Below are 230,686 nucleotides of genomic sequence, written 5' to 3'. Positions count from 1 at the left end.
TTAAATAAAACGGCTTTTTTTATTACTCTTACTCACAGTATTTACTGAAAATTAAAAAATATATAAACAGAATATTTTATGTGCATTTCAAATTATATACCAATCATCGGAATAAACTAATTGAGATTAATTAGCCATTAGTTTAATGAAGTCATCAAATAAATAAGTGGCATCGTTTGGGCCGGGACCAGCTTCTGGATGATATTGAACACAAAAACATTTTTTATTCTTAACCCGAAAGCCAGCAATAGAGTCATCATTAAGATGCTTATGCGTAATTTGAATAAGTTCACTTTTTTCGGCTGCTTCTTTTGCTACGACAAAGCCGTGATTTTGAGAAGTAATTTCACCTTTACCAGTTTCTAAATTAAGAACTGGGTGATTTATACCGCGATGACCATGATGCATCTTTTCAGTGGGAATATCTAAAGCCAATGAAATAATTTGTTGTCCTAAGCAAATACCAAACATAGGAAAATTAGTCTCGATAGCTTTTTTAGCCACATTTATAGCATTTTTTAAGGGTGTTGGATCACCCGGGCCATTTGAAATAAACAAAGCATCAGGATTATAGTTTTGTAAATCTTCGAAAGTAGAATCCCAAGGAAAAACTTTTAATGAACATTTTCTGTTTTTTAAATGTCTTAAAATATTATGTTTTACTCCTAAATCTAAAACTGCAACTTTATAAAGGTCAGACTCATCACTTAACTCATATACTTTTTTAGTAGAAACTTGATTGGCTAAGGCAAGTCCATTCATAGAAGGCTGCTTAGCTAATTCAGATTTTAATTCATCAATCTTGTGCACATCAGTAGAGATAACAGCATTCATAGCACCATGCTCACGTATATGTTCAACTAGTGCTCGTGTGTCTACATCGCAAATAATAAGCAAGTTAGTTTCACTTAAAAAGTCGTGAAGGCTTTTATCCATATTAACCCGAGATGGATTAAAGGAAAAGTTTTTACAAACAAGACCAGCAATTTTTGGTGATGATGATTCTGACTCTTCACTATTTGTACCATAATTACCAATATGTGCATTGGTTGTAATCATAATCTGTCCAAAATAAGATGGATCTGTAAATATTTCTTGGTATCCAGTCATGCCAGTGTTAAAACAAGCTTCACCAAAACTAGTAGTAGTACTAATAGAACTTGCATTAGGAGATTTGCCATAAAAAACACTTCCATCTTCTAACAGAACTAAGGCATCTTTTTTTTGTTGATATTTCATAAGTATAAGATATAAAAAAAGGGATAAGCCTAAAGCCTATCCCTTATCAATTAGATTATATTAAAAATATTAGTCTTCTTTTTTCTCATTATCTTGAGATTCTTTATTGTCTTGAGCAACTGGCTCAGTAGATTTAGCTTTTTTACCAGCTCTACGAGTAGACTTTTTCTTTGTAGAACCAGCTTTTGGGTCGTAAATTTCGTTAAAATCTACCAATTCTACCATTGCCATTTCAGCATTATCACCTAAACGATTACCTAACTTGATAATTCTTAAGTATCCACCTGGTCTATCGCCTACTTTAGCAGCAACATCTCTAAATAAAGTAATAATAGCTTCTTTACTTCTTAATTTAGCAAATGCTAAACGACGATTGTGTGTAGTATCTTCTTTAGATTTGGTAATTAAAGGTTCAACAAACACACGTAAAGCTTTTGCTTTAGCTAAAGTGGTATTAATTCTCTTATGTTCAATTAAAGAGCAAGCCATGTTTGCAAGCATGGATTTGCGGTGAGCAGTCTTGCGTCCTAAATGATTAATTTTTTTTCTGTGTCTCATTTTTCTGTGTTTTTAGACTCCAAATTAGTCTTTATCCAATTTATATTTTGATAAATCCATACCAAAATCTAGCCCCTTATTAGCAACAAGCTCTTCTAATTCTGTAAGCGATTTCTTTCCAAAGTTTCTAAACTTCATCAAATCATTTTTATTATAAGAAACTAGGTCACCAAGAGTGTCTACTTCTGCAGCTTTCAAACAGTTAAGTGCTCTAACAGACAAATCTAAATCAACCAATTTAGTTTTAAGTAACTGTCTCATGTGCAACGACTCTTCATCGTAAGTTTCGACTTGCGATAATTCGTCTGTTTCCAATGTAATACGTTCATCAGAAAACAACATGAAGTGATGTATTAATGTCTTAGCTGCTTCAGTTAAAGCGTCTTTAGGATGAATAGAACCGTCCGATTGTATTTCGAAAACTAATTTTTCGTAATCGGTTTTTTGTTCAACTCTAAAGTTCTCTATGCTATATTTTACATTTTTTATAGGTGTAAAAACGGCATCGGTAAATATTGTTCCAATAGGTGCTTTTTCAACTTTATTTTCTTCAGCAGGGACATAACCTCTACCTTTTTCGATAGATAATTCCATGTTTAAAGAAACATCTTTGTTCATATTACAAAGCACTAGCTCTGGGTTTAAAACTTCAAAACCATTAATAAATTTTTGAAGATCTCCAGCTTTCAACTGATTAGCTCCAGATACTGAAACTGAGACAGCTTCATTATCAAGATCTTCAAGTTGCTTTTTAAAACGTATCTGTTTTAGGTTTAGAATTATTTCGGTAACATCTTCAACAACACCAGGAATGGTGGAAAATTCATGTTCTACGCCTTCAAAACGTACAGATGTAATTGCAAAGCCTTCTAAAGCTGATAACAACACTCTTCGTAAGGCGTTACCAACTGTTAAACCATAACCCGGCTCTAAAGGTCTAAATTCGAAGATTCCTTCGAACTCAGTTGACTCAATCATAATTACCTTATCCGGTTTCTGAAAATTAAATAATGCCATAATTTGAATTCTGCTTGTTAATTATTTCGAATACAATTCTACGATGTACTGCTCATTGATGTTTTCTGGAATTTGTGAACGCTCAGGCGTATTCACTAAAGTACCTTCTTTTTTCTCAGAATTCCAAGACATCCACTCATAAACCGATTTATTGTTTTGAAGTGATTCTTCTATTACTAGTAAAGACTTAGACTTTTCTCTAACTCCTACTACATCTCCAGGCTTAACTTGATAAGATGGGATATTAACTAATTCACCATTAACTGTAATGTGTTTATGTGAAACTAGTTGTCTAGCTGAGCTTCTTGTAGGAGCAACGCCAAGTCTATAAACTATGTTATCAAGCCTAGACTCACATAATTGAAGTAATACTTCACCAGTAATGCCAGAAGCTCTAGTAGCTTTTTTAAACATATTTCTGAATTGACGCTCTAAAATACCGTAAGTATATTTAGCTTTTTGCTTTTCCATTAATTGGACAGCATATTCAGATTTTTTTCCTCTTCTACGATTGTTTCCGTGTTGTCCAGGAGGGTAATTCCTTTTTTCGAAAGACTTATCATCTCCGAAGATAGCTTCGCCAAATTTACGAGCTATTTTAGTTTTGGGACCAGTATATCTTGCCATTCTATTTGATTTGTGATTATGAATTAAGGTCTATTCCTTCGATAATCGTATTAATTAAACTCTTCTACGTTTAGGTGGTCTACACCCATTGTGTGGTAAAGGAGTTACATCGATAATTTCTGTAACATCTATGCCTGCATTATGAATTGCTCTAATAGCAGACTCTCTTCCATTTCCAGGACCTTTAACGTACACTTTTACTTTTTTTAAACCTAATTCTGAAGCTACTTTACATGCATCTTCTGCTGCTAATTGAGCTGCGTAAGGTGTATTTTTTTTACTACCTCTAAACCCCATTTTTCCAGCTGAAGACCAAGAAATAACATCTCCATTCTTATTAGATAAAGAAACGATGATGTTATTAAAGGAAGCTGAAACATGAGCTTCTCCAAAAGCATCAACAATTACTTTACGTTTTTTGTTAGTTGACTTAGCCATACTTAAAATTATTTAGTTACCTTTTTCTTGTTGGCAACAGTTTTACGTCTTCCCTTACGGGTTCTTGAATTATTTTTTGTGCGCTGACCTCGAAGTGGTAAACTAGACCTGTGTCTAATTCCACGGTAGCATCCAATATCCATAAGACGCTTAATATTCATTGAAACTTCAGATCTCAATTCACCTTCAATTGTATACTCTCCAACAGCATCACGGATTTTTCCGATTTGATCGTCATTCCAATCAGATACTTTGGTACTTTCATCTACTTTGGCTGTTGCTAAAATCTTTTTAGCGGTACTTCTGCCAATTCCGAAGATATAGGTTAAAGCTATAACTCCTCGCTTTTGTTTTGGTATGTCTACACCTGCAATTCTTGCCATAATTAGCCTTGTCTTTGTTTGAATTTGGGATTCTTTTTATTGATTACATAAAGGCGACCTTTTCGTCGTACAATTTTGCAATCAGCACTTCTCTTTTTTATTGATGCTCTAACTTTCATATTATTAATATCTATAGGTTATACGAGCCTTAGTTAAGTCGTAAGGACTCATTTCTAATTTAACTTTATCTCCTGGAAGTAATTTAATATAATGCATACGCATTTTTCCAGAGATGTGCGCGGTCACAATATGACCATTTTCTAATTCTACACGAAACATAGCATTAGATAATGCTTCAATAATTGTCCCGTCTTGCTCTATCGATGGTTGTTTTGCCATAATTATGCTACTGCTTTTCTATTTTTACCAGATTTCATTAAACCGTCGTAGTGTCTATTTAATAAATATGAATTTACTTGCTGAATAGTATCAATCGCAACACCAACCATAATTAGTAAAGATGTACCCCCAAAAAACAAACCCCATCCTTGTTGAACTCCTAATAAGGAAACTATTATTGCTGGAAAAATAGCAATAACGGCAAGGAAAATGGAACCAGGCAAAGTAATTTGAGACATAATTTTATCTAAATATTCAGAAGTTTCTGTACCTGGACGAATACCAGGGATAAATCCACCACTACGTTTTAAGTCGTCAGCCATTTTATTGGTTGGAACTGTAATTGCCGTGTAAAAATAAGTAAAAACTATGATAAGCAAAGCAAAAACAAGATTATACCAAAAACCAAACATGTCGTTAAACGCGGCTGTAATTCCTTGAGCAGCTTCAGATTCGGATAAACCAGCTACTGCAGCGGGTACGAACATAATTGCCTGCGCAAAGATAATTGGCATTACACCCGAAGCATTTAAACGAAGTGGAATAAACTGCCTTGCACCTGCAAAAGAGCTTTTTTCATATTTACCTGACGCATTTTTACGTGCATACTGTACTGGTATTTTTCGAACAGCCATAACTAACATAACAGATGCTAATATGATAAGGAACCAAATAACTAATTCAATTAGAATCATAATAAGACCTCCATTAGATTGAAAAACTCTAGATGCAAATTCTTGTACAAAAGATTGAGGCAAAGTTGCGATAATTCCAACCATAATAAGTAATGATATACCATTACCAATACCTCGATCAGTTATCTTTTCACCAAGCCACATTGCGAATATACATCCGGTTGTTAAAATAATAACCGATGAAGCTACAAAAGCAACTGAGTCTTGCATTACAAAAGCAGCTGAAGGTAGGATATTATATAAATTATAGATATATCCTGGGCCTTGAACTAAAGTTATACCAATAGTCAACCATCTAGTTATCTGCGTGATTTTTTTTCTACCGCTCTCGCCTTCTTTCTGAAGCTTTTGTAAATACGGAATTGCAATTGTCATTAATTGAACTACAATTGAAGCAGATATGTAAGGCATAATACCCAAAGCAAATACAGATGCATTAGAAAAAGCACCTCCCGTAAAAGCATTTAAAAGCCCTAGTAATCCACCATCTGTTTGTTCAGACAATTTGGCTAATTGAGCTGTATCAATACCTGGTAGAACAACTTGTGCACCAAAACGATAAACTAACAATAAACCTAAAGTTAATAGGATTCTATTTCTTAGATCATCGATTTTCCAGATATTTTGTATTGTTTCAAAAAACTTCATGCAGAATGGATTTATAGAGTTATTGCTTCACCACCAGCAGCTTCAATAGCAGCTTTTGCAGATTTTGTAAATTTATGGGCGCTAACTTTGAGTTTTGCTGTTAATTTACCACGACCCAATATTTTCACAAGATCCTTCTTTTTAACAACACCTAAATCGAAGAGTTGGTTGAAATCTAAAGTATCTTTAACTCCTTTTTCGTCAACCAAGGACTGAAGTATATCAAGGTTTACACCTTTATACTCAACCCTATTTGGGTTTGTAAAGCCGAATTTAGGAACTCTACGTTGTAATGGCATCTGCCCACCTTCAAATCCAATTTTCTTTGAATAACCAGAACGCGATTTCGCACCTTTATGTCCTCTACCAGCTGTACCTCCAGAACCCGAAGCTTCACCACGACCTAATCGTTTGCTTTGAGACTTAACGGAACCTTCTGCAGGTTTTAAATTATGTAATTCCATTTTAAGTGTATTTTATATTTCTTCTACAGAAACTAAATGTTTAACTTTTGCTACCATTCCTAAGATGTTAGGAGTATCAGAATGTTCAACAGACTGACCTATTTTTTTCAAACCTAGAGCTTCAAGAGTTTTCTTTTGACGTCCTGGTTTTTTGATAGCACTCTTTACTTTTGTAACTTTTATTTTTGCCATGCTAATTTGCTGTTTATCCGTTAAATAATTTATCAAGGCTAATACCACGTTGTTGAGCAACAGTCTGTGCACTCCTTAATTGAAGTAATGCATCAAAAGTTGCTTTTACCACGTTGTGTGGGTTAGAAGATCCTTGATTTTTAGAAAGTACGTCGTGTACTCCAACAGATTCAAGAACAACACGAGCAGGTCCACCAGCAATAACACCTGTACCAGGAGATGCAGGAAGTAACAATACTCTAGCACCACCATATTTACCTAATTGCTCGTGCGGCAAAGTTCCTTTATGCAAAGGAATTCGTACTAAGTTTTTCTTAGCATCTTCAACAGCTTTTGAAATAGCATCAGCAACTTCTTTAGATTTACCTAAACCCTGACCTACAACACCATTCTCGTCTCCTACAACAACAATAGCAGAAAATCCAAAAGCTCTACCACCTTTTGTTACTTTAGTAACACGCTGAACACCTACCAAACGATCTTTAAGATCTAATCCACCAGGTTTTACAATTTCTACGTTTTTATAATCTTGATACATACTTTAAAATTTTAAACCGCCCTCGCGAGCACCTTCTGCTAATGATTTAACTCTACCGTGATATAAATAACCACCTCTATCGAAAGAGACCTTATCTACTCCTAATTTCAATGCTTTTTCAGCTAAAGTTTTGCCAACCAGTTTAGATTGTTCTACCTTATTGAGTTCTTCTGCTTCTTTGCCTAAGTGAAATGATGAAACAGAAGCAATTGTTTTACCGCTAACATCATCAATTAACTGAGCATAAATAGATTTATTGCTTCTGTAAACCGATAATCTCGGTCTTGAAGCATCACCAGAAATTGTTCTTCTGATGCGCTTTCTTATTTTTAATCTTCTTTTTTGTTTAGAAAATGCCATAATTATTCTTTATTAAGCTGATTTACCTGCTTTTCTTCTGATATACTCACCTACATACTTAATACCTTTTCCTTTATAAGGTTCTGGCTTTCTATATGATCGGATTTTAGCTGCTACTTGAGAAACCAATTGTTTATCAAATGAAGAAAGCTTTATAATTGGATTTTTTCCTTTTTCTGAAACTGTTTCGATTTTAACTTCGGGAGCCAATTCCATTACAATATTATGCGAAAAACCAATTGCAATATCTAATTTCTGACCTTGATTAGTTGCTCTATAACCAACACCAACCAATTCTAGTTCTTTTGTAAATCCTTTTGAAACACCTTCTACCATGTTATTGATAAGTGCACGATACAAACCATGTTTAGATTTGATGTTTTTCTTATCGGTATTGCGTTCAAGAATAACTTCATTTTCTTCTAAGCGAATATCAATATCGCTAAATTCTTGTTGAAGCTCCCCTAATTTACCCTTCACAGTAACCGTGTTGTCTTTCACCGTAACTGTTACTCCTTCGGGAATGCTTACTGGACTATTTCCAATTCTTGACATTTTATTTAGTCTTTAATTATTTAATAAATATAACAAAGCACCTCTCCACCTACATTCTCTTTACGCGCTTGCTTGTCTGTCATTACGCCTTTAGATGTAGATACGATAGCTATTCCAAGACCATTTAAGATTCTTGGTAACTCATCAGTTGGTGAGTACTTACGTAAACCAGATTTACTGATACGTTGAAGTGCTTTAATGACTGGGTCGTTAGTGTGCTTATCGTATTTAAGTGCTATTTTTATTGTTCCTTGTTTATTGTCATCAATAAACTTATAACTTAAGATGTAACCTTGATCAAACAAGATTTTTGTCATCTCCTTTTTTAAATTCGATGCAGGAATTTCAACAACTCTATGAGATGCAGCTACTGCATTTCTTATACGTGTTAAATAATCTGCTACAGGATCTATATTCATTTGTATTCCTTTTACGTTAATGTAATTACCAACTGGCTTTTTTTACTCCAGGTATTAAACCTTTATTAGCCATTTCTCTGAACATTACACGAGATAGTCCAAACTGACGCATGTAACCTTTAGGTCTTCCAGTTAATTTACAACGGTTGTGCATTCTAACTGGTGAAGCGTTTTTAGGCAATTTTTGCAAAGCTTCATAATCGCCAGCTTCTTTAAGAACTTTTCTTTTCTCTTCGTATTTTTCAACTGTTTTTGCACGTTTAACTTCACGTGCTTTCATTGATTCTTTAGCCATATTATTTCTTTTTAAAAGGTAAACCCAATTCTGTTAATAATGATTTAGCCTCTTTATCAGTTTCAGCTGAAGTTACAAATGTAACATCCATTCCTGTAATTCTATTTACCTTATCTATATTGATTTCAGGAAAAATAATCTGTTCAGTAATACCTAAATTATAGTTCCCTCTTCCGTCAAAACCAGTAGCTTTAATACCACTGAAATCTCTAACTCTCGGCAAGGCCGAAGTTACTAATCTATCTAAAAATTCATACATACGCTCACCACGTAGAGTAACCATTACACCGATAGGCATTCCTTTTCTTAATTTAAAGGAAGCTACATCCTTTTTAGATTTTGTAGCAACAGCCTTTTGTCCTGTAATCATGGTTAACTCTTCTACTGCATAATCGATTAATTTTTTATCAGCGATGGCTTCACCAACACCTTTACTAATTACGATTTTTTGCAACTTAGGAGCTTGCATATTATTCTTATAACCAAATTCTTCAACTAAAGCTGGAAGTACTTTTTGGCTATATTCTTCTTTAAGTCTTGGTACGTAACTCATATTAAATTACTTCATTAGATTTTTTAGAAACTCTTACTTTTTTACCATCTTCAAGCTTATAGCCTACTCTAGTAGTGTTACCATCTTTAGTAAGTAATGATAAATTTGAGATATGAATTGGAGCTTCCATTTCTTTGATACCACCTTGAGGGTTAGATGCGCTAGGCTTTTGATGCTTCTTTACAAGATTTACACCTTCAACAATAGCTTTGTCTTTATCTCTAAATATTTTTTGAACAGATCCTTGCTGACCTTTATGCTCACCAGCTAAAACCTGAACTTTATCACCTACTTTAATTTTAATTTTTTTCATCTTAAAAGTCGATTTAAAGCACTTCTGGTGCTAGTGAAACAATTTTCATAAATTGATTATCACGTAATTCTTTAGCTACTGGGCCAAAAACACGTGTTCCTCTCATTTCGCCTGTTGGATTCAACAACACACAGGCATTATCGTCAAAGCGTATGTAAGAGCCATCAGGTCTTCTTACTTCCTTATTTGTACGAACAATTACGGCAGTTGAAACTGCTCCTTTCTTAATGTTTCCATTAGGAGTTGCTTCTTTAACACTTACCACAACTTTATCACCAACTGAAGCATAACGCTTTTTTGTACCTCCCAATACACGAATAACCAAAACTTGTTTGGCACCTGTATTATCGGCTACTCTTAATCTTGATTCTTGCTGTACCATAATTATTTAGCTCTTTCTATTACGTCTACTAATCTCCAGCATTTATTTTTGCTTAGAGGTCTAGTTTCCATAATTCTTACAGTGTCACCTTCGTTACAAGTATTCTCTTCATCATGCGCTACATACTTTTTAGTTTTAAGTACGAACTTCCCATATTTAGGATGCTTGATTTTTTTAGTTTCAGAGACTACTATAGATTTTTGCATCTTGTTACTAGTAACAACACCGATACGTTCTTTTCTTAAGTTTCTTTTTTCCATTGTAAGTAGAATTATTGTAATTCTCTTTTTGTAATTTCTGTGTTGATACGTGCAATAGTTCTACGAACACTTCTTAATTGAGAAGGATTCTCTAAAGGACTAATAGCATGTGTCATTTTCAAAGAACTTAATTCTTTTGAAAAACTAGTAAGCTTTTCGTTAAGCTCTTGAACAGATAATTCTTTAATTTCAGATTGTTTCATAATTTATAAAATTATTCTTGATAATCTCTAGCAACAACAAATTTTGTTTTAACTGGTAATTTTTGGGCTGCTAAGCGTAAAGCTTCTTTAGCTAAAGCTAGGGGCACACCACCTATTTCAAAAATTATTCTACCAGGCTTAACAACAGCTGCGTAATACTCTACTGCACCTTTACCTTTACCCATTCGAACTTCGAGTGGTTTTTTAGTAATTGGTTTATCTGGAAAGATTTTGATCCAAAGAGATCCTTCTCTTTTCATATAACGAGTAGCAGCAATACGAGCGGCTTCAATTTGTCTTGCCGTTACAAAAGAAGAATCGAGTGACTTAATCCCGAAAGTACCGTTTGATAAACGATGACCTCTCTGAGATAATCCTTTCATTCTCCCCTTTTGTTGTTTACGATGCTTCGTTCTTTTAGGTTGTAACATTGTTTATAATTTAAAATTACTTTTTTCGACGTGGTTTTGTACGTCTACCTTTACCTTTATTGTCGGAGTTTGAAAGTCCAACGAGAGGAGAGAGCTCTCTTTTTCCGTAAACTTCACCTTTCATAATCCATACCTTAATACCCAATCTACCATAAGTAGTATGAGCTTCTACTAAAGCATAGTCAACGTCTGCTCTAAATGTAGATAACGGAATTCTACCATCTTTGTAAGATTCTACTCTAGCCATTTCTGCACCATTCAATCGTCCTGCAATTTGAATCTTAATTCCTTCTGCATTCATTCGCATGGTTGCGGCAATAGCCATTTTAATAGCTCTACGATAAGAAATCCTGTTTTCTACTTGGCGTGCCACACTGGAAGCAACCAAATGAGCATCAAGTTCTGGTCTTTTAATCTCGTAGATATTGACCTGAACTTCCTTATTCGTGATTTGTTTAAGCTCTTCTTTTAACTTGTCTACTTCCTGACCACCTTTCCCAATAATAATACCAGGTCGTGCGGTAGTAATAGTAACGGTTACAAGTTTAAGCGTACGCTCAATAATCACTCTTGAAACACTAGCTTTTGATAAACGAGCATGGATATACTTTCTTATCTTATCGTCTTCAGCTAGATTATTTCCATAATCTCTACCACCGTACCAGTTGGATTCCCAACCTTTAATGATACCTAATCTGTTTCCGATTGGATTTGTTTTTTGTCCCATAGTTTATCTTAGCTTTCAGTGTTATTTCTTTCCCCAAGAACTATAGTAACGTGATTAGATCTTTTTCTAATACGATGTGCTCTACCTTGAGGAGCTGGACGTAATCTTTTTAACATACTACCTCCATCTACTTTAATTTCTTTAATGTATAAATTAGCCTGTTCTACATCTTCACCTTCATTTTTGCTTTGCCAGTTTGCTATTGCAGATAGCAATAATTTCTCGACTCTTTTAGAAGCTTCTTTAGTACTGAACCGTAAAATCTGCATTGCAATTGCAACGTCTTTACCACGAACTAAATCTGCAACTAAACGCATTTTTCTAGGCGAAGTTGGACAGTTATTTAATTTAGCAAAAGCAACATCTTGCTTAGCTTCTTTCAATTTTTCTGCACTATTTCTCTTACGTACACCCATTGTTCTTATTTTTTACCTTTATTTTTAGCACCTTGATGCCCTCTAAAAGAACGAGTTGGTGAAAATTCTCCTAGTTTATGCCCTACCATATTTTCTGTTACAAAAACAGGAACAAATTGCTTCCCGTTATGCACACCGATGGTCTGACCAACAAAATCTGGAGTTATCATCGAAGCTCTGGACCAAGTCTTAATTACAGACTTTTTACCAGACTCTACATTCTGAGCTACTTTTCGCTCTAATTTATAATGAACAAAAGGTCCTTTTTTTAATGAACGTGCCATAGCTTATTTCTTTTTACGTTCTACAATATGTTTATTACTCGACTTTTTCTTGGATCTAGTTTTGAATCCTTTAGCAGGAATACCGTTTCTAGATCTTGGATGACCACCAGAAGCGCGACCTTCTCCACCACCCATTGGGTGATCGACTGGGTTCATTACTACTGGTCTAGTTCTTGGTCTTCTACCCAACCACCTGCTTCTACCAGCTTTACCTGATACTAACAGTTGATGGTCGCTATTAGACACTGCACCAATTGTAGCTATACAAGATGCCAGTATCATACGCGTTTCACCGGATGGCAACTTAATAGTGGCATATTTTCCATCACGCGCCATAAGTTGTGCAAATGTACCTGCAGAACGAGCCATAACAGCTCCTTGACCAGGTCGAAGTTCAACACATGAGATTATAGTACCAAAAGGAATATTAGATAATGGCATAGCATTACCGATTTCAGTACTTGCATTTTCTAAAGATGAAACAAGCTTGTCACCAACTTTTAAACCAGTTGGCGCAACTATGTAACGTTTTTCTCCATCATCGTAACGCAATAAAGCAATAAAAGCAGTCCTGTTAGGATCGTACTCTATGCTCAAAACTTCCGCCTGAACATCGTGCTTATCACGTTTAAAGTCAATAATTCTATACTTTCTTTTATGACCACCGCCTTTGTAGCGCATCGTCATTCTACCTTGGTTGTTTCTACCACCAGACTTCTTGATCGGAGCAAGCAAAGACTTCTCCGGCTTATCAGCTGTAATGGCGTCGAAACCATTTACAACTCTAAAACGCTGCCCAGGTGTTGTAGGTTTTAATTTTCTAACCGACATTTTTTAATTGTTAAAGATTACTATATAAATCTATTACATCTCCATCCGTCACTTTAATAATGGCTTTCTTGGTAAACTTTTTTCTACCAGAAATAACTCCAGTTTTCGTGAAACGGCTCTTCACCTTCGGATATACATTCATTGTTCTAACAGAATCTACTGTTACTCCATAAGCAGCTTCAACAGCTTCTTTGATTTGAATTTTATTTGACTTAACATCAACTTCAAACCAATATGTGTTTTTCAACTCACTATCAGCGGTTGCTTTCTCTGTAATTATAGGTTTTTGTAATACACTCATAACTATTGTTTCGTGAAATTAGATTCTAAACCCTTTAAAGCTGACTCAGAAAAAACGACTACATTAGAATTCATAATTCTATAAGTATTTAATTCTGAATTAGTTACGACATTGGACTTCTCCAAATTACGGGACGACAAATATACATTTTTATTTAATTCAGCCAAGACAAAGGTTGATTTTTTATTGATAAGCTCTAGATTATAAAGAACTTGTTTAAATTCCTTTGTTTTAGGGGTATCAAAATTAAAATCTTCCACAACAACAACAGCTTTCTGCTGAACCTTTTTTGAAAGTGCAGAAAAACGAGCTAATCGTTTTAACTTCTTGTTTAATTTAAAGTGATAATCTCTTGGTCTAGGACCAAAAACACGACCACCACCTTTAAATATTGGAGATTTAATACTACCTGCACGGGCTGTACCCGTTCCTTTTTGCTTCTTTATCTTACGTGTACTTCCTACAATATCTGCTCTTTCTTTTGCTGCATGCGTTCCTTGTCTTTTGTTGGCAAGGTGTTGCTTAACATCTAAGTAAATAGCGTGATTGTTAGGTTCTACACCAAAAACAGCACTCGGAAGTTCTACTTCTCTGCCTGTCTCTTTTCCGTTGATATCTAATACTGCTAACTTCATTACTTCTCGATGGTTACGTAAGCGTTCTTATGTCCAGGAACACAACCTTTTACAACTAAAAGATTCTTTTCTGGTACAACTTTAAACACTCTAAGGTTTTGTACTTTTACTCTTTCATTTCCCATTTGGCCTGCCATACGCATACCTTTGAAAACTCTTGAAGGATCTGATGCTGCACCGATAGAACCAGGAGCTCTTAAACGGTTATGCTGACCATGAGTAGCTTGACCTACACCACCGAAACCGTGTCTTTTTACAACACCTTGAAATCCTTTTCCTTTGGATGTTCCAACAACGTCAACAAATTCACCTTCTTTAAACAAATCTACGGTGATTGCATCACCTAAGTTGTACTCCGCATCAAAACCATCAAACTCAACGACTTTTCGTTTTACAGGAGTGCCCGCTTTTTTAAAGTGGCCTTGAGCCGCTAACGTAGCATTCTTGTCTGATTTGTCATCGAAACCAAGCTGAATGGCTTTGTAACCATCAACTTCATCGGTTCTGACTTGGGTAACAATACATGGACCAACTTCTAAAACGGTACAAGGTATATTCTTACCGTTCTCGTCGAAAATGCTGGTCATGCCTATTTTCTTTCCTATTAACCCAGACATAATTTATTTATTATTATTATTAAAAATTGAAAAAACAGGGCTTACTAAAAGCCCTGCTAAAATATACTGTATACTTAATTATACTTTTATCTCTACTTCTACACCACTTGGTAATTCAAGTTTCATCAACGCATCAATAGTTTTTGAAGATGAACTATAAATATCTAAAAGACGTTTAAAAGAGTTCAACTCAAACTGTTCGCGTGATTTTTTATTTACGTGAGGAGAACGCAATACGGTAAAGATTTTCTTCTTAGTAGGTAGTGGAATTGGTCCAGTAACTACAGCACCCGTAGTTTTCACGGTCTTCACGATTTTTTCAGCAGATTTGTCTACCAAATTGTGGTCGTAAGATTTTAATTTTATTCTTATTTTTTGACTCATGATAAGTTCTATTACTCGTTAGTAGTTCCTTTAGCCGCAGCGATTACTTGTTCTGATATATTTGATGGAGTCTCTTCGTAGTGAGAAAATTCCATGGTTGATGTAGCTCTACCTGAAGACAAAGTTCTTAAGGTGGTAACGTATCCAAACATTTCCGATAAAGGTACAATAGCCTTTATTACTTTAGCACCTGATCGGTCTGACATGTCGTTAACTTGACCACGTCTTCTGTTTAAATCTCCAACGATATCACCCATGTTTTCTTCTGGGGTTACTACTTCAACTTTCATCATCGGTTCTAATACTACAGCCCCTGCTTTCTTAGCAGCCGATTTATAACCTAGTTTAGCTGCAAGCTCGAAAGACAATTGGTCTGAATCTACCGCGTGAAAAGAACCATCTTTTAAGGTTACTTTAAGCGTGTCCATATTAAAACCAGCCAGTGGCCCGTTTTTCATAGCTTGAGTAAATCCAGCTTGTACAGCAGGAATAAATTCTTTAGGAATTCTTCCTCCTTTAATTTTATCTTCGAATTGCAATCCTGAACCTTCAAAATCATCATCAACAGGACCTAAATCAAATACAATATCGGCGAACTTACCACGACCACCAGATTGTTTTTTATAAACTTCTCTGTGTTCAGCTAGTTTTTTAACTGCTTCTTTATATTCTACTTGTGGTTCACCAACATTAACTTCAACCTTAAATTCGCGTTTCATACGATCAATTAAGATATCTAAATGAAGCTCACCCATACCTGAAATTACAGTTTGTCCTGATGCTTCATCTGTTTTAACAACGAAAGTTGGATCTTCTTCAGCTAATTTAGCTAAGGCATTACCCATCTTTTCAACATCTGCTTTAGTTTTAGGCTCAACCGCAATACCAATAACTGGTGCAGGGAAAGTCATAGATTCTAAAACGATAGGATTATTCATATCAGTTAAAGTATCACCAGTTTTAATGTCTTTAAAACCAACAGCTGCTCCAATATCTCCAGCTTCAATAAAGTCAATAGGCTCTTGTTTATTAGAATGCATTTGATACATTCTAGAGATACGTTCTTTTTTACCAGAACGATTATTCAACACATAAGAACCTGCTTCTAATCTACCAGAATAAGCTCTAAAAAAAGCTAAACGCCCAACAAAAGGATCGGTAGCAATTTTAAAAGCTAAAGCTGAAAATGGTGAATCAACGTGTGGTTTTCTAGTTTCCACCTCGCCAGTTTCAGGATTCTCACCTTCAATAGCTTCAACATCTACTGGAGAAGGCAAGTAGCGCATCACAGCATCTAACATAGCTTGAACTCCTTTGTTTTTAAATGCTGAACCACACATCATAGGAATAATAGACATATCGATTGTTGCTGCACGTAAAGCTGCAATAATTTCGTCTTCGGTAATAGAATCTTCATCTTCGAAGAACTTTTCCATTAACTCTTCGTCGTATTCTGCAACAGCTTCAACTAACTCAGTTCTATATTTAGTAACTTCTTCTTTCAATTCTTCAGGAATATCGATTTCTTCATAGGTCATCCCCATGTCATCTTCATTCCATATAATTGCTTTTTTAGAAATTAAGTCAACCACACCTTTAAAGTCAATTTCATCTCCAATTGGAACTTGCAAAGGAACCGGGTTTCCGCCTAACATTTCTCTAACTTGTTTGCAAACATTGAAAAAGTTAGCACCTTGACGATCCATCTTATTAACAAAACCTAGACGTGGTACCCTATACTTATCAGCTTGTCTCCAAACCGTTTCAGATTGAGGCTCAACACCATCCACAGCACTAAACAATGCAACTACACCATCTAACACACGCAACGAACGTTCAACTTCTACTGTAAAGTCAACGTGACCAGGTGTATCAATAATGTTTACAATATATTCATCATCGCGATAAGGCCATGTACAGTGCGTAGCAGCAGATGTTATGGTAATACCACGTTCTTGCTCCTGCTCCATCCAGTCCATAGTAGCTGCGCCATCGTGAACTTCACCAATCTTATGACTAATTCCAGTATAATAAAGTATACGTTCGGTAGTCGTAGTTTTACCAGCATCAATGTGAGCTGCAATACCTATATTTCTAGTAAATTTTAAATCTCTTTGTGCCATTATTTAGAATCTAAAGTGTGAAAATGCTTTATTAGCTTCCGCCATTCTATGCGTATCTACACGTTTCTTAACGGCTGCACCTTCTTCTTTGGCAGCTGCAAGAATTTCAGCAGCCAATTTAGCCGCCATAGATTTTTCATTTCTTTTTCTAGAAAAACTAATTAACCACTTCATAGCGGTTGAAATTTTTCGATCAGGACGAATAGGAGATGGTATTTGAAATGTAGCTCCACCAACTCTACGGCTTCTTACTTCAACGTGAGGCATTACATTTGATAATGCTTCTTTCCAAACTTCTAAAGCTGATTTCTCTTCGTCTTGTTTTTTTTCGTCTACGATGTCTATAGCATCATAAAAAATCTTAAAAGCGATAGACTTTTTCCCATCCCACATTAACATATTAACAAATCGGGTTACCAATTGGTCGTTAAATTTAGGATCCGGAAGAATAGGTCTTACTTTTGCCTGTCTTTTTCTCATTTCTTGTCTTTAAACAGTTTTCAACTTATTTTTTTGGACGTTTTGCCCCGTATTTTGATCTACGTTGCAATCTTCCTTCTACACCAGCAGTATCTAAAGCACCGCGAACGATGTGATACCTTACCCCTGGTAAGTCTTTTACTCTCCCGCCTCTAACTAATACTATCGAGTGCTCTTGAAGATTGTGTCCTTCTCCTGGAATGTATGCATTTACCTCCTTACCATTTGTTAACCTAACACGAGCAACTTTACGCATTGCTGAATTTGGTTTTTTAGGCGTAGTGGTGTAAACACGAGTACAAACTCCACGTCGTTGAGGACAAGAATCTAAGGCAGCCGATTTACTCTTCTTAGTTATAGTACGTCTTCCTTTTCTTACTAATTGTGAAATTGTTGGCATATTATACTACAATATTAAATAAATGTTTTTATCCCAATTTTTTGGGTTTGCAAATGTAGAAATATAATTTTATGAAACAAAGGATAATTAATTAATTTTCAAACTACTCTGATAAAACAAAATATTATGCTTGTTTTGTAGTTCTAGAAACTCATATTTATTGAATGATTTATTGCCGACAGCTTCTTATTCATTATTGCATTATTGCTGCCCTAGGTACATTTTTAGCAAATGCGCAAGAAGATGCAAATATTCGCCTTGAAATAAATACCTTAGACAAAATTAATAATAAATATATTGAAGAGTTTTCTTTTAAAACAGAATTCAAAAACACCAAAGCGCTTAGCGACTACACGTACAACTTAGTTGCAACACTGAAAGAGCAGGGATTTATATTTGCGGAAGTTCATTCTTTGGAAGAAATAAAAAATAACGTCTACCAAGCAAATTTAAAGCTGAATAAAAGATACAAAGGAATTAAAATCAGAAAAAATACAGATTCGTTTATATTTAAGAAAACGGAATTCCCCGAAAAAGAAGGACACCTATACATGTCCTTTACAGAATTTAAAGAATTCGCCAAACAAGCTTTAGAAATTTTAAACAAACAAGGTAGACCGTTTGATCAATTTAAACTTACAAATCTAAAGGAAGCTGAAAATGGATATATTACAGCAGAAATCGAGTTCAAGCAAAACAAAAAAAGAACAATCGATAAAATCATTATTAAAGGTTACGAAAAATTCCCAATTGCTTTTGCAAAATATAAATTAGGCTACAGAGAAGGGAGCGTATTTGATTTAGAAAAAATTAGAGATAAAAACAAAAACTTCGAAAATCTTGCATTTGCATCGAGCGTAAAAGATCCAGAAGTACAATTCACAACAGACTCAACTAAAATTTTTCTCTACACACAAAGAAACAATGCAAACACTTTTGATGGCTTTATTGGGTTTAATAGCACCGAAGAAACTTCATTAGAACTGAATGGGTATATAAACTTAACACTGATCAACAACCTTCACCTTGGGGAATCCTTAGCAATCGAGTACAAAAACGACGGAAGAGAACAGCAACGTTTTAATGCAAACTTAAATTTAGCTTACATATTTAATAGCCCCGTGAGCTTGGAAGCTGGATTACAAATCTTCAGAAAAGACTCAACATTTTCAAACAGCATGCAATTTGTGGGTCTCAATTATCAAATTAATCCACTATTAAGTATTGGAACAGAAGCAGATTTTACGCAATCTAGCATCTTACTAAACAACTCGTTAAATTCAACAGCTAATGGTAGCGACTTTACTTCAGTTTTTTATGGTGCAAAAATAAATTATTCAAAACAAGATAACATCACTGGAAATTTTTTCAATGAAAAAAAAATCACTTTAACTGCATCAAGTGGCAAACGTTCTTCAGAAACAAATGACAACCAATTAAGAATAAAGCTGAACTCAACCTACGATTTACTATTAACCAAAAAATTAGTTTTACACACAAAAACACAAATAGCCTGGCTTAGATCATCTACTTATTACGACAATGAATTATTTCGATTCGGAGGCATAAACAATATCAGGGGTTTTGAAGAGAATAGCATAGTAGCTTCGACATTTGGCAGTTTAAGCACAGAGTTGCGATACTTTTTGAGTTCAAGCTTATATGCAAACTCTGTTTTCGATTATGGCTATTTCGAAAATGAACGAGAAAGAATAGGTGAAAATCTGTTTAGTTTTGGTTTTGGATTGGGAATTGAAACTCAAGCTGGAGTTTTAAGGCTTATTTTCGCTAACGGAACATCAAAAACACAAGATTTTTCATTCGAAAATACGCAAGTTCATCTTAGTTTAAGCAGTTTTTTTTGATATAATATTGCCAAAATGTTAAGATTTAACAAGTTTATGTAAAATAAAAAGAAAAAAAAGTTGTGTAATTAACTTTTAATTTTGACTTTTGGCGTTGGCTAATTCAAATAAATAACAAAATGAGAACAAAGTTTAGTTTTATTCTAACACTATTACTAGTGTTTTTGGTGCAAATAACTTTTGCGCAACAAAAAACGGTTAGTGGTACAGTTTCAGACAATGCTAACATTCCTCTACCTGGAGTGAGTGTTAAAGTGAAAGGAACAGACCGCGGAACCGAAACAGATTTTAATGGAGAGTATGCTATTCAAGCATCTCCGAGTGATGTTTTAGAATTTAGTTACATCGGCTTCAAAACAGTTGAAGCAACAGTAGCTAACAAATCTAACATCAGCGTATCCTTAGAACCATCTGCCGAAGAACTTGGCGAAGTGCTGGTTGTAGGTTATGGTACAGCGACTAAAGAATCTTTTACAGGAACAGCAAAAACTGTATCTGGAGAAACTTTATCTAACAAAAACTTCTCTAACGTATCGCAAGCACTTGCTGGTGAAGCTGCAGGGGTAAATGTTATTAATACTTCTGGGCAACCAGGTACGACATCGCAAGTACGTATTCGTGGTTTTGGGTCAGTAAATGGTAACCGTGCTCCATTATACGTAGTAGATGGTGTTCCATTCTCAGGAAGCATTAACTCAATTAACCCAAGTGATATTAAAAGTACTACTATTTTAAAAGATGCAACTGCTACAGCTATTTATGGTTCTCGTGGTGCAAATGGTGTTATTTTAATTGAAACTAAAGGTGGTGTATCTGGTGAAGACTACATTGAAGTAGACTTAAGAAGTGGTATCAACTCTCAGGTAATACCTAGATATGATGTTATGAAATCACCAGAAGAGTATGTTGGTGCAGTATGGGAAGGATTGTACAATAGAGCAGTTGCTGAAGGATTTAATGAAGGTTTAGCAATTAACCGTGCTAATCAAAATTTATTTTCAGCTAATGTAATCCCTGCTGGATACAACATGTGGGATACCAATGATGTAAGTCAACTAATTGACCCTGCTACTAGCATGGTTAGAGATGGTGTTCAAAGAAGATTTACACCAGAACGTTACGCAGATGTTGGTTTTAGTACTTCTGTAAGAAACGAAGCTAACCTAAGAATGGGTGGTGGAAATGAAAGAACAAGATACTTTGTATCGGCAGGTTTATTAGATGACGAGGGTTATGCTATAAACACAGGCTATAAACGTTATACAACAAGAGCAAACGTTCAATCTAAAGTAAAAGATTGGTTAGACCTAAGTGCAAATATCGGTTATGCATACTCAGAAACTGTAGCCAACGGACAAACAGATGGTGCAGAAAACTTATTTGAATTTGCAGACAAGATGGCGCCTATTTTCCCAGTATATTTAAGAGATGATGATGGTGTTTTAGTTCCTGATCCAATATACGGTGGAAACCAATTTGATTATGGATCTCCTTCTGGATTTAGAGCAAGACCAAACGCTAACTTATTGAACCCTATCGGAGCTGCTTTATTAGATTTCAATGGAAACGATAGACATGAGATGAATGGTTCTTTTAGATTAGATGTGAAAATTACTGATTATTTGAAGTTTGAAACCAGTTTTGGAGCACAGTACAGTAATACTACACAAAGAAATGCTAGAAACCCATTCTACGGAACAGCTGCAGAGCAAGGTGGAGACATTACTCTTTCTAATCAAGAGCGTTTAACAACTAATGCATTGCAATTATTAAGATTCAACAAAAAATTTGGAGACCACTCTGTTGAAGCATTAGTAGCTCACGAGTCTAATACATTCGATTTTAATATCCATTCATCAAGAAAGGCCTTAGCGGTAATTCCTGGTTTATACGAATTAAATAACTATTTAGAGAACTTAAGACAACCATTCGGTTATAATTCAAGAAGAACATTAGAGTCTTATTTTGGACAAGTTAATTATAATTACGACGGAAAGTATTTCTTCTCAGGAAGTGTTCGTAGAGACGGCTCGTCGAGATTTGCTAACGACAAATGGGATACATTTGGTTCAGTTGGTGCGTCTTGGGTTATGACCAAAGAAGACTTTTTATTCGATAATAACATAGTTAATTTCTTGAAATTAAAAACATCTTGGGGTATTACTGGAGATGAAAATGGTGTAGGATTCTACACTGGTATAGATACTTTCAATCCGTTAAATTTAGGTGGTAATTTCGCATTCTCTATTAGAGAAGCTCAAGATCCAAACCTTACATGGGAAACAGCTTATATGTATCAATTTGGAGCGGAATCTACATTATTTGACTTTTTGGATGTAAACTTAGATTATTACATAAAAGATACCCAAAACTTAATCTTCGCTCGTAGATTACCTCCTTCAACAGGGATTCCTGGAGCGCAAGTTACTACTAACGATGGTGTATTAAGAAACCAAGGTTTTGAATTTGACATCAATGCAAGAATCGTTGAAACCCAAGATTGGGGATTAAGCGTAAGTGTAAATGGTGAAACTTTCAATAACGAATTAACAACTATGCCAATCGACCCTTCAACTGGTGAGGAAGCAATTCTTACAAGAAATGGTAGATTTGGTTACGCAGAAGGTTCTTCAATATTTGAATATTACATGAGAGAATATGCAGGGGTTGATCCAGCAGATGGTGCACCAATGTGGTATCAATATGTAAACACAAATAATGGAGATGTTATACAAACTATGACTCCATATTTAAATGAAAATCCTGATGCAGTTGTAGAACGTAGAATTACAAAAACATATTCAGAAGCAACTGATAAATTTGTTGGAAAATCAGCAATCCCAGATCTAAGAGGAGCATTTAGAATTAATGCACGTTATAAAAACTTCATGCTTTCTACTCAGTTTACATACCAAATTGGTGGTTACGGATATGATAGCCAATATTCAGAGTTAATGACTGACCGTTTTGGAGCAGCAGGAAATAACTTCCATACTGATATTAGAAACAGATGGAGACAACCTGGTGATATTACTAGTGTACCAAGATTAGCCGATGCATTAGATGCAAACGCTTCATCTTTATCTACAAGGTTTTTAACAAAAACAGATTTCTTTGCTTTTAATAACTTCATGATTGGTTATGATTTTCCTAAAGATTTGATTAACAGCGTTGGAGTAAGCAATTTAAATGTATATTTGACAGGAGATAATTTATTTATGTCGAGTGTAAGAGAAGGGTTTTTACCTAATACTAGCCAAAGTGGTTTATCTGGTAGAGGGTTTTATGCTCCTTTAACTACATTCACATTAGGTGTTAATTGCAAATTTTAAAAAAAATGAAAATGAAAAAACAAATTAAAATTGGAATCCTAACAATGCTATTTATAGGATTGTATGGGTGTGAGAGTGACTTTTTAGATGAGCAACCATCACAGTTTTTAAACATTCAGCAACTTGAGGAAGCTGCCGAAGTAAACCCTGCTATTGCAGTTGGATTTGTTGATGGTATTTACGCTTATATGGTCGAAACATTTGCTGGAAGAGGAAATGGAAGACATGATGACTTCGGACACAAATCTCATGACTTATACTCAGATTTATTGAGTAGTGATATGGCACTTTCTGTAAGTACTTTTGGTTGGTATAGAGCTGGAATAACCGAATATCAATCTACACAAGATTTTACATTCGGTGAAAATCTTCAAGTATGGTCTTTTTACTATACGATTATTCGTTCAGCTAACACAGTGATAGCAATTCAAGGTGGTGCAGACAATGTTCCTGAACTTGAAATCAATCAACATATTTTAGGTCAAGCACTTGCACTTAGAGCATTTGCATACTACAATTTACACCTATACTATGCTAATGATTACAATCCAAATGATGAAGTATTACCACTTTATGATGCTGCGATTGGAATAGGTCTACCGAGATCAACTACAAGTGAAGTTTATGCTTTAATGGAAGAAGATTTAAACAAAGCAATCGATTTACTTGAAACTTTCCAAAGAAGCGGAAAAGCACAAATCAATAAAACTGTTGCTAAAGGAATCCTAGCTTATGTAATTGCATCAACAAGAGAAACGTCAAGAATGCAAGAGGTTGCAAACTTAACTTCAGAAGTGATGTCAGAAAGTGGAGCTTCTCTTATGAATCAAGGTGAAGTACTAGGTGGTTTCAACGATGTAAATACACCTGGCTGGTTATGGGGTATCGATATTAATGAAGATTTAAACATCGGATTAGTTTCTTGGTGGGGACAGGTTGATCATTTTTCTTATAGTTATGCATGGGCTGGAGATTTTAAAACGATTGATAGTAATTTGTTTGATCAAATCCCAAATGATGATATTAGAAAATTACAATTTAAATTTTCTGGACACCCACAAGAAAATCAGGGTACTAATGCTTCAATTTTCCCATTACAACCTTTCTATAAGTTTTACGACTCTGGGAGAGTAATCGGTGGAGCATCGCAAGTCGTTTCAGCTGATTATGTGTACATGCGGTATGCAGAAATGTTATTGTTAAATGCTGAAGCAAATGCTAAAGCAGGAAACACCGGAGCTGCTCAACAATCTTTATTCAGTTTAATGAGCCAAAGAGTACCTGATGCATCTTACGTAAATACACTTTCAGGACAAGACCTATTAGATGAAATATTCTTACAAACAAGAATTGAGTTGTGGGGAGAAGGAAAGACTTATCAGGCAATTAAAAGAAATCAACGAAATGCTGAAAGATTGGGTACTAATCACCTATCATTTCAAGGTGAAATTATACCTCACAACGATAATCGTATGACTTTCCAAATTCCAGAAAGAGAAATACAAGATAATCCAGAAATTAACACTCAAAATCCATAATGATAATGAAACGTATAAAACAAATTTTGGTCATATTGGGCGTAGTTGCTTTTGTAAGCAGTTGTTCTCAAGATGAGATTACAGCGAAAGGCTATGTAACTTTTGATGTTAATAACACAAATATCCAAGTAAGTGCTGACGGTACTGGCAGCGCGACAGTAAATATTTATTCGTCTAATAATGTTTCTGGTGATTTGATGTTAGATGTTAATGTAGTTGCTGAAGGAACAAATATTGATGAATCAAATTATCAATTAGCTCCTACAGCTATGATACCAGCTGGAACAAATAAAGGTGAGTTCGAGATCAGTTTTAATGGACTTGATTTAAGCTCTAATCCACAGATTACGCTAAGTTTTGGCGAATCAGTGAATGGGTTAACCTTTAGTGAGCCGACAACTTTTACGGTTGTTGAAGAGTGTCCAGGTACAGAAGGATTTATTCTAATAACTTTTGATGATTACTCAGAAGAAACTTCATGGGAAATTTACCAACAAGGATCAAATACTCCATTGTTTAGCAATTCTTATGGTGCAGGATTAGACGGAACAAATGAAAGTATATGTTTTACAGAACCAGGTGAATATTTGTTCATAATTTATGATGCATTTGGTGATGGTATTTGCTGCGATTTTGGCGAAGGATCATTCCAATTAATTTTGGGTGATGGAACATTAGCTGCTGATGGTGGCAATTTTGGAGATTCAGAATCCTTTGAATTTACAGTTCAATAACTGTAAAAATATATTTAACATAAAACCTGACATTTATAATGTCAGGTTTTTTTATTTTTGATAAAAAAATTCATGAAAAAAATGAAAGACTATTTAGTTGCTATAATTTTTCTAGCCGTAAGCATTTCTAGTTTTGGACAAACTGACAAAGAAGAAATTAAAAGAGAAATCGATAAAATCGTACAAGAAAGGGAACAAAGAGTAAAAACATTTCTAAGTTTAAATGATGTTCCTGAAACAATTGTAAGTGAAAATACTATACATCAAATTTATGATGTACTAAAGGGAAAGCCAATATATATATCTACAGATAATACAACAGCAGCAGCAAATACAAAAACAGTTGCTCTACAACCCGGAGGGAGTTTAAATCTAAACCTTGAAGGTGAAAATATGGATGTTGGAATATGGGAAGTAGGTGGTACAACAAGAACTACTCATGTTGAATTCATGGATGGTGCCAATAGCAGAATATCTTTACCAGATAACAATTCAAATTCCACCTTTCATTCTACACATGTTACAGGCACAATAGGTGCTAGCGGTGTAAATGCAGATGCACGTGGTATGGCTTCTAAATCTAATTTATTAGTATATGATGTAAATAATGTGGAAACAGAAGCGCAAACTGCTGCTAACGATGATAATTTTTTAATCTCTAACCATTCATATGGAATAGCTGTAGAGCAAGAAAATGGAGAGACAATAGATGCCTGGTTTATGGGAGCTTATAATAATGGAGCAAGGAGCTGGGATTTAATAGCTAACGCTGCACCTTATCATTTGGCAGTTTTCGCGGCTGGAAATAGCGGAAACCAAGAATATGAAGGAGGATTAGCACCTAATTACGACAAATTAACATCAGATAAAAATGCAAAAAACAATTTAGTAGTAGCCAATGTAGCAAGCGTAACTTACTTTGGAGATCTAGTAATTTCAAATATTAATAATTCAAGTAGTCGCGGACCCTCAGATGATGGAAGAATAAAGCCAGACATTGGAGGTATGGGTACAAATATATTTTCTACAGCAGCAAGTTCCAACGATTCTTATGGTACTGCTACTGGGACATCTATGGCATCACCAGGTGTAGCAGGAAGTTTGCTATTATTACAAGAATTATACAATAATGAATTCGGTATCTATTTGAAATCTCACACATTAAAAGCATTGGCGCTAAATACTGCTTCTGATGCAGGTAATGTAGGCCCAGATGCGACCTATGGGTGGGGTATTCTTAACACAGAAAAGGCAGCAACTACTATATTAAATAAAGATATAGAAAGCTCAATAATTAGCGAACAAGAATTGACGCAAAGCGAAAGTTTAAGTTTTGAAGTTACCGCATCTGGAAACGAAGATTTAAAAATCATGATCGGCTGGAACGACCCAGCTGGAACTTCTGTAAATAATTTACTAAACTCTCCTACCCCAAAATTGGTTAATGATCTCGACTTGAGAATTACATTAAATGGTGAAACTTTTCTACCATGGAAATTACAACTTACTGATGTAACAGCACCAGCAATAAAAGGAGACAATATTGTTGATAATTACGAACAAGTTATTGTAAGCAGCCCAGTTGCTGGCGCAATATATACAGTTGAAATTACACATAAAGGAAACTTAGCTAATAATAGTCAAGAATATGCAATTATTGGTACAGGTATTACAGCTACTACATTGAGTAGTGATAAATTTGAAAAACAAGTAGGCTTAAGTTTATGGCCAAACCCTGCTTCTAATCAAGTAAACCTAAGCTTTGAAGAAAATATAAGTGGTAAAGCTAAAGCTGAAGTATTTGATGTAACGGGTAGAATGGTTTACAAAGAAGAAATCCTTCAATTAAGTAAAAACTACTCCTTTGATATAAGTAATTTAAATCAAGGAACCTATGTTTTAAAGTTAGAAACAAACGAAGGTTTAATCACTAAAAGATTTATAAAAAAATAAATCTTTTAGTAATATTTAATCAAATACCCTGCATACATTTGCAGGGTATTTTTTTTACACAAAACCATGGAAAAAGAAGAAATAATATACGGAGCTCATAGCGTAATTGAAGCACTTAAAAATGAAAAAGCGATTGAGAAAATTTTACTCAATAAAGGACAACGCAATGAATTTTATGAAGAAATTAACCAGCTAGCCAAAAAACAACAAGTAAAAATCAGTTTTGTTCCACAAGTAAAATTCAAAAAATACGAACATTTAAATCATCAAGAAATAATTGCTTTTGTATCTCCTATAGAATTTTTAGATTTTGAAAAAACAATAGAAGATATTTTAACCAAAAAAGATAATCCGCTATTTTTAGTGTTAGATGGGGTTACTGATGTGCGAAATTTAGGCTCCATAATCCGTACGGCTGAATGTACAGGCGTAGATGCCATTATCCTTCCTAAAAATAACTCGGCAGGTGTAAATAAAGACACCGTAAAAACTTCAGCTGGTGCCATATATAACATTCCCATCTGTAAAGTTGACCATGTTCACGATGCCTTATTCTATTTTCAATCTAGCGGTATACAGCTAATTGCTGCAACTGAAAAAACCGAAAACTATATTTATAGCCAAGAAATCAGCTCAAAACTTGCTTTAATCATGGGTGATGAAAATAAGGGAATTAGCTCATCAACTCTTAAACAAGTTGATTTGAAGGTTAAACTACCCTTATTAGGCAACATAGAATCGTTAAACGTAAGTGTTGCTTGTGGAGCTCTCTTATATGAAATTGTAAGAAGGAGAATCTAGGATGTAGGATTTATAACTTCTAAATGATGATTTGAGATTTCTGGATTTGAGAATGGTGATTTGAGAATTTGCTACAACATCAAACTAAACTAATAAAAGTACTTGGTTTAATTTAGATGAAGTTTTCGACTTGGATACATTAGCTTGTACTATCACTGAAGCTTAAAGCAAAAATCTATTTCTTATGCTTTATTGTATATTCAACTTGAACATCTTCTGTACAACTTAGCGTATGATTAGGTAAATCGTCACTTTTATCTTCCAAATCGCTTGCAGGAATAAAGTTTCCATGGGCATCAAATTGTGCAAGAAAAGCATCTTTTGTTTCTTCATAATTTGGTTTTTCCCATTCATAGGTTGTAACGGAAGTAGCTGGTGGTTTATAAATCAACGCAAGTAAAAGTCCAACTAACATACCCGATAAATGTCCTTCCCAAGAAATATGCTCTTTTTGGGGAAAAATACCCCAAACCATACTCCCATATAAAAAAACTACAATTAAAGATAAGGCAATCAATCTAAAATTTCTAGACCAAATCCCCTTAAAAAAAAGAAAAGATGTTAATAAATAAACTATTCCACTTGCTCCAATATGGTAAGACTCTCTTCCAATAATCCAAGTTAAAATTCCCGTTCCTACAAAACCCCAAAATAAAATTTTAAAACGAATATTTTTATAAAAGTAAAAAAGAGCAGAGAGCAGCACAAAAAGGGGAATGCTATTGTTGTATAAATGCTCTACACCAGAATGAATAAATGGACTAAATAAAACACCTCGTAAGCCGATAAAGCTTCTTGGCCTAACACCATAGTCATTAAAATTTAGTGCAAAACGGAGTTCTACCCAATACACAAACCACAAACTAAAAACCAGCAAGAAGGGTAATAAGATAACATCAAAAAAATCAAAATGAGCCTTTACTTTCATAGTTTATTATATTCAAAAAAAGAGCCAAGCTAAAAGTACAGAAAAATTGTCATCAATATCGTAGTTTTGCAAAATGGCAGCACCATTAGCAGAACGACTCAGACCAAAATCATTAACAGAATACATAGGTCAAACACATTTAATTGGTAAAAAAGGTACAATTCGGCAGATTTTAAACTCTGGTTCAATACCATCTATGCTGTTTTGGGGTCCACCAGGTATTGGTAAAACCAGCCTAGCAAACTTACTCGCTAAAGAAGCTAATAGACCATTTTACACCTTAAGTGCTATCAATTCTGGAGTAAAAGATGTACGCCATGTAATTGATAAAGCTAGACGAAGCGATGGCTTATTTCAAAACAAACAACCACTACTTTTTATCGATGAAATCCATAGATTTAGTAAATCTCAACAAGATTCTTTACTAGGTGCTGTAGAAAAAGGTTGGGTAATTTTAATAGGTGCAACCACTGAAAATCCAAGTTTTGAAGTTATACCTGCACTCCTATCGCGTTGCCAAGTTTACATTTTAAACGAATTTACAAAAGCTGAGTTGCTTCAATTAGTAGATAAAGCAATCCAGGAAGACCAAATCCTGCAACAAAAGAAAATTAACTTAGTTGAGACTGATGCCTTACTTATGTTGAGCGGTGGAGATGCTAGAAAATTACTAAACAATTTAGAATTGGTTGTATTTTCTGAAAAAACAAACGAAATTGAAATTACCAATCGAAAAGTAGAAGCTGCAATTCAACAGAAATCTGCTCGATATGACAAAACTGGAGAACAACACTACGATATTATTTCTGCATTTATAAAATCGATTCGTGGAAGCGACCCTAACGCTGGAGTTTACTGGCTAGCCAGAATGATAGAAGGCGGTGAAGACGTAAAATTTATAGCCAGAAGACTAATTATTTTAGCAAGCGAAGACATTGGTTTAGCCAACCCAACAGCTTTAGTCATGGCAAACAATACCTTTCAAGCAGTAAATACGGTTGGCTTTCCTGAAGCGAGAATTATTTTAAGCCAATGTGTCATTTACCTAGCTACTTCACCCAAAAGCAATTCGGCTTATATGGCCATTAATAAAGCACAAGCTTTAGTAAAGCAAACTGGAGATTTACAAGTACCTTTGGCTATAAGAAATGCACCTACTAAATTAATGAAGGATTTAAATTACGGTACCAATTATAAATATGCGCACGACTACCCCAATAATTTTGCAGAAATGGAATTTCTTCCCAAGGAAATAGAAGGCACAATTTTATTTGAACCTGCACAAAACACTAAAGAGCAACAATTAGCAAAGCGAATTAAGGACCAATGGAAAAGTAAATATTAAATTATGGGAATCTACATTCATGTTCCGTTTTGTAAGCAAGCTTGCCATTACTGCGATTTTCATTTTTCTACTTCCTTAAAGCATAAATCGGCATTAGTAAATGCCATTTGTAAAGAATTAGAAATTAGAAAAAACGAACTCAACTTACCTATTCAAACCATTTATTTTGGAGGCGGCACTCCTAGCCTTCTTACTGAAAAAGATTTAAAACAAATATTTAATACAATAAACCATAATTTTAATGTAATTGAAAATGCAGAAATTACACTAGAAGCAAATCCTGATGACTTATCTGAAAGTTATTTAAAAATGCTTCAAAGCACACCTATAAATCGCTTGAGTATTGGTGTACAATCTTTTTTTGAAAGTGACTTAAAATTGATGAATAGAGCCCATAACTCCATTGAAGCCGAAAAATCAATTCATTTAGCTAAAAAGTATTTCAACAACATTTCCATCGATTTAATTTATGGAATTCCCGATCAAACAAAAGATCAGTGGATTCAAAACTTAGAAAAAGTAATAGAATTAGACATTCCGCATGTTTCTAGTTATGCATTAACTGTAGAACCCAACACAGCTTTGCATTATTTCATAGAAAAAGAAGTGATACCACCAGTGGATGATGATTTAGCAAAAGAACATTTCCAAATTTTAATCGAAGTCTTAAAAGCAAACGGATTTGATCACTACGAATTTTCAAACTTTAGCAAACCCGATTTTAGCTCCAAAAACAATACTGCATACTGGACAGGAAAAAATTATTTAGGAATTGGACCTTCCGCGCATAGCTTAATAAAAAATAAACGGAGTTGGAATGTAGCAAACAATATAAAATATATAAAAGCAATACAAAAAAATATCCTTCCTGCAGATGAAGAAATCTTAGATAAAACGGACCGATATAACGAATACATAATGACGCGTTTGCGCACCAAATGGGGAATTGATTTGAATGTTATTGAAAAAGAATTTGGTAGTCTTTTTAAAAATTATGCTATAAAATTAATTACAGAAAAATTGAAAACAAATTTATTAATACAAAGTAAAACTAATCCAAATATTTTTAAAATTCACCCAGAAGCACTGTTTTTAACCGATGGAGTATCAGCAGAACTTTTTATGCTAAAATTAAATACTCAATAAATTTCAAAAAAAATTATTTAAAATACTAACGTATTAAAAGTTTTTCAACAAAGCTATTTTGTCCATCTATAACTTTAAACAGATACATTCCATTTTGAAGATTTTCTAACTGAACAGATTGCCTTAACACACCAGGTCTTAATTGAATATTTTGAATTAATTTTCCTTGCAAATCAAATAATTGTCCTGTTAAGTTTGAACTAGATAAACTTTTAAAGTTAATTTGAAATCTACCCGTATTTGGATTTGGAATGATAGAGAAACGATTTGCTTCTAGGTTTATAGTTGATAAACTTGAAGCACAAACTTCAATAGACCAAGAGTTTAGCTGTCCTGTATCTTCATTCCAAAAATCTTGTAATTGCAATGTCCAATCTCCTTGTGCATTAGTTCCTACCCATTGGTTTAAATTTCCAGTAGCTGGTTGAAAAGTTCCAGCTAAGGGATCTGGACATGTATCAGGAATCGGAGATCCAAAATCACTAAATTCAACAGCAATTCCACCTTGGTTTAAGCAGTTGCGGTTAAATAAGGTTACATTTTCGGTATTGGGCCCTATTAATAAAATTCCTAAATCTTGTATGTAAGTATGGGTAATATCTAAAGAAACACTAATAGATTCAATAATTAAACTTTCGTCAATGCTAATTACAGAAGTGGCTGCTGGTCCTGGATCATTCTGCCCCAATCCTTCAGGAATTGAAACTGGGGTTGTATTAGCTACTTCTTCACATTCTAACTGGCCATCTGAATTAATACTAAAATTAGCAGTATTAACATTGAAAAAAATATGATCGCTAGCTCGAACCATCACACGACAAGCTGGACCAAAAACATCTGGCACAGTAACATCTACAGAGCCTGTATTAGGAACATTACTCGCTAAAACAAGGTCAAAGTCTTGACCAGAATTGGTAGAAAGTAAAATATCAACCAAATTCGAATTGACTGGCGCTTGATTCGTATTAGCAACATTCCAAGTTATGGTTTCTGTTTCTCCAACTTCCCAAATTATATCCGATTCACTTTGCGAAGTAACTTCAAAAGCACTACTATTTATAAACGTAAGGTTGGTGGTATCAAATACATTTTGTCCAGCTTCTAAGTTATTATCTCTTACTAAAACAGCAAATTCCATTTGTCTTCCTATAGCTGGCAATACTTCCCAAGTTTGATTAAAATTGTTAACAACAGAATTCAAATTTGGAAAATAACGAATCGAATTGGTTGTTGGACTTAAGGATCTAAAGTTAGGTCCACCAATATTTAATGGAAGTGGCGGTTGCGGTGAGTCTGTTTCGTTATCCAATTGTTCCCAAGTATACGTAAGCTCATCTCCATCAGCATCAGATGCTGTAACATCTAAATAAAAGGGAGTGTTTACAGGTAAAGTATAATTTTGCAATGGAACATCTATACTTGGTGGTGTATTAGTAATATCTATACTTTCAGCACAAAATAAACCACCACCAGTTGAAATAAAATTCTGCATTTGAAAAACCGATGCAATGTGAAAGTAAGCATCGCTGTTATTTTGTACATTCTGCGGACAAATTCCTGCGTATGCCATAATGGTACTTCCGCTTCCAGGCTCAACGGCTGTAAAAGAAGATCTTGCACCTCCACATTCATTATTAAAAGTGTGGCTTCCACCAAATTGATGACCTATTTCGTGAGCCACATAATCAACATCAAAAGGATCGCCTACAGGATTAGGCAAACCTGTATAAGCAGCTGCTTTAAATTGTGGATTACAAACCGATTGAAAAGATGCAGCTCCGCCGCCACCTGTATTAAAAACATGTCCAATATCGTAACTTGAATTACCAATTGCAGCATCAATTTGAGCTTGATTTATATTAATATCATTTCCCGTATCCGAGTAAGGGTCAGTTTGAGCATCTAATTGTATTAAGTCTTCATTATTAGCAACAAGCTGAAGCGTTACCGCAACATCACGTTCATATATAAAATTCACTCGATTAATAGTTACTACCATAGCTGCTAAAACCGCACTTAACTTTACTTGATTAGATGCAGTTTCAGGAACAGAAGCTTGAGCTAAATGAAAATTAGAATATGAACTTGAACACGCAAGGGCTAAACGATATCTTTTTAGTGTTGAATTATCTACTAAACTAGGGACATTATCATAAGAAGTACCCAAATTAGTTTGTTCCATAATATCATCAGCTTCACAAAGCATTTTATCTGTAAATTCTTGTTTTGCTTGCTTCTTATTAAAAACCATATAAATTTCATTTTCAGCAGAAAAAGGATTTACAAAAAGAGTTTGTTGGTTTTGCACAAGCATTCCAAATACTCCTTGTGGTGTTAAACTAAAGTTTAATTTAGTTTCCCTATTTTTAGTACTTACACCGATGTACGTTTTTATAGATGGAAATTTTTCAGCTAAAGCTGAAGACAAAACTTCAGTTTCGTATATTCGGAAGCTTTCTAATTCTCCATTAAAAGAAGGAAACACAATCTCTACCGTACTTTTTTGATTAGAAAAACGATGGGGTGAATTTTTTAAAGCTGTCTTAAATGCTTCTGTATCCAATTGGTAAGTATAGTAATTTTTAAAAGTAGTTGCTTGTGAACTCTTTTGTATATAAGGAGAAACTACTTGTTCCCAATAATTAGTTTGCTGGGCAAAACTAGATAAGCAAAAAATAAAAAAAACACTTAAAGTAAGTATTTTTTTGAAGTGTAAAATAGAGTGCATCAAACCTAATATTTTAATTTTCATAAAAGTATAAAAAATCAAGTTAATTTCTGTTATTATTGTAAATAAAAACAATTTTCATGAAACACATTTTTAATTTAGTAATCGCATTATTGAGTTTTTGCACATTTGCACAGGTAACTACACCACAAGCATCGCCAAGTGCAAAAACTGAACAAGTTGTAGGGTTAACTACTATCGAACTTAATTATTCTAGACCAGCTGTAAACGGAAGAACTATTTTTGGCGACTTGGTACCCTTCAACAAAAAATGGAGAACAGGGGCAAATGCCAACACGAGTATTGGTTTTTCTGATGACGTAAAAATTGAAGGAGTTGCTGTAAAAGCAGGAAATTACGCCTTATACTCTACACCAACGAATGAAAGCTGGGTTATTTATTTGTACACAAAAACAGACAACTGGGGTCTTCCTGAAGAATGGAACGAAGATTTAGTGGCTGCAAAATTTGAAGTTAAATCTACAAAAACCAGAGCATTTACTGAAAACTTTTCGCTTCAAATAGTAGATATTTCAGCTAACCAAGCTAAGTTAGAAATTGCTTGGGAAAACACAAAAGTTCAGTTTAATATAGAAGTTCCTACCGAACAGAAAGTAATGCAAAGCATCAAAAAGACTATGCAAAAAGAGCCTTCTGCAAGGGATTATTACAACGCTGCTGTTTATTTTTTAAACGAAGGTATAGATATTAAACAAGCCGTTAGTTGGATTGACACAGCAATGAAAATGGAAGATAAAAAACCATATTGGATGCTGAGACAACAAGCACTAATTTATTACCAAGCTGGAATGCAAAAAAAAGCAATTAAAATTGCAGAAGCATCTTTAGAAGCTGCTAAGAAAGCGGGGAATAATGATTACGTAAAAATGAATAAGGATTCCATAGAAAAATGGAAACAATAAACTTAAATTAGATCTGTGTCCCTTTATTTTTTGCATTAACAAGATGCATGTAAAGCCTATCTCAGTTCTGAAATTTAAATAAGCGCAGACTGCTAGTTTATACAATAAAAAAAGCTTCATTTAACTTTGTATAGTTAAAATGAAGCTTTTTATTTGCAACTAACTCGATTGGATTTATGTTAACAAGCATTATACTTATAGCAGGAATAATATTACTGATAGCAGGATTAATTGGCAGTTTTTTGCCTGTAATTCCAGGACCACCATTATCCTGGCTAGGCTTATTGAGTCTATATTTTATTAAAGATGTTCCAGAAAATGTACTCTTGCTAGTTATTACTTTTGCTGTTGCTATTGGTATTAGTGTTTTAGATTATTTTTTACCCGCAATGGGAACCAAAAAATACGGAGGTAGTAAATATGGAGCTTGGGGAGCCACTGCAGGCTTAATTTTAGGATTAATCTTTTTTCCACCTTTTGGTTTTATTATTGGCCCCTTTATGGGCGCATTTGTAGCCGAAATTATTTTCAACAAAAGCAACACAAAAAATGCATTAAATTCTGCTTGGGGTTCCTTTATTGGTTTTCTTGTTTCCAGTTTTATGAAATTTTTAGTTGGGTTAAGCTTCACCATTATTTACATTTATAAATTAATTGAATTCAAAGAAATTATTTTTTAAATCCTAATTTATGTCCAACACCAATATTGAACAAATTGCTGATATTTTATATCATGCCAAAACGAATAATATTCCATGTTTGCCTATTCGTAACTTGTTAGAAACAGCATCCATCGAAAAAGCATATCAAGTACAAGCTATAAACATTGAAAAAGAAATAAGCCAAGGAAATCACATTACAGGAAAAAAAATAGGCCTAACTTCTAAAGCTGTACAAAAGCAATTGGGCGTTAATGAGCCAGATTTTGGCACTCTTGTAAATTCGATGGAAGTAAGCCCTGATGAAAACAAACTTGCATTTAGCCATTTAATGCAACCTAAAGCTGAAGCTGAATGGGCGTTTGTGCTAAAGAAAAGTATTACAAAAGAAATTAAGTCGATAGAAGAGCTTCAAAATTACATCGATTATGCTGTAATAGCTATTGAAATCGTTGGCAGCAGAATTCAAAATTGGGATATTCAAATTGTCGATACCGTAGCCGATAATGCTTCAGCTAGTCATTATGTATTGAGTAAAGAAGAAATTCCGCTTAGCCATATCAATTTTACAGATTGCCAAATGCAATTGTTTCAAAATAACAAATTAACTTCCGAAGGTACAGGAAAAGCCTGTATGGGAAATCCGCTCCTGGCTGTACAATGGCTTGCTAACAAAATGGTAGAAATGAAGACACCACTTCAAAAAGGAGAATTGGTCTTATCTGGTGCTTTAGGCCCAATGGTTAATTTAAAGCAAGGAGACCAATTTAAAGTTGTTATAGATCAATTTAAACCCGTTGAGCTAGCAATAAATTGATGAAGTAAGCTCATTAATTTTTGCGTGCTTCGTGTTCTTGATGCAAAAAAGCCCACTGCAAACCCACCAACCGATATAGATATACTAAGAATATTTGCTAAGGATGTTTTTATGTCTAAAAAACACTACTTAACATATTGATTAATTGAATCTTGCTGTTATTTTTAAAAACACCTAAATCAATACTTTTTCCACTCGCTGAGCTGCAATCCAAGAAGCAATTATCCCTAAAACTGAAATCGTAGCTGTAACAATTAAAATATTCGAAATTTCAATTTTTACAGGATAAGCCAAACTTGGTGTAATTAAAAACCAACCGTATTGCATTTGCGAAACCACTAACAACAAACCTAAAATTAAACCCATACCACCACCAATTAAGGTCATGTAAATGCCTTGTTTAAAAAAGATATTTTTCAATTGGCTTCTTGTAGCTCCTAAATTGGCTAAAGTTTTAATATCCTTTCGCTTATCTAAAATGGCCATAATTAAAGAACCAATTACATTAAAAAGCGCAATAATAATCACCAAAGTAAAAATAAAATATACAGCTAAATACTCTGTGTTCAACATTTTATAAAGCTGATCGTTAAGCTGCACACGATCTTTCACAAAAACATCTTCATCAAAGACCGCTTTAATACCTTGTTTAACTTTAGTTAAATCGGCCAAAGGACTTAATTTAATTTCAATAGCCGAATATTCATTATCCTTAAAACCCAAATAATCTTTAGTAAAAGCCAAATCGGCAAACATGTATTTTCCATCTAACTCTTCACTAATTCTATAAAACCCTGTAGCCATAGCATTTGTAGTTCTAAATGCAGCGTTTAAAGAAGTAATTTGGCCTTTACCTGCTTTCGGAACCATAAAAGTAATTACACCCGTAGGATCATTAATCCCTGTTCCTAAAGTCCGAGCAATTTGGTTACCTAAAACCACTTGGTATTCACTCGTAAACCACTCGCCAAAATCTACAGCTAGATCCATTTGGGTAACTTCTAAAAAGTTAGCGTCGACGCCTTTAATAAACGCAGCCGAAGTATTTTTTTTAAACTTTACTAAACTACGCTCTTCAACCACTTTACTAATTAATTGAACATCTTGTAAAGCCAATAATTTAGCTTCAGTCTGCGAAGTAAATTCTAAAGTCTTACCAAATTTTGGAAGCACTTTTACATCCGGGTCATATTGATTAGAAAATTGTAGACTAAACTCTTTTAAACCAGCAAAAGTAGACATCACCACAAACAAAGAGAATGCACCAGCAATAATGCCGAGTGCAGCAATACCAGTAATCCAATTAATGGCATTGCGCTCACTTTTAGAAAATAAGTAACGTTTAGCTATGTAACTGGAAAACTTCACTTTTTCTTTCTAGGCTTCAATAAATCCTTGTTTTCAAGCGGATTGTTCTCTCCTTTAGCAGCTTTTTCAAGCTGTTCAATGTATTCTAAAGTGTCATCATTATAAAAAGTCAACTCCGGCATTCTTCTCAACTGATTCTTAGTTTTTAAAGCCACCTGATGCTTGAGTTTAGATTTCATATTATTAATCTCGCCAATTAAATCCTTGGCATGTTCAGCGGGAAAAACACTTAAATAAGCCTTAGCAATTAACAAATCGGGAGTTACCCGAACTTTAGTAACCGAAACAATTACGTTACCACGTCCAGCATCGCGTAAAATGCGTGAAATTATATCACTTAAATCCTGCTGCAAAATTCCAGCAATCTTTTTTTGTCTTGTCGTTTCCATACTGCAAAAGTAAGGTATTCCTTTTAAAGTTTACCACACAACAAACAAAGTGTTAAAGACAAATACGTGGCATTTAGCATTAAAACATTTAGGCGTTTAAACAGGCTTTCCGCTACAAGTACGCAGCCAAAAACCAACAAAATTAGCCTATTTAAAAAGCTTCTAAGGTCGCTTTTTAAATAGGCATTTTGTAAAGTTTTAAGCTTTGCGGGCTTTTCACTTCAATCCTTAACGCAAATACTGCATCAATTCAACTTCAGCTAAATTCTATTAGTATTCCGAAAATAACTAACTTTGAAATTTAAATAGATTTATGAAAAAAATTGAACATATAGGCATTGCCGTTAAAGATTTAGCCAAGGCTTCAAAAACATACCAAACTCTATTAAATACGGAAGCTTACAAAGAAGAACAAGTTGAAAGCGAAGGCGTAAGCACCTTGTTTTTTAGAACAGGAGAAAGCAAAATCGAATTGCTTTCGGCAACTCATTCCAATAGCCCAATTGCTAAGTTTATCGAAAAGCGCGGCGAAGGTATACATCACATCGCTTTTGCAGTAGATAATATTGAAACTGAAATTAAACGATTACAAGCAGAAGGTTTTCAGCTACTTAACCAAAAACCAAAAACGGGAGCAGACAATAAATTAATTGCCTTTTTACATCCAAAATCTAGTAATGGCGTATTAGTAGAATTATGTCAAGAAAAACCAAAATAAAATTTTGGTAGATATGCCTTTAATCTCTATTTTTGCCGTCCATTAGAATTTAGGTTGTAATTTAATGAACCTAAATTTACATACAAAATTGGTCCTATAGCTCAGCTGGTTAGAGCACCTGACTCATAATCAGGGGGTCCATGGTTCGAGCCCATGTGGGACCACAACTAAACCCTAACTAATTGATTTTTAAATTAGTTAGGGTTTCTTAATACTTAAGGGTACAATTTTTTAATACATTTTGATATGAAATTGGGCGAATAATTTTAGAATGTATATTTAAAAATTCACCACTTCAACTGAACTAAAAAATTAAAAATCATAAAACGGCGACTAACCTAAAGCAAGACTTACCACTTCCTCGGCAATCTGCTTCCCTTTATCTTTGTTGAACCACATTTGTAGCTCTTCTTTAACTTCTGGTGTAATTTCACCATCACGAGCTCGAGCTACTTCAAATAAACTTGTTGCTCCTTTTGGGCGTGGACCCCAAGTAAATAAAACTTCTTTCTTTTCTGGCTCATAACCAATCATTTTCGCGATTGATTTTTTTCCATTGGTTAAAAAAGCATTCATTAAATCTTCGTTTTCATCGCGCAAGACAATTCTTAAATTTATATTCAGATTCAAATCAGATAATTTAGCAATAATGGGTAATGCATGCGCTGCATCGCCACACCAAGCTTCCGTAATAACAATCCAAGTTTGTGGTGTTGTTATTTGCTGTATCGCTGCAATGTGTTCTGCACTCAACTTTGCGGTTTTATCCCAACGTTTCATTCGGCGTATGCCTAATTTAGTATAACCTAAAAAGGCTTGCGTTTGAGTTTCTCCCGTTGTTTTACCTTCTTCAAATAATTGATTAATTAAAGTTTTATAGGTAGAATATGCGTAGCTTCTTGTTAAGGCTTCTTCTATAATTTGTGCTTGGTTCATGTTTTTTTATATAAGGTAGAAAATTCAAAATTAAACTTACAAAGCAACTCCTTCAAAAATTTACCATTTTTATAATACAGAATATTTAATTCAGCTTTAGTATAAGCATAAAAGGCTTATTAAAATAATGATATGCGATTAGATAAACTATGGTTGAGTGCAATAAACACATTACAATTTCGTCAATAAAGAACAGCTTTAAGTACTTTTTGGAAGAGATCTTTAACTTAAAGTGACCACTCAAAACTTAAGTATATGAAATTTAATTTTTCGTTATTTAATAGACAGAATGCTTGAAATACAACTGTAAATCTAATTCAGTTTGATGTGAAGAAATTTTCTTCCCTTTACTCATAGCTTTCGAAAATTTAGGAATTATTAATTTTCTTGCTTTAGCTGCTTTTTGGTAAAATTTTTCTTTGGGTAAAACATCAGAATACACCCCATGATAAATTGAGTTTTTAGTGAAATTTAAAAGTATTGTATAAATTAACTGAATGCAATCCTTGCGGTGAATTAAGTTTACTGGGGCTTTGGAGTTTGCCAATTGGCTTCTTCCAGAAAGGTAAAATACTGGATGTCTATCCTCTCCTACCAAACCGCCAAAACGGACAATTGCAGTTTTAAAACTATGCTCGTTTAAAAAAAGTTGTTCTGCTTCAATTAATTGTAAAGCTTTTTTCGATCTTGCATTAGGAGTATCTCGTTCTGTATAGGTTAAAAATTCTGTGTTATCTTCAAAAACACTTGTACTGCTTACATAAATAACTTTTTGAATTTTAAAAGCCTTTAACTTACGCAGTAAAAACTTCATTTTTAAAACAAAGGTAGATTCATCGTCTTGCTTAATTTTAGGAGGAATATTAATGATTAAAATTTCCGTATTTTTTAAAAAAGCGGCTATATCACCTTGAATAGCATTCCATTCAAGTTGTATAAAATGTGTTTCAATTTCTTTATTAAGGGTGCTTTTTTTGGATAAACTTGTACAACTTCCATTTACCTTAAAACCTTTTTTTTGAAGATATAAAGCTAAGGGTTTCCCTAACCAGCCTAAGCCTAAGACGCTAATATTATTCATTAATCTGTATTGTATAGGTTACAATAGTTGCATCGTTAATAACAAATGGCATAGGCATCTCGTCTACTGGACGTTTTTCTACTTGAAGTTGTTTATGTTCATGTAAATTAAAACTACTTTCAATTATTTCGAAAGCAAAATCAGTTTGGTTATCTACTGTAAATTCAACATCTAAAGTTTCTTTATTAGAAACATGATAAGTAAAAAACTTAAGGTATTTTTTTGTTGAAGATGAATGTTTTTTCATTTCAACAGCTTCATTGTTCACTTTAATATTTGAAACATTTTGAACTTTATTAAAAAAGACTTCAATTCGATTAACATCTGTAGTTGGCTTAAGTTGAAACAAGTAGTGTTTAGAAGATTCTGTTTTTTCTAACAACTTAATTTGATAGGCAGATGTTGGGATTGAGATTGGATCTGCTTTAGAAAAATGTTTAAATCTACTACTATATTTACTTTCTAAATCTAAGCTATTTAAATTATTTGTTGGTTGTTTAAAATATGGTGCATTCCAATTAGACAAAAAAGCATCGTAAGAAACCCAATAGGATTGGTTTTGATCGGCATTGTATAAATAATTTAAGCTAGAAGGTCTTGGCTGATTTTTAGTAAAATCTGCATACAAATGTGCTTTTAGAAGAAAAAAAACACCAGCACTAATAAGTAAAAAATTAAGTCCCTGTAATAGCCTAAAATTATACAACAAAGGCGATAGTAAAAGTAAAATTAAAATTAACAACACACAGCTAATAAATATACTAGCAATACCTAAGCCTACTGGAAAAAAATAAACAAAAGGCAAAACAATAAAGATTAATGGTATGCTAAGTATAAAATGAAATACCTGATTATTAAATTTAAAAAGAACTAAAGCTGCTAATATTAAAGCACCAAACAACGCAGGAATAATTAAATAACTAGCACCTGGAAGGTAAATTAAAGCAAAGATTGATATTAATACCCAAAGGTATATTCCAACCGATAATAAACTAATGGCATTAACTTTAAGGCTAAAAAACTTAAAGAAGTATAAAAATAATCCTGAAGTTAACAAAGAAAAAGCTAGTATAATACTCTTGGCATTATACGGAAAACCTTGCAATATTAATTGATGTTCAGGGTAAAAATAAGCTATGGTTTTCCAACCTAAAAAACCTAAACCAAAAGCTAAAACTATACAAAACAAGGCATAAGTAAATGATTTAAACAAGCTTCTTAAAGTAATTTTATGCTGCTGAATTGCAATGTAGTTGAAGACTAAAGTTGAAGACAGGCATAAGAAGATTAGCAAGAGTATTAATTTACTTGAAAAATGAATTATACCAAGAAATGGGAAATTAAAATACACATGATCTTCTTCTGTATGCAAATTTTTTAATGAAGTACTTGAAAAATAATTTAACATGCTTAAAGCATACTCTCCTTGCTGGTTTAAGGAAGCTAAGTCTAAGTTTTCAACAGTATCTAGTTGAGTGTGGTAATAAAAATGCTTATCTATAAATGCAAAAAACATACTTGGAACATTTGCATTTTCTCTAAAGATCGTTGAATCTGTATCATTAGGTAATAGCTTATAAACTGAATACATAAGAGAATTTGCAAACGGATTATTTGCCTGTGCATTTGCAAAATGCTGAATTAAATTTTTATTACCTCCATTCACTTCTAAAATCATGGAACTAGGTCCAGATGTTCCACGTGCTTCAAAATTTACTACTAAGCCTACATTCTTTGCCCAAGGATGCTTACCCACAAATAAATTAGCACCATTTAATCCTATTTCTTCGGTGTCGGTAAATAAAATAATAACATCTTGCTTAGGGGTGGTCCCTGTTTGTTTAAAAGCACGAACTGCTTCTAAAATTGCTGCAACTCCACTAGCTGCATCTGCAGCACCTATTGCAGAATGCACTGCAGAATCATAATGAGACATAAGAACTAAAGCAGGCTCGTCTGGATCTTCTCCTTCTATTTTAGCAATTATATTCTCTGGAATAGCAATACTCAAACCATTGTTATGTGTTGTACTAAAATCCTGTTGTATATGTGCTTTAAGACCAAGATTTTCTAATTCTGAAATTAAATAATTTCGAACATTAGCATGGGCTTTTGTTCCTGTAAAATGGGGTTGCTTTGCAATTTTATTTACATGGTTTAAAGCATTTTTAATTGAAAAATGTTCTACCGAAGTGTTCTGTACAATTGAAGGTTGAAGACTATTAAAGCTAATGTAGATTGTTAATCCAAAAACAAATAGTTGAAAAAAATTTTTTATGAATTTCATTCTAATTTTTCTTTACAATTGCAAGTAAATCATCTTTTAAAGGCAAGTACCCATAATCGTAAACAAAAAAATAAGTTTGTCCTTTTTTAGTAGTATACAAGCTAGTAATTAAATTAAAATCGAAACCTTTAGAGAGTAAATTATTTCTGGAAGTCTTGGTAGTTGGATCTGGATTTAATTTTTCAAGAATACGGTAGTTTTTTCTTAATTGATTGTTAGTGTTACGAATAAGGTTCTTTGAATCTGAATTAATACGGTTATTATAGGCATTCCTGCAATAATCTGAGCAGTATTTTTGATCTGCTCTACCTGTTAATTTCACACCACATTCTTTACACAGCCTATCCATAATTAAATTTTAACTAAATATAAAAAATAAATTGTAAAGCACAGCTAAAAATAAAACCAACAAAAAAAAGCTTCAGTAAAAACTGAAGCTTTTTTGTTGATAAGAATATTTATGAATATTACTCTTTTGAAGATTCAACTGTGGTTTCAACACCTTCTTTTTCTTCAATAATAGTAAACTCACTTCTTCTATTTTCTCTATGTTGCTCTTCTGTACAACCTGAGCTACAATCGTTAATTGGTTTAGATTCACCTAAGCCAGCCGCTTCGAGTCTATCTTCAGCAATACCATTTTCAACCATATAAGCAACTGTACTTTGCGCACGTTTTTCTGATAATTGTTGATTGTATTCTGCTGGACCTCTACGGTCAGTATGACTCTCTACTCTTAATCGAATATCTTCGTGTTTTTTAAGTGTTTCGATTAACTGATCTAAACCTAAAGCAGATTTTGCTTGAATTTCGTATTTATCGAATTCGAAATAAATTTCATCTAGAATCACTTTACGCTCAACTATTAATGGCTCTATAGGCTCTAATAAAAGTTTAACTGGCTGTTCTGTACCTTTAGCAGAAATAGTTTCCGAACCACTATTGTAACCTTTTCTATTGGCTTGCACGTCGTAGTCTTCATAGCTTACTACTAATAATTTTGCAATTCCATCATTTTTAGTTTTAGCTCTTTTTACTTCATTTTCTTCATCATCGTAAACAATTACTTCAGCGCCTTCTATCGGTTGATTCGTTTCAGCATCTATAATACTTACTACAAGCATGGTTTCATCCATAGGTTGTACTAAATCTAAAGTATAAATATTATCAACCGTTCCTAATCCTTTGCGATTTGAAGCTACGTATCCAGCTTTTTTTGCTGGGTAATAGCTAAAAGAAAAATCGTCTGCTTTTGTATTTACTGGTGCACCTAAGTTTGTTGGGTACGCAAAACCAGATTTCATTTCTCTGGTATAAAAAATATCTAACCCACCAAGCCCAAGATGTCCATCGGTTGAAAAGTATAGAACTTCATCAGAATCCATAAAAGGGAAACTCTCTCTTCCAGGTGTATTGATTTTGTCTCCTAAATTTTCAGGCTCTCCAAAGCTACCATCTTCGTTAATGGCCACACGATATAAATCAGATTGACCAAATCCTCCTGGCATATCGCTAGAAAAATATAAATAGTCATTATCTGGACTTAATGCTGGGTGACTGTAGGAGTACTCGGAACCCGTAAAGGATAAGGCTTCAACATCTTTCCATTCTCCAGTTACTAAAGTAGCCTTATAAAGTCTAAGTTGACCAACACCTTCTGAATTAGTTTGGTATTTTCTCCCTGTATAATCATTACGAGTAAAATACATGGTTTTACCATCATTGGTAATCGTAAGTGAACCTTCATTATAATTAGAATTTACTTCGCCAGGTAATTCAATTTCATTTTTGAAGGTTCCACCAACATTTTGTGCAACAAAAACATCGGTACCAGGTTGATCATTCCAACCATATGTGCTTCTTGATTCGTTTCTTGTAGAAACGAAATAAAATAAGCCGTTGAACTCGTATGCTCCAAAATCTGAATATTCTTTAGCACTTAACTCGAGCATATCTTCTGTAAAATTAGGCTGCTTGTTTTGAAGATCTTCTAAGTAATTAGGATTGGCTTTAAAAAACTTAGCTCTTTGGTCGTTAGGTGCTTTTTCGGCAAATTGTTGCATCACTTTATTCGACTCGTCAAACTTTGCGTTAGTTTTTAAAGCTTGAGCATATCTAAAATAATCTTCCGCTACTAAATCATCTTCAGTTCGCATTGCCAATTTATAGAAACGTTCAGCTTGTTTCATCTCAACTAAGTTATAATAAGACTCAGCTAATCTTCTATAAACATAAGGAGTTCCGTTACCTTTGTCTACAATTTTCTGATAATTATCAGCTGCATCATAAAAAGCGAGATTATCAAAATATTTATCTGCTTTTGCTGTGGTTCGATCTTGTGCTTGTAAAGCGGTGATTGCCATCAAGAAAACGAACGATATATTTATAATTTTTTTCATAATTCTATATTATTGAATTTAATGATTAGAAGTATCTTGGTGATAAGTATGCTTTTTTCTTGAAGAAGATATCGAAAATAATAAATGCTTCATACGATGGTTCATTTAAGTCGGTTTGTGTTGCATCGTAAGCAAACCCAACATGCATCCAGTCGAAAGGTTTAACACCGACCAAAGCACTAAATGCGTCGTCTACACGGTAAGATGCACCAATTTCAAAACGTTCGTAAAATAAGAAATTAGCATTAAAATCGTAAGATAAGTAACTTGAATCGAAATTCGAAATTTGTGTTTTCACAAATGTCGAAGGCTTAAACTTAATAAAATCATTTAAGTCGAAAACATATCCCATTGTTCCAAAAAAGTGTCGCTCTTGATTTCCAAAAGCAGTTTCTCCATCGGTTACAAAATGTGTTGATTCTAGAAAGTTTGGTACAGATAAACCTACATAAAAGCGATCTGAGTATAAAAACATACCAGCTCCAAAAATACCATAAGTTTCATTGTAATTAGCTCCAAAAGCTGGATCTAATGCGATTTGGGTATTAACACTAGCTAAGCCAATATCGTGAAATGTTGCCCCAGCTTTTACACCAAATGCTAAATTCCATTCTCCACCTAATCGTAAGGTATAAGAAATATCAGCCATTAAATCGGTTTGTTCTACCGGCCCAATCTGGTCGTTTATACCTGAAAGTCCTATTCCAATATTATTTCCAATTGGGGAATGTGCGGTAAATGTAAAAGTACGTGGTGCACCAGAAATACCAGACCATTGGTCTCTAAAAAGAGCACCTACAGAAAGGCTTTCTTTAGAACCTGCGTAAGCAGGATTCACCACATTCATATTATACATATATTGTGTGTATTGTGGATTTTGTTGTGCATTTGCTTCTGGAAAAAGCGCTAAGCCAATCACACAGATTAAAACATAAATTTTTCTCATTGCGAAATCTTTAAATTATTGTTGTTGTTATTGTTCTTCTCTATTAATATAAACCCATCCACGTTCAACTTGCTCGAAACCTTGTCCAGCTTCATTTAGTTTAAGAACGTAAAAATAAGTACCTGTTACTAAATTATTTCCGCCATCGTCTTGACCACAAAATTGATTAGTATACGACGAGTCAGCTTCAAAAACTTTACGTCCATATCGGTTAAATATCTGTAAATTATTTATTCCAGGCTCTATTGCTAAAAAGCTTAAGTCAAAACAATCGTTAACACCGTCAGCATTTGGTGATATTCCTTCTGGTAAAGAACAGCTTATCATAATATTTCCACTATTCATAGCTGAGTCAACTTCACTTTGTCTTCTAAAATCAACTTCAAATGTGGTAGAAACTTCACAGCCACCGATGATAACCGTTAATGAATATTCTCCAACAATTTCATTTTCAGCATTACTTACACCAGAAGTTAAACTCCAATCTAAATTAAGATTAGCTTGGTCTTGGGTTATGATTCCATTAGGGTCTTCCCATATAATTTCGTCGGCAGTATTAAATGTGTAATTGCTTTTGATTTCCAAACTAGCTTCATCAAAACATACCACAAAGTTAGGAACAAAAACATCTTGAGCTTCTGTAAATATCACTTCAACTTCATCAGTTTCAATACATCCGTTTAAGCTTGTAGTTAAAGAATAGGTTCCAGATTCAGTTACTGTAATACTTGAAGAAGTCTCTCCTGTACTCCATTGGTATTCAACTAAATCTAAGTCTGAATCATCAACTCCAACTAAATCTGGAATAATAGTAAATTCTGGAGATTGCCCTTCTTGGATACAAGGTAATGGAGCATCACCTAAATCAACAAAATAATTTAGAATAGAAATTTCTACTTCTTCAGAAGCATCACAGCCTAAAAAGTCAACTTCAACAGAGTAAAAATCTGCTTCATTAACAACAAGGCTAGATTCGTTTTCTCCACTTATTTCTGTACCATTTTGAAACCAAGTGTATGTAATTCCATCAGGATCTATGGCGTTTAGTTCGTTTATATTATTTATTTCGGCATCAAGTGTAACAGAACTATCATCACAAATTGCGACATCTTCCAAAGTAATATCTGGAGTAGGTATAAAATTAATAGTTACTTCTGCAGTTATCTCACAACTTTCATAAGTGGTAGTTAAGGTATAAACACCTGATGAATTAACGGTTATAGTGGGTGAAGTTTCTCCTGTGCTCCATAAATAATCCACGTTAAGTAATTCAGCTTCTGTTAAGTTTGAAAATTCAGGAGTAATTTCAAAACTAGGAGCATCTGAAACAGCAACACAACTAGACACATCTTCTCCAAGTGTCATATCATAATCGACTAAAGTAACAGAAGAAGTTAAATTTACAGAACATGCATTGAAATCAATTTCAACTTCATATTCTCCTGGTTCAGTTGCTGTAAGAATTGGTCCATTTTCTCCTTCTATTTCGTTTGCATTTAGAAACCATGTATAAGTAGGTCCATTTTCATCTTGTGCTAACAAATCATCTAGGTTTGTTGGTGTTGCATTTAAGTCAACTTCACCGCTAGGACAAATCAAAGTATCTTCTAAATTACCTTCTGGTGTATCAAAAAATTCTAAACTAGTAAAACCAGTATTAAAACAACCAAGGGGCGCTCCATCCGGTCCAGGAATAAAAGCAAATACAGCATAAGTTCCAGTTTCAGTTACATTCAAAGAAGGGCCTTCTTCGCCTACAATTAACTCTGTTGGATTAGCACCTACTTCTTCATTAAAATACCATTCAAATACAATTTCTGTATTTGCTGGAAGACCTGTATCTAAAATTATTACAGTACCTGTACATTCTGCATCTGGATCTTGTAAGGTAATAGGGTCTCCTAAATCAATATCTCCTAAGTTAAAACTTTCACCTTCGATGAAAACTGCAGAATTAAAAGCTGTATCTCTACTATCTCCAATAGATAATTTAATTTTATATAACTGTCCAGCTATAACATTTGTCGATGCAACTAACGGTATAGTTTGACCATTAAAAGCAGTAGAACCATTTCCAGAATTAGCAGCATCATAGAACTGTGCCGCTGCAAACTCTCCAGGATCTCCAGGATTACAATTTGTAAAGTTATGAATATTAGTAACAGTTGCAGGAATGTTTGTTCCTGGTAGTGTTGCAATATTTAACCCGCCCATGTCTACTTCAACATCAGGAGTATTTGGGTTTGCATCTGTATTGTATGAGTTTATATTTTGAAAAACACCAGGTGTACCTTCTGGAAAATCATCTATAATTAGATTCCCATCTGCATCGTATGGACCACTAATAATAAAAGCAAAAGTATCTTCATAAGTACAAGGAAAATTAAAAAAGTCATCATATTCTTGTGATGCCATTAAATAATTAAACGAAATTTCATTCACAAAAGGAACAAAATCAAATTCAATAGTTGTTGCGTTATTTGAATTTTCTCCACTCAATGCTGCGAGATCTGGATCACCAGTCCAACCACCAAAACCACCACCAATAGGACCGTTAGGAATAGTTGTAACATCTGCACTAGCTAAAACAATACCATCTTCAAAAGGAAAATCAGCTCCATTGGACTCAAAATAGGCATAACTTTCAAAAGCTTGTCCATCAAAACTTGCATTCATTGGAGAAATTACATTATCTACCTGAGCACAATCTCCTTCGATTAAAACTTCATTAATTAAAAACTCTGGTGTATATCCACTAGTGGGAGCTGGCACAGGGTTTATTGTAATTTGCTGAGCAAAACTCCAGATAGGAATCATACCCAACAAAAATAAATAGTTAATTTGTTTCATGTTAATTAGTTTTATTATTCTTCTCTATTTATATATATCCAACCACGGTGCTCTTTACCATAAACTGGATCCTCTTTTACAAATTTAATGACATAAAAATAGGTTCCTGTTACTAAACCAGAGCCATTTTCATTTTGACCAATAAATTCGTCTGTATAATTATTTTGTTTAAAAACGGACTTACCAAAACGATTAAATATTTCTAGGCTTTTTATGCCTGAACGATCTGCTAAGAAACGTAAATCTAAAGTATGGTTAATTCCGTCTGGAGACATCCCTTCTGGAATAATACAATTGTCTAGTTCGTAACGACCTAAATCTACCGCTACCATATTGGCGACACAATCTCCACCAACATTAACGCTTAAAGAAATTACATCTTGATTTGGATTAGTCGAATCACTACCAATTTCGTAAACTAATTCTGTTTGATTTTGATTAGATTGTTCTACTCCATTTACAAACCAAGTATAAGTTACATCGTCTCCTTCTACACCTGTAACTTCAGAAGCGATTAGCACCTCTTCACCTACGCAGAATAAATCATCGAATGAATCGGTAGTAAGATTTGCGCTTACAAAACGAGGAGATACTTCAATTTCTTGAACAAAAGCACAATCTTCCGAATCGCTATATGCAGTTAGTTCGTAAGTTCCAAAACCATAATCGGCTGCAGAAATTAACTCCATAAATTCATCTTGTAAGAGCACACCATCTAGTCTCCATTCGAATGTAGTTATCGCTGCTTCAACATTACTAGGGGTTGCATCAAATACGGCGGTAGACAAATCACAAGTTTCAATATCCGTTGGTAAATTGATGATTGGAGATTCATTGAATATATATTCAACTTCTGCGGTTTCTATACATCCATCTACAGACACTTCTACGCTGTAAGTACCAGATTCAGTAACTTGAATTGAAGAAGTTTCTTCACTTGTACTCCATAAATATGTAATTACTGCATTATCTTGTATTTCTCCTGTTAAGTTAGCATTAATAGTTTGTGCATTTTCTTCATCACAGAAAGTAGCATCTCCTCCTAAATCAATTTGATAATTTGCACCTTGAATATTAATTTCAAATAAGTTTACACATTCAAAGGTTTCTGTACCAACAGCAAATGCTGTAGTAACTTCAACACTGTAAATCCCAGTTTCATTAAACGTGTAAGTTGCATTGGTCTCTCCTACTATTGGCCCATTTGTGTCTTGCCATTGATATGAAACCGATGCAAAATCTGAATCATTTACTAGTGTAGCATCTAAAGTTAATTCTTCTCCTTCACATAAATTTTGTTCTAAATCAAATTGTACTTCTGGCGCTTCACTAAATCCATAAACTACTTCAGCAGTTTCTACACAACCGTCAACCGAAACTTCTACACTGTAAATTCCCGATTCTGTAACTTCAATAGATTCTGTTTCTTCACCTGTACTCCAATTATAAGTAATTACAGCATCACTAGCTACATCTCCACTTAAGTTAGCAGTTATGGTTTGAGCCCCGACATCTTCACAAAATGTTTGGTCTCCACCTAAGTCTAAAGCAAATACAGGACCATTAACTGTAATATCAAATAAGTTAATACATTCAAAGTTGGTACTTCCTAACAATTCTTCTGTAGTAATTTCAAGTGTATAAGCACCTGTATCATTAATGGTTAAATCGGGATTTGTAGCACCCGTAATTTCTCCATTTTCGTCAAACCATTGGTAAGTTACAACAGTATAATCGGCACTATTTATAGGAGTTGCATCTAATGTTAGTGTTTCCCCTTCACATAAGTTTTGGTTTAAGTCGAAAGATAATTCAGGAGCTTCAGATAAACGAACATTAAAAAACTCTTCGTTAAACGAATTATCTTGAGCTTGTGACAACACAAAGTAAGTTCCTGATTGCGTAGCTAAGTAATCTTGGTTTTCACCATCTTCTACAGGAACATAGTTAGATGTATCGGTTGGATCGGCTTCTGGATCTTCTAAGATAAACCATTGATAGGCATTTCCATCAGCGATTTCAGACGATATAATTACGCCCTCTGAAGCACAACCATTAATTACACCAAATACATCATCACAATTAGTAGAACCACTACCTGGCTGACCGAGGTTGGTTTGGTTAAGTGATATATACCCAGGTGATTGGTTAAAGTTTGTTATTAATACGATATAAATTTCACCTATTTCGGCATCGGGTATAGTCATTACTTCTTCAGAAACAAAACTATAACTACAGTCTACTTGAGTAGAAGAATTTAAGTTGTTACAGTTGGTGTCTACTTCATCAAAAGGGCCCCAAGTAATGAAATCCACATCTAGTAATTCTCCTACAGATTGTCCGTTCTCATCAAAAGCAGTTGACTGTGTTATTAAGAACTCTAAATCTCCCTCTTGTTCAACAGTAATGTAAAACCAAGCTGGGTTTGGCTGTGTAAATAGACAGTCGTAATCTGGACCATCTTCAGACAATTGTTCATTTAAATAAAAATAACCATTAGGAAAAACAAGCGGTGTTGGGTTTCCGTCTTCGTCTACTGGAGCACAAAAAGGCTCTAAATCAGAACACAATTGATTATCTTCAAAGAATTGTGGAGTAGTAACACATAAATCGAAGGCAGCATCAGCTTGATTGAATTCGTTATTACCAAAATTATAAATTCTAAGATAATAAGTCTCTCCTGGGGTTAAACCTTCAGCTGTAATAGAGTTACTATTTCCAAAATTATCAAATTCTGTACTACAATACAATTCGGTTAAACTATCACAATCGTTTGCATAAATAGCTGAACCATATTGCGGAGCACCAAATCCGGTTTGCGAAGGTATAACAGTGGTGGTATGCACATCAGCGGTTGCTGTAAACTCATACCAAATATCTTGAATAATGTTAGGATGACAAGACGAAGGCACGCTTGTTGCTCCTGCTTGAAATAAAGTCCCAGCATTTAATTCTACACATAAATTTTCTGGATTAATCACAGCTTCTTCTGCATTCTCACATGAATTATTATCTGGCGGGCAGGCAAGCTGTGTTAAATTCCCACTTTCAATAATACAATTGGCATCATCTACATTCGCTACTGTAATTTCCACATTGGTAGTATTGGGATAAGGCCCAAATTGTTGAACACCAGTTTGAGTTAGGCCTAAAATTTCGTTTCCTTGATTATCCGTAACATCTAAACCAGCAGCTGAGCCTAAATCGGAAATATTGACATCGATAAAAAATTGATCTTCGCCACTAGCACAATCATCGATTACTTCAAAAGTAACATCTTGATTTACACAGGTAGCACAAACTATAGTATATTCTAACAAGTCCTGACTTCCCGACTCACAAGAAACTGAACCGTCTGATGTAATTTGAAACGAAATTGAATCGCCAGAAGACTGAAAAGAAAGACCAGACAATTCGCCATCGCCATCAAAAAGAATAGTGCCATCGCTATCAAATACTATAAAATCATCAAAACCAGCTTCAATGGTACCTGCATTAATATTAAAGTTTAAGGGTGTTCCATCTTCACTTATATATTCAATAGTAACATCTTCATTTTCTCCATAACAAAAAGTTTCGTCTAAAGGAGTATCACAAATTACTTCAGTTAATGTACAAAATTCTTGCGTAAATACAGATGAAGTAGTAGAGCAGTTTGCGTCGTCTAAACTTTGCACATCTACCGTAACATTAGCACCATTTGGATAAGGACCAACTTGAACAACTCCAATTGTAGTAACTGTTTCGGTTGAAACTCCTTCAGAATCGGTGATTTCTAGGGAAGTAGCAGAACCTAAATCGGTAACATCTACATCAATAAAAAATTGTGGTGCATTTAAACAGTCGCTCACCAATTCAAAATCAACGCTTGGATTTACACAGGTAGCACAAACTACACTATATGCTAATTCTGGTTGTTGCCCGGTATCACAAGAATTAAAACCACTTGATGTAATTTGAAAAGAAATGGTATCGCCCGTAGATTGAAAACTCAATCCTGTCATATCGCCATCACCATCGAATAAAATTGAACCATCGGTATCAAAAACAATAATTCCATCAAAACCATCAATATTACCAGCTGTAAAATTTAAGTTTAAAGGCGAACCATCTTCACTGACAAATTCAAGCGTAGTATCATCATTATTAGGATAACAATAAGTACCTGCAAAAGGCTGACTACATTCTATTTCTGTTAAAGTACAGAATTCTTGCTCAAATACATTTGAAGTAACCGAACAATTGGCATCATCTAAGCTTTGCACATTTACGGTAACCTGAGAACCATTAGGATAAGGACCCATTTGAACAACACCTGTTGAAGTCACCGTTTCTGTGGAAACCCCATCAGAATCGGTAATTTCTAAAGATGATGCAGAACCTAAATCCGTTATATTAACATCTACAAAAAATTGTGGTGCATTTAAACAGTCATTTACTTGGGTAAACTCAACCGTTGGATTGGTACAAGTTGCACAATTAACTGTATATTCAATTTCTGGTCTTGCACCAGATTCACAAGAAACAGAACCATCAGAATCAATCTGAAAAGAAATGCTATCTCCTGATGACTGAAAAGTTAAACCAGCAATAACACCATCGCCTGTAAATAAAATAGAACCATCTGTATCAAAAACCGTAATCACATCCCAACCGGCTTCAACATCACCAGCATCAAAGGTTAAGTTTAGCGGAGACCCATCTTCGCTAATAAACTCAAAAGTGGTATCGTCATTATCGCCATAGCAATAAGTAGAAGAAAATGGCTGTGCACATTCAATTTCTGTTAGCGTACAAAATTCTTGCGTAAATACAGATGAAGTAGTAGAGCAGTTTGCGTCGTCTAAACTTTGCACATCTACCGTAACATTAGCACCATTTGGATAAGGACCAACTTGAACAACTCCAATTGTAGTAACTGTTTCGGTTGAAACTCCTTCAGAATCGGTGATTTCTAAAGATGATGCAGAACCTAAATCCGTTATATTAACATCTACAAAAAATTGTGGTGCATTTAAACAGTCGTTTACTTGGGTAAACTCAACCGTTGGATTGGCACAAGTTGCACAAACTACTGTATAATCTATTAAATCTTCAGCTCCAGATTCGCAAGAAACAGATCCATCTGAAGTAATTTGAAATGAGATACTATCGCCAGAAGACTGAAAACTTAAACCAGTAAAGTTTTCAACACCATTATCACTATTAAAAAGCTCCGTTCCATCTGTATCAAAAACAATCATAGTATCAAATGGAGCACCTTCTATAGTACCAGCACTAAAAGTTAAATTTAAAGAAGAACCATCATCACTTACAAATTCTAAGGTTGCATTTTCATTATCCCCATAACAAAAAGTATCACTTAATGGAGTTTGACAATCTATAGTAGTTGCTTGCGCAGCAACATTTAAAGTTAATAAGAATATAAAACAGCGGAGTATTTTTACAAGCATCTATTTTTGGTTTTATTTTGGGGTTCAATATAGCAATTTGTTAGCGTAAAGTTAACAAAACCAAAAAAAAATCTGACAAAATTATTTTTTCGGTTTGATTATCAATAACAAAGAAATTATATACGACTAGGTTTACAAGAAGTTCAGTACTTTTGTAAAACAATATATATACATGATTGAAAAGCAAGAATCGACATACGAAAAAGTAATTTTAATAGGAATTATAAATCAAAAGCAAGACGAAGAAAAATCTAAAGAGTATTTAGACGAGTTAGAATTTCTATCTTTTACAGCTGGAGGTGAAGTAACCCAACGTTTTCAACAAAAACTAGACAAGCCCAACCCTAAAACATTTATTGGAACCGGTAAACTAGACGATGTAAGGGTTTACGTTGAAGAAAACGAAATTGGCACAGCTGTTTTCGACGACGAATTATCGCCAGCTCAACAAAAGAATATTGAAAAAATTCTAAAGTGTAAGGTGGTAGACCGTACTTATTTAATTCTCGATATTTTTGCCCAACGCGCTCAAACAAGTTATGCAAGAACACAAGTAGAATTAGCGCAATACGAATATTTATTACCTCGCTTAGCTGGATTGTGGACTCACCTTGAACGCCAACGCGGTGGAATTGGAATGCGCGGTCCTGGTGAAACTGAAATTGAAACCGACCGTAGAATTGTTCGCGATAAAATTGCACTCTTAAAGAAAAAGCTAGAAACCATCGATAAGCAAATGGAAGTACAACGCGGTAATCGAGGAAGCTTAGTGCGAGTTGCCTTAGTTGGATATACCAATGTAGGAAAATCTACTCTAATGAATTTAATTAGCAAAAGCGAAGTATTTGCCGAGAATAAATTATTTGCTACCTTAGATACAACGGTTAGAAAAGTTGTAATTCGAAATCTTCCATTTTTATTAACTGACACCGTTGGTTTTATTCGAAAATTACCTACACAACTTGTAGAATCGTTTAAGTCTACACTAGATGAAGTACGAGAAGCTGACTTATTATTACATGTTGTTGATATTTCACACAAAAGTTTTGAAGACCATATTGCTTCAGTTGAAGGTATTTTAGAAGAAATTAAATGCCAAGACAAACCTAGTATTATGGTTTTTAATAAAATTGATGCTTATGAAGCTGAAGATTTTGATGAAGATGATTTAACAACCGAAAGAAGTAGTCAGCATTATACTTTGCAAGAGTGGAAAAAAACTTGGATGAATAAACTTGAAGATAATGTTCTTTTTATATCGGCAATTGAAAAAGAAAACATTGAAAGTTTTCGAAAAAAAGTGTACGATAAAGTTCGTGAAATCCATATTACCCGATTTCCTTACAATAATTTTTTGTACCCAGAATACGATGCTTATTTACCTGAAGATGAAAGTTAAAAACGCTTTCAATTTCAATAATGAAGAATGAATTCACTATCATATTTGGATGAAACTTGCTACGAATCTGCTTACAGAAGGCAAGTGCATTAATTGAAAAGATATATTTGTAGTAATCTGATTTTTTAAATAATCAAAGTCGGAAGTTTTGCCAACTTATTTTAAACATCAAAAATTTTCTGGTGTAGGTAAAATCCACGTATTTGTAGTGAAGTAATTAAATTTAGCACGAGCTAAATCTACATTAGGATCGATAAGCCGATAATAAGGCCTAGCATTTACTTTAATTTTAGTATTGGCATATACTTCTACATCTCTTCCTGTTTCAAGAAAATCTTTATGTATTCGCTGTGCCAGTTGCCAAATGCAATCAGGCTTAGACATTACTTTATGTTGACGATTGCTAATGTATTTTGCTGGCTGAATTTTAGTTTCTTCTCCAGTTTGCTTATCTACTACTCTATAAGTGGTAATCCCTTGTTTAGCACGCAGCATCATCCGCCAACTTAGCCTATGTCCTTCTTCGCTCCACAACACATCACTTTTAATAAAATGATGTCGCAAAGGCAAAGCTATTTGAATAAAAAACCAAATTGCCATAAAAACTGGAATGATGTTTTGTTTTTCTTGCCCCGGAAGTTTTACTTCCTGATTTGTATAAAGTGGCTTTCGATTTATAAAATTTCGGTTAATGCTTTCAGCTGAAAAGAAAAACAAAGTAAATGCTAAGGACAAATAAGGAAAAATACCAATATGAAATACCAAGCTATTGAACAAGTGGAAAAAGATGCTAAATACAAAAATAAATTTTCGTGTAGGTTTCCATAACAGTAAGGGAATAACCAATAAATCGAATAAAACACCTACATAAATAATAGATTGGTGTGCAAAATCGGTCTGTAACCAATCGCCCACCCAAATTAAATTGCGTTTTCCATTCATTAATAATTCTGGGAAGGTGCCATCTAACCAATCTGGATAAAATTTAGCTACCGATGCAAAAGTGTAAACTACCCAGAGTTGGCCTATAATAAAAACCCTAATCCAATTAGGCATGCTTATGCGAGCTAATTCGGGATTTCGCTTCACATCTAGAGAAAAATAGCGATGTGCAGGTGCCAAACACATAAAAAACAAAATTAAAATCAATAAGTAGTAGTGGTTATTGTAAGCTGATTTTTGCATAAAATAAGCAGCCATCCAAAAAATAGTATAGCCGTAAATTCCGATTTTATATCGAAAACCCAACATTACCATTAAACCAAAACAACCCATTATTACGAAATGGATATACATGTATGGCCCTTGTAAATATTGCAGAAAATCTAATCCTAAAAAATTAAAGGTAAAATCAGGACTAACTAAAACTTCATTAACCCATCCTGTTGCAATTGCTCCCCAAGCTTCTAAGGTAATTAGTAGTCCAAAAATAATTCTAAAAATAATTAAAGATGAATTATCGATGCGTTTAAAGAGCCAGTTTTTCATAAATATTAGCTATTGAAATATCTTCGAGTAACTAATTCATCTTGAAGCATTGCTTTTTTTAGTGCTTCAACTCCATCAAATTTTTCTTCATTTCTTAAATAATGAAGCACTTCTACTTCAATGTTTTTTCCGTATAAATCTTCATTAAAATCTAAAACATGAACTTCTATACTTTTACTCGTACCGCCAACCGTAGGGTTTGTTCCAATATTCATCATGCCTTTTTGATGCTTACCTTCAATCATGGCTTTTACCACATAAACCCCATTTTTAGGTATGAGTTTATATGTTTCTTTTAAGTGAATATTTGCTGTAGCGTAACCCAAGCCTTTACCAAGGCCTTTGCCATGCACCACTTCTCCACTTAAAGAAAAATTACTGGCTAAGTACTGATTTGCCTTTTCAATTTCACCATTTTGGAGTGCAGTTCTAATTTTAGTTGAACTAATGGCTACTTCTTCAATATCTTGTTTTGAAATTTCTTCAACTTCAAAATTAAATTCATCTGCAAATTTTTTCAAATCTGAAATATCGGCTGTACGATTTCTGCCAAAACGGTGGTCGTAACCAATAATTATTTTTTTGGCATTAAGCTTTCCAATTAAAAACTCTTCTACGTATTGTTGAGCGGTTAATCTAGAAAAGGATTTTGTAAATGGATGAATAATTAAATGCTCTAATCCGGTTGAAGCTAAAATGCTTTTACGCTCTTCTATGGTATTGATTAAGTGTAGATCTTCACTTTGTTGCAAAACCATTCGTGGATGTGGAAAAAAAGTTAACAAAGCAGATTGGCAATTACTTTGTTGAGCAGAATTTACAAGTCGTTCAATTATTTTTCGATGTCCGATATGAACACCATCGAATGTACCGATGGTAATTACCGTTGGAATTTCTGGATTAAAATCTGATGCTTTATTATATACTTTCACTAGTTATTTTCCATTAAATTGATTCATAGTCTCATTAATTCCTGCTAAGCCAAATTGCTGTATTAATTCAGATGATTTTTCTAAGCGTTCGTTGAGTTTATAGCGTTCGCTTACGTCCCACTCACCCAAGACATAATCTACTTGGTTTCCTTTTGCAAACTCATCACTAATTCCAAATCTAAATCTTGGATAGGTAGTCGTTCCAAGTTTAGCTTGAATATCTTTTAACCCATTGTGGCCACCGTCGCTTCCTTTAGCTTTTAAACGAAGAGTTCCGAAGGGAAGATTCAAATCGTCTGTAATTACCAACACATTATTTATTTGTATATTTTCCTTATCTAGCCAATAGCGGACTGCATTCCCACTTAAATTCATAAATGTTGAAGGTTTAAGCAAGGTAAAGTTTTTTCCTTTGTAGTTAAACTTAGCTACTTCGCCGTAGCGTTTTGCTTCAAAAGTAAGTTGCTTTTTTTCCGCTAGAAAATCTAAAATTTTAAATCCGATGTTATGTCGTGTTTCTGCATATTTAGGACCAGGATTACCAAGACCAACCACGAGTATTTTTTTCATAGAATCTATCTTGTTTTTTGATTTTTTAGCAAATAATGTTGCCCAAAGACGCATTTATTTTTTTGCTAAAAATAAAAAAGCATCCTTAAAAAAAGGATGCTTTTTATTAAATATTTGCAGCAGTTTAATCTTCTGCATTTTCTTTTGGAGTTTCTTCTGCTCCTTCTTCTGTAGTTCCATCTTCATCTTCATCGTCGGTTGCACCAATAGCAGCCACATTTCTAGATGTTTTAACTTGGCAAATTACAGTATTGTCCGGATGGAGTATGCTATAATCTTCATTAGCTACAGCAGTAACATACAATTTATTACCAATTTTAAGTGGAGTTACATCTGCAACAATATAATCTGGCAATTTATTTGCTAAACCGCGAACTGTCATTCTACGTAGGTTGAAACGTAATACACCTCCATTTTTTACACCTTTTGGCACACCTTCGGCGTGAACTGGAATTTCCATTGTAATAGCCTGATCATCTTCAAACTGGTAAAAATCCATGTGAAGAATTTCGTCGGTTACTGGGTGAAATTGAATATCTTGGAGTACCGCATTCATTTTGGTTCCATCGTTTAATTCAAGATTTACCGTATGCACATCGGGTGTGTAAATTAAATCTTTGAAAGCAACTTCTGGCGCGTTGAAATGAACAACGTTTTTCCCTCCGTAAACTACGCAAGGAACCTCTCCAGCATTACGTAAGGCTTTTGTTGACTTTTTGCCTACGCTTTCTCTTTTAGATCCATTGATCGTAAGTGATTTCATGTTAAATGTTTATTTATTAATTCTCTTTTAAAATTTTGCAAATTTAGTTATATAATATAACAATACTAATATTTAATTAAAATAAATTAATATTAAAAAGCTACATTAAAAACTTAGAGCTAATTGACTTATTGTAGTGTACTGCTTTCATTACGTCTGCAAATAATTCAGCACAACTAACCACACGTATTTTTTCACTCTCTTCTTTTTGTGGAATACTATCGGTTACAATGAGCTCTTCCAACTTCGAATCTTTAATTTTTTGGTATGCGTTACCAGAAAGAACTGGATGTGTACAAATAGCTCTTACGCTTTTGGCTCCACGCTCCATCATTAAATTAGCAGCATGAGTTAAGGTTCCAGCTGTATCGACTAAATCGTCTACCAAAACTACATTTTTACCCGTAACATCGCCGATTAATTCCATATGTGAAATTACATTAGCTTTTGCACGCTGTTTATAACAAATAACCACGTCGCTTTCTAAGGCTTTAGAATACGCATAAGCTCTTTTAGACCCACCCATATCTGGCGAAGCAATAGTAAGATTATCTAGATTTAAACTTTTTAAGTAAGGTAAAAACACCGTTGAAGCATATAAATGATCGACTGGTTTTTCGAAGAAACCTTGAATTTGATCGGCATGTAAATCCATACTTATAATTCGGGTTGCACCAGCCGTTTCAAGCATTTTAGCAACTAATTTAGCCGCAATGGGAACTCTTGGTTTGTCTTTTCTATCTTGTCGTGCCCAGCCAAAATAAGGCAAAACAGCTGTAATATGTCTAGCTGAAGAACGCTTAGCTGCGTCTAACATAAGTAGCATTTCCATTAAGTTGTCTGAACTCGGAAATGTAGAACCAATTATAAAAACTCGAGACCCACGCACAGACTCTTCAAATGAAGGTTGAAACTCGCCATCGCTATAATGCGAAGTAATTACTTTACCTAAAGGCAAACCATATTGTTTAGCAATAGCTTCGGCTAATACAGTACTTTGAGAGCAAGCAAAAATTTTAGCGACTTTCTCTACATCATTCATATCTAAAAGGTTGTGTTGTTGTGTTTAATTGGTCGCAAAAATAGAAATTAAATCGGAAGTAAATTTGATTATTTTAAATGAATTTAGACCGAGATTAAAAAAAATATTTACTTTTGCACACTTAAAATGCTCAAGTGGCGGAACTGGTAGACGCGCTGGATTCAAAATCCAGTTCTTTCGGGAGTGCGGGTTCGATTCCCGCCTTGAGTACAAAATAAAACCGTAAACACTTATAATTGAATTGTTTACGGTTTTTTTTTGTTGCGTTTAATTCTGATTTTATTCCGAAAAAATTAGTTTTTGTACCTAAAAACTACATGAAAATAATTTCATATTATTAAATCGTTGATCACTGCAACAACATCTTGCAACAATTTTTTACATTCTGTTGTTGTCCAATCGTAATTACGTTGGTAAACAGGAATGACAAATTGTACATAAGGTGCTTGTAAAAATTTATTGATGGGAAGTTGTGTTGCTATCATTACTAATAAAAGTGTAAATTATTTTTTTATAGATTTTAGTTGTTCAGGATATTTATTGCCTATAAAATTCATTAGACTCTTACAGCCATCACTCACATATTCTTTTGAAACACTCTCAGTCTTTTTAAAAGTACCGTGAGACTCATTATGAATATATGTTTTAATAAAAGCACATTCTGAAAGCTCTTTATTTTGATTAATCAAATTTTCTACTTTACTTAATGGATTCTCAAACTTAGAAATATATTCTAAGATATACCTTAAGGAATTTGCAGTTGTATGACAAGCTTTTTCACTATTTTCAGAAACCATCATTATATCTCTCAAATGTTCAAAATAAGGTAAAAAAGTTTTATTTAATTTTATTAATTTATTTGGTGTCATTTCAAATCCGTCCTTAATAATCCTGTTTGAAGATAGTATCTCCATAAATTCTAAATTATGAGTGAAAATCATAAAATTCAAATCAGAAATAGTATTTAAATGACTTTTCAAATTATTTATAATTGTGCATATTGAATATGAATATTGAAAATCAACGCTTGTAACTGGATCATCTATAACTAAAAACAGATTTTTATAATCTGTTTTATTCTTAACGTATGTGTGAACTGAACTTAAGTAATGTAAAAATGATATTATTTTAAGTTCTCCTTCGCTCAGGAATGAATCAGCATCATCAATTTCAAAATTATCAGATGACTTTAGTATTGATGCTTCTTTTGCAAAATAAAATTTATCATGAAATACTGCTTTAATCAATTCACTAAAAGTCTCTGTTACTACTTTTTCTTTGTTGATTTTTTCTTTTACACCTTCAAGTTTAATTTGAAGATCATAAATATCTTTTTCAATTGTATTATATGCATTTATATCATCTGATACTTCTTCTTTTAATTCTTTGCACTTGCATAGAATAAGGTTTTTTCTAAGCTTAGTTATCTCTTTTTTATAGTTTAATCTAATATTATTGTACTTGGTAATAACTAAGTTTACTGATATTCTGAAATCTTTTAACTCTTTAATACTTATATTAATATTAGTATGGCAAGAATCAATCTTTATAAAATCACTATTACTTGCTTCGTAAATAACATTATTTAATTTCTTTTCAAGAATTTGTATTATAGATTTAAAATCATCAACCGCATTATTTTTTGGACATTTTAAATTTCTATCAAGTTGTGGAAAACTTACTGATAGAGTATTTAAAGTGTTACTTTTATCAAGTAAATCATTTCTAAATGATTTAAGTTCTTCACTAATAGATTTAAGTTCTGATATTGTAGATTTTATATTAGATTTTAATATAGATTCCTGATTTTTTAAATAGGAGATATAATCATCCAATGGACTTTTGTTAGCATCTATTTCACTCTCACAAAATGGACATTCTTTAAAATCATTACTTCTAGAAAGTTCTACACCCTTAATTATAAAATCTTTATTTGAATCTATTCTATCTTTTAATTCTTTAGAAGTATTTGAGATTGTAATAATTTCATTTAACTGATTGTCTATGCTTGGCATGACATCAATTAGACTAATAGATGGTTCTTTAACTTCAAGAATTTCAGTTTCTAGAGTTGATTCGTCTATTTTACTAAACTTTAAATAAGCTTTTTTATGACTTTCAAAATTTTCAATCAAGGTATTATCAAAATCATTTCTATACTTTAGATTTTCAAACGATAACAAAGCAAATTCTTTTGTATTAGTTCTTATACCAATATCTTTTAATATAGCTTTATTTTTATCAATTTTATTCTGAATTTCACTGAAAATCTTTGATCTATCGCCTTCTAGTTTTTTAACCTTATTTTCTATTTCAGTTTCATTTTTTTTCTTTTCACCAACAATAAAACCTTTTATGTCATCTTCAAATTTTGATATATTTTTTTTTGTATATTCTTTATTAAACACATAGTAAATGAAACTTCCTTCCTTCTTTACTGATGAATTTTTCGAATTATAATGGCTGACTTTAAGTGTATTTTTTTCAACTGAATTATTATTGTTTTTTATTTCAAATAAGAAGTCTCCTTGAGTAGTACCGTTTTTTATTAGTTTTTTTGATTCAAATGTATCTTGATCATATGTGTACTGTATTTGTTTAGCTATTGTTGATTTACCAGTTCCATTTTTAGCAAACACTCCAATTTTAATTGGATTATACCCAATTGATTTTACTGAACTATCCCAATTATCATAAGGACCAATATTTTTTAATTTTATCTTTATACATTTTTTTATATCTTCCATATATTTATAAAAAACAATTATTAACTATTTTCAACAATCTCAATTTAGCTCGCTTCATTTATATTTTACTTTGCGGAGCTCGTGAATAAAAATTATTACAGCTTATAAACTAATTCATGATTCTTCAACTATTTTAATCTCTTCATCCGTCAACCCATACAACTCGTAAACCATTTGGTCGATTTCTTTATCGGTTTGGTCTATTTGGTTTTTAAGGCTTGTTGCTTTTTGTTGCTCAGCTAAAAAATAATCTTCCCACTCCGCTTCTTGGCTTAGGCTCAGTTTAATTTTTTTCTTTTTTAATTCTTTGATGAAATCAGCAAAACTCAACTCGTACCAATCTTGTAGCTTTTTAGGTAGTTTTTCTAATTCTTCTGGGAATTGGCGTTGGAGATTGCGTTGAAATTTTGATGATACAACTTCTAAATCTTTATTTAAAGATAGTATTTGAACTGTTATTTCTCTAAAAGATAGTTGTATTTCCTTATCACTTTTTTTGATTGGCAATTCTGCAACATAAATAATTTTTACTTGTGCAAAAATCTTTCCAGTTTCATTGATTGAGTTTTCATATAGAAATTTAAAAAACTTACTATTTAATAAAGCTACCACATATTCAATTAGAAAATTTTGATCTATTAATATGCCATTGTGGACGGTATCTAAACTATAAAGTTGATTGTAGTCAATTGTACAAATTGGAAACGAACTAGTTTGACGAAGTAGAATTTTTTCACTTACTTCAAAAATGTCTCTAGTTCTAGGTCTATGTAACTTTTCAGGTAAATACTTTATGTATTCTAATGAATTAGTTATAAAATAACGATTAAAATTACTACCCGTAATTACTTTCTCAGTTGTTTCATCTTCTAAATCAGTCAAGAATTTTTTATTTCCACCTGTAATTATGCCTTGTTTAAAATTAACTATCTCTTTCATTGGTTTACAACCTTCACTAAGTCGCTTTATCAAAGCATCATGAATAGAAATATTAAATGAAAAATCTTTTTTATTAAGTATGGATTTTTGTTTTACATTTATATAACTATAATCTCCAATTATAAATTTTGACGTGTCGCCGACATATTTAAACTCCGAGTTATCATTTAAGGATTTTTCAAGAGTTAAAATGATTGAATCAACAGCAGCATCGGCAAATACAATTTCACCTTTAAAATCAATAAGATTCAAAATAGAACTGTTTTGTAAAATAAATTTTCTTGACTCAACAAAATACTTATTTTTTAAAATTGTGTAGGGAGTTATGTATGAAAGAATACCATTATACTTTAGTATTTTAATACCTTTCTCGTAAAATAATGGATATAAATTAATTCTTCCAAAAGCAGATACATATTTTTTATCTAAATAGTTTTTGTCTTTTTGAGAAATTAATTCAGCAGGTACATAAGGCGGATTGCCAATTACCACATCAAATCCACTACTTCGACCTTGCTCAGCACTAGCTTTGGCAAATACTTGTGGAAATTCCTTTTCCCAATTAAAAGCTTTATCGCCTGCAACTTCAGGATCGTCTATTAAGGAGTTACCACATTTTATATTTCCACTTAAATCGTTTAGCTTTCGGTTGGGTTGGGCGGTACGAAGCCATAAAGAAAGCTTAGCAATTTCTACCGATTCGTTGTTAATGTCAACTCCGTATAGGTTATTTTCTAAAATGCTGTTTTCTACATTTGGGAAAATCAATCCGCCGCCCATGAGTTTGGTTTCTAATTCATCTACATATTGGTGCTCGGCAATTAAGAAGTTTAAAGCTTCATTTAAGAATGCGCCAGAACCACAAGCAGGATCTACTATTGTGAGTTGTAATAACCAATCTCGGTAATCTTTCAGTTTTTGTAAAAGTTGCTCTTTGGTTTTCTTTTTCCTGTTGAGTTGGTAATCATCTTCAACTAAGTTGAGCGTTTCTTTTTGTTCTTCGCAAAGTTTGCCTACCGTATTTTCTACAATGTATTTGGTAATGTATTTGGGCGTGTAAAAAACACCATCTTTTTTTCGTTTGCTTACTGTTTCAATGGGTTTAAACCCATTGGGAGAAGAATAATTTTCTTCAAGTTGAGTTTGTATTTCTTCAATTTCGTTGAGCGAGTTTTCAAAAATGTGTCCGAGTATGTTTACATCTACTTCGCTATCAAAATCGTATTCCGAAAGCTTCAAGGTATGTTTGTAAAGTAAATCATCATCAATACTAATTTTATCTAAAACTTCATCGGGTTTAAATAAGCCACCATTGTAAGGATAAACATCGTATTGCTTGCCTTTGTGTCCTGAGTTCAAATAGCCAAAGTATTTTTTGAAACGTTTATACAATGGCGTGTACGCATCTAATTCTTGCAATTGTTTCCATTGCTTTAAAATCATTCTAACTGAATTGGGTGGCAACAAATGCCGATCTTCAGCAAAAAATAAAAACAAGAATCGGTCTAATAATTTCTGTGATTTTTTGAAGAGCAACAAGGCATCTACATCGGGATTAAGTTGTGTAAGGTTGTTGAATAATTCTCTTTTAAACAAGCTGTAATCTTTATACAGTTGCTTGGTAACCGCATCTTCTTGGCTTAAGGAATCGGTTTTTATTTTTTTAGGGGTATCCTTACTTATGTTTTTATAGGCTAAACATAAATACATTAAATTGAATTGCGCTTGGGTAAGCTCAAACAAATTAAAGGCTTGATGCTCGATAGCATTATCGATATAAAAGCGAAGTTTTTCGAAATTAGATGTAATTACATAGGTACAATTGGTTTGGTTGTTTTTGTAGCCAAAAGCCTGTGTTTCTACTTTACTTAAATCGGTGGTGTTGGTTCCTTTTAATTCGATTACACCAACTACCTTATCTTTCACCAAAATACCACCATCTGCTTTTTTGGCATCTTTTACATTTTTAAGCTCGGTAGTTAAATTGAAATTGGTATCTGGATTAAGCGTGTAACCTAATATGTTGACGAACAAATCCCGAAGAAAACCTTCCTGGTATTGTTCTTCTTTGGCATTGCGAATGTTCTGTTGAATACTGGGGTTATGAAAGTGCGCTTGAAAGGCTTCCCATTTATGTTGCAGTTCGTTTTGGTCTTGTGCTTTTAAATACTTCTGAACAACAGTAGATTGAAATAATGCCATGTATATTTCGGATTAAATTTTGGTTGTGTTTTTGTTGAATTCTTAAAAATAGGATTTTTTTTGAAAACTAATTACCCACTTTGACTTTATTCATCTTAAATTGTTGGTTAGTTGTTGTGTACCGTTTTTTTATTGTATTCCATTATAAATTTGAGATGCACAAGTTGTAAACATAACGAATCCTATGTAACCAATTGACAGAAAATATATCCATTTATGATAATCGGTAAGTCTACTTTTCTTGTAAACACTTACAGCAGAACTTGCTGCAATTATTAGCCCTATAGTCATAGCTGCAAACGCTCCAATCGATGCAATACCTAACCATTTCCAAATAAGAGCTGTCATAATAAGAATAAGAACAACACCTTAAACAATTTTTAATTGTCTTGGGGTATTTTATATTTACGGATAATGCATATTTTGTTTACGCTACTTCTAGTTAAAAGAAAAACTGAATAATTAGGAAGTCTATTTCGTTTAGCATTCTAAACCAAGCCCATTTTCTCCAACAAAAATGAAGCATTCATATTTTGACAAATGCCTTTTTTTAAAGTATAATCAAAATGAAGCTCATCGTTTTCTATTTCTGCATCAAAATAATAATTTTCAATATTTGTCGATTCGTCTGCCAAACTACATAAGCTTAAATCGTGTGTAGCAATAATTCCAACTGCATTTTCTTTCCATAAACGCTTAACAAATTTTTGGGCTCCAATGGCCTTATCTTTAGAATTGGTTCCTTTTAAAATTTCATCTAAAATTACAAAATAAGGCTCTTTTTGCAAAGTATCTACAATTTGTTTTAAACGCGTTAACTCAGCATAAAAGTAAGATGATTCATCGGCTAAGGAATCGGATGTGCGCATACTTGTAATTAATTTGATAGGACGATAAATACATTTTGAAGCCCGAACAGGAAGTCCAGTGTTGGCCATGATTATTTGGAGTGCTAGCGTACGCAAAAATGTACTTTTTCCGGCCATGTTAGCTCCAGTTAAAATAACAAAGTTTTTAGCTTCTAAACCTATATCGTTTGCAACAGTAATCTTTGTATTTAGTAAAGGATGTATTGCTTTATCTACCTGTAGTTGAGTAGTTGCTTTGGTGTTAATTTCTGGAAAAACGTAATCTATGTGATTAAAACAAAAATTTCCTAAGCTGCACCAAGCATCTAGGTCTGCTATTACATTAAATACATTTTCTACTTTTAAACGATGTGCTAAAATCCATTGTTCAATTTTATACGACTGCATTAAATCCCAAAGAAAAAAACCATTAAATACAAGCCCGAGTAGCATGTTATTTCGCTGTTCAAAATTGTCAATTTGCTTAGAGAATTGCTGTAGCAATACCGAAAAGTTTTGTTGGTCTTCTTTAATTTGTGTTTGATATGCTCTCCCTTTTTTTGAAGTAAATTCAGCATCTTCAATTAATTGAAGCAGTTTGGCATATTGTTGAAAACTAGCTTGAACTCTTCCTAGAGCTTGAGACAAAGCATTAGATTTTTTTATATAAAAGCCCGTTATAACTAAACCAATAAAAATCCAAAGTAAAAATTGTGTTAATTGAATTATTTCTGTAAAAAACAAAAAGATAACAACTAAAGAAGCTAAACTAAACACATATGGAAACCATTTCATCCATTTTGGAACATGAGTTTTGTATGTATTGATCCAAGTAATAATGGTCTGTATTTTTTCTTCGGTTTGTAAGAGTTGAGCATGAGCAGCAAATTCTTGCCTAAAATCAATTTTTTGAGCCATTTCTTTTACAAATTCCTGCTTATCTAAAATAGCTTTAATGTGATTAGATTTTAGTTGATTAGCTAAATTTCTCTCCCCTTCAACTAGCTGAGTTCGGTTTATGTACTGAAAAAAAGATCTTTCGCCAAACAAATCTGTATCTTCAGAAAACTCATGCAGGCCATCTTGATACTGCTCACCATTCGCATAAAACCCAAAGTTGGACAAGTTGGTTTTTTGTTCTGTTTTATTTATTTGTATAAGGGCTTCTAGTTTTTGTTTTTCATACTTGGCCTTTGCAAAAAAACGAATAAGCATTATAAAAACTAAGGCACTTATTACAACTATTAATCCTATTGATCTGGCTTCTCCCCAAAATTGAAATATTAAAAAAACACAAATAGCAAAAACGCTAAGGCGTAGCAAGCTAAAAATTAGCAATTGTTGTTGTATTTTGTTTTTTGCTTTATTAAAAGCTGTAATTCGTTCTTGGTATATTTGCTTCACATTTTCCATGTGGTAAAAGTACTTTTTTATAAGGACAACACATACAAAAAAAAGCGACCTTTACGGCCGCTTTAATCAATGTATAAACTAAACTAAACTATTCAAACTTGGGAGCTCCTGCCATAATCTCATCGTTGGCATAGGCTTCAAACTTTTCAAAATTATCTTTAAAAGATTTTGCTAAATGCTTGGCTTTAGCATCGTATGCATCTTTATCTTTCCAGGTTTTTTTTGGATTTAATACTTCTAAAGGTACATTTGGACATTCTTTTGGCATGTGCAAACCAAAAATTTCATGCTGCTCAAAATCAACATTCTTCAAATTTCCAAGCAAGGCTTCATTAATCATTGCTCTTGTATATTTCAACTTCATTCGGTTACCTGTACCATAAGGACCTCCCGTCCAACCGGTATTAATTAACCAAACATTTACACCAGCTTCTCTCATTTTATCGCTTAACATTTCTGCATATCGCGTTGGATGTAAAGGCATAAATGGAGCACCAAAACATGCTGAAAAACTCGGTACAGGTTCATTTATTCCTGCCTCTGTTCCTGCAACTTTAGCGGTGTAACCACTAATAAAATGGTAAGCTGCTTGACCAGGAGTTAATTTTGAAATTGGAGGCAACACACCAAAGGCATCTGCTGTTAAAAAGAAAATATTCTTCGGATTTTCGCCTACCAAATTCGGCTGAACGTTGTCTATATGATGTATGGGATAACTAACACGTGTATTTTGTGTAATGCTATCGTCTTCAAAATCTACGTTACCCTTATCGTCTATGATAACATTTTCTAGAATGGCTCCTTTTTTAATAGCTCGATAAATATCGGGCTCTTTTTCTTCTGTAAGGTCGATAACTTTTGCATAACAGCCTCCTTCAAAATTAAAAACTGTATTTTCTTTTGTCCAACCATGCTCATCATCTCCAATTAGTTTTCGGCTTGGATCGGCAGACAAGGTTGTTTTGCCAGTACCAGACAAGCCAAAGAAAATAGCTGTGTCTCCATCTTCTCCAACATTTGCAGAGCAATGCATAGGCAATGTATTTTTTTGAGTTGGCAAGATAAAGTTTAAGGCAGAGAAAATTCCTTTTTTCATCTCTCCAGTATAACCAGTACCACCAATTAAAGCTATTTTTTTTGTAAAATTTAAAATAGCAAAGTTTTTAGAACGCGTGCCATCAATTTCTGGATCGGCTTGAAAATCGGGTGCATTCACAATTTTCCAGTCGGGAGTAAAATTAGCTAACTCTGAGTTATCTGGACGTAAAAACATATTGTAACAAAACAAATTACTCCAGGGATGCTCATTAACTACTCTAATATTGGTTCGGTAATTCTTATCTGCACACACATAAGAGTCTCGCACAAACAATTCTTTGCCACTTAGGTAGTCTATTACCTTATTATATAAGTTATCAAATTTATCGGGATCAAAAGGCATGTTTACCTTTCCCCACCATACATCATCTTTGGTTATTTCATCTTTAACAATAAATCGATCTTTTGGGGCTCTTCCAGTAAATTTACCTGTATTAATAGCCAAAGCGCCAGAATTTGCTTCTACACCTTGTCCTTTATTAATGGAAATTTCATGAAGTTCTTCGGGAGAAAGTTGATAATGCATTTTTGCATTTTTAATTCCGAATTCTTTTTCTAGCGAAAACGTTTTCGTAAATTGAGAATTTAATTCCATAAGAAATAGTTATCTATTATATGGCAAACAAATTTAAAGACTTTTATGAAATAGCACTATAAATATTGTGTTTATTTTTTTTCTTTTTTCAGAAAGCTGATCAACATCATAATCCAAGCAAAAATTAACAAACTTCCTCCTATGGGTGTAATAAAAGCAATGCGTTTAAAATCGAAAGAAGTGAATTGATTGGTGGCTAATCCATAAATAGAAAATGAAAACAAAACGAGCCCAATCATTAAAAGATAATAAATAAGTTGTTTAAACTTAGGTTTAATTTTATTTTCTAAACCTAAAAACAACAAAACTAAAGCATGATACATTTGGTATTTCACTCCTGTTTCAAAACTAGTAAGTTGTTCTGCATTAAGTATTTCCTTGAGCGCATGGGCTCCAAAAGCCCCTAAAATTACGGCCGTTAAACCGAAAAAACAACCCAAAACTAAAAATTTTCTTTGCACATCCATTATTAAGGAATTTTTAAATTTCCTACTTTCGTAGTATACAAATTTAATAAATTCTAAAAATAGTATTCATTTTATGAAAAATATATTAATAATTGGTGCAGGAAAATCAACATCATCTTTAATTCGTTTTTTAGCTAAAAAAGCTTCAACTGAAAACCTACATATTAAAATAGGCGATGTACAATTGGAATCGGCGCAAAAAATGGCTGAAGGCTTCGATGCTTGTGAAGCATTTCAACTAGATATTTTCGACCAAAAACAACGACAAGACGCCATTCAAAATGCAGATATTGTTATTTCAATGCTTCCTGCTCGTTTTCATATTGAAGCGGCCCAAGATTGTTTAAAATTTGGTAAAAACATGGTGACTGCTTCGTATGTATCTAAAGAGATGCTTGCTTTAGATGAAAAGGTTAAACAGAGTAAACTTACTTTTATGAATGAAATTGGAGTTGACCCAGGTATTGACCACATGAGTGCCATGCAAGTTATAGACCGAATAAGAGAGAAAGGTGGAAAATTAATTTTATTTGAATCCTTTACGGGTGGTTTAGTAGCTCCAGAAAGCGACGACAATTTATGGCATTACAAATTTACTTGGAATCCCCGAAATGTAGTTGTGGCTGGTCAAGGTGGCGCTGCCGAATTTATACAAGAAGGCAAGTACAAATACATACCTTACCAACGCTTATTTAGAAGAACAGAATTTTTAGAAGTACCTGGTTATGGTAGATTTGAAGGCTTAGCCAACCGTAATTCTTTAGCATACCGAGAAGTTTATGGATTAGAAAACATTCCTACTCTTTATCGAGGCACGCTACGTCGTGTTGGCTTTAGCAAGGCTTGGAATGTGTTTGTGCAATTAGGCATGACAGATGATACCTACGAAATGCAAAATACGGAAGAAATGAGTTATCGAGAATTTGTCAACTCATTTTTACCTTACTCGCCTTACGATTCTGTTGAACTAAAATTAAGACATAGTCTTAAAATTGACCAAGACGACTTAATTTGGGATAAACTTTTAGAACTTGATATTTTTAACGCTAAGAAAAAAATTGGTCTTAAAAAGGCTACTCCTGCGCAAGCGCTTCAGAAAATTCTAGAAGAAAAGTGGACCTTGGGAGCAGATGATAAAGATATGATTGTAATGTACCACAAATTTGGTTACGAATTAAACGGAGAGAAAAAACAAATCGACTCAACCATGGTAAGCATAGGCGAAGACCAAAAATATACAGCTATGGCTAAAACCGTTGGTATTCCCGTTGGTATAGCTTGTTTAAAAATCTTAAATAAAGAAATTACAAAAACAGGTGTTTTACGTCCTATTTACCCAGAAGTTTACGAACCCATTTTAAAAGAATTAGAAGATTTTGATATTCAATTTAATGAAACTGAAAAAGCTTATATGGGATACAATCCAGACCAATTAAATTAGTTATTATTCTATTTAACATAAAAAAGCAGCACTTTAAATAAGTGCTGCTTTTTCTTTTTTGATTTAATTTCATCTCCCCATTTCACTTACTTTTTAATAATTTTTTGAGTGAAACTGTTTTCTAAATCTTCAACTTTTATTAAATAAACTTCCACTTATACCTGAAATATACAAATTACTAATTTCTTAAGTATTTCTCCAAAATCGGTAAATCAGCATAAATACCGACTCAAAAAGAAATTAGCAACTCCTAAAGAAGTAAATATCAAATGTTTTATTGGTAACTTAATATCTAAAACTTAAAGTTATTGTTAAATTAGGTAGGTTTATTTAAAATAAAGAAACTTTCAATTTCTTTTTTACTTTTTCTTTAAAATCATGCGGATAAATTCTATCGCCCATAAATATATCGGTCATTAACTCGGCTGCTCGTTGACCAAACTTTTTAAGTAATAAATTACGTAAGTTTTTATTCTCATAAAACAAGGCTGCTAATTTTACGCCCAATTCTAATTCGGGTATGAGTTTTTGATTTAGTTTTTCTAGGTAAGATTTTTCGGCTTCAACTACATTTAAATTACTTTCTGCTATGGCTTCTGCAGCAAGTTTTCCACTATAAATGGCATTGGAAATTCCTTCGGCCGTCAGCGGATCTGCAAAACCAGCAGCATCACCAATCAAAAATACATTTTGCTTTACAAATCCATCTTTTCGTGGAGAGATTGGAATTATAAATCCGTGAGCTTCTTCTTCGAGTATAGTTTCAATTCCCAGTATTTTTAGGTAATCACGGTAATTTTCTTTTAAATTGATTTTTTTAGTAGACTTTGTAAAGTTGCCCACACCAACCGATAAATGATTTTTCTTCGGAAAACTCCAACCATATCCATAGGGCACAACATCAATATCAAATCGAGCCGATTTCGACAAGCGTTCAAAATCTTCTTCGGGTACTTTAATTTCGTATTCTAAGGCGGGGCACATTAAACGTGATTCTTCCCAACCTGCCATTTTTGCTGTAGGGCTTAAAGCGCCATCGGCAGCAATAATAAATTTAGCCTTGACTTGTTTATTAGTTGTGGTTAATATGGTATATTCACTTTTAAAATCTAATGAAATTAATTTTTCACCCTGTAAGACTTCTACGCCCAATTCTTCTGCTCTTTGTACGATTAGGTAATCAAACTCATCACGCATAATCATGCTGATAATCGGATTTTTACGAACGGTGTTTAGTGCTAGCTTTTTGGCATCAAAACGAATATCGACATCAAAAAATTCGCGTTCTACAGAGCTAGACACATCAAATGGCATGTTTCTTCTACCGCGAAAAACAAATCCGCCACCACAGGTTTTGTAGCGTGGTAAATGTTCTTTTTCAATTATTACCACTTGTAATCCTTTTTTTGCGGCTTGAAATGCTGCGCTTGCTCCCGATGGCCCACTGCCAATAATGGCGATATCGTAGATGTTCATATTTAGAAAAATTAGTTTCTGTAAAAATAGATGATTCAAGAAAATACAGAAACTTTAATCTCTAAAAATTAATGATTTAGCAATTTTATCAAAATTTGTAAATCTTACTAAATAATATAAAATGTAACTAAACATTATAATTTTACTGTAATAAAAATCTAACCGTTGTGGCGCTAAGAACGTAGAGAAAATGAAAAATTATATTCACCCATAGTTCGTTATCTAGAAATATTGAAAAAATCTGTCTATCAAGTGATTTTCTGATGCGTTAGTAAAAAAATTGCACTTCGACTAAGCTCAGCAGAACTATCGAGAATAAGATTTAGAACAAAAACGCAGTTTTCAATACAAATTTCTCACTGAAATTTACTAACGATGAAATCTTTTATAAAAAATGATTATAAGCACCTTGTTTCAAGTTCGAGCGGAGTCGAGAAACGTCTTACATCTCGACTCCGCTCGATGTTCAAACAAAGCTAAAAATTGTCACAAAGTATTTAAATAAAATTTGCGAAATTTTCGGGGGCTCGAACTGATACGTTTTTTTTAATTAATGCGCTACTACAAGTTTATATGTATTATTTTTCTTGCAAATGCATATTATATTCAGCGATGGTTTTTAGTAGTTGTTCTTCAGTTATGGGTTTATCGCTTCTGTAAGTGTGCATAGAATAATCTGCAATTGTAATTACCTTATAATACTTACTGCCTTCCGATATTTTTTCATCTATCTTAATGTATAAGTCTTCTAATTTTTTAAGCTTTTTCAATCCATCTAGTTTACCTTTGGGCTTTAATAAAAACAAGCTTAATTCTTTTAAGTTTTGGTAATGATGAATGTTTTGATTGAAATTTTCTAAGGAAGAAACTTTACCCAAACTCAATATTTGGATAGTTGATTTAGATTTAAATTGATCAAAATTAAAATTGATGGGATTATTTGGTAAAGCATTGTGGATTATTAATTCTTCAAGATGATTTAATTGATATATAAATGCTGGCACTTCTTCTGTATAAAAAGCACAACCAATACTCAAGCCTTTTAATTTTTGTGAAATTTGAAAATCAGCTGGAATATCAATATTACAGCTATACATTGCACTAGTTCTTTTATTATCTGTTTTTTTGATATTCCCGATGCTTAAGTACTCTAAATTACTAAGTTTTTGAAGCACATCTAGGTTTTTTTGTTTTTCATATCCTGTAAATAAATCATGGTTAAATCCTAAATACAAGGTTTTTAAATTGTGTAATTCTCCTACTTCTTCGGGAAGTTGGGTTAGCTTATTTCCTTCTAGATTTAGAAAAGTTAAGTTGGTGCATTTTTTTATTTGTTTAGGAACAAAAGCCAAATTTTGATAAGCTAAATTTAATTTGGTAATGGTGTCTGGCCTATTAAAAAGACGCATCATTTCAACAGAAAATGTTTCGGTAGGATCTTTGTAAAAGTTCCGATTAGGGCTGGGTAATTCAGCTTTTGTCTTAAATACAAAAGGTATTAATGTTGCTCCGGTTTCTTCATGAATATAACCCCATTTCCCATCTTTTTGGGCGGCTAACATATTCTGACTTCCTCCCCAACCTTCATCTTCAACGATGGCTAATTTGTCGAAAGTGCAAGCTATACTTTCAATTGCTTTACCATCATTTCTCCATGGACTTAAAATTACACCGTATTTGTTGTTTTTCTTCACAATTGTGAAATGCGGATGCTTATCAAAAAAGCCTAAACTATCGTATGCAAAAGGAGTAAAACGATCCAATTTTCGGTCGCTAACCCCTTGAAACATGGCCCATTTTTGTGAGCTCTTTTGGCGGGCAATAAAAACTCCATCGCCATTGTATGCATCCAGAACTAAACTATCTGCTCTTAACCTAAGTTGCAAACGTTTAAAATCATCGTTGTTTTGTGCTAATAATTGATTTGCAAAAAACAGAAAAATAAGACTAAAGGTGAGATGCTTTAATTTCATAATTATTTATTTAAATCGTTTAAAAGTGCTTGATTTTGGTCAATTGCTTTGTAAAAAAAATCCTCTGGATATCCTGCTTCTTCAATAAAATTCAAATCTTTCAAGTTGTCTTGAGCAATCTTTTTAGCTTGTTCAGTTTCTCCCATTAATGCATACAAATCTGCAATACGGAATGTAAAATTGTTATAATTTACTTGATATTCAACTTCTTCATAGCTTAAATTTACAATTCCTTTTAACTTAATGGTTTTTTCTTTGAGTTGTTCTTGATAGTTGAGAAGTTGGTTTAATAAAGACTGAGCTTCTTCTTTGTTGTTGAGCTTCACTTCTATTTTTGCTAGTTCTGCACGTAGCATTTCTGCACCAAACTTATTTTCGGCTTCTTGCTGTAATTGAATTAACTGTTGAACATGTTTTTTAGCTTCTCTCCAGTTTTCTTGGTCAGAATTAATCCCAAAAGCAACAGAATGTAAAGCAAATAAAGTTTGAAAAGAAAACTGATTAACCTCTACACTAAGCAATGCTTCAATTGCAGCTAGAGCAAATACAAAATCCAATCTATCTAAAGATTTTTCAATATAAATAGCAAAAACTTGTTCCCAATCTTCAATGGTATTCGATTTATTTTGAGCTGGTAAAGCTTTATTAAAGTCTACTTCTTCAAATTGACTTAAGAGCAAATTGAAGCCTTGTTCAGATAAATCTACATAGCTTAATTCTTCTAAATTAACCGGTAAAATATCTTGAAGCGATGTATAATTAATATCAGGGTTTTTTACTTCATTTTTTTTATATAGGCTGTAAACAATTTTTTGGTAGACTGTATCTTGTTGATTTATAATTCGAAAAGCGGTAGGCCCTATTTTATTTTTATCTAGTACGTTGTATTCACTTTCCATGTGGTATTCTACCACCGTATCATTTGTGATTTGATCTACACTAAAAATTTTAAAAGATGAATTTTGAATGTCTCCTTTATGGTAGGTGTTTTTGGAAATTTCGAAATAATTTCGGTCGTTATAAGATTCATTTTGTTTGGTAGATTGAATCATGTAATCATCTTTATTATACGCATTTTCTAATCTAACCACTTCACCTGAAGTCTCATTTGTATAAAAATTGTATTGACTAAAGACTTTAGCCGATTTTAGGTAAATTTTTTGATGATTTTGAAGTACTTGCTCTACATCATAACTACTTACTTCGCCTTGTTCTACAAATTGGGTAACGACTTTTTGAAGCGTATCATTTTTGTAGAAGTAAAATCGCTTTTGTTGAAAATTTGGATTTACATAAATCGACTTTTCAATAAATCCATTAGGATAATAATAAAGTTCAGTTTTTGGTGCATTTGTAGTATCTAAACTTTGTTCTGTATTATAATATGTAACTTTTTTAAGGGGTTTATTGTTGTATTGTTTCCAATGATTCTGGCTAAATACTACAGTAGAAAATAATACACAAAATGCAAAGTAAATATTTTTCATGGTCAAGAAATAAGCTACTTTTGAATAACAAAACTCTCAAAAGCAAACAATTAGACATCAATAAAATTAGTTATAATATTTTTAATTATTGAAGTATTTTAAAAAATTATCATCAAATGCATTTAAAACAGAACGAAATATAGTTGTGTTTTTTGCTATATGAAGCATTATTCAACAGGCTAAACTTTACTTTTTCGTTCCAGCGTATACACATCTTCCCTTCTATCTTTTAAATTGCGAACGCTTCCAAAATTATGCAACTCTGTTAAGTCGTCTAAATCTACATCGGCAATTAAAATCATTTCGGTGTTGGGTGTAGTTTCTGCTTTTACACCGTTACTAGGAAAAGAAAAATCGGAAGGTGTAAAAACAGCCGACTGTGCATATTGAATATCCATGTTGTGTACTTTTGGTAAATTACCGACACTTCCAGCTATGGCAACGTAACATTCATTTTCTACCGCTCTAGCTTGTGCGCATAACTTTACGCGCGAAAATCCGTTTTGCGTATCGGTTAAGAAAGGAACAAATAAAATATTCATGCCTTCCAAAGCGAGTAGCCTAGATAATTCTGGGAACTCTACATCGTAGCAAATTAAGATGCCAATTTTCCCACAATCAGTATCAAAAGTTTTTAATTGACTACCGCGTTGCATTCCCCAAACTTTAGCTTCATCTGGAGTTACATGTATTTTTTCAAAGCGCTCTACACTACCATCGCGTTTGCATAAATAGCCAACATTGTACAACTTATCATCGATTACTTCGGGCATACTTCCAGATATAATATTGATATTATAAGCAATAGATAATTCCGTCATTTTTTCTTTAATGCGTTGTGTAAACTTGGCTAATTCACGAATGGCTTCAGGCTCGCTTAAATGATTGTATTTAGCCATAAGCGGTGCATTAAAAAATTCAGGAAACAAAGCAAAATCAGAACGATAACCCGAAAGTGATTCCACAAAATATTCTACTTGATGCAGTAACTCATCTAAATCTGAATACGAACGCATTTGCCATTGTACCAATCCTAAACGCACTTCGGTTTTTTGTGAAGAAGGTTGCGCTGTTTCTTCTTGGTAGTACATATTATCCCACTGCATCCAAACGGCATATTCTTTTGAAGCTATATCGCCTTCGAGATAGTTAGATAATATTCGCACAGGACGAAAATCGTTAGACAACTGAAAGTTTAAAACGGGGTCTTCAATTTCCTTAAAGCGAACCTTTTCTATGTATTGTCTTGGAGTAAGTTCACTTGAAAATTTATAGTAATTCGGGATTCTGCCCCCAAAAACAATTCCTTTTAAGTTGAGTTTTTCGCATAATTCTTTTCTGTAATCGTATAATCTTCTTCCGAGTTTTAAGCCTCGGTATTCTTTTTTAATAATAATATCGATACCATACAACATATTTCCGTTGGAAGTATGCATTTTAAATTTTGTGTCGCCTGCAATATCATCATAGGTATGTTTTCTACTTACTTTAGCTTCATCTACAATAATAGAGAATGCACAACCTGCTAATTCGCCATTTACTTTTAAAACTACTTGCCCATCAGGAAATTTAGCAATGAGTTGTTTGAGCTCGCTTTTTTTCCAATAAGCATCTGTTGCATCACCATAAATTTCAATAAAGACTTCTTTTAAAGCTTCAAAATCGCTTAACGAAAGGTATTTTAGCTCTACTTGTTCGATTCTGTTTTCCATACTACAAAAATAGGTTAATTATTAATTACTGGAGCTTTGCATTAGATTCACAAATAAATTTTAGTCAAATAGCATACTTTATTTGTTAATTACTAGCTTTGTTACTATTTATGCATGAATTTTAAATGATTAAGATGAAAAAGTTTTTAGTAAGTATAGGCCTTTTAGTATTATTATCGTCTTGCAGTGGAGACGATAGCTCATCTTCTGGAAATCTTAACACAGTTAGCATAGAGGTTACTGGAGATTTTGAAGCAGAAAAACTGGGTATTGCAGATTTTGGTTTAATCGATATAGGATCGACTAATTCATGGGAATTAAATATGAGTGATATTAACCCACAAACATTTAATTTGCGCTTTGTTTTAAACTCTGTTAATCAGGCTATTCAGCGCCCAACACCCGGCACTTATGAAATTGGCTTTGAAACCAATAGCAACTCAGTTTTTACTGCATTTTATATAGATGTTCCTAATGGAAACCTTAGCGAAAGTAAAGAATACACTACGCTCAATGAAAACTATGGTGGTACGCTAACTATCGATTCTTCCGACAATGATGTTGTTACTGGCAGTTTTGAATTTACAGCAGCACATGTAGATGAAGATTTTAATGTAATTGGCGAAATAAACGTCGTTGGCGAATTTGAAGCTTTACGTAACAATTTCTAATAAAAGGTTTAGAAATATCCTTATTCTTTGAAACTAATTAGACCACTCCTATTTTAGAAATAAAAATGAAGCACCAAAACTAAGTGCTTGATTATAAACATTGACGTGAATTAAAAAACTAATATTTATAAAGTATTTCAATAATTTAAAAAAGTAAAGGATTAAGCCTTTTTTTAATTCGCTATTGGCATCGGGCTTTATTGAGTTATGTTTTTAGTTTTGCATAAATATCAAGACTAATAAATTTTCCATTTTTTATTTCGCAGTCTCTCATTGTTCCTTCAAAATGGAAATCAAGTTTAGCAATTGCTTTTTTACAATTCTGATTATTAGATTCTACTAATCCTTCAATTCGGTGTAATCCGAGTTGATTAAAACCATAATTGCAAATCAAAGGCATTGATTCAGCCATAATACCTTTACCCCAAAATTCAGGAAGTAACCAAAGCCCTATTTCTGCTTTTTTATGCTCTTCTGATTTATTGTTTAATCCGCCTGCACCGTAAAAAATTCGGTTGTCGTGTGAGCAAATTGCCCACCAAATTCCGGTCTTGGTTTTTTCGAGTTCAGTAAACCAAGTCATTTGTTCTTTAGTCGATTCTAAATTGCTAAAACTTATCCCGTAATATTTAATCACATCAGGATTGGAAAGTCCGATGTAGATATTTTCAAGGTCGGATTGGGTAATTTTTCTTAATTGAATACGGTCAGTTTTTAATGTCATCGTTTCTTTTTTCAATTGATTTTATCCAAATATAAGTATATCCTAACTTCAAAAAATATTTGGGTTAAAACCAACTTTATAAATGTTTGTGTAAAGAAAATAAAAGAATTTTAGAAATTGTTTTATTGACCTAGGCACTTGCTTAATAGTAGAACTAATTCACTTTCTCTGCGAACTTAGCGTCTTTGTAATTATTAATTCTCACCGCAGAAACGCAATGATCGCAAAGCTTTACAACTTTATTGTGTAACATATGTATGAATTGATAATTATCAATAAATTAAAAGCAGTTATAAAACAACTAAGTAATTATTTTATAAAAACTTCGTTTAGATACAGCATTATAAAAGTCGATTAAAATGAGTCTTCTGTTTTTCTTCAAATACAACTACATTTCCAACAAGTAAGCAAAAACTAAAGGAGCAACAATGGTTGCATCGCTTTCAATTATAAATTTTGGTGTGCTAATATCTAGTTTTCCCCAAGTAATTTTTTCGTTGGGAACGGCTCCAGAGTACGAACCATAACTGGTAGTTGAATCGGAAATTTGACAGAAGTAACTCCAAAATGGTGTATCTGTACGTTCCATATCTTGATACAACATCGGCACTACGCAAATAGGAAAATCGCCTGCAATGCCTCCACCAATTTGAAAAAAACCAATTCCTCCCATGACTTTGGGATGGGTGTTTTCCGTATACCAATCGGCTAAAAAAGTCATATATTCAATCCCCGATTTCATAGTTGATGCTTTCAACTCGCCTTTTAGAACATAACTAGCAAAAATATTTCCTAAAGTAGAATCTTCCCAACCAGGCACAACAATAGGTAAGTTTTTTTCTGCAGCTGCGTACATCCAAGAATCCTTCAAATCAATTTCGTAATGTTCTTCTAAAACACCAGACAATAACAATTTATACAAGTATTCGTGTGGAAAATAACGCTCGCCTTTAGCTTCGGCATCCTTCCAGATTTTTACAATATGCTGTTGAATTCGTCTAAAGGCTTCTTCTTCTGGGATACATGTATCGGTAACTCTATTGAGCCCTTTTTCTAACAGATTCCATTCGTCTTGTGGGGTTAAATCGCGATATTCAGGAACACGCTTATAATGCGAATGCGCCACAAGATTCATTACATCTTCTTCTAAATTAGCACCTGTACAAGAAACAATGTGCACTTTATCTTGGCGTATCATTTCTGCAAAAATCTTACCAAGTTCAGCCGTACTCATTGCCCCAGCTAAAGAAACCAGCATTTTATTGCCTTGATTGAGTTGTGCTTCGTAGCCTTTAGCCGCATCGACTAGACTAGCAGCATTAAAGTGTAAAAAATATTTTTCTATGAAGTTGGTAATGGGTTTACTCATGGTTGTTTATTATATGAAATTTAAAAAATCACGCAAAAACGCAAATTATAGACATAATAATTAAGCTTTTAATCTTCTTCATCTATTAAGATCCGGTGGGTATAAAATTTATAACTAAGCATCTTATAATATAATTTCGCAGCTAAAAAGTCGGAAGATTTCTCATTCTCATTGGGGCAGAGCTCAACAATATCAAATCCTACAACATTTTTCTTCTTAAAGATGAGTTTTAAGAAATCTAAGGTTTCATACCAAAACAATCCACCTGGTTCAGGGGTTCCTGTAGATGGCAAAATGGAAGGATCAAACGCATCTAAATCAATAGTTATAAACACATTGGGCGTCATTTGTCCAATGGCGTCGTCCATCCAATCCTCGTACAAATCGTGGGCAAAATATGTTCTACCTTCGTCCATGTGTTCTACTTCACTACTGTCCATCGAACGAATTCCTACTTGAATTAAATTGGTGTTTTTACTGGCTTCATGCAAAGCACAGGCATGATTACAAGTAGAGCCATCGTAACTTGGTCTCAAATCGGCATGTGCATCGATTTGTACAACAGTTAAGTCTTCAAAATGTTCATTAAACGCACGAATGCTTCCAATTGATATGGAATGTTCGCCACCAAATAAGGTAACAAACTTATCTTGTTGCAAGTACGATTTAATGGTTTTGTGAACTGCTTCAACCATTTTCTCTGGAGAAGAATTTTCAGAAACAGCAGGAGCTAAATATACTCCTTTCTTGTAAACTTCAGATTTAGTTTCAATATCGTACAACTCCATATTTTCTGATGCGTGCAAAAAAGCATCTGGACCTTTGTCTGCTCCTTTTTGCCAAGAACTTGTTCCATCGTACGGAACAGGAATAAGCACAACTTTTGCTTCATCTAGACGGCCATATTTATCGGGTATGCCGGCGTAATTGGTTTTAACTTTCATGATAACCTAAAATGTTTAAAAATGCTTTACTAGTTTGTTGTTCTTTAAATAATTCGGTCGAAATATTTCCATATTCATCTTTCTGTATTAAAATATGCTTGGGTGCTGGTATTAAGCAATGTTGTAAACCGCCATAACCTCCAATAGTTTCTTGATACGCACCTGTATTAAAAAAACCAATATATAAAGGCTTTTCTTTTTCATACTTGGGTAAATAAATAGCATTCATGTGTTGTTCAGAATTGTAATAATCGTCGCTATCGCAGGTTAATCCACCTAACAAAACGCGTTCGTAACGATCTGACCAGCGATTAATAGCCAACATAATAAAACGTTTGCTAATGGCCCAAGAGTCTGGCAAAGTGGTAATAAAAGATGAGTTAATCATGTTCCATTTTTCGCGGTCATTTTGTTGTTTTTGGTATAAAACTTCATAAATAGCACCACCGCTTTCGCCTACGGTAAAACTTCCAAATTCTGTAAAAATATGTGGTACTGGAACATCTTCTTCTTCGCAGGTTTGCTTTATTTGGTTGATCACTTCGTCAATCATATATGCATAATCATACTCAAAAGCAAGTGAATTTTTAATGGGAAAGCCACCGCCTATGTTAAGGCTATCTAAACTTGGACAAACTTTTTTTAAGCGTGTATAAACGCGTAAGCATTTTTGCAATTCGTTCCAGTAATATGCATTATCTCTAATTCCTGTGTTAATAAAAAAATGAAGCATTTTCAATTCTACTTGCTCATTATTTTTAATTTGGTCTTCAAAAAAAGGAATAATATTTTTATATCCAATACCAAGTCGAGATGTATAAAACTCAAATTTAGGTTCTTCTTCTGAAGCTATTCGAATTCCAATTTGAAAATCTTTGTTTGTAACATTCGTAAGCAAGTTTAATTCTTCGTAATTATCGATAATAGGAACGCATTTTTTATGCCCACTATTAATTAATTCAGCTATGTTTTGCACGTATTGATCCCGCTTAAAACCATTGCAAATAATATAGTTTTGGTCGGAAATTTTACCCGATTGTTTTAAGTGGTTAACGATATCTATATCGAAAGCAGAAGATGTTTCAATATGAATATTGTTTTTTAAAGCTTCATTTAAAACATGCTTAAAATGCGAAGATTTGGTACAATAACAGTAATGATAATCTCCTTTGTAATTGTGTTTTTCTATAGCTTCAGAAAACCACTTTTTAGCGCGTTGAATGTTATCTGAAATTTTTGGCAAATAGGTAAACTTCAATGGAGCTCCATATTGCTTCACCAACTTCATTAAATCTATACCATGAAAGCTGAGTTGGTTGTTTTGTAATTGAAATTCCTCCTGCGGAAAATCGTAAGTTTGACTGATTAAGTCAATGTATTTTGTGTTCATATTAAATTGTATCCATACACAAAGTTAATTAATCACTTAGAAACAATGCAAACGAAAATATTAAAGTATTGATAAGCACAAATGTAAATTATTTATTGCTTTGGTTTATCATTTTTCCATTGCCCTTCGTATTTTTTATTTCCGTCGGGGTCGAATAAGATTCCTTCGCCATTCATTCGGTTATTGGCAAATTCACCTTCATATTTTTCTCCACTCGGCCAGTAGTAAGTTCCTGTACCAGAACGTGTATCGTTTTTAAATTCACCATTATAAACTTGCCCATCAGCCCATTTAAATTCACCTTTTCCGTGTCTTTGGTTATTTTTCCATTCGCCTTTATAAATTGAGCCTGTGTTCCAAATGCCGATGCCCCCGCCATTGGCTTTTCCATTTTCTACTTCACCTAGATAATGAATTAGGTTTCCGTTTTCGTTGGTAAAACTAATTACTTGTTTCGCTTCCTTTCGATTAAGTTCTTTAGTCAGTTTTGTATTTTTTTGTTTTAAACTATCTATTTTTTTATTTACAATTGTTTTTTCTGCAATACTATTTCTACTTAAACTATCAGTGTAACTTGAGAGCGAATCGATTTCATCTTGTAAATTAGCCAATTGAGTTCGCAGATTAATTCTTGAAATTTCATCGTCTGTATTCGATTCGATAACTTGTGTTGTATAATCAATTCTAGATAAAATTAAGCTGCGTAAGTTGCCTTCGGTTGTTTCTATAACAGACTGGTATTTTTGAAGCGCTTCCTTAGGATTAGACCTAGTTATAAGCAAGTTATCAGCTTCTAAAACAGCTATTAAAGTTTGATTTTTAGATGTAGCATTATCAAGTTCTTTTTGCAATGCGTTGTACTGGCTGGAAGGGTTTGTGTTTTTATCCTGAGAAGAGATATATACTAGGCTTAGACCTATAAAAGCAATCAACACAATGAAAAACAATATTTTAAATATATTTTTTTTTGAATTTGTACTCATAATAATTAATCGTAAAAACTTGTTTCTGGTATTTTATCGTCAAATTTTCTGAAATCGAGATTAAAATATACATTAAATCTCAGAATCCACCGTTCCCTATAAATAAAACCTGCATCGGATGTCTGGCCTGTAGTGTACATTAAACCAGCCGAATACGTTGTTCTAGGATTGGCAATGTAAGCAAAAGTTGGAAAAATACGTAAATCTTCAACTGGATTATCTGTAATGGTACTTCCGGTTTGCATAATCAACTCAACATCTGGGCTAAAATAAAAAGCACCTGGCTCTAATTTAGGTTTATTCAGTGGTATTTTCATTAAAAATTTATATCGCCAACGGTTACCAAATTGGTACTCACTTCCTTTGGTAAATTTTCTTTTCCATCGGTGCTCAAATCTTAATCTGTGGTAAATTCTAAAGCGCTCAAAAGGCATGGTCCAAATGTATTCGTGCCAAATTCGCGGTTCTACAATAAAGCCTTTATCAGCTTCATTTGCATTAGGATTAAAATCTAAACGCAAAACTCCACCAGCAGTTGCACTAAAATTTTTAGTTGGAATATATTTAATTCCGTGTCGGTTATATATCTGAGCCATTTCACCAAGAAAAAGGTATTTGTTGGTTTCGTTTCTTCTGTAATGCAATTCGCCATGCCAATACCATTTTTCGCTTAAGCGAAAGGTTCCGTAAGCACCCAACCAAGCTAAAGTTTGTGCTTCTCTCACTACCGAAGCTTCTGCATCGGACTTTTGCATTCCAGATTCGAGCTGCCCAATTCCTTGTGCGGAAGCTAACTCTACATAAGCAAAAATGCATAGCACTAAAAAAGCGTAAACACGGAAGTTAAATTTTGTTAGCATTAATAAACCCATTTACTTGAAAAGAATTTTTTTAATTGCATTGGCATCTTTTTCTCTTCGCAATTCTTTTTCTATTGCTGAAGTATCTTCATCACTTAGTTCGACCATTCGGTTGTATGTTTTTTCTAATTCATTTAAAGATTCAGAAAATGAACTACAATTAATGTTTTGTTGAACTTCTCGCATAATAGCTGGAAATAAATAATTTTCGAATGCCTTATAAATCCGTTCTTTAATACGCTCTGACATGTCGACCATAACGTAAGGATTAAAAGAAGTTCGTGTATATACATCGTCTAATCGATCTAATTTTCTTGGAATATCGGATAATTCTGTATATGCACTGATTAACTTTTCGAAGCAAATTAAAGTAGGTTGAATTTCATCTTTTTTCTTACTTACAGGTAATTTTACATAATTTTCGAAGCTTTGGTTGGCAAATTCAATTACATTTTGGGCAATTGCTTCGTGGTATTCGTTGAAGTTTTCATCTTTTTTTGCATTCGAAAATAGTTTGTTGATTTTCTCTTTTTTAGCTACTAATCGTTCTTCATCTTCATTTAATTCTTCCTGTTTAGATAAATCTTTTAGAATGCGTTGTACATCGGCATCAATTTCAGAAACATCCTGATGCATTTGGTTGATTAATACATAAAAGTTAGCTATACTTAAATGTTCGGAATCAGGTAAGCTCGGAAAATCATGTTCTGTTAAAATCTGTTCTTTTTGAAATGTGTACTCTATTGTTGAATTAAAACTGAATTTCAATTTATATTCAGAAAACAAAAGTTTTCTGTCTACATATTCGAAAGCAGGTTTTTGAATAATGTGAATTAGATTTTTTAATTGTGGAAGAATTTCTTGGTACTGATAAAGCACATTCTCGTATGCGTTTAAAGACTGATACGTTAATTTTCCTATTTCTATTTTTGAATTGGAAAAAAAGTTATTTAAGATTTGTTCTACTTCAGCTGCTTTTTTTACTATGCCTTTTAGTTGCTTTTTTTCGGTATTAGTGTATGGGTATTTGCGAACCTTAAACTGCCCAAACTCAATTGCTTCTTTATTTTGAAGACTGTTCCAAACTTTATAATCTTTAAAATAGCTAAATGAAAGTAGGGTGTTTTTTAAAAACCGATTGGTTTTGTTAGTAACCGATTTAACTTCTTTAAATGGGGTGGTGTTATTTTCAAATCCGATGTTGGTTAATTCCAAAATTTGAAAATAATCATTATTCATATCTATATATTCCCATGTTTCTTCTTCATCTACAACGTGGTCTAAACCTTTATGTTGAATTGTATATTTTTGCTGATCTTTTAAAAAATAATGCGCTTTAAAAACCCCATTGGCATAATTTCTTACCTCTACAAAATCTTCATTATTAATTCGGTGATTAATCTTCCAATCGCCATCGAGTACGCCTTCTTCTGTAAAATAGCCTTGAATTGTAGTCGCATTTAATTTTGCCTGCAAAGCACCTATCATTTTTGCATTTTGAAAATTAGCATTGATAGTAAAAATTGTATCGGTAGGTTTTGAAGCTTCAAATGTTTGACGAATTACTTGCCAGTTTCCATCAGCTAGTCCATCTTTAAAATTCGCTTTAATTTTAAACTCTTCTCCCGAAGTTGAAAAAATTACTTTATAGTCTTTTTCTTTAAAGGAAGACAAAGGAGCTAATTTTTTATGGCTAAACACCCAATTGCCTGATAGTTGATTATCGGAGTAGTTTCCTTCGTAATTATAAGATACTATTTGCTTAGTATCTTGAATTTTTTTTGTGGAATTAAACTCAAATTTTCCGTTGTAAATGGTATCTTGGTTTGCTAAATAATATTGGTAATGCACTTCTCCATTTATACTATCGTTTATTGTTTTAGCTTTGGTAACTTCTTGCGCATTTGTTGTGTAAAACAAGATAACGCTAAAGCTAGCTAAAACAAGTTTAGAAAATAAATTTCTATTTTTAATACGATTCATATTCATGTTTGAAGTTTTAATTAAAACATTCCCAAGTTAATTACTTCCTGCTTGGTTAAATGGCGATAATGGCCACGCGGTAAGTTCATTTTATCTAAATTAGCAAAAACCACGCGGTCTAATTTAATAATTTCGTAGTCGAATTTCTTAAAAATTCGCTGCACAATATGCGAGCGTTGACTGCGTAACTCTATACCAACAACATGAGGTGGTTTGTTATCTACATAGCTAATTTCTTCAATAATTACTTTTTTACCTTCAATAAATGGACCTTCAGCCATTTTTTCTAAATCTTCTTTTCGGAATGGACGGTTTAATTCAATTTGGTAAATTTGTTTAACTCCCTTTTTAGCATTACTCAGTTTTTTAGACAAAGTACCGTCGTTGGTAAAAAGAAGAAGCCCCATGGCAGAAGTTTCTAGTTTTCCAACCGGAGCAATTCGAGATTTAGAAGCGTTAGCTACTAAATCCATTACTGTTTTGTTGGATTTTTCGTAGCTACCCGTTACATAAAATCCTTTAGGTTTATTCAACAATACATAAGCTTTTGGCTCTGGATTAATGCGGCGGCCATCAAATTTAACTTCATCTTTTAGTTGTACTTTGTAGCCCATTTCGGTAACCACTTTATCGTTAACCGTAACATTACCAGCTTTTATGTAAATATCGGCGTCTCGGCGTGAGCAAATTCCAGAATTAGAAATGTATTTATTTAGACGCATTCCTGCTTCAGGGTTTTTGAGCTGCTGATCTACTTTAGACTGTGCAACTTCTTTTCTTGTAAAACCACTTTTATTGGTTTTTTTATGTTTGTTTTCGTTCTTTTTCATGGTTTTTTAATTAAAATGAATACCCTACATACAGTTGTAGTTGAGTATGGTAACTTTCTGTAAAGTTATTTTGATTTTCTGAAACATCAATAAAACCCCTTGTGTAACGAAGTCCTACAAAAAAATTCCATTCAGTTACATATGAAGCTCCAAAAGCAAAACCCATATCGAAAGATGAAATATCGTTTTTTATACTATTGCTCTGAAAATTTTCACCTTCTATGTCTTCTTGCTTAGCAGCAACTAAACTAGAAAAGTAAGGTCCAGCTTCTAAATGCAAATCTTGTATAAACTTATACTTAGCAAGAATAGGCATTTCGATATAATTTAAGAGAATTCTATTTTCAATTTTTGTAGTATTAGTTGAAGCTGTTGTTCTAACAGACTCTCCTTTTCTAAGATAAAGTAATTCTGGCTGAATAGACCAAATTGAATTAATTTTATAATTGGCATGTATTCCTATTAAAAATGTAGCTCGCGGTTGCACAGTATTTGAAGAAGTTACCAAATCTGAAAGCGACAAACCAAAACGCACACCAAAATCGATTTTATCTACTTCAGATGGTTGGTTTTGAGAAAGGCCTGCAACACTTGTAAGGATTACAATACAAAAAATGCATATCCGCATCAAAATAATTTTAAAATGCAAAAGTACAGAATAAAGTAGAATAAGTCTTTAAGAAAACTTAAAACTAAATTGTTGTTTTATAAAGTTATAGAAATCGCTTAATTACCAAATCTACATCGATTAATAAAATGCAAAATACACCTAGTACAATATTAAATTTCAATAAATTATGTAGCCAAAGATACTGTTGTTTAGAAGAGGATTTCCAAAGTAAAATAAGGTACAACAATAAAATAGCGGAGCTTAATATAAAGTAATAATTCATGTAGCCCATATCAAATTTAAAAAGTAAAACAACTACAGGAATTCCCGAAAACAAAACCAATAATGTGGCCATTTGTTTCGCCAATTTACTACCAAATTTAACAGGAATGGTTTGGTAATTTTGGGCAAAATCTCCTTTTACATTTTCTAAATCTTTGGTTAATTCGCGCAAACTAATTAATAAGAATAAAAAAGTTGCATGAACAAAAATTACTAAATCGAAATTTTTATAATAAATAAAAACCGCAAAAAAAGGAGTTACAGCTAATATTGAAGCTGTTAGATTACCCACAAATACATTGCGCTTTAATCGATGAGAATACAACCATATTGCAAAAATGTAAGCCGTAAAAAACAGCACACTTTGAAAAGAAATTGAACTCGCTATAAAAATACTGACAAAGTTAAGTATAAAATAAAGTGATAATTTGGTTTGCTGACTCACCATATTATCTAAATAGGTTTTCCTAGGGCGGTTTATTAAATCTTTGGCCGAATCGTAAAAATTATTAATGATATAGCCCGAAGCAATAACCAAAGTACTAGTTAAAACAATTAAAAACAAATTGATATCGAAAACTATTTTTTTTACAGGCAAGTAACTCGGTGCAATAATAAAAACCGATGCTAAATATTGAGCAATAGCAATTACCAAGATATTATATCCACGAACTACCGAAAACAAACTCAATAATTTGAGAAATAGATTAGGCTTTTTCGTAGGCATGTATAGGAATTGATTTAGAAGGTGTAAACTACTTCTAATTTATGGCCTTGTAAGGCTTTTTTAGCTTCTTCTAAATTTTCAGTAAAACCAAGAATATAACCACCTCCACCGGAGCCACATAATTTTAAGTAGTAGGCATTGCTTTCTATTCCTTGTTTCCATAATTGGTGAAATTGTTGAGGAATCATAGGCTTAAAGTTTTCTAAGACTACATTAGAAAGTTCTTTTACATTACCAAATAAAGATTTAAAATCGCCAGATAAGAAATTATCTACACAGGCATTGGTTTTGGTAATAAATTTGTCTTTCATCACTTTTTTGAAGCTTTCCTGCTTCATGTTTTCCATAAAAATATTTACCATTGGCGCTGTTTCTCCTACAATACCACTATCTAATAAAAACACAGCACCTTTTCCATTCTGTGATTGCGATGGAATGCCAGCTGGTTCAATATTTTCTTTAGAATTAATAAGTATAGGCAAACTTAAATATGAATTTAATGGGTCTAGTCCAGACGATTTTCCATGGAAAAAGGATTCCATCGCAGCAAAAATTTCTTTTAAAGTAGTTAATTTTTGCTTTTCTAAATTTTCTAGAACAGTAATTTTATTAAGTGCATACTTGTCGTAAATAGCAGCTACTAAAGCGCCACTACTTCCTACGCCATAACCCTGTGGAATGCTACTATCAAAATACATTCCTTTTGAAATATCTTGATTTAAAGCGGTTAAATCGAATTGAGCTAAGTCGTTTTGTTTTTGTAATTGCTCTAAATGAGCTGCAAATTTAAAAAGTTCTAGATTGGATTTTTTTGCGCTACCTGTAAGGTTAGACTCTATTTTTAAAGCTCCGTTGTAAAAATTATAAGGAATGGATAAGCCTTTAGAATCTTTTATAATTCCATATTCGCCAAACAAAAGAATTTTAGAATAAAATAAAGGACCTTTCATGGTTTTGTTTTTAGTTAGGTGGTGCAAATATCTGTAAAAGTATGCTTTAAAAAAATATTTGCGTTACTTAATTCAAATATAACTTAAATGCAAAGGATTAAATTAGGTTTTGTTTTTGTTTAACAGTACAATCAATATCTTAAACAACAGATTCGAATTGATAGTCTCCAAAAAGTTGTTCAACCTCATCGAAAGCAGCAAACACATCAGCCGGATTGTCGCAAGTTACCATTTTAGTTCTATAGGGTTTAAAATCTGGGATTCCTTTAAAATAATTGGTATAGTGGCGTCGTGTTTCAAAAACTCCCAATTTTTCACCTTTCCAATCTATCGCCATTTGTAGGTGTCTTCTAGCAATATCAATTCGTTCTTGCATGCTAGGTGGAGCTAAATGCTCTCCTGTTTCAAAAAAGTGTTTTACTTCTCTAAAAAACCAAGGATTGCCAATACTCGCTCTTCCAATCATAGCACCGTCTAATCCATATTTATCTCGCATCTCTACAGCACGCTCTGGTGTGTTTACATCGCCATTTCCAAATACAGGAATATGCATTCTGGGGTTGTTTTTTACTTTGGCAATCGGATTCCAGTCGGCATCACCTTTATACATTTGCGCACGTGTTCTGCCATGTATAGAAATGGCTTTACATCCTACATCTTGCAAACGTTCGGCTACTTCAACAATTTTTATAGAATCGTGATCCCATCCTAAGCGTGTTTTAACTGTAATGGGTACATCAGTATGTTTTACCATAGCTTCTGTTAAAGAAACCATAAGGTCGATATCTTTTAATATTCCTGCACCTGCTCCTTTTGAAACTACTTTTTTAACCGGACAACCAAAATTGATATCGATAATATCTGGCTTGGTTTTTTCAACAATTTCTACAGAACGTAACATCGAATCTAAATTTGCTCCAAAAATTTGAATGCCTACAGGTCGTTCTTTTTCGTAAATATCTAATTTAATTAGGCTTTTGGCTGCATCGCGAATTAAACCTTCCGACGAAATAAACTCGGTATACACCACATCTGCTCCTTGTTCTTTACACAGTGCTCGAAATGGCGGATCGCTTACATCTTCCATCGGCGCGAGCAGCAAAGGGAAGTTTCCTACATCTATATTACCAATCTTAGCCACAGCTATTTTTTTTTTTGCAAAGCTACATAAAAAAATATTTGCTCATTTATATTGCTTGTTGTTAGTTAGTAGTGAGTATTGAGTATTGAGTAGTTAGTAGTGATTAGTGAGTAGTGAGTAGTTTTGAAATTATTTTTCGAAAGCACAAAATTTAGGATAAACTCGGTGTGCTTTTTAATCCACATTGCTTAGCTGGTCTAAACTATACATTAAACGGTTTTGGGCGTTGGCTTGAGATCCAAAAATGGAATTTTGTACTTCGGCAGCTTCATTTAATAAAATCCAATGCGGAGTCCCTTCACATTTAAATTGATGATATAATTCTGCTTTTTCATCTATATATATCGGCAATGGACTTTTTCCTTCAATAAAAACGCTTAAAATCTCTGCTGTACTAGGTTTTGAATTTCCTAAATTTGAATGAATAAGCAGGACTTGTAACTCAGGATAATCTTGTTGAAATTGATAGGCTAACGGAATTGCTCTGCCGGTACACCCCAAGCATTGCGTATGGTAAAACAACAATAAGTAGGCTTTGTGGGCTAAGCTTTTCTTAGAAAAAACAAAATTATTTGCTTCTAAAGTTTTAAGTTGTGAGTTGAAATGAATATCCATTTAAATTGCTACATAATTATATTTCAAACATAAGTTAAAAATTATTATTTTAATGCCTACAAAAACACCCTAAATATGGTCTAAAAAATTACCTACTAAGCTGTAACAAATTTTAAGATGATGCTACTGATACAACATACAATTTGCAAAACCAACTCAAAATGACTAAAACCTTTTTATCTTTAGAGTGGAAAAAGTTTTCCCGATCTGCCGCATTTTCCAAAGGCCTGGTCATTAAAATTTTAATGATTTTTGGAGCCTTATATTTTGGTGGTATTGCCATTTTTATGGGCGGTATTGGTTTTAAAATTCTCCAAAAAGCAGTACCCGATGTCGATCCGTTAATTACTTTAAACCAGTTTTTACTTTATTGGGTTTTAGGCGAATTAGCTTTGCGTTTTTTTATGCACCAAATGCCTGTCATGAATATTAAACCATTAATGACGCTTCCTATAAAGCGCAGCAAAGTAATTCAGTTTTTATTAAATAAAACCATTTTTTCCTTTTTCAATTTAATTGGTATTCTGTTTTTTATTCCATTTTCTGCTGCCTTGATTTATTTTGGTTATGCACCACTTCAAGTAGCCGCGTGGTTACTTAGTTTAATGGGTATTGTATTGTGTTTAAATTTCATAAATTTTTTAATTAACAAAAACAACACCTATTTTTATGTTATTGCCAGCTTTGCCGTTTTGTCTGTATTGCTAAACAACTACAATATTATATCCTTTACCAAGATTTCGGAAAGCATTTTTTATGCTTTGTATCAATTTCCATATTTAGTTGTCTTTCCCTTGCTACTCGCTTTTATTTTATACAAGTCCAATTACAACCTACTGGCTAAACATTTTTATTTAGATGGAATTATACGTAAAAAAATAGAAAAAGTAGAAACCAAAGACCTGAGTTTCATGGATCAATTTGGCGATATCGCTCCTTTCTTAAAGAACGATATTCGGATGATTTGGCGAAACAAAAGACCCAAGCAAGTTTTATTTACTGCTGTATTTTTTGTGTTTTATGGTTTATTTTTCTTCACCTTCGAAATTTATAAAGACAATCTTTTCTTTACTTCTTTTGCCTCCATTTTTATAACTGGTGGGTTTTTACTTACCTTCGGACAGTATGTACCTTCGTGGGATAGCGAATACTATAAACTCATGATGAGTCAAAATATACCCTATTACCAATACCTAAAATCCAAATGGTCGTTAATGGTGGTAGGCGTATTAATTGCCTACGTGTTAAGCATTCCCTACATATATTTTGGAATTAAAATTTTCGCTATGATTAGTGCAGCTGCGGTATTTAATGTTGGTTTAAATTCATTTATAACCTTATACGGCGGAGCTTTAAACCGTGTGCCTGTAGAATTAAATGTAAAAGCTAGTGCTTTTGGTAATACGCAAGGCTTTAATGCCACCCAACTACTCATCTCATTACCTAAAATGATTGGACCTTACGTAATTTTTATCGTACCTTATTATTTTATTGGTTTTAAAGCAGGAATTATTGCGTTAAGCCTAAGTGGAATATTGGGACTTGTTTTTACAAAATTCTTTTTAAAATTTATTGAAAAAACATACCAAAAAGGAAAATATAAAACCATTGCAGCATTTGCAGAAAAATAAATTTAATGTAATTTGAAGCTTCCTCGATCTTATAGTAGGGAGTAGTTTTACCTAACTAAAAGCCTTGGGTAAGAACTCAAACAAAGTCTCCGTCGGTAAGTGAACTAAAAACAAAACAAGCATGATAGAAATTAACCAAATTAGTAAAGTATATAACGGCAAAAGCGTATTAAACATCGATCAACTAAGCATTCCTAAAGGGCAAAGTTTTGGCTTAGTAGGCAATAATGGCGCTGGTAAAACAACCCTATTTAGTTTGTTACTAGATTTAATTCAGCCAAGTACGGGCAGCATTAGCAATAACGGAATTGAAGTGCATCAAAGCGAAGCATGGAAACCTTTTACATCTTCGTTTATAGACGAAAGTTTTTTAATAGGTTACCTAACTCCAGAAGAGTATTTTTATTTTGTTGGCGATTTACGCAACCAAAGTAAAGCTGATGTAGACCAACTACTTGCTCAATTTGAAGATTTTTTTCATGGAGAAATTCTCAATCAAAAAAAATACCTTCGCGACCTTTCTAAAGGAAACCAAAAAAAAGCAGGTATTGTAGCTGCATTAATCGGCAACCCAGAAGTTATTATTTTAGATGAGCCTTTTGCCAATTTAGATCCAACAACTCAAATTCGTTTAAAAAAAATAATTAAAGACCTCAGCCAACAAAAAGGAGTTAGCATCTTAGTTTCAAGCCACGATTTAATGCATGTTACCGATGTTTGTGAACGTATTGTTGTAATAGATAAAGGCGAATTGGTAAAGGACTTAAAAACAAACGATGCTACATTAAAAGAATTAGAAGCTTATTTTGAAGGCTAAGATTTTTCGATTTAGGATTTTTCGATTTGGAATTGATGATTTAAGATTGGGGATTTAGGATTTTTGATTAAAGTAAATATCAATCCATTCATAGCTATGCACATCTATCTATTTGGTTTCAAAATCTTCGCTTATCGCCGAATTAAACATTTGCTTAAATACTTTATTCAATTTGGTTTAAATGAGGTAAATACGCTACAAGTTTTCCGACTTTTGTTGCTTACTTGGTTAGTTACCAAGCTCATTAGCTTTAAACTGTGGTTTCAATTGTACCGGGTCTTTCCAAGAATAACTGCCGTTGATTTTATCGATTTTGAAGCTTTAGCATTTGTTGATGTTAGTTTGGCTTTTATCAGTTTTTTGTGTATTGCCTTCAGTTTATACAAAATCAATTCAAAAATTATTTTGAGTTTTATCTTTATAGAAATTGTATTGTGTTTTTTTGATGTAATTCGCATACAACCTCTTCAATTTCAAATGATTTTATTAAGCTTCATTTATGTGCTTCAGCCCAAAAAATTTAATTTAAATTTATTATTGCTCTTAAGTGCTACCTATTTATTTGCAGGTTTATGTAAATTCAATTTAGGTTTTATTAATGTAAATTGGTCTTATTTATTTTTAGAACAAACATTAGGTATTCAACGTAGTTTCACTCAAATTCCTATAATAAAAGCATTGGGTTTTATTATTCCTTTCTTAGAAACACTTGCCGGTATAGTTTTGCTAACCAAATACAGAAAAATAGCTTGTATAGGCTTAATTGTATTTCACTTGGCCACGCTAGTCTATATTAGTCCGTTTCATCTAGCCCTCAATCATGCTGTTTGGCCATGGAATTTAAGTATGATTCTTCTGCTTTTTTACTTTGCAAAACAAAGACATTTATCGTTTAATCAGATTCATTTTAAAGCTTTTTATCAAAAAATATACCTCAGCTTCTTGTTTGTTTTTCCAATTCTAGGTTTCACAAATTACTATCACCCTTACGCTGCTTTTCAACTATATCAAGGAAAAGATACTTATTTAATTATGCAAAGTGCTTCAAATAAACTGGCTGCATTTCATCAAGAAAAATACCAAAAATTAATGCCCGAAAACCAAGGGCTTTATACTTCACTATGCAGACAAATTACTTTTTCTGAATTTAATGTTCCTGTTGCTTCTATACCTTGGCTTCACAAAAAAATAAAACAAACCGTACGGTCCAAAATGAGCTTTGGAGAAACTCGATTCTACAGTTTGCCTTATCCGTACCGAAAAGTAGTGCAGATAGTTGACTAATTTGCGGTATGGGTTCATGTACAAAACAAGAGAAAAGGACTGAGAAAGACTTAAGAGATGAAAAGACTTGAAAGACAAAAAGACTGAAATGAGAAAAAGACAGGTTGGGGATTTTTATGTTGACTTGAAGAAACAGATTTGAGAGCTGTGATATTGTTTCTTGTTTGCTAGTTTGGTAGAAAAATTATGTGTATTAACTAAATGATAAACTAGCTTAAACTATTTCCCAAATTAGTACATTTGCATCCTTAAAAATAAAAAAATGAAAATAGCTGTTGTTGGTGCTACTGGAATGGTAGGACAAGTTATGCTTCAAGTGCTTGCAGAACGTAATTTTCCATTAACGGAATTAATTCCTGTAGCTTCTAAAAAATCAGTTGGAAAAGAAATTGAATTTCAGTCCAAAAAATACAAAGTAGTCGATTTAGCAACCGCTGTAGAAATGAAACCGGATATTGCATTGTTTTCGGCTGGCGGCGAAACATCCTTAGCCTGGGCGCCAAAGTTTGCAGCCGTAGGAACTCGAGTAGTAGATAATTCGTCTGCTTGGCGGATGCACGCAGACAAAAAGTTAATAATTCCAGAAATTAATGCGTACGAATTAACTCAAGACGATTATATTATTGCCAATCCTAATTGTTCTACCATTCAATTATTAATGGCATTGCATCCTATTCATAAAACTTATGGAATAAAGCGTGCTATTGTTTCAACTTATCAGTCTATTACAGGAACTGGAGTAAAAGCTGTACAACAACTAGAAAATGAATTTAGAAAGCTTGAAGGCGAAATGGCTTATCCTTATCCAATTCACAAAAATGCAATTCCGCATTGCGATGTGTTTTTAGACAACGACTACACCAAAGAAGAAATGAAGCTTACCAACGAAACCAAGAAAATACTTGGAGACGAATCTGTACAAGTTGTGGCAACAGCAGTTAGAATACCTGTTGTTGGTGGCCATAGCGAAGCTGTTAACTTAGAGCTTAATTCGAGTTTTGAGCTTAAAGACCTAAAAAAATTACTAAGTGAAACTCCTGGCATTGTAGTGCAAGACCAACCAGAAGTAAATCAATACCCCATGCCGATTTATGCCGAAGGAAGGGATGAAGTTTTTGTAGGTAGAATCCGAGAAGATTTTACCAGAGAAAATGCTTTGAATTTATGGATAGTTGCCGATAATTTAAGAAAAGGAGCCGCAACCAATACCGTACAAATAGCAGAATATTTAGTACATAGGTTTAAGATTGCTTAGCGAAAAGTTGCTTGCTGGTTTCTGGTGAATGGTTGTTGGTTGTAAGTGAATTGCAAAACAGTAACTTGTAAATTATGAATGCTTGACTATTTTAAATTAAATTTTTAGAAATTTACCTACAATTGCGTCAGCTTTAAAGAAAAAAATGCAGAAACTGTCGTCTTTTTTATAGCTGAAGCTACTCATAAAGCTTTAGGTTTTTAGAAGCAATAGTGTACTTTTATAAATTTTAAGCAAGCAATTATATTCAAAATCAATTTATTAGCTAAACTTTAAGTTATTTTATTTAATTAATAAATCCTGGTTTTTACCTTTTGTATGTAGTTATAGTAGTATATTTGACTGTAATTTAGTTAAACAAAATTCTACAATTAATTTACTTAACGTAAATGAATCAGTTATATATTTGCAGATTGTTGTGTATAAAGATATTTTACTAAATTGCAAAATACCAATCGATTAAGAATTTTAGGATATGAGTAAGCAAATAAAGTCAATAATAATAACTAGTCTAGTTTTCTTTTGTACGCTTTCGCCACTTATAGTGGTAAGCCAAGGACTTGGTGGCCCACCAACTCCTGATCCAGGTTTTGATGATGATGTTGATGACGAAATTGTTCCGATTAATTCGTTATTATTACTTAGTTTAGTGGCTGGTGGTGTTTATGGAATACGAAAACTAAACCAAAAAGAAAAATAATTTTTTTACCTATATAAACACAAAAGCCCTTATGGATAAACCAATAAGGGCTTTTTTATTTTAAATCTTTAAACTGATTTAAGCTTTTTATAGAAAGGGGTTATAATTGCTAATATGCATTTAAAAACAATGCGTTTAATTGTTTGAATCTCTTGCAAGTGAGTATGTAAATCTAATGTGTTTAACTGAAGAAGCCCTGCTACTTAAAAGTAACAGGGCTTGTTTATTTTGAAAAACTGGTTTAGGATAGATGATTTAGTTAAGCTAAAAACTAAGTGTATGATGAATTTTGATTTCTTAAAATTTACTATTTATGAAATTTAATGGGCTTTGCGGGTATGCCTACGGCGGTGCAATTGGGAGGAAGTGATTTTGAAACTACAGCTCCTGCTCCCACAATTGTGTTTTTCCCTATTTTTATACATTGGATAATAGATGTGCCTATTCCTACGTGTGAACTTTCGCCTATTTTCACTCCACCTGCTAAAGAAACATTAGGTGAAATATGAGCAAAATCTTCAATAATACAATCGTGTTCAATCACAGCGGAGGTGTTAATTATGCAATTCTCACCAATATACGCATCTGAGTTGATTACAGCATTAGGCATTATAACTGTACCCTTTCCAATTTTGGAATAGGGTGAAATAATAGCACTTGGATGAGCTATACCGGGCGAAAGTTGAACAGCATTTAATTTTTTAACTATTTTTTTTCTAACTGCATTATCACCAATACTTATAATTAGTGGATTGGAATTTAACTGTACATCATTGTAATTAGAAATCACTTCTCGACCCAAAAAAAGCTTAATATCAGGATTATCATCAAAGATGTAACCGACTTCAAAGCCGTTACTTTCAATGATGTCTATTATTACTTTAGCGTGACCGCTAGCACCAAATAAGTTGATTTTTTTCATTAATTCCCTTCAAATTTAGTAGCTGTAGCTTGACCAGCTTGATTAATTCCTTCTGAGACAAAAACCTTTTTAAAAGTTAATATTAGGATTTTTAAATCAAATAAAAAACTTTGTTGATTAACATATTCAACATCTAATTTAAATTTATCATCCCAAGAAATAGCATTTCTGCCATTGACTTGCGCCCAGCCAGTGATTCCAGGTTTTACATTGTGACGTTTTTTTTGTTCTAGATTATACAATGGTAAATATTCAGGCAGTAGAGGCCTTGGACCAATTAAACTCATGTCACCCTTTAACACGTTGAGCAATTGCGGTATTTCATCTAAAGAGGTCTTACGGACAAATTTACCTACTGCGGTTAAACGTTCTGCATCCGATAACAAATCACCATGAGCATCCTTTTTATCGTTCATGGTCTTGAACTTGATAATACTAAAAATATGTTCGTTTTTCCCAGGTCGTTTTTGAAAGAAAAAAGGTTTCCCATTGTTGGCAATAGCCAATGCAATTGTGGTTACTATAAAAATTGGACTTAGCACTAACAAGCCGAAAAATGCAGCGAGAAAATCGAATGTGGGTTTTAGGGATGATTTGTACATTTTATTGCGGGTTGCGGGTTGGATTATTGCGGGTTCACTTCGATACAATTTCAACTCTACTCTCGTTCGTTGAAATCACTCAGTGTAAACACTTCTAGGTACTATTTCAAATCCACTCGCGTTCGTTGAAATCACTCAGTCTAAACACTTCTAGGTACTATTTCAAATCCACTCGCGTTCGTTGAAATCACTCAGTCTAAACACTTCTAGGTACTATTTCAAATCCACTCGCGTTCGTTGAAATTAAGCCATTTTGCCCCGGCCCTAAAGGGTGAATGGCTTCAACTTCATCATGTTTGAAATCATTCAGTGGTCGCACTTCGGTACATCCCGATTAGTACCGGGACACTCAGTGACCTCTAAGTAGATTAATAAACAAAAACTAGCAATGGAGCGGAGCGACTAACTTGGAATTAATACAGTTTTTTTTCATTATTTAGTTTAAGTCTTTATTATTCTCAAATTTAGAAAACTCCATTTCAAGTTTATTATAAAGCTTTTTGTGCTTTGCTGGGTTTTTCTTGCTTAGCTTATTGATATTTTGCAATTTCCACTGGACAGCTGGGAATTGGCTAAAATCATACGTATTCCAATCAGGTTCTCCAACCTCTATGCTTACTAAAAACGCCTTGTCTTCTTTTGTTAAAGCTGAGTTTACAGTACGAACTAAGGTTTCTCTTGTTTTTTCATATTCTAAATAATCAAACTTAGCCTGCGACATTCCTTCAAATTGATTACTAAATGCTAGATTTTGATCTTTAAATATAGGAAACAATACTTCAACGATAGGTCTATTGGAGCTAATTAAATAGAACAGAAAGCCTTTCTTTATTTCAGGTGAAAAACCATCTTTTTCTAGCATGTATTTGATATCGAACAAATCACGAGGATGCTGACGGTCTAAGGCTGCACATATTTTACCACCAAATAAATGCCCTTGTTCAACAACTGCTATCTCTGTGTAAACCTCAAAATCATCTTGTGCTTTTTCGCATAATGCTAAATGCTGAGGTGGAGAATAGCAACCTCTTTTAATTAAATTGACTTCCATTTTGATCGTTGCATCCTCACTGCTTACCAAAAGTTTAGCTTCGTTCTCCAGATGTTGAACCTTGAATAAAGTGAAAGCTTGTTCAATATTTTTCTTAATCTGCAACAAGGCTTTGCTTATTCCTTGTAACGCATTATTTCTATTTTCCAATGGTAGGTAGGTAAGGTCTATATCTACCGACAACCGAGGCATATTTCTAATAAATAAGTTGATTGCTGTACCACCATGTAAGGCAAAACAATTTTCCTTAGCAACTTCAGGAAGAACTCTTAACAATAAATCTACTTGCGCTTTATAATTCTGGGGACTCATCTTTTTGCATTTCTTGCGGAACGGTGATTTTATATTTTGGTATATAAACTCCTTTTTTCGACAAACTTCTGTTCCCTTTTCCTAAATCAATTTGTTTTAAATTTAAGTGTTTAAACCAGGTATGACTACACGATTCTGCTAAGTAAAGAAATAAACGTTTCACTTTCACGGAGGTACATTGTTCCAACAAAGGCTGTACTTGTTTTGGATGAAGATTATTAAGCCCTTGCATAATTTGAAGACACTCCATCAAATCTTGTGATTGTGGAGCTAAAAATAGACATTCCATTAACCCACGAGCAGGTGATGATATGCTCAGTTCAAAGTTATCGATACGAATAGATGTCATTCCTTCATCTGCAGGAAGAAAAGAAGTGGTATAATAATTTATATCTACTTTCCAATCATACTTTTGAAACCAAAGGGGTAAATTTTCTTTCGAATGTCCAAATAAGTAAACTTGTTGCTGGTCAAAATCTAAAAAATGAGCTTTTCCATGAAGCGATAAGGCTGTTTTAGCTCCAGGATGTATGCTCAAACCTAATTGCCGTTGGAGACCGAAAATGGCACCAAGGTAATTAACTTGGTCCTTTTCTCTTATCATTGCTCCAGTACCTATGGATGTTAACCAATTACTATTGCGGTACTTCCTGAGTAATTCTGGACTGTAGCCTTGCCCCACCAGCCAACTACTAATTAACACAACTCCGGGAGGCTGTAATTTTAATAACTTGTTTATTTTAGATGGTTTAACGGTACTCATAGTTCATTTTTATGCACTAAATTAAACAAATTCTTTTATATAGTTTATTTTAATTTATTTTAATGCACCTTGAGTTCATTTATAAGCTTTCAAACAAACACTTCGGTACTATTTCAACTCCACTCGCGTTCGTTGAAATCACTCAGTGTAAACACTTCTAGGTACTATTTCAACTCCACTCGCGTTCGTTGAAATCACTCAGTGTAAACACTTCTAGGTACTATTTCAACTCCACTCGCGTTCGTTGAAATTAAGCCATTTTGCCCCGGCCCTAAAGGGTGAATGGCTTCAACTTCATCATGTTTGAAATCATTCAGTGGTCGCACTTCGGTACATCCCGATTAGTACCGGGACAATTAGTGACCTCTAAGTAGATTAATAAACAAAAACTAGAAATGGAGCGGAGCGACTAACTCGGAATTATTGCGGGTTCACTTCGGTACAATTTCAACTCTACTATCGTTCGTTGAAATCACTCAGTGTAAACACTTCTAGGTACTATTTCAAATCTACTCTCGTTCGTTGAAATTACGCCATTTTGCCCCGGCCCTAAAGGGTGTATGTCTTCAACTTCATCATGTTTGAAATCATTCACTGGCCGTACTTCGGTACATCCCGATTAGCACCGGGACACTTAGTGACCTCTAAGTAGATTAATAAACAAAAACTAGCAATGGAGCGCAGCGACTAACTCGGAATTATTGCGGGTTCACTTCGATACAATTTCAACTCTACTCTCGTTCGTTGAAATCACTCAGTGTAAACACTTCTAGGTACTATTTCAAATCCACTCGCGTTCGTTGAAATCACTCAGTGTAAACACTTCTAGGTACTATTTCAACTCCACTCGCGTTCGTTGAAATCACTCAGTGTAAACACTTCTAGGTACTATTTCAAATCCACTCGCGTTCGTTAAAATCACTCAGTGTAAACACTTCTAGGTACTATTTCAACTCTACTCGCGTTCGTTGAAATCACTCAGTGTAAACACTTCTAGGTACAATTTCAACTCTACTCTCGTTCGTTGAAATTAAGCCATTTTGCCCCGGCCCTAAAGGGTGTATGGCTTCAACTTCATCATGTTTGAAATCATTCAGTGGCCGTACTTCGGTACATCCCGATTAGTACCTGGACACTTAGTGACCTCTAAGTAGATTAATAAACAAAAACTCGCAATGAAGCGGAGCGACTAACTCGGAATCTCTTTCAACAAACTTTTATACTCTTCCAACAAGGCTTCCCAAACTACTTTTTGCTTGTATCTGGAAGTAATCATCTCGCGAGCATTGCTTTTGAGCTGCTGATACAAGTCTTGATCTTCTAGAAGACTTAACATCGCTGTTTGTAAAGTTTCGGTATTTTTAACTGGAATAATCAATCCGTTTTTGCCTTCAATAATAATTTCATTACAACCATTAATATCCGACACTATACTAGGCAAGCCCATTGCTCCTGCTTGCATGACCACATTAGGAAATCCTTCTCGATAACTTGGAAAAGTTAACGCATCTGAAATAGCAAAATAAGGCCGTACATCTTCTTGAAATCCTACGGCAATGATATTCGGATTGTTTTGTATTTCTTGTAAAGTTTCGGGGAGTAAGGGGTCAAGTTCAGATTCTTGGGGACCGACGAGTAAAAGCCTCACCCTAAATCCCTCTCCAAAGGAAAGGGACTTAAAAGCTTGAACCAACTCATTTATCCCTTTATCTCCAACTAAACGACCTACGAATATGAAGACAAAATCTTCTTCTTGGATGCCTAATTGCTTTCGTAATGTTTGGTTTTGTTGTTGTGTGTAGTTTTCTGGATTGAAATAGGAAGTGTCTATGCCATTAGAGCTTCCGTTGGCAATGACTTTTATTTTTTCTTTTTTAGCATAGTTATTTTCTAAGATAAAGTGCTCTAATCCTTTGCTGTTGGGATATATTTTAGTGGCGCAAGCGTAGGTTAGTTTTTCTACAGCATCTAGCAATTTTCTTTTACCACCCTCTGCTTCCATGAGTGGCATTCCTGCAACGGTGTGTAAACGTATAGGCACATTAGCTAGATTTGCTGCCAGCATCCCTAAAATTCCCGCTTTTGGAGTGTGAGTGTGAACAACAGCGGGTTTATCTTTTCTGAACAAGCGTATAAGCTTAACCAAAGACACTAAATCTTTCACCGGCGTGATCTGGCGCGTCATGTGGACTTCTCTCACCCCTACCTGTTCATAAACCGACACTTTTTCCAGCTCTTCTTTAGGTCCTGAAGACACACACAGCACCTCAAAAAACTTACTCATAAATCTAGGTTGCCCTTTGATTAAAAACTGAAGGGATAGCGGCACTGTGGTTAAGCGGATGAGTTTAGGCATACCCATTTATTAGGTGCTTGATATTATTCTTAACAATTCTAAACTTACCACTATTTTCTACTTTTATTTTTTCAACTGGACTAACCTCTATAACCATCTTATTACCAACTCTATCTATCCAATTATCAATGAATACCTTTTTACTTTTTTCAGTAAAATTGTCATCAATTTCTATTAGTATTTGAATCTCATCTAAAGAGTCCTGAATTACCTGAAATTTTTTTATTCCAAGGGTTCCTTTTAATGTATTTGAAATATTTCCTAAATTAATTTTACCATTTTCAGGTGAATATATGAAATCATCTATACGACCTAAAATTTCCTTTACCATAGGGTTATTATTACCACAATCACACACTTTATTCTCATCTTCTAAGGTAATACGGTCGCCAATATCATAACGAATTAATGGAGTACCATGAGTTGTGAATGATGTAACTATAAGTCGACCAGAATACACAGGAAGATCATTATCATCTAAAACTTCAAACACCCCACTTTGCAATTCTAAATGTAAATTTCTTTTTTCACATTCAAAAATAAAAGGTGCACCTTCTGATGATGCATACTGATCAAACATTTTTGTATTGAAGTAAGTCTCAATAATATTTCTAGTTTCAGTTGTAATAGTTTCAGCGGTTGGAAAAATAGCTTTTACTATGTTAGAAGGAAATTTAATATTATATTTAATTCCATATTTAGCAATTTCTAAAATTGTAGATGGAAAACCTACAAAAAACTCAGGTTGATATTTTATTAAATCTTCTAAGTAATAACTAAGGTATTTTTCACTTATATGAAAAGTAGAGTAATATCTAACCTTGTACAAATAATCAGTCTTCCAAAATCTATTTTTACTAATATCTCTTTTTGAAATAATAGATTTACCAGAAAACCAAGCTGTTTTTTTACCGAGCTTGTACCCTTGTTTCATTCTAAAGGCATCAAGCATGGCAAAGCGCTCTTGCATATCTTCTTTTGTGAACACAACTTCTAAAGATTTACCTGTAGTTCCTCCTGTTTTAGAAACTATACCATTTTTTTTTTGTAGTGTAATAATTTCATTTAAATTTTTTCTTAATGTTTCTTTATTAAGAATTTTAAAATCATGTAAATTGATTTCACTAAGATTTATTTTTTGGGTATACTTTTTATAATAAACTGAATTATCTAAAGCATCAATTAAAAACTTATTTAACCTTATATGCTGAATTTTTAAAAGACCGCTTCTAGACTTATATGCATTAGACTTAAAATCTACTAAAAACTTATTATAAACACCTGAATACCTTTTTCTATACGAAAGAAAATTATAAAATGAAATTAAAAAATTAAATACAAAATTTGGCAAATAGTTTGTAATATTATTCATTAATCGTTATATTATATTTATTAGTTATAAATTATAATATTCAAATTTGTTTTTGAATGATTTCAAACTTAAAAACTTATTTGATTGAAGTGTTATTTTAATAAATTATTAATATTGCACTATTGGCTTAAAATCAATACCCTCATACAGTATTAAAAATAAATTGCCATACCACAAAGAAGGACTAATAAGTACATAACTCAAATATATAATTGTAAAAAAAAATTTAAAAGAAAAGACTGGAATAAGAAGCAAAATCATCATCTTTGATTCTCTATGTTGAATATATAGCAGCAACATTAATAAAACAAAAAACAATTGAGACACTGTGAAAAATCTGTTACCTGAAGGTATTATACTCGCAAAAAAAGATAAGGATGCAAAAAACAAACTGAAGTTGAAAAGATTAAATATTCTAGTATTAATATGTAATTTTGGATTCTTCAATTTCTTAAAAAAATAAATCGATAAAAAGAAAAAGAATAACTTATTTATTATCGAAAAGTATCTTGATACTATTTGGTAAAGAGAATCAGATCTTTCTTCAATTTTATCTGTTAATTTATCACTATTGTATAAATTGATTTTTTTTTTCACACTAGAAGAAACTAAATCAGACTCACCAATGAATTTAATGTCTATTGAATTAGTTTCTAAGAACCAAGAAGCAGAAAACGCTATTAAAAAAATATAAAAATGCAAGTTTAAAAGTGTTCTACGTTTTATACTTAAAATTTTGTAACCAGAGATGTAAAACAGAACAGCTAAAGATATAAATAAGTAAGAAAAATGAAAAAGAGGTACTGCAAACAATAAAATTAAACCACTTTTCTTATTTTTTAATATTAGAAAAACTGATATAAAAAAAAGCCACGAGGCTGTCCAAAATCTTACCCCATTCATATTTGATATTGGATTTATCGCAAAAAAGCAAATCAATAAAATATAAATATAAATATCATGCTTAACAAGCCTACATTCACTCATAAATATTTTTAATGACTTGTAACAAAAAAACCCAAATACTAAACCAAAAAAACCAAATAAAACTTTAGGATTATCAGTAAATTGTTTTACTAAACCGTAAGCAAAAAATCTGTATAAATCAGTGCTTTCACCAAGTAAAAATAAATTATAAATATCGCTAAAACTAGAAAAATTAAAATTACTGAATACATATGCAACTCGATAAGAATCAGCAGATCTATCTGTAAAATCAAATGCATAACCATACAGACATGAAAATAAAACAAAAACAAATGCACTTTGAATCGATAGTATATTTTTAGAAGCCATTAGAAAACTCCCTAAAGGCCAAATAGGAAATAATGGAATTGATAATTTGCTAAATGCCTTCATTTTTATTTTTGTAAATTGATAAAAACTTTTTAGCTACTATTTTTATATTATACTGTTTCAAGTTTTTTATTTTCTTTTGATTTTCAAAATTATTTACCAAAAAATTTTCAAAGTTATGTTTTTCATTTTCTTCAAAATTGCTTGTCAATTCTAATATCGGTCTATTTGCAAGAGAATAGTCAATTAGTTTACTAGGAAGCTGATTACTGATATTTAAATTAGTAAAATTTATCAAAAAATCTGCCTTACTCATTTGAGCAATTAATTCATCTCTAGGGATACTATTTTCAATTACTAGCTTATCTCCAAGTTTGTCAATAAATGGCAACAACAATCTTTTATTAGGTGTGTAAATTATAAATTTGAATTCTAATTGTAAATTAGATAAATAAGTGAGAAAATTAAATGGATCTCTATTGTTTTTATAAAACAACCCCGCATAAATAAAGGTTGGAATTTTATTTTGAGTGTATTTAAAGAGTTTTAATTTATCAAAGTTAAATCCTTGAGGAATTACTTTAATCTTATCTCTAAATTCTTTGTAAAAGGAGTTTTTTGCTTGTGTAATTGGGACGGTAATAAAATCAGTTTTTCTACACCAAAATTTCTCGACATACTTAAAATAAAAGAACGGCTTTTTTATTGAATTACCCATATAAGGGTCTCCACAATCAGAAACCCAAGTTTTAAAATTTCTTTTTTTAATAACAGCGGCACCCCAATGTATGGGAAAAGGCAATGCCACTGTAATTAGTAAGTCTATGTCACCTTCATTAACTATTTTCTTTCTAACTTTATTCAGTAATAAAATATCTGGAAATTCTAAAAATCGATTTAATGTATAAATAATTGCTTTTTTCCAAAGTGGTAAATTTATTTTACCGTCACTATTTTTAGTTAGAAAAGCGGGTGTGCCTATGTCTTTAACTTTGACATTGTACTTTGCCTCAAATTCTTTATAATTATATTTTCCTGTGCATGCCATTAAAGTTACATCATGACCCTTAACAGCAAATTCTTTGGCAAGTTCAGTGGCTCTAAAGGAACGTGGAGATATTCTTGGATATATCGCTACTGCTACTATAACTATCTTCATTTAATTTGATTTTAATTTATGCAAATTTAAATACAGACTTATTAACCTATCAGAAGTTTTTGAAATAGAGTGATTATTATGTACGAAATTTCTACTTTCTAAACCCCATCTATGCAAATCTTTTTTATTATCTAGAAGATACTTTAAGTTTTTTTTTAAGTTAGATTTTTCAATATTAAAAACAGGACTCTTAATATTTTTTGGTAAATACTTTAAATATATTTTATCGATAAAAGCGCATGCTACTTTACCATATGCCATAGCCTCTAAAGCTGCTGTACCATACCACCCAACAGAAATCTGATCTATATAAATATCACACCATTTATAATATTTTTGAAGCTCTGCATGCGTAACATTTTCTATTATTTTAAAATCAATTTGGTAACCATCCTTTTGCAAATCTTCTATAGCATTTTCAATATAATTTGTACCTTTAAAAACACGGTGAGTTGGCGCATGTAGTATCCTTATTTTTCTATTTTCTAAGTTTAAAATAGGTGTAAATTCAAAGTCATTAAAATCTAAACTTATTGGTAATAATTCATTAACTTCAAAGCCAAACTGTTTAGAAAACTCCATATGAGTTGGCAGACAACAAAGGCTATAGTCTATATACTTAAACTCATTTTTTAGCCTACTTTTTATTCTAGAGTCATGAGATTTATTCTTTACAAATATATGACCATTTTCTAATTTATACCTTTTTATTATCCATTCATAATGTCTAATGTCATTCCCCAAATATTCCATAATAACAACTTTTTTGAAATATCTATAAAAGGGTAGGTCTATTTGGTATGGCAAAAGTGTTTTTCCAAAATAAAAATGGAAAGTATTATACTTAAAGAAAGCATAAATTAATTTTAAGAAGTTTATTAGTTTAAAAAACAATCTATCAAAGAAATTAACACCTAACTTAAGCTGATTGTCATTAACCCTTTTTGAATTATCTTCGATAACGTAGGATTTTGCATATATATTTTTTCTTCTTAGCTCTCTTGCAAAAAGTCCTGCTTGGGTGCCATAATTAAACAAGCCATGAAAAACTTTTAATTTATCGGTAGTCATTTATCGTCTTAATTATGGTATTGACTTCATCTTTAGTAATGACCTGACTTATTGGTATACTGATAACCTCGTCTTGCATTTGTTCAGCTACAGGTAAATTTAAATGTTTAAATTCTTTTAAAGCCGATTGGTGGTGTGGCGGTATGGGATAATGAATGACTGTCTGTATGTTATGTTTTGCAAGATATTCTTGAAAATGATCTCTTCGGCTTTCTTTAATTCTTAATACAAATAAGTGAAAGGCATGTTTTTCTATATCATGCACTAAAGGCAATTGTATATATTTATTATCAATTTGTTCTAAATACTGTTTTGCTACATTTTGGCGTTTTTTATTATCACGGTCTAAATTTTCAAGTTTTTTATTTAGAAATGCCGCTTGTAATTCATCTAATCGGCTGTTGACGCCTTTGTATTTGTTGTGGTATTTTTGGTGAGAACCATAGTTTCGATAAGCTTTTATAATTTGAGCAATTTCAGAATCATTCGTTGTAATTGCGCCACCATCACCCAAGGCACCAAGATTTTTTCCAGGATAAAACGAAAAAGCCGTGGCATGGGTTGATCCGCCAACTCTTTGACCTTCTAAATCCTTTGCTCCATGTGCTTGAGCCGCATCATCAAACAATAATAAGCCGTTCTCACTAGCTAGTTTTGTAAAAGCTGGTATATTTGATGCTTGACCATACAAATGAACCGTAAAGATAGCTTTTGTGTTTTGTGAAATTGCTTTTTGGGTATGCTTAACTGACAGATTAAAATCTTCATCTGGCTCGACAAAAACTGGCTTTAAACCTGCATTAATCACTCCTAATATAGTGGCAATATAAGTGTTTGAAGGCACAATAACATCATCACCTTCTTTCAATTTTCCAGCAATTTTATAAGCTTCAAGAATAATCGTAATCGCTTCTAAACCATTGGCTACACCTACACAATGTTTTGCCTTACAATACTTGGCAAAATTAGTTTCAAAACTCTCTAAGTGCTTACCCATTAACACCCAACCAGAATCTAGCAAATCGACTAATTGCGTATGAAAAGCTTCTCGGTACTCTTCGTTTATTTGTTGTAAGTCTAAAAACTTAATCATTGAGTTTTTGTATTGTAAATTTCATATAAAGGTTTAAAAAAATCTTTTGCAATAGTTAAATCATTCTTATCTAATATTATAGGCTTTTTCACACTTGGCTTGAAACCGTCAATAGATGATATACTATTCAAATCTACTTTTAAATATTCTTTAAAATCAAAGTCCTTTAAATTAAAGTGTTTTAATAGCCCATTTAAAGCTTTATTAGGGTCTATTTCAAAAATGTTATAATCAATAATCTTAGATTTGGAAATATATTTAAATAAAACATAGTTTCTAACAGCAATTAAAAATGCGGTTTTCACTACATAATTACTCTTTATAGCTAAGGTGAATTTATTATAAAAAAGCTCCTTTAAAAAGTCATTTTTATTTAAAGTTTCATCAAGTTCATCGAATGCATCTTTATACCATTTTCCATAAAACTTATTTTTAACACAACTATTTAGTATTTCAATTGGATCTCGCCAAATCGCCCATTGTTCTATTTTTGGATAATTTTTGTTTACCCAAGGTATTGAAAAATGGTTGATATTAGTTATTATTATATGGAAGTTATTAGGATGAAAATCACCCTCTACCGTTGAGTATTTGAAATGCCACTCAGATTTAATATATGATTCAATAAAGATACCTTTCTCTAAATTTGAAAAAAAATTATTGTCTTCAGAATTAGTATTTGAATCATCTAATATTTTGTACATTTTTTTTCTTATAGACCCACTATTAAAAGGTCTGAATACAAGCTCAACATCTGGGTGTTTTGATAAGGTTCGAGATATTGCAGATGTACCTGAACGATCATAACCATTAAGTATCAAGTTATTTATCATCTAATAATTATATCTTTTTAAAAATGATTTTAGTATTGAAGCAAAATAGTCAACATGACTTTTTTCTATAAATTGATTTAAAGGTAGATAAAAAGCTTGCTTTCCATAAAAAACACTACACTGAATACCTCTTGTCCAATAATATTTTTTTAATAAATCTAAGTCAATTTCTTTAGGAGCCGTAAACAAAAATACGCCTGGCACACTATTTTCCGAAAACATAAAGAAAGGCTTAAAACCTAATTGACTAAAAACTGTGCTATAATAATTAAATATTTTCCTTCTAACTGATGTCCAATATTCTATTTTATTAAAATAATAACCAACAACACTGGATATATATTGAAATAGATCATTTTCCAACTTGTAGTCTACAGGCGTATCAGACAAAAGAAAACCTCCCAATTGAATTGGAAAAAATTTAGAAAAGCTGAAAATTGAATAATTACTCTTTGTTCCGCACAACTCATTATTAGATAACCTAGAGTTAAATGAATAGGCACAATCTTCAATCACAATTTTATCACTTTTATAGTCCATCACAGAATTGTCTGCATATCCAAATTCGTGGTTGAATAGCTGATAGTTAGATTTCGTATCTTCATGTCTAGTCCAATTTTGGTACATTTCTATGGTTTTTGTAACACAACCACTTATATAAAAATTGTTCGAAGTAGTTTTAATTATAGTATTTCCTTTACCATTATACTGTTTTGTATTTTCATATACTAACCTCAAAGCATCTTTTCCACTCTTTGTTAACGTTACATACTTATCTGGATATCTTTTCTGCAATAAAGTCAATAGGTCAAAATCATTATTTCTAGCAATAGACGCATTTTTGAAAATATCTTTTTTTCTAGAAGGTATTATTAAGAAACTAGGATGATTATTAGTGATTTCTTCTACAATGTAATTATTTAAAATCATTTTTAAATTTGATCTAATAAATTATAATTTTTGGTCTTAATCTCATAAAAATCATGCGAATAGGCTCTACCTCCCATGCGTTCTTTCCAGGCTAATAAGCCTTGATTTAAGGCTTTCCCATTATTTTCGTTGGCAATACCAAAATCAAAATATTTTTTATTATTAAAAACCTCATCTATTAAATGTATATATAGCTGATTTAAAGCTCCATTTTTCCTCGCTTCATCTGTTGCTGATATATACTGCGCGTGAGCAACAGTTTTAGTTTCAAAAAAGACCGTCCCTGCAATCGTTGTATTGTCGTTTTGGGCAATATACAATTTTATGTTATTAGGAAATCTAGACTTTAGTAATAAAATCTCTTCAATATTATGTACAGGTTTTACTTTAAACCTTGAATATAGATTGGGTTCTAGCACATCACGCCAAAATGATTCAAAATCTTCAGATTCTATAACTTTAGTACCTGCTTTAGCTGCTTGTTTGGCTTCTCTTCTATAATTAGGACTATATTTAAATCTATTACTATAATCTATTGCTAATGCTGTATCTCTTCTATACAATTTCGCATTAATTAAAAACATAGCATATTCCACTTCATCGGTTTGGAGCTCATTATAAAACCGTGGAAAAGCTTTGTAAATCAATTTTTCTACTCCCTGTTGATTCAAATATTGGACTATTGCTTTTATAATCTCTAACTGTACTGGTAATTTCAAGTCTTTTTTATAACAAATTCCACCGTAGGTTAGCCCTTGATGGGAATACACAATATTTTCATCCGTAATGTTGGCAGGTAAGCAAGCTACGAGCTTATTTTTATCGTCATAGACCATCAAGGAATAATCTGTAAACCGATCGGCATGATAATCCATGAATTCACGCTCAAATAAAAAAGTTGCATTTTTAGCATGCTTTATAAAGCTATTCCAATCTTTTTTTTTTGTTTTTGAATAAAACTCTACAATCATTAAATCTTATTTTTAATTGTTGATAATAAAAAATAAAGTGTTTTATCCCTTATCAACCCTAATATACTTAATATCAATATACTAAATAATAAAAACCTGATTAGTAAACTTGTTAATTCTGTAAAATTAAAGTCTATGAATTTGGAAATTAAAACTCCAATAATATAAACGCTTCCATTAATCATAAAAAAAGTTAATACACTTTTTAGTTGTTCTTGCGTACCGAAATCAATCAATTTTTTATTAGGCCAACTTATTAAAATGAAAGATAAAAACTGGTGTAAGATTAGACCATATAAAAAAGGCTCCATCCCATAAAAAATTAAGCTTGCAATCAAGGGTATTGCTAAAAACTTACGGTAAATCCCTATTTTAAGAATTTTACCACTTTGATTTTTAACTTTTAAAATATTAGTATTAAGCGCATCTAATGGATAAAACAAACCAGAGAAACAGAGAATGGTTAAATATTCTCCAGCTAATTCCCACTGCTGCCCCATTAAAACTACTGTTAAGTCTTTCGCAATAAAGGACAATAAAAACATGCCTGTAATAGACACCAACATTATAGTTCTTAAAATTTGTTTGTATGAGTTTTTTAATCTTAGGTTGTCATCTTGTATTTCGCTTAAAACCGGGTAAGTAACTTTTTGAACGATTTGAGATATAGAGTTTGAAGGGAGACGCTTAAAAGTTTCAGCTCGAGTGTATTGCCCTAGTTGTGCTGTTGAGAAAAATTTACCAATAACAATGAAATAGATGTTTTGATAAACTGTGTCGATTAACCCCAAAAGCATCAACTTATTTCCAAACCCATACATATCTTTAAAATCTTTGAGAGAAAACTCTAGCTTAGGCTTCCAATTCGAATATTTAAAAAATAAAAACATAAGACATAAAGCTAATATTATTTCTTTCCAAACTAAACTCCAAACACCATAATTATTGTAAGCCATAATCACAGAAATACTACCTGAAATACAAACTGAAAAGAAAGTAATAATTGAAAGCTTTTTAAATTCTAATTTTTTTATAAAGATTGTTCTTTGAACAATAATAGTAGAATTAATTACAAGACTTAATGATAAAATTCTGACCAAATCCTTTAATATTGGTTTATTGTAAAATGAAGCAATGTAAGGCGATATGAAAAAAATTATGATAAATACTGATATACCAACTAATACATTAAACAAAAAAGCGGTGTTATAGTAACTATCATCAGGATTCCTCTTTCTTATTAAAGCATCACCAATTCCTGAATTGACCAAAACATTGGATATTGCTATTATAAATACAATCATCCCAATCAAACCAAAATCTTCGGGAGCAAGAACTCTAGCCAATAATATACTAACAAAAAAAGTTACAGCTTGTCTAGAAAATATTTCTACGGCACTCCAAGCTACACCGCCTAATGCTTTTTGTTTAAGCATTTTTAAAGTTTAAGAAGTCGTTATAATTTCTTAAATAATCTTGTTCATCATATTCATGGGATGCTAAAACCAAACAAATGGCTCCAGATGTGAAATTAATTTCAGAAGCCCAAATTCCCGGTGGAACATGTAATGCCTGATTAGGTCTGTTCAAAGAAATTATTTTTTCCTGCTTTCCATCTTTCATTTTTACCTGAAAGCCTCCACTGACTGCCACTATAACCTGATGACATTCTTTATGTGCATGAGCTCCTCGAGATTCCCCACCCGGAATATCGTATAAATAAAAAACCCGTTTTATTTCAAAAGGGATTTCTCTATTATTTTCTACTACCGAAATATGCCCTCGCCGGTCTCCAATCTGGTCAATTTTAATCAACTTACAATCGTCAATACTTGTTGGTTTCATTATAAGTCGTTTATATTTCTAATGTAATCTTGAGCATCAAACTTATGACTGGATAAATGCAAAGATACGGCGTTAGTCGAATGATTTTCTATGTGTCTCCAGGTTTTAGGCGGAATGTAAATAGCGTTGTAAGAACGGTTAAGTTGAAGTGTTTCTTTATCTCCATTTTTATGGGTGATGACCACATCAAAACTCCCAGAAAGGGCGATGATGATCTCTTCCTGTTGGTGATAAGCATGTCCACCACGCTGTTGTCCACCTGGCACATCATAGTTCCAGAATACGCGCTCTACCTTAAAGGGGATGTGCGTCTGCTCTTGAAGAAAAGTCAAATTGCCTCTATCGTCTTCAATTTTGGGAAGCTTTAATAGTTTTACGTCCTTGCTATTAGTCATGTTTTAGCAAATGTTTTCAATATTTCATTAAATAGTATTGATGAGTAGTTTAGTTTTTATAATTCATTAGCTATTAATAAATGCTCATATATTCTTTAACAAAAAATCTTCGTACTCATTATTCATAATATCTTTTTGAGAGATAATTTTTTTTCTCTGAGCAATTCCCCAATCTATATTTAACTGTGTATCTAAAGGATTAACCCCTGTTTCAGAAATCTTATTGTAGTAATTATCACATTTGTAAAAAAAGATAGCTTCTTCGCTTAGTACTGAAAATCCATGTAAAAAACCTCGAGGCACAAATAACTGTTTTTTATTTTCTTCTGACAATTCTATTTCAAATTTCTGCTTAAAACTTGGTGAGTCAGGTCTAACATCAACAAGCACATCTTTGACTCTCCCTTTAATTACTCTTACTAATTTTGCTTGAGCATAATTTCCTTTTTGCATGTGAAGCCCTCTTATAGTTCCATATTGGGATTCAGATTCGTTATCTTGTACAAAATTTATATTTTACCCTATTGCTCTGTTAAAATCGCTTTGATTAAAGCTTTCGTAGAAGTAACCACGCTCATCGCTGAAAATTTTTGGTTTTATGATGTAACAACCTTTTAGTTCTGTTTTTACAATTTCCATTTTACTTATTATAATCATATTTAATCCGCACAATATCGTCTTTACCAAAATAGGTTGCAAGTTGTTGTTTTACAAACAGGCAATTTTTATTTTTACGTTTTATTTATTGTGGGTTTTTTGTTACGTGAGTCGGGACTTCGGTAAAATTCATCATGAAGCTAGATTATTCAACTTCGATAAACCTCAGTTAAAGTGAATTACTCAGCCCGAGAGCCGCGTATCATTTTTGGTTATAGTTGTGATTTATTATTTCGTTGGTCTTTAGTCATTGGTCAATAGTTAAGGGTCGGTTATTCTCGACTCCGCTCGAACTTAAAACAGATTTTTATAGCGGATTTGTTGTAGGCTGTAGGCTTTAGGCTGTAGGCACTAGGCTTTTTTTTGCTTTTGTCTTTTTACAGAATTTAGCATCAACACTTAGCTCTCAGCCTTCATCCTTGAAAAATTATTTTTCAATTTTATTCTGTTCTATTTTTAAATTTTCTACCAAGTGCTGTTAGTTTATATTTCTGGTTTCTGCTTTTTGGTTTTTCAGGTATGGTCATTTGTATTAAACCAATTTCTAATGCGGGCTGAATGTAATTATATAAAAATGTGGGTCTATGTTTAATTTCGCATTTAGTCATAAGCTCACTTAGTGTCATATCATCATTAAGAACTGAAACTAACTTTTCAATTTGTTCGGTGACTTGTTCGGTGACTTGTTCCATTGGAAGAGTCGTTCTTATGTGATTTTCGGTAAAATAGAAACATGATTTATCATAAGATTTTAAAATACGGGGTAGGCCAGAACCAAGTTGTTCAACAAGATCTAGATCTCTGTATATTCTCATAATTTCTTTATTTCTAGGAATGGAATAGCCTTCAAAAAACTCTTTTTCTCCTAATTTTTCTGGGATTCTACTATAAAAATCAACTTATAATTCAAGTTGCTCCAGAACTATCCAATACCCTTCTTTTCTTCCTCCTCTTCTATCAATAATTTTGTTGTCTTTTAATTTCTTTATGTTGTACTCTACTCCACGAACACTTAATTTCAACTTTTCTGCTATTTTTTTATGAGTAATTTGCGGATCAACAATAAGTAATTGTAATATATCTAATTGAGTCTTTCCCACAGTTTTTCCCACAGTTTTTCCCACAGTTTTTCCCACAGTCTTTTCCACAGTCTTTCCCATTTGTTTCTCCATTTGAAAACTCATACGAATAAAATTTTCTGAAAAGTAGAAACATTCCTCTCCATAGGTTTGTAGAATTCTTGGTACGCCAGAACCAAGTTGTTCTACTAATTCCATATCTCTGTAAATACGCATTATTTCTTTACTTCTAGGGATAGATACTCCTAAGAAAAACTCTTCTTTAGAAAGGCCTTGTGGTAAACCTCCATAAGATGTAATTTCAAAACGATCAGAGAAAAACTCAAATTTTGGAGCTAATTCATACGTATAGTCATTGTGTACCATAGCATTAATGATAGCTTCACGCAGTGCAACTTTATCCCATTGCTTCTTTTCTAAACGTTCTTTTGAAGTAATCTTCGTAAAAGTTTTATTTTCAACATCTATTTTGTCAAGTACTAGTTTGGTGGCCTTTATCAATGAGCAGAAACCAAACTCTTCATTTTGAACCAAATCAACTCGTGATGTATCAGCGTATTTCGCTACTTTTACAGAGACGTTATTGTTATCAGCCACCAAATAGGCTACATAATTGTATTTTTTATCTGGATTTAAAAGCTCTAAGGATTTGGCAAATTGTTTTTTTAGAGGCTTTCCTATTGTGTCGTAATAAATCCGAAGTTGTTCAAATTTCAACTCCTGATTTGGTGATTCAATTTTACCGATAGAAGTTTTGATTCTTTTTGAAAATAGGTCTTCTATCATTCTCCCAGTCATCGGCTCTGAAGCGCTGCCGTTTCTCATGAATGCTCCTTTAGAAGACATTCCGTATTTCTTAAGGTAATAGGGGCGCTCTTGTCCGCTGGCAACGATTATTTTAATAATTGGTTTTTCCTCTCTTACTTCTTCTACTACATCAAACAGTCCCATACAAGATGGAGCTATATTATTTTTAATTCTGTCCTTGATTTGCAATTGTAGTTGATCTGAGTTTTCAACCCCCTGTGCTTCACCTTGATCATTGATTCCTATATAAATAACACCTCCGCCTAAATAATTCAAAAAAGCCACCACTTCCCGTTCTAAATGTGGAGTTAGTTGTGCTTTGAATTCAACTCGGTTATTTTCAGTCATTAGGTATTGGCTGTGTTTTTATTTACTTTTAATTCAATCTTTTAGATAACAGATTCAATATCTAGAATATATTTTAGTAATTTAGGCTGCATACAAGTTTACTTTATATTTATTTATTTCTTCTAAGAGCACTGGGTTTTTAAGTGATTTAACCGAGACTAAATCAACTTTTCTTTCAAGTATTTTCTCAAGTGCATCAAGAAGTGAAAAATAATTATTCGCATAATCTAAGACTTCTAATTCAGAAGAAAACTCAACCAATAAATCAAAATCACTTTTCGTATTCACTGTTCCTTTAGCCGCAGAGCCAAATAAAGCTATTGACTTCACTTGATGTTTTTTGCAAACGTCTATGATTGCTTGTATATTATGTTGTATAATATTGTTTATTTTCTGTTTACTGTATTAAGCAAATTTAGTTGTTTATTGCTTATCAAGGTAATTAGTTTATCTGTTGTCGGCCCTTCGATACATCCCGATTACCATCGGGACACTCAGGGACCTGTGATTCCCTTCGGTAGTTCTGCTGAGCTTAGTCGAAGTACATCCCGATTACCATCGGGACACTCAGGGACCTGTGATTCCCTTCGATAGTTCTGCTGAGCTTAGTCGAAGTACATCCCGATTACCATCGGGACACTCAGGGAACTTTTATTTAGTTTTCAATAGAATATATATTTCTATAGTACGATTTTAAAAAGGTGGCTGAGTGTTTTAATTTCGCCCTTCGGTAGTTCTGCTGAGCTTAGTCGAAGTACATTCTGATTATCATCGGAACACCTGCCTGACTAGCGCACGCAGGCTCAGGGAGCGAAATAAAAATGTATCGAAGCCCCATTTAGAATCAGGAACAAAGGTCCCTGAGTGATCCCGCAATTGCGGGATTGTACCGAAGGGCCGGTTTGTTAGTTAACAAACACCTTCTTAGCTAAATCTGATAGTAAATCTTTATCGCCTCGCATCAAAGCTTCTTTTTTCTTTCTACTCCACTTTTGAAGTTGTTTTTCTCTGTAAAAAGCATCATCTATTCTGGTGTATTCTTCGTAGTAAATCAATTCTACTGGCAAATACTTTTTAGTATGGTTGGCTCCTTCACCTGATTGATGTTCTTCAACTCTTCGTGTTAAGTCTTTCGTGCTACCTACATAGTAACTGCCATTTGAGCATTTTAAGATGTAGGTATAGGCGTTCATTTTTTGTTATCCGGCCCTTCGATACAATTTTGCTATCGCAAAATCACTCAGGGACCTGTGTTTTGGTTTTCAGTAGAATAATTTTCTTTTTAAAAAGGTGGCTGAGTGTTTTAATTTCGCCCTTCGGTAGTTCTGCTGAGCTTAGTCGAAGTACATTCCGATTATCATCGGAACACTCAGGGAACTTTTTAAAATCACTCAGGGACCTGTGATTTTGGTTTCAGTAGTTAAATTTTCTTTGGTACAAATAAAAATGTATCGAAGCCCCGTTTAGAATCAGGAACAAAGGTCCCTGAGTGATTCCGCAATTGCGGGATTGTACCGAAGGGCCGGGTTTTAATACAGTAGTCCAAAATACCAAAGTGGTATGGTGTTTAAAAAGCCTGTTTCGATATCGTCTTTAACAACAAAGCCATTTTTTGCATTTTTAATTTGTTTCAAGCTTTTGTTTTTTCCACCAACTTCAAAATCGACCTTATCAATTCTAAAATCGGCTATTGCTGAAGCAGAAACATTGTATTTTGCTTTTAATTGGTTAAAGAAAAACGTCTCTCTTAGATTTCCCTTTCTTTGGTTTTCATCAGCTAGGTTATAAAGTAAATTGGTGTTTTCTAAATATACTTTTTCTACTTTTCCTAAGGCACGAATACCTTTAGTTTGACTTCTTAGCTGTGCAATCATTCCTGCATCTTCTATATAAAGCAAATAATCTGCAATGTTGTTTCTGCTGATATTTAATAGTTCAGCTATTTTGCTCATATTGGGTTTAAAAGGGACGCTTTTTGCTACAATAGCTAACAATTGCTTTAACTTTCTTCCCGTAGAAACATTCATGGATGCGTAAGTAGGGATATCTATTTCTAGGGTTTGGTTAATGACTTGTTGTAATTTTATTTCAAACTCATCTTCTATGGCAAACGGATAATAACCTGTTTGTAAATACTTCTTAAATAAAGGCAAAGGATGCTTGATTTCTGGAACCTTTACTTCATGATTAAGGATTTGACCTAGGTTATATACGGGAAGCTTTATTTGATGAAAAAGTTCTACATATTCACGAAAAGATAGGCCTTGCATGGTATAAATTACAGCTCGTCTACTTAAATCTGAACTTCCTTTTTTTATATCTAAAATTGAAGAGCCTGTAAAGACTATTTTCAAGTTTTGATGGTAATCGTAAATTAATTTTAATTCCTTAGACCAGTCTGGATATTTGTGTATTTCATCTATAAATAAATATTTACCACCTGCTTTTTCAAAGTCGCTTGCTAAATCAGTAAATCTTTTTTCAGCAAAATAGAAGTCTTCCGCGCTCACATAAAGCGTTTCTTGTAGATTTAAATTATTTTTTATGTACTGAAGTAAGAGTGTTGTTTTACCGATGCCCCTTGGACCAATGAGTCCAAGTAATCTGTTATTCCAATTAATTTCGTTATACAAATAGCGTTTAAATGATGTATCAACTTGTGTAATTAACTGATTAGAATATTGAAATAAATGATCCATGTTGTATTGAATTACACAAAGATACAAAAATATGCACTATAATAGTGCATATTTATTGTTTTTTTGCACTACTGTAGTGCAATATTTGCTAAATAAGAATTTAACTTGTCTAATTAAAAAGCTCTAAGAGTTGTTGAAAGTCTTCTACTTTAAAGTGAATTAAACGTTCGTCATCAAAATTCAGTTAATAGTCTTGTTTTTTATTTTTTGTGGTTGTTGGCTTTTTTTGTTGTAGGCTTTAGGCTTTAGGCTGTAGGCTGTAGGCTGTAGGCTCTAGGCTTTAGGCTTTTTTTGCTTATGGCTTATAGCTTATTGCTACTTGGTTTAGGCTTTGGGCTTTTTTTTGCTTATAACTTATAGCATTTTCATGCTTATAGCCTGTCATAATCATCTTCAATGCGCACAATATCGTCTTCCCCAAAATAAGTACCGAGTTGTACTTCAATAAACACACAGTTTTCGCTACTGGAAGGGTTTTCGATACGATGTTTCATGCCTTGTGGGATGTGGATGACTTGGCCTGCATGGTAATCTTGCACATCACCATTTAAAGTGATGCGGCCCACACCGCTGACTATGGTCCAAACTTCGGAGCGTTTATGGTGGTACTGGTAAGATAAGCGTCCGCCAGGCTTAACTTCTATGCGCTTTACTTTGTGGGTAACGGCGTCTTCGAGCACAAAATATTCGCCCCAAGGGCGTTTGTCGTGTTCCATTGTTTTTTTTGGTGTTGTAAGCCGGCCCTTCGGTACAATTTTAAAAAGGCCCTTCGGTACATTCCGATTATCATCGGAACACTCAGGGAACTTTTTAAAATTACTCAGGGACCTGTGATTTTATATTTAATTGATGTTTTTAGTTACGAAACACAGGTTTCTGAGTAATTCCGCTTACACAGTATTACATAGAAAGACCAGGTTTTTAATATGTATTTTACTGACTATAAAGAATGACAGAGTATAGAAACTATGCGTTCTGCGGCTTTGCCGTCCCATTTTTCGGGGATGTGACCTTGTTTCCACTTACCAGCAAGTAATTTTTCTAAGGCTGGTTTGATTTTTTTAGGATCTGTGCCGATAAGTTCGTTGGTTCCAATATCAATCGTTTCTGGGCGTTCGGTGTTATCACGTAAGGTAATGCAAGGTACATTCATTACCGTAGTTTCTTCGGTAATTCCACCAGAGTCGGTTAATACTCCCTTGGCGTGTTTTACCAAATAGTTGAATTCCAAATAACCCAAGGGCTCCACTAAATGAATATTTTTCATTTGGATACCTGCTTTTTCTAGAATTGCTTTGGTACGTGGGTGAATTGGAAATACAACCGGCATTGCGTTGGTATTGTCGTCTATGCTGCTAATAAATTCTTTTAACTTGGCTTCTTCATCTACATTGGCTGGTCTGTGCATGGTCATAACCAAATATGCTTTTGGACTTAAGCCAAGTTCTTTCCAAACTTCAGGTTGCTGAAAACGACTTTCGTTGGCTCGAAGTGTATCGATCATTACATTTCCTACAAAGTGAATTTGTTCTTTTTTGTGGCCTTCATTTAAAAGGTTTTCCCCTGCTAAAGTAGAAGTGGTAAAAAAGCAATCGGTTATACTATCGGTAAGCATGCGGTTAATTTCTTCGGGCATACTACAATCCCAAGAACGAATTCCTGCTTCAACATGAGCTACTTTAATGCTCAGCTTTTTAGCAACAATGCTGCATGCCATGGTTGAAGTTACATCGCCAACCACCACAACCAAATCGCTTGGATTGGCTAAAATTTCTTTTTCAAAAGCTAGCATAATGGCAGCTGTTTGTTCAGCTTGACTGCCTCCACCACAGGCTAAATTTACATCTGGATGCGGAATATTGAGCTGCTTAAAAAAGGTTTCACTCATTTTTTCATCGTAATGCTGTCCGGTGTGCACTAAACGGTAATCAATTTGTTCCCCACTTTTTTTTGCTTTTTGAATAGCATGTATGATAGGTGCAATTTTCATGAAATTCGGCCTCGCCCCAGCGATAAGTGTAATTCGTATTGATGTTGATGCATTCATGAAATAAAATATATAAGGAGTTAAGCTTGATTTTTTCTACGGCTTCGCCATGGCTAGTCCCATTTTAAGACTAACAAATTAATAATCAATGCAAATGTAAACGCTTTCTTAAATGAACTCAAGTTCATAGCGCTATTTAACGTAATTCAAATGGCTGATGGGTTGGATGATAGCCGAAATTTGATTTCATACTAGGTTAAAGCATTGATTAGTATATACAAAAATGCTAAATATTATCTGCCTATACAAATATTTGAACTAAAAATTCTACATAAAAACTCTATTTGTGGTATAGAAAGTGATAGGCTAATTTGGTTAAAAATTTAAAAATGAATAAGATAATAATATTAAAATCTTTGTCTTTAAACTAAACTACCTTATATTTGCAAGATAATTAATAAAATAACTATCATGAAAAATAATACACTTTTAGCTGTATTTTTACTTTTAACGGCTACATCCGTTTTCGCACAAGAAGATTTTAATAGATGGTCTATAGACTTTGGTGCTGGTGTAAACAAAGCTACAGAAACTTATGGAACTGGTTTTGACCAAAACCAAATTACTGATTTAGCGGTTGAAATTGGTGCTCGTTACATGTTTAACGACCGTTTTGGTTTACGTGCTGATCTTGGATATTCGGAGATTAGACCAAGCTCTGGCTCTTTAGATTTTGAGTCGAATTTTATGCGTCTTGGCGTACAAGGTGTTGCTAATTTTGGTAATATTATGAATTTTAGAGAGTGGACACAACGCTTCAATATACTCGGTCACGCTGGAGTTAGTTACGGCAGAAATGATACTGAATTTGTTTCTGAAACTGACCAATTTATTGGTGTTACAGGCGGAATTACTCCTCAGTTTAAAATTACAGAACGTTTTGCACTTAATTTAAATATCAATGCAATGTACTTTGATTCTGCAGACCTAACTTGGGATGGCTCGAGTAGTGGTGTTATTAATGGATTTGACCATACCATGTTTACAACCACTTTAGGTTTATCTGTTTATTTAGGCAGTAACGATAAGCATGCTGATTTTGTAGACAACTCTAAAACTAAGCAATTGCAAAAAGAAGTTGAAGAAATTGAAGGACGCTTAGCAAAACTAGAAGGCGATATGCAAGATGATGACCGTGATGGAATTCCTAATTATATCGATGTTGAGCCAAATACTCCTACTGGAATTAGCGTAGATACAAAAGGAAGAGCTGTTGATACAAATAGTAATGGCATTCCTGATGATATGGAAGAATCTTTAGATGCTCGATTCGTATCTCAACAACAAGCTGAAGAAGAAGGCATGTTAGGTGATGCAAATCAAATGGCTAAAACATTGTTGAATGAAGGCTATGTAAACGTATACTTTAAGTTTGATAGTACTCAACCAGAAATTTATTCGTTCGATGCAGTTAATTATATGGTAACTTATATGCGTAATAATCCAGAAGCAACAGCTACTTTAACTGGATACGCTGACCAAATTGGAAATGCAGAATACAACAATAGCTTATCAGAACGAAGAGCTAAAAAAGTTTTTGATATCTTAGTTAGCGCTGGCATAAGCGAAGACCGCTTAACACACCAAGGTGGTGGAATTGATGAGTCTGTTGAATCAAATGCTTCAGAAGCTAGAAATATTGTTAGAAGAGTAACATTTACACTCAACTAATCCTAATTTTAAAATTTAAAAAGCGTCTTATTGGTTTTCAATAAGACGCTTTTTTTTAAGACTTACCAACTTATATAAGCAGAAGAAGTTACAAACTATCGAATTTTATAATTAAGATAAAACAGAAAACAAAACAAGCTAAGACATGAGGATAAAGCTGTTTAACAGCTCAATAGCCATTATAATGTACTATATTGCAAGATGATTAAAAAGCCAAAACACCAATTAGTTATTTTAATAAGTACTAGGCAAAATTAAATAAAAAAGCATTCCAATTAGGTAGCTTTATAAAATTAACCCTATATTTAACCCAAACAAAAATTTTATTATTTATGAAACGATATTTTACATCTTTTGTACTTTTTGCAGCTATTGTATTGGGTAGTCTTTCTGGCTTTGCTCAAGAAGTTGATTATCAAGAATTGTACAATACATCTAAGAAAACTGCATTAGTTATTTCAGAAAAATTAGATTTAAGCGAGGAAGAGACTCAATACTTAACTCGTTTTATTACTTCTAGAGAACAAAGTATGGCAAAATTAGGACCTAATAACTCAGAAGATGCAAGTCATGCTAAGCATATAGAAAAATTAAATAGATCTTTTAAAAAGAATGCTATAAGCATATTTGGAGAAGAGAAAACAAAAGAAATCTTAATTTTATATCCCTTACAAGATTAAAACTCCTACTTTTAATTGGGTTATTACTACTAAATTTTCTTAATTCTAAATTTCAACCTATTTTAAGACTATAAAAAAATTATGGGTTTTATTTAGTAAAGAATGGACTCAAATTCATAAAGATACAAAAGCTGTTTATTTACTTAAACAGCTTTTTTTTATAAAGCTCCGAAGATAGCTATTCCGTATATTGCAAAACGCAACAAGCGAAGTAAACCAAAGAGCAAAAAGCTTCCGAACGGAAATTTTATAATTCCAGCTGCCATGCTTGAAATTGAAAAAGGTAAAGGCAATAAAGCTCCAGCAATAATTAAAAGTCCACCCCACTTTCGCATATTTTTAATGTGTTTTGCCATTTTAACTTCTAAATACACAAAAACACTAGGAATAGCTGCAAAACCTCGACCAACAAAATAAGAAATAATACCTCCTAAATAAGAAAGTATTCCGAGCAAAGCCAATAAGTACCATTGGTAATTTACAAATTTCCCAGCCCAAGCAATAAATATTTCTGGTGGAATTAAACCCAAAATAGATTCTGATGCAAAAAAAACAGTTAAAACACCAATCGGATGAAAGTTTTCGGTAACGTAAATTAATATATCATTAATATCCATTACAAAAAAGTGAATCCCTAGGACTACCGCAATAAAAGCGGCAATAGGTATCGCAGCCTTCATCATACTTCTACCCAAAAAATTATAAAAACCTGTGTAGGTGTAGTATTGATGAAGCAATTTCCAACGTGGTTTTTTGTTGGTATTTGTAGAATTAGAATTGGACATTAATTGTAAAATTGTTCTGCAAAAATACTCGAATAAAGCTAAGAATATATCAAATTAATGTGAAAAAAAACACTTAAGTAGTAAAGACTTCATCGTAAAAAACTTTTGTAAAATGGCGTAATCATTTACATTTGTTGAAATTGTAATTATGGCAGGAAATAGTTTTGGAAATATTTTTAAACTCACCACTTATGGGGAGTCTCATGGTGTTTCTATCGGTGGTATCATCGATGGTTGCCCATCTAATATTCCATTGGACTTAAATTTAATACAACAAGAATTGGACAGGCGTAAACCTGGACAATCCAATATTGTAACTCAACGTAAAGAGAGTGATATTGTTCAATTTAAATCGGGGTTATTTGAGGGAAAAACAACAGGCACGCCCATTGCTTTTGAAATTGTAAATGCCGACTCTAAGTCTAAAGATTACAGCCATATTAAAGATGTTTACCGCCCAAGTCATGCAGATTTTACCTACCAAAAAAAATATGCAAATCGCGATTACCGCGGTGGCGGAAGATCGAGCGCCAGAGAAACTGCATCTCGTGTTGTAGCGGGAGCAATTGCCAAACAATTATTGAAAGAGTTAAAATTTACAGCTTACACATCTGCTGTTGGAAATATGCAACTCAATAAAGATTATCCTCAATTAGATTTTACAAACATTGAGCAGAATCCTGTGCGTTGTGCAGACCTAGATTTAGCTAAAAAAATGGAAGATTACATTAAGCAAATCCGAAAAGAAGGCGATACCATTGGTGGAGTGATAACCTGTGTAATTCAAAATATACCCGTAGGTTTGGGCGAACCCGTATTTGACAAACTACATGCCGACTTAGGAAAAGCTATGCTGTCCATTAACGCAGTTAAAGGTTTCGAAATTGGCAGCGGATTTGAAGGCACAACAATGAAAGGCAGCGAGCATAATGACCTGATTCAAACTAATGAGCAAACATCAACTAATTTTAGTGGTGGCGTTCAAGGTGGAATTTCTAACGGAATGGACATCGTATTTAAAGTAGCTTTTAAACCCGTTGCCACTTTAATGCAAAAGCAAAAAACCATAAATACCACACAAACTGAAGTTGAAATGCAAGGAAAAGGGAGACACGACCCTTGTGTGGTACCTCGAGCAGTACCCATAGTAGAAGCCATGGCTGCAATGGTTATTTTAGACCATTTACTTTTGCACCAAGCACGAAAAAATTTTAGGTTTTAATGCAATTTTAATTTAACATCAAATTTAATTCGATAATTCAAATACATGAAATTAGCACTACACTGGCAAATTATATTGGGAATGGTTTTAGGCGTTATTTTTGCGTTAGTACTAAATCCATTCGATTGGGGAGCCGACTTTATCTCAGACTGGATCAAACCCTTTGGAAACATCTTTATCAAATCACTCAAACTTATTGCTGTACCCTTAATACTTGCTTCTTTAGTAAAAGGAATTTCCGATTTAAAAGATATTTCTAGCCTGTCGAAAATGGGATTTAGAACCATTGCTACTTATTTAATTACTACCCTAATTGCAGTTAGTATTGGTTTAATAATGGTTAATGTTTTTCAACCAGGAAAAACCATTTCCGAAGAAACACGAAACGAATTAGTCGAAAGCTATGGAGCCGATGCCGAATCGAGCAGACAAGTTGCTCAAAAACAAAAAGAATCAGGTCCTTTACAAGCCTTAGAAGATTTAGTACCCGACAATATTTTTGGAGCAGCATCAGATAATGGGAATATGCTTCAGGTAATTTTCTTCGCCATTTTTTTTGGTATTGGTTTAATCCTTATTCCTGAAAAGCAAGCTAAACCCGTAAAAGATTTTTTTGATAGTTTAAATGAAGTCATTTTAAAAATGATCGATTTAATTATGCTAGCTGCTCCGGTAGGTGTTTTCGCTTTATTAGCTGCTCTAGTTGTTGAAGCACCTAGTAGTGATTTAATTATTGCCTTACTATATTATTCGCTTTGTGTGGTAGCTGGTTTAGTTATCATGATTCTATTTTATACATTGGGCGTTTGGTTAATTACAGGAAAGAATCCAAGCACTTTTTTAGGTGGAATTTTCCCAGCTCAACTCTTAGCTTTTTCTACCAGTTCGAGTGCAGCTACACTACCGGTTACCATGGAACGTGTAGAAGATGAACTTAAAGTAGATTCGAAAGTAGCAAGTTTTGTACTACCCATCGGTGCCACAATTAACATGGATGGTACTAGCTTGTACCAAGCAGTTGCTGCCGTTTTTATTGCTCAAGCTTTTGGTATGAATTTAGATTTGGCCGCTCAACTTGGAATTATTGGAACAGCCACGCTTGCATCTATTGGATCAGCCGCAGTCCCAGGAGCTGGAATTGTAATGCTAGTTATTGTTTTAAGTCAAGCAGGAATTCCAGAAGCCGGTCTTGCTTTAATTTTTGCAGTAGATCGACCCTTAGACATGCTGCGTACCACCGTTAATGTTACTGGAGACGCTGCGGTTTCTATGACGGTTGACCATGCACAGAAAAAGAAAATGTAAGTTTTTTTTAATTTGATGATTGGAAGATGTGTTGATTTGATAATTTGGGAAATGAGAGAAGACTGAAAAGACAAAAAGACTGAATGACCAAAAAGACCAAAAAGACTGATGCGTTACTAGGAATTTGAAGATTTAAAAATGAGTTCATGGTTTCCATTTGAAGAATAGCAGGACAGGGAGAAATCTTAGTTTTAATTCTTACTTTCTTACTTCTTTAGCACCTTGTATTACTTTTTCTTTCAATGAAGCTTTATAATCCAATACTTGCTGTTGAATTTCAGCATTGCTTGCGCCTAAAATCTGAGCAGCTAAAATGCCAGCATTTTTTGCACCATCTAGAGCCACAGTTGCCACAGGAACACCAGCGGGCATTTGTAAAATTGATAAAATAGAATCCCAGCCATCTATAGAATTTCTTGATTTCACGGGAACTCCAATAACAGGAAGTGGAGAAAGGGATGCAATCATACCCGGTAAATGCGCAGCTCCACCTGCTCCAGCAATAATTACCTGTAAACCACGTGCATGAGCATTTTTCCCATATTCCATTAATTTATCTGGTGTTCGGTGTGCTGAAACAATATCTACTTCAACTTCAATTAATAAACCTTCTAAAAAATCGATTGCTTCTTGCATAATAGGTAAGTCGCTTGTACTCCCCATAATTATTCCCACTTTTGCCATCTTATTTTGATTTAGAAATTACTTTTATTTTTGTTTTTACGTGTTCAGCTACTTTACGTGCTTCATTTAAGTCTTCGTGAATAATGCTTACATGCCCCATTTTTCGAAATGGACGCGTTTCGCGTTTACCATATATATGTGGGGTTACTCCAGGCATTTTCATAATTTCTTCAATATGTTGGTAATATACATTTCCAGTATAATCTGCATCACCCACCAAATTAACCATTACTGCACCTAATTTTTGTTTGGTTTCACCTAAAGGCAAATTCAAAATAGCACGTAAATGCTGTTCAAATTGGTTAGTGTAACTAGCTTCTATACTAAAGTGACCAGAATTATGTGGTCTCGGAGCAACTTCGTTGATTAAAATTTCATCATCTTCGGTTTGAAAAAGTTCAACAGCTAATAAACCTACATGCCGAAAAGCTTCTGAAACTCGCATGGCTACCATTCTTGCTTTTTGGGCTACTTCTGCAGAAATTCGAGCGGGACTCAATACATATTCTACTTGATTGGCTGTTGGATGAAACTCCATTTCAACCACAGGATAGGTTTTTATTTCACCTGAAACATTTCTTGCAACAATAACTGCTAACTCGTTTTTAAAAGGAACTAAATCTTCGCGTATACAAGCGATTTCGGGCAACGAAATTAAATCTTCCTGTTTTTTAATTACACTCACCCCTTTTCCATCGTAGCCACCTTTACAGGCTTTCCAAACAAATGGAAAGCTAATTTCTTTGCGAAGTATAGCTTCTGTTAACTCAGCTTTTGAGGTAAAAACGTCAAAATTAGCCGTAGGTAAATGTTCGGCTTTATAAAATTGTTTCTGAACTGCTTTATCTTGAATTTGCAGTAAGGTTTGAGAAGATGGATATACTTTTTTTCCTTCTTTTTCTAGTTGTTGAAGTGCTTCTACATTCACACTTTCAATCTCGAAAGTTAGCAAGTCTACAGCGCGTCCAAATTTCAAAACGGTTTCATAATCTTGTATATCACCAACTTCAAAATAATTGGCAGCTAATTTAGCTGGAGCTTCAGGGTTGGGATCGATTACCGAAGTAGCAATATCGTACTTTCGGGTTTCGTACAACATCATTTTACCAAGTTGACCGCCGCCTAAAATTCCTAGTTTAAAATCTGATGAAAAGTAATTGTTCATAAGCACAAAAATAACTAAAAGCTAGAGAGCAATGTTTTAAAAAGAAAATTAAATTTCAATTCTTATAGCATCAATAGCATAACATAAGCAGGAATTTCCCCTTCTGGTTAGTTGGCAGTTAATAAAAACAGTCCTTTTTATTCAACTTCCCATTTTTTTGAAGCTTTATACACAACCCCTTTAAACAAAGCTACTAATTCTGTATTACGTTTAATTTCTACCACATGAAAACCCAATTTATTTTTATCGATGCTTACACTAGATTCAGCCGTTAGTTCATCGCCTTCATTTACCGCTTCAATATGATTGATAGAAGTTTCGATAGAAACAGCATAATTGCCATGCGTATTGGCTGCAAAGCCAAAAGCGGTGTCTGCCAATGCATACGTAATTCCGCCGTGGGATTTTTGCATAGAGTTGAGCATTTCCTTTCTCACCTTCAATTTTACTTGGCAATAACCGAGTTTAACTTTCACAATTTCAATTCCCAACCATTGCGAAAATGCATCTTCTGAAAGCATTTTATATGGAATTTTCAATTTATCAGCTTCGCTCAAATTTTTCAATAGTGTATGGTTTTAAATCTTGAATTTTTAAAAACTAAATTCCTTTTTCTCTTTCATCATTTTTCTAAGCAAAGGGCTGCATCTATATCTATCTTCTCGATAAGTATCGTATAAATCATCCATTTGATGCACACACCAATCCATTCCTTTTTGGTTTGCCCAAGCCAACAATCCTTTGGGGTAATTAACTCCACCTTTCATGGCTAAATCGATATCTTTTGCAGATGCAATTTGCATAAAAAGCGCATCGGCAGCTTCGTTAATAAGCATAATCAATATGCGTTCAAAAATTTGTTTTCCTAAAGTTTCGTCAGTATTCGGATTCGGATTTTGCACATTTTCAGCATAATCATAATAGCCTTTACCCGATTTTCTTCCTAGGTAACCCGCTTCGGCAAAGCGTTTTTGGGTAAATGAAGGTTTATACCTTTGGTCGTAATAAAAAGCTTTAAAAACAGTTTCTGTTACAGTATAATTTACATCATTACCAATAAAATCCATCAACTCGAATGGTCCCATTCTAAATTTTCCAAAATGCTTCATTGCCCAGTCAATCGTTACAAAATTGGCGATACCTTCTTCATAAATGCGAAGTGCTTCACCATAAAAGGGGCGAGCCACACGATTCACAATAAAGCCGGGTGTATCTTTAGCTAAGGCTGGAGATTTTTTCCAATCGGTTAATATTTGAAGGGATTTTTGAACAACATGATCGCTAGTTTGTACCGCAGGAATAACTTCTACCAACTTCATTAAAGGCGCTGGATTAAAGAAGTGCATTCCTATACAACGTTCGGGTTTTGCCAAAGCTGAAGCAATAGATGCAATAGAAAGTGAAGATGTGTTGCTAGCTAAAATAGTCCCTGCTCCCACTATTTTTTCTAAATCTTGAAATACTTGCTGTTTAATTTCTAAATTTTCAACAATAGCTTCAATAACTAGATCGCATTTGTTTAAATCGGATAGCGATGCTGTGTAGTTTATATTTAGTTGAATGTGCTGTTTTTCTTCAACAGAAATTCTTTTTTTTTCAATTAATCGGTTTAGTATTTTATCGAGTTGCGTTTTCGAATGTTCGAGCGCTGTGTTTTGTTTATCGAATAGTTGAACTTGGCAACTTGCTGTTGCTGCAATTTGTGCAATTCCGCTGCCCATAGTTCCTGCGCCAATTACGCCTACTTTCATAAATAGTCATTTTTTAATTTGCTCAAAATTACGGAATTTATTTTGCTTAGCTCGTTTTAAGCTAAATTGAAGTTGTGTTCCAATGTGTGGTGCATCGGTTAACTAATATTATACTGAAATGAAGCTATAATTTGCTGAAAATTCATAATAAATACTAATGCCACGAATACACTAATAGACACTAATGAATCTATATTTTACCATGAATTCATTAATAAAGACTAATTAAACTGTCTTTGTGCTAGGAAAAAATTGGCAAAGCAACACACTTTAAAAAGATTTGTACAATAGTTGCTATCAATACCTATTCATCAATTTTTACTAATTCATAACTTGTACTTCTGCCACCAGCGTTTTCTTTTTTAAGTATGTTTTTTTTAACTAAATCGTTTATATCTCTTACAGCTGTATCTTTTGAACATTTGGTGATTTTTGCCCATTTGGAAGATGTCAATTTCCCTTCGAAGCCGTCCAAAATCTTGTTAAGTATATTTTTTTGCCTTTGGTTCATAATGGTTTTAGCATGCATGTTCCAAAAATCAGCTTTCAGAAAAATGCGATTTAAAACAAGCTCAGTTGATTCAATCGTCTCGATTAAAGTTGTTAGGAACCATACTATCCAATTTGTAACATCTAAATTTCCTTTTTGTGTATCTTCAAGAATTTGATAATACTGATTTCTTTTGATATGAATTTGTGATGACATACTGTAAAATCGTTGTGGACTTTTATCAGATCTAGCCAGCAGCAAGTCGGTAATTGCAAGAGCTATACGCCCATTTCCATCTTCAAAAGGATGAATTGTTAAAAACCATAAATGAGCTATTGCTGCTTTAATGATTAAATCAATGTTTGGGCTTGCATTAATCCAATCTAAAAAATGAATCATTTCTCGATTTACTAATTTTGCATCAGGTGCTTGGAAATGTATTTTTTCTTTTCCTATACTGCCAGAGACTACTTGTATTGGACCATTAACAACGGTTCTCCAATCAGCAACTTGAATTTTAAAAATTCCGCTTCTTCCTGTCGGAAAAAGTCCTGCATGCCAATTGCATAATCGAGTTTTTGTTATTTCATTAGAATAATTTTGTGTGGCTTCTAACATTAACTCCACTACCCCATCAACGTACCGATCTGAATTCACTGATCCTGCTATTTCAAGACCTAATTTTCTTGCAATTGACGAACGAACCTGATCTTGATTTAAGTATTCTCCCTCAATTTCATTAGACTTTATAATGTCTAGTGTTAAAGTGGCTAGATTAGCTTCATTTTTTAATTCAAATCCAAGCGACTGCATTCTTCCTAAAATCTTACCTTGTAAATGCCTAGCTTATCCCAACAAATGTAGGATTTGATCAGATTCCCATTTAAAATTTGGCCACTCGTATAACTGATAAATAAATTTCATTCGTTGTATAATTTGCATTGATTAGCAAGCTTATTCCTTGCAAAAGCAAATAAATAATTTATAATTCTAACATCAACCACGAAAAATAAATAGAAAAATAGTAGTTAAAGCTCATTTCGTAGCATAAGTTACATCTCACTACACTTCAAAAAACCGTATTTTTGACCTATGGATTTCCGAAATTACCTTCGAAAAATTATTCATGTAGATATGGATGCTTTTTATGCTTCTGTTGAGCAATTAGATAATCCTGAGTTGCGAGGTAAAGCCATTGCCGTTGGCGGAAGTTCAAAACGTGGTGTGGTTGCTGCAGCAAGTTACGAAGCAAGAAAGTTTGGTGTAAAAAGTGCAATGAGTGGCAGGCTAGCGCAAAAACTTTGTCCAGATTTAATTTTTGTGAAAGCACGATTTGACCGATATACTGAAATTTCTGAAAAAATCAGAAAAGTTTTTTTTGAATATACCGATTTAGTTGAACCCTTGTCTTTAGATGAAGCTTACTTAGATGTTACCCAAAATAAAAAAGGGAATCCGAGTGCTACTCACTTGGCTACAGAAATTCGTAAACGCATTAAAGAGAAAACAGGATTAAATGCTTCCGCAGGAATTTCGATCAATAAATTTATTGCTAAAGTAGCCAGTGATATTAATAAACCCAACGGACAAAAAACCATTCCACCAGAAGAAGTGATTTCGTTTTTAGAAGATTTAGATGTTCGAAAATTCCATGGAGTTGGAAAAGTAACTCAAGTAAAAATGTATAAAATCGGTATTTTTACGGGTGCAGATCTCAAAAAATATAGCTTAACAGAATTAGAAGATAAATTTGGAAAAAGTGGAAAACACTATTATCAAGTCGTACGTGGAATTCATTTAAGTGAAGTAAAGCCCAATCGCACCCGCAAATCGCTTGGAGCCGAGCGGACATTTAGCGATAATATTTCTTCAGAAATATTTATGTTGCAGCGTTTAGAGCAAATTGCTGAAGAAGTTGAACGCCGATTAACATCGAAAAAAGTAGCGGGTAAAACCATTACTTTAAAAATAAAACACAGCGATTTTAGTGTACAGACGCGAAGTAAGACCTTGGCTTTTTATATTTCGTCTAAAAGTTTACTCTTTGAAGAAGCTAAAAATTTACTGTATCAAGATCCTATTCGAGAATCAGTGCGCTTACTAGGAATAAGTGTTTCTAATCTCAATACCGAAAAGAAAAGCACAATTCCAAGCGATGTAAATGTTCAATTAAAGTTTCCTTTTTAGTTTAAGTAGACCTGAATATGCTTGTTGCCACTAACCTGCCAACTGCAGGCAAGTGCGCGAATAAAAATCATCTTCGCTTATGTTTTATGCCACTCATGCACTAATTATAATTAATGTGCTTCTAACCAATTTTGCCCTGTTCCTATGTCAACTTTTAAAGGAACACTTAACTTATAGGCGTTTTCCATTTCTTCTTTAATAAGTTTTTTCAATTGCTCCAACTCGTCTTTATGCGTATCGAAAATTAATTCATCATGTACTTGCAGCAGCATTTTACTTTTGTAGTTCTGTTGGTTCATTTTATCGAAAATACGAATCATGGCTACTTTAATAATATCGGCTGCACTTCCCTGAATGGGCGCATTAACTGCATTTCGTTCGGCTGCATTTTTCACTACATGATTTCTGGCATTGATATCTTTTAAATAACGCCTTCTACCCAAAACAGTTTTTACATATCCATGTTCGCGCGCAAACTCAACTTGATCATCGATATAATCACGAAGTTTTGGATAAGTTTGGTAGTAAGTTTCAATTAGTTCTTTGGATTCGTTTCTACTTAAATCAGTTTGATTGCTCAATCCAAAAGCTGAAACACCATAAATAATCCCGAAGTTAACAGTTTTAGCATTACTTCGTTGCTCGCGTGTTACTTCTTCAATAGGAACTTTAAATACCTTAGCCGCTGTAGAAGCGTGGATATCTTCACCATTATTAAAGGCTTCAATCATGGTTTCTTCTTCGCTCAAGGCAGCGATAATACGCAATTCAATTTGTGAATAATCGGCTGCTAATAGCACATGGTTTTCATCTTTAGGCACAAAAGCTTTTCGCACTTCTCGACCACGTTCGGTACGAATAGGAATGTTTTGTAAGTTTGGGTTATTGGAACTTAGTCGTCCAGTTGCCGCAACGCTTTGCATAAACTCCGTGTGAATGCGTCCTGTTTTTTTGTGAATTTGCTTAGGAAGCGCATCTACATAGGTACTTTTCAGCTTGCTCAGTCCACGCCAATCTAAAACTTTTTGCACAATTGGATAATCCTTAGCATAAAAAGAAAGTACATCTTCGGCAGTTGAATATTGTCCTGATTTAGTTTTTTTAGGTTTCTTAGCAATTTCGAGTTTTCCGAATAAAATTTCTCCCAATTGTTTAGGCGAACCAATATTGAATTCTTCGCCTGCTGCTTCATATACTTCTTTTTCAAGCTGTTCAATATCTTTGGTAAGTCCTTCAGATAAATCGATAAGTTTATCTTTATCTACTTGTATTCCTTCAACTTCCATAGCAGCTAAGACTCGAAGCAAAGGAATTTCTAATTCGCCAAACAAATGTTCGTTGGATGCATCCTTTAGTTCTTCTTCAAAATATTTTTTAAGCTGAAAAGTAATATCGGCATCTTCTACTGCATATTCAGTAATTTCTTCTAAACTAACATCGCGCATGGATTTTTGGTTTTTGCCTTTTCCAATTAAATCTGCAATGGGTTTGGGTGAATAATTTAAGTAGGTTTCTGCCAACACATCCATATTGTGACGCATATCAGGATTGATGATGTAATGCGCTAACATGGTGTCGAAAAGCGGCCCTTTTACTTCGATTTTGTAATTGGCCAACACCTTAATATCGTATTTTAAATTTTGACCGATTTTCTCGATGTTTTCATCTTCAAAAAAGGGTCTTAATTGTTCGATTAAGGCTTGGGCTTCGTCTCTTTTTTCGGGAAAAGGAATAAAGTAACCTTTGCCTTTTTCCCATGAAAATGCAATACCAACTAGTTCGGCATCTAAGGTTTTTAAAGATGTAGTTTCCGTATCGAAACAAACCGATTTTTGTTGATGCAATTTATCTAGGAAAATTTTGATTCCCATATTGGTGTTTACATACTGATAGCTATGGTCGGTATTTTCTAAAGTTTTATAACCTTGAAAGTTTTCGGCATCAACATCATTGGCTGATGCATCGTTTCCAAAGAGTGAAAACTGCCCTGATCCTGCTTCTTTTGTGTTTTCTTTTTTTGAAGTGGTTTCGCCTTCTTTTGCAACTTCTTTAGGAGAATTGAACATTTTGATGAATTGTTCTGTAAGTCTTCTAAATTCTAAATCTTTAAAAATCTCTACAACTTTTTCAACATCAGGTTGGCTTAATTTGAAATTCTCAGCATGAAACTGCACATCGCAATCAATAAAAATAGTGGCTAATTTTTTAGAAAGACGACCCAATTCGGCATTCTCTTCTATTTTTTCTTTCATTTTACCTTTTAGCTGGTCGGTATTTTCAAGGAGTGCTTCCATGCTCCCAAATTGTTTCAGGAATTTTTTTGCTGTTTTTTCACCAACGCCTGGTAAACCCGGTATGTTATCTGAAGAATCGCCCATCATACCTAGATAATCTATGACTTGCTCTGGTCGTTCTACTCCGAATTTTTTCTGCACTTCTGGAATTCCCCATTTTTCAATTCCGTTGCCCATTCGGGAAGGTTTGTACATAAAAATGTTTTCAGAGACCAGTTGTGCAAAATCTTTGTCTGGTGTAACCATATAGACTTCAAAACCTTCTTTTTCGGCTTGTTTGGCTAAGGTGCCAATAATATCGTCTGCTTCCATACCTTGCACTTCCATTACAGGAATTTCCATGGCTCGTAAAATATCTTGAATAACCGGTACCGATTCGCGAATTACTTGCGGTGTTTCATCTCGATTGGCTTTGTAATCTTTAAACATTTCGGTTCTGGCTTGGCTTCCCCCTTTATCGAAACAGACGGCCAATAAATTTGGTTTTTCTCGTTTTATTACATCAAACAAAGAGTTCATAAACCCCATAATAGCTGAAGTATCTTGGCCTTTAGAGTTTACTCTAGGATTTTTAATGAGTGCGTAGTAGGCACGAAAAATTAATGCGTATGCGTCGAGTAGAAAAAGTCGGTTTTCTTTTACCATGAAATGATGTCTTTATTGAAACGATAAAAATAGCAGAATTGAAATGAATTTGTAGCCTGTGGCTGGATAATTATTTAGTGTTTTCCTAGAAAAGAAAAAAGAGTGCTTGCTTTGACCCTTCGACATGCTCAGGGCAAGTAGATTCAGCACAAGTCGCTGTTAGAAACAAGGATTAAGACTTGTATTATCCGTAGTGCATTATTAAAAAAACCTGTCAGTTCGAGCCCCTGAAAATTTTATTTAATGAAAGTGATGTTTATAATATGTTTCAGCATCGAGCGGAGTCGAGATGCAAACCGTTCTCGACTCCGCTCGAATGATAGTATACTCCGGATTTACATTATACTTTTAAACTGTTAGGTTTTAGGGGAAGTTTACAAACTTTGCGTACTCTGCACTAAAATAATCTAACCGCAAACCTATCTACTGACAGTCAGGGGCGCAGAAAATTTATATGCAAAATAATCTCGCTAGGGCGCAAAGACACGGAGAAAATGTGTGAAAATATTCTCGCAAAGGCACTAAGGCGTAGTGTTTTGGTTTCTTAGAAAGAATATTCTAAAGCCTTACTGGACAAGTGAAATAGAGAGCATAATTCATTTACAACTTATTAGCTTAGATTGAAATAAACATTTTTTTTAAACATCTACAAATCAATTATTTACATCTAGGGCATCGCGTAAGGCACTCCCCATCAGCATGAATGCCATGACTAAACTCATAATTGCCAAGCCAGGAATTATGGCTAAATAGGCTTTTCCCATAACAATGTATGCATAATGATCTTTAATCATCGATCCCCAGCTTGGTGTAGGTGGTTGTGCACCGATACCTAAAAAACTCAATCCGCTTTCAATTAAAATAGCTGCGGCAAAATTGGCTGCAGATATTACAATTACGGGTGCTAACACATTGGGTAAAATGTGTTTGTAAATAATGCGCAAATTCCCAAAACCCAAAGCACGAGCTGCGGTAATGTATTGCATTTCTTTTAAACTTTTTACTTGCCCGCGTACTACTCGCGCAACTTCGACCCACATGGTTAAACCTACGGCTATAAAAACTTGCCAAAAACCTTTTCCTAGGGCTAAACTTATGGCAATAACCAATAACAAAGTCGGAATAGACCAAGTTACATTAATGAGCCACATAATAGCAGCATCAACTTTTCCACCAAAATAGCCAGCAACTGCACCTAAAGTAATGCCGATAAATAAGGAAATAAAAACGGCTACAAATCCTATAGAAAGTGAAATACGAATGCCAACTAACATTCGGCTTAGCATATCTCTGCCATATTTATCGGTGCCCAGCCAAAAGGTTTTTTGTTGAATAAATTCTTCTGTAATTTCTTGTTTTGTTAATCCTTTGAAATCGTTTTGTAGTGAAAAACCTTCCAAAAAATTATTGCTAATTGAAGCTTTTCCGAAGGTTTTATAGTATAAGCTATCATTGGTAAATGAATATTCATCAATGGGATAAAAAGGGGAAGATTGTTTTTTACCGAAAAAAACTTTGGATACAAAAGATTGATTTGTTTGGTTTTCTTGATTTGGCAGTTGAATAGTTTTTACGCTAAATCCTGGTGATTGGGAATGAATAGGCAAAGCCATCTGATTGGCATCTTGACTGTTATCTGGCGACAAAACATAAGCAAAAATCGCTAAAAAAGCCATCATTACAATGAAGCTGAAGCTAAAAACGCCCCATCGATTTTTCTTAAACCGCTGGAGCGCTAGTTGGCTTAACGAAGCTGATTTATTTGCCATTAGTTCCTATTTAGCATTGGCTAATTTATAGGCTTTGGTTTGTTTACGCAAATCTTCTAATACATAAATTGCTTCTTCTACGTACACATCTTTTTTTAAGTTTTTATGCCAGCGTTCTCTTTTATCGCCTAAAGCAGAATCTTGTTCAATTAATTTTTCTTCATAAGGAAGTGAGATGTAATCTAGGCTTGTTGTGTATTCGTTCAACTTTTTGTATTTCTTGGCTTTCTCATCGATTTCTTCATTTTCAGCTTTAAAAGTCTCGAAGTTTAGTGAGTATTCTTCAACATCACGTTGGTTTTTAATCCATTTTGCATTTTCGTCGATTAAAGCCAAATGCTGATTTTTCTTCATGCGTTTTGTACTGCTTTCTACTACCTTTTCTAGGTTGTGGTAACCTTCCCATTTTTTGTATTTAGCTGGATCAATTTGATCCCAAGGCAATGGATTTTTGTAATCGCGTTCGCCAATATCGATATACGAATACCGATCGGCCACCACTACGTCGCTCTCTACCCCTTTTAATTGCGTAGAACCGCCGTTGATGCGGTAGAATTTTTGTGTAGTTACTTTTAGTGCACCCATATCGCCAAAGTTGCTTTGACGCATCCATCGGTTTAAGTCTGATACATTTTGAACCGTTCCTTTGCCGTAAGTTTGTTTGCTTCCAATAACAATAGCGCGTTCGTAGTCTTGCATGGCTGCTGCTAAAATTTCTGAAGCCGATGCAGACAATTCATTCACTAATATTACCAATGGTCCTTCCCATAAAATTAAAGGATCTTTATCTTTTAAAACATCGCGGTTATTTTCTTTATCTTTTACTTGAACCACAGGTCCTTTTTCAATAAACAAGCCAGCGATATCGACTACCGTAGAAAGCGAACCGCCACCATTGTTTCTTAGGTCTAAAACCAAACCTTCTGCTTCGCGTTCTTTTAAACGAATAATTTCTTTTTTAATATCGGTTGCTGCATTACGCTGATTGTAATCTTGCATATCGAAATAAAACTTCGGTAAATTAATTACGCCATAACTAATTCCGTCTTTTTCTACCAAGGCTGTTTTGGCATAGGTTTCTTCAATTTCAACAATATCACGAGTAATTTCGATTTCTTCAATAGAACCATCTACTTTTTTTACGGTTAAAAAGACTTTTGTTCCCTTTGGCCCTTTTATTAAATCTACCGCATCGTCTAGGCGCATTCCGCCAATATTTACCGCATCTACTTCGTCTTCTTGTCGAACTTTTTGAATAACATCTCCAACCTCTATTTCGTCTCCGCGCCAAGCTGGACCACCTGATATCACTTCCATAATTTTTACGTGATCGCGTTCCTTTTGAAGTCTTGCGCCTATTCCTTCTAATTTTCCAGACATAGACACATCAAAACGTTCTTTATCGCGGGGCGCAAAATAATTGGTGTGGGGATCAAATTGACTTACAAAGGTGTTGATGTACATACTAAACCAATCTTTACGCTCCAAATCTTTTGAAGTTTCAAAATAGGTTTCCATAGATTCTTTAGTGGTTGTTCTTGCTTCTTCTTCTAGCTCAGCTAAAGACTTTAATTCGACTTCTTCTTTTTCAGTTGAGGCTTCTTCGGTTTCTTGAAGTTGGGTTTCGTAATTATCGTAGAAAATTCCCAGGGTATTGAATTTTAAAATTTTTCTCCAACGTTCTTTTAATTCGGCATTGTTTTTTGCGTACGAAAGGCTTTCATAATCGGTATTGATGCTTTCGTTTTCTTCAAAATTAAAAGGTTTTTCTAAAATCTCTTTGTAAAAAGCTTCAGACTCTTCTACTCGAATTAAGTGTCGGTTGTACACCATTTCGAAAAAAGACAAATCTTTATTTTTAATTTGATTGTCTAATTCGTGTTTATATGCTGCAAACTCTTCGTAATCAGCTTGTAGAAAATGTCTTTTTAATGGATCTAGGTTTTGTATAAATTCATTAAAAACATCTTCGGAGAAATCATCGTCCATTTGTCTTAAATCGAAGTGACCTTGTTCTAAAACGTAGGTTATTAATTCGATTAAGACCTTATCTTTATCGCTATCAGGATCAAATTTTTTGGTGGTAAAACTACAAGAAGTTACAGCCAACAATACGGTAAGTAATGCAATTACAAAATTCTTCTTCATCATAAAATATCTGTTACTTAAATAAAAAGTTGAAATTAGTATAATTATGAATAAATAAAGTGAATATACTTATAAAATTATTGAAAGTTTGTTTGAAGGTATTTTGTTGAATTTTAAGGCTTGAATATTTTACTACTCCTACATTTAAAAAACTCTGCAAGCCTTTGAAACGCTTGCAGGGTTGAAGTTGGTTAATTTGGTGATAGCCCCGATTGTAGTGAAAAACCCGGAAGCAGGAAAGCCTAATTTTGTTAACCAACCAAAGCGACCAAAAGGAAGCTCTTGTGTTGGTTTTAGAAAATTGGCTTGCATGCTGAGGATTTGTAGCAGAAAGCGGGTTCTCGGCTTCAGATATTGAGTGTTGTAAAAGTTTTATCTTAAGAAATAAAAAAAGGCTCAGGTTTTTCTGTTTTAATTTGTGCATTTTTGCAGTTCATTTGAAAAAACATGGCAAAAAAGAAACCTTTAATATTAGTAACTAACGACGATGGCATTACTGCACCGGGTATTCGACATCTTATTTCGGTAGTAAAAAAAATTGGTGATGTTATTGTGGTTGCTCCCGATAGCCCACAAAGTGGAATGGGACACGCCATTACGGTAAACGATAATTTGTATTGCGATGAAGTGCATTTGGATGACGAAGTAAAAGAATACAGTTGCTCGGGTACGCCTGCCGATTGTGTGAAAATTGCTACACAAGAAATTTTAAAACAAAAGCCTGATATTTGTGTGAGTGGCATTAATCATGGGTCTAATTCTTCGATAAATGTAATTTATTCTGGAACCATGAGCGCCGCTGTTGAAGCTGGAACTGGCGATATTCCTGCGATTGGATTTTCGTTGTTAGATTATGCTATGGATGCCGACTTTAGCCATACATCTTCTTATATTGAATATATGGTAAAGAAAGTTTTGGATGAAGGTTTACCTAAGGCAACGGTTTTAAATGTAAACTTTCCGAAAAAATCTGATCACGAAATTAAAGGTTTGCGTCTATGCCGACAAGCAAAAGCCAATTGGGTAGAGAATTTTGATAAACGCCAAACTCCGCATGGCAGAGATTACTACTGGTTAACAGGCGAATTTGTAAACCACGATGGCGGAAAAGATACCGATGAATGGGCTTTAGCCAACAATTATATTTCGGTGGTGCCTGTGCAATTCGATTTAACGGCTTACCACGCATTAAAAGAATTTAAAAATTGGAATTTTGAAGACTAAAAACATCAATATTAAAAAGGAAATTGGCATTGGGACTTTGGTGGGCTTGATAGCGAATACCATTGGCGTATTTGTTTTTTCAGGTTTATTTATAAATGAGTTTGATTTTGAGCGCATTTTTGTGGTGGCTTACCAGAATCAAGTATTAAATAAAATTATTGCCTTAGGTGCTATTTTTAATTTTCTTCCTTTCTATTTATTTTTAAAGAAAAATTTAATTTACCGAGCTCGTGGCGTTTTAGTCGCAACTATTAGTATTGCTGTTTTTACAGCCCTACTCTATTTTAGCAGATAACTTATGACATACCAAAAAAAATTTGAAATCCGTTGGTCTGATTTAGATGCGAATCGGCATTTGGCTAATTCAGCTTATCAAAACTTTATGAGCCATACCCGCATGGGTTTTTTAATAGAAAACGGATTTTCTTCGAAAGAATTAATAAAGTTGAATTTAGGACCAGTGGTGTTTTATGAACACATTTACTATTTTAAAGAAGTTTTACCCGAAGATCGGATTTTGGTGACTTTATCTTTAAAAGGTTTATCGGAAGATGGAATGTTTTTTGAATTTGAACACCACCTTTACAACCAAAACGGAAAACATTGTGCTTCTTGTGAAATGTTGGGTGCTTGGATAGATTTAAAATCGAGAAAGTTAACAGCATTGCCAAAACATTTGGTTAGTCAAGTTTCTAAACTTAACAAAACTGAAGATTTTGAAATTTTAACCAAAGAAGCTACGCGTAAATTTCAAAAGTTTCCGAAAGATATCGATTTACAGTTTTAATTAATTACCCGCTAAATTTCGTTTTCTTGCTGGATTTTTACTTACCATAAAAACACCCAGAAAAACGAGTACAGCAGCTATAATTTTGAGAAAATTAAGCTGGTCTACTCCTGCAAAAATAGCATACGAAATGGCGATTACAGGTTGTAAATACACAAAAACTCCCAAGGTAGAAGCGGATACTTCTTTTAAAGCGTAAATATTTAAAAGATAGGTTAAAAAAGTAGTGCCTAGAACCACAAAAGCAATTCTCCAAATGGAATCGAATGGCAATGCTGACCAACTAATTGCTGAAAATTCTGCGTAACAAATTGGCAGGTTAATTAATGTGGCTACTAAAAACAAGTACTTCATTAAGGTAATGGCTGAATACTTTTTAGTAAGCGGTCTTACCATTATTAAATAAATTCCATAAGAAGTGGCATTGATAAAAATGAATGCATTGCCTAAAGGAATATTGGGCGAGTTGTACGAAAGTTGTTTTCCGAACAGCACTAAAATTAAAGCTCCAGCTAAACCAATTACTGCTCCAGATGCTTTGAGCCACGTAATTTTTTCTCGGATTAAAAATGCCGAAAGCACAAAGACTATAATTGGTGAAATGGTAACAATTACCGAAGAATTGATGGGTGTTGATAAGCTTAAGCCTTTAAAAAACATCAGCATATTTATGACCATACCAAATACAGCCGATCCAAATATTCGTGGAAAATCTTTAAAATCTATTTTTTGATTTTTAGTAAATAAGCTGATACACCAAAACAAAATGGCTGCGCCTGCCACACGAATTAAGATTAAGCCGAAAGGTCCAACATAATCTGGCATTAAGGCTTTAGCAACGGTATGGTTTACTCCATAAATGCAAGTTGCTAAGGTAGCTGCCAATATAGCCCACAGCCTATTGGACACTTATATAATCTTTTAAATCTTGAATGGTAGACTTTGCATTACCCACAAATATTTGCTTTTGATCTACAAAAACAGGACGCTTTAAAAAACTGTAGTGTTCGAGAAGCAAGTTTTTATAATCGTTTTCAGAAAGTTTTTTAGTATTCAATTCTCGCTTGCGGTATAATTGCGCTCTTTTGTTGAATAAAGCTTCGTACGAATTGGTATGCGCATATAATTCTTCTAATTGGTTTACTGTAATCGGATTTTTTTTAATGTCGATTAAAGTTGTGCTTTCAGGAAGTTGAATTTCACCTAAAATACGTTTGCAAGTTGAACAGGTAGAAAGATAATATGCTTTCATAAAATTTATTTTGAACGGTAAGTTCGGTAAATATAATAGCCTAAGCCACCCACTAATAAATATGGAAAAGCCATGAGGTAAACAATTCCGTTATTGATGCCTTCTGCCATACTTTTATCGCCTTCGCTTTCTAACACAGCTCTACACATGGAACATTGTGCCGAAACATCTTGGCTAATGAACAAGAGCAACAGAACTATAATTGATAAAGAAAATTTTAATTTCATAACATTGCAAAATTACAAATTAATAATAAGGCATCATAAATAAGTAAACCAAAACTCCTGTAACTGCAACATACATCCAAATAGGAAATGTCCATCGTGCAATTTTTTTATGTTTCTGATATTCTCCAGTTAATCCTCGGTACATGGTGAATAAAACTAAGGGAATAATAATTCCAGAAAGCACAATATGAGATATTAATATAAAGAAATAAAGGTATTTAAAAAAACCTTCTCCACCGTAAGGAACCGGGTCGTGACTGATTTTTGAAATAACATAGCTTACTAAAAAAACGGCTGATAAGGCAAATGCTGTTATCATAACACGTTTGTGCATGGCATAGTTTTTCTTCTTAATTAAAGAATAACCCATGGCTAATAACACTGCAGTTGAAGCATTGATGATGGCATGAAAAAATGGAAAAGTACCCAGTTTTAATCCCAGTAAATTTACACGTGTTTCTAAATTCATTAAAATAATTACCACAATTGGAACTACTACAGATAAACCAATAATTACAGGTACCATTACTTTATCTTTAGGGGCTGTTGGAGTTGTTTGCATTATAAAAGTTTTTTTATGTCTTCAATCAAAATATCAATTTGTTGCTCGTTACCATCATTTTGGTCTGGTTCATTAAATGGAATACTGCCTTGGTAATACAATATTGGGTTTCCATTTTTATCTCTTCTAGAACGCAAATAACCATCTTGATCTACTAATGCAAAGTAGCCTGCATGTTCAAACCCGCCAGGTGCATCTTTGTTTTCGGCAGCATATGCGTTAAAACCTTCTCTAGCAATCTTATAGATTTGGTCGCGATTACCTGTTAGCATATTCCAATTGGCATGCTTAGCTCCTTTTTTTTGCATGTATTCTTTTAAGACTTCGGGAGTGTCGTGTTCCGGATTTATGGTAAACGAAGCAATGCCAAAGTCCATATTTCCATAAAATTCATTTTGAATTTCTACCAAATTTTCATTCATAATAGGACAAATTGTTGGACATGTAGCAAAAAAGAACTCCACCACATAAACTTTACCTTTGTAAAATTCGTGGGTAATGGTATCGGCATCTTGATTGATTAATTCGAATTCTGGCGCTTTTCTTTTGATGGGTACGCCATTTTCATTTTCTACTTCTAAATAAGCTAATTCTTCTACTGAATACCTACTTGAGTATTCTTTGACAGCCCATATTCCGAAAATTAAAACGATAAATGAAATTCCTATGTACGATTTATTTTTCATAAATTATTTTCGATCTGCTTTGTATTTTTTTAATTCTAAACGATATTCGGCTAGAATAACCTTAACATCGTCTACCATTTTATTGTTTAAATCTGCAATAGATTTAATGTTATATCCTAACATCTCTCCATAATCTTTATCGTCTACTCTTCCTCTTAAATTTCCTTTTTTATCTACAATGAAAGCATAATTTGAAGCGTAATTAGAATCAAGTGTAAGTTTAGAATTCGTGAGTTGTTTTATTAGTTGCTCAGCTTCAATTGAAGGCAACTCTATAAATTTCCATTTTGCAGCGTTAGAAGTTAAATTGATTTCATAGATAAAGTCTTTTACGTTTTGTTTTTGGTTTTCACCAACAATACTTACAAATTGAAAATCTTGAAAATCTTTATTTTTATCGTATATTTTTTCTTTCAAGTTATACGCAAAAACTTTTTGATTTTTCACATCCTGACCCAGAAATGTAATTACATTGATTTTATCGTTTAAACTAAAAGCTTCATTATTAACTAGATTTATATAGTCTTTTTGCTGCAGCGCATTTTCATGTACGGTTGGTAAATTAGCAAAGCTGTGTACAGCACTAGCAAAAAAAAGATAGGTAACTAGTGGCAATATAAACAAGGTAATTAAAACGGAATATTTTTTGATTTTTTTAGTCTGCATGTAGTGCGAATAATTAATTGACAAAAATAATAAAAGGCAATATTAATAATACCGCCTTTGTTAATGTTTTAACCTTAGTTAATGTTTGGCTTAGAAATCCCAAGTAATGTAACCATTGGTGTATACGTCGTTAATATAACCGCCTTCAATTAACAAAATTGCAATTAGGTAAGATATAAGAAAAACCCCTGTCCAAACAACGGTTCTTCGTAAACCGGCAGACTCATGCTCCATGTGCATAAATGCCCATGTAATATAGTATGCTTTAACGATGGTAAGAATAATAAATATCCAATTGAGTAAAGAAAGTGCTACAAAATCGGTATAAACCAAGAATTCAGGCTTAATAATACCCAAAACAACTTCTACAATAGTAAGTAAAGATAAGATACCGAAAACCTGCCAAATGCGCTTTGTTGCTCCTCCGTGATGTGTTGTATCGTGTGCCATAATGTTATAAGCTTATTGTAAATATGTAATTAAACCAAATAAAAGAAAGTAAAGACAAAAACCCAAACTAAGTCTACAAAGTGCCAATAAAGCCCAACTTTTTCGACCATTTCGTAAGATCCGCGTTTTTCGTATGTACCAATTAAGACATTAAAAAATATAATAATTAACAGCAACACACCAGATAAAACGTGAAATCCGTGAAAGCCTGTGATAAAGAAAAAGAAGTCTGCAAACAAAGGCGCTCCATATTCGTTTTGAGTTAGGTTAGCGCCTAAAACAACTTCTTTAGCTGTTTGGTCGAGAATTTTAATAGACTCTTCTCTGCTTAGAACGGTTTTTTCTCCACGTTCGTTTAAATCCATGGTTCGAACAAGCAGATTGCTATCTGCTTTAAAGGCAGATTTAACATCTTCTACGTCGTAAGCCATTAATTCTTTTTCGGAAGTATACCAAAGGCCATTTTTAGCTTCATGAGTTGTTCTAGTTCTTTCAGCAACTGGAGTAAATTCCTTTAAATCTACGCGTTTGCCTTCCGTATTTACAAATTGTAAAATTTTACCAGAAGTAGTTTCAACTGCACCATATTCACCTTTAATAAAATTTTTCCATTCCCAGGCTTGTGAACCTAGAAATATAGCTCCACCAAGAATGGTTAAGGCCATATAAGTTACTACTTTATTTTTTTGCATTTTATGTCCAGCATCTACAGCTAACACCATAGTTACGGAAGAAAAAATAAGAATAAAGGTCATTAAAGCAACGTAATACATAGGTGCGTCTACACCGTGCATAAATGGAAAGTGATTAAACACTTCATCGGCAATTGGCCATTCGTTTATAAATTTAAATCTAGAAAATCCATAAGCGGCAAGAAATCCTGAAAAAGTTAAGGCATCGGATGTAATAAAAAACCACATCATTAATTTACCATAACTTGCTTTGAGTGGTTGGTTACCTCCACCCCAATTTTTCCCTTCTGTACCTGTTTGTGCAACAGCAGTCGTATCCATATACCTAAATATTAGTTAGCGCAAAAATAGTTATTTTATTTATCCTAAAAAATATATAAAAAAGAAAAATAGAAACAACCAAAGCACATCTACGAAATGCCAAAAAGTTGCACCTAGCTCGAAACCAAGCATTTGATCTTTTTTGTATTTATTTTTAAAATGATTATAAATAAGAACAGCTAAAACAATCATTCCAGAAGCGATATGCACTACATGCAAAAAGGCAATTAAATAAATGTAAGATGCAGTAACATTACTGGCGCTTCCTGTAAAATAATAACCTTGTTCTGTAATGGCTTTAAAGCCTGAAAATTGAAGATGAATAAAGAATAATCCAAGCAAAAAGGTTAGGATTATGCCTAAGTTAGCTGTTTTTCTTTTGTTCTGAAGAATAGCTCGTTTAGCAAAAATTAAACTCAAACTACTTATTACAATTAGAACAGTACTCCATACAAATGCATTGGGTATTTGAAAATCGTCCACCCAATCAGGCCGGCTGCTACTTACAATAAAAGCAGAAGTAAGACCAGCAAAAGTCATAGACAAACTGATAATTCCAAACCACAACATCATTTTCTTTGCTCTGTAATTTTTTTCAGCTAAAGATTTATTCTCTATTCCCATTCTCTTACAATTTTATCTAGTACAAATACCAATTGAATCATAGTTATATATGTTACACTTGCAAGCATAAGTTGTTTTGCTTGTTTTTCAGTTCTTAATCTGTATAGGTTTATTGCATTGTAAAGCATAAACAAGCCTAATGCTAAGATTATACTTGCGCCTAAATACGAAAGTTTAAGTTTACCTGTAACTCCTAAAACCGGAATAAGAGAAACTAAAATTGTCCATATTGTATACAATACAATTTGTAAAGCTGTAGATGTATCTCTTTTACCTGTTGGGAGCATAAAAAAGCCTCCTTTTTTATAATCTTCATAAAGCCACCAACCCAAGGCCCAAAAGTGAGGAAATTGCCAAAAAAATTGAATCATAAATAAAGTTCCGGCTTCTATACTAAAGCTTCCTGTTGCAGCAACCCAACCCAACATAAAAGGTATTGCTCCTGGAAAGGCTCCAACAAAAACAGAAATAGGAGTTTTGGTTTTTAATGGTGTGTAAACACTTACATACAAAAAAATAGATATTGCCCCAAAAAGAGATGTAATAGGATTGATAATGTACAACAAATAAAGGCCTAAGGCAGCTAAAACAGACGCAATAGCGAAAGCTGCATTTACGCTTAATCTTCCTGATGGAATAGGCCTATTTTTAGTTCTATTCATTAGCGCATCTAAATCTCTTTCAATAATTTGATTATATGCATTTGAAGCACCAACCATTGCGTAGCCTCCAATTGTAAGCAATATCACTTCTGCAATATAGAAGTTTTCTGCACCTAGAAAATAGCCTGCAACAGAAGAAAACACGACGCTTAAAGCCAAGCGCATTTTAGTTAAGCTCTTAAAATCTTGTAACGATGTAGTTATGAAATTGTATGTCAAGTTTTCAGACAAAAATTTATTTTTTTTGCAAAGATACCTCTAAAAAGTCTTTTACAAAGGGCAAGACTTCGTTAATATTTATTGAAGTACGAAGGCAAAAACATCTTCAAAGCATCATTTATTAGAAACTAAAATCAGAAATCGGCATTAGTAGTCGTAGTACCAGTTAAAGATATCTGTTCTAAAGCCTAAGTTTAACCAACTGGTTTTACGGTCGAAATTTCTGGCATTGTTTTCAGCTATGTCAAAATTTCTATGAATTAAATTCATGTATAGTTTCAAGTTAGTGGTTGGATTTACCAAGTATCCGAATTCAAATTCAGCGTAGTAGGATGTTGCTTTATTGCCTTGTCCTATTTTTATATTATTATCGCCAATTCGGTTTCGTTCATCGCCAAATAAATCCGAACCGTAGTATGGATTGCTGTCTGCGGATGGCTCAAAGCCGCGTTCACCTAAAATAAACTTAGCATGCCCATAATAACGATCTTTTTTATAGCGAGTTATGAGCATTAATTCTCTAAAATTTGCTCCCCAAAAGTGAGCCAAAGACTGATTATTATGCGTGTAATGTAGCGAAAGTGTGTTATGCGAATACGTATAAGGTCTTACTTGGTTATATTCTAGCTGAAGATATAAATTTTTCACTTTAAAAGCATCGAAGTATTTTACTCCCAATTGAAGACCAAATTTATTTTTCCAACTATCGTTCATAGCAGTAACATCATTTACAGATAACTCATCTATCAGCAATTGTCCATAAGAGTTTATTTTGTTGCTCCATTTGTATTTATAACTTAATCCAATCATCGATTTACCTGCCCGAGTTCCTGTTGCATACTCCACCATATTATAGAAGATTACAGGATTAAGAAAATTCCAATCGAAACCCCGGTTAGGTTCGCTCTCAAATAAGGCAGATTCAAATAATCCGATATTTAAACGTTCAGTAACATTATAGCTTAAGTAATGCGTGGCCACATATTTAGTGGTGTAAGCGCCACCTTCTGTTCTAGTATTTAAATTTCTGGGAGAAGACCAAATACTGGTATATTTAAATTTCCAAAATGTGGTATTCATTTTAAAATAAGCATTAGGACTTGCGTTGTCACTTAAAAATAAAGAGCGGTATCCATCGCCTATAAAGTTTTTTCCAGTTCCAAATTGCAAATCTAAAAAGTTAGTAGCTTCATAATTTAAGTAACCTTCTACAACTGGATAATCGAAGCCTGTATCTTTATAAACTTCTCCAATTCCTCTACCTGGTATAACTACGGTACTGCTACCTACTCTGCCTAGACTTCTTGCTAAATCATTATAATATCCTGCAAAACGACCTTGACTTTCGTAAATTACACTATAAAAATTTAGTTTTTCTCCCAATCCGCCTTGTATTATTCCTGCACGCGTATTGTTGTAGGTGTTTATGCTTTCTCCCTCATCTCTACCTATTTGTAAATCGGCTGCAATATCGAAAGTAAACCAGTAATCTTCACCTTGAATTCGTGCTGTATTTTCGTTGAAAAATTTTCGCCCAAACCAAGTTTTTTTGTCATAAAATAATTTTTCATTTTCTTCAGCTAAATTATAATAAGGCTTAACTTCTTTAAATTTATAGGGTTTAGAAGCAGTATGGGCATTGGTACCGATTAAATTCATTTCTGGATCGAAGCGGCTGTAGAGCTCGTGAGATAACGGAATATTTAAACTACTTTCATTTTGTTTATTTTGGTATGGTAAATTAACAATTTTATTATATTCATCCTGAATAGACTTTCTTTTTGGTTCTATAATTACTTCGGCATTATTTTCCTCTTGAAAATTAGGTTGAAGTGGTATTGGTAGTGGAGTTCTAAATTGAAAATAAGTTGGGTTACCATCGTAGGTAGCTGGGGTAAGTTTCGGCATTTTAGAAAACGCATCTTCTAAGGCAGTTTCAATCTCCTTGTGTTCGGCTTTTACATATATTATTTTGAATTCTCCTTTTTCGTTTACTTCAAAAATTAATTGAGCAGAACCTTTGTAATTAGAATTAGAGACTACATCTGGCTCCTGATATAAAGAAAATAAAGTTTTTTGAAATTGGTTTTTAAAACACATTTCGTCATCCGAAGTTGCACTATCTTGGCAAGCAGGAAATTTCGGATATTTTTTAATTAATGTTGCATTTTGTGCAGCAACATGAAGAGTTAAAAGTATACAGGAAAGTAAAAAAAGTTTATTCATAGGTCAACTTGCTTAACAATTAGCAAATTAACACAATTTAACTCAAAAAGGTCTAACATATTAGACTGCTTATCAGTTTTTATTTAAAAATATTTTTTTTGATGGTTTAAAAGCAGAGTACTACACTAGGCCGTGGATTAAATAATCAAAGAATTTATACTAAACGCAGCTCTTAAATTTCAATTTAGATTAAGAGTTTTCGTTATCTCCTTCTGGATAAACAAATTCTAATTCTATTGAAAGTGCTTTTTTAGCGTAAGGACTCGAGCGTTTTAGTGTATAAATTACCTGAAAGGGATATTCAACTGCAAGGTCATTTTCTTTTGTTGAAGGTGTTAAACGAGAGAATTTATCGATAGCTCTTTGAATTGCAACGAATATAGGTGACTCTACTGTATTGTATTTTTTCTGGATTATTTTACCTCGACGGTCTACTATATAATTTCCTGTAACTTCCCTGCTGTACTCATAATCTTTGGCTATTTCTGTTTCTTTATAAAACTCTTTAAACAAAGTTTTAAATGTATTTTCTAAACAAGGCTTTCCAGTTTGGTCGTCTTGCTCACAGCTTTCGAACTGTGGAATACTAGGTGTAGTTTTATCTGGCTTTGTAGTTTCTTGTGCTAGAGCTGAAATAAAGAAACAAGTAGACAAAATAATGGTGTAGTGTATTTTCATTGGGGTATAATTAAAAAAACCCGAAATAAATCCGGGTTTTGATTTTTAGTTTTGAACTTGGAACGTAATAGGCAAAGTATAAATAACACCAACAGCTCTACCGCGTTGTTTACCGGGTTGCATATCGGGTAATCTACCAACTACCCGTTCTCCTTCGCGGGTAAGTCTTGGGTGAGATGATCTTGCTTGCACATCTACAACTTTACCGGTTTTATCTATTTTGAAACGAACATATACACGATTAATTCCAGAAAGACCTAATTCGCTTCCTAAGCTAGTATCAAACTTTTTGTTTACAAAATCTTGTATTTTCTTGCTCATGCATGCTCTTCGAGCATCGTTAGTTTTTTCTTTTTCGCATCCTGGAAAAATCGGTACATCTTGAATACTAGAAAAAGGAACGTCTTCAATTTCTTCTTCTTCACCTATATCGGCAACTTCTTCAACTTCTACAATTTCGTCCATATTAGTTTCTGTAGACTCGATAATTGTTTCTTCTACTTCTGCTTCATCTTCAACCACTTCAATTACTTCTGGAGCTGGTGGCGGTGGTGGCGGTGGCGGCGGTGTTTTAAGTTGCTCTGTAATCGGCACATCTTCGTCATCTAACATGTCGAGCTCAACCACACCAGTGTCTAAAGCTTCTTTATCGTAAGTTTTAAACTCAATTAAAAATAAAGAAGTTGCCAACATAAACACGAGTCCTAGTTGGAAAAATAGAAAGCTTTTTTTGCTTAAATCTGCTTTCTCACTTTTTTTTGGTTCCATAATACTTAAATATTAGGCGTTAAAATTAAAAAAAAAAATCTGACTAAACATTTAATTGGTGTTTCAATTTCCGAAGCTTATTTTTATTAAGCATAAAGAATGCGTTTACTAATAAAACCCCAGTAGTATTCGATATAATATCCCACACATCAAAAGTTCGGTAATCAGTTAAGGTCGTTTGTAAAACTTCAATAACAATGCCAAACAAAATTAATGCTGAAGAAATTATAAATAAGCTTATTTTATCTTGCTTACTTTTAAAGAGAACAAAGTAAGTAAACCAAGATCCAGCAAGAAAAATATAGGCAATTAAATGATAGAACTTATCAGCTTGTTCAATTTGAATGCTAGGTAAATTTTGGGTAGGCATAAGCGACAGATACAGTATTAAAACTGTAAAAACTATAGCCAACACAAGGAATAAATTAGCCGTCAATATGTGCTTTATAAGCTTCTGCATCCATTAAATTGTTAAGTTCATCTTGATTAGTGAACTTCATTTTAATCATCCAACCTTCGCCGTAAGGATCTTCATTAACTTTTTCAGGCTCATCTTCAAGGTTTTCGTTAAACGCTATTATTTTTCCTGTAATGGGTAAAAATAAATCTGAAACTGTTTTAACTGCTTCAACGCTTCCAAAAACTTCATCTTGGTCTAAGGTTTCGTCTACAGTTTCAACTTCAACATAAACAATGTCGCCTAATTCACTTTGTGCGAAATCGGTAATACCTACAATGGCTGTATCGCCTTCAATTTTTACCCATTCATGGTCTTTTGTGTACTTTAAGTCTGCTGGAATATTCATTTGTATATAATTATTATTTAGTTGTTTTTAATTTCCAAAATTGTAGGTAAGCGTTAAGCCAGTCCTAATCGTAGTCTGTGGGAAAATTGTAGATATGGCATTTTGCGAAAAAATATGATCGTAAAAGAAAATAACTGTAAGTTGTTTAGTAATCATATAATCTGCTAAAAAGTTAATGCTCCAAATATCTTGACCTGCTGTTGTTCTATTATTTACTACGTCTAGCGACCGTATTATGGTTTCATTTTGACGTAATGCTACATCTAATTTCAAATTTAAATCGCTACTTATTACTCTTCTATTTCCTTCAAATTGGGTTACAATGCGCAAATCTTTTATTCGGTAACCCAATCCTACGATATATTCCTGACCAATCATTTCGGTTAGTAAGTTGTTATCGAAACTTAATGACAAAGTACGGTCTTTTTTTATTTCTGTTAAAATACTTACAGAATTTTTCATTTCAAAATCGATTTGAACTAAAGGACTAAACACTTCCATTAAATTCATGTTTGCAATGTAAAATTCATTTTTAAAATTGCCATTTTGGTCTCTATTAAACTGGCCAAATGGGTCTCTCCTATCGTAATCTAAATTAGATTGAAACATATTAATGGTATAGGATGACTGATAACCGTGTTGAATAGAAAAACGATTAAAGTTTTCTTTAAACCAAGGCAGCTTCATCAAACCTGTATATTTTAAATTCCAATTTGGCAGAGGCGTACTTCTAAACGGACTTAAACTGGTGCTTTCTGGATTTTCGCCTGTGTAAGCTGATAAGAAAGCAGGGATTAAAACCGATTGATTGGTTCTACCAAAACCACTTGGGTATCCATTTTCGTCTTGATTTTCTGGATCGTCTGGATTAATTCCAGCTTGTTGGGCTAAACGCCTTGCAATTTGCAATCTGTTTTCTCTAAATTTTTCGAAAGTTGGGGAACCTTCTCGGGTACTTGCTTCAAAAGCAGTACCAATCATCATCGTCGATATACTAAAGTTCCCAAAAGTATTTGGCGTTAAGGATTGGTATTGTAAAGTTTCTCGATCTACTCTAAAATTTTCAGTATAAGTGTCAGAGTACATCCGGTTAGCAATAATATCTAAAGTCATACCAGGAATAAGCTTTACCGACGCGTTAAAATCGAGCTGTTCGGTTTTCGTGGCCATGTACTGCTCGTTAAATTCTTGGTATTCGGTTAGCCATCGATTTCTAGCTGAAATTTGCCTAACATCACCCTGCCCACCAAAAGTAAACAAAGGCGATGGTGTTAATGTACCAACAAAACCAACATCGTGTGTAAATCCTGGAATAAACGTACCTCTATTTTCTGTATAATTTAGCTGAATACGATCGACCATGGTAAGTAAGCTGATTCCAAAATTATAAAAATGATCTCCAATACTTAGCTTATCTTTTGCGTCTTCGTCTCCTTTGTTTTCTGATTTAGACGACAAACTAGCTCGAGCAGTAGTCGTTTGTCTTCTGTCTTGACCCCGTTGAAGCTTTTGTGCTGTAGCATCGCCTTTTGCTTTACGCTTTTTTAAATTCAAATAATTATACAACCTAGACATATTCAGGGTATTGTTTATTTGATGTGCAGATGAATTTTGAACCGTGTTACCAATATTCGGGATATCTTCTAAATTTCGAAGAATTTCTGAACCTTTTTGCCATTGAAAATCTCCAGTAAATGAATAATTAGATTGTATAAATTTAAGTGCAGGTATTTTATCGAAAGGTAATTTATAATTTAATTGAAGCGTTTGCATGTGTGTATTAGGAACTCCAACATCGAAAAATCCATCCCAAACTCCAATACTATTGTCTTGGCTTAGATCGTCTTCGTTTAAAAAGTTACGTACAATTCGATTTTGCGAAGCATTGAAGTTTACATTTAAATTTTTAGTAAAATCCCAATCTAAAGCGTATTGCCAATTGTAAAAATAATTTCGTTGATAAAGTTTTGGAAGACCTATGCTACCTGGCGGAAGGTTTAGTTCTCTAAACCGTACTTCACTATATTGTCGAATAACGCTATTTGAAGCGGTAATGCTAGTTGGTAGTAGATTTAAATTGAAATCTTTTAGTAAATCGAAGTATTTACTCTTGTTTAAAAATTCGATATTTTGAAAAGGTTCAACTTCTGCTTTTGCAAAATTAAAGGCATAATTAGCATTAAAGTCTAGGTTTTGATCTACCGATTGAGCTATTTCAAAATCTCTGTGTTCTACTTGATTATAGGTACCCGAAAGAGTGAAATTTTCTATATCCCATGGCAAAGGTACTTTTTCTTGATTAGTTCTATCTTTGCGTAAACCAATTACACTAATAGTTTGTCTTTTGGTATAGGATTCTGCTCGTTCTCTAAACTCTTCTCTTAACTGGGCATCTTCTGTATTATCTAATAAATTTTCTAACTCAATATCTAATAAAACAGGATCAAAACGCGGAGTGACCAATTCTTCTCCTCGTCCATAATTTAAAGGGATTTTTACTCCCCAATCTGCAGGCAGTAACTGTCCTACATTTACACCCGTTACAAAATCGTATTGTTGAGTATCTTCAATACTACGTTGGTTAGGGCCTTGATCTATAGAACCAAAACCAATGGTGTTTCGGCTTGCGCTACCCGAAAAAGTTGCAAAATCTGCAATATTAGTATCTACATCTAAAACAGCAGCCCAACCACCTTGGCTTTTCAATTCTGAAATTCGCAATTCATTAAACCAAACTTCGCCAGAAATATTTTGATCGCTCGCGTTACGTAGCCCAAGCATTAATACGCGAATATTTCCAAAGCTGGGGTTTCCTTTAATACCAACACGTAGACCGTCAGTGGTGAAATCTGATGCTGGATTTAAGTTTTCATCAAAAAAGTTTAAATCTAAAGAACTAAAACTATCACTTCCTAAAACTGTTGCTTTTATTTGTTGTAAAAGTTCAAGGTCTAATTCTAAATCATTTTCTAAGGGCCACACACCTCTCGGAGATGTTTCAGAAATATCACTTACTTTAAGTGGAATTTCTATTTCATAAAAGTTATTGGTAAAATCGACTCCCATTCTAATAAAAGCAACCATTTCGTTGTCTTGCAACTGAACTTCTGGAGGAGCAAGCGCTTCTGCATGTAAAAACATTTCTAAAAAGCGATATTGCCGCATATCTACTTGAAAGTTTTTAAAGACAGCCCGCGAATCTTTGGGTCTTAAATTTTTAACCTTCAATGCCAAAGATTGTTCATCTTCTCTAATGGTGACATTATTATTTACAATTTGTTCTCTAATTACACCCGGAGGAGTAACGTATCGCGATGTTATTTCTTCGCTTACTGGAGTTACATTTAATGTAGTTACAGAATTTAATACTGGATCTGTACCATCAGGAATTACTGGCTGATCGTAAGTTAAATAATCTCCACGGACTAAATCTAAGGAGCCCATTCTCAATATGGTTTCTTGCGAAAAGTCGGTCATAAACATTCGCATAAAACGCACTGCTCTTAAATCGGATATACCACCTATAGAATATTCGGGTGAAGTACGTAAAGGCACTCTAAATTGTACCCATCTAACTGGAACTTCTTCACCATTTGGAGCTGTTGTTGTTAATTCTTTTATATCGGTTATATAATCTTCAGAAACACCAGTAATAGAACTAGTATTGTTATCAACACTCATCCCAGGATACATAGGAACTTCATACTCAAAGTAACTATCTATCGTATTCATGGTATTATCTCGATTAATATCTTCTACATCGGGTAGGGGTGAATTTCCACGATTATTTTGTCCTACTTCAACAGGATTGTTTCCTTCAACTCCATTGTATTTTTCGTAGCGGGTTAAAATATCGCCATCGTTTTCTAAATAAAATTCATAATCGTCTCCAGCAGGATCATCAAAATCTGCAAAAGCTGGAAATTGTGCTACTTCATCTGCATTATTATAACCATCTAAACCGATATCTTGATTTGCACGTTGATCTCCTTCTGTATCGAAGGCATAAACTAAAGATTGGTTTGCTGGCACCTTTGCAAAGCTAGTTTGAATGGTATTTTGGTTACCGCCATCTTCTGGCAGTCCATTTTCGTACTGTTTGCGTCCATCTTTTAAGATATCTTCAGAAATACTACCAAAGTTTAATACAAGTTTTCCTCCTGTGTTTCCTGTATTTTCTGGATAAATAAACGGGTCCATTACCCAGAATTCAACGAACTCTACATTAGAGCGCTCAAAATCTGTGGTTTCTAGTCCTCGCATAATCCCACCAAAATTTTGTCTAGGATTAGGTAAATTTCCGCTCGATGCACTTGCGGGATTATAATTATACATTCCTCTTTGTGTAGGTCTAAACACTAAATCGAAAGTTGGTATGGTCTGAAATTGACCCGGAACGATGTCTCGATTAGGGAAAATTTCATTAATAAGTATTCTTCTAGAATACCAGAATGAAAAATCATCGTCGGTCATAGCAGCTGGGCGTTGCGTACTATAAAAAATAGGATCGATGGTATACCAATTTAGCTTAGCCCTATAGTGGTTAATACTGATGTCGTCGTTAGAATTAAAGTTTCCACCTGCATCGTTTGGACCGCGATAGCCAACTGGCACACTAGAAAGTGACCAAGGCGACGGATTTAATAATGAAATAGAAGTTTGCGATGCTTCAAAATCATCAATATAAGACGCATCTCTACCACCAAAATTGTCTGCATCTGGTGTTCCTGGTTGAAGATAAGCAAATTCTCCACGAATAGAGAAATTCGATTCTACTTCAGTTTCAATATTTGGAAGCCTATTTACAATGCGCGTAAAAAATGGTACTGTTGTATTGTAATTAAAGTTAATTCCATACATCGTATTGTTAATTGGTTCGCTACCATAATTTGATTTTTGAGTTAAAGGGCGCTCGTTCATGTTTAAAAAAGTCCCTCCTAAAATAAAGTTTTCTGAAAATTCATGTTGTACATCAATTCCGGTAAAACGTTTGGTTTGTCTTCCAAAAACAGCATTATTTTCTGTTGAAACTTGAATGGGTGTATCGGATGCTTTAAGTCCTTCATCTAAAATTTGTACTAAACCCAATTCGTAATTTACCACATAATCTACACCTTCTTGTAGGGTTCTTCCACCAGCGGCAACTTCAACAGAACCACGGGGAACATTGAAGGCGCCGATAGGAATTCCCTCCTGTCCTGATGCACGATATTGTCCACGCAACTGAAATTTATTCCGCTCAGCTTCTTGCTGCATGGCTTGTGTTTTAGTGGTGTTGTACAATGCCTGAAAAACGTATTGCAACTGGTTATCATTCCAAGTAGTTTGATTCTCATAAACTGCACCTGGTGTATTATTTAACTGCTCAAATAAATATTCTCCAAAGGGTTCTACTTTTGTGAATTTAATAAAACCATTTTGGGTATCGATGGTTATGTTAGGTACGAAATCGAAAAATCCATCACTACCAGGCAAATCACCATTAGAATTTAAGCGATCAAAATTAAAAATCTGTAGTAAATTCTGATCTACAATATTCTCTGGTAGCGGAGTAGTTGAACCCGGCGGATCGAGTAAAAAGTTTACAGGCTGTGGATCTGTATATAATATATTAAAGCGAAAACCTTCTTCTTCAATATCAAAACCACCAATACTGTAAATATTTTTCATCATTAAATCCCAGATGGGTTCAGTAACGTTAGTGATTGGACTTTTTATCATTTTAACCACTAAACTTTGATTAGATGTTATGGTTTGATCTTCTTGCCCAGGTTGCGGATTGGGGTTTTGAATAGGTTGAGAAGAATCTACCCCATCATTGGCAAATTCACCTACTTTATATACCCGACCATTGGATGTGTATTCGTAGGCTACTGCTAAAATTTCGTCGTTAGAAATTCGCTGATTTAAAGAAACATAACCCAATTGTGGGTGCAAGGTAAATTCGTTGGGTGATAATTGTCTTGCATTTTCTAGAACGCCATAGTCTCTCCCTTCTGAAACAATTTGAGCTGCCGGTCCAAATCCTTGTGCAACTGTAGAAATATCTCGAATTGATGAAGTTAAAATCGTAGATCCGCCCCCGTTGATACCTACAGGATTAAAATCGTTATTTCGGTTATCGGGCAAAGCATTAAGCTGATTAATAAAATTAGGAATTGGTGGTGGTACTGGATTTCCAGAATTATCTAAAAACAAGCCTAATTTTTCTGGATTAGATTCACCTAAATCTTGTATAGCGACAATATTCCTAGCATTTTGAAGACTTTGCGGGCTATTGTTTCGATTGGTTACCCATATTTGAACACGGGTAATTTGAAATCTACTATTAATAAATGGATAGTTAGTTAAGGCCTTATCATATTCATCTCGAAAAAATTGCGATAAGAAAAAGTGTCTATTTTCATCGTATTCTAAACCAAATTTCTCAAACTCATCTACTGTTCCACCACCTTGTACGTTTACACTTTGGCGTTCAGAATTCATTTCAGAAAAAACACCGGTAATGGTTGTTTTACCAAACTGCAGTTGAGCTTTTACCCCAAACAAACTTTCAGCTCCTTGAATAAGAGAACTGTTTAAAGGCATATTTACATTACCTACTTCTATAGACTGTACTATATCGTCTTCATCTGGTGTATAATCTATTTTAATTTGGTTTTGAAAGTCGAAGGTAGATTGCGTATTATATTGTGCCGCAATATTTACGCGGGTTCCAACCGTTCCATCTAAACTCATATTGATACGCTGATCGAAATCTAAAGTTGTGTTCGCTTGATTTCTAGGTGAAAGCGATGGGTTATCTTGTTTAGAATATAAAACTCCTAAATCCATAGAAACTTGTCCTTGTGGTATAACTTCAACTTTATTGCCTCCAAAAACACTTTCAAAAAAACTATTGTTAACGTAAAAAGCAGGTATTAAATTTTTAGATTCTTCGCTATCGGTATTATTTGCTGCATCTCTTTTTTGCTTAAAATAATCTTTCATTTGTTGCCGAAGTACCAAATCTTGGTATTCTTCTGGTGTTAAAACCAATGGATAACTAATATTTACATCGCCAATTTTTTGCGAAAAAATATAGCGATTAATAATGGGGTCGTAAGTATATAAATTTTGAATATTGGTTGGGTTCTTAATATTAAGTTGGCCCATGGAATACCCCTCTTGAATGCTATCTTGCTCGGTTTCCGTTTGCGCAAAAGCAAGAGCAGTTATAAAAAATACAACTACTGTATATATTATTTGTTTGTATGGCAGAAAAAAAATAGGTTTATTAATCAATGCGTTACAAGTTTTTTAATGCTTGTTTTAAAATATATTCTACACTTGCTTCGGGTTCAATTTTAACAATTCTAGCCACAACTTTTTCAACTTGCTTTTTAGAATATCCCAGTGTTTCTAATGCTGATAACGCTTCAGTTCGGTTAGTATTGTTTGAAAATGTTAAATTTTCCGAAGAAGACGCAACCTCGTTTACTTTGTCTTTCAGATCTACAATTACACGTTGTGCAGTTTTGGCTCCAATTCCTTTTACACTTTTAATGGTATCTACATCTGCGGTAGAAATGGCTTCAATTATTTGGGCTGGTGATAAGGAAGAAAACATCAATCTTGCAGTATTTGCTCCTATTCCTGAAACAGATATTAATTTTTTAAATACTTCGCGTTCTACCTTTTCAGCAAAACCGTACAAGGTTTGCGCATCTTCTCGCACCTGTAAATGAGTAAACAATCTGATGTGTTCATCTTTAGGTAATTGCTCAAAAGTGTGTAATGATATATTTACTTCGTAACCAACACCTGCACATTCAATAACCACATGTGTTGGATTTTTTTCAATCAGTTTTCCTGATAGCTGTGTAATCATAAAATCTTCTGATTTGTGGGCTCAAATGTAGTAAAATAATCTAAAGCAAAGCTTTTGAAGTTTGATTTTTAAATCCTAGTATTCATACCAACAAATTGATTATTAAACCTCCTTTATGTTTTAATAAATAAAGATTCTATTTAAAAAATTTAATGTTTTTTCCGCTTTGCTTTTTGTTGAGCATCCACAACGGCTACAGCACTCATATTTACCATTTCATCTACACTTGCACCCAATTGAAAAACATGAGCTGGCTCGTTTAATCCCATTAAAATAGGCCCAATAGAATCTGCACTATTTAATTCTTTAAGAAGTTTATAGGTGCCATTTGCAGCATCTAAGTTAGGGTAGATTAAGGTGTTTACTTTTCGATTTTGTAGTTTACTAAATGGAAATTTATCCATTCGCATTTTACGATTTAAAGCAAAATCTACTTGCAATTCTCCATCTACAGCAATATCTGGATAATGTTCATGCAAGTAAGCAACTGCTTCGGTAATTTTTTTAGCCATTGGATTTTTAGAAGAACCAAAATTAGAATAACTTACCATGGCAACGACGGGTTCTACCCCAAACATTTTAACAGTAAAAGCTGTCATTTGTGCAATTCGGGCTAATTCTTGTGCACTTGGATCGATATTAATAGAAGTGTCGCTAATAAAAATAGGGCCTTTAGCAGTCATCATTAAATTTGTTGATGCCACTTTTGAAACACTTGATTCTTTACCAATAATTTCTAAAATGGGCTTTAAAACCGATGGATAAGCTCTCGAGTAACCAGAAAGCATGGTATCAGCATCACCTTCAACCACCATCATAGCAGCAAAATAATTACGTTCTCGCATTAACTTTTCAGCTTCATATTGGGTAATTCCTTTCCTTTTTCTTTTTTCCCAAAGCGATTTTCCGTAGCGTTTTAATTGCTCTTTCTGTTTATCGGATTTAGGATCTATAATAATGACGTCATCTGCTTCAAATTCAATTTCCTGCATTAGTTCTTTGATGACATCTCTTCTTCCTAATAAAATTGGAACTCCAATACCTTCATCGTAAACAATTTGTGCAGCTTTAAGCACATCTAAATGATCTGCTTCTGCATAAACAATGCGTTTAGGATTATTTCTTGCTCGGCTAAGCAACAAACGTGTAATTTTATCTTCACTGCCCATTCGTTCAAGCAATTCCATTTCATATTCATCCCAATCTTCAATAGTCGATTGAGCAACACCACTCTCAATAGCTGCTTTTGCTACTGCGGGAGGAATCTGACCAATTAATCTTGGATCGAATGGTTTTGGAATGATGTATTCTCTACCAAAAGCCAATCGTGTTTCTGAATAGGCAATATTTACCTGTTCTGGCACTGGTTTTTTGGCCAATTCTGCAATAGCCTTTACCGCTGCGATTTTCATTTCCTCATTAATTTTAGTGGCACGAACATCTAGAGCTCCACGAAATATAAAAGGAAAACCAAGTACATTATTTACTTGGTTTGGAAAATCGGTTCTTCCTGTAGCCATAATTACATCCGATCTTGTTTCTACCGCAGTTGGATAGTCTATTTCTGGGTCTGGATTAGCCATAGCAAAGACTATTGGATTTTCTGCCATGGATTTTAGCATCTTTGGGCTCACAATTCCTGCAACCGATAGTCCTAAAAATACGTCTGCACCAACCATTGCATCTTCTAGTGTTTTGTCTTCTTCTGCATAAGCATATGCTTTTTTACGAGCAGAAAGATTTTGTCTTTGTTTATGAAGAAGACCCGAACTATCGTACATGTAAATATTTTCTTTTTTTACACCTAATAAAACATATAAGTCTGTACAAGCCATAGCTGCAGAACCTGCACCAGAAACTACAAGTTTTACATCTTCAATTTTTTTCTCTGCAATTTCTAATGCATTAAGTAAAGCCGCTGCAGATATGATGGCGGTACCATGCTGATCGTCGTGCATAACAGGAATGTTTAATTCTTCCTTTAAACGGTCTTCAATTTCAAAAGCCTCAGGAGCTTTAATATCTTCGAGGTTAATACCACCAAAAGTTGGAGCAATTGCTTTTACGGTTTCAATAAATTTTTCAGGATCGTTGGCGTCTACTTCAATATCGAACACATCAATATCTGCAAAAATTTTAAACAGTAAAGCTTTTCCTTCCATAACTGGTTTAGAAGCTTCAGGACCGATGTCTCCAAGACCTAAAACAGCAGTTCCATTTGATATTACAGCAACTAAATTTCCTTTGTTAGTGTATTTATATACATCTTCTACGTTTTTTGCAATTTCGTTACAGGGTGCTGCAACTCCAGGTGAGTAGGCTAAGCCTAAATCGCGTTGAGAATTATGTTTTTTAGTGGGTACTACTTCTATTTTTCCTGGCTTTGGCTTGGAATGATATACCAAAGCATGTCTTCTTAATCTTCTCTTGTTAATATCCATAGTTTGTATTGAATAAGTTTGCAAAGGTAATTTTAATTCATTGCCTTTGCTAAAAGAAGTTCTAAAAGTAACCTAATTATATTTAAAAAGTCAAGCATTATTGCCTTAAGAAACCTTCATGCATTAATAAGAGAAACTACCTGTACCTTCTTTATTCCTGTATTCTACAACAAAACTACAGGTCTTTAAATTTGCTTTTAAGCGAGCAAAATTGGTTGTATGTTCCCAAAAAATATCTATTTCGGAAATTGGTGAAGGGTTTATTTTCATCGTACCTAAAAAAGCTTCAGAAGTATTTCTAAATTCAATGAGCTTCAACTGGTTTTTAACGATATCTTGATTTAGTAAATTATCTATTTTTTCTAAGGATAGGTTAGTCCTGTTTATTTCCTTATGCCCACCACTCCCAGCTTTTTCTACTGCAAGATAATCATTTTTGCCTGCAAATAAATCAAGGTACCAAACTTGGGGTATGCCGGGTGCAAACAGTTGTATGGTTCTGGCTAGTAAAAGTTTCTTTTCGTCTTCACCTAATGCACTAAAAAAAGTGGCATTTACTTGGTAGTAGGAGAGTTTTTTGCCATCAGCATCAAATAAATTTTTAAGCTTTCCGCCTCGTTTGATGATAACATCCATAATGGCGTCTATTTCTTCATCTTTGAGCAAACCTTCAACATAACTTCCTTCTACTTCCTTACCTTTTAAATCTAACACAGGAATTCCATCGTGGCAACCCAGCATATTCACCGTCGTGTATCCTTTTGAAACAATTTCATTCATCCACTTAATAATAGTCGAATTAGAAGAAGTTTCTAAGGTGTGAATCAATAAGCCTGGCAAAAAGAAATCATAGATACAAAAGCCTCTTTGTGCTACTTGATCATGTATTCCCAAACCATATTCTGCATGAATTTCGGGCAATAGCAATAAATTGTTTTTTTTAGCAATTTCACTTATACGATTCAAGTAATTCCAAGTGCCGGGCTGATTAAAAAAATTGGGTTCACCTACTTCTTTATGTAAATATGCAAAAGCATCTAATCTCAAGATTTTGCAACCAAAGCCTTTTAATTTAGCTAAGGTTTCTTCATAAAACTCCCACACTAATGGAGATGCGGCGTTAACATCCATTTGGCCTAAATAGGTTGATTTTCTCTCTACTATGCTACGTATTTCTTTGGCAATTGAAGAGGGGACTTCTAACTCGACTTTGTGAATATCAATACGGTCTTGAATGGCTTTATTTAGCCTTTCAACAACTTCATTTTTTTTATTAAGACTTATATGTTCAATATCATTTAAATCTTCTACGCTTATTTCATTCCTTATAATTTCTTGATAGAAGGTGTTCCAATACGGCTTTTTAGATCCATCTGGAAAAGGAACTTGTAGGATTGGTAAACCTGACTTACGCATGAAAAGTTTCTGAATAAAAGCTTGATTTGGAATGATAATTCCATCGTTATTCATTATACCATTTCCTTCCCAAAAAGAATTCCAATTGATAAAAAAGTCTTTATATTTTGAAGCTTCTCCATATTTAATCAAATCTTTAAACTGAGGTGAAGCAACCGATAAATGATTTAAAACAATATCAGATTTAAGTTGAATCTTAAGTTCTTCTAATGCTTTTAAATCTTCCATAGAAACTAATTCTTTATTAAGATCATAATCTATTATGGAAAAGCCACGATCCAAGTCACTATTAAAAAAGGTAGGTAAAATATAGAAGAAAGAAAAGGTGTTTTTGAATGCTGGACGTTGCAACAATTGAATCATATCGCTTAACTTTTGACCAACACTATCTGGATATGCATTAAGCATTACACCCTTAACTTTATGGCTTTCAGATCTTAGAGTCATTGTCTTTAGGTATTATTTAAAGCAGTTGAGATAAAATATTGATTTGATCTGGAAGTCGCCCTACATTTTGCAATTTTAGCGCAGCTAGTTTTAAAGCTACTTCAAGACATTCCTTCATTGGTTTTTGTTGTATGTATGCAAACAGAAAACCCGACCAAAAAGCATCTCCAGCCCCTGTGGTATCGAGTATTTTTTCAATTTTTATGGCAGGAAGCTCTATGGTTTCTTGGTTCTTTTGAGACAAGACAACTCCTTTAGCTCCGAGTGTAAGACAAACTATATCTACTCCTGCATCATGAAAAAACTGAAAGATTTGTTGGTATGGTAATGTTTTGCCAAAAAGCCTGAACATATCGTCATCACTAATTTTCACAAGAGGATTTAACTTACAGTAGGATAAAATAACACAGATTGCATCTTCTCTGCTTGGCCAAATATTTTCTGAAAAATTGACATCAATACTTAATTTACAACCAAGCTTAAAAGCTTCTGTAGCCTTTTGTAAGATGGTTGACTGCGCTGGATTTTTACTTAATGCAAAACATGTGGTATGAAAAATACGAGTATTTGCTAATGTATTTGTAGAAATTTGTTTGTCTAGGATTTGAACATCAGCTTCTCTGTAAGGAATAAAATCTGGTGTAGCTTTAGATCTAGACACAAAAATAATACTTGTTGGTTTTTCTTTAATTTTCCTTAAGCCAACTATATTTACATTCGCTTCTTCAAAGCGCTTAAAAATATAATCTCCAAAACCATCTTCTCCGCAAGTAGCAACCATTGCTGCATGAAGTCCTAATCTACTAACATTTAGGGCAACATTTGTGGGCGAACCACCTAAATACCTGTGGTAATCTCTTGTGTTATCTATTAAAACATCAGATTGATGCCCAATGAAGTCAATTAGGACTTCGCCAACACATAAAATATCTATTTCTCTTGTCATAACTTAACTTTTTTCAGTGAGAAATTTAGTTTTACTAATTTTTTTCGGCTTCATAAGCAAAGTAAAAAATGCACTTATAACCAAAAGCACTCCTGCAAACGTAATGGCATGACGTGGATCATTGTTTAGAAAATGTTTTAAGACAAACCCAAACGATATGGTTTGTAAAATCATAGGAACTACAATCATCATATTTATAATTCCCATGTAAACGCCGTAACGTTCCTTTGGAATATCAGAAACTACCATTAAATACGGAATACCCATCATACTTGCCCAACCAATACCAAAACCTGTAATTGCAAAAAATAACAAGTTTTTATCTTGTATATGAGGAAAAGCTAAAAAACCAAAGGCTGCTAGCATTAAACAAAAGGCATGAACCTTTTTGGGACTGAATTTTTTAGCAAATTTCACGAGAGAGAATGCTACTAAAAATGTAACTACATTGTACCATCCATTTACTAAACCTGTCCAACTTACTGCTTCGCTGTAGGCTAATTTATCTTCTGGACTTGCATTCCAAACCGAAAGCGCCACACTCTTTGAAGAGTTTTGCCAATAACAAAACAAGGCATACCACTGAAACAAATACACTAAAGCAAGTTCCCACATTACTTTTGGCATGTCTTTAATGGCAGAAAATATTTCTAATAATGGTTCAAATACATCTCGCTTTTCCTTTAGTTTTTGGAGCTCATCATCGGTTGGATGTATTTCTTTTGTTTTGCTAATACTCCACAATACCGATGCAATAGAGCATAAGGCTCCGAAGAAAAAAGATGCATACACCCAAGTTGGTAATGACCCCGTAGTGCCTATAAAAATAAACGGAAAAATAAATAAAGATAAGTTGGCTAAGACTTGGCCAAAACCTGTAAAAAAGCTTTGCATTTGAAAGCCCAAAGGTTGTTGGTTATTGTTTAGCCTATCTGCTATAAGAGCTCTATAAGGTTCCATTGCCGTATTGTTACCTGCATCCAATATCCATAAAAGTCCCGCAGCCATCCATAAAGAAGCACTAAAAGGAAAGACTATTAGAGCGAAGCTACATAAAAGAGCCCCGATTAAAAAGTAAGGCTTTCTTCTACCTAATTTTGGATGCCATGTTTTGTCACTTAATGCACCTACAATAGGCTGAACAAGAAGTCCTGTTACAGGCCCTGCCAAATGTAAAATTGGTATTTGATCGGGGGTTGCACCTAAAAAATCATATATAGGTGTAACTGCACTTTGCTGCAGACCAAAACTGTATTGAATGCCGAAAAAACCAACATTCATATTTAATATTTGCCAAAAGCTTAAATTAGGTTTCTTGAGTACCATGAAGGAAAATTTATTTCCCTTCACCTTATTTAGATAAAGGGAAAAAGTTGTTAATTAAAATTTATAATTTATTCCTAAAGATACAGATCTCCCTGGTAAGGGTCTTGCTCTTACAAAATTTCTTTGTCCTTCTACAATACTTCCTTCCTCTGCCTCAGTTAACCCAATTGTGTCTAAAATATTATTGGCTGATACATTAAGAATTAATTTTTCAGTAACAGCAAAATTCACAAACCCGTTAATAATAACAAAGCCTGGCATAATTAATTCATTATTATCTTGAGTATAGGACTCAGTTTGTCCAATAAAGCTTAATCCCAAGTTGTTCTGCTTCTTTTTCCCAAAAGCATACGAGGGAATAACATTATAGATTAAATCTGGCTGTCTTCTTGGTGCATTCCCCTTAAAATCTCCAGAGTCGATTTCTGCGTTTGTGTATGTTAAAGTACCTGAAACTTCAAAATCTCTAACTGCATAATAACCTTCTAATTCTAAGCCAAAAGACTGGTAATCGTTTTCAATAATCATATTAGAAGTTGCTTCAAAGCCACCTTCTTCTATTGTTTGAGCATAAAATGCTGTAGCATTTAACCCTCCATTTTTAAAGGTAGTTTTATAACCTAACTCTGCTTGGTTTATAAAGTCGAGGGCGTTAATTGCGTCACTGTTTAAAAAATCTAAGCCTGTAAATAAAATTCTATCTGCTTTTGCAGCTGCCCCACGACTATATCTTGCAAATACAGCTTCTTTTTTAGAAAACATGTAATTTGCTCCAAAAGAATAAGAAACATAATTATAATTGTAATTAACAGGTGTTGAATTTGCATTATCTATAGAGAATACATTTTGTTCTGGAACGGATAGTGTACCATCTCTGTTAATATCAAAAGTAGATTGTGTGCCCCCTGTAAAACTACCACTTACTTTTCCAATATCGTAACGCAAAGAAGCGTTTAAATTAACTTTTTCATTGGCTTGAACAGAAACATCTACATAGGGTGCAGATACATTATATTGTGTATCGTAATTTCTGTGAAGATTCCCCCATAAAGGTGTGCCATAAGCATATAATCCGTTTTCTGAAAGAGAGCCTCCCGCACCATCAAAAATATTTATTAATCTAGGAGATGAATCAGAAACTTCCTGTAAATAAGAATTCCACAACCATGACATCGAAATATTTTGATTAGATTTAAAGAAACCTGCTGTAAAATCAACATTATCAAAAGATTTTGTAAGCTTAAAGTCATTCATAAAGTTATTAAAATTGTTTAGTTCTACATCAAACATGTGAATTCTAGATATAACTTGATTTGGATCTACATTAGAACCATCGTTTGCATATTGTAAAGAATTCCAACCATTACTTTGAGAAAAACCATCGCTAAGCATGGTAGAAGCTAAAGCAACATCAGCAGGAAAAGGAGAGATAAAAGCACCGCCATTTATTGAAAATCTACCATTATTTTTCACCTTCCATCCATCATATAAATCGAAAGCTGCTTGAAACCCAAAAGAAGTTGATACTGGGTTCATTCCGTCTGCAACAGATGATCTTCTTAATTGACCATCGCCTCCTAAGCCAACATTTTGGGTTAGATATGGGGAATGCATCGTTCCTTGTGTAGCACTAAACCCAGGAACACTTCTCCATCTAGGATTTGCATTTGTTCCCGAAACTTGTAAAGGCATAGGTAAATAAGCAATAGCTCGATCTTTTAAATGTTTTGCATAAACAGTAATATGCCCGTTATCGAATTCTTTAGTCAAGTTAAACTTCAACTGTCCTCCATTATTTCCTGTAAAATCTACATCTCTTACACCCTCTCCAACTCTATAAAAACCACCAACATGAAAATATAATCCGTCTCCAATAGGTGCACCGTAATTAAAATCTGTTCTAAATGATTCATAATCCATACCAAACGTAGTTCCAATTGAACCACCTTCGGTTCTTCCTGTATTGGATATAAAGTTAATAATAGCTCCTGGTGAATTGGAAGACATAGTAGATGCTGAACCACCACGAACAACTTCTATTTTTCGAATAGAATTATCAAATCGTGTAAAAATATCTGCTGTTCCAAAAGAAATATCACCAAACAAAAGTACAGGGAGTCCATCTTCTTGAATTTGAACGTATTTTGAACCTCCAGAAGATACAGGAACACCTCGAACTGCAATATTCGAATTCCCTTCACCACCAGATGATTCTGAACGAATACCTGGAATTGTACGGAAAATTTCCGCGGTTGACCTAGGTGAACTTTGCTTTATTTTATCAGGACCCATACTCGTAAATGATACGCTAGAAGCTACTCTAGCCCTAGGATTTGCTACACCTGTAACAATTACTTGGTCTAAGGATTGAGCATCCATAACTAGCTTAATAGTAAGTTCTACGTTCTGTTCTCCAGAAATTTCAATTGTTTTAGTAAAGTCTTTATAGCCCAGATAAGAAGCTAATAATTCAAATGTACCGTCTTCTAAATTAGAAATAGAGAAGAACCCGTCGAAATCAGTAACAGCTCCTTTTCCTATACTTTTGATAGCTACATTAACTCCAGGAATAGGTATACCTTCTTCATCAATTACATTACCTGTAATTGTCTGAGCATTAATTTGACTAAAAAAAATAGCTCCTATAAACGCAATTAAAGTAATTATTTTTCTCATTAGTTAAATTTTTAAGATTATTCAACGAACATAGTCTGAATATCTCAAGTTAAATCTATTTATTTTATCGAAAACGTTTTCGAAACAACCGAAAACGTTTTCGGTTGTTTTTTTCATACATATTCAGATTTTATAATAACTTGCAACATGAAACAAATCACACTTAAAGAAATTGCAGCATCACTAAACGTATCTGTTACTACTGTATCTAAAGCCTTAAAGGGATATAAAGATGTAAACGAAGAAACAAAAAAACTGATAATTCAAAAGGCCAAGGAATTAAATTATAAACCCAACATCTTTGCTGTTAACCTTAGAACCAAAGAATCTAAAACTATTGGCATTATAATCCCAGAGGTTGTTCATCACTTTTTTTCAAGTGTTATAAAAGGAGTTATTGCTCAAGCTGAAAAAAAAGGTTATTTGGTTATTATTCTTCAGTCTAATGAATCAAAAGAATTGGAAAAAAAACAAGTAGAACTTCTTATCAATAAAAGAGTTGATGGTATTTTAGTTTCGCTTGCAAATGAAACTAATTCGTATGAACACTTCTACGAAATTCTTCAGAATGAGATCCCACTAGTTATGTTTGACAAAATAGCAAAACTTGTTAAGTGTAATAAGGTAATTATAAATGATCAAAAAGCGGCGTATAATGCAACAAAACACTTAATTGATGTTGGTTGTAAAAAAATTGCACACTTTAGAGGACCGCATTTACCTCAAAATTCTATTGATCGTTTCCTAGGTTACAAAAAAGCAATAGATGACCATTACTTAACTTATAATTCAAAGCTTGTATACTTATTAGAAAAAATGACTTTTAAAGAAGGAGAATACTTTGCTAGAAAGCTTATTAATGAACATCCAGACGTAGACGGGATTTTTGTTAACACAGACTTAGTAGCTGTTGGTGCTATTAAGGCGATTAATGATTTAGACTTTAATGTCCCAAATGATATTGCTGTTATTGGTTTTAGTAATTGGTTTATGTCTGCTGTAATATCTCCAAGCCTTTCTACGATTAATCAACCTGGTTTTGAAATGGGAAAACAAGCTTTTAAATTACTTTTTAAAGAAATTAAACTCAAAAAAAAAGGTGAAGAAATTAAACCAAAAACAATTGAGCTAGGTACCGATTTAATAATTCGAGAATCTACTCAAAAATCAGTAAGCTAAAAACTTTACATTTCTTTTGAAGCCATTGTATTTAGTTCGTTTAACTGCAGATTTCCTAAAAATATCTTGAAAAATTTCTTCTGTAATTTCCTCCCATTCTTTTTTAGAATAATTTAAAAGACGTTGATCTGGATTAAACAAAGGTTCTTTATGGGCTTTACTAAATTTATTCCAAGGACAAACATCCTGACAAATATCGCAACCAAATGCCCAATCGTTAAATTTACCTGCCATTTCATTAGGCAAATCGTCTTTTAATTCGATTGTAAAATAGGAAATGCATTTACTGCCATCTACCACATAAGGCTCTACAATCGCGTCAGTCGGACAAGCATCAATACAAGCCGTGCAGCTTCCGCAGTGATCGGTTACAGGCGTGTCGTATTCCAAGTTCAAATCGACTATCAATTCGGCAATAAAGTAAAACGAACCTACCTGTTTGGTTAACAAATTAGAGTGTTTACCTATCCAGCCTAAACCACTTCGTTTTGCCCAAGCTTTATCTAAAACCGGAGCAGAATCTACAAAAACTCTACCGCCAACTTCACCGATTTCATCTTGAATAAACTGCATTAAATTTTTCAATTTATCTTTAATTACAAAATGGTAATCGCGACCATAAGCATATTTACTAATTTTAAAGCTGTTTTCTTGTTGAAGTTCTTCTGGATAATAATTATATAATAAGGAAATTACCGATTTGCTACCTTCAACTAATTTAGTTGGGTCAAGGCGTTTGTCAAAATGATTTTCCATATATTTCATTTCACCATGCATACCTTGTTGAAGCCATTTTTCTAATCTTGGTGCTTCATCTTCTAAAAATTCAGCTTTACTCATACCACAGCTCAAAAAACCTAATTCTTTGGCTTTTTGTTTAATTATTCGGGTATGTTTTTCAGCCTTCAAATTCATTTTCTATAGTTAAAATGCAAAATAGCATTTTTTGGTTTTAAACTTATTAAGGGTAAAATTTCAATAGGTTGATTAGTAAATTCAATTTGGTATTTTGCAAAAAGTTCCTGCATAACAAGAATAATTTCGTACATGGCAAAATTATTCCCTATGCATTTTCGGGGTCCTGCACCAAAAGGAAAATAATAAGCGGCATGATTTTTTCCATTTAAAAAACGCTCAGGAATAAAGTTTAGTGGTTCTTCCCAAAATTCTTGTTTTCGATGCATTTCATAAAGCGAAAATAAAAGGCTTGTATTTTTAGGAATGGTGTAATCTTTAAATTTTAAAGTTTTAGTATTTACCCGATCTATAAAATAAACAGGTGGATAAAGCCGCATGGATTCTTCAATTACTGCAGTAGTAAAAGGTGAATTTTTTAATACGTCTAGTGGTGTTCTCAATTTGTTTTGGTCAACTTCTTGAATTAATTTTTGTTGAACATCTGGATTTCGTGCAATAAGCTGTGTAGTAAAACTTAAAGCATTAGATGTTGTTTCGTGACCTGCAATAAATAAGATTAAAATTTCATCTAGCAGTTTTTCATGTGTCATAGAGCTTCCATCCTCGTAAGTAGTGTGAAGTAACATATCGAGTAAATCTTCTTTTTGTGAAGATTGCTTTCTTCGTTTTGTTATAATACCTTCGATAATTTGAAGCGCTTCTTTGGTGAGTAAAAGCTTCTTTTTGAGTTCTCCGCTCCATATAAACCACCATTTTTTATAAGGTTGACGAAGTTCTTTAACCAACATATTTTGCGCTTCTTCTGTAATATACTGCAAGCGAGATATTTGTTCGTTAGAAATAGCATCGCTAAATAGGCTTTTGGCTACTACTTTAAAAGCCAAGTCGTTGAAGATGGGAAAAACATCGATGGGTTGATCTGTTTTAATATTTTGTAATTGTTTTACAATTGCATCTTGCATTAAATCTAGTAACTGGTAAATGTTTTTTTTGTAAAAGGTAGGTTGAAGTAATTTGCGTTGTGTTTTCCACTCCTCGCCTTCAACAGTTAACAATCCCTTTCCTACATATTTTACTAAATCTTTTGTTTGTATCGGCGATTTTATGAAGTCTTTTTGTTGCTTTTGAAGCGCTAAAATAGCAAGATCCTGATCTCTTGAAAATACCACATGCTTGCCTAAACCTAAATTTAATTGAAATGTATCTCCAAGCTTTTCAAAATTACGATGATGAAAAGGCAAAGGATTTTTAAGAATTTGAAGAGAGTTCTTCAGAAACAAATACGCTGGAACTTGTGGGAGTTTTTTCAAATGGGATTTTAATATTGTAACTTATAATATAAGTTAATTATTTTATATTTATGCTGAAAATTTAGACTCAATTTAATTCGTCAGGATTAATTCAATAGCTAATAAACTATATTTATTTTTATGTTTTTTTAAAGATGTTTCCGTGTTTTTTTTTATTTTACTCCAATGGCCTTGATTAAACTGCCAACTATTTTTGTTTGTATCAGAAGGAACGGTTCCAATAGCTGGCTCGTAAGACACCCATTTTGAAGCTCCTCGATCAGATTTTCTTTCAATATCTAATGTATACATGTTACTTTCAATAAGTAACCATTCAATAACGATAAAAAAACCATCTTTAGGAAATTGAATATTTAATTCAGATAAATCAACTCCAGTTATTTTATTTCCTTTTTTAGCAGTTCCAATGATATTTTTGTTATAAAGATTTTCTCCAGGCTTATTATTCTGATCTTTAGAATATAGTCTTAAATTAAACTTTGCTTCATCTAAATTGCTATTAGTAGAAATTCTAATTTTATTCAAAAAAGTTGTTTTTTCATATTCCTTTTTATAAGGAAAGTAGCGTTCTATAATCCATGGGGTTTGACCACAATTAAAATATAAGTTTATTTTAGACTTTTTGAATTTACCAATTTTCAGTTTTTTGGTTTCTTTTTTTGCTGTAATTATAACTTCACTTAACTCTGTAATACTTGGATTTAATATTGTAAATTGACTTATTGAGTCAGAAAATATTTTTTTTATTTCGTAACCAATAGCGGAAAAGACTACAACTTTTGAATTCTCAATTTGTAAATCGAATTTACCATTTATATCAGATGTTGTCCCTATAAGTTCATGTTCTACGAATATATTTACATATGGAATAGGTTGTTCTGTATTAGCATCAAGTAAAATTGAACTAATCTGAGAACTAGCAATATTTGAAATGAATACAACTAAAAATGTGTAAATAAAATGTATTAAATGGTAGATGTACATAAGTTATTAAATTAATCAAGATACATTAAAACAACCCACCTTGTTTAGGTTCCTTAATTTTTCCTAAATGTTTGTACGCAGCTTCGGTAGCTTCTCTTCCGCGTGGGGTGCGCATAATGAAACCTTTTTGTATTAAAAAAGGTTCGTATACTTCTTCTATAGTTTCGGCATTTTCGCTTACAGCTGTTGATAAAGTAGTTAGTCCAACAGGTCCACCTTTAAATTTATCAATTAAAGTAGATAAAATTTTGTTATCCATTTCATCTAAACCATGTGCATCAACATTTAAGGCATTTAAAGCATATTTAGCAATTTTTAAATCGATATTTCCCGTGCCTTTTATTTGAGCAAAATCTCTCACTCTTCTTAAAAGAGCATTGGCAATACGGGGAGTTCCTCTGCTTCTACCTGCTATTTCGATAGCTGCTTGTTCTTTAATGGGGACTTTTAAAATGGAAGCACTTCGTTGGATTATATGGGTAAGTAACTCGGTAGAATAGTACTCCAAGCGACTGGATATTCCAAATCTCGCTCTCATTGGTGACGTTAATAGACCCGAACGAGTAGTCGCTCCAACTAGCGTAAATGGATTTAAATTAATTTGGACTGTTCTTGCATTAGGTCCACTTTCGATCATTATATCGATTTTATAGTCTTCCATAGCTGAATATAAATATTCTTCTACAACAGAACTAAGACGATGAATTTCATCGATAAACAATACATCGCGTGGCTCTAAATTGGTTAATAATCCAGCTAAATCTCCAGGCTTATCGATTACTGGACCAGAAGTAACTTTAATATTTGCATCTAACTCATTTGCTAAAATATGTGCAAGGGTGGTTTTACCTAGACCAGGAGGTCCGTGAAGCAAGGTATGATCTAAAGCATCTTCTCTTAAATTAGCAGCTTTAACAAAAATTTGTAAATTTTCTAAGGTTTTTTGCTGACCAGCAAAATCATCAAAATTAAGTGGTCTTAATGCTCTTTCAATTTCAAACTCTTCATTGGAGAAATGTTCGCCTGATGCGTCTAAGTTTTTATTCATATTACAAATATACTTATAAGCTTATACAAATTTTACTTCTTTTAGCTCATAAAATAGATTTCACAAAAAATGCCAATCATTTACGATTGGCATTTTTTAAATATTATGTCTTGTAGATTAATGTCCTAATTCTTCTTCGTTGGCTTGCAATGGGACATCTTGTGGTATATAATCCTGACCTGCTATTACATAATCAGATTCATCTTCATTCAGTTTACTATAGTCGTATGGCCATCGGTAAACAGTTGGCAACTCTCCGTACCAGTTTCCGTGAATATGTTCAACTGGTGCAGTCCATTCTAAAGTATTAGATTTCCAAGGGTTTTTCTCAGCTCTTTTACCATAAAAGATAGAATGTATAAAATTGTAAATGAAGAATAACTGACCAGCTGCAGTTAAAAATGCAAACATGGTTATTAATACATTAGTATCTGCTAAATCGTCGAAATAAGGAAAAGAAGTGTTCGTGTAGTATCTTCTAGGCAAACCTGCCATACCTATAAAGTGCATAGGAAAGAAGACACCGTAGGCACCAACAGCTGTAATCCAGAAGTGTACATAACCCAAGTTTTTATTCATCATTTTACCAAACATTTTAGGGAACCAATGATACACACCCGCAAACAGTCCATATAAAGCAGATATACCCATAACCAAGTGGAAGTGAGCAACTACAAAATAAGTATCATGAACATTAATGTCTAATGTAGAATCACCCAAGATAATGCCTGTTAGACCACCAGTGATAAAAGTAGAAACCAATCCAATAGAAAATAACATTCCTGGATTCATTTGTAAGTTACCTTTCCATAAAGTTGTTATGTAATTGAAAGCTTTTACAGCTGATGGTATGGCGATTAATAAGGTTGTAAATGTAAATACAGATCCTAAAAATGGATTCATACCAGATACGAACATATGGTGACCCCAAACAACAGTAGATAAAAACGCAATTGCTAAGATAGAAGCTACCATTGCTCTGTAACCAAAAATTGGTTTTCTTGCATTTGTTGCAATAACTTCTGAAGTAATACCTAGTGCTGGAAGCAAGACAATATAAACTTCAGGGTGACCTAAAAACCAGAATAAATGTTCATATAAAACAGGTGATCCACCTGAATTACTTAAAACTTCGCCTTGTATATATATATCGCTTAGAAAAAAAGAAGTTCCAAAACTTCTATCCATAATTAAAAGTAATGCAGCTGATAGTAGTACTGGGAATGACACAACACCAATAATAGCAGTAACGAAAAACGCCCAAACCGTTAATGGAAGTCTAGTCATAGACATTCCTTTAGTTCTTAAATTTAATACTGTAACAATATAATTAAGTGAACCTAGCAAAGAAGAAGCAATAAAAATTGCCATAGAAACTAACCAAAGTGTCATTCCCATACCAGATCCAGGTATCGCTTGTTCTAATGCACTTAAAGGAGGATAAACGGTCCATCCAGCAGATGCAGGTCCAGATTCTACAAATAAAGATGAAACCATAATAATTGAAGAGACAAAAAACAACCAATAAGAGATCATATTCATAAAACCTGATGCCATGTCTCTAGCTCCAATTTGCAAGGGTATAAGTAAATTACTAAAAGTACCACTTAAACCTGCAGTTAATACAAAGAAGACCATGATAGTACCATGTATAGTTACTAGTGCTAAGTAAGTACCAGGTTCCATTACACCATCTGGTGCAAATCTTCCTAAAAGAGTTTCGAAAATTCCGAAAGATTGTTCTGGCCATGCTAATTGCATTCTAAACAATAAAGACATCGCTATACCGATAAAACCCATAATTAAACCAGTAATTAAATACTGCTTTGCAATCATTTTGTGATCGGTACTAAATATATATTTTTCAATAAATGTTGGCTCATGATGATGGTGTGCATCATCGTGTGCATGACTATCAATGTTTGCTTGTGCTGCTACAGACATAATACCTTAACTTCTTTAATTATTAATTAATTCTCCAAATGTTTGTTGATTGTCTATCCAATCTTGAAATTCTTCATCCGTTTCTACGACAATTTTCATTTGCATGTTATAGTGAGAAACTCCACAAATTTTATTACATAGTAAGTAGTAATCAAATTCATATAAACGTTCGTCTTCACTAAGATCTTCTCTTGTTTTGCGAATTTCGTTAATGTTCTTAACTTTATCAACCATGTAATCAGTATTTCTGATTTCTTTAGAAGTTGTTGTAGGTGTAAAACCAAACTCAGTTACCATTCCAGGCACAACGTTCATTTGGGCTCTAAAATGCGGAAAATATGCGGAGTGTAACACATCCTGAGAGCGAAACTTAAACAAAACAGGTCTATTTACAGGTAAATGTAATTCATTTACAATGATGTCATCCATTGCATAATCATCAGATTCGTCTACCCCAAGCTGGTTAACACCTTCAATAAAACGAACATTAGCCTTACCCAATGTTTTGTCATCTCCAGAATATCTAGCTCTCCAATCGAATTGGTAAGCGTAAATTTCAACCACAAGAGTATCTTCAGTCTCTTCAGGATTCATAATTTCTGACCAACTAAACAAGCCATACAAAATTAAGCCAGCCAAGACTACAACAGGTATTATGGTCCAAATGAATTCTAATTTATCATTATCTGCATAAAATAATGCTCTCTGACCTTTTCTTCCACGGTATTTGTAACCAAACCAATGTAATAAAGCCTGAGTAATTACCTGGACAAACATGATAATTCCTATTGATATAAACATGAGTCTATCGTAATCAGCACCATGTTCTGCAGATGCTTCGGGCAAATAAAATTTACTCAAACTCCAAAACGACCAAATCATCAATGCGTAAAGGAATACCATAAAGGCAAGAAGTATTTTACCTTGGGTATTGTTGTCTTTATCATCTGCAATTTGTGTATCTGATACGTTTGCTGGTTTAGACAATTCAAAAACTTTTGAAATTTGCCAAAAGGTAACACCAAGCAGTGCAATTACAATAACTATTAAAAATGCTGTCATTTTATATAACTTTTTATAGAACTAAAATTTAATAATGAAAGTGTTTACTTTCTTTAATCAATGGGAAATTTTTGGCAATCAATGGTGCTTTTGCTAGTCCATTAAAAATTACATATAAGAATAACCCTGCAATTAATAAAATAGAACTAATTTCTGGAATACCAATAAACCAAGACTCTCCAACAGTACCTGGCATAATCATTACGTAAAAATTCAAATAGTGTCCTATCAATATAACTATCCCAGTCATTACAACAATCCAATTAACCCGTTTAAAGTCTGTATTAACTAATACTAAAAGTGGGAAAATAAAATTGATTGCTACCATACCGAAAAATAAAAGATTATAATCTTCAATTCGCTGAACGTAGTAAACTGCTTCTTCTGGAATATTTGCATACCATATTAATAAGAATTGTGAAAACCATAAATAGGTCCAAAAGATACTAATTCCAAACATAAATTTTGCTAAATCATGGATATGACTATTATTTACTTCTGGCAAATAACCTCTAGATTTAAGGTAAATGGTAACTAAAGCAATCATAGTAATTCCTGATACAAACATACTAGCAAAAACATACCAGCCAAAAAGAGTACTAAACCAGTGTGTATCGATACTCATAATAAAGTCCCAAGACATCATAGATTCTGAAACAATAAAGAATACTAAAAAGATAGCAGAGACCTTAAAATTCTTTTTGAAAAGGGATTCATTAAAATTCTCATCCATTTTTCTAGAATTTTTTCGCATTAACCAGGATAAGAAAGCCCAACCTCCAATATAAATAGCAGCGCGCAAAAGGAAAAATGGTGTATTTAAGTATCCTACCTTATTGGCTATTATAGCATCGTGAGCTACAACATCGGGATCTGTCCATATAAATAAATGATTGTAGCCTAACATAGAAAGCACCAATAAAACAAATACAACAATACCACCAGGTAAAATATAAGTTGAAATACCTTCCATTACTCTAAACAATATTGGAGACCAACCTGCTTGGGCAGCATTTTGAACAGCATAAAATGCAAAAGCACCAACTGCTAACAAAAAGAAAAATAGTGCAGCAGTGTAAATAGAAGCCCAAGGTCTATTTTTAAGCTGGTCGTACACATGTTCAGCATGATGCTCATCATGGTGTGCATCTACTTCAGCATGCGTATTTGAAACTGCGTGAGTATCTCCGTGAGCTGCATGGCTATCTGCTAACATGGTAGTAACTTCATCTACCGATGCAGGAGTACTCATAAAACCATAAATCAATCCTATAGTACCTATAATGATTAATATGGCTGAAGTTATTTTAATTTTACTTGACATCGTATACATAGTGCAAAAACTTGTCGTTAATTTCTATAAAAATTTATTCTGTTGCTTGACTTTTATCTTCCCTAGTTTTATCGAATTCTCTAGACTCTCCACCTTCTAAGGAAGTTTTAAGGTCCATTACATAATGCGTAACTAACCAGAGTTCTTCGTTGCTCATTTGCGATGCATAAGAACCCATTGTATTAATCCCATGATAAATAACATGGTAAACACTTCCTTCGGTAATAGCTCTACCAGCATCATCGTAACTAGGTACACCTAATATTTTTTCTCGCTCAACTAAGTAGCCTTTACCATTACCTTTTTTGCCGTGGCAAGTTGCACAGTAAATGTCGTATAACTCACTACCTTTATTATAATTTTCTTCGGTATAAGCTACAGGGTTCTTTAATTCTTCTTTCGCTAAATTATAGCCATCGAGATTATCTTCATAATCATAAGGAAGCCAACCGCGAGATATCGACTCTTTAACAGGTTCCATAGCCTGTTGCCCTTCTTGAAAAATTTCGTACTCTCCGTATGTTTCATATGAAACAGGCTCGTACATATCTGGAAAATATTGATAGTTAGGTTTACTCTTATCGAAACAAGACGTTAATAAACCAATAATTCCAATAAAAAATATAAATTTTGCTCCGCTTTTAATCATGCTTCACTTCTTTTTTTAGATCAATTTCAACTGCTCCAGTACTGTGTAAAAATTCAGCTACTTCTTGTATATCGTTTGCACCAACATTAACTTCCATTAAAAAATGATCGTCTGTTGTTCTAACATCTGGGTTTTCAGCTTCTTTAAAGGGCCATAATTTGCTTCTCATATAAAAGGTAATTACCATTAAGTGTGCTGCAAAAAACACGGTCATTTCAAAAGCGGTAGGTATAAAAGCAGGTAAGTTTTCCATTAAACTAAAACTTGGTTTACCACCAATATTTTGAGGCCAATCTACAATCATAATAAAATTCATCATAGTTAACGCAACTGCTAAACCGACACAACCGTACAAAAAAGATGTAATAGCCAACTTTGTGTGTTGTAAACCCATAGCTTTGTCTAAACCGTGTACTGGAAAAGGACAGTAAACTTCTTCGATACTATATTTTTTATCACGCACTTTTTTAACGGCGTTCATTAAAATATCATCATCTGTATAAAATGCATGCAATACTTTAGCTGCCATGATTAGTTATTTTTAGTTTGTTGATTGTTACCTGTATCTTCATTTAAAAGAGCTTTAAAATCTTTTAATGGTTTTTGTTTTGGCATTTCAAATAGATTTGCATCGTCTCCTTTTTCTGCTCTAATTTTTTTGTATTTCTCTCCAGAAGATTTCAAAATTGTTTTTACTTCAGCTTGAGCAATTACAGGAAATGTTCGTGCATATAATAGAAACAGAACAAAGAAGAATCCAATTGTACCAACAAAAATACCAATATCGACAAAAGTAGGAGAAAACATGGTCCATGCAGATGGCATATAATCTCTATGAAGTGATGTTACAATAATAACAAAACGCTCAAACCACATACCTATATTAACAACAATAGAAATAAAGAAAGAAAACATTATACTTCTTCGTAATTTAGGAAACCACATGAACTGAGGAGAAAATACGTTACATAACATCATACTCCAGTATGCCCACCAGTAGGGTCCTGTTGCTCTATTTAAGAAAGCAAATTGTTCGTATTCTACACCTGAGTACCAAGCCATGAATAATTCAGTAATATAAGCAACACCAACTATAGAACCTGTAATCATAATTACAATATTCATTAGTTCAATGTGTTGTACAGTAATGTAGTCTTCTAAATTAACTACTTTACGCATTATAATTAACAGTGTATTTACCATAGCAAAGCCAGAGAAAATAGCACCTGCTACGAAATAAGGCGGAAAAATTGTGGTGTGCCATCCAGGTATTACCGAAGTAGCAAAGTCAAAAGATACGATAGTGTGTACAGAAAGTACTAACGGAGTAGCCAAACCTGCAAGCACTAAAGAAACTTCTTCAAATCGTTGCCAATCTTTAGCTCTACCGCTCCAACCAAAAGATAAGATGCTGTAAATTCTTTTTTGGAATGGTTTTACTGCTCGATCACGAATCATTGCGAAATCAGGCAATAAACCTGTCCACCAGAAAACCAGAGAAACAGATAGGTAAGTTGAAATTGCGAAAACATCCCACAATAGTGGAGAATTAAAATTCACCCAAAGTGAACCATACGCATTTGGAATTGGCAAAACCCAGTATGCTAACCAAGGACGCCCCATGTGAATAATAGGGAATAATCCAGCTTGTACAACTGAAAAAATAGTCATTGCTTCAGCAGAACGGTTAATTGCCATACGCCATTTTTGTCTGAATAGTAACAAGACGGCAGATATTAAAGTACCAGCGTGGCCAATACCTACCCACCATACAAAGTTGGTAATATCCCAAGCCCAACCAATGGTTTTGTTTAATCCCCAGGTTCCTATTCCTGTAGACACAGTGTAAACAATACAGCCTAAGCCCCATAAAAAGGCTACTAAAGCTATAGAAAAGACTATCCACCAAGTTTTATTAGCCTGCCCTTCAACTGGACGAGCAATTTCAACCGTTACGTCATGGTAGGACTTATCACCAGTAACTAAAGGTTTTCTAATCGGTGCTTCGTAATGAGACATAATACTCTTTTAAATTATTCTTATTTTAATTAAGCTTCTGTTGTGTTTCTAACTTTTGTTTGGTACAACACATTTGGTTTAGTTCCTAAATATTCTAATAAATGATATTTTCTATCATCTTTAGTTTTCTTATAAACTACACTATTATCATCGTTAATATCTCCAAAAACAATAGCTCCATTATCACATGCATTAGAACAAGCCGTTTGGAATTCTCCATCTTTAATTTCACGTCCTTCTCTTTTGGCATCTAGGATAGTTTTTTGTGTCATTTGTATACACATTGAACACTTCTCCATAACACCACGAGCACGAACAGTTACGTCTGGATTTAAGACCATTCTACCTAAATCATTATTCATGTGGTAATCAAATTCATCATTTTGGTTGTACTTAAACCAGTTGAAACGTCTTACCTTATAAGGACAGTTATTGGCACAGTAGCGTGTACCTACACAACGGTTATACGTCATGTGATTTTGACCTTGTCTTCCGTGAGCAGATGCAGCAACAGGACAAACTGTCTCACATGGTGCATGATTACAGTGCTGACACATAACAGGCTGGAAAACTACCTCTACAGATTCTTCAGAAGGATTTTCTAATTCTGCAAATTCGCTTAATGCACTACTTAATCCTTTAATATTGTTTTTCTTATCGTAATCTTCATTGAGTGTTTCTTCTGAAGAATAATAGCGATCTATACGTAACCAGTGCATATCTCTACTTTTTCTTACTTCAGATTTACCAACAACAGGAACATTGTTTTCCGCATGACATGCAATTACACACGCGCCACATCCAGTACAAGAATTTAAATCTATAGAAAGATTAAAATGGTGACCAATTGAGCGGTCAAACTCATCCCACAAATCTACGTCAGGATTATTAACTGCAGTTTCTTGGTGATCTAAGGAAACTTTAGGAATCTTATTCCAATGCTCTTTATTTTTTGTGTTGAAAATTTCAAGGGTCGTTTCTTTAATAATATCTCGACGGCCCATCATCGTGTTATGCAACTGAACACAAGCAAATTCGTGGTTACCTGAAACTTTTTCGATTTCTACCGACTGAATTGTATTGAAATTTTGATATAACGGGAAGGCATTTACACCAACTTGCATATCTTCTTGTATAGCTTCTTTACGACCGTATCCAACCGCTAAACCAACCGAACCAATGGCTTGCCCAGGCTGAATATAAACTGGCACTTGTTCTAAAACTTCACCGTTTACTGTAACCTTAGCGTAACTACCATCTAACGCACCATTAGCAACATTCTTATTTTCTAAGCCTAAGCGTTCCGCATCTGCTTTAGAAACGGTTAAATAATTATCCCACGAAGTTCGAGTTATAGGGTCTGGAAATTCCTGCAACCAAGGGTTATTGGCCTGCTGGCCATCGCCTAAGCCTGTTTTTGTATATAAAGTCAACTCTAAGCCTTCATTAGATTTTAATAATTTAGAAGCGGCTTTAGAAGGATTAAAAGATAAAACTTCTAATTCATCTTCTACATCTTCAGATTCGCTCACAACATCATTTACATTTGCTGTAAAAAAACCATCGTGTAAAGTTCTATTCCAAGAGTTACCTGGAAAATCTTCATTAAATGAAGATTTTAAAAATTCATAATAATTTTCTGAAGCTCCTGTCCACTTCAACAAACAATCTTGAAATTGTCTTGTATTGAAGATTGGTTTTATAGTTGGCTGAACTAAAGAAAAGTTAGTTTTAGTAAATTGTACATCTCCCCAAGATTCTAAGTAATGTGGAGTTGCAGCAACAAATTCTGAAAGCACAGCAGTCTCATCAGCCTTCATAGCAAAATCGACTACTAAATTTACTTTTTCTAAACCAGACTTAAACTCTTTTGGATTTGGTAAGCTATACGTAGGATTTACACCCACCATCATTAAACCACCAACTTTACCAGCATTCATATCTTTAACTAAAGAAGCAACTTTTTTGTCGTTTCCTTGACGTATCATTCTTGGATTTTTGACATCCACGATGCTGCTACCAAGTTTTTCATTGATTTCCATAGCCATTAACTGCGCATCAACATCATCAATACCACAGAATAAAACTGATTTTGAACCAGATTGCATCAATTGCTTAGCTGCACTTGCTACTGCTTTGGTTTGCTTTTCGTTCAGCTGGGTAGCACCTACTCTACCAACTATTAGATTGTAAAACTCAACTAAAACATGTTTTTGCACACTAGGTTTTGTAGCAATACGCAAATCTGAATTCGCTCCTGATAAAGTCATATTAGCTTCAAAGTGGACGTGTCTAGACATTTTTCCGTCTTTAGGAACACGTGATTCTGAGTAACCTGAATCAAAACTTCCACCTTGCCAATCGCCTAGAAAATCAGCCCCAATCGAAACGATAGTTTCAGCCTGACTAAGGTTATAATTTGGTAAAGCGCGGAAACCATATTTCTGTTGAAAAGCATCTAATGCAGCAGATTCTGAAACCGCGTCGTAAACAACATGTTTAGTATTTGGATATTTTTCTTTAAACTTATTAATCAATTTTTTTGTCGAAGGACTGGCAAGTGTTTGTGTTAAAAAAACTACTGGTTTATCAACTAATTCAGACAACTTTTTTTTAACCGCATCGTCAAAAGCAGACCAAGTAGCTGACTGGCCAGCAATTGTCGGATTTTGCAAACGCTTTACGTCATAGAGTCCCAATACCGAAGCGTGTATTCTTGCCTTACTGGCAGACATTACACCTGCTTCTTTATTGCTTTCTATTTTTATTGGTCTTCCTTCGCGTGTTTTTACTAGTACACTTGCAAAATCAAATCCATCTGCTATTGTAGATGCATAATAATCTGCAACTCCAGGCACTAAGCGTTCTGGCTGCACAACGTAAGGAATAGATTTTATAACTGGCCCCTCACAAGCTGCTAAGGATGCTGCTGCGGTACTAAAACCAACATACTTCAAAAAATCTCTTCTTGAAGTTTTTGATGATTCTAATTTATCTTTATCACCTAAAAACTCATCTGTAGGAATATGATCTACAAACTCATTTTGTTCAAGCGATTTAACTAAAGGGCTGTTTTCCTTTAATTCTTCTTCGCTTTTCCAGTATTTTTTTTCTGATGACATATCTTGATTCAAATTTGCTTCAATTAATAATTTAGTAGTGGCACTTACCACATTCTAGTCCACCCATGTCGGCCGCAGTAAAACGATCAACACCATATTTTTCTTGCAACTGGTCGTGGATTTTCTTGTAATAATCGTTTCCTTCAGTTTGCACATTAGTTTCTCTATGGCAATTAATACACCAACCCATTGTCAAGGAAGAATGTTGGTACATTATTTCCATCTCTTCAACTGGACCATGACAAGTTTGACACTCAATTTGTCCAACTGATACGTGCTGAGCATGATTAAAATATGCGAAATCTGGAAGATTATGAATACGCACCCATTTTACAGGCTTAGTTTTTCCTGTGTAAGATTGTGTTTGTGGATCCCAACCAGTAGCTTCATATAATTTCTGAATTTCTTTATCGTAAAAATCTTTAGAATACTCTTCGTTTCCTGTTTCTTCTGAAACTTCAGCAATTTGTTTGTGGCAATTCATACATACATTAAGCGAAGGTATACCCGAGTGTTTAGAAACTCGCGCCGAAGAATGGCAATACTTACATTCAATTTCATTCTCTCCAGCGTGAATTTTATGCGAATAATGTATTGGCTGAAGCGGCTCGTAACCTTGATCAACGCCAACTTGCATTAAATAGCCATAACCACCATATGCAACGCCTAACAAAACAAAAACAGCTAAAACAAAAACAAGAAATTGATTTTCAGCAAATGCAACCCAAATTGGCTTGCGCTTTTCATGCTTAGCAGTATAAATTTCAACTCCATTCGCTTCAGCAAATCGGCGTAATGTTTTGTTAACTAAATAAAGTATAACAATCAACATTAAAAGCACGAACGACAAAATACCTAAAACCAATTCGGTAGAAACTCCGCCGCCACCTTGAGCAATTTCTCCACCTTCTCCCCCAGCAAATTTTGGCTTTACTGGCTCTGGCTTAGGCTGCTCCACATAAGCTAATATGTTATCTATATCTTGGTTGTTTAATTGCGGAAACGCATTCATGGCAACCTTGTTGTATTCTTCGTAAATAGCTATAGCTCTGCTATCACCACTTTTAATTAAATCTTGGCTATTTTTGATCCATGCATACAACCATTCAAAATCACCATCGTATTTATCAACCACACCATGCAAAGCTGGCCCAATTGCTTTTTTATAAGGCTTATGGCATGCAGCACACAAAGAATTAAACAACTCTTTTCCTTTAGCAGGATCTGCTCCTGGGACAACTTCTTCAGCTTTATTTTCAACAGCATTTTCTGTTTCCGCGTCCTGTGCAAACAAGGAAAACGACAACATTAATGTTAAAAAGAAAATTGAAAACTTCAATTGCGAAGGGCGAAATAACACCTTTTTCATATTGCAAATTGTTAATATTTGAATTAAGGACACTGCGTTTATTACACAATTAATCCACAAAAATTGTTGACAAAAATAAGCTTTTTAGAACGTTTTTATAGTTGCCAAATTTGTTAAAATCTAATTTATATTTTTTCTAAATAAGAAAATTCCTTGTTTCAAATACTTTGCTTTAAATTTGTATAAAAATATAGTTATGCATTTTTTCAAATTCTTTTTAATAATCTGCTTTACAGGAGTTACTTTAACTTCTCAATCTCAACATACTACAACAGATAAACAGGCCAAGCAATTAAAAGAATTAATCGAAATTAAAAAAGAGCTTACAAATTCTGATCAGTTGAAAGAATTTTATAGAATTCAATTGTATTCTGGAAGCTTAAAGGAAGCAGAAAGTCTTAAAAAAGATTTCGATACGGAATTCGAAATTTCTTCAACTATAAAATATGAATCTCCATATTATAAAGTATGGGTGGGCAACTATAGAACTCGCCTTGAAGCAGATCGAGCTATGCTACTTATAAATGAAGCTTTTGAGAATGCATTTATTATAAAACCTGGCAGAAACTAATTTCGTTCTACTTTTGTAAGCTTTTCTTTGTACATTCTACTACACTTAAAACACTATTAAATTAATCAAAACTTGAAGAGTTTTTCATGGTATATTTTTTACTATTGACATAAATTAAATAAAAATAAATAATGGCAGATTCTTATTACGATTCAAAAGACTTACGAAATTTTCCAAAAATAAGTGAATGGAGTGAAGAATTAGGCGAAAAATTCTTTGACTATTATGGAAAAGTATTCGAAAAAGGTGCATTATCTGAACGTGAAAAATCGCTAATTGCATTGGCTGTAGCGCACGTTGTTAAATGCCCTTATTGTATCGATGCATATACACAAGATGGATTACAACGCGGTATAACCAAAGAAGAAATGATGGAAGCTGTACACGCTGGTGCTGCTATTGAAGCTGGCGCCAACTTAGTGCATGCAACCCAGATGATGAAAAAATACAACAAATTAAGTCATTAAAAAGAAGTTTTGCCTATGGCTACCAAATCACTTTTAGCAAGAAATAAACTAATTGCAAAAGCTGAAAAACAGTTGGAGTATTTAGCCAACGGTATGTTTAAAAATGGGGAGTTACCTACTTTTCAAAAAAAGCTTCAACTAACTAATAATTTTCCGCTAAAGCCTAAGAAACTAGAAATCCTTCAACTAAATTTAGGTTATATGTGCAATCAAGTTTGCGAACATTGCCATGTAGATGCTGGCCCTGATCGCAAAGAAATCATGACCCAAGAAACCATGGAAGCTTGTTTAAAAGTGATTCAAAAAACCAATGCACATACGCTAGATTTAACTGGTGGTGCACCAGAAATGAACCCAAACTTTAGATGGTTTGTTGAAGAAGCGGCCAAAGCAGGAATTCAAGACTTTATTGTACGTTCTAATTTAACCATTATTCAAGCGAATAAGAAATACTACGATTTACCTAATTTCTTCAAAAAACACAAGGTGCATGTAGTCAGTTCTATGCCACACTGGACCAAAGGAAAAACAGATAAACAAAGGGGTGATGGTGTTTTTGATAAATCTATTAAAGCTTTACAACAACTCAACGCCATAGGCTATGGAATGCCTGAAAGTGAATTAAAGTTAGATTTAGTGTACAATCCTTCAGGCGCATTTTTACCTGGAAACCAAGCAGCACTTGAAGCTGATTTCAAAAAAGCGTTGTTCGAAGATTTCGGAATCCATTTTCATCAGCTATTTGCAATTACCAATTTGCCGATTTCTCGATTTCTCGATTATTTAATCGCTTCAGAAAATTATGAAGACTACATGTATAATTTAGTGGATGCTTACAACCCTGCTGCAGTAAAAAATGTAATGTGTAGAAATACGCTTTCTGTAAGCTGGGATGGCTGGTTGTACGATTGCGATTTTAACCAAATGCTAGAAATGAAAGTAGATAGCAAAGTTCAACACATTAGCGATTATGATGAAACTGAATTGCAAAATAGAGAAATTTGCATTTCTCAGCATTGCTATGGATGCACCGCTGGCGCAGGAAGTTCTTGCCAAGGAAATGTGGTATAAAATTATACATAATTAATTTATCTAATTATCTCTAAATTTAAGTAAAAATTGAAAATCAAATTACAAGAATTCCAAAGCTTAAAAGTAGACTTAACAAAGTGGTTTCAACTTAAAAAAACCAACTTTAATTTGTTGTTTAGGCCTATTTTTAAACGGTCTAAAGCTATTTGGTTTCTTGTTTTTTGTTTGTTTATGCTCAAAAATTCCTTAGCTCAAAACACCATCGACGAAGCCATCGAAAAATACAATTCCAATGCTGTAGAATACATTTCAGCTATACAACTTACTAAATTGCTTCAAAAAAAACCAAACATAAAATTGTTCGACACAAGAGCAAAATCAGAATTTAACGTAAGTCATCTTAAAAATTCAATATTTGTGGGGTATGACGAATTTCAGTTAGAAAAAATTCAACAAGAAATTCATAAAAACGATACAATCGTAGTCTATTGCTCAGTCGGCGTACGTTCTGAACAAATTGGAGAGCAGCTTCAAAAAGCAGGTTATACAAATGTATATAATTTATATGGTGGTATTTTTGATTGGAAAAACTCGAATTACCCCATTTATAATTTGCAAAACAAGGCAACCGACTCCATTCATGCCTACAATAAAAAATGGGGTGAATTCATTAAAAAAGGTATTAAAATATATGAGTAAGAACTTAATTATTGTTTTTACCCGAAACCCAGAATTGGGCAAGTGCAAAACCCGCTTGGCTACTTCTATTGGAAATAAAAACGCCTTAGAAGTATACAAGCGTTTGGTGGCACACACTTCTAAAACCATTCAACAAGTAAAAGTAGATGCCGTTGTTTTTTACACCGAAAAAATACAAAAAAACGATGCTTGGAACGATGATTTTTTTCAAAAGCAAATTCAAATTGAAGGACATTTAGGAGAAAAAATGCAAGCAGCTTTTGAATGGGGCTTTGCAAAAGGCTACGAAAAAATCTGCATTATAGGAAGCGATTTATTGGAGTTAAAAAGTTCAAACTTAACAAAAGCCTTTCAGCAGTTAGAAAAATCTGATTTGGTTTTTGGCCCCGCAGAAGATGGCGGCTATTATTTAATGGGAATGAAGAAAGTACATCCTGCAGCCTTCTTCAAAAAAGCATGGAGCACTAACACCGTTCTTCAACAAACTTTACAAGATTTACAAAATAAATCAGTTGCTTTTTTAAGCGAAAAAAACGATATTGATACCCTAGAAGATTTAATAAAACATCATGAATTTCATCGTTTTATTCCTCAGGAAATTTTAGTAAAACACAAATAAATTATGAAAGAAGATTTAACCATTACCACAACATATTTAAAAGAAAAAGGCTTCGACAAACCCGAAATTGGAATTATTCTCGGTACCGGTTTAGGAAAATTGGTAGAGCAAATCAATATCGAAAACGAAATTAGTTACAACCATATTCCGCATTTTCCAACTGCAACGGTGGAGTTTCATCAAGGTAAATTTATTTATGGCGAATTGGCTGGTAAAAAAGTGGTGGTTATGCAAGGCCGTTTTCATTTTTATGAAGGTTACTCTTTACAAGATGTTACTTTCCCAGTTCGCATCATGAAGGAACTAGGTATAAAAAAATTGTTGGTTTCCAATGCGGCTGGCGCCATCAACAAAAACTTCAAAAAAGGAGATTTAATGCTAATCGACGACCATATTAATCTTCAAGGCGGTTCGCCGTTAGCATTTAAAGGCATATCGCAATTTGGCGAACGTTTTGTAGATATGTCGGCTCCGTACGATGCTAATATGAATGCCAAGTTTAAAGAAATAGCCCAAAAAAACACCATCACCTTACACGAAGGCGTTTACGCTTCTGTTGTGGGGCCACAATTAGAAACCAGTGCCGAATATCGTTACTTAGGAATTATTGGTGCCGATGCTGTGGGAATGAGCACTGTTCCCGAAATTATCGTCGCCAATCACTTACAGCTTCCTGTGGCTGCCATTTCGGTGTTAACAGACGAATGCGACCCTGACAACCTAAAGCCAGTAAATGTGAAAGAAATTATTGCCATTGCCAATCAAGCTGAACCCCAATTGGTAAAGCTATTTAGCGAATTAATTAGAGATTTATAGGCTTTTCAGCAGCTTAAATTTCATTTTATTTTCAATTGATTTCTGTAGCCAAGAACCCGCTATTCATTTCAAGTCCGCAGCAGCCAAGCAAGATTTTTAAACCTTTTCAAGAGCTTCCTATCGGTCGCTTTTCAAAGCTAAAAAATCTAAGCTTTTCTACTTTACGGGCTTTCCATTGCTATCGGGGCTAGAAGTTTAATTCATGTTTAAGCTATAAGTAGAGCAAACGGAATTTAGTTATCCTTTAAAATTTACCTTGCTTTATATATTTCAATTCAACAAGACTAAAACATTTTTATAATTTTATTATTTACCAATGTGTCATGTATAAGAAAGTTTTGTCTTTTTTTTCTTGTAGCAACTTGTGCATAAATAGCCTGCCCTCAAGACGAAGCAAATGGTCTACTAAGGTTTATTAGATAACAATATAAGCTTATATAAAATTCATTGTTAGTGGTAAACTAGGCAAATTAAATTCAGTTAAAACCAATTTTAACATCTATCAAACCAAAACCCATCCCAACCAATTTTCGTACCTTTGTATTTATGAATAAGCAAATACAAGTGCTCGAACTCGGGCAAAAAGACTATAAAGCGACTTGGGATTTTCAGGAAGATTTATTCCAGAAAATTGTCAATCAAAAAATTCAAAACCGGAGAGAAAACAAAGCGCTTCCTACACAAAACCATTTGCTGTTTGTTGAGCATCCGCACGTATATACCTTAGGTAAAAGTGGGAGTTTATCTAATTTACTGCTCAACGAAGAGCAACTTATTCAAAAAAAAGCTACTTTTTACAAAATTAATCGCGGTGGTGATATTACCTATCACGGACCAGGACAAGTGGTTGGCTATCCCATCTTAGATTTGGAAAACTTTTTTACCGATATTCATAAATATTTACGTTTACTAGAAGAAATGGTGATTTTAACCTTAGCCGAATATGGAATAAAAGCTGAGCGAAGCCAGGGCGAAACAGGAGTTTGGTTGGATGTTGGAACACCATTTGCCCGAAAAATTTGTGCCATGGGTGTTCGCGCTTCGCGCTGGGTAACCATGCACGGTTTTGCTTTAAACGTAAATGTAGATTTGGGCTATTTCGATAACATCGTACCCTGTGGTATTCAAGACAAAGCCGTTACTTCTTTAAATATAGAATTAGGACAAACCGAAGTTAACATGCTTGATGTAAAAGCTAAACTTAAAAAACATTTCTTTCAGTTATTTGAAGCCGAAAAAATTGAATAATTCATTGCAAACCTTTTCTTACAAACAAACGCCTCTGTATTATCAAGATATAGGTAAAGGCAAAGTTATTTTGTTAATTCATGGTTTTTTAGAAAACCATAGCATGTGGAAAAATACAATTGAAAGCTTTTCTTCAAAAGCTAGGTGTATTGCACCTGATTTATTTGGGCATGGCAATTCGCCAGCTTTCGGCTATGTGCATAGCATGAAAACCTATGCTGAAGTGCTATCTAAGCTTATGCATCATTTACAAATTGAAGAATATGCAGTAATAGGTCATTCCATGGGTGGTTATGTGGCATTGGAATTGCTTCAACTTCAACCTGAAAAAATAAGCGATTTGGTTTTATTGAATTCTACTCCACTAGCCGACACTACCGAACGAAAAAAAGACCGTGAGCGTGCGATTCGTGCCATTCAAAAATTTCCTGAAGCCTTTGTACAAATGGCAGTTAAAAATTTATTCCTTCCAGAAAATCAAATTCGATTAGCTCAAGAAATCGATGAAGCTATTGCCGAAGCTAAAAAATGCAGTCAACAAGGAATTATAGCCACTTTGCAAGGTTTAAAAAACCGAATTAATCATGTGGAAAGTTTTGCAAAGGCAAACTGCAACAAATTAGTAATTGCTGGAAAAAAAGACCAAGTAGTTCCTTTTGAAAGTTTAAAAGATAGCATTAAAAATAGCCACGCAAAATTACTGAGTTTTAATGGCGGACACATGAGCCATTTAGAATTTTCTGAAGAATTAAATCTTGCACTTGCTCACTTTTTAAAGCTCAAATAAAGTTTTAAAATAACTGTATATTTAGCCCATTGTTAAAATTAGTAAAGCAGAAAAATAGCCATGCCTAAACTTCGTCTCTGGATATGTTTATCAGTTTTCATAACTGGAGTAAGTTTAGCAACATCGCAGGGAGAAAAAAACTTCTCAGATGCATTTCAAATCAATGCTTTATCGGGTTATATTTTGCACCATAGTCCAGACATTATTCATTTAATACAAGGGCCAACTCAAGGTTATATGGCTTCTTGGGAACGCCAAACCTATGGAAAAAACGAATGGGAAGAAGCTTATAATTATCCAAGTTTTGGAGCCAGTTTTATTAAACAAAACATGGGTTCGCCTGAGTTGGGAAGTGTGTACAGTTTACATGCAGATTATCGTTTTTTCTTTTTCAACAGAAAACTAAGTTTGCAAGTAGGCACGGGATTAGGATATGTAGAAAACCCGTTTCATCCAGACCGAAATCCTAAAAATTATGCATACGGAACCAACATTACAGGAAGTTTTTATGCGGGTTTACACTTTCGTAAACATCGATTATTCAAGACTCCATTAGGAATTCAAGTTGGTGCATTTTTAATACATTATTCAAATGGTAGAACAAAATCGCCCAACACCAGCACAAATAATTATGGTATTCAGCTGGGGATTAATTATGAATTAGAAAAAGAATCTCCAAAGTTTACAAGTGGACAAGTCGGTAATTTCAGTCCAGAAGCAGTTAAATTTAATTTTTCTTTCAGTTCAGGCATGAATGATTTTGGTATAATTGGTTTAAACAATAATCCATTTTATGTTTTTACCGCTTATGCCGATAAACGCTTCAACCGTAAGAGCAGCTTACAATTGGGTACAGAATTATTTTTAACACACTCGGTAAAAGAGTTTATTAAGTACCGAGCAATTGCCTTTGAAAATGATGGAAATATTACCGGAGACGAAGATTGGAAAAGGGTGGGCTTATTTTTAGGTCACGAATTATTTATAGGAAAATTAAGCTTAATTACCCAAGCAGGGTATTATGTGTATTACCCAATAAATTACAGCAAACAGTATTACACGCGAATTGGTTTAAAACGATACCTTAGCAACAATATTTTTGTTTCTGTTATGCTTAAAACACATCTAGCTAAAGCAGAGTCGATGGAATATGGAATTGGAATACGCTTATGATTAAAAAAATTACATCTCTGTTTTTATTATTTTGCATTTGTAGTTGTAGTCCAGATGCAATTGAAGATTGCTTTACAAGTGCTGGAAATAAGGAAACACGCGAAATAGAGTTAGCTGCTTTCGATAAAATTACTATCCGTAAAAATATCGAACTTCAAATTACCTATTCCGAAAATCAACAAATTAGTATTGAAGCTGGAAGCAAGAAATTAAACGATATAATCCTAAATTTAAAGGAAGATCATTTAGAGATAAAAGCTAATGATTTATGTGCATCTGGCTTCAAAAACCCACCTTATATTATACATTTAAAAACACCAAATTTAAAGGAAATAAGAAATTCATCGCAATTTAAAGTACAAAGTAAAAACACCTTACATTTCGACGAACTCACTTTAATTTCTGAAAATTACAATGATAATTCAGCCCTGGCTATTGGAGATTTCAACTTGGATTTAAACACCAACGAGTTATTTATTTCTCATGCAGGAATTTCAGATTTTTATTTAAAAGGTACATCTAATTACCTAAACATAGGCTTTTACACTGGTTCGGGAAGAATTTTTGGAGAATCTTTAGTAGCAAACAAAATTGATATTTACCATCGTGGATTTGGCGATGTGCATGTATTTCCTATTGAAGAAATTAGCGGCGAATTATTATCTACCGGAAATTTAATTTTGCACAACAATCCAATGCATATAGATGTAGACCGCCTTTTAACTGGACAAATTATTTTTAAAAACGAATAACCAATGCTTAAGACAAAACCATTTAATATCATTACCAAACATCAAAAAGAAGTATTTGGCGATGTTACTTTTCAAGAAAGCAAACAAGCAAAACCCATAGTTATTTTTTGTCATGGTTACAAAGGTTTTAAAGATTGGGGAGCTTGGCATTTAATTGCAGAAGCCTTTGCTCAAGCTGGATTTTTCTTTGTAAAATTTAACTTCTCACACAATGGGACAACTTCAAAAAATCCAAGTGAATTCACCGATTTAGAAGCTTTTGGTCAGGATAATTATACCGAGCAACTCGAAGACTTAAAGCTGGTAATCGATTATTTTGAAAGCAATAAAGAACTCGCTAAAGAAATTGACAGCACTCAAATTTCCTTAATTGGCCATAGCCGCGGTGGTGGAATTGCGCTATTAAAAGCAAATGAAGATCCGCGTATTAAGCAACTCATTACTTGGGCAGGAGTTTCCGATTTTGGCAACCGATTTCCCAAAGGAAATAAATTAGCCAAGTGGAAAGAAGATGGCGTATATTATATTGTAAATGCTAGGACCAAACAAAAAATGCCACACTTTATTCAATTTTATGAAGATTTCATGGCTAACCAAAAACGCCTTCATATTAAAACAGCAGCAGCTAACTTAAAAATTCCATTTTTAATTATACATGGTACACAAGATGAAGCCGTAAATGCTTTTGAAGCTGAAACTTTATTTAACACAGCTAAAAATGCTAAGATAAAATGGATTGCCAATGCCAATCATGTTTTTGGGATGGAGCATCCGTGGGAAGAAAAGAGTTTACCAAATGCTACAAAATTACTTGTTCAAAAATCGATAGAATTTTTGAGATGAGAAATACTCGAAGTATACATTTGACTCAAAGCTTATAAAAATGCTGTACCTTAAAAAAATTAAATAAAGCTAGTTCTACATGTAATAATCAATTATAAATCAAAATAATAATCAAAAAACAAATCAAATTTGTGTTGCCTTGTAGGTTACGATAAATTCACCTTCTTCATCAGAACCATCAAAAATAATATCCACGTTATCGTTATTGTTTGAAAAAGTAATTTCAACTTCTACAGGGTCATTATCAACAGTAAGTCTATAAATGTTGTTGTTTATTAAACTCCAAGTACCAGATAATTGTTCCACAAATACACAAGAAGCATCATCAATACCAATCTCATCAAGATCAATTTCAAAACTTATAAATGTAAGAGTTCCATCAGCATCGAATGAAAAAAACGGAATTGGATCGCAATTTTCAGTTAAAAATGATTAATCTGAAGTCTCTTCATTTCCGTTAACTAGGAAGCTTTCAAAAAAGTTAACTTCATAAATTTGCCACGTCCCAACTAAAGGTTGTTTGGATGAGCCATTATCATCATCACTATCGCAAGAAGATATGAACAAAACAAAAACAACAAGAAAAGTTAATCGAATAAAATTTTTCATTTTTATATTATTTTAAATATTTACACAAACATAAAAAAACCATCGAATTTAAGTACGCAATTCAATAAATTAGTAGAGTTTGAATTTTTATCAAGTTGAAATAAAAACAATAAATACGTAATTGGCTATTTGAACAATAATTCCAAATAAAATTTTTTCTTTGCACTTAGAAAATCACTTAACATACCTAGACTAGAATGAATCGAAGAAAACTTAAACAACAAAAGAATATACACATGAGTATTTTATTTGGGCTGTTTGTATTTTTGATTGTTTTCTTGTTTTATTTGGCTTATTTATTCATCAACCATCAACTTAAATTCGAACTAATTTATGGTATTTTACCCCTAGTAATAATTTCACTAGGCTTTATTCCTATTATTCAAATTATAAGAATTAATAAAAAATTGAAAAGCTAAAAGCTACTTTTTTCAGAATAAGCTAAAATTACCCTATTTTTGAAGTAAATTTTTCAAATAAACCTATTTTTTAAAAAACACCTACACTTATGAAATATATGTATCGTTTACTAATTTGCTTAATTGTATTTCCAACTTTTGCTCAACAAGGCGGGATGTGGCTTCCTTCCTTATTAGAAGGAATGAACGAAGAAGAAATGACAAGTCTTGGTGCGCAAATTACCGCAAAAGACATTTACGATGTAAATAATTCTAGCTTAAAAGATGCCATTGTGCATTTTAACGGTGGCTGTACAGCCGAAGTAATTTCTAATCAAGGTCTGCTACTTACCAATCACCATTGTGGCTTTGGGCAAATTCAATATCATTCTAGTTTAGAAAACGATTATTTAAAAGATGGCTTTTGGGCAATGTCTTTAAATGAAGAACTTCCCAACGAAAATTTATATGCCGAATTCATCATCAAGATAGAAGATGTATCTTCCCAAATGCTTTCGGCTATAAATGAAGATATGTCGGCCAAAGAGAAGCAATCTGCTTTAGATAAAAAACGTGCTGAAATTGAAAAAAATTTCAAAAAAGAAACTTGGCAAGACCTGCGCATCAAATCCTTTTACGGAGGCAATCAATTTTTCTTATTTGTTACTGAAAAATACGAAGATGTTCGCTTAGTTGGTGCTCCACCATCTAGCATTGGTAAGTTTGGCAGCGACACCGATAATTGGGTTTGGCCAAGACATACAGGCGATTTTTCAATTTTTAGAATTTATGCCGATAAGAATAATCGCCCAGCTAAATACAGCGAAGACAATGTGCCTTACCAACCCAAGCACTTTTTACCGATTTCGTTAGATGGCGTAGAAGAAAACGATTTTACATTGGTTTTTGGCTTTCCAGGAAGAACCAATGAGTATTTGCCAGCTGTTGCTGTAGAGCAAATTACCCAACAAGTAAATCCAACTAATATTGAAATACGTGAAAAAGCCCTAGAAATAATTGATGCGTATATGCAAAAAGATGATCAAATCCGAATTCAATATGCTTCAAAACAAGCTCGCATTGCCAATTATTGGAAAAAATGGAAAGGTGAAAACTTGGGAATTGAAAAAAGCAATGCAATTCAACAAAAAAAGGAATTTGAAAAACGATTTACTCGTGCAGTAAAAGAACAAAACAAAGTAGATGCGTATGGCGATTTACTTTCTACTTTTCAGACTCAATATGAAGCATTAGCGCCTTATGCCATTAAACGCTCTAACTTTTTAGAAGTATTTTTAACCAATAGCGATGTATTGAAAATCGCATTTCGTTTAAACCAATTGGTCGGTGCATCTAGCCAAGGAGAAGCTCAATTTGTAGAAGCACAGGGTGTAATTAAAAATATGTTCGAAGGAATTTACAAGGATTACAATGCACAACTAGACCGCGAAGTAATACATCAAATTTTGCCTTTATACGATGCAAATGTAACTAAAGAGCAAATAGACAAACTATTCGAAACTTCTTTGTTTATTCAAAAAGAAAGTGGTTTAGCTGCTTTGGATGGAGAGCTAAAAGTAGTTGTTGAAAGCATTCAAAACGATTTGCTATACCAAATGGCAAAACCCTATATTGATGAGTTTTATCAGGATTTGAATCCGAGTTATCAAAACTTAAAGGCCGAAATTGATGAAACTCAAAAACAATACATGAAAGCTCAAATGGATGTTTTACCAGAAGAACGCTACTTCCCAGACGCCAACTCTACTCTTCGCGTAACTTATGGAAAAGTAAACGGCTACCAACCTAGAGATGCGGTTTATTACCAACCTGTAACTTACCTTGAAGGTGTAATGGAAAAATATGTACCTGGCGATTACGAATTTGATGTGCCGGAAAAATTAATCGACTTATACGCTGCTAAAAACTATGGAAATTATGCCGATGCAAATGGAAAAATGCCTGTTAGCTTTATTGGTACAAACCACACTACAGGTGGAAATTCAGGCAGTCCTGCCTTAGATGCGCATGGAAATTTAATCGGTTTAAACTTCGATCGCGTTTGGGAAGGCACCATGAGCGATTTATTTTACGATCCCGAAATTTGCCGCAACATTATGGTCGATGCACGCTATATTTTATTCATTATTGATAAATATGGTGAAGCTTCACATTTAATTGAAGAAATGCAATTGGTACATCCTAAAGAAAAAAAAACTTCGAAGAAAAAGAAAAAGAAAAAGAGAAAATAAAAAACACTTAGAAAACTGGAATAGTATTATCAACTAAATCTTAGTATTGTAAAAAAATATTTTTGAAAGACATTCTCATCATCGGCGGTGGCGCAGCAGGTTTTTTTACCGCTATTAATTGTGCGCAGCAACATTCCAATTTAAAAATTGCTATACTCGAGAAATCGAAAAATGTATTGAGCAAAGTTAAAGTTTCGGGAGGCGGCCGATGCAATGTCACCCATGCCGAATTCGACCCCAACGAGCTCGCCAAAAACTATCCGCGGGGACATAAAGAATTGCGTGGTCCTTTTCATCAATTTGCAACTGGCGACATGATGGCTTGGCTGGCTGATGAAAATGTTCCACTAAAAATTGAAGAAGACGGTAGAATTTTCCCAGAAAGCGATTCTTCTCAAAGTATAATCGATGCTTTTTTAGAAGCTTGTAAGAAATTCAATATCGAAATAAAAACCCAATGTGGCGTTGAAGATGTTCAATTAACCGATGATCATCTCTGGAGAGTTACTACTAAAAATGATGCCTTTTTAGCTAAATACCTAGTTTTTGCTTCGGGAAGCAGCTTAAAAGTTTGGCAGCTTTTAAAAAACAAAAAGTATACAATTATCGATCCCGTTCCTTCTTTATTTACCTTCAACATCAAACATTCTTTACTTCAAAATTTAGCAGGAATTAGTTGGGAAACTTCTGTTGAAGTGATTGATGAACAACAAAAACTTTCCAAAAAACAAATTCAAAGTTTACAATCTAACGGACCGATGTTAATTACGCATTGGGGTTTAAGCGGACCTTGTATTTTAAAGCTTTCCGCTTGGGGTGCGCGAAGCTTTCATCAACTCAATTACCAATTTCAATTGAAGTTAAATTGGTTGCCTAAACTTACAGAAGATGAAGTCATGGCGCAAATGCTTCAACAAAAAAACACACACCCTAAACAGCAATTGGCTGCCAATCCATTATTCGGATTTCCAAAACGACTTTGGCAGAGTTTCGTTAACCAAAGTTCTATTTCAGCTGAAACAAAATGGGCAGACATTTCAAAAAAAGAAATGCAAATTTTGCAAAATTTATTAACCCAATCGGTATTCGATGTAAACGGAAAAAGCACCTTTAAAGAAGAATTTGTAACGGCTGGCGGAGTCGATTTAAAGCAAATTAACTTTAAAGAATTTAGTAGTAAACTTCATCCCAATCTGTATTTTGCGGGCGAAGTATTAAACATCGATGCCGTAACCGGCGGTTTCAACTTTCAAAATGCATGGACGGGCGGTTTTGTAATCGCAAAAAGTATTGCCTCTAAAGAAAATGAATAATTAAAAAAACACCCATCTCTAGTCTTCCCTTACTTCGACTTTGCTCAGCACAAGCTAGGGAAGAAAATTTAGTTATTTACAAATAGATGATTGGGTAAAACTTTAATTCAATCGCCAAATTTCAAAATTAAGCACGCTAGCAAACAATACCCAAAGTAAATATGGAATAAGCAAATACGCAGCGATGGGCTTTACCACCTTGAACCATTTAATGGTAAGTACAATTAAAATAAGTAAAGCAGCAATAACCAGCAACGCATAAAAGGGAGCTTCTAAACCAAAAAACACTACCGACCAAGTTAAGTTAAGCAACAATTGGAAACCAAAATGATACATCGCTGTTTTTACCCATGCATGATAAGTTCCTTTTGACCAAACTAAACCAAAGGCAATTCCCATTAACACATATAAAGTAGTCCAAACCGGACCAAATAACCAATTGGGCGGATTAAAACTCGGCTTGTTTAAAGTAGTATACCAATCGTTTACACTACTTTGTGTAGCAATTGCTCCCAAAAACCCAACCAGTAGGCAAATTAATACGCCAACACCAATGCGAATAAATAATTTTTTCTTCATGCACCATTTCTTAGAAAGGCTTAAAATAGAAATTTATTTCACACCTTCAAAATCAATTCTACTTTCTAAAAATAAAAATCATCTTGCAATTACATCTAGAAAATTGCTTTTAAGTAGTAAATTCGTGTTTATAATTTATGAATAAAAAACAGGATGGATTTCGAACAATTTAAGTTTCTAAAAACAAATCAACTGCCCCAAAAAATAGAATTAAAATCTACTTCACCTAGCAATATTGCCTTGGTAAAATACTGGGGAAAAGCAGATATTCAAATTCCTAAAAACACATCAATAAGCTTTACGCTTTCCAATTGTTATACAGCTACGCAACTACAATTAGTAGCTAAAACCAAAGTAGAAGAAAAAACCCAAATTAAAGTAGAGTTAGATGGTGTAAGCACGCCAAGTTTTCATCCTAAAATTGAAAAATTTTTAAAATTAATCGAAGAATATTGCCCGTATGTAAACCACTACCATTTTAGTATACAAACCCAAAACACCTTTCCACATTCTAGCGGAATTGCATCTTCAGCTAGTGGAATGAGTGCCTTAGCCATGTGTTTAATGCAGTTAGAAAAAAAGATAGACCCAGAAGTTTCTCATGACTTCATATTAAAAAAAGCTTCCTTTTTAGCACGATTAGGTTCTGGTAGCGCAAGCCGAAGCATTCAAGGAAAACTCATGCTCTGGGGAAAACATGCCCAAGTTAATGAAAGTTCAGATTTGTATGCCATCGCACTCAAGCAAGACCTTCATCCTATTTTTAAAGACTACCAAGACAGCATTTTATTGGTAGATAAAGGACAAAAAAAAGTAAGCAGTACTTTAGGTCATAGTTTAATGAATGGCCATCCTTTTGCCGAAAAACGTTTTGAACAAGCCCAACATAACTGTAGTGATTTATTAGAAATCTTAAAATCGGGTAATTTAGAAGCCTTTATGACTTTAGTTGAATCTGAAGCTTTAACCTTGCACGCCATGATGATGAGCAGTCGGCCCTATTTTATGTTGATGACGACCAACACCCTCGCTGTACTCAATGCCATTTGGGAATTTAGAAAAACCACCAGAATCCCCGTGTGCTTTACCTTAGATGCTGGTGCCAATGTTCATTTGTTGTATCCTAAGCAACACCAAAAAAATGTGGTTCATTTTATAGATCAATCGTTAAAACAATACTGCGAAAATCAGCAAGTAATTCACGACGAAGTAGGAAAAGGAGCAGAAATAATTGAATAAAACTATATTCTAGTTATAATTCTTTGATTATTCATAATAAGCTACCTGTCTTGCATCTTCGTAAAATGCTTCGGAATATCTTACTATTAAATTTACCAATTTCTGAACATCGGCTGGCTGAACATCTTCTATGTCTATTTGATGAATTTTCGCATTTTCGGTAAGAGATAGTTTTTCAGCTTCGTGTTTGATGTGAGTTATGCTACCAAATTCTAAACTAATTTGCGATGAAGTATTGATACGCATCAAAATTCTACTCTTATTGTATTGCACGTAGGCTTTATACCAAAAATTTCTAGAAATAAGAATTACCGAAATTAAGGTTGAAAACAGATAAAAAATATAAGCATCTTCGTGTTCTCTAAATAAGAAGTAGGATCCTAATAATAATACAACCAAGCCAAGAACGGGAAGATAATACCATTTAGACAATAGGTTATCAAAATGAATGCTTTTCATCTTAAAAAAGTTTAATCAAACTTATTATTTAAAATTTTAGTTAGCAAATATTAATTTGAAATTAGACAAGTTTTGTTTGCGTGAGGGATGCGAATGAAAATCCCACAGCTTTTAACTTAGCAAAATTTTGGTATTAAAGCGATTTTATGAGCTTTACTACCAATTAGTTTTGCTTAGTTGAAAAAGCGAGGAATTGCAATGGACAGCCCGACCCCGATGTAAAAATCGGGGAAACGCCCTACTAATAATTTAATAACTCATCAATCTTAACTTTCACCTTCTCCGTACTCGGAATCATGGTTTGTTCTAAAGTTGAATTTAACGGAATGGCAGGCATGTTTTCTGAACCAATTGTCATGACGGGCGCATCTAAATTGGGAAAGCAGTGTTCTTGAATTTTTCCGCTTAAGGCGCGAGCAAAAGAATTATCGGAAGGTTCTTCTGTAACCACTAAACATTTTTTGCATTTTTTTACCGACTTCATGATGGTTTCTTCGTCTAAAGGATGCAGGGTGCGTAAATCTACAATTTCAATTTGCTCTTGTAAACCGAGTTCTTGCGAAGCATTCATCGCCCAATGCACGCCCATTCCGTAAGTAATAATACTTAAGGTTTCCTGCTCATCTTGTGGCCAAATTTCCTGTAAAACCCAAGCTTTGCCAAAAGGCAATACATAATCTTCTGCAGGTTCTACACTGGTTGCGCCTTTGGTGCCAGGTACTTTACTCCAATACAAACCTTTGTGTTCAAAAATAACTACCGGATTAGGATCGTAATACGCTGCTTTTAATAATCCTTTTAAATCGGCTCCGTTACTAGGATAAGCAATTTTAAGTCCACGAATATTCGTTACTACACTTTCTACGGAAGAAGAATGGTAAGGACCACCACTACCGTAAGCTCCAATCGGCACCCGTAAAATCATAGAGATTGGCCATTTTCCATTGGATAAATAACAACTTCTACTCACTTCGGTAAACAATTGATTGAGTCCTGGCCAAATGTAATCGGCAAATTGCACTTCGACAATGGGTTTTAATCCAACTGCAGACATCCCAACGGTAGAACCTACAATAAATGCTTCTTGAATGGGAGTGTTAAAAACTCGATGATCGCCAAATTTCTGAGCTAAGGTAGCGGCTTCGCGAAAAACGCCACCAAGTCTGCCACCTACATCTTGACCATATAGCAAACATTCTTGGTGTTTTTTCATCAATTCTTCAATAGCAAACAAAGCCGAATCGACCATCACCACTTTTTCTGCTCCTTTGGGTGAACGTTCTCCTTTTTCTTCAGTAATCGGCGTTGGTGCAAAATCGTGGGTAAATAAATCTTCTGGTCTTGGATCTTCGGCCGCTAGGGCTTCAACATAATCTTTAGCTACTATATCTTTTGCTTCAGCTTCTATTTGGTGTATTTCTTTTTCGGTAAATCCATTTTCTAGAAGTGTTTTTTTGAGTTTTGGATAGGGATCGCGAAGTTTGGATTCTTCTAAATCATCGCGATAAAATTCCATTCGTACTCCAGAAGTGTGGTGATTCAATAATGGACATTTAGCATGTACTAAAAATGGACGGCGTTCTGTTCTTACAGTATCCAAAACCTTTTTGAATTCTGTATAGGATTCTTCAAAATCAGTTCCATCAATGCTAATGGCTTCTAATCCATGAAAACCTTTGGCATATTCAAATGCGTCTTGTGCCCGTGTTTCTTCTGCATTGGCCGAAATATCCCATCCATTATCTTGTACTACATAAATAATTGGTAATTGTTTTAAAGCTGCCATTTGTAAAGCTTCAGCAATTTCGCCTTCAGTAACCGATGCGTCACCAAGGGAGCAAACCACCACAGGTGCTTTATCTACTTTTTTAAAACCAGACTCCTTTTTTTCTATATAAGAAAATCCTAAAGCTGCACCAGTTGCTGGAATGGCTTGCATACCCGTAGCCGAACTTTGATGTGGAATTTTAGGTTTATCATCATCGCGTAAACTAGGATGCGAATAATAGGTTCTTCCACCCGAAAACGGATCGTCTCTTTTGGCTAAAAGCTGCAACATTAAATCTTTGGGTTGCATGCCAATAGCTAGTAAAATAGAATCGTCTCGGTAATACGGATACACGTAATCTTGTGGTAATAGCTGCATTCCTACAGCCGTTTGAATCACTTCGTGACCACGAGAAGTAGCGTGCACATATTTAGAGACTACTTTGAAGTTTTCTTCGTATAACTCAGTCATAGATTTCGCCGTAACTAAGTTTTTGAATGCTTTTTTGAGTATATTTTTATTCATTTATTCTATGTTTTTTGAATCAAGAATCACGACTTTTTGAGCCATGACTAAAGTTATTAAAATTAGCTTTCAGATTCAAGTTTATCAATAAGGTTTGAAATTTTACTCTTTAAGGCTTGTACATTATTCTCAAGTTTCAAGAAATCTTCTTCTGAAATAAACTTTTGACGAAAACAAACTACCAATTGGGTTTCCCATTCAAAAGCTGAACCTAAACTATCACTTAAATACTTTATAAAATGTGTGTTTGTTCTCTTGCTAGACCCTTCGGCAATATTTGATGCAATTGAAACAGATGAACGATTCATTTGAGAGCACAAACCAAATTTTTCATAATCAGGAAGTGAAGAAGTAAGAATGTAGCTTTGATCTATCAAATCCATTGCTTCTTGCCAAATCAATAACTTTTTAAAATTGTGTCTTCTCATATCATTTTTTTATTGTAAATCTATTTGTCTTGTTTCAAAATGTCTTGTTTCAATCTATTCATTATAAAACTAATAGTTCTCCAAATAATCTGCAATACGTCTTAGAAAGCTACCGGCTAAAAATCCATCTACAATTCTGTGATCGAATGAAAGTGATAGGTACATCATTTGTCTAATTTCAATTTCATCGCCATCTTCATATTCAATTACTTCTGCTCGTTTTTTAATGATGCCCGTTGCTAAAATAGCAGCTTCTGGCTGATTAATAATCGGTGTTCCCATTAAACTTCCGAAAGTCCCAACATTAGATATGGTAAACGTACTTTCCTTAGTTTCATCACTGGTTAATTTATTATCTCTTGCTTTGGCTACCAATGCATTTACATTTTTAGCCAAAGTTTCTAAGTCTTTTTGATCGGTGTTTTTTACAACTGGAACAATAAGATTACCACTAGGTAAGGCTGTTGCCATACCGATATGAATTTGATCTTTTACAATAATTTCATCGCCGTCTAAAGATGAATTGATTTTCGGAAAATCTTGAATGGCTTTGGTTACTGCTTGTATAAACAAAGGTGTAAACGTAAGCTTCTCCCCTGTTTTCTCTTGAAAAGGTGCTTTATTTTGGTTTCGCCAATTCACCAAGTTGGTTAAATCGGCTTCTACATAAGCGGTTACATGTGGTGAAGTATGTTTTGAAAACACCATGTGGTCGGCAATCATTTGGCGCATGCGATCCATTTTGATGCGTTCTCCTTTGCCTTTATCAAATTGTAAATCAGGCACTTGAAACCCTGGGTTTGTTTCTGCTACTGGCTGAGCAAATTGTGCTGGTCTGCCTTCTTCTAAATACTTAAATATATCTGATTTTTGAAGACGATCGTTTGCACCGCTTGCTGGAATTCTAGCTAATTCTTCGTAACTAATATGATGCTCTTTTGCTATTTTTTCGACTAGTGGGGAATAAAAGTGATTACCTCGGTTGTTTGATTGCCAAGCAGAAGTTTGCACTTTTGCATCTTGATTTGGCTTTGCAGCATTCGTCTTTTTCTCTGGGTTTTTAGGCTTTTTAGCACTTGAAGAATCTTCCGATTTGGCATGTATTGATTCTTGAGATTGAGCATTTGGCGCTGTAGCTTCAGATTCTTCTAACACAGCAATTATTTCACCTATTTTTACAATATCGTGTGCATCATATTTGGTTTCAATCAGCTTTCCTGAAAACGGAGCGGGAACTTCGTTATCTACTTTATCGGTACCTACTTCAACTAAAATATCGCCTTCATTAAAGCTTTCACCTTCATTAATCAACCAATTTAAAATCGTTCCTTCGGTAATGCTTTCTCCCATTTTGGGGAGTTTGAATTCTACTGATTTTGTTTTTTTATCTTGATTACTCATTTTTTATTATTTCACGCTAAGCTGCACGCCTTTCATCTGGCAGGCTGAGGTACAAAGCTGTTCTTAATATTCATTTTCTCGCTAAGACGCTAAGGCGCTAAGCTATTTTAATTTTTCAACTCTTTCTATTCAAAACTCAATCTAAAAGTCTTCACTCATCATCTTCTCGGATAAAATCATTCAAAGTTTGATAAAAATTTTCTTGTTTTGGTCGGTTTTTGGGAATCTCCCGAAGTGGCTCGACTTCTTCTAAACTTTCATGGCAATCGGCTGGTAATTGTTGATATAATTTAGTTCCTGCTGTTTTCCAAGCGATCATATCATCAGAAACTTTTTTAATTACTTTGGCTGGATTTCCAACCACTAAACTCCGATTTGGAATTTTAGTTTCAGCTTTTACAAAAGCCATGGCACCAACAATAGATTCGTTACCAATTTCAGCATCGTCCATAATTACGGAATTCATCCCAATTAAGCAATTTTCGCCTAAATTGGCTCCATGAATTATAGCTCCATGACCTACATGCGCTCCTTTTTTAAGCACAATGGACTTCCCCGGAAACATATGTACCGTACAATTTTCCTGTACGTTAACTCCATCTTCTAAAATAATTTCACCCCAATCACCACGTATTGCAGCACCTGGTCCAACATAACAATCTTTCCCAATGATAACATTTCCCGTAACTGCAGCTTGTGGATGCACAAAGCTCGATTCGTGAATTACTGGTATGTGGTTTTTGAATTTGTAAATGGCCATTAGTTGGTAGCTTTTAGTTGGTAGTATTTAGTTGGTAGTTAGTAATTAAATAATTATTTACTTTCTAAATGTTTCTTTAGAACAGATAGCATTTTATTAATTTCAACGAGGAAAACTCTGTTGGTTTCATACTCATCAAATGTAATATAATTTCTTTTGTAGGCTTTAGTAGTTGCTGAAACAAACTCCCTACTCCTATCTCTTGCAATTCTTAAATAATTCAAAAAGCTTGCATCTGAACTTCCTGAGCCTTCCGCTATATTGAATGCAATAGAATCTGAAGCTCGTGCAAATTGTGAAGAAAGTCTGTAATCTTCAATTTTAGGAAATTTGCTTATTTGATGATAAACTATTTCACCAAAATCCATCGCTTTCTGGTAAACTTTCAAGTCTTCAAAATTAAAATGATATTTACTTTTCATGATTTTTCAGATAAAATGTTAAATATAAAAAACTACTTTCTACCAACTAAAGACTACTAACTAAACTATTTAAATCTCTTCAACTTCTCCTTTGTAAATGTACTCAGTACCAATTTTCCGCTAATTTTAGCACGTTCGGCCAATAAATCATCCCAATCTTCTGTGCCACGCCAAAACATTTGCTTCATGTGTTGCACTGCTTCTGGATTATATTGACATAGATTTTTAGCCATTTCGGTTACAGCTTCGTCTAATTCTTCAGTAGTTTCAAAAACTTTTGTGAACAATCCTTTTTGCATCGCCCATTCAGGTGAATAAAAAGAATTGGCGTCGATAGCAATTTGCGACATACCGCTAACTCCTAATTTACGCTGTACGGCAGGACCAACTACAAAAGGACCAATGCCAATGTTCAATTCACTTAATTTAATGGATGCGTATTTTGTAGCCATACAATAATCCATTGCTGAAGCTAAACCTACTCCGCCACCAACAGTTTTACCTTGTACTTGACCAATAATAAACTTCGGACATTTACGCATGGCATTGATTACATTGGCAAATCCGCTAAAAAATTTTTCGCCGGTTTGTTCATCTTCTATAGCAATTAATTCTTTAAAACTAGCTCCAGCACAGAAGGTTCGGTCGCCACCCGATTTAATTACTATAACCAAAACATCCTTATCCTTTCCCATTTGGGTGATGGTTTCAGCTAATTTAGCTAGGATATTACTTGGTAGTGAATTGTGTGCTGGATGAAAAAATTCAATTGTAGCAATCTGGTCTTTTATATCATGTTTTACGTAAGCTTCAGACATATTTTATAGTTTAATTTCTAAATCGTTTTCGAGTGTTTCAAAACTAACAATTGTTAGGCTTATGCACAAAACTTTAGGATTTTAAAATGATGTGTAGCCTACACAAAATTTAAGAAATTTTTATGTTTGTGTTTTACAACAATAATGGCTCTCTGTTATGAACAAAAACATCATTTTATTATTTAGCTGTATTTTACTTATTTTTGATAGTACTCAAGGACAAAAAATTGAAGCTCATCAAAAAATACACGAAAAGAATATAAAAATCGGTAAAACATTATACCAAGATGCAGATGAAGAATTTAAAACGCTAGTGAATATCTTAGTTGAAGATTTAAATGAAAAAGTGCCAGAAGATGAATTTTACAAAACCAGAGCATTTTTAAATGTGCTTGCCACAAAAGAGCCATCTAGCAAGTATGCCAATCTATTTAGTCAATACAATGTTTCTTACGAAACTTATTTGCAGAATTTAAAAAAGGGGTTTACAGAAAATATAACTCAGCTTTCTGACGAAGAAGAAAAAGTATTCCAAGCTTTTGTAGTTGAAGCTGAATCGTTTTTTGAAAAAGAACAAAAACACAAACCCATTGATAGCAAACACCTAAAGCTAGATCGAGATCAATATGAAATTTTATCTTTAAGAAGCTTCTATAAACTAAAAGCTTATACTGTGGTTGCTGCAGAATATGGCTGGTTAGACTATGCCAAAGAAGATTTACCATATCTAAAATCAGATTATGATTATTATCTTGACAAAATGCTTACTACAAGCGTGTTAAATAGCAATAGTAGAACTGAAAAAAAACTAACCAAAGAAAATTATCGTTTTGTAAAATCTCCTGTTTTTGAAGGTTGTGACCCAAACTTAGCAAACCAAGAACTAGAAGATTGTACACAAGCAAAAATCAGAGCTTTTTTTAATGCTAATTTTGATACGAAACAAGCTCAAGAAATCATGGACAAAAATAATTTTATGTTTTTTGTTCATTTTGATATCGACAAAAATGGAAAAATTAACAATATACAAGCTTATACCCCAAACAAAAAACTAGATGCATTAGCTAAAGAAACATTAGCAAAATTACCTACTTTAAAACCAGCAAAAAGTAATGGAGAAGCTGTAGCCTATAATTATGTTCTGCCATTTGGTTTTGGAAATGAAGTAAATGACATTTTAGCTATGACAAATTCTAAACTAAGCGTTCCTGTTTATCCGGGTTGCTATAAAAAGTTGAATAATGACCAACTAAGAAATTGCATGAACGAGAAAGTTTCTGCTTTTTTGAATGAAAGCTCGCTATACAATGAAGCTAGCAAAGTTTTAGGTCAAGGTACTTACATGGCTTATGTACGTACATTAGTTACGAAAAAAGGTAAGGTTAAAATTGTAAAAACAGTGAGCAACGAACCTAAATTAATTCCTATTGTGGAAGAAGTAATTGCTGGTTTACCAAAAATGAAGCCTGGATTACAAAATAGCAAAGCAGTTGGAGTTATTTACACAATACCAATTAATTTAAAAATTGAAGACACAAACTCCACTACCCTACAAAAAGCACCCATATTTCCTGGCTGTGCTATGGATTTAAATAATACAGAGCTATATGATTGCATGGATAAAAAAATCAGAAATCATTTTAGGCAAAAAATGGCTAAATCTGAACTTACCGATAGTTTAGTTCCCGGAAATTACTCAACACAAATCAATTTTAGTATTTCAGAAAAAGGAAAGATTACAGCTTCAGATTCACATGGAAATGATGAAGAATTCAATAGTATTGTCGAAGAAGTAATAAGTGGCCTTCCAAGTATTTTTCCTGCAAAATCCATTAACAATAAGGCTATTGAAAGCCAGTACTGCATGACATTTTCTTTTCAAAAGTAGTAAACACTCTTTGTAAATAGTATTTGTTGAAGAATTAAGAGCAACTGCACATCAATATTATTTTTTAACTAAAAACTTAGTTTAAACTAAATGTTTAGTTATATTTGAAGAAACAAAACTTAACAATGAAGGAATTAACTAAGGCAGAAGAAGAAGTAATGCAATATGTTTGGAAGCTAAAAAAAGCCAAAGTAGCCGATATTATTGAGCATATGTCGAGTCCAAAGCCTGCATATAATACGGTTTCTACTATTATTCGAATTTTGGAGCAAAAAGGCTTTGTAGGTTACCAAAAACAAGGTCGTGGACATGTATATTTCCCAAAAGTAGCCCAAGCACAATACAAAGATGAAAGCATGAAAAAGCTCATTAATAATTACTTTGAAGGTTCATTTTCTTCGATGGTTTCTTTTTTTATGAAGAAAAACGATTTGCGCCTATCCGATTTGGAACAGATTATGAAAGACTTGAACAAAAACAAAGACTAATGTCTATACTTTTTCAAATAGTATTGTATCAAAGTCTCTTTCTATTGGCTTATCAACTTATTAAGAAAGAATCTTTTTTTCAATTGAATCGCTTTTACTTATTAGGTAGCTTAATTGCTTCAATAGCATTACCTTTTGTAGAATTGAATTGGTTTCAATTCGATTTAGGTCAAGAAAACTTAAACAAGTTACAAAGTATTTATTTACCAGAAGTATTTGTGGGAGATGCGCAAACATCGTCAACTACATTTCGGGAAAAAGCTTCAACTTTATACGTATCTTTTTTAGAAAACATGTATATTGTAGGGTTTTCAGTGGCATTAAGTTTACTCTACCTTAAAATTGAAACGCTAATTCAACTTATTCAAGAAAATGTATCTGCATCTGAAAAGAATTTCAAAATAGTAAGTGTAAAACAAAGCAAAGAAGCCTTTAGTTTTTATCACTATGTTTTTTTAGGTACGGCAATGGAAGCCGAAGAGCGAAAGGCAATCTTACTGCATGAGCAACAACATGTTCGACTTAAGCACAGTATAGACAACAGTTTACTAGCTTTAATAAGAACCGTTTTTTGGTTTAATCCACTACTCTATTTTTACCAGAAAGAATTACAACTTATACATGAATACCAGGCCGATGAAAGAGTTTGTAGAGAATTAAACCCTAAAACATACGCCTGGCAATTACTCAACACCGCATTCCAAACCAACAACATGGGCTTAATGAGCTCGTTTTACAATAAATCATTCATTAAAAACAGAATTATGATGTTACAAAAAAAAGAATCGAATAAAATGGCCTTACTAAAATATGCCATCCTAACGCCTATACTTGTTGTATTGGTAGGCTTTAGCTCCATTGCTCAAGAAAACTTACCAAAGGACGAGCAAGCGCTTTTAGAAAAGTATAAAAAGGAAATAACTGAATTAGTCGAAAAACAAGACATGTCTGTTTATTACGATTATACCATAAACGCAAATAAAGATGAAAAAGGAGTTTTAACCAAAAAAGGTTTTTACAAAATGAAAGCCTTTGCTACACTTGCTTATGAAAACGGCATGAGTCCAAATGAAAAAGTTGACCAAGCTTTTATTAAAAAAAGTTATGCTGAATACCGTGAAGAAATGAATAAAAAGAAAGTGGTAATGATGGATAGCAGAAAAATTGAAACCCAAACCGAATTCGATACGGATGTCCCATTTGCCGCAGTAGATCGCGTACCTGTTTATCCGGGATGCGATGAAAATTTAAGCAATCAAGAATTAAGAAATTGCATGTCTAAAAATATTCAAGAGCACATCAATAAAAATTTTGATACTTCTATAATTGAAAAGCTAAGAACAGATAAAGAAACTGAAAATAAATTAGATGAAAAATTAAAAGAATTGTCTTCTCTGGTTTCAAAAGTAGATTTAGAAAGAAAAACACGAATTTATGTTCGTTTTACCATTTCCAAAAATGGAGAAATCGCAAATGTAGAAGCCCGTTCTGCTCATCCTGACCTATCGAAAGCTAGCGAAGATGCGGTAAAAAGTTTACCTAAAATGAAGCCTGGCATGCATAAGGAAGAAAATGTAAATGTAATTTATACTTTGCCTATTACACTTTTAATTCCCGAGAAAGAAGAGAATGAAGAAGAGAAATAAACTGTTGATTTGGGATTGTTGATTTATGATTTCAGATTTGGGATTTAGGATTTTGATTGTATGGGCGCTTTGCAGTAAAAAACAATTTTAATAAATATGCTATGAAAAACATTCTTCACTTATTACTGATTTTACTACTTATAAACATGAGTACAGCTCAAACCAAAAGCTTAGATTCTTTAATGGCTGCAGGCGAATTTGCTAAGGTGATTCAAATAGCTAATGCTTCAACTAAAAACCTTAATAAAAAAGAAACATTTTTGGTAGCTAAAGCTTATCTAGGTGTGGGAAATGCTAAAAAAGCAAGTGAAGTGTATCAAAAAAATCTATCAGAAGGCGATGCTTTACAGCATTATTATTCCTACGGAAAACTCCTGCTTCAACAAAATAATGCTCAACAAGCCGATTCTATTTTTAACTATCTTCGAACAGAAAATCCGAAAAATGCTGAATATGCATATCGATCTGCTTTAGCCAAACAAAAATTAGGAAGTGAAGACTTCAAAAAAACTTTATACCAAGCTTACGATTTACAAAAAGATCATTTATTGGTGGTATACGAGTTGGCTAAAGAAGAGCTTAAACAAAAAAATTACGCAGTGGCAAATCGCATTGCTTCTCAAGGTTTATGGTCTAACCCAGAAAATGCGAGTTTACTTTCTATACAAGGTCAAGCTTTATATGCTCGTGGAAAATGGGAAGAAAGCATTGCTAGCTTTTTAAAACTGAAAAAAATCTCTGATGTACCGCTTTTTGTTGAAAAACGTTTGGCGAAAGCTTATGTAAAACTTAGGGCTTATGCTGAAGCTTTAAAACATTATGAAATTTATATACAAAGAGACCCCACAGATTATACCATATTAGAAGATGCTGCAGAAGTAGCAACTTTTTGCGGAGAAATAGACAAAGCACAAGTTTATATTTCGCAAGCTTTTGCTTTAAAAGATGTAAGTCGAGCAAGGCAATATTATATTTTTGCTACCGTATTTTTACAAAAGGAAGATTACGAACGTGCCATTGGTATGTTTACGCAATGCATTAAAGAAGATCCAAATCATGAAAAAGCCACTTATGGTTTGGCCAATGCTAAAGACCGATTTTATGCCGATGACCAAAAAATTCTCGATGCCTACCAATTGTATATGGATAATTTTCCAAAAGGGAATTATTATAATTTAGCAGATTACCGAGTTAAAGAACTACGAAAAGAAATTTTTATGACTGGAAACACTTCAACTAAAAAAGACTGATTATAGAAAGAATTCACTTTTTAAAAATTCATTACTTTTGAAGCGTGAATACTAAACTATATTTTTTGCTAATCGCTGCTTTAATTTTTTCAGCCTGCTCTAAAGAGCAATTGAAAAAAAAAGATGTTGAGCAGTTGATTGAACAGGAAATGAAAGGCATTTCGTTTCACGAAGTAGACATTTACCCCAATTTTACAACTTGTACAACTTCTGAAAATAAAACAGTAACCAAATCTTGTTTTATTGAAACATTACATGAAAAATTGGTTGTTTTTTGGGAAGAAAACGAAATTAATCAACATTATTGTGAACTTACAATAGAAGTAAGCAACCAAGGAAATTTAACAGTTTTAGCCGTAAAGGATGCTAATGCAGCATCAGTTGAAAATTTAAAGCTTCAACTAAACGATTTCTTAGCAAAAAAACTTCCTGAAATAAATCCTGCACAAAAACAAGGCGTACCCGTACATTGCAAGTTTGTGTTACCTATAAAAATTACAAACGAAACTTAACACCAGCGCGTAAGTCTACCGAAAAATCATCTCGCGTATCTTCTCCAAATTTGTAAATATTTGAATAATTTAGCGTAAGGAAAGTTTCATTAAATAACCTTATTGCCATACCTGCGCCAATACCTAAAGGCGTGTTTAAAGCCGTATAACTTTCACTGATTTCGGTGGGCACATCATTATTATCTAACTCCAAAAAGGTTTCATCATAACTACCAAAGCTTATTAATTCTGCTTCTGCATAAAAGTGAAAAATACGGGTATCGATAATTTTAAATCGGTAACCAATCATCATTTCAGTAATATCTAATTCAAAATCATCGGTAGGAAAACTTTTTCTTAGCTGAAGTAGTAAGGAGTTTCTAGGGTAATCTTCTTCACTGTATAATTCTGCTTCAATTCCAGCAAATGGTATTTGGTTGTCATCTTCTGACCGAAACATTATAAAATTACTTTGTCCACCCCATAAACCTAAACGCACATGCACATTAGATTTCGAATCCATAGCATCTTCTCCTCCATAATTGTATTTTAAAACTATCATAGACAAGTCACGCCTTGTAAAGTCGAGTTTGCGGGTATTTAAATCGATAGATGCTGTATATTCATCGATTTTTTCACGGTAATTTTCTTTAGTAAGCTCCACAAGTTGATCATCTTTTTTAAGAAAGTAACGATAATCTCTTGTAGAACGTTCGGTTAGTAAACTTAGCTCACCTTCTTCTTCAACGTAAAGCAATAAAGATTCGCCATTAACTTGATATTCTTTTTGAGAAAATCCAGAAAATCCAAGCAGTAAAAAAAATAGAATTACACTAATTTTTTGGGTTAAAGATATGTTCTTTGTTTCCATGTAAATTTAGAATTTAATAAATATCCAAAAAAGTAGACAATTCCAACTGGATAAAACAAATTTGCTATTAAAAAATCTGTTACACAAAATGGAAGTTTCATTTTTTTTGCTAATTCAAATGTAAGAAAAAAATCAATGCTAATTTTTATAAGTAGGCACGCAATAAAAAGCGTAAAATACGCTGTTGAAAAAAAATTAAATATCATCAAAAATAGCAATGAAAAATTTGTACTCAATAAAAGTAAACTCAAAAATTTTTGAGAAACAGAACTAATTTGTTTTGTTTTATAGAACCAACGTTTACGTTGCTGAATAAAGGTTTTTGTTGTAGTCTCAGCTCGGGTTAAAACTAAATTTTCTTGCTGCAACACATAACCAATTTTTAATTTGGCCTTTCGCATTTTTTGAAGCAAAAAAACATCATCGCCACTAGCTAAATTTTCGTTACCAACAAAGCCATCGAGTTGATGAAAAACTTTTTTTTGATAGCAAAAATTTGCAGCATTACATAAAATAGGTTGACCAAGTTTAGCCATGGCAAAGGTAACCGCTTGCAATGCCATAAAATCGTAATACTGAAATTTTTCTAAAAATCGATTGGTTTTGCTAATAGCAACTCCTCCAATTACAGCTGCTACATCGTTTTCTTGTAAATAAGCATTATACGTGTTTAACCAATCTTGATGCACCAAACAATCTGCATCGGTAGTAAGTATAAATTCAAATTGAGCATGTTGAATACCAAGGTGAATCGCCGCTTTTTTACCCGATTTAGCTTCGGGTAAGTGAAGCAATTTAGTAGTTTTATTGAAACTTGTAAACTGCTTTATAATTTCAATTGAAGCGTCTGTAGAATGATCATTAACAAGCACAACTTCAAACAAAGCTTCTGGATAATGCAATGTTTCTAAACTGGTTAATAAGGTTTTTAAATTAGCTTCTTCGTTTCTAAACGCAATAACAATACTAAATCTTTTTTGAGATGTTTTTGATAATTCGAAATTGTTTTTTACGCTTATTAAACTGAAAAGCAAAACCAATAAGCTAAGCAAGTACATAAAAAAAATGAAGCTTATAAACCACATGAAAATTATAGTGTTACAGGTTTATGATAAGTATACCGGTAATTAAAACGAAGCATAAAAAAATTACCTAAAAGCGCTGGTAATGCAAAGTTTAATAGCCACATTAGAGCAGAAATTGCCAAAATAACGTAAGTTGAAACTCCTAAAAAACCAAACAGATAAATACCAATTCCTGCTTTTAACGCCGCGTCTAAAACAAATATGCTTGGTAAAAAAGAAACCACAAAATACATAAGAAATATGTAAGGCATTGCGCTTAAATAAGCAATATCCCAACCCAAAAACCAACCCAACAAATAGTATTGATGACTAAAAATAAAATACCTTAAGGATGAAAAAAATGCAACTTTTACAAAAGTATTCCAGTTTAATTGTAGGTTTAACTTTATGGAATGATATGTTTTATGTAGGTATTTTTTAAAGAATAATCCAAAAACTACTAAAAAAAAGAAAACTCCTATAAACCATTCAACATATTGAAAATTTACTAGCTTAATTATCTTTTGGTGTAAAATTAAAATGCCAACACCTCCAAACAAAATAGTGATCAGCATTTGTATAAAATTATTTGAAAAATTTAAACCTAAAATTCGTTTGCGGTATTTGGTTTCAAAAAAACTTAATTTCATAGCAAAATCTCCTACCCTATTAGGTGTAAAAACTCCAACTGCATGCGATATTAGAGTTTGCAAAGCTGCCGTTTGAAAAGTTATTTTAAAAACCTGCGTAACTAAAGTTTTCCATTTTAAAATTTCAAAAAACCAGTTCAAAATACTAAAAAGTAATAGTAAAGCTATAAAACAAAAAATATAGAGCTTATCGGCAGCTGTAAAATGTTCGAAAACAATGTAAAAACTAGATTGTTCTTGACGTATAACATGAAATATATACCCACTGCTAATAACTACTAATAAAACTTTAATTAGTAGTCTATAGTTTTGTTTAGATTTGTTGAAATTAAACATGTACAAATAAACAAATATTTAGGCAGTTGGCATCAGAAAAAATAATTTTAGGAATCGACCCGGGCACAACCATCATGGGATTTGGCATTATTAAAATAATTAATAAACAAATGGAGTTTGTACAGCTAAATGAATTGATGTTGAAAAAGTACACCGATCCTTACACTAAGCTTAAATTAATTTTTGAGCGCACTATAGAGCTTATCGACGAACATCATCCCGATGAGATTGCCATTGAAGCACCTTTTTTTGGCAAAAACGTACAGTCAATGTTAAAGCTTGGTAGAGCGCAGGGTGTAGCTATGGCCGCCGGCTTATCTAGACAAGTCCCAATTACAGAATATTTACCTAAAAAAATTAAAATGGCTATTACAGGTAATGGAAACGCCAGCAAGGAGCAAGTTGCCAAGATGCTTCAACAAATGCTTGGACTTAAATCTTTACCTAAAAATTTAGATTCTACCGATGGATTGGCCGCTGCAGTGTGTCATTTTTATAATTCTGGAAAACCAAACACACAAAAAAGTTATACAGGCTGGGATGCTTTTGTAAAACAAAATGAAAAAAGGGTAAAATCTTAATTTTTGTCCAAATCTGGTTTTTCTACCAAGGAATAAATCAAAATTTGTGGTTGCTTAGAAGTAATCGCTCTGTATTCTAATTCAAAGTTTCCATTTTCTTTTTCGGTCATCACTCCATTAATCTCGTCTGAATTATAAATAAACATGTTTGCTTCAATTGGAGTTAACTTGCCCAAGACTTGGCTTACATCTTGGTTATATATTTCAATTTCTTTTCCGTTTTTATAAAAATAAACTACACTGTCTAACACTTGGTACGCCGAGCTCTTCTGTTTTACTTCTGCGGTAAATAAGGCTTGTTTTTCTTCTTTAGTTAATCGATCCGTGTTGGTATTTAAACTAGCATTATCAATTTTAAGATTAGCTTTTTCAATAGCTAAAAAAGCTTCACGAATGGCTTCTTGATACGCAGTCTTTAAATTTTCGCTATTCGATTTTCCACGGCTACCCAAGACAATTTTGTTTTGGCAGTCGTATAGTTTTATGGTTACGTAATAATGCGTAATTGCAAACTCTTTTTCTAAATCTACTCTTAAACCTTTACAAGCATTTGCTTTGTATTCTTCTGGAAGTGTTTCTTTATCCATAAATACATCAAAGCCTTCTTCTTTAAATAAATACCTTAAAAGCGAATTGATTTGGTATTCATTTTCCTTAGTTTGAAACTCGTATTGTGTAGGAATAACATAATAATCGAAGTATTCAAAAACACCTTGCTGTGCAGATAATTGAGAAAAACTCAATATACAAAACAGCGCAAAACAGCGTAATATATTCATTATAAATATTTTTTTAACTCTAGTAATTGCTCAACTCGTTTTCCTTTAAAAGTAGTGTCGTTTCCAAAATAAATAGCATCCATACCAACATCTAAAGCACCAAAAATATCGGCTTCTAAATTGTCGCCAATCATTATGCTTTCTTGCGTAGTTGCTTTTGCCTTTTGAAGCGCGTGCTGAAATACTTTAGGATGTGGCTTTTTAAGCATTACATCTTCTGAAGTGGTAGTGGTTAAAAAATAATTTGAAATACCAGAATTGTACATTTTTTTGTATTGTACTTCTTCAAAACCATTGGTGATGATATGCAAATGGTATTTGGCCTTTAAGTAATTTAAAATTTCTAAGCTGCCATCAAACAAATGTTTTTGCTCGCTTAGTCGCAAAATATAAAGTTCGGCTATGGTATTTATTAAATGATCGGTAGCTTTAAACTGTACACTATCAAAAGCTTCTTTTAAACGTTGGTAACGTAATTCTTCCTTGGTAATTTCATTTAAGCGATAACGTTTCCAATATTTTAAATTAATCGGTATGTAGTTATGCAAAAATTCTTCAACAGAAAAAGGAACTGTATGTTCTGTAAAAATAGACTCAAAACTCAAAGCAGAATTTTTTTCAAAATCCCATAAAGTATGGTCTAAATCAAAAAAAACATGTTTAATCTGTGGCATGTAATTGTATTATAAATTCTTTTGTTTTTGTAAATTGTTCGGATTTGAAATCTTCATTTTCAAAATTAAGATTAAAACTCCCATTAACAGCCTGTAAATCTGATTTAATTTTGGTTAATTTTTCTTGAATTTCATGACTTTGTTTGTTTCTTAAAATTGAACTATGCAAAGCAAAAGGATGAATTTTTAATGGCGTAACTTCTTCTGCATTTAGGTTATAAAATAAAAAAGGCGTACAACTTCCTGCTCTAAAACCAAGCTCATCTGCATACCCCATAGAATAGTCTTCTTTTATAAGTGCTTTTTCGAAATTAATGTAAGACTCTGGAAAGGATAAGGGGAATTTTTTTACTAAAACCCGTTTAACTTCCTGTTTAGCAATTTCTTTCCAACGTTTTTTCTCTTTTTGCAATTGTTCAGCTTCAAAAATTGCTGTTTTACCTGGCAAAAGTCCGGTTTCAAAATAATCGCCCATCGATTTTATTAAGTGCTGATAATGGGTTTTATGATGGTTTATATTTCTATTGTCTTTAGAAAAGTCGCTTAATTGAAAAAACATTTTAAGATTAAACTGATGTTTTTTAGCTAATTGAACAATTTTATCGTACACATCTAAGGGATCTTTAACCAAGCGCAATTGGGTTTTAATCTGCAACCAAGCTTGTGGTAAATTACCCGAAAGTAATTGTTTAAAAAAACCAACAAGTTGCCTTAATAAACCTTTGTACCTAAAAGCAAACGCTTCATGAACAGTCACTTGTAATTGAATCGTATAGGTTGATTGTGGAAATTCGATATTGGGATATTTTTCTTGCAAAACTTCTAAAAACTGGTAAGCCCATAAATCTACTACTGGCCGATGAAGAAATTTATATTTAAATGCTGTACTCTCTTCAACAGGAAAACCACCAGCTTTATTTTTTACAAAGGGCAAATACTCTTCATAACGAACTAATAAATAAAAAGATGCTGAAAAAATATCAAATGGGATGCTGCTTTCTTTAGAAACTTTAAAAAAACAGGGAATAGAATTCCAATCTTCTACTTTAATATCAAAATCACCAAAACCTTCTTCATCTAATAAACCAGCCGCTTCAACAAACAACTCTTGACCAAGTGGTTTTTTTGCATACGAAAATTTAACGCCTTGATACGAAATAAACTCTTCAATTTTAGTGGTAAATCGAACCCGAAAACCTAAAATTTGATAGCATACTTGCTTAAAACAATATTGTTTACGCGAAGTTCGCTGATTGGTAAAAACAAGAATTTCCATGAAACTTAATTGCTTAAATGGCGAATTTACGCATTTAAAACAAGAATATATTTATAAAACTCCCTCGTCTGCAAAGCTGTAATAACTCCTATCGGTTACAATTAAATGGTCTAGTAGTTTCAAATCTAAGGTGGAAGCTCCATTTTTAATTTGCTTTGTAATTTTTACATCTGCTTGACTGGGTTGTAAAGCTCCCGATGGGTGGTTGTGCACCAAAATTAAACTTACACTACCGAAAGCCAAAGCATTTTTAAAAAGCAAGCGTAAATCGACTAAAGTACCTGTAATTCCGCCTTTACTTAAAGCAAACTTATGTATTATTTTATTGGAATTATTTAATAGAATTATCCAAAATTCTTCATGGGGCAAATCGCCTAAAATGGGTTGCATAACTTCAAAAACACTTGTACTTGAACTAATTTTAGGCTGTTCGATGGCTTCTTCTCCGCGACGTCTTCTGCCCAATTCTAAGGCTGCAACTATGCTAATGGCTTTTGCTTCACCAATGCCTTTATATTGCATTAACTGCTGCACATCTAACTTGGCTAATAAATTTATTTTGTGTGCATTATCTTTCAAAATTCGCTTACACAAACTTACAGCACTTTCGTTACGGCTACCCGAACCAATTAAAATGGCAACTAACTCTGCATCGCTTAAATTTTCTTTTCCTTTTAAAAGCAACTTTTCTCTAGGACGATCGCTCTCCGACCAATTTTTTATAGAAAAATACGCTGATGATGAAGACATTGATTAAGTTTTGTTAAATATAAAAAAATTACTTTTGTTTCAAAACTTAGATTTGAATTATCCAGCAGCACACTTTATAGAAAAAAATGAGCATTTAATTCACGAGCTCATTAATCATTTTCCCCTTGCAAATTTAATTACTTCGCAGCAAGATGAAATTTTTACATCGTATTTACCTTTTATTTGGGGAAATGCTAACGAATTAATTGGGCATTTAGATATTCAAAATCCACAAATTGCTACGCTAAATGAAGGTGAAAAAGTGAAATTGATTTTCAACGGACCAGAAAATTATATTTCGCCTTCACATTTTACCACCAACGAATTGCCAACATACAATTATTGTAAAGTAGAAGTAGAAGGTTTGCTTAAGCCTATTTCAAATGAAGCTTTAAAAAATGCTATTATTCAACTTACAACGCAATTAGAAGGCAAAGATGCGGCATACCAATTAACACAAAACGAAAAACGCTTGCATAGTTTAGTAAAGTATATTTTTGGTTTTAAAATTGAAGTTTTAGAAGTAAAAGGCCGATTTAAAATGAGCCAAGATAAATCTAAAAATCATCAAGAAATGGCGGTAAAAGTTTTAGCAGATGGTCTAAAAAAACGAAATGCAAACTTTATAAAACAGTATTGGAAACAGGCTGAGTAAATAAGCTAATTAATTTGTTAACTTTGTAGGTCTAAGAAACACATCATGAAACTTATTTATTCTATTTCATTTTTTATATTTTGTCTGTTTAACTTTCAAGTTAGCAATGCACAAACCGATAGTTTAGAGCAAAACCTAACCAAAATAAATGTAGATAACGAACAGGCTATACAGATCGATAATGCTGCTGTAATATTAGATAGTCTTGGTATAATAATTAACAACAAATTACAAAATTACAAACAAGAAGATTTAGATGTACATACAGCAAATATTGAAGTAAGCACAAACACAACTAACGAGTTTATTGAAAAAATTAAAGCTGAAATTCAAAAAACTCCGATACAATTTATCAATGTGCAACGCAGTGTAATTACAAATTTTAGTGAATCTGGCCCGGTTACGCAAGAAATGATTGAGCAATACAATACCTTAATTGATGGCTGGGAAAATTTAGATGAAGATGAACGCTATTTTAGAAAAATTGAATTGAACTACGTTGAAAATATTCACCAACGCATGACTTTTCAACAGCAGGTAAAAGCTAAAAAGTTACCTGGCTATTTGTATTTTGTGAAAAAACCAGAATTAAAAACAGAAATTAATTTTCAAGATTTAGAACGCTGGCGATTTAGCAGTGACTATGTAGTTTACATCAACAACATGCAAATTGAAAAAGGAATTTTATCGGCTAAAGATCCTAAAAAATTAAAAGGATATTACATTTTAAAATATTTAGTAAACGAAGAGCCTACGCACGAAGTATACTTATTTACCAAATAAACTAATTTCCTAATATTCTACTCCAAAGGTCAGCCAACAACTTTTGTGCATCGCCTCTAGTTTTTGGAGTTTCTGTAATTGTTAAATGGGATGCATCTGCATTAAAAAGCTGATACGCAAAAACAAAATCGGTTTCGGTTGGTGAAGCACTTAGTAGGCCAAAACGCAAATCGTTGAATACAATTAGGTTTTTCTCAGTTTTTGAAACGGTAAACCAACCTTTGGTAATTTTTTTCAGTCTAAGAATATCGGGGTGTTTTTTAAATTGTCCCAGTAAATTTTCATTTTTAGCAAAACTTCTAAACTGTATAGGTTGCGAATCAAAAAAAGAATAATCTGCTAATAAAAACTCATTTTCTAACTTCACATTGGCATTCCATAAAATAGTATTAAAAGCAGAAGGGCGAACTTGTATAGCTTGGTAAGTAATCTGCTGTTCGTCTAAAGCCTTCGTAAATTGATAATAAGCTATCCCTTTAAAAGCAAGAGTTAACATCAAATACAACGAACTAATTATTAAACCAATGGTATTTAATTTCCTGCGTTTAAAGCTAGTTTTGGGCAATCGCAAAGCAAAGATTAACAAAATTAAGAAAGGTAACGTATACAAAGGATCGATTACAAAAATGCTTTTAAAGGCCAAATTAATATCAAGCGGCCAAAATAATTGAGTTCCCCAAGTGGTAAATGCATCTAATAAAGGATGCGTAAATAAGCCCCAAAAAAACAATTTGGTCCAATCTTTCCTACTTGCCTTAGTTTCTATAATAGAAACCAGTTTGCCAAAAACCGGAGCGGCTAACATTGCAAATACAACCGAATGTGAAAAACCCCGATGCCATTCTATAGCCGTAAGTTCGTCTACAAAATAACCCGCTATTACATCTAAATCGGGTATTGTTCCTGCAATTGCTCCGTACAAAGCAGCTTTATTTCCTACTTTTTTCCCTAAAACAGCTTCTCCAACCGCTGCACCAAGAACAATTTGTGTTAATGAGTCCATTCCAGCAAAAATAAATGCTTAATTGGTTAAATTATTCAATATTAACAGGAGTTTTAGCTTGGATTAATCTCTGCTTTTTAAGCAGTTACGAAAAGGATATAGTTTGCTATTCAATTCAACTTAAAATTTCAGGAATTAATGTATTTTTGATACATTCTAAAATGCTTTTATGAATTTCGAATCAACTCAACTTACCCAAGAAAATTACCTCGATTTATACCAAGCCATCCTAAAACCTCGACTAATAGAAAACAAAATGTTAGTATTGCTCCGCCAAGGAAAAATTTCCAAATGGTTTTCAGGAATTGGACAAGAAGCCATCGCTGTTGGCGTTACCAAAGCCTTGCACAAAGATGAATATATCTTGCCTATGCATCGTAATTTGGGGGTCTTCACTTCCCGAGAAATTCCGTTGAATCGCTTGTTTTCGCAATGGCAAGGTAAAGCAAATGGCTTTACCAAAGGCCGCGACCGCAGTTTTCATTTTGGTACACAGGAATTCAAAATTGTGGGGATGATTTCGCATTTGGGACCACAATTGGGCGTTGCCGACGGAATTGCACTAGCGCATAAATTGCGTAAAGAACAAAAAATAACCGCCGTTTTTACTGGAGAAGGTGGCACGAGTGAAGGCGATTTTCATGAAGCCTTAAACATTGCTTCGGTTTGGCAATTGCCTGTTTTGTTTTGTGTAGAAAACAATGGCTACGGACTCTCTACTCCAACTAACGAGCAATTTAATTGCGAGCATATTGCCGATAAAGGAAAAGGTTACGGAATGGAAGCTCATATTATTGATGGCAACAATATTATTGAAGTTTTTGAAAAAGTAAGTGCTTTAGCAGAAGATGTTCGGAAAAACCCACGTCCTATTTTATTAGAATTTAAAACCTTTCGGCGTCGCGGTCATGAAGAAGCCAGCGGCACCAAATATGTTCCCGATGAATTGATGCAATATTGGAAAGAAAAGGATCCGGTTGCTAACTTTGAAGCTTTTTTAGAAGAAAAGAAAATGTTAAGTCCGCAAAAGAAAGCAAAAATTTCGAAAGAAATTATGGAAGAAATCAAGGCAAATTTAAAATTGGCTTTTGATGAAGCTCCAATTGAAGCTAATCTGGAAACTGAACTTAAGGATGTGTATCAGGTTTTTAATGAAGAAGAAATCAATCCCAATACTGAAACCAAAGAATTGCGTTTTGTTGATGCTATTTCGGAAGGCTTATTTCAATCCATGAAAAAGCACAAGGATTTAGTTATTATGGGGCAAGATGTGGCAGAATATGGCGGCGTTTTTAAAATAACAGAAGGATTTATTGAAGAATTTGGAAAAGAACGTGTTCGGAATACACCCATTTGCGAATCAGCAATAATTTCTGCAGCCATGGGTTTATCGATTAATCAAACCAAATCGGTAGTAGAATTGCAATTTGGCGATTTTGTAAGTTCTGGTTTTAATCCCATTGTAAACTATTTAGCCAAGGTACATTATCGCTGGAATCAAAATGCAGATGTAGTTTTACGAATGCCTTGTGGCGCTGGTGTAGGTGCAGGTCCATTTCATTCGCAAACTAACGAAGCTTGGTTTACCAAAACACCAGGTTTAAAAGTGGTTTATCCCGCTTTTCCAAGTGATGCTAAAGGTTTACTCGCTAGTGCCATCAACGACCCCAATCCGGTTTTGTTTTTCGAACACAAAGCCTTGTATAGAAGCATTCGCGAATATGTGCCCACCGATTATTTCACCTTACCTATCGGAAAAGCCAAATTACTAAAAAGCGGCATACAACTTAGCCTTATTACCTATGGAGCCGGTGTACATTGGGCTTTAGAGTTGGCAGAACAGCATCCAGAAATACAAATGGATATTTTAGATTTACGAAGTTTATGTCCTTTAGATGAAGAAGCTATTTTTGAAAGTGTACGTAAAACGGGCAAAGTAATCTTATTACAAGAAGACACTATTTTTGGCGGAATCATGTCTGATATTTCAGCCTTAATCAGCGAAAACTGTTTCGAAGATTTAGATGGACCCATTAAACGCCTAGGAAGTTTACCAACTCCTGTTCCATTTGCGGCTGCTTTAGAACAACAATTTTTAGCTAAAAATCAACTAGAAAAAGCTGTATTGGATTTGGTAGCGTATTAAATGTCAGGTCGAGTGTTTTCCCCGACTGTGAAGAAGGGAAAAAAGTATCGAGACCTTAATGTGATTGACGATTCTCGATTTAAAATTGCTGATTTAAAATTATTAAAATCAGGTTGAATGTCAGGTCGAGTCCCTGAAAATTTTGCAAATTTTATTTAATAATGAATGACGCTTAAAAGTTAGTTTATTATCAGATCGAGTGATTTCTGTTTGATCTTTTAAAAAAAATCAAACAAAAATTGTATAGAGATCCTGGTGATGAACGTCTATACAATTATTTATTTTGTCTTTTGGGTGACAAAATAAATAATCACTCAATTTGACATGGATTGCTGTTTAACTAATCCACTTGTTTCCCGCGAGCGGCTTCCCATAATACAAACCAATCTTGTAATTCTAGCTGAATTTTGGTTGATTCTTTAGCCGATTGAACCCGGTTTGAATTAGTTGTTCCCATAACAGGAATAATTTGGCTTGGGTGTTTATGTAACCATGCTAACAAGATTTGGTCTTCGGTAGCTTTATATTTTGTTGCCATTTTCTGTACCGACTTTTGCAATTTTGGAGTTATAGACTTAAAATAACTCCCCAACGGATTCCAGGCCATAGGCTGAATTTGATGGGTTTGCATATAATCCAACAATCCATTAGTTAAACTATCGGAATAGGTTAACGCAATTTGAATTTGGTTATAATCAATAGAAACTACTTTTTGAAGCAAGGCCATTTGCTGAATATTGAAATTAGAAACTCCAAAACCTTTAATCTTCCCTTGTTGAAGCAATTGTGCAACTGCTTTTTGAATTTCTGTTACTTGCATGAGCGGACTCGGCCGGTGTAACAAAAACACATCTAAATAATCCGTTTGCAAGTTTTGAAGTGACTGCTCCGCTGATTTCAAAATATAGGCTGCATCATATTGGTAATGCTTTGTTGCATTTTCTCTAAAATTTTCCATTTGTATTCCACATTTGGAAATCAATTGAAAAGAATCCCGTTGCAAATTCATTTCAGCTAAAGCCTTTCCAAATTCAGCTTCTGTAGTGTAACCGCCATAAATATCGGCATGGTCGAATGTGGAAACACCTAAATCTAGACAAACTTCAATTTGTTGTTGATAGGCTTTTGTAGCAAAATTGGCTCCCCATTTCCCCCAAGTCATGCAACCTTGAATAGGAGTGGAAATTTTTGTTTTGTTCATTTTTTGTTGGGCTAATAATTCGTTCAAAAGTAAGGCTTGCTAAGTTTACTTTTAAAATTTATAGGCTATTTTAGCTAATAACCTGAGTTCGATTAATCGAATATAGTTATTTGATTAGTATTCAATGCGTATTGGAAGTTAAGTGATGGTTTTTTGTCAAAAAATGAATACGCAATAAGCCCTGATAAAAGATTTGTAATAA

Annotated in this window: 212 protein-coding genes, 2 tRNA genes and 3 pseudogenes; 55 read left to right on the top strand and 162 right to left on the bottom strand. The window is 33.5% G+C overall.

Going from position 1 to position 230,686, the window contains the following annotated elements:
* Nucleotides 1-126: 126 nt before the first annotated feature.
* The 33 genes from carA to rpsL form a co-directional block, all read right to left on the bottom strand.
* On the bottom strand, nt 127-1,239 hold the full coding sequence (gene carA, locus IEV63_RS02275; RefSeq protein WP_188405131.1) for a glutamine-hydrolyzing carbamoyl-phosphate synthase small subunit: 1,113 nt from the start codon (nt 1,237-1,239) through the stop codon (nt 127-129).
* 69 nt (nt 1,240-1,308) lie between these two features.
* Entirely contained in the window at nt 1,309-1,797 is a 489-nt protein-coding gene (gene rplQ, locus IEV63_RS02270; protein WP_188405130.1) for a 50S ribosomal protein L17, read from the bottom strand.
* Between the two features lie 24 nt (nt 1,798-1,821).
* Complete coding sequence (locus IEV63_RS02265; RefSeq protein ID WP_188405129.1) at nt 1,822-2,814, bottom strand: DNA-directed RNA polymerase subunit alpha; 993 nt, start codon at nt 2,812-2,814, stop codon at nt 1,822-1,824.
* A gap of 21 nt (nt 2,815-2,835) precedes the next feature.
* A complete protein-coding gene (rpsD, locus tag IEV63_RS02260; protein ID WP_188405128.1) occupies nt 2,836-3,441 on the bottom strand; it encodes a 30S ribosomal protein S4 in 606 nt (201 codons plus the stop codon).
* A 54-nt stretch (nt 3,442-3,495) separates the two neighbouring features.
* On the bottom strand, nt 3,496-3,879 hold the full coding sequence (rpsK, locus tag IEV63_RS02255) for a 30S ribosomal protein S11 (RefSeq protein ID WP_188405127.1): 384 nt from the start codon (nt 3,877-3,879) through the stop codon (nt 3,496-3,498).
* A gap of 8 nt (nt 3,880-3,887) precedes the next feature.
* Complete coding sequence (rpsM, locus tag IEV63_RS02250; protein WP_188405126.1) at nt 3,888-4,262, bottom strand: 30S ribosomal protein S13; 375 nt, start codon at nt 4,260-4,262, stop codon at nt 3,888-3,890.
* 2 nt (nt 4,263-4,264) lie between these two features.
* A complete protein-coding gene (gene ykgO, locus IEV63_RS02245; protein WP_015361145.1) occupies nt 4,265-4,381 on the bottom strand; it encodes a type B 50S ribosomal protein L36 in 117 nt (38 codons plus the stop codon).
* A gap of 4 nt (nt 4,382-4,385) precedes the next feature.
* Nucleotides 4,386-4,601 (bottom strand): translation initiation factor IF-1, encoded by a 216-nt coding sequence (infA, locus tag IEV63_RS02240; RefSeq protein ID WP_166400606.1) that lies wholly within the window; start codon nt 4,599-4,601, stop codon nt 4,386-4,388.
* 2 nt (nt 4,602-4,603) lie between these two features.
* Entirely contained in the window at nt 4,604-5,944 is a 1,341-nt protein-coding gene (gene secY / locus IEV63_RS02235) for a preprotein translocase subunit SecY (RefSeq protein ID WP_188405125.1), read from the bottom strand.
* 11 nt (nt 5,945-5,955) lie between these two features.
* Nucleotides 5,956-6,408 carry a 50S ribosomal protein L15 gene (gene rplO / locus IEV63_RS02230; RefSeq protein WP_188405124.1) on the bottom strand — a complete coding sequence of 151 codons (453 nt, stop codon included), beginning with the start codon at nt 6,406-6,408 and terminating at the stop codon, nt 5,956-5,958.
* 12 nt (nt 6,409-6,420) lie between these two features.
* On the bottom strand, nt 6,421-6,600 hold the full coding sequence (gene rpmD, locus IEV63_RS02225; protein ID WP_188405123.1) for a 50S ribosomal protein L30: 180 nt from the start codon (nt 6,598-6,600) through the stop codon (nt 6,421-6,423).
* 13 nt (nt 6,601-6,613) lie between these two features.
* Entirely contained in the window at nt 6,614-7,138 is a 525-nt protein-coding gene (gene rpsE / locus IEV63_RS02220) for a 30S ribosomal protein S5 (protein WP_188405122.1), read from the bottom strand.
* Nucleotides 7,139-7,141: 3 nt separating this feature from the next.
* Entirely contained in the window at nt 7,142-7,498 is a 357-nt protein-coding gene (rplR, locus tag IEV63_RS02215; protein WP_188405121.1) for a 50S ribosomal protein L18, read from the bottom strand.
* Between the two features lie 12 nt (nt 7,499-7,510).
* Nucleotides 7,511-8,053: a 50S ribosomal protein L6 gene (gene rplF / locus IEV63_RS02210; protein WP_188405120.1), complete on the bottom strand. Its 543-nt coding sequence runs from the start codon at nt 8,051-8,053 to the stop codon at nt 7,511-7,513.
* Nucleotides 8,054-8,073: 20 nt separating this feature from the next.
* Nucleotides 8,074-8,472: a 30S ribosomal protein S8 gene (gene rpsH, locus IEV63_RS02205; protein ID WP_188405119.1), complete on the bottom strand. Its 399-nt coding sequence runs from the start codon at nt 8,470-8,472 to the stop codon at nt 8,074-8,076.
* Between the two features lie 25 nt (nt 8,473-8,497).
* Complete coding sequence (gene rpsN, locus IEV63_RS02200; protein WP_188405118.1) at nt 8,498-8,767, bottom strand: 30S ribosomal protein S14; 270 nt, start codon at nt 8,765-8,767, stop codon at nt 8,498-8,500.
* Nucleotide 8,768: 1 nt separating this feature from the next.
* Complete coding sequence (gene rplE, locus IEV63_RS02195; protein ID WP_188405117.1) at nt 8,769-9,320, bottom strand: 50S ribosomal protein L5; 552 nt, start codon at nt 9,318-9,320, stop codon at nt 8,769-8,771.
* Nucleotide 9,321: 1 nt separating this feature from the next.
* Entirely contained in the window at nt 9,322-9,633 is a 312-nt protein-coding gene (gene rplX / locus IEV63_RS02190; RefSeq protein ID WP_229737155.1) for a 50S ribosomal protein L24, read from the bottom strand.
* A 13-nt stretch (nt 9,634-9,646) separates the two neighbouring features.
* Nucleotides 9,647-10,015: a 50S ribosomal protein L14 gene (rplN, locus tag IEV63_RS02185; protein WP_188405116.1), complete on the bottom strand. Its 369-nt coding sequence runs from the start codon at nt 10,013-10,015 to the stop codon at nt 9,647-9,649.
* A gap of 2 nt (nt 10,016-10,017) precedes the next feature.
* On the bottom strand, nt 10,018-10,275 hold the full coding sequence (gene rpsQ, locus IEV63_RS02180; protein ID WP_188405115.1) for a 30S ribosomal protein S17: 258 nt from the start codon (nt 10,273-10,275) through the stop codon (nt 10,018-10,020).
* 11 nt (nt 10,276-10,286) lie between these two features.
* A complete protein-coding gene (gene rpmC, locus IEV63_RS02175) occupies nt 10,287-10,478 on the bottom strand; it encodes a 50S ribosomal protein L29 (RefSeq protein WP_188405114.1) in 192 nt (63 codons plus the stop codon).
* A gap of 11 nt (nt 10,479-10,489) precedes the next feature.
* Nucleotides 10,490-10,909, bottom strand: coding sequence for a 50S ribosomal protein L16 (rplP, locus tag IEV63_RS02170; protein ID WP_188405113.1), 420 nt, complete (start codon nt 10,907-10,909; stop codon nt 10,490-10,492).
* A 16-nt stretch (nt 10,910-10,925) separates the two neighbouring features.
* Nucleotides 10,926-11,636, bottom strand: a complete 711-nt coding sequence (rpsC, locus tag IEV63_RS02165; RefSeq protein WP_188405112.1) for a 30S ribosomal protein S3 — start codon at nt 11,634-11,636, stop codon at nt 10,926-10,928.
* A gap of 8 nt (nt 11,637-11,644) precedes the next feature.
* Complete coding sequence (rplV, locus tag IEV63_RS02160) at nt 11,645-12,052, bottom strand: 50S ribosomal protein L22 (protein WP_188405111.1); 408 nt, start codon at nt 12,050-12,052, stop codon at nt 11,645-11,647.
* A gap of 5 nt (nt 12,053-12,057) precedes the next feature.
* On the bottom strand, nt 12,058-12,336 hold the full coding sequence (rpsS, locus tag IEV63_RS02155) for a 30S ribosomal protein S19 (RefSeq protein ID WP_188405110.1): 279 nt from the start codon (nt 12,334-12,336) through the stop codon (nt 12,058-12,060).
* A 3-nt stretch (nt 12,337-12,339) separates the two neighbouring features.
* Nucleotides 12,340-13,167, bottom strand: a complete 828-nt coding sequence (gene rplB / locus IEV63_RS02150) for a 50S ribosomal protein L2 (protein WP_188405109.1) — start codon at nt 13,165-13,167, stop codon at nt 12,340-12,342.
* 10 nt (nt 13,168-13,177) lie between these two features.
* Nucleotides 13,178-13,468: a 50S ribosomal protein L23 gene (gene rplW, locus IEV63_RS02145; RefSeq protein ID WP_188405108.1), complete on the bottom strand. Its 291-nt coding sequence runs from the start codon at nt 13,466-13,468 to the stop codon at nt 13,178-13,180.
* Between the two features lie 2 nt (nt 13,469-13,470).
* On the bottom strand, nt 13,471-14,103 hold the full coding sequence (gene rplD / locus IEV63_RS02140; RefSeq protein WP_188405107.1) for a 50S ribosomal protein L4: 633 nt from the start codon (nt 14,101-14,103) through the stop codon (nt 13,471-13,473).
* Nucleotides 14,103-14,720: a 50S ribosomal protein L3 gene (rplC, locus tag IEV63_RS02135; protein WP_188405106.1), complete on the bottom strand. Its 618-nt coding sequence runs from the start codon at nt 14,718-14,720 to the stop codon at nt 14,103-14,105. Before rplC ends, rplD begins: the two co-directional genes overlap by 1 nt.
* 78 nt (nt 14,721-14,798) lie before the next feature.
* Nucleotides 14,799-15,104: a 30S ribosomal protein S10 gene (gene rpsJ / locus IEV63_RS02130; protein WP_166400584.1), complete on the bottom strand. Its 306-nt coding sequence runs from the start codon at nt 15,102-15,104 to the stop codon at nt 14,799-14,801.
* A gap of 11 nt (nt 15,105-15,115) precedes the next feature.
* Complete coding sequence (gene fusA / locus IEV63_RS02125; RefSeq protein WP_188405105.1) at nt 15,116-17,227, bottom strand: elongation factor G; 2,112 nt, start codon at nt 17,225-17,227, stop codon at nt 15,116-15,118.
* A 3-nt stretch (nt 17,228-17,230) separates the two neighbouring features.
* Nucleotides 17,231-17,707, bottom strand: coding sequence for a 30S ribosomal protein S7 (gene rpsG / locus IEV63_RS02120; RefSeq protein WP_188405104.1), 477 nt, complete (start codon nt 17,705-17,707; stop codon nt 17,231-17,233).
* A 25-nt stretch (nt 17,708-17,732) separates the two neighbouring features.
* On the bottom strand, nt 17,733-18,107 hold the full coding sequence (rpsL, locus tag IEV63_RS02115; protein WP_166400581.1) for a 30S ribosomal protein S12: 375 nt from the start codon (nt 18,105-18,107) through the stop codon (nt 17,733-17,735).
* A 164-nt stretch (nt 18,108-18,271) separates the two neighbouring features.
* Between rpsL and IEV63_RS02110 the strand changes: the two genes are divergently transcribed.
* The 6 genes from IEV63_RS02110 to rlmB all read left to right on the top strand — a co-directional run bounded on the left by IEV63_RS02110 (nt 18,272) and on the right by rlmB (nt 28,330).
* Complete coding sequence (locus IEV63_RS02110) at nt 18,272-19,972, top strand: BamA/TamA family outer membrane protein (RefSeq protein WP_188405103.1); 1,701 nt, start codon at nt 18,272-18,274, stop codon at nt 19,970-19,972.
* 119 nt (nt 19,973-20,091) lie between these two features.
* The gene (locus IEV63_RS02105; protein WP_188405102.1) at nt 20,092-23,304 is read left to right on the top strand and encodes a SusC/RagA family TonB-linked outer membrane protein; all 3,213 of its coding nucleotides are present in this window, start codon (nt 20,092-20,094) and stop codon (nt 23,302-23,304) included.
* An 11-nt stretch (nt 23,305-23,315) separates the two neighbouring features.
* The gene (locus IEV63_RS02100) at nt 23,316-24,842 is read left to right on the top strand and encodes a RagB/SusD family nutrient uptake outer membrane protein (protein WP_188405101.1); all 1,527 of its coding nucleotides are present in this window, start codon (nt 23,316-23,318) and stop codon (nt 24,840-24,842) included.
* 26 nt (nt 24,843-24,868) lie between these two features.
* Nucleotides 24,869-25,576: a hypothetical protein gene (locus IEV63_RS02095; RefSeq protein WP_188405100.1), complete on the top strand. Its 708-nt coding sequence runs from the start codon at nt 24,869-24,871 to the stop codon at nt 25,574-25,576.
* A gap of 72 nt (nt 25,577-25,648) precedes the next feature.
* Nucleotides 25,649-27,529, top strand: a complete 1,881-nt coding sequence (locus tag IEV63_RS02090) for a S8 family serine peptidase (protein WP_188405099.1) — start codon at nt 25,649-25,651, stop codon at nt 27,527-27,529.
* Between the two features lie 66 nt (nt 27,530-27,595).
* On the top strand, nt 27,596-28,330 hold the full coding sequence (gene rlmB / locus IEV63_RS02085) for a 23S rRNA (guanosine(2251)-2'-O)-methyltransferase RlmB (RefSeq protein WP_188405098.1): 735 nt from the start codon (nt 27,596-27,598) through the stop codon (nt 28,328-28,330).
* A 175-nt stretch (nt 28,331-28,505) separates the two neighbouring features.
* Here the strand turns inward: rlmB and IEV63_RS02080 are convergent, their stop codons facing one another.
* Nucleotides 28,506-29,258 (bottom strand): rhomboid family intramembrane serine protease, encoded by a 753-nt coding sequence (locus tag IEV63_RS02080; protein ID WP_188405097.1) that lies wholly within the window; start codon nt 29,256-29,258, stop codon nt 28,506-28,508.
* Between the two features lie 73 nt (nt 29,259-29,331).
* On the opposite strand from IEV63_RS02080, the gene IEV63_RS02075 reads away from it, so the two are divergent.
* The gene (locus IEV63_RS02075; RefSeq protein WP_188405096.1) at nt 29,332-30,603 is read left to right on the top strand and encodes a replication-associated recombination protein A; all 1,272 of its coding nucleotides are present in this window, start codon (nt 29,332-29,334) and stop codon (nt 30,601-30,603) included.
* The gene (gene hemW / locus IEV63_RS02070; RefSeq protein ID WP_188405193.1) at nt 30,604-31,749 is read left to right on the top strand and encodes a radical SAM family heme chaperone HemW; all 1,146 of its coding nucleotides are present in this window, start codon (nt 30,604-30,606) and stop codon (nt 31,747-31,749) included. It begins immediately after the preceding gene.
* Between the two features lie 25 nt (nt 31,750-31,774).
* On the opposite strand, the gene IEV63_RS02065 is transcribed toward hemW, so the two are convergent.
* On the bottom strand, nt 31,775-34,477 hold the full coding sequence (locus tag IEV63_RS02065; RefSeq protein WP_188405095.1) for a zinc-dependent metalloprotease: 2,703 nt from the start codon (nt 34,475-34,477) through the stop codon (nt 31,775-31,777).
* 80 nt (nt 34,478-34,557) lie between these two features.
* On the opposite strand from IEV63_RS02065, the gene IEV63_RS02060 reads away from it, so the two are divergent.
* The 3 genes from IEV63_RS02060 (at nt 34,558) to IEV63_RS02050 (ending at nt 36,876) form a co-directional block, all read left to right on the top strand.
* Entirely contained in the window at nt 34,558-35,400 is an 843-nt protein-coding gene (locus IEV63_RS02060) for a DUF2911 domain-containing protein (protein ID WP_188405094.1), read from the top strand.
* 176 nt (nt 35,401-35,576) lie between these two features.
* Nucleotides 35,577-36,080 (top strand): DUF456 domain-containing protein, encoded by a 504-nt coding sequence (locus IEV63_RS02055; protein ID WP_188405093.1) that lies wholly within the window; start codon nt 35,577-35,579, stop codon nt 36,078-36,080.
* Between the two features lie 10 nt (nt 36,081-36,090).
* Nucleotides 36,091-36,876 carry a 2-keto-4-pentenoate hydratase gene (locus IEV63_RS02050; RefSeq protein WP_188405092.1) on the top strand — a complete coding sequence of 262 codons (786 nt, stop codon included), beginning with the start codon at nt 36,091-36,093 and terminating at the stop codon, nt 36,874-36,876.
* A 174-nt stretch (nt 36,877-37,050) separates the two neighbouring features.
* Here IEV63_RS02050 and IEV63_RS02045 read toward each other — a convergent pair whose 3' ends face one another.
* Nucleotides 37,051-38,244, bottom strand: a complete 1,194-nt coding sequence (locus IEV63_RS02045; RefSeq protein WP_188405091.1) for an ABC transporter permease — start codon at nt 38,242-38,244, stop codon at nt 37,051-37,053.
* The gene (locus tag IEV63_RS02040) at nt 38,241-38,633 is read right to left on the bottom strand and encodes a ribosome-binding factor A (protein ID WP_188405090.1); all 393 of its coding nucleotides are present in this window, start codon (nt 38,631-38,633) and stop codon (nt 38,241-38,243) included. The genes IEV63_RS02045 and IEV63_RS02040 overlap by 4 nt, the downstream gene beginning before the upstream one ends.
* A 313-nt stretch (nt 38,634-38,946) precedes the next feature.
* On the opposite strand from IEV63_RS02040, the gene mce reads away from it, so the two are divergent.
* Both mce and IEV63_RS02030 read left to right on the top strand, forming a co-directional pair.
* On the top strand, nt 38,947-39,351 hold the full coding sequence (mce, locus tag IEV63_RS02035) for a methylmalonyl-CoA epimerase (RefSeq protein ID WP_188405089.1): 405 nt from the start codon (nt 38,947-38,949) through the stop codon (nt 39,349-39,351).
* Between the two features lie 90 nt (nt 39,352-39,441).
* Nucleotides 39,442-39,515, top strand: a tRNA-Ile gene (locus IEV63_RS02030).
* 169 nt (nt 39,516-39,684) lie between these two features.
* Here the strand turns inward: IEV63_RS02030 and IEV63_RS02025 are convergent.
* The 8 genes from IEV63_RS02025 to IEV63_RS01990 form a co-directional block, all read right to left on the bottom strand.
* Complete coding sequence (locus IEV63_RS02025; protein ID WP_188405088.1) at nt 39,685-40,287, bottom strand: thioredoxin family protein; 603 nt, start codon at nt 40,285-40,287, stop codon at nt 39,685-39,687.
* A 277-nt stretch (nt 40,288-40,564) separates the two neighbouring features.
* Complete coding sequence (locus tag IEV63_RS02020; RefSeq protein WP_188405087.1) at nt 40,565-41,368, bottom strand: Rossmann-fold NAD(P)-binding domain-containing protein; 804 nt, start codon at nt 41,366-41,368, stop codon at nt 40,565-40,567.
* Nucleotides 41,361-43,655, bottom strand: a complete 2,295-nt coding sequence (locus tag IEV63_RS02015) for a M20/M25/M40 family metallo-hydrolase (RefSeq protein WP_188405086.1) — start codon at nt 43,653-43,655, stop codon at nt 41,361-41,363. The genes IEV63_RS02020 and IEV63_RS02015 overlap by 8 nt, the downstream gene beginning before the upstream one ends.
* 1 nt (nt 43,656) lies before the next feature.
* On the bottom strand, nt 43,657-44,004 hold the full coding sequence (locus tag IEV63_RS02010) for a hypothetical protein (protein WP_188405085.1): 348 nt from the start codon (nt 44,002-44,004) through the stop codon (nt 43,657-43,659).
* Nucleotides 44,005-44,122: 118 nt separating this feature from the next.
* A complete protein-coding gene (locus IEV63_RS02005) occupies nt 44,123-46,054 on the bottom strand; it encodes an OmpA family protein (protein WP_188405084.1) in 1,932 nt (643 codons plus the stop codon).
* 25 nt (nt 46,055-46,079) lie between these two features.
* Nucleotides 46,080-47,000: a PorP/SprF family type IX secretion system membrane protein gene (locus IEV63_RS02000; RefSeq protein WP_188405083.1), complete on the bottom strand. Its 921-nt coding sequence runs from the start codon at nt 46,998-47,000 to the stop codon at nt 46,080-46,082.
* Nucleotides 47,001-47,027: 27 nt separating this feature from the next.
* Nucleotides 47,028-49,850 (bottom strand): choice-of-anchor L domain-containing protein, encoded by a 2,823-nt coding sequence (locus tag IEV63_RS01995; RefSeq protein WP_188405082.1) that lies wholly within the window; start codon nt 49,848-49,850, stop codon nt 47,028-47,030.
* A 14-nt stretch (nt 49,851-49,864) separates the two neighbouring features.
* Complete coding sequence (locus IEV63_RS01990) at nt 49,865-55,303, bottom strand: T9SS type B sorting domain-containing protein (protein ID WP_188405081.1); 5,439 nt, start codon at nt 55,301-55,303, stop codon at nt 49,865-49,867.
* Nucleotides 55,304-55,475: 172 nt separating this feature from the next.
* Here IEV63_RS01990 and hflX point away from each other — a divergent pair, with 172 nt between their 5' ends.
* Nucleotides 55,476-56,702: a GTPase HflX gene (gene hflX, locus IEV63_RS01985; RefSeq protein WP_188405080.1), complete on the top strand. Its 1,227-nt coding sequence runs from the start codon at nt 55,476-55,478 to the stop codon at nt 56,700-56,702.
* Nucleotides 56,703-56,870: 168 nt separating this feature from the next.
* On the opposite strand, the gene IEV63_RS01980 is transcribed toward hflX, so the two are convergent.
* The 5 genes from IEV63_RS01980 to IEV63_RS01960 form a co-directional block, all read right to left on the bottom strand.
* Complete coding sequence (locus IEV63_RS01980; RefSeq protein ID WP_188405079.1) at nt 56,871-58,190, bottom strand: HTTM domain-containing protein; 1,320 nt, start codon at nt 58,188-58,190, stop codon at nt 56,871-56,873.
* Between the two features lie 5 nt (nt 58,191-58,195).
* Nucleotides 58,196-59,122 (bottom strand): bifunctional riboflavin kinase/FAD synthetase, encoded by a 927-nt coding sequence (locus IEV63_RS01975; RefSeq protein WP_188405078.1) that lies wholly within the window; start codon nt 59,120-59,122, stop codon nt 58,196-58,198.
* Nucleotides 59,123-59,125: 3 nt separating this feature from the next.
* A complete protein-coding gene (gene pth / locus IEV63_RS01970) occupies nt 59,126-59,692 on the bottom strand; it encodes an aminoacyl-tRNA hydrolase (RefSeq protein ID WP_229737154.1) in 567 nt (188 codons plus the stop codon).
* Between the two features lie 124 nt (nt 59,693-59,816).
* Complete coding sequence (locus IEV63_RS01965) at nt 59,817-60,455, bottom strand: 50S ribosomal protein L25/general stress protein Ctc (protein ID WP_188405076.1); 639 nt, start codon at nt 60,453-60,455, stop codon at nt 59,817-59,819.
* Nucleotides 60,456-60,555: 100 nt separating this feature from the next.
* Entirely contained in the window at nt 60,556-61,497 is a 942-nt protein-coding gene (locus tag IEV63_RS01960) for a ribose-phosphate pyrophosphokinase (RefSeq protein ID WP_188405075.1), read from the bottom strand.
* A 128-nt stretch (nt 61,498-61,625) separates the two neighbouring features.
* Between IEV63_RS01960 and IEV63_RS01955 the strand changes: the two genes are divergently transcribed.
* A tRNA-Leu gene (locus IEV63_RS01955) sits at nt 61,626-61,707 on the top strand.
* 119 nt (nt 61,708-61,826) lie between these two features.
* Here IEV63_RS01955 and IEV63_RS01950 read toward each other — a convergent pair.
* From IEV63_RS01950 to IEV63_RS01925, 6 genes are all read right to left on the bottom strand, one after another.
* Nucleotides 61,827-61,982, bottom strand: coding sequence for a hypothetical protein (locus IEV63_RS01950; RefSeq protein WP_188405074.1), 156 nt, complete (start codon nt 61,980-61,982; stop codon nt 61,827-61,829).
* 18 nt (nt 61,983-62,000) lie between these two features.
* Complete coding sequence (locus IEV63_RS01945; protein ID WP_188405073.1) at nt 62,001-64,244, bottom strand: AAA family ATPase; 2,244 nt, start codon at nt 64,242-64,244, stop codon at nt 62,001-62,003.
* A gap of 114 nt (nt 64,245-64,358) precedes the next feature.
* Nucleotides 64,359-67,385 (bottom strand): Eco57I restriction-modification methylase domain-containing protein, encoded by a 3,027-nt coding sequence (locus tag IEV63_RS01940; RefSeq protein WP_188405072.1) that lies wholly within the window; start codon nt 67,383-67,385, stop codon nt 64,359-64,361.
* A 488-nt stretch (nt 67,386-67,873) separates the two neighbouring features.
* Entirely contained in the window at nt 67,874-69,646 is a 1,773-nt protein-coding gene (locus tag IEV63_RS01935) for a MutS-related protein (RefSeq protein WP_188405071.1), read from the bottom strand.
* Nucleotides 69,647-69,734: 88 nt separating this feature from the next.
* Entirely contained in the window at nt 69,735-71,339 is a 1,605-nt protein-coding gene (gene pckA / locus IEV63_RS01930) for a phosphoenolpyruvate carboxykinase (ATP) (RefSeq protein WP_188405070.1), read from the bottom strand.
* A gap of 71 nt (nt 71,340-71,410) precedes the next feature.
* Nucleotides 71,411-71,806, bottom strand: coding sequence for a DUF423 domain-containing protein (locus IEV63_RS01925; protein WP_188405069.1), 396 nt, complete (start codon nt 71,804-71,806; stop codon nt 71,411-71,413).
* A 73-nt stretch (nt 71,807-71,879) separates the two neighbouring features.
* Here IEV63_RS01925 and IEV63_RS01920 point away from each other — a divergent pair, with 73 nt between their 5' ends.
* Both IEV63_RS01920 and IEV63_RS13105 read left to right on the top strand, forming a co-directional pair.
* A complete protein-coding gene (locus tag IEV63_RS01920; protein WP_188405068.1) occupies nt 71,880-73,247 on the top strand; it encodes a saccharopine dehydrogenase family protein in 1,368 nt (455 codons plus the stop codon).
* Between the two features lie 168 nt (nt 73,248-73,415).
* On the top strand, nt 73,416-73,550 hold the full coding sequence (locus tag IEV63_RS13105; protein ID WP_373283702.1) for a hypothetical protein: 135 nt from the start codon (nt 73,416-73,418) through the stop codon (nt 73,548-73,550).
* Between the two features lie 27 nt (nt 73,551-73,577).
* Here the strand turns inward: IEV63_RS13105 and IEV63_RS01915 are convergent, their stop codons facing one another.
* The 4 genes from IEV63_RS01915 to IEV63_RS01900 all read right to left on the bottom strand — a co-directional run bounded on the left by IEV63_RS01915 (nt 73,578) and on the right by IEV63_RS01900 (nt 79,895).
* Entirely contained in the window at nt 73,578-74,723 is a 1,146-nt protein-coding gene (locus tag IEV63_RS01915; protein WP_188405067.1) for a geranylgeranyl reductase family protein, read from the bottom strand.
* Between the two features lie 578 nt (nt 74,724-75,301).
* The gene (locus tag IEV63_RS01910; RefSeq protein WP_188405066.1) at nt 75,302-76,696 is read right to left on the bottom strand and encodes a leucine-rich repeat domain-containing protein; all 1,395 of its coding nucleotides are present in this window, start codon (nt 76,694-76,696) and stop codon (nt 75,302-75,304) included.
* Between the two features lie 2 nt (nt 76,697-76,698).
* Nucleotides 76,699-78,183 (bottom strand): tetratricopeptide repeat protein, encoded by a 1,485-nt coding sequence (locus tag IEV63_RS01905; protein WP_188405065.1) that lies wholly within the window; start codon nt 78,181-78,183, stop codon nt 76,699-76,701.
* A gap of 179 nt (nt 78,184-78,362) precedes the next feature.
* Nucleotides 78,363-79,895: a carbon-nitrogen hydrolase family protein gene (locus tag IEV63_RS01900; RefSeq protein ID WP_188405064.1), complete on the bottom strand. Its 1,533-nt coding sequence runs from the start codon at nt 79,893-79,895 to the stop codon at nt 78,363-78,365.
* A 134-nt stretch (nt 79,896-80,029) separates the two neighbouring features.
* On the opposite strand from IEV63_RS01900, the gene IEV63_RS01895 reads away from it, so the two are divergent.
* Nucleotides 80,030-80,566 (top strand): hypothetical protein, encoded by a 537-nt coding sequence (locus IEV63_RS01895; protein ID WP_188405063.1) that lies wholly within the window; start codon nt 80,030-80,032, stop codon nt 80,564-80,566.
* 205 nt (nt 80,567-80,771) lie between these two features.
* Here the strand turns inward: IEV63_RS01895 and IEV63_RS01890 are convergent, their stop codons facing one another.
* The 13 genes from IEV63_RS01890 to IEV63_RS01830 form a co-directional block, all read right to left on the bottom strand.
* Nucleotides 80,772-81,290 carry a GNAT family N-acetyltransferase gene (locus IEV63_RS01890; RefSeq protein ID WP_188405062.1) on the bottom strand — a complete coding sequence of 173 codons (519 nt, stop codon included), beginning with the start codon at nt 81,288-81,290 and terminating at the stop codon, nt 80,772-80,774.
* Between the two features lie 388 nt (nt 81,291-81,678).
* The gene (locus IEV63_RS01885) at nt 81,679-82,659 is read right to left on the bottom strand and encodes a deoxyhypusine synthase family protein (RefSeq protein WP_188405061.1); all 981 of its coding nucleotides are present in this window, start codon (nt 82,657-82,659) and stop codon (nt 81,679-81,681) included.
* A gap of 68 nt (nt 82,660-82,727) precedes the next feature.
* The gene (speB, locus tag IEV63_RS01880; RefSeq protein WP_188405060.1) at nt 82,728-83,603 is read right to left on the bottom strand and encodes an agmatinase; all 876 of its coding nucleotides are present in this window, start codon (nt 83,601-83,603) and stop codon (nt 82,728-82,730) included.
* A complete protein-coding gene (locus IEV63_RS01875; protein WP_188405059.1) occupies nt 83,593-84,993 on the bottom strand; it encodes an arginine decarboxylase in 1,401 nt (466 codons plus the stop codon). The genes speB and IEV63_RS01875 overlap by 11 nt, the downstream gene beginning before the upstream one ends.
* A gap of 92 nt (nt 84,994-85,085) precedes the next feature.
* Nucleotides 85,086-85,976, bottom strand: a complete 891-nt coding sequence (locus IEV63_RS01870) for an MORN repeat-containing protein (RefSeq protein WP_188405058.1) — start codon at nt 85,974-85,976, stop codon at nt 85,086-85,088.
* 5 nt (nt 85,977-85,981) lie between these two features.
* Entirely contained in the window at nt 85,982-86,836 is an 855-nt protein-coding gene (locus tag IEV63_RS01865; RefSeq protein WP_188405057.1) for a DUF2490 domain-containing protein, read from the bottom strand.
* A gap of 12 nt (nt 86,837-86,848) precedes the next feature.
* Nucleotides 86,849-88,825, bottom strand: coding sequence for a hypothetical protein (locus IEV63_RS01860; protein WP_188405056.1), 1,977 nt, complete (start codon nt 88,823-88,825; stop codon nt 86,849-86,851).
* A gap of 14 nt (nt 88,826-88,839) precedes the next feature.
* Nucleotides 88,840-89,649 (bottom strand): pseudouridine synthase, encoded by an 810-nt coding sequence (locus IEV63_RS01855; protein WP_188405055.1) that lies wholly within the window; start codon nt 89,647-89,649, stop codon nt 88,840-88,842.
* A gap of 10 nt (nt 89,650-89,659) precedes the next feature.
* A complete protein-coding gene (locus IEV63_RS01850) occupies nt 89,660-90,277 on the bottom strand; it encodes a porin family protein (RefSeq protein WP_188405054.1) in 618 nt (205 codons plus the stop codon).
* An 85-nt stretch (nt 90,278-90,362) separates the two neighbouring features.
* Nucleotides 90,363-91,268 carry a geranylgeranylglycerol-phosphate geranylgeranyltransferase gene (locus IEV63_RS01845; RefSeq protein ID WP_188405053.1) on the bottom strand — a complete coding sequence of 302 codons (906 nt, stop codon included), beginning with the start codon at nt 91,266-91,268 and terminating at the stop codon, nt 90,363-90,365.
* A gap of 14 nt (nt 91,269-91,282) precedes the next feature.
* Nucleotides 91,283-92,218, bottom strand: coding sequence for a mevalonate kinase family protein (locus IEV63_RS01840; RefSeq protein ID WP_188405052.1), 936 nt, complete (start codon nt 92,216-92,218; stop codon nt 91,283-91,285).
* A 139-nt stretch (nt 92,219-92,357) separates the two neighbouring features.
* On the bottom strand, nt 92,358-93,359 hold the full coding sequence (dusB, locus tag IEV63_RS01835; protein ID WP_188405051.1) for a tRNA dihydrouridine synthase DusB: 1,002 nt from the start codon (nt 93,357-93,359) through the stop codon (nt 92,358-92,360).
* A gap of 174 nt (nt 93,360-93,533) precedes the next feature.
* The gene (locus IEV63_RS01830) at nt 93,534-93,974 is read right to left on the bottom strand and encodes a TlpA family protein disulfide reductase (RefSeq protein ID WP_188405050.1); all 441 of its coding nucleotides are present in this window, start codon (nt 93,972-93,974) and stop codon (nt 93,534-93,536) included.
* A 161-nt stretch (nt 93,975-94,135) separates the two neighbouring features.
* On the opposite strand from IEV63_RS01830, the gene IEV63_RS01825 reads away from it, so the two are divergent.
* From IEV63_RS01825 to IEV63_RS01805, 5 genes are all read left to right on the top strand, one after another.
* The gene (locus IEV63_RS01825; protein ID WP_188405049.1) at nt 94,136-95,605 is read left to right on the top strand and encodes a DUF5687 family protein; all 1,470 of its coding nucleotides are present in this window, start codon (nt 94,136-94,138) and stop codon (nt 95,603-95,605) included.
* A gap of 121 nt (nt 95,606-95,726) precedes the next feature.
* Nucleotides 95,727-96,422 (top strand): ABC transporter ATP-binding protein, encoded by a 696-nt coding sequence (locus IEV63_RS01820; protein WP_188405048.1) that lies wholly within the window; start codon nt 95,727-95,729, stop codon nt 96,420-96,422.
* Nucleotides 96,423-96,572: 150 nt separating this feature from the next.
* Entirely contained in the window at nt 96,573-97,706 is a 1,134-nt protein-coding gene (locus IEV63_RS01815; protein WP_188405047.1) for a hypothetical protein, read from the top strand.
* 262 nt (nt 97,707-97,968) lie between these two features.
* The gene (locus IEV63_RS01810) at nt 97,969-98,961 is read left to right on the top strand and encodes an aspartate-semialdehyde dehydrogenase (RefSeq protein WP_188405046.1); all 993 of its coding nucleotides are present in this window, start codon (nt 97,969-97,971) and stop codon (nt 98,959-98,961) included.
* A 475-nt stretch (nt 98,962-99,436) separates the two neighbouring features.
* Nucleotides 99,437-99,661 (top strand): hypothetical protein, encoded by a 225-nt coding sequence (locus IEV63_RS01805; protein WP_188405045.1) that lies wholly within the window; start codon nt 99,437-99,439, stop codon nt 99,659-99,661.
* A gap of 307 nt (nt 99,662-99,968) precedes the next feature.
* Here the strand turns inward: IEV63_RS01805 and IEV63_RS01800 are convergent, their stop codons facing one another.
* The 24 genes and pseudogenes from IEV63_RS01800 to wecB form a co-directional block, all read right to left on the bottom strand.
* Entirely contained in the window at nt 99,969-100,583 is a 615-nt protein-coding gene (locus tag IEV63_RS01800; RefSeq protein ID WP_188405044.1) for an acetyltransferase, read from the bottom strand.
* A complete protein-coding gene (locus tag IEV63_RS01795) occupies nt 100,583-101,185 on the bottom strand; it encodes a sugar transferase (protein WP_188405043.1) in 603 nt (200 codons plus the stop codon). The genes IEV63_RS01800 and IEV63_RS01795 overlap by 1 nt, the downstream gene beginning before the upstream one ends.
* Nucleotides 101,186-101,621: 436 nt before the next feature.
* Nucleotides 101,622-102,548, bottom strand: coding sequence for a nucleotidyl transferase AbiEii/AbiGii toxin family protein (locus IEV63_RS01790; RefSeq protein ID WP_188405042.1), 927 nt, complete (start codon nt 102,546-102,548; stop codon nt 101,622-101,624).
* On the bottom strand, nt 102,529-103,311 hold the full coding sequence (locus IEV63_RS01785; protein ID WP_188405041.1) for a type IV toxin-antitoxin system AbiEi family antitoxin: 783 nt from the start codon (nt 103,309-103,311) through the stop codon (nt 102,529-102,531). The genes IEV63_RS01790 and IEV63_RS01785 overlap by 20 nt, the downstream gene beginning before the upstream one ends.
* Nucleotides 103,312-104,500: 1,189 nt before the next feature.
* Nucleotides 104,501-105,667: a glycosyltransferase family 4 protein gene (locus IEV63_RS01780; RefSeq protein ID WP_188405040.1), complete on the bottom strand. Its 1,167-nt coding sequence runs from the start codon at nt 105,665-105,667 to the stop codon at nt 104,501-104,503.
* Nucleotides 105,660-107,039, bottom strand: coding sequence for a phenylacetate--CoA ligase family protein (locus tag IEV63_RS01775; RefSeq protein ID WP_188405039.1), 1,380 nt, complete (start codon nt 107,037-107,039; stop codon nt 105,660-105,662). The genes IEV63_RS01780 and IEV63_RS01775 overlap by 8 nt, the downstream gene beginning before the upstream one ends.
* 108 nt (nt 107,040-107,147) lie before the next feature.
* On the bottom strand, nt 107,148-108,398 hold the full coding sequence (locus tag IEV63_RS01770) for a hypothetical protein (RefSeq protein WP_188405038.1): 1,251 nt from the start codon (nt 108,396-108,398) through the stop codon (nt 107,148-107,150).
* Entirely contained in the window at nt 108,385-109,494 is a 1,110-nt protein-coding gene (locus IEV63_RS01765) for a glycosyltransferase family protein (RefSeq protein ID WP_188405037.1), read from the bottom strand. The genes IEV63_RS01770 and IEV63_RS01765 overlap by 14 nt, the downstream gene beginning before the upstream one ends.
* Nucleotides 109,495-110,565 (bottom strand): glycosyltransferase family protein, encoded by a 1,071-nt coding sequence (locus tag IEV63_RS01760; protein ID WP_188405036.1) that lies wholly within the window; start codon nt 110,563-110,565, stop codon nt 109,495-109,497.
* Nucleotides 110,552-111,658 (bottom strand): DegT/DnrJ/EryC1/StrS family aminotransferase, encoded by a 1,107-nt coding sequence (locus tag IEV63_RS01755; RefSeq protein WP_188405035.1) that lies wholly within the window; start codon nt 111,656-111,658, stop codon nt 110,552-110,554. The genes IEV63_RS01760 and IEV63_RS01755 overlap by 14 nt, the downstream gene beginning before the upstream one ends.
* The gene (locus tag IEV63_RS01750; protein ID WP_188405034.1) at nt 111,655-112,491 is read right to left on the bottom strand and encodes a hypothetical protein; all 837 of its coding nucleotides are present in this window, start codon (nt 112,489-112,491) and stop codon (nt 111,655-111,657) included. Before IEV63_RS01750 ends, IEV63_RS01755 begins: the two co-directional genes overlap by 4 nt.
* A complete protein-coding gene (locus tag IEV63_RS01745; protein WP_188405033.1) occupies nt 112,492-113,421 on the bottom strand; it encodes an aspartate aminotransferase family protein in 930 nt (309 codons plus the stop codon).
* A gap of 2 nt (nt 113,422-113,423) precedes the next feature.
* On the bottom strand, nt 113,424-114,392 hold the full coding sequence (locus IEV63_RS01740; RefSeq protein WP_188405032.1) for a GNAT family N-acetyltransferase: 969 nt from the start codon (nt 114,390-114,392) through the stop codon (nt 113,424-113,426).
* Nucleotides 114,392-115,828: a lipopolysaccharide biosynthesis protein gene (locus IEV63_RS01735; protein WP_188405031.1), complete on the bottom strand. Its 1,437-nt coding sequence runs from the start codon at nt 115,826-115,828 to the stop codon at nt 114,392-114,394. The genes IEV63_RS01740 and IEV63_RS01735 overlap by 1 nt, the downstream gene beginning before the upstream one ends.
* Nucleotides 115,821-116,237: a sugar 3,4-ketoisomerase gene (locus IEV63_RS01730; protein WP_188405030.1), complete on the bottom strand. Its 417-nt coding sequence runs from the start codon at nt 116,235-116,237 to the stop codon at nt 115,821-115,823. The genes IEV63_RS01735 and IEV63_RS01730 overlap by 8 nt, the downstream gene beginning before the upstream one ends.
* Complete coding sequence (locus IEV63_RS01725; protein WP_188405029.1) at nt 116,237-116,632, bottom strand: sugar 3,4-ketoisomerase; 396 nt, start codon at nt 116,630-116,632, stop codon at nt 116,237-116,239. Before IEV63_RS01725 ends, IEV63_RS01730 begins: the two co-directional genes overlap by 1 nt.
* A gap of 84 nt (nt 116,633-116,716) precedes the next feature.
* A pseudogene (gene rfbC / locus IEV63_RS01720) lies at nt 116,717-117,271 on the bottom strand (dTDP-4-dehydrorhamnose 3,5-epimerase).
* A gap of 458 nt (nt 117,272-117,729) precedes the next feature.
* Nucleotides 117,730-118,104, bottom strand: a complete 375-nt coding sequence (locus IEV63_RS01715; RefSeq protein WP_188405028.1) for a Fic family protein — start codon at nt 118,102-118,104, stop codon at nt 117,730-117,732.
* Nucleotides 118,105-118,188: 84 nt separating this feature from the next.
* Nucleotides 118,189-119,523 (bottom strand): RNA-binding domain-containing protein, encoded by a 1,335-nt coding sequence (locus tag IEV63_RS01710; protein WP_188405027.1) that lies wholly within the window; start codon nt 119,521-119,523, stop codon nt 118,189-118,191.
* 81 nt (nt 119,524-119,604) lie between these two features.
* Complete coding sequence (locus IEV63_RS01705) at nt 119,605-119,877, bottom strand: nucleotidyltransferase family protein (protein WP_262890050.1); 273 nt, start codon at nt 119,875-119,877, stop codon at nt 119,605-119,607.
* A 551-nt stretch (nt 119,878-120,428) separates the two neighbouring features.
* A complete protein-coding gene (locus IEV63_RS01700; protein ID WP_188405026.1) occupies nt 120,429-120,716 on the bottom strand; it encodes a GIY-YIG nuclease family protein in 288 nt (95 codons plus the stop codon).
* A 336-nt stretch (nt 120,717-121,052) separates the two neighbouring features.
* Nucleotides 121,053-122,222, bottom strand: a complete 1,170-nt coding sequence (locus IEV63_RS01695; RefSeq protein ID WP_188405025.1) for an ATP-binding protein — start codon at nt 122,220-122,222, stop codon at nt 121,053-121,055.
* A 371-nt stretch (nt 122,223-122,593) separates the two neighbouring features.
* Nucleotides 122,594-122,938 (bottom strand): phosphomannose isomerase type II C-terminal cupin domain, encoded by a 345-nt coding sequence (locus tag IEV63_RS01690; protein WP_188405024.1) that lies wholly within the window; start codon nt 122,936-122,938, stop codon nt 122,594-122,596.
* Nucleotides 122,939-123,162: 224 nt separating this feature from the next.
* The gene (gene wecB, locus IEV63_RS01685; protein ID WP_262890049.1) at nt 123,163-124,251 is read right to left on the bottom strand and encodes a non-hydrolyzing UDP-N-acetylglucosamine 2-epimerase; all 1,089 of its coding nucleotides are present in this window, start codon (nt 124,249-124,251) and stop codon (nt 123,163-123,165) included.
* 429 nt (nt 124,252-124,680) lie between these two features.
* Between wecB and IEV63_RS01680 the strand changes: the two genes are divergently transcribed.
* Together IEV63_RS01680 and IEV63_RS01675 are read left to right on the top strand one after the other, a co-directional pair.
* The gene (locus IEV63_RS01680; RefSeq protein ID WP_188405022.1) at nt 124,681-125,940 is read left to right on the top strand and encodes an OmpA family protein; all 1,260 of its coding nucleotides are present in this window, start codon (nt 124,681-124,683) and stop codon (nt 125,938-125,940) included.
* 332 nt (nt 125,941-126,272) lie between these two features.
* Nucleotides 126,273-126,620, top strand: coding sequence for a hypothetical protein (locus IEV63_RS01675; protein WP_188405021.1), 348 nt, complete (start codon nt 126,273-126,275; stop codon nt 126,618-126,620).
* Between the two features lie 158 nt (nt 126,621-126,778).
* On the opposite strand, the gene IEV63_RS01670 is transcribed toward IEV63_RS01675, so the two are convergent.
* On the bottom strand, nt 126,779-127,405 hold the full coding sequence (locus IEV63_RS01670) for a YqaA family protein (protein WP_188405020.1): 627 nt from the start codon (nt 127,403-127,405) through the stop codon (nt 126,779-126,781).
* Between the two features lie 148 nt (nt 127,406-127,553).
* Here IEV63_RS01670 and aroC point away from each other — a divergent pair, with 148 nt between their 5' ends.
* Both aroC and IEV63_RS01660 read left to right on the top strand, forming a co-directional pair.
* The gene (gene aroC, locus IEV63_RS01665) at nt 127,554-128,627 is read left to right on the top strand and encodes a chorismate synthase (protein WP_188405019.1); all 1,074 of its coding nucleotides are present in this window, start codon (nt 127,554-127,556) and stop codon (nt 128,625-128,627) included.
* 45 nt (nt 128,628-128,672) lie between these two features.
* Nucleotides 128,673-129,932 (top strand): dicarboxylate/amino acid:cation symporter, encoded by a 1,260-nt coding sequence (locus IEV63_RS01660; protein WP_188405018.1) that lies wholly within the window; start codon nt 128,673-128,675, stop codon nt 129,930-129,932.
* Nucleotides 129,933-130,130: 198 nt separating this feature from the next.
* On the opposite strand, the gene purE is transcribed toward IEV63_RS01660, so the two are convergent.
* The 6 genes and pseudogenes from purE to IEV63_RS13060 form a co-directional block, all read right to left on the bottom strand.
* Complete coding sequence (purE, locus tag IEV63_RS01655) at nt 130,131-130,616, bottom strand: 5-(carboxyamino)imidazole ribonucleotide mutase (protein WP_188405017.1); 486 nt, start codon at nt 130,614-130,616, stop codon at nt 130,131-130,133.
* Between the two features lies 1 nt (nt 130,617).
* The gene (locus tag IEV63_RS01650; RefSeq protein ID WP_188405016.1) at nt 130,618-131,781 is read right to left on the bottom strand and encodes a 5-(carboxyamino)imidazole ribonucleotide synthase; all 1,164 of its coding nucleotides are present in this window, start codon (nt 131,779-131,781) and stop codon (nt 130,618-130,620) included.
* Between the two features lie 137 nt (nt 131,782-131,918).
* A complete protein-coding gene (locus IEV63_RS01645) occupies nt 131,919-132,302 on the bottom strand; it encodes a PaaI family thioesterase (protein ID WP_188405191.1) in 384 nt (127 codons plus the stop codon).
* Between the two features lie 72 nt (nt 132,303-132,374).
* Nucleotides 132,375-133,532, bottom strand: a complete 1,158-nt coding sequence (locus IEV63_RS01640; RefSeq protein WP_188405015.1) for a 3-hydroxyacyl-CoA dehydrogenase NAD-binding domain-containing protein — start codon at nt 133,530-133,532, stop codon at nt 132,375-132,377.
* Between the two features lie 304 nt (nt 133,533-133,836).
* Nucleotides 133,837-134,679 (bottom strand): Fic family protein, encoded by an 843-nt coding sequence (locus tag IEV63_RS01635; RefSeq protein WP_373283701.1) that lies wholly within the window; start codon nt 134,677-134,679, stop codon nt 133,837-133,839.
* Between the two features lie 27 nt (nt 134,680-134,706).
* Nucleotides 134,707-134,853, bottom strand: a pseudogene (locus IEV63_RS13060) (DUF4172 domain-containing protein); the annotation flags it as partial.
* Nucleotides 134,854-135,114: 261 nt separating this feature from the next.
* On the opposite strand from IEV63_RS13060, the gene dinB reads away from it, so the two are divergent.
* Nucleotides 135,115-136,209: a DNA polymerase IV gene (dinB, locus tag IEV63_RS01630; RefSeq protein WP_188405014.1), complete on the top strand. Its 1,095-nt coding sequence runs from the start codon at nt 135,115-135,117 to the stop codon at nt 136,207-136,209.
* A gap of 110 nt (nt 136,210-136,319) precedes the next feature.
* Here dinB and polA read toward each other — a convergent pair whose 3' ends face one another.
* The 4 genes from polA to IEV63_RS01610 form a co-directional block, all read right to left on the bottom strand.
* On the bottom strand, nt 136,320-139,148 hold the full coding sequence (gene polA, locus IEV63_RS01625; RefSeq protein ID WP_188405013.1) for a DNA polymerase I: 2,829 nt from the start codon (nt 139,146-139,148) through the stop codon (nt 136,320-136,322).
* A 653-nt stretch (nt 139,149-139,801) separates the two neighbouring features.
* On the bottom strand, nt 139,802-140,917 hold the full coding sequence (locus IEV63_RS01620) for an ABC transporter permease (protein WP_188405012.1): 1,116 nt from the start codon (nt 140,915-140,917) through the stop codon (nt 139,802-139,804).
* A gap of 6 nt (nt 140,918-140,923) precedes the next feature.
* The gene (locus tag IEV63_RS01615; RefSeq protein WP_188405190.1) at nt 140,924-143,065 is read right to left on the bottom strand and encodes a carboxy terminal-processing peptidase; all 2,142 of its coding nucleotides are present in this window, start codon (nt 143,063-143,065) and stop codon (nt 140,924-140,926) included.
* Nucleotides 143,066-143,209: 144 nt separating this feature from the next.
* A complete protein-coding gene (locus IEV63_RS01610; protein WP_188405011.1) occupies nt 143,210-143,377 on the bottom strand; it encodes a hypothetical protein in 168 nt (55 codons plus the stop codon).
* Between the two features lie 135 nt (nt 143,378-143,512).
* Between IEV63_RS01610 and surE the strand changes: the two genes are divergently transcribed.
* Genes surE through IEV63_RS01595 form a run of 3 tightly spaced genes read left to right on the top strand, consistent with a single transcriptional unit; the run spans nt 143,513 to nt 145,076 of the window.
* Nucleotides 143,513-144,289 carry a 5'/3'-nucleotidase SurE gene (gene surE, locus IEV63_RS01605; RefSeq protein ID WP_188405010.1) on the top strand — a complete coding sequence of 259 codons (777 nt, stop codon included), beginning with the start codon at nt 143,513-143,515 and terminating at the stop codon, nt 144,287-144,289.
* A complete protein-coding gene (locus IEV63_RS01600) occupies nt 144,279-144,584 on the top strand; it encodes a hypothetical protein (RefSeq protein WP_229737150.1) in 306 nt (101 codons plus the stop codon). The genes surE and IEV63_RS01600 overlap by 11 nt, the downstream gene beginning before the upstream one ends.
* A gap of 3 nt (nt 144,585-144,587) precedes the next feature.
* Nucleotides 144,588-145,076 carry an acyl-CoA thioesterase gene (locus tag IEV63_RS01595; RefSeq protein WP_188405009.1) on the top strand — a complete coding sequence of 163 codons (489 nt, stop codon included), beginning with the start codon at nt 144,588-144,590 and terminating at the stop codon, nt 145,074-145,076.
* Here IEV63_RS01595 and IEV63_RS01590 read toward each other — a convergent pair whose 3' ends face one another.
* From IEV63_RS01590 to IEV63_RS01485, 22 genes are all read right to left on the bottom strand, one after another.
* Nucleotides 145,077-145,985: a DMT family transporter gene (locus IEV63_RS01590; RefSeq protein WP_188405008.1), complete on the bottom strand. Its 909-nt coding sequence runs from the start codon at nt 145,983-145,985 to the stop codon at nt 145,077-145,079.
* Complete coding sequence (locus IEV63_RS01585) at nt 145,975-146,328, bottom strand: arsenate reductase family protein (protein WP_188405007.1); 354 nt, start codon at nt 146,326-146,328, stop codon at nt 145,975-145,977. The genes IEV63_RS01590 and IEV63_RS01585 overlap by 11 nt, the downstream gene beginning before the upstream one ends.
* A 5-nt stretch (nt 146,329-146,333) precedes the next feature.
* A complete protein-coding gene (locus IEV63_RS01580; RefSeq protein WP_188405006.1) occupies nt 146,334-146,555 on the bottom strand; it encodes a CAMCR motif-containing small membrane protein in 222 nt (73 codons plus the stop codon).
* Nucleotides 146,556-146,574: 19 nt separating this feature from the next.
* The gene (locus tag IEV63_RS01575; RefSeq protein WP_188405005.1) at nt 146,575-147,117 is read right to left on the bottom strand and encodes a DUF420 domain-containing protein; all 543 of its coding nucleotides are present in this window, start codon (nt 147,115-147,117) and stop codon (nt 146,575-146,577) included.
* Nucleotides 147,117-147,803: an SCO family protein gene (locus IEV63_RS01570; protein WP_188405004.1), complete on the bottom strand. Its 687-nt coding sequence runs from the start codon at nt 147,801-147,803 to the stop codon at nt 147,117-147,119. Before IEV63_RS01570 ends, IEV63_RS01575 begins: the two co-directional genes overlap by 1 nt.
* A gap of 3 nt (nt 147,804-147,806) precedes the next feature.
* Entirely contained in the window at nt 147,807-148,469 is a 663-nt protein-coding gene (locus IEV63_RS01565) for a hypothetical protein (protein ID WP_188405003.1), read from the bottom strand.
* A gap of 90 nt (nt 148,470-148,559) precedes the next feature.
* On the bottom strand, nt 148,560-148,919 hold the full coding sequence (locus IEV63_RS01560) for a cytochrome C oxidase subunit IV family protein (protein WP_188405002.1): 360 nt from the start codon (nt 148,917-148,919) through the stop codon (nt 148,560-148,562).
* Nucleotides 148,920-148,948: 29 nt separating this feature from the next.
* Nucleotides 148,949-149,932 (bottom strand): cytochrome c oxidase subunit 3, encoded by a 984-nt coding sequence (locus IEV63_RS01555; RefSeq protein WP_188405001.1) that lies wholly within the window; start codon nt 149,930-149,932, stop codon nt 148,949-148,951.
* A 39-nt stretch (nt 149,933-149,971) separates the two neighbouring features.
* A complete protein-coding gene (locus IEV63_RS01550) occupies nt 149,972-150,556 on the bottom strand; it encodes a cytochrome c oxidase subunit 3 (RefSeq protein ID WP_188405000.1) in 585 nt (194 codons plus the stop codon).
* A complete protein-coding gene (cyoE, locus tag IEV63_RS01545) occupies nt 150,547-151,449 on the bottom strand; it encodes a heme o synthase (protein WP_188404999.1) in 903 nt (300 codons plus the stop codon). Before cyoE ends, IEV63_RS01550 begins: the two co-directional genes overlap by 10 nt.
* 135 nt (nt 151,450-151,584) lie before the next feature.
* Nucleotides 151,585-153,663, bottom strand: coding sequence for a gliding motility outer membrane protein RemB (gene remB / locus IEV63_RS01540; RefSeq protein ID WP_188404998.1), 2,079 nt, complete (start codon nt 153,661-153,663; stop codon nt 151,585-151,587).
* A gap of 189 nt (nt 153,664-153,852) precedes the next feature.
* Nucleotides 153,853-154,341 carry a hypothetical protein gene (locus IEV63_RS01535; RefSeq protein ID WP_188404997.1) on the bottom strand — a complete coding sequence of 163 codons (489 nt, stop codon included), beginning with the start codon at nt 154,339-154,341 and terminating at the stop codon, nt 153,853-153,855.
* Nucleotides 154,342-154,386: 45 nt separating this feature from the next.
* On the bottom strand, nt 154,387-155,109 hold the full coding sequence (locus IEV63_RS01530) for an energy transducer TonB (RefSeq protein WP_188404996.1): 723 nt from the start codon (nt 155,107-155,109) through the stop codon (nt 154,387-154,389).
* 43 nt (nt 155,110-155,152) lie between these two features.
* Nucleotides 155,153-155,479 (bottom strand): VanZ family protein, encoded by a 327-nt coding sequence (locus IEV63_RS01525; protein WP_229737149.1) that lies wholly within the window; start codon nt 155,477-155,479, stop codon nt 155,153-155,155.
* Between the two features lie 55 nt (nt 155,480-155,534).
* On the bottom strand, nt 155,535-155,915 hold the full coding sequence (gene gcvH / locus IEV63_RS01520) for a glycine cleavage system protein GcvH (RefSeq protein WP_188404994.1): 381 nt from the start codon (nt 155,913-155,915) through the stop codon (nt 155,535-155,537).
* A gap of 27 nt (nt 155,916-155,942) precedes the next feature.
* Nucleotides 155,943-163,199, bottom strand: coding sequence for a T9SS outer membrane translocon Sov/SprA (gene sov / locus IEV63_RS01515; protein ID WP_308419917.1), 7,257 nt, complete (start codon nt 163,197-163,199; stop codon nt 155,943-155,945).
* Between the two features lie 4 nt (nt 163,200-163,203).
* Nucleotides 163,204-163,785 carry a Holliday junction branch migration protein RuvA gene (ruvA, locus tag IEV63_RS01510; RefSeq protein WP_188404993.1) on the bottom strand — a complete coding sequence of 194 codons (582 nt, stop codon included), beginning with the start codon at nt 163,783-163,785 and terminating at the stop codon, nt 163,204-163,206.
* Between the two features lie 149 nt (nt 163,786-163,934).
* Nucleotides 163,935-166,226, bottom strand: coding sequence for an NADP-dependent malic enzyme (locus tag IEV63_RS01505; protein WP_188404992.1), 2,292 nt, complete (start codon nt 166,224-166,226; stop codon nt 163,935-163,937).
* A gap of 123 nt (nt 166,227-166,349) precedes the next feature.
* Entirely contained in the window at nt 166,350-168,089 is a 1,740-nt protein-coding gene (locus IEV63_RS01500; protein WP_188404991.1) for an alpha-amylase family protein, read from the bottom strand.
* A 16-nt stretch (nt 168,090-168,105) separates the two neighbouring features.
* A complete protein-coding gene (locus IEV63_RS01495) occupies nt 168,106-169,035 on the bottom strand; it encodes a carbohydrate kinase family protein (RefSeq protein WP_188404990.1) in 930 nt (309 codons plus the stop codon).
* 3 nt (nt 169,036-169,038) lie between these two features.
* Nucleotides 169,039-170,361, bottom strand: a complete 1,323-nt coding sequence (locus IEV63_RS01490; protein ID WP_188404989.1) for an MFS transporter — start codon at nt 170,359-170,361, stop codon at nt 169,039-169,041.
* A gap of 54 nt (nt 170,362-170,415) precedes the next feature.
* Nucleotides 170,416-173,037, bottom strand: a complete 2,622-nt coding sequence (locus IEV63_RS01485) for a TonB-dependent receptor (RefSeq protein ID WP_188404988.1) — start codon at nt 173,035-173,037, stop codon at nt 170,416-170,418.
* A 147-nt stretch (nt 173,038-173,184) separates the two neighbouring features.
* Here IEV63_RS01485 and IEV63_RS01480 point away from each other — a divergent pair, with 147 nt between their 5' ends.
* Nucleotides 173,185-174,216: a LacI family DNA-binding transcriptional regulator gene (locus IEV63_RS01480; RefSeq protein ID WP_188404987.1), complete on the top strand. Its 1,032-nt coding sequence runs from the start codon at nt 173,185-173,187 to the stop codon at nt 174,214-174,216.
* Here the strand turns inward: IEV63_RS01480 and queG are convergent.
* The 12 genes from queG to IEV63_RS01420 form a co-directional block, all read right to left on the bottom strand.
* Nucleotides 174,205-175,131, bottom strand: coding sequence for a tRNA epoxyqueuosine(34) reductase QueG (gene queG, locus IEV63_RS01475; protein ID WP_188404986.1), 927 nt, complete (start codon nt 175,129-175,131; stop codon nt 174,205-174,207). The two genes, IEV63_RS01480 and queG, sit on opposite strands and share 12 nt — an antisense overlap.
* Complete coding sequence (locus tag IEV63_RS01470; protein ID WP_229737148.1) at nt 175,128-176,444, bottom strand: cytochrome P450; 1,317 nt, start codon at nt 176,442-176,444, stop codon at nt 175,128-175,130. Before IEV63_RS01470 ends, queG begins: the two co-directional genes overlap by 4 nt.
* Before the next feature lie 72 nt (nt 176,445-176,516).
* Nucleotides 176,517-177,428, bottom strand: a complete 912-nt coding sequence (locus IEV63_RS01465; RefSeq protein ID WP_188404985.1) for a carboxypeptidase-like regulatory domain-containing protein — start codon at nt 177,426-177,428, stop codon at nt 176,517-176,519.
* A 25-nt stretch (nt 177,429-177,453) separates the two neighbouring features.
* A complete protein-coding gene (ruvB, locus tag IEV63_RS01460; RefSeq protein WP_188404984.1) occupies nt 177,454-178,476 on the bottom strand; it encodes a Holliday junction branch migration DNA helicase RuvB in 1,023 nt (340 codons plus the stop codon).
* A gap of 117 nt (nt 178,477-178,593) precedes the next feature.
* The gene (locus IEV63_RS01455) at nt 178,594-180,420 is read right to left on the bottom strand and encodes a cytochrome c oxidase subunit I (protein WP_188404983.1); all 1,827 of its coding nucleotides are present in this window, start codon (nt 180,418-180,420) and stop codon (nt 178,594-178,596) included.
* 15 nt (nt 180,421-180,435) lie between these two features.
* On the bottom strand, nt 180,436-181,482 hold the full coding sequence (locus tag IEV63_RS01450) for a cytochrome c oxidase subunit II (protein ID WP_188404982.1): 1,047 nt from the start codon (nt 181,480-181,482) through the stop codon (nt 180,436-180,438).
* A gap of 28 nt (nt 181,483-181,510) precedes the next feature.
* Nucleotides 181,511-182,815 carry a quinol:cytochrome C oxidoreductase gene (locus IEV63_RS01445; RefSeq protein WP_188404981.1) on the bottom strand — a complete coding sequence of 435 codons (1,305 nt, stop codon included), beginning with the start codon at nt 182,813-182,815 and terminating at the stop codon, nt 181,511-181,513.
* A gap of 34 nt (nt 182,816-182,849) precedes the next feature.
* Nucleotides 182,850-183,464: a c-type cytochrome gene (locus IEV63_RS01440; RefSeq protein WP_229737147.1), complete on the bottom strand. Its 615-nt coding sequence runs from the start codon at nt 183,462-183,464 to the stop codon at nt 182,850-182,852.
* Nucleotides 183,457-183,993: a DUF3341 domain-containing protein gene (locus IEV63_RS01435; protein WP_188404980.1), complete on the bottom strand. Its 537-nt coding sequence runs from the start codon at nt 183,991-183,993 to the stop codon at nt 183,457-183,459. Before IEV63_RS01435 ends, IEV63_RS01440 begins: the two co-directional genes overlap by 8 nt.
* Nucleotides 183,994-183,995: 2 nt before the next feature.
* On the bottom strand, nt 183,996-185,483 hold the full coding sequence (gene nrfD, locus IEV63_RS01430) for an NrfD/PsrC family molybdoenzyme membrane anchor subunit (protein ID WP_188404979.1): 1,488 nt from the start codon (nt 185,481-185,483) through the stop codon (nt 183,996-183,998).
* A gap of 29 nt (nt 185,484-185,512) precedes the next feature.
* Nucleotides 185,513-188,605 carry a TAT-variant-translocated molybdopterin oxidoreductase gene (locus IEV63_RS01425; RefSeq protein WP_188404978.1) on the bottom strand — a complete coding sequence of 1,031 codons (3,093 nt, stop codon included), beginning with the start codon at nt 188,603-188,605 and terminating at the stop codon, nt 185,513-185,515.
* A gap of 31 nt (nt 188,606-188,636) precedes the next feature.
* Complete coding sequence (locus tag IEV63_RS01420; protein WP_188404977.1) at nt 188,637-189,974, bottom strand: c-type cytochrome; 1,338 nt, start codon at nt 189,972-189,974, stop codon at nt 188,637-188,639.
* 196 nt (nt 189,975-190,170) lie between these two features.
* On the opposite strand from IEV63_RS01420, the gene IEV63_RS01415 reads away from it, so the two are divergent.
* The 11 genes from IEV63_RS01415 to IEV63_RS01365 all read left to right on the top strand — a co-directional run bounded on the left by IEV63_RS01415 (nt 190,171) and on the right by IEV63_RS01365 (nt 198,981).
* Nucleotides 190,171-190,545, top strand: a complete 375-nt coding sequence (locus IEV63_RS01415) for an SPOR domain-containing protein (protein ID WP_188404976.1) — start codon at nt 190,171-190,173, stop codon at nt 190,543-190,545.
* A gap of 131 nt (nt 190,546-190,676) precedes the next feature.
* A complete protein-coding gene (locus IEV63_RS01410; protein WP_188404975.1) occupies nt 190,677-191,012 on the top strand; it encodes an arsenosugar biosynthesis-associated peroxidase-like protein in 336 nt (111 codons plus the stop codon).
* A 15-nt stretch (nt 191,013-191,027) separates the two neighbouring features.
* Nucleotides 191,028-192,083, top strand: a complete 1,056-nt coding sequence (arsS, locus tag IEV63_RS01405; RefSeq protein WP_188404974.1) for an arsenosugar biosynthesis radical SAM (seleno)protein ArsS — start codon at nt 191,028-191,030, stop codon at nt 192,081-192,083.
* 48 nt (nt 192,084-192,131) lie between these two features.
* A complete protein-coding gene (locus IEV63_RS01400) occupies nt 192,132-192,743 on the top strand; it encodes a rhodanese-like domain-containing protein (RefSeq protein WP_229737146.1) in 612 nt (203 codons plus the stop codon).
* Nucleotides 192,736-193,362, top strand: coding sequence for a TIGR04282 family arsenosugar biosynthesis glycosyltransferase (locus tag IEV63_RS01395; protein WP_188404973.1), 627 nt, complete (start codon nt 192,736-192,738; stop codon nt 193,360-193,362). The genes IEV63_RS01400 and IEV63_RS01395 overlap by 8 nt, the downstream gene beginning before the upstream one ends.
* 3 nt (nt 193,363-193,365) lie before the next feature.
* Nucleotides 193,366-194,178 carry a purine-nucleoside phosphorylase gene (locus IEV63_RS01390; protein WP_188404972.1) on the top strand — a complete coding sequence of 271 codons (813 nt, stop codon included), beginning with the start codon at nt 193,366-193,368 and terminating at the stop codon, nt 194,176-194,178.
* Nucleotides 194,179-194,724: 546 nt separating this feature from the next.
* Nucleotides 194,725-195,426, top strand: a complete 702-nt coding sequence (gene lipB, locus IEV63_RS01385; RefSeq protein WP_188404971.1) for a lipoyl(octanoyl) transferase LipB — start codon at nt 194,725-194,727, stop codon at nt 195,424-195,426.
* Nucleotides 195,419-196,213 (top strand): alpha/beta fold hydrolase, encoded by a 795-nt coding sequence (locus tag IEV63_RS01380; protein WP_188404970.1) that lies wholly within the window; start codon nt 195,419-195,421, stop codon nt 196,211-196,213. Before lipB ends, IEV63_RS01380 begins: the two co-directional genes overlap by 8 nt.
* Nucleotides 196,214-196,273: 60 nt before the next feature.
* The gene (locus tag IEV63_RS01375; RefSeq protein ID WP_188404969.1) at nt 196,274-197,386 is read left to right on the top strand and encodes an acyloxyacyl hydrolase; all 1,113 of its coding nucleotides are present in this window, start codon (nt 196,274-196,276) and stop codon (nt 197,384-197,386) included.
* Entirely contained in the window at nt 197,383-198,138 is a 756-nt protein-coding gene (locus tag IEV63_RS01370) for a head GIN domain-containing protein (protein ID WP_188404968.1), read from the top strand. The genes IEV63_RS01375 and IEV63_RS01370 overlap by 4 nt, the downstream gene beginning before the upstream one ends.
* Nucleotides 198,139-198,141: 3 nt before the next feature.
* Complete coding sequence (locus tag IEV63_RS01365) at nt 198,142-198,981, top strand: alpha/beta hydrolase family protein (protein ID WP_188404967.1); 840 nt, start codon at nt 198,142-198,144, stop codon at nt 198,979-198,981.
* A 123-nt stretch (nt 198,982-199,104) separates the two neighbouring features.
* Here IEV63_RS01365 and IEV63_RS01360 read toward each other — a convergent pair whose 3' ends face one another.
* On the bottom strand, nt 199,105-199,287 hold the full coding sequence (locus IEV63_RS01360; protein WP_188404966.1) for a hypothetical protein: 183 nt from the start codon (nt 199,285-199,287) through the stop codon (nt 199,105-199,107).
* 126 nt (nt 199,288-199,413) lie between these two features.
* Nucleotides 199,414-199,590 (bottom strand): hypothetical protein, encoded by a 177-nt coding sequence (locus tag IEV63_RS01355; RefSeq protein ID WP_188404965.1) that lies wholly within the window; start codon nt 199,588-199,590, stop codon nt 199,414-199,416.
* Between the two features lie 508 nt (nt 199,591-200,098).
* Here IEV63_RS01355 and IEV63_RS01350 point away from each other — a divergent pair.
* Together IEV63_RS01350 and IEV63_RS01345 are read left to right on the top strand one after the other, a co-directional pair.
* Nucleotides 200,099-202,240, top strand: a complete 2,142-nt coding sequence (locus tag IEV63_RS01350; RefSeq protein WP_188404964.1) for a S46 family peptidase — start codon at nt 200,099-200,101, stop codon at nt 202,238-202,240.
* Between the two features lie 62 nt (nt 202,241-202,302).
* Entirely contained in the window at nt 202,303-203,553 is a 1,251-nt protein-coding gene (locus tag IEV63_RS01345; protein WP_188404963.1) for a BaiN/RdsA family NAD(P)/FAD-dependent oxidoreductase, read from the top strand.
* 102 nt (nt 203,554-203,655) lie between these two features.
* Here the strand turns inward: IEV63_RS01345 and IEV63_RS01340 are convergent, their stop codons facing one another.
* Complete coding sequence (locus IEV63_RS01340; RefSeq protein WP_188404962.1) at nt 203,656-204,132, bottom strand: TspO/MBR family protein; 477 nt, start codon at nt 204,130-204,132, stop codon at nt 203,656-203,658.
* 153 nt (nt 204,133-204,285) lie between these two features.
* On the opposite strand from IEV63_RS01340, the gene IEV63_RS01335 reads away from it, so the two are divergent.
* Nucleotides 204,286-205,371: a diphosphomevalonate decarboxylase gene (locus IEV63_RS01335; RefSeq protein ID WP_188404961.1), complete on the top strand. Its 1,086-nt coding sequence runs from the start codon at nt 204,286-204,288 to the stop codon at nt 205,369-205,371.
* Nucleotides 205,372-205,398: 27 nt separating this feature from the next.
* Here the strand turns inward: IEV63_RS01335 and IEV63_RS01330 are convergent, their stop codons facing one another.
* The 7 genes from IEV63_RS01330 to IEV63_RS01300 form a co-directional block, all read right to left on the bottom strand.
* On the bottom strand, nt 205,399-205,830 hold the full coding sequence (locus tag IEV63_RS01330; RefSeq protein WP_188404960.1) for a hypothetical protein: 432 nt from the start codon (nt 205,828-205,830) through the stop codon (nt 205,399-205,401).
* 241 nt (nt 205,831-206,071) lie between these two features.
* Nucleotides 206,072-208,123 (bottom strand): alpha-ketoacid dehydrogenase subunit alpha/beta, encoded by a 2,052-nt coding sequence (locus IEV63_RS01325; RefSeq protein ID WP_188404959.1) that lies wholly within the window; start codon nt 208,121-208,123, stop codon nt 206,072-206,074.
* A 62-nt stretch (nt 208,124-208,185) separates the two neighbouring features.
* Nucleotides 208,186-208,551 carry a four helix bundle protein gene (locus IEV63_RS01320; protein ID WP_188404958.1) on the bottom strand — a complete coding sequence of 122 codons (366 nt, stop codon included), beginning with the start codon at nt 208,549-208,551 and terminating at the stop codon, nt 208,186-208,188.
* Between the two features lie 69 nt (nt 208,552-208,620).
* A complete protein-coding gene (locus IEV63_RS01315; RefSeq protein ID WP_188404957.1) occupies nt 208,621-209,952 on the bottom strand; it encodes a dihydrolipoamide acetyltransferase family protein in 1,332 nt (443 codons plus the stop codon).
* A gap of 151 nt (nt 209,953-210,103) precedes the next feature.
* Nucleotides 210,104-210,712, bottom strand: coding sequence for an acyltransferase (locus tag IEV63_RS01310; RefSeq protein WP_188404956.1), 609 nt, complete (start codon nt 210,710-210,712; stop codon nt 210,104-210,106).
* 53 nt (nt 210,713-210,765) lie between these two features.
* Nucleotides 210,766-211,134, bottom strand: coding sequence for a four helix bundle protein (locus IEV63_RS01305; protein ID WP_188404955.1), 369 nt, complete (start codon nt 211,132-211,134; stop codon nt 210,766-210,768).
* Between the two features lie 65 nt (nt 211,135-211,199).
* Nucleotides 211,200-211,952 carry an enoyl-CoA hydratase/isomerase family protein gene (locus IEV63_RS01300; RefSeq protein ID WP_188404954.1) on the bottom strand — a complete coding sequence of 251 codons (753 nt, stop codon included), beginning with the start codon at nt 211,950-211,952 and terminating at the stop codon, nt 211,200-211,202.
* 157 nt (nt 211,953-212,109) lie between these two features.
* Between IEV63_RS01300 and IEV63_RS01295 the strand changes: the two genes are divergently transcribed.
* The 5 genes from IEV63_RS01295 (at nt 212,110) to IEV63_RS01275 (ending at nt 217,736) form a co-directional block, all read left to right on the top strand.
* Nucleotides 212,110-213,840, top strand: coding sequence for an energy transducer TonB (locus IEV63_RS01295; RefSeq protein WP_188404953.1), 1,731 nt, complete (start codon nt 212,110-212,112; stop codon nt 213,838-213,840).
* A gap of 125 nt (nt 213,841-213,965) precedes the next feature.
* Entirely contained in the window at nt 213,966-214,328 is a 363-nt protein-coding gene (locus tag IEV63_RS01290) for a BlaI/MecI/CopY family transcriptional regulator (RefSeq protein WP_188404952.1), read from the top strand.
* Nucleotides 214,328-215,974: a M56 family metallopeptidase gene (locus IEV63_RS01285; RefSeq protein ID WP_188404951.1), complete on the top strand. Its 1,647-nt coding sequence runs from the start codon at nt 214,328-214,330 to the stop codon at nt 215,972-215,974. The genes IEV63_RS01290 and IEV63_RS01285 overlap by 1 nt, the downstream gene beginning before the upstream one ends.
* A 101-nt stretch (nt 215,975-216,075) precedes the next feature.
* A complete protein-coding gene (locus tag IEV63_RS01280) occupies nt 216,076-217,224 on the top strand; it encodes a tetratricopeptide repeat protein (protein WP_188404950.1) in 1,149 nt (382 codons plus the stop codon).
* Nucleotides 217,225-217,268: 44 nt separating this feature from the next.
* Complete coding sequence (locus IEV63_RS01275) at nt 217,269-217,736, top strand: hypothetical protein (RefSeq protein ID WP_188404949.1); 468 nt, start codon at nt 217,269-217,271, stop codon at nt 217,734-217,736.
* Here IEV63_RS01275 and IEV63_RS01270 read toward each other — a convergent pair.
* From IEV63_RS01270 to IEV63_RS01260, 3 genes are read right to left on the bottom strand one after another with little or no spacing between them, the layout of a single operon-like run.
* Nucleotides 217,720-218,586 carry a hypothetical protein gene (locus tag IEV63_RS01270; protein WP_188404948.1) on the bottom strand — a complete coding sequence of 289 codons (867 nt, stop codon included), beginning with the start codon at nt 218,584-218,586 and terminating at the stop codon, nt 217,720-217,722. The genes IEV63_RS01275 and IEV63_RS01270 overlap by 17 nt on opposite strands.
* Nucleotides 218,562-219,644 (bottom strand): glycosyltransferase, encoded by a 1,083-nt coding sequence (locus tag IEV63_RS01265; RefSeq protein ID WP_188404947.1) that lies wholly within the window; start codon nt 219,642-219,644, stop codon nt 218,562-218,564. Before IEV63_RS01265 ends, IEV63_RS01270 begins: the two co-directional genes overlap by 25 nt.
* A 32-nt stretch (nt 219,645-219,676) precedes the next feature.
* Nucleotides 219,677-220,363, bottom strand: a complete 687-nt coding sequence (locus IEV63_RS01260; RefSeq protein ID WP_188404946.1) for a hypothetical protein — start codon at nt 220,361-220,363, stop codon at nt 219,677-219,679.
* Nucleotides 220,364-220,662: 299 nt separating this feature from the next.
* On the opposite strand from IEV63_RS01260, the gene ruvC reads away from it, so the two are divergent.
* Complete coding sequence (gene ruvC / locus IEV63_RS01255) at nt 220,663-221,217, top strand: crossover junction endodeoxyribonuclease RuvC (RefSeq protein ID WP_188404945.1); 555 nt, start codon at nt 220,663-220,665, stop codon at nt 221,215-221,217.
* Here the strand turns inward: ruvC and IEV63_RS01250 are convergent.
* From IEV63_RS01250 to radC, 4 genes are read right to left on the bottom strand one after another with little or no spacing between them, the layout of a single operon-like run.
* On the bottom strand, nt 221,214-221,996 hold the full coding sequence (locus IEV63_RS01250; protein ID WP_188404944.1) for a hypothetical protein: 783 nt from the start codon (nt 221,994-221,996) through the stop codon (nt 221,214-221,216). The two genes, ruvC and IEV63_RS01250, sit on opposite strands and share 4 nt — an antisense overlap.
* Nucleotides 221,996-222,670: a YjjG family noncanonical pyrimidine nucleotidase gene (locus IEV63_RS01245; protein WP_188404943.1), complete on the bottom strand. Its 675-nt coding sequence runs from the start codon at nt 222,668-222,670 to the stop codon at nt 221,996-221,998. The genes IEV63_RS01250 and IEV63_RS01245 overlap by 1 nt, the downstream gene beginning before the upstream one ends.
* Nucleotides 222,657-223,946 carry a polysaccharide deacetylase family protein gene (locus IEV63_RS01240; RefSeq protein WP_188404942.1) on the bottom strand — a complete coding sequence of 430 codons (1,290 nt, stop codon included), beginning with the start codon at nt 223,944-223,946 and terminating at the stop codon, nt 222,657-222,659. The genes IEV63_RS01245 and IEV63_RS01240 overlap by 14 nt, the downstream gene beginning before the upstream one ends.
* A 51-nt stretch (nt 223,947-223,997) precedes the next feature.
* On the bottom strand, nt 223,998-224,696 hold the full coding sequence (gene radC, locus IEV63_RS01235; protein WP_188404941.1) for a RadC family protein: 699 nt from the start codon (nt 224,694-224,696) through the stop codon (nt 223,998-224,000).
* Between the two features lie 34 nt (nt 224,697-224,730).
* Here radC and IEV63_RS01230 point away from each other — a divergent pair, with 34 nt between their 5' ends.
* Nucleotides 224,731-225,351 (top strand): FMN-binding negative transcriptional regulator, encoded by a 621-nt coding sequence (locus IEV63_RS01230; RefSeq protein ID WP_188404940.1) that lies wholly within the window; start codon nt 224,731-224,733, stop codon nt 225,349-225,351.
* 45 nt (nt 225,352-225,396) lie between these two features.
* Nucleotides 225,397-226,134 (top strand): hypothetical protein, encoded by a 738-nt coding sequence (locus IEV63_RS01225; protein ID WP_188404939.1) that lies wholly within the window; start codon nt 225,397-225,399, stop codon nt 226,132-226,134.
* 1 nt (nt 226,135) lies between these two features.
* Here the strand turns inward: IEV63_RS01225 and IEV63_RS01220 are convergent, their stop codons facing one another.
* A complete protein-coding gene (locus IEV63_RS01220) occupies nt 226,136-227,137 on the bottom strand; it encodes a metal-dependent hydrolase (protein WP_188404938.1) in 1,002 nt (333 codons plus the stop codon).
* Nucleotides 227,138-227,306: 169 nt separating this feature from the next.
* On the opposite strand from IEV63_RS01220, the gene IEV63_RS01215 reads away from it, so the two are divergent.
* Nucleotides 227,307-229,283 carry an alpha-ketoacid dehydrogenase subunit alpha/beta gene (locus IEV63_RS01215; protein WP_188404937.1) on the top strand — a complete coding sequence of 659 codons (1,977 nt, stop codon included), beginning with the start codon at nt 227,307-227,309 and terminating at the stop codon, nt 229,281-229,283.
* Between the two features lie 340 nt (nt 229,284-229,623).
* Here IEV63_RS01215 and IEV63_RS01210 read toward each other — a convergent pair whose 3' ends face one another.
* Both IEV63_RS01210 and IEV63_RS13170 read right to left on the bottom strand, forming a co-directional pair.
* A complete protein-coding gene (locus IEV63_RS01210) occupies nt 229,624-230,484 on the bottom strand; it encodes an aldo/keto reductase (protein ID WP_188404936.1) in 861 nt (286 codons plus the stop codon).
* 92 nt (nt 230,485-230,576) lie between these two features.
* A pseudogene (locus tag IEV63_RS13170) lies at nt 230,577-230,686 on the bottom strand (IS982 family transposase); the annotation flags it as partial.

This window comes from Psychroflexus salis (assembly GCF_014640175.1).
In the GTDB taxonomy this organism is placed as follows: Bacteria; Bacteroidota; Bacteroidia; order Flavobacteriales; family Flavobacteriaceae; genus Psychroflexus; species Psychroflexus salis.
This window is presented reverse-complemented; position numbering and strand designations above follow the sequence as displayed.

Bases quoted from the DNA above. Each gene is read 5' to 3' on its own strand.
- carA (WP_188405131.1), bottom strand. From the start codon at position 1,239: ATGAAATATCAACAAAAAAAAGATGCCTTAGTTCTGTTAGAAGATGGA.
- rplQ (WP_188405130.1), bottom strand. From the start codon at position 1,797: ATGAGACACAGAAAAAAAATTAATCATTTAGGACGCAAGACTGCTCAC.
- IEV63_RS02265 (WP_188405129.1), bottom strand. From the start codon at position 2,814: ATGGCATTATTTAATTTTCAGAAACCGGATAAGGTAATTATGATTGAG.
- rpsD (WP_188405128.1), bottom strand. From the start codon at position 3,441: ATGGCAAGATATACTGGTCCCAAAACTAAAATAGCTCGTAAATTTGGC.
- rpsK (WP_188405127.1), bottom strand. From the start codon at position 3,879: ATGGCTAAGTCAACTAACAAAAAACGTAAAGTAATTGTTGATGCTTTT.
- rpsM (WP_188405126.1), bottom strand. From the start codon at position 4,262: ATGGCAAGAATTGCAGGTGTAGACATACCAAAACAAAAGCGAGGAGTT.
- ykgO (WP_015361145.1), bottom strand. From the start codon at position 4,381: ATGAAAGTTAGAGCATCAATAAAAAAGAGAAGTGCTGATTGCAAAATT.
- infA (WP_166400606.1), bottom strand. From the start codon at position 4,601: ATGGCAAAACAACCATCGATAGAGCAAGACGGGACAATTATTGAAGCA.
- secY (WP_188405125.1), bottom strand. From the start codon at position 5,944: ATGAAGTTTTTTGAAACAATACAAAATATCTGGAAAATCGATGATCTA.
- rplO (WP_188405124.1), bottom strand. From the start codon at position 6,408: ATGGAATTACATAATTTAAAACCTGCAGAAGGTTCCGTTAAGTCTCAA.
- rpmD (WP_188405123.1), bottom strand. From the start codon at position 6,600: ATGGCAAAAATAAAAGTTACAAAAGTAAAGAGTGCTATCAAAAAACCA.
- rpsE (WP_188405122.1), bottom strand. From the start codon at position 7,138: ATGTATCAAGATTATAAAAACGTAGAAATTGTAAAACCTGGTGGATTA.
- rplR (WP_188405121.1), bottom strand. From the start codon at position 7,498: ATGGCATTTTCTAAACAAAAAAGAAGATTAAAAATAAGAAAGCGCATC.
- rplF (WP_188405120.1), bottom strand. From the start codon at position 8,053: ATGTCAAGAATTGGAAATAGTCCAGTAAGCATTCCCGAAGGAGTAACA.
- rpsH (WP_188405119.1), bottom strand. From the start codon at position 8,472: ATGAATATAGATCCTGTAGCAGATTATTTAACACGTATAAGAAATGCA.
- rpsN (WP_188405118.1), bottom strand. From the start codon at position 8,767: ATGGCTAAAGAATCAATGAAAGCACGTGAAGTTAAACGTGCAAAAACA.
- rplE (WP_188405117.1), bottom strand. From the start codon at position 9,320: ATGAGTTACGTACCAAGACTTAAAGAAGAATATAGCCAAAAAGTACTT.
- rplX (WP_229737155.1), bottom strand. From the start codon at position 9,633: ATGAAAAAAATTAAAATTAAAGTAGGTGATAAAGTTCAGGTTTTAGCT.
- rplN (WP_188405116.1), bottom strand. From the start codon at position 10,015: ATGGTACAGCAAGAATCAAGATTAAGAGTAGCCGATAATACAGGTGCC.
- rpsQ (WP_188405115.1), bottom strand. From the start codon at position 10,275: ATGGAAAAAAGAAACTTAAGAAAAGAACGTATCGGTGTTGTTACTAGT.
- rpmC (WP_188405114.1), bottom strand. From the start codon at position 10,478: ATGAAACAATCTGAAATTAAAGAATTATCTGTTCAAGAGCTTAACGAA.
- rplP (WP_188405113.1), bottom strand. From the start codon at position 10,909: ATGTTACAACCTAAAAGAACGAAGCATCGTAAACAACAAAAGGGGAGA.
- rpsC (WP_188405112.1), bottom strand. From the start codon at position 11,636: ATGGGACAAAAAACAAATCCAATCGGAAACAGATTAGGTATCATTAAA.
- rplV (WP_188405111.1), bottom strand. From the start codon at position 12,052: ATGGGTGTACGTAAGAGAAATAGTGCAGAAAAATTGAAAGAAGCTAAG.
- rpsS (WP_188405110.1), bottom strand. From the start codon at position 12,336: ATGGCACGTTCATTAAAAAAAGGACCTTTTGTTCATTATAAATTAGAG.
- rplB (WP_188405109.1), bottom strand. From the start codon at position 13,167: ATGTCGGTTAGAAAATTAAAACCTACAACACCTGGGCAGCGTTTTAGA.
- rplW (WP_188405108.1), bottom strand. From the start codon at position 13,468: ATGAGTGTATTACAAAAACCTATAATTACAGAGAAAGCAACCGCTGAT.
- rplD (WP_188405107.1), bottom strand. From the start codon at position 14,103: ATGAAGTTAGCAGTATTAGATATCAACGGAAAAGAGACAGGCAGAGAA.
- rplC (WP_188405106.1), bottom strand. From the start codon at position 14,720: ATGTCTGGGTTAATAGGAAAGAAAATAGGCATGACCAGCATTTTCGAC.
- rpsJ (WP_166400584.1), bottom strand. From the start codon at position 15,104: ATGAGTCAAAAAATAAGAATAAAATTAAAATCTTACGACCACAATTTG.
- fusA (WP_188405105.1), bottom strand. From the start codon at position 17,227: ATGGCACAAAGAGATTTAAAATTTACTAGAAATATAGGTATTGCAGCT.
- rpsG (WP_188405104.1), bottom strand. From the start codon at position 17,707: ATGAGAAAAAGACAGGCAAAAGTAAGACCTATTCTTCCGGATCCTAAA.
- rpsL (WP_166400581.1), bottom strand. From the start codon at position 18,107: ATGCCAACAATTTCACAATTAGTAAGAAAAGGAAGACGTACTATAACT.
- IEV63_RS02110 (WP_188405103.1), top strand. From the start codon at position 18,272: ATGATTTATTGCCGACAGCTTCTTATTCATTATTGCATTATTGCTGCC.
- IEV63_RS02105 (WP_188405102.1), top strand. From the start codon at position 20,092: ATGAGAACAAAGTTTAGTTTTATTCTAACACTATTACTAGTGTTTTTG.
- IEV63_RS02100 (WP_188405101.1), top strand. From the start codon at position 23,316: ATGAAAAAACAAATTAAAATTGGAATCCTAACAATGCTATTTATAGGA.
- IEV63_RS02090 (WP_188405099.1), top strand. From the start codon at position 25,649: ATGAAAAAAATGAAAGACTATTTAGTTGCTATAATTTTTCTAGCCGTA.
- rlmB (WP_188405098.1), top strand. From the start codon at position 27,596: ATGGAAAAAGAAGAAATAATATACGGAGCTCATAGCGTAATTGAAGCA.
- IEV63_RS02080 (WP_188405097.1), bottom strand. From the start codon at position 29,258: ATGAAAGTAAAGGCTCATTTTGATTTTTTTGATGTTATCTTATTACCC.
- IEV63_RS02075 (WP_188405096.1), top strand. From the start codon at position 29,332: ATGGCAGCACCATTAGCAGAACGACTCAGACCAAAATCATTAACAGAA.
- IEV63_RS02065 (WP_188405095.1), bottom strand. From the start codon at position 34,477: ATGCACTCTATTTTACACTTCAAAAAAATACTTACTTTAAGTGTTTTT.
- IEV63_RS02060 (WP_188405094.1), top strand. From the start codon at position 34,558: ATGAAACACATTTTTAATTTAGTAATCGCATTATTGAGTTTTTGCACA.
- IEV63_RS02055 (WP_188405093.1), top strand. From the start codon at position 35,577: ATGTTAACAAGCATTATACTTATAGCAGGAATAATATTACTGATAGCA.
- IEV63_RS02050 (WP_188405092.1), top strand. From the start codon at position 36,091: ATGTCCAACACCAATATTGAACAAATTGCTGATATTTTATATCATGCC.
- IEV63_RS02040 (WP_188405090.1), bottom strand. From the start codon at position 38,633: ATGGAAACGACAAGACAAAAAAAGATTGCTGGAATTTTGCAGCAGGAT.
- mce (WP_188405089.1), top strand. From the start codon at position 38,947: ATGAAAAAAATTGAACATATAGGCATTGCCGTTAAAGATTTAGCCAAG.
- IEV63_RS02025 (WP_188405088.1), bottom strand. From the start codon at position 40,287: ATGAACCAAGCACAAATTATAGAAGAAGCCTTAACAAGAAGCTACGCA.
- IEV63_RS02020 (WP_188405087.1), bottom strand. From the start codon at position 41,368: ATGAATAATATTAGCGTCTTAGGCTTAGGCTGGTTAGGGAAACCCTTA.
- IEV63_RS02015 (WP_188405086.1), bottom strand. From the start codon at position 43,655: ATGAAATTCATAAAAAATTTTTTTCAACTATTTGTTTTTGGATTAACA.
- IEV63_RS02010 (WP_188405085.1), bottom strand. From the start codon at position 44,004: ATGGATAGGCTGTGTAAAGAATGTGGTGTGAAATTAACAGGTAGAGCA.
- IEV63_RS02005 (WP_188405084.1), bottom strand. From the start codon at position 46,054: ATGAAAAAAATTATAAATATATCGTTCGTTTTCTTGATGGCAATCACC.
- IEV63_RS02000 (WP_188405083.1), bottom strand. From the start codon at position 47,000: ATGAGAAAAATTTATGTTTTAATCTGTGTGATTGGCTTAGCGCTTTTT.
- IEV63_RS01995 (WP_188405082.1), bottom strand. From the start codon at position 49,850: ATGAAACAAATTAACTATTTATTTTTGTTGGGTATGATTCCTATCTGG.
- IEV63_RS01990 (WP_188405081.1), bottom strand. From the start codon at position 55,303: ATGCTTGTAAAAATACTCCGCTGTTTTATATTCTTATTAACTTTAAAT.
- hflX (WP_188405080.1), top strand. From the start codon at position 55,476: ATGATTGAAAAGCAAGAATCGACATACGAAAAAGTAATTTTAATAGGA.
- IEV63_RS01980 (WP_188405079.1), bottom strand. From the start codon at position 58,190: ATGAAAAACTGGCTCTTTAAACGCATCGATAATTCATCTTTAATTATT.
- pth (WP_229737154.1), bottom strand. From the start codon at position 59,692: ATGAAAAAAATACTCGTGGTTGGTCTTGGTAATCCTGGTCCTAAATAT.
- IEV63_RS01965 (WP_188405076.1), bottom strand. From the start codon at position 60,455: ATGAAATCACTTACGATCAATGGATCTAAAAGAGAAAGCGTAGGCAAA.
- IEV63_RS01960 (WP_188405075.1), bottom strand. From the start codon at position 61,497: ATGAATGATGTAGAGAAAGTCGCTAAAATTTTTGCTTGCTCTCAAAGT.
- IEV63_RS01950 (WP_188405074.1), bottom strand. From the start codon at position 61,982: ATGATAGCAACACAACTTCCCATCAATAAATTTTTACAAGCACCTTAT.
- IEV63_RS01945 (WP_188405073.1), bottom strand. From the start codon at position 64,244: ATGGAAGATATAAAAAAATGTATAAAGATAAAATTAAAAAATATTGGT.
- IEV63_RS01940 (WP_188405072.1), bottom strand. From the start codon at position 67,385: ATGGCATTATTTCAATCTACTGTTGTTCAGAAGTATTTAAAAGCACAA.
- IEV63_RS01935 (WP_188405071.1), bottom strand. From the start codon at position 69,646: ATGGAAAATGTGAAGCAAATATACCAAGAACGAATTACAGCTTTTAAT.
- pckA (WP_188405070.1), bottom strand. From the start codon at position 71,339: ATGGAATTAAATTCTCAATTTACGAAAACGTTTTCGCTAGAAAAAGAA.
- IEV63_RS01925 (WP_188405069.1), bottom strand. From the start codon at position 71,806: ATGGATGTGCAAAGAAAATTTTTAGTTTTGGGTTGTTTTTTCGGTTTA.
- IEV63_RS01920 (WP_188405068.1), top strand. From the start codon at position 71,880: ATGAAAAATATATTAATAATTGGTGCAGGAAAATCAACATCATCTTTA.
- IEV63_RS01915 (WP_188405067.1), bottom strand. From the start codon at position 74,723: ATGAACATCTACGATATCGCCATTATTGGCAGTGGGCCATCGGGAGCA.
- IEV63_RS01910 (WP_188405066.1), bottom strand. From the start codon at position 76,696: ATGAAATTAAAGCATCTCACCTTTAGTCTTATTTTTCTGTTTTTTGCA.
- IEV63_RS01905 (WP_188405065.1), bottom strand. From the start codon at position 78,183: ATGAAAAATATTTACTTTGCATTTTGTGTATTATTTTCTACTGTAGTA.
- IEV63_RS01900 (WP_188405064.1), bottom strand. From the start codon at position 79,895: ATGGAAAACAGAATCGAACAAGTAGAGCTAAAATACCTTTCGTTAAGC.
- IEV63_RS01895 (WP_188405063.1), top strand. From the start codon at position 80,030: ATGAAAAAGTTTTTAGTAAGTATAGGCCTTTTAGTATTATTATCGTCT.
- IEV63_RS01890 (WP_188405062.1), bottom strand. From the start codon at position 81,290: ATGACATTAAAAACTGACCGTATTCAATTAAGAAAAATTACCCAATCC.
- IEV63_RS01885 (WP_188405061.1), bottom strand. From the start codon at position 82,659: ATGAGTAAACCCATTACCAACTTCATAGAAAAATATTTTTTACACTTT.
- speB (WP_188405060.1), bottom strand. From the start codon at position 83,603: ATGAAAGTTAAAACCAATTACGCCGGCATACCCGATAAATATGGCCGT.
- IEV63_RS01875 (WP_188405059.1), bottom strand. From the start codon at position 84,993: ATGAACACAAAATACATTGACTTAATCAGTCAAACTTACGATTTTCCG.
- IEV63_RS01870 (WP_188405058.1), bottom strand. From the start codon at position 85,976: ATGAGTACAAATTCAAAAAAAAATATATTTAAAATATTGTTTTTCATT.
- IEV63_RS01865 (WP_188405057.1), bottom strand. From the start codon at position 86,836: ATGCTAACAAAATTTAACTTCCGTGTTTACGCTTTTTTAGTGCTATGC.
- IEV63_RS01860 (WP_188405056.1), bottom strand. From the start codon at position 88,825: ATGAATATGAATCGTATTAAAAATAGAAATTTATTTTCTAAACTTGTT.
- IEV63_RS01855 (WP_188405055.1), bottom strand. From the start codon at position 89,649: ATGAAAAAGAACGAAAACAAACATAAAAAAACCAATAAAAGTGGTTTT.
- IEV63_RS01850 (WP_188405054.1), bottom strand. From the start codon at position 90,277: ATGCGGATATGCATTTTTTGTATTGTAATCCTTACAAGTGTTGCAGGC.
- IEV63_RS01845 (WP_188405053.1), bottom strand. From the start codon at position 91,268: ATGCCTACGAAAAAGCCTAATCTATTTCTCAAATTATTGAGTTTGTTT.
- IEV63_RS01840 (WP_188405052.1), bottom strand. From the start codon at position 92,218: ATGAAAGGTCCTTTATTTTATTCTAAAATTCTTTTGTTTGGCGAATAT.
- IEV63_RS01830 (WP_188405050.1), bottom strand. From the start codon at position 93,974: ATGGATATTCATTTCAACTCACAACTTAAAACTTTAGAAGCAAATAAT.
- IEV63_RS01825 (WP_188405049.1), top strand. From the start codon at position 94,136: ATGACTAAAACCTTTTTATCTTTAGAGTGGAAAAAGTTTTCCCGATCT.
- IEV63_RS01820 (WP_188405048.1), top strand. From the start codon at position 95,727: ATGATAGAAATTAACCAAATTAGTAAAGTATATAACGGCAAAAGCGTA.
- IEV63_RS01810 (WP_188405046.1), top strand. From the start codon at position 97,969: ATGAAAATAGCTGTTGTTGGTGCTACTGGAATGGTAGGACAAGTTATG.
- IEV63_RS01805 (WP_188405045.1), top strand. From the start codon at position 99,437: ATGAGTAAGCAAATAAAGTCAATAATAATAACTAGTCTAGTTTTCTTT.
- IEV63_RS01800 (WP_188405044.1), bottom strand. From the start codon at position 100,583: ATGAAAAAAATCAACTTATTTGGTGCTAGCGGTCACGCTAAAGTAATA.
- IEV63_RS01795 (WP_188405043.1), bottom strand. From the start codon at position 101,185: ATGTACAAATCATCCCTAAAACCCACATTCGATTTTCTCGCTGCATTT.
- IEV63_RS01790 (WP_188405042.1), bottom strand. From the start codon at position 102,548: ATGAGTCCCCAGAATTATAAAGCGCAAGTAGATTTATTGTTAAGAGTT.
- IEV63_RS01785 (WP_188405041.1), bottom strand. From the start codon at position 103,311: ATGAGTACCGTTAAACCATCTAAAATAAACAAGTTATTAAAATTACAG.
- IEV63_RS01780 (WP_188405040.1), bottom strand. From the start codon at position 105,667: ATGCCTAAACTCATCCGCTTAACCACAGTGCCGCTATCCCTTCAGTTT.
- IEV63_RS01775 (WP_188405039.1), bottom strand. From the start codon at position 107,039: ATGAATAATATTACAAACTATTTGCCAAATTTTGTATTTAATTTTTTA.
- IEV63_RS01770 (WP_188405038.1), bottom strand. From the start codon at position 108,398: ATGAAGGCATTTAGCAAATTATCAATTCCATTATTTCCTATTTGGCCT.
- IEV63_RS01765 (WP_188405037.1), bottom strand. From the start codon at position 109,494: ATGAAGATAGTTATAGTAGCAGTAGCGATATATCCAAGAATATCTCCA.
- IEV63_RS01760 (WP_188405036.1), bottom strand. From the start codon at position 110,565: ATGACTACCGATAAATTAAAAGTTTTTCATGGCTTGTTTAATTATGGC.
- IEV63_RS01755 (WP_188405035.1), bottom strand. From the start codon at position 111,658: ATGATTAAGTTTTTAGACTTACAACAAATAAACGAAGAGTACCGAGAA.
- IEV63_RS01750 (WP_188405034.1), bottom strand. From the start codon at position 112,491: ATGATAAATAACTTGATACTTAATGGTTATGATCGTTCAGGTACATCT.
- IEV63_RS01745 (WP_188405033.1), bottom strand. From the start codon at position 113,421: ATGATTTTAAATAATTACATTGTAGAAGAAATCACTAATAATCATCCT.
- IEV63_RS01740 (WP_188405032.1), bottom strand. From the start codon at position 114,392: ATGATTGTAGAGTTTTATTCAAAAACAAAAAAAAAAGATTGGAATAGC.
- IEV63_RS01735 (WP_188405031.1), bottom strand. From the start codon at position 115,828: ATGCTTAAACAAAAAGCATTAGGCGGTGTAGCTTGGAGTGCCGTAGAA.
- IEV63_RS01730 (WP_188405030.1), bottom strand. From the start codon at position 116,237: ATGAAACCAACAAGTATTGACGATTGTAAGTTGATTAAAATTGACCAG.
- IEV63_RS01725 (WP_188405029.1), bottom strand. From the start codon at position 116,632: ATGACTAATAGCAAGGACGTAAAACTATTAAAGCTTCCCAAAATTGAA.
- IEV63_RS01715 (WP_188405028.1), bottom strand. From the start codon at position 118,104: ATGAGAATATACAGAGATCTAGATCTTGTTGAACAACTTGGTTCTGGC.
- IEV63_RS01710 (WP_188405027.1), bottom strand. From the start codon at position 119,523: ATGACTGAAAATAACCGAGTTGAATTCAAAGCACAACTAACTCCACAT.
- IEV63_RS01700 (WP_188405026.1), bottom strand. From the start codon at position 120,716: ATGAACGCCTATACCTACATCTTAAAATGCTCAAATGGCAGTTACTAT.
- IEV63_RS01695 (WP_188405025.1), bottom strand. From the start codon at position 122,222: ATGGATCATTTATTTCAATATTCTAATCAGTTAATTACACAAGTTGAT.
- IEV63_RS01690 (WP_188405024.1), bottom strand. From the start codon at position 122,938: ATGGAACACGACAAACGCCCTTGGGGCGAATATTTTGTGCTCGAAGAC.
- IEV63_RS01680 (WP_188405022.1), top strand. From the start codon at position 124,681: ATGAAAAATAATACACTTTTAGCTGTATTTTTACTTTTAACGGCTACA.
- IEV63_RS01675 (WP_188405021.1), top strand. From the start codon at position 126,273: ATGAAACGATATTTTACATCTTTTGTACTTTTTGCAGCTATTGTATTG.
- IEV63_RS01670 (WP_188405020.1), bottom strand. From the start codon at position 127,405: ATGTCCAATTCTAATTCTACAAATACCAACAAAAAACCACGTTGGAAA.
- aroC (WP_188405019.1), top strand. From the start codon at position 127,554: ATGGCAGGAAATAGTTTTGGAAATATTTTTAAACTCACCACTTATGGG.
- IEV63_RS01660 (WP_188405018.1), top strand. From the start codon at position 128,673: ATGAAATTAGCACTACACTGGCAAATTATATTGGGAATGGTTTTAGGC.
- purE (WP_188405017.1), bottom strand. From the start codon at position 130,616: ATGGCAAAAGTGGGAATAATTATGGGGAGTACAAGCGACTTACCTATT.
- IEV63_RS01650 (WP_188405016.1), bottom strand. From the start codon at position 131,781: ATGAACAATTACTTTTCATCAGATTTTAAACTAGGAATTTTAGGCGGC.
- IEV63_RS01645 (WP_188405191.1), bottom strand. From the start codon at position 132,302: ATGCTTTCAGAAGATGCATTTTCGCAATGGTTGGGAATTGAAATTGTG.
- IEV63_RS01640 (WP_188405015.1), bottom strand. From the start codon at position 133,532: ATGAAAGTAGGCGTAATTGGCGCAGGAACTATGGGCAGCGGAATTGCA.
- dinB (WP_188405014.1), top strand. From the start codon at position 135,115: ATGGATTTCCGAAATTACCTTCGAAAAATTATTCATGTAGATATGGAT.
- polA (WP_188405013.1), bottom strand. From the start codon at position 139,148: ATGGTAAAAGAAAACCGACTTTTTCTACTCGACGCATACGCATTAATT.
- IEV63_RS01620 (WP_188405012.1), bottom strand. From the start codon at position 140,917: ATGGCAAATAAATCAGCTTCGTTAAGCCAACTAGCGCTCCAGCGGTTT.
- IEV63_RS01615 (WP_188405190.1), bottom strand. From the start codon at position 143,065: ATGAAGAAGAATTTTGTAATTGCATTACTTACCGTATTGTTGGCTGTA.
- IEV63_RS01610 (WP_188405011.1), bottom strand. From the start codon at position 143,377: ATGCAAGCCAATTTTCTAAAACCAACACAAGAGCTTCCTTTTGGTCGC.
- surE (WP_188405010.1), top strand. From the start codon at position 143,513: ATGGCAAAAAAGAAACCTTTAATATTAGTAACTAACGACGATGGCATT.
- IEV63_RS01595 (WP_188405009.1), top strand. From the start codon at position 144,588: ATGACATACCAAAAAAAATTTGAAATCCGTTGGTCTGATTTAGATGCG.
- IEV63_RS01585 (WP_188405007.1), bottom strand. From the start codon at position 146,328: ATGAAAGCATATTATCTTTCTACCTGTTCAACTTGCAAACGTATTTTA.
- IEV63_RS01580 (WP_188405006.1), bottom strand. From the start codon at position 146,555: ATGAAATTAAAATTTTCTTTATCAATTATAGTTCTGTTGCTCTTGTTC.
- IEV63_RS01575 (WP_188405005.1), bottom strand. From the start codon at position 147,117: ATGCAAACAACTCCAACAGCCCCTAAAGATAAAGTAATGGTACCTGTA.
- IEV63_RS01570 (WP_188405004.1), bottom strand. From the start codon at position 147,803: ATGAAAAATAAATCGTACATAGGAATTTCATTTATCGTTTTAATTTTC.
- IEV63_RS01565 (WP_188405003.1), bottom strand. From the start codon at position 148,469: ATGCAGACTAAAAAAATCAAAAAATATTCCGTTTTAATTACCTTGTTT.
- IEV63_RS01560 (WP_188405002.1), bottom strand. From the start codon at position 148,919: ATGGCACACGATACAACACATCACGGAGGAGCAACAAAGCGCATTTGG.
- IEV63_RS01555 (WP_188405001.1), bottom strand. From the start codon at position 149,932: ATGGATACGACTGCTGTTGCACAAACAGGTACAGAAGGGAAAAATTGG.
- IEV63_RS01550 (WP_188405000.1), bottom strand. From the start codon at position 150,556: ATGGGAATAGAGAATAAATCTTTAGCTGAAAAAAATTACAGAGCAAAG.
- remB (WP_188404998.1), bottom strand. From the start codon at position 153,663: ATGAATAAACTTTTTTTACTTTCCTGTATACTTTTAACTCTTCATGTT.
- IEV63_RS01535 (WP_188404997.1), bottom strand. From the start codon at position 154,341: ATGAAAATACACTACACCATTATTTTGTCTACTTGTTTCTTTATTTCA.
- IEV63_RS01530 (WP_188404996.1), bottom strand. From the start codon at position 155,109: ATGGAACCAAAAAAAAGTGAGAAAGCAGATTTAAGCAAAAAAAGCTTT.
- IEV63_RS01525 (WP_229737149.1), bottom strand. From the start codon at position 155,479: ATGCCTACCCAAAATTTACCTAGCATTCAAATTGAACAAGCTGATAAG.
- gcvH (WP_188404994.1), bottom strand. From the start codon at position 155,915: ATGAATATTCCAGCAGACTTAAAGTACACAAAAGACCATGAATGGGTA.
- ruvA (WP_188404993.1), bottom strand. From the start codon at position 163,785: ATGATTACACAGCTATCAGGAAAACTGATTGAAAAAAATCCAACACAT.
- IEV63_RS01505 (WP_188404992.1), bottom strand. From the start codon at position 166,226: ATGGATATTAACAAGAGAAGATTAAGAAGACATGCTTTGGTATATCAT.
- IEV63_RS01500 (WP_188404991.1), bottom strand. From the start codon at position 168,089: ATGACTCTAAGATCTGAAAGCCATAAAGTTAAGGGTGTAATGCTTAAT.
- IEV63_RS01495 (WP_188404990.1), bottom strand. From the start codon at position 169,035: ATGACAAGAGAAATAGATATTTTATGTGTTGGCGAAGTCCTAATTGAC.
- IEV63_RS01490 (WP_188404989.1), bottom strand. From the start codon at position 170,361: ATGGTACTCAAGAAACCTAATTTAAGCTTTTGGCAAATATTAAATATG.
- IEV63_RS01485 (WP_188404988.1), bottom strand. From the start codon at position 173,037: ATGAGAAAAATAATTACTTTAATTGCGTTTATAGGAGCTATTTTTTTT.
- IEV63_RS01480 (WP_188404987.1), top strand. From the start codon at position 173,185: ATGAAACAAATCACACTTAAAGAAATTGCAGCATCACTAAACGTATCT.
- queG (WP_188404986.1), bottom strand. From the start codon at position 175,131: ATGAATTTGAAGGCTGAAAAACATACCCGAATAATTAAACAAAAAGCC.
- IEV63_RS01465 (WP_188404985.1), bottom strand. From the start codon at position 177,428: ATGTACATCTACCATTTAATACATTTTATTTACACATTTTTAGTTGTA.
- ruvB (WP_188404984.1), bottom strand. From the start codon at position 178,476: ATGAATAAAAACTTAGACGCATCAGGCGAACATTTCTCCAATGAAGAG.
- IEV63_RS01455 (WP_188404983.1), bottom strand. From the start codon at position 180,420: ATGTCTGTAGCAGCACAAGCAAACATTGATAGTCATGCACACGATGAT.
- IEV63_RS01450 (WP_188404982.1), bottom strand. From the start codon at position 181,482: ATGACAGCATTTTTAATAGTTATTGTAATTGCACTGCTTGGTGTTACC.
- IEV63_RS01445 (WP_188404981.1), bottom strand. From the start codon at position 182,815: ATGTATACGATGTCAAGTAAAATTAAAATAACTTCAGCCATATTAATC.
- IEV63_RS01440 (WP_229737147.1), bottom strand. From the start codon at position 183,464: ATGATTAAAAGCGGAGCAAAATTTATATTTTTTATTGGAATTATTGGT.
- IEV63_RS01435 (WP_188404980.1), bottom strand. From the start codon at position 183,993: ATGGCAGCTAAAGTATTGCATGCATTTTATACAGATGATGATATTTTA.
- nrfD (WP_188404979.1), bottom strand. From the start codon at position 185,483: ATGTCTCATTACGAAGCACCGATTAGAAAACCTTTAGTTACTGGTGAT.
- IEV63_RS01425 (WP_188404978.1), bottom strand. From the start codon at position 188,605: ATGTCATCAGAAAAAAAATACTGGAAAAGCGAAGAAGAATTAAAGGAA.
- IEV63_RS01420 (WP_188404977.1), bottom strand. From the start codon at position 189,974: ATGAAAAAGGTGTTATTTCGCCCTTCGCAATTGAAGTTTTCAATTTTC.
- IEV63_RS01415 (WP_188404976.1), top strand. From the start codon at position 190,171: ATGCATTTTTTCAAATTCTTTTTAATAATCTGCTTTACAGGAGTTACT.
- IEV63_RS01410 (WP_188404975.1), top strand. From the start codon at position 190,677: ATGGCAGATTCTTATTACGATTCAAAAGACTTACGAAATTTTCCAAAA.
- arsS (WP_188404974.1), top strand. From the start codon at position 191,028: ATGGCTACCAAATCACTTTTAGCAAGAAATAAACTAATTGCAAAAGCT.
- IEV63_RS01395 (WP_188404973.1), top strand. From the start codon at position 192,736: ATGAGTAAGAACTTAATTATTGTTTTTACCCGAAACCCAGAATTGGGC.
- IEV63_RS01390 (WP_188404972.1), top strand. From the start codon at position 193,366: ATGAAAGAAGATTTAACCATTACCACAACATATTTAAAAGAAAAAGGC.
- lipB (WP_188404971.1), top strand. From the start codon at position 194,725: ATGAATAAGCAAATACAAGTGCTCGAACTCGGGCAAAAAGACTATAAA.
- IEV63_RS01375 (WP_188404969.1), top strand. From the start codon at position 196,274: ATGCCTAAACTTCGTCTCTGGATATGTTTATCAGTTTTCATAACTGGA.
- IEV63_RS01370 (WP_188404968.1), top strand. From the start codon at position 197,383: ATGATTAAAAAAATTACATCTCTGTTTTTATTATTTTGCATTTGTAGT.
- IEV63_RS01365 (WP_188404967.1), top strand. From the start codon at position 198,142: ATGCTTAAGACAAAACCATTTAATATCATTACCAAACATCAAAAAGAA.
- IEV63_RS01355 (WP_188404965.1), bottom strand. From the start codon at position 199,590: ATGAAAAATTTTATTCGATTAACTTTTCTTGTTGTTTTTGTTTTGTTC.
- IEV63_RS01350 (WP_188404964.1), top strand. From the start codon at position 200,099: ATGAAATATATGTATCGTTTACTAATTTGCTTAATTGTATTTCCAACT.
- IEV63_RS01340 (WP_188404962.1), bottom strand. From the start codon at position 204,132: ATGAAGAAAAAATTATTTATTCGCATTGGTGTTGGCGTATTAATTTGC.
- IEV63_RS01335 (WP_188404961.1), top strand. From the start codon at position 204,286: ATGGATTTCGAACAATTTAAGTTTCTAAAAACAAATCAACTGCCCCAA.
- IEV63_RS01330 (WP_188404960.1), bottom strand. From the start codon at position 205,830: ATGAAAAGCATTCATTTTGATAACCTATTGTCTAAATGGTATTATCTT.
- IEV63_RS01325 (WP_188404959.1), bottom strand. From the start codon at position 208,123: ATGAATAAAAATATACTCAAAAAAGCATTCAAAAACTTAGTTACGGCG.
- IEV63_RS01320 (WP_188404958.1), bottom strand. From the start codon at position 208,551: ATGAGAAGACACAATTTTAAAAAGTTATTGATTTGGCAAGAAGCAATG.
- IEV63_RS01315 (WP_188404957.1), bottom strand. From the start codon at position 209,952: ATGAGTAATCAAGATAAAAAAACAAAATCAGTAGAATTCAAACTCCCC.
- IEV63_RS01310 (WP_188404956.1), bottom strand. From the start codon at position 210,712: ATGGCCATTTACAAATTCAAAAACCACATACCAGTAATTCACGAATCG.
- IEV63_RS01305 (WP_188404955.1), bottom strand. From the start codon at position 211,134: ATGAAAAGTAAATATCATTTTAATTTTGAAGACTTGAAAGTTTACCAG.
- IEV63_RS01300 (WP_188404954.1), bottom strand. From the start codon at position 211,952: ATGTCTGAAGCTTACGTAAAACATGATATAAAAGACCAGATTGCTACA.
- IEV63_RS01295 (WP_188404953.1), top strand. From the start codon at position 212,110: ATGAACAAAAACATCATTTTATTATTTAGCTGTATTTTACTTATTTTT.
- IEV63_RS01290 (WP_188404952.1), top strand. From the start codon at position 213,966: ATGAAGGAATTAACTAAGGCAGAAGAAGAAGTAATGCAATATGTTTGG.
- IEV63_RS01285 (WP_188404951.1), top strand. From the start codon at position 214,328: ATGTCTATACTTTTTCAAATAGTATTGTATCAAAGTCTCTTTCTATTG.
- IEV63_RS01280 (WP_188404950.1), top strand. From the start codon at position 216,076: ATGAAAAACATTCTTCACTTATTACTGATTTTACTACTTATAAACATG.
- IEV63_RS01270 (WP_188404948.1), bottom strand. From the start codon at position 218,586: ATGGAAACAAAGAACATATCTTTAACCCAAAAAATTAGTGTAATTCTA.
- IEV63_RS01265 (WP_188404947.1), bottom strand. From the start codon at position 219,644: ATGTACTTGCTTAGCTTATTGGTTTTGCTTTTCAGTTTAATAAGCGTA.
- IEV63_RS01250 (WP_188404944.1), bottom strand. From the start codon at position 221,996: ATGAATATATTACGCTGTTTTGCGCTGTTTTGTATATTGAGTTTTTCT.
- IEV63_RS01245 (WP_188404943.1), bottom strand. From the start codon at position 222,670: ATGCCACAGATTAAACATGTTTTTTTTGATTTAGACCATACTTTATGG.
- IEV63_RS01240 (WP_188404942.1), bottom strand. From the start codon at position 223,946: ATGGAAATTCTTGTTTTTACCAATCAGCGAACTTCGCGTAAACAATAT.
- radC (WP_188404941.1), bottom strand. From the start codon at position 224,696: ATGTCTTCATCATCAGCGTATTTTTCTATAAAAAATTGGTCGGAGAGC.
- IEV63_RS01225 (WP_188404939.1), top strand. From the start codon at position 225,397: ATGAAACTTATTTATTCTATTTCATTTTTTATATTTTGTCTGTTTAAC.
- IEV63_RS01220 (WP_188404938.1), bottom strand. From the start codon at position 227,137: ATGGACTCATTAACACAAATTGTTCTTGGTGCAGCGGTTGGAGAAGCT.
- IEV63_RS01215 (WP_188404937.1), top strand. From the start codon at position 227,307: ATGAATTTCGAATCAACTCAACTTACCCAAGAAAATTACCTCGATTTA.
- IEV63_RS01210 (WP_188404936.1), bottom strand. From the start codon at position 230,484: ATGAACAAAACAAAAATTTCCACTCCTATTCAAGGTTGCATGACTTGG.